We start from the raw sequence: 221,829 nt of genomic DNA, 5'->3' as shown, positions 1-221,829 counted from the left end.
ACCGCAAACATGTGGGCCGGCCAGAAGAAGTGACGGGGCTCGACCATGCGAATCGAACGACGCAACACCACCAGCGGACAATCACCCTACGCCGGGATCAATTTCAGGCTGACGACATCGGAGATTCGCAATCCGGACGGTTCGGTCGTGTTCCGGGCCGAGAATGTCGAAGTGCCGGAGTTCTGGTCGCAGGTCGCCTCCGACGTGCTGGCCCAGAAGTACTTCCGCAAGGCCGGCGTCGCCGCGCGCCTGAAGAAGGTCGAGGAAGAGACCGTGCCGTCCTGGCTGTGGCGCTCGGTGCCCGACACCGAGGCGCTGGCCACCCTGCCCGAGAACGAGCGCATCGTCGGCGAGACCTCGGCCAAGCAGGTGTTCGATCGCCTCGCCGGCTGCTGGACCTATTGGGGCTGGAAGGGCGGCTACTTCTCATCCGAAGAAGACGCCCTCGCCTTCTTCGACGAGTTGCGCTTCCAGCTCGCCAAGCAGATGGTCGCGCCGAACTCGCCGCAGTGGTTCAACACCGGACTGCATTGGGCCTATGGCGTCGATGGTCCCGGCCAGGGCCACTATTACGTCGACTGGAAGACCGGCAAACTGACGAAATCGAAGTCGGCCTATGAGCATCCGCAGCCGCATGCCTGCTTCATCCAGGGCGTCGGCGACGACCTCGTCAACGAAGGCGGCATCATGGACCTCTGGGTGCGCGAGGCGCGCCTGTTCAAGTACGGCTCCGGCACCGGCTCCAACTTCTCCAGCCTGCGCGGCGAAGGCGAAAGGCTGTCCGGCGGCGGCCGCTCGTCGGGCCTGATGAGCTTCCTGAAGATCGGCGACCGCGCCGCGGGCGCGATCAAGTCCGGCGGCACCACCCGCCGCGCAGCCAAGATGGTCGTGGTCGATGCCGATCACCCCGACATCGAGACCTATATCGACTGGAAGGTGAAGGAGGAGCAGAAGGTCGCCGCGCTCGTCACCGGCTCCAAGATCAACCAGAAGCACCTCAAGGCCGTGATGAAGGCCTGCGTGAACTGCGAAGGCAGTGGCGACGACTGCTTCGATCCCGAGAAGAACCCTGCCCTGCGCCGCGAGATCAAGCTCGCGCGCCGCAACCTCGTGCCCGACAACTACATCAAGCGCGTCATCCAGTTCGCCAGGCAAGGCTACAAGGACATCAACTTCGACATCTACGACACCGACTGGGATTCCGAGGCCTACCTCACCGTCTCCGGCCAGAACTCCAACAACTCGGTATCGCTGAAGGACGACTTCCTGCGCGCGGTCGAGACCGACGGCGACTGGAATCTGAACGCCCGCACCTCGAAGAAGGTGACGAAGACGCTGAAGGCGCGCGACCTCTGGGAGAAGATCGGCTACGCCGCCTGGGCCAGCGCCGATCCCGGCCTGCACTTCAACACCACGATGAACGACTGGCACACCTGCAAGGCGTCCGGCGACATCCGCGCGTCCAATCCGTGCTCGGAATACATGTTCCTGGACGACACGGCGTGCAACCTCGCCTCCGCCAACCTGCTGACGTTCTACAACACGACCAGCAAGCGGTTCGACATCGAGTCCTACGAGCACCTCTGCCGGCTCTGGACCATCGTGCTGGAAATCTCCGTCATGATGGCCCAGTTCCCGTCGAAGGCGATTGCTGAACTCTCTTACGAATTCCGCACGCTCGGCCTCGGCTTCGCCAACATCGGCGGCCTCCTGATGACCATGGGCCTGCCTTATGACTCGAAGGAAGGCCGCTCGCTGTGCGGCGCGCTGACCGCCGTCATGACCGGCATCGCCTACAAGACCTCGGCCGAGATGGCGGCCGAGCTCGGCACCTTCCCCGGCTACAAGAAGAACGCCGCGCACATGCTGCGCGTGATCCGCAACCACCGCCGCGCCGCCCACGGCAACGCCGGTGGCTACGAGGCGCTCTCGGTCAACCCGGTGCCGCTCGATCACGCCTCGTGCCCGCAGGACGACATCATCACCCACGCCATCCACGCCTGGGATGACGCGCTGGCGCTCGGCGAGGTCAACGGCTATCGCAACGCCCAGACCACGGTGGTGGCGCCGACCGGCACCATTGGCCTCGTGATGGATTGCGACACCACCGGCATCGAGCCTGACTTCGCGCTGGTGAAGTTCAAGAAGCTGGCCGGCGGCGGCTACTTCAAGATCATCAACCAGGCGGTGCCGGCCGCGCTGCGCGCGCTCGGCTATCGCGAGAGCGAGATCGCGGAGATCGAGGCCTACGCCGTCGGTCACGGCTCGCTGTCGAATGCCCCCGGCATCAACGCCTCGACCCTCAAGGCCAAGGGCTTCACCGATGAAGCCATCGCCAAGGTCGAGAAGGCGCTGCCGACCGCGTTCGACATCAAGTTCGCCTTCAACAAGTGGACCTTCGGCGAGGACTTCATCCGCGACCAACTCGGCATCGGCGCTGAAGCCATTGCCGCGCCGGGCTTCGACCTGCTCTCGGCTGTTGGATTCACCAAGCGCGAGATCGAGGCCGCCAACGTCCACATCTGCGGCGCGATGACGGTCGAGGGTGCTCCTCACCTCAAGGCCGACGACTATGCGGTGTTCGATTGCGCCAACCCCTGCGGCAAGATCGGCAAGCGCTATCTCTCGGTCGAGAGCCACATCCGGATGATGGCGGCCTCGCAGCCGTTCATCTCGGGCGCGATCTCGAAAACCATCAACATGCCGAACGACGCCACGGTGGAGGACTGCAAGTCCGCCTATCTCCTGTCGTGGAAGCTGGCGCTGAAGGCCAACGCGCTCTACCGCGACGGCTCGAAGCTCTCCCAGCCGCTCAACTCGCAGCTCATCTCCGACGATGAGGACGAGGACGATGCGGTCGAGGCGCTCTACGAGAAGCCGATGGCGGCGCGCGCCGCCCAGGTCTCGGAGAAGATCGTCGAGAAGCTGGTCGAGCGCATCGTCGTGATGCGCGAGCGCGAGAAGATGCCGGATCGCCGCAAGGGCTACACCCAGAAGGCGGTCGTCGGCGGCCACAAGGTGTACTTGCGCACCGGCGAATATGACGACGGCCGGCTCGGCGAGATCTTCATCGACATGCACAAGGAAGGCGCGGCACTGCGCTCCTTCATCAACAACTTCGCCATCGCGGTGTCGCTCGGCCTGCAATACGGCGTGCCGCTGGAGGAGTATGTCGACGCCTTCACCTTCACCCGCTTCGAGCCCGCGGGCCCCGTGCAGGGCAACGACAGCATCAAGTACGCGACCTCGATCCTCGACTACGTCTTCCGCGAGCTCGCGGTCAGCTACATGAGCCGCTTCGACCTCGCCCATGTCGATCCGAACGAGTCCGGTTTCGACGCGCTCGGCAAGGGCGTCGAGGAAGGCAAGGAGCCGGATGAGGCCCCGACCCACCAGGCGACCAAGTACCTGTCGAAGGGCCTGACCCGCTCGCGCACCGACAACCTCGTCGTCATGCGCGGCGGCACCACCGCGGTGAGCTCGAACTCGGATGCCGCCCCCGCCGGCGGCAACCGCGTCACCTCGCTCGCCCAGCACAACGCCGCCGCCCGCGGCGTCTCCGACACCATCGAAGGCGCGGTCGCCCTGAAGCAGGAAGTCAGCCACGACCTCTCGCCGACGGAAAAGCTCGAGGCGATGAAGTGGAGCAAGGCGGGAGCTGCCGCTGCGGCCGCACCGAGCAAGGCCGAGCGTCGCGCCGAGGCGAAAGCCAAGGGCTACGAAGGCGAGATGTGCTCGGAGTGCGGCAACTTCACGCTGGTGCGGAATGGGACGTGCATGAAGTGCGATACGTGTGGGTCCACGACGGGGTGTTCGTAACGAAACAATGCGACGGTCTCGTCGTCATGCCAAGGCGTGACCTTGGCACACCCGCAAAGGGCGGCCGAAAGGCCGCCCTTTTCTTTTGCATCGAGCCGAGATACAACCAAAACGAGCATTCAAGCATCAGCGGGCGAACGTTCATATGCAAGACTCAGATTCTCGCGGAGGACTGATCGGAGCGACAATGGTTGATGAGCCCAAGCTATCGAAGCTCCCGCCAGAGCTCGTGCTATTAATTAAGGAAGAAGTAGAGAAGAATGTAGCGGACAAGACCGGTGATGACCGACTATTCATACGCCAGCAACTGCAACGCATCGCTGGTGCAGCAAAGTACGTAGGCCTTGCGATCATCGCTACTATCACAATCCTCGGCATCAAGACCGTGGGCGATCTTCATTCCGTAGCGGAAACCCTGGTGAAGGACTCCATCGAAAAGAAGGACCCTGCAGAGATATACCGCAAGTCGATCGACCAACTATATGCCGAGATCCTCATTGCGTCTGGCCTCGCTCAAGGAACAACCCAGCACGGCACTTCTGATAAGTCATTTTCCCTTACCGACGGTGAATACGCCCACGTGCTCAAGGTCCTTCTCGAAGACAGAACGGATCTCAGGATTTCATTTGAACAAGGCGTTCTATTGTTGAGCCGAGCATCCGATCCGATTTGGCAAAAATCAGCAGCTGCATTTCTTGCGAAACTTCGCCCGGATCCAAAGGGAGTGAATTGGATAACGACCCAGCCAAACCGCGCAAGCACGATAATCGATGCATTCATATCCAAACGATACGCGGCTGCTTCGCCCAGTCTTCGTAACCTTATAAACAACGACCAAGTCGGTCCTACCTTGAGATCTCAGATTATTGACCTTGCAAGGGTCTCGGACGATAAGGACAGTTCAAAGTATGTGGAGACGGCATTCGAAGCGACACTGGATGATGACGTTAAGCAATCCGCCATGAAATATTTGGTTGCCAAGCTCCCGTCCTCTCCGGTTCTAGCCAAGTTTCTATCACGCAACGCAGGTAGCAAGGTTGCAGAGCTGTTTCAGGGCTCAACGATGAGTCTTCTTTCCAATGCTTGCGAGTTAAAAGCCAGTGACGAGCCGAGCAAATCCTTGGAGTCGATTTTAATAACTCTAGTGAATGACGCGAGCATCTCCCTGCCTAGCGGCTACCGTCCCAGTCTATTTCCTCGGCTCTCCGATGCAAAAGCAAGTTATCAACCGTTGAGCCAGCCGCCGAGATTCGGCATAAGAGCCTTCGGAACTTTTGGCGTTTCTCCGCCTGGCGGCGGGCAGGTCTACTCTTGGCCATTCCAGGAATGTGCGAATCGCAGCTTGTCTGCCATTCGGTCGGAGAGCGTGAAGCAAATGACTGCCGGAACGCTGCAAGCGTGGCTGTTGAAACTTAGCAAGAAATTCGCCTCAGATGACGGGAGCGCAGTCACCACCGGACTCTTGCTGACCCTAAATCCAACAAAACTACCCGATATGCAAAATCAGAAGGGTTCGATTCGGGCGCGCCTCTCCGACACGCAGGATCAGATAACGATACGCATCTACGAACGCGATACCTTTGGAAATCCCATCACGCTTAAAGAGCTTCCGCTTGAGGCTATCCAAAAATTTGGATTTGTTACCCTTGATCCATCTCAAGGTGGCTATGTTGCCGCGGAGGAGAGTGGCAAGTAGCAATCGTGTGGGTGACAGCCAAAAGACCGGCAGCCATGGTAACGGATAAGCCGAAGACGTGATCGGCTACTTACTGCGCTCTAAATCGACGAGTTATGCTAGGAGCCATCACCGTTGTTCAAATAAGTTCTGCAGAAGACAGCGGGCTCCGCCCGTACCCGGCGGGGCTTTTCGTTCGGCGATTCTTGTGATTGCCTATTTGCTTGGCAGCAATTGCACCACGTGGAACGCAGCGCCCAACCTCACGCCGCTTTCGCGGCCTTCTCGGCCGGCGCAGTTTCCATCGCGCGCATATACAGATCGAGCAGCGACTCGCGCTCGTCGCGTTCGTCCTGGTCCTGCTTGCGGAGCGTGATGATCTCCTTGAGGATCTTCACGTCGAAACCTTCGCCCTTGGCTTCCGAAGCACTTCCTTCTTCTGCTCGTTCAGTTCCTGCAGCTCGGCGTCGATGTTCTCGACCCGCTCGACGAAGGAACGAATTTCTCCGCTGCGATTCCCACTCTGACGCCCGCGACCGGGCGCCCTTAAACAGCAGAAACCCCGCAGAGATGCGGGGTTTCTCGTTGGCGCCCTCTTCAGCCAGCTCTGCGTGCGGCCGGCGCCTGAGCGCCGGCCCGAGGCTGAGTTGCTGGCCGCAGCGGTCCTTACTGGCAATAGTCCCAGAAGCCCTGGGTGCGGGATGGATCGGTGTAGTACCAGCACATGCCGGGCGCGGGCGCTGCGCCGGCCCAGGCGGCCGCCGTCGCCGCCGTCACCATGCCGATTGCCGCTCCGGCCGCGATGGCACCGCCCCTCGGCCAGCCATACCAGCCTGGCCTCGCCCATCCGCCACCGCCTCGCACGACGGTGGTGCCGCGGACCGCGACGTTGCCGCGTGGGCCGACGACGGCGGTACGACCGCGATACGCGCCGCCGCGCGGTCCGACCACCGCACCGCCGCGATGCACGACGGCTCCGCCGCGCGGCCCGACGGCCGCACCGCCTCGGCGACCCGCTGCGCGCACGTCGATGATATCGGATGATCTTGCATCGCCTTTGCCCAGCGCCATCGGGCTGAGCGGTGCCGCCGACAACGGGCCGGCCGGCAATGCCGCGGTGACCGCGATCGCGAGGATGGAGGTCGCCAGCTTGGTCAATCGTAAACCGTAACGCATCATTGTACCTCGTTTGTTCAGCTCTCGCTTCCGTTGCACAAATCCCCCGCGAGGATGACGGCAGGTTTCATTCATGGAATCAAGCTGGATTCAGCAGGCGTAGCCCGGATGAGCGAAGCGACATCCGGGGCCGACACGCAGCTCGCAAGATCGATCCCGCATGTCGCTTCGCTCATGCGGGCTACTTGCTGACCATCGTGGATTGATGGTGATCGCGATGGGGATGCGCCGGTCACTCATGACATGCTGGTGCAGATCATCATGACCATGATGCAGGTTTCCGGCCCCATCAATCGTTTACGCCAAAGTCCGTCAACTTCCAGCCGGACTCATCCTTGGCAAAGGAGTAGATGATCGAGTCGCAAAAGGCAGAGTAACTGACCTCACCCTTGGGGGATGTGTCCTTGACCGGCTTCTGCTTGGCAAGACACGCCCGGTGGGCAGGTTTGAAAGCCCCCTTCCAGATCACGGGAAACTCCGCCACTTTTCGCACATCCTGGTAGAGGACAGGATATTTGATCATGTCCGATACGGCCTTCTGGTCGCTTTTGCCGACTGCAGCTTTGAACTGCGTCCAGAACGCTGCGAAACCGTCATCGCTCCCTGCCGCCAGCGTCGGTCCCGCTGATGTCAGCAAACCAGCTACAAGCAGTCCCCTGCCGATCAGCGAACCGAACGAATTCATTTTGATCTCTCCAGCGGCCATATCGGGTTTGAGGCCGGCCGGGCAGCAAGGACCTCGCGGCATTTGTCGCAGAAAAGAACCTGTAGGTTCACACAGCAAGCGTAGCCCGGATGAGCGAAGCGACATCCGGGGCCGATACGCAGCTCGCAAGATCGATCCCGCATATCGCTTCGCTCATGCGGGCTACTTGCTCCAACCTCACGCCGCCTTCGCTTCCTTCTCCGCCGGCGTCGTCTCCATCGCGCGCATGTAGAGATCGAGCAGCGACTCCCGCTCGTCGCGTTCGTCCTGGTCCTGCTTGCGGAGCTTGATGATCTCCTTGAGGATCTTCACGTCGAAACCTTCGCCCTTGGCTTCGGAAAACACTTCCTTCTTCTGCTCGTTCAGTTCCTGCAGCTCGGCGTCGATGTTCTCGACCCGCTCGACGAAGGAGCGAATTTTTCCGCCGGGAATGGTGATGTCAGACATGGTGCCTCTTCGGTGAATGTGCCTGCGAAAATGCAAGCAAAGAGATGACCAATGTCTTAAGCCGCGCGATCGCCGCGGCGGCTCGCGTAGGATGGGTAGAGCGCAGCGAAACCCATCGATTTTGCCCGCGGCGCCAATGATGGGTTTCGCTTCGCTCTACCCATCCTACGAGGCTTCGCTCTACCCATCCTACGCCACGCGCAACGTGAACCGCGTCAATTCGGACGGGCGGCCGAGCCGTAACGCAAAACCCGGCCAGAGCGCGGTGCCGTTGTTGACGTAGAGCGTCAGGCCGTCGACGTCGTAGCGGCCCGAGACGAAGCCGGCATTGGCGCGCGCGGCCAGGCGGTCGATCCCCACGATCAATCCGCCATGCGTGTGTCCGGAGAGTTGCAGCGCGACGCCGAGCGCGGCAGCGCTTCGTGCGTCGCACGGCTGGTGGTCGAGCAGGATGACGGGAACGCCCTTGGGGACGCCGCCGAGAACCGCGGCAAGGTCGCGGACGGGATGCCCCCTGTGGCGCGACGCGCGGTCGGTGATCCCTGCGATCACGAGGCGCCCGCCGCCGCGCTCGAGAACGATGTGCCTGTTCTCGAGCGAGCGCAGACCGAGCGCAGCATACTGCGCCATCCACGCATCATAGCCGAAGATGTATTCGTGATTGCCGGAGATCACGTAGACGCCGTCGGCCGCCATCAGGTCGCGCAGCGGCGCGATGTCCTTGTGCCGCGCATCGATGGAGCCGTCGATCAGATCGCCGGTGATCGCGATCAGGTCCACGCCGAGCTTGTTCGATCGCGCGACGACTTCGCGCGCCCATGATGCGGGAAACAGCCGGCTGATGTGAAGGTCCGTCAGTTGCAGGATGGTGTAGCCGTCGAACTGTCGCGGCAGTCCGCTTATGCCGATCTCGACGTCGTTCAATGGCGGAATGCGCATCGCCTGCTGGACGCCGATCGCGGCGGCTGTGGCCGCCAGCGCCGCAAGTGCGTAGCGGACGCCGTCGGGCGCGCCGACGATGCCGCCATGGATCAGCGCGGCGACGATCAGCCCGGCATCGAGCACGAGTTGCAGCAGCGCCAGCAGGAGGATCGCACCGAACGCCCAGTTGAACAGCGCCACCACCGGACGCGGAAACTCCGGCGAGAACACCGATCCCGACGACAGCCGGTTCCAGCGGTGAAACTGCAGAGCGACCAGCACGAACAGCGCCGCGACGATCTTCGCCGCGAGCGGCAAGTCGAGCGGCCAGATGAAGCGGGCCAGGATCAGCAGACCAGTCAGGCCGAAGATGAGTTGCGGAATCGGTTCGCTCCGGATCGGATCGGTGGGCTGAGCGGTCAGCGCTTGGCGAAGGTAGGCCGGATCGGCCGCGGGCGTAAGCCGCCATCATCAGCACATTTTCCGGCGTGTCGCGCTTCGCCGAGACCCCGTGCGCGCGGGTCGCTTCGCCGCGGAGCGAGGCTGGCGCCGCCCCCAAACAGCGCCGAAGGCCCGAATCGAAGCCTTGATGGAGGTTTCCAGGCACCTCCCCATCGGCGGCAACCCTCCCAGAAATTAGGACTTGAACGTCGCTCATTTCTGGGCTAATTATTGAACATTGTTCATTTTCGTTGGAACCGGCGATGCAGACGACCTTCCGGATGGACGGCTTGACCGGGCCGCGTCGGCCCGTGAAGCCGTGGGCGAAATACACCCCGGCGATAATCACCATCGGCATCATCGCGGCATTCGCGCTGCACGGACGCATCGCGCAGCCGGCCAATTACAACGATTTCGCCGACCACTCGGCCCTGTTTGGCGTCCCCCACGCAGGCGACGTCCTTTCCAACATTGGCTTCGCGCTGGTCGCGATCTGGGGCTGGCTGGCGCTGCGGCCCTGGCGCGGCAGCGATCGGCTACGCGCGGGATGGCCCGGCTATCGCCTGTTCCTGATCGGTCTGTTCCTGACCGCGTTCGGGTCCGCGTTCTTCCACCTCGCCCCCGGCAATGGCCGGCTGACCTGGGACATGCTGCCGATCGCGCTTGCCGGCGCGGGCTTGCTGGTCGGCGTCCACGGCGACGTCAGGCCCGGGTCGAAGACCAACATCGAGGCAATCGGTCTCGCGCTGTTCGCGGCCGCCGCTGTCGCATGGTGGGTCTACACCGACAGCAACGGTGCAGGCGACCTGCGGCCGTATCTGCTGCTGCAAGTGCTCCCGCTCGTCCTGATTCCGCTCTGGCAGGCGATCTATCGCGCGCCGCGCACCGACCGCATCGCGTTCGCCGCCGCGATGGGTCTGTACGTTGTGGCCAAGCTCGCTGAGCTGTTCGACCATCAGATCGCAAGCGCGCTCGGCTTCGTCAGCGGACACACGTTGAAGCATCTGCTCGCGACGGCAGCCACGGCCGCGATCGTCTGGGGGCTGACGCGACGATGCTCAGTCGACAATTTCTGAATAATAAAAAAGTAGCACTGAGTTGCCCGACGTGTCAAGTCGGCTGCATGTGTCAGCGCGCCGCCGGCTACTTTGCATGGGGTTGTTTTCGCCAATTTGAGTGCGCGTACTCCGCCGTGACATTGCAATGGCATCGGCGTAGCCTCATGGGCACGGCTGGGGCCCCTGGGCCCGCGGGAAAGCCGCTCGAGAGCCATCACCGCCGCGACAGCAGGCACGCCCATGCTGAAATGGTGCTCCTATTGTCAGCAGTTCATGCAGGAGATCGCGCCCTACGACGATTTCAGCATCTCGCATGGCCTGTGCACCTCGTGTGATGCCTCCCTCAAGGATCCGTTCGCGAATCATGAGATCGAGCGGTCCCTGTTCCTGAGCGGCGTCTTCCATCGTCTGTTCGACGCCGGCCGGCACGAAGACTTCAACACCGCCGCCCGGATTGTCGAGCGGGCCATCGCCGCGAATTGCAGGCCGGTCGACATCCTGATCGGCATGCTCTCTCCGATGCTCTATGAAATCGGAGAGGAGTGGAAGCGCGGCGCCCTGAGCGTCGAAGCCGAGCATCGCTTCACGGCTTTCTCGGAGCGGGTGGTCCGGTTGGTCGAGTCCAGGATTGGGGCAGCCGCCGCGCCCTCCTCCCGGCCCGGCACGACACTGCTGTTCCTGATGAACGCCCCCGGCAACCGGCACCGCCTTGCGGTGCGCATCCTGGCGCTCTGGCTGAAAGGCCGCGGAGCGCGGGTGCGGATCGTTGACGGCGATCTGGACCACGCGAGGCTGCTGCACAGCATTGCCGCCGAACGGCCGGACTATCTCCTGATCTCGATGGCCGTCATCGAACAGCGCGATCGCGTGGTCGAGATTTGCGGTGCGGCGCAGGCGCTGCCGCAGGATGTGCGGCCGAAGATCGTCGTCGGCGGCTATCCGGTGAAGGCCGGGCTGATCGAGTCGATCCCGGGGGCCGAACTGCTGTCGGATATCACCGTGCTGCAAATCGCATAGCCGGTCCGAACACGGCTTGGATTGACCAGCTTGGAAGCAATATCCATATGGGACCGGCGAGGTGGCTGGTCCGCCATTTCGCTCCAGCCTGGATCAAGCCAATCACCCGGCCGCGTCCTTCACACCTCTTCCCTCCCCGGAGCCGCCGTGCCCGCACTCTCGATCCTCGATCTCGTCCGCGTCACCCAGGATACCGACGCAAGCGGCGCGCTGAACAACGCGCGCGATGTCGCCGTGCATGCCGAGGCGCTCGGCTATCGCCGCATCTGGGTGGCGGAGCATCACAACATGGCGGGCATCGCGAGCGCGGCGACGGCGGTGGTGATCGGTCATATCGCGGCGGGAACGAAGACGATCCGGGTCGGTGCCGGCGGCATCATGCTGCCGAACCACGCGCCTTACGTCATTGCCGAGCAGTTCGGCACGCTGGCGCGGCTGTTTCCGGACCGTATCGACCTCGGGCTCGGCCGCGCGCCGGGAACGGACCAACTGACGCTGCGCGCGCTGCGCCGTACGCCGGAGTCCGCCGAGAATTTTCCGCAGGACGTGCTCGAGGTGCAGGCCTTCCTGGCGGCGGCCGGGCCCAACCAGCGCATCCAGGCGGTGCCGGCAGCCGGCACCGACGTGCCGCTGTGGATCCTCGGCTCGAGCAATTTCGGCGCGATGCTGGCCGGCGAGCTCGGCCTGCCCTACGCCTTCGCCTCGCATTTCGCGCCGGAGCTGCTGCTGCAGGCGCTCGATATCTACCGCGCGCGTTTCAAGCCGTCCGAGCAGCTCGACCGCCCCTACACGATGGTCGGCGTCAACATCATCGCCGCCGAGACCGACGCGGAAGCCCGGCGCCTCGCGACCACGCAGCAGATGTCGTTCACCAACATCTTCCGCGGCGCGCGCGGGCTGAGTCAGCCGCCGATCGACGACATCGAGACCTACTGGTCGCCGTCGGAGAAGATGCAGGCGATGCGGATGCTCGCCCGCTCCATCATCGGCTCGCCCGAAACGGTGCGCGCCGGCATCGATGCGCTGGTCGCCGAGACCGGCGCCGACGAGCTGATGATCGTGTCCGACGTCTACGAGCACCAAAAGCGGCTGCGCTCGTTCGAGCTGATTGCAAAGGCTGGCGGGATCAGCGCCTGACGCGCGGCTGTAGGATGGGTAGAGCGAAGCGAAACCCATCATCCATCCCCGGGCGTCAAGACGATGGGTTTCGCTTCGCTCTACCCATCCTACGCAGTGACCGCAGCAAGCTCGGCTACGGCACGCCCTCAACAGCCGGACGCCTGAACCCCATCGCCACCCACGCCCCGAGCAGCTTCAGCATGAATTTCCCGGAGTGGCCGGGATAGTTGGTCGTGTCGTCGGGCAGGATCACGCCCTCGGGCCGTTCCGCCGTCATCATCCGCATGCTGGCCGGCGGCATGTCCTCCGGCAGCCGGCCGCGATAGAGCGTGAGCCAGTGCCCCTTGGTGAAGTCGAGGAACATCGCCGTGTTGCAGCAGCGCGCGACCATGCGCCGCGTCGGCGTCTCCGGCTTCAGCCGCCGCTCCTCGAGCAGCTCCCCGCCTCTGACACAGCGCACGCGATCCTTGCGATAGAGCACGTAGTCCGTGCCGCCATCCCCGGCCAGCACGGCATCGGCACCCGGCATCGCCTGATGCCGGCGGCCGGCCTCCTGGCAGCTCGTGCAATAGCAGATGCCGCGCAGGATCGGCGGCCCGGTAACTTCGAGCTCGACCTTGCCGCAGCGGCACGATGCCGAGATGCGCGCATTGCTCATTTTCACATTCCTGTCCTGTTCACACCTTGCTCAGCGCCTGCGCGAGATCGGCAACCAGATCGGATGGATGCTCGATCCCGATCGACAGCCGGATCGTCGTATCCAGCACGCCGATCCGCTTCCTGATCTCCGCCGGCACGCCGGAATGCGTCATCGTCGCCGGCAGGCTCGCCAGCGACTCGGTGCCGCCGAGACTCACCGCGAGCTTGAAGATCTGCAGGCTGTTGAGGAAGGTTTCCGCTTCCGCCTGCCCGCCGGCGATATCGAAGGAGAAGGTCGAGCCTGCGCCGCTGCATTGCGCGGCGAAGGCGCGGCCCGCCGGCGATGCCGCGTCGAGATGGCCGAGATAATGCACCTTCGCGACCTTGGGATGATCGCGCAGATAATCGGCGACGAGTTGCGCGTTGCGGTCGGCCTTTTCCATGCGCAGGCTGAGCGTCTCCAGCGAGCGGCTGATCATCCAGCAGGAATGCGGATCGAGCTGGGTGCCGATCGCACCACGCAGCGCCTTGACGTCCTTCATCAGCGCCTTGGCGCCGAGCGCCGCGCCGGCGATCAGGTCGGAATGGCCGCCTACATATTTCGTCAGCGAGTACAGCGACAGATCGGCGCCATGCTCGATCGGCCGCTGAAACACCGGCCCGAGCAGCGTGTTGTCGCAGGCGATGACCGGCGTATGGCCCTGCGCCTTGCCGATCGCATCTGCCACGCGCCGCACCAGCGCGACATCGACCAGGCCGTTGGTCGGATTGGCCGGCGTCTCGATGAAGATCATCGACACGCGGCCCCTCTTCATCGCCTCCTCCGCAGCGGCGCGAACCACGCCTTCGTCGACGCCGTCGGCAAAGCCCACCGCGCCGATCGAAAGGCCCGCCAGCGTCTTCGTGAACAGCGTCTCGGTGCCGCCATAGAGCGGCTGCGAATGCAGGATCACATCGCCGGGCCGCGCGAACGCCAGCACGGTGGTCGAGATCGCCGCCATCCCCGAGGAGAACAGCGCGCAGCTCTCGGTGCGCTCATAGATCGCCAGCCGATCCTCGACGATCTCGCTGTTCGGATGGTTGAAGCGCGAATAGACCAGCCCCGCCCCCATCCCTTCCGGCGGCTCACGGCGGCCGGCGACGAAATCGAAGAAGTCCTTGCCGTCCTCGGCGGTCCTGAACACGAAGGTCGAGGTCAGGAACACCGGCGGCTTGACCGCACCCTCCGACAGCTGCGGGTCATAGCCGTAGTTCAGCATCAACGTTTCGGGATGCAGCGTGTGATTGCCGATGTGGGTCTTGGACGGAAACGGTTTTGCCACGGCCTGTCTCCTTGTCGCGAGGGAACGCGGAATTGGCGGCACTTATCCGAATCTTCGTCGTGCAGCGTAATCCAGCTTTGTGAAATTCACCAAAGCGCCGGCGACGCAGCGCTGACGCATCCTTGTGAATAAGCCTTGCGGCGGCCTCGTCGGCTCACGCGTGCGACCGCCGCAGTGGGGTCCGCTTGACCGCCCGCTTCCGCCACATGCGAAATCCGCCTTCGAACGCGTTGGCATTGTCGCCCAACCGCACCTTGCGCGGCGGGTTGCGCACCTGTCCGGCGTTACCGCCACCGAGCACGATGTAGTCGGGCTCGAGCGCGGTGAACAGGCGCGCGATCACGTCGTCGACCGACTTGCGCCACTTCTTCTTGCCGCGGCGCGCCAGCCCGGCAGCGCCGACGTAATCCTCGAAGGTCTTGCCCTTGCGGTAAGGCAGATGGCCGAGTTCCATCGGTTCGGCGAGATCATCCACGATCATCGCCGAGCCGAGGCCGGTGCCGAGGCCGAGGAACAGCATGCGGCCGCCCTCATAGCTGCCGAGCGCCTGCATCAGCGCATCGTTCACCACCTTGGTCGGGTGGCCGAACGCCTTGCGAAAATCGAAGCCGGCCCAGCCATGGCCGAGATTGTACGGCTCGAGTAGCGGCCGGTTGTGAACCACCGGCCCCGGATAGCCGATCGAGATCACGTCATAGGACCAGTCGCTGGTCAACGCCTTGACCTTGCGCACCATTGCGCGCGCCGACAGATGCGGGCCGGACTCGAACTCGCGCTTGATGCGCTCCCGGTCGGTCATGACCTTGACATGGGTGCCGCCGATGTCGATCGCGAGAACGATCCGCCGTGCTGCCCCTTTGTTGCTTTTCCTGGTGGTCTTCTTTGCCATGAATGATACGTGCCCTGCCGCGCCAGCATAGCACATAAAGTCGTAGCCCGAATGAGCGAAGCGACCTCCGGGACCAGCCCGCATATCGCTCCGCCCATACGGGCTACACAGCTTCAAGAACCGGTGATGGCCTCGGGCTTGCGGCTACCAACCGCGATCCACGTTGCGCACTTCGCCGGTTCGCGAGTCGACATGGACCTGCATCCAGCGGCCGGCACGATCGCGGCCCTCGACCTCCCACTCATCGCCGAGGAACTGGGTGTTGGACACGGTCACGATGCCGAGACTGCTGGCAACGCCGAGCGCCGTCTCCATCGACATCTGGTCACCGGAATCAAAGGCCATGGCGGGCGTCGCAACGCCGATCGCCAGCGCCGCGACAGCGGGAAGGATGAATTTTCGCATCGGTCACTCCTCTCGGATCGATTGAGCTATCACGCGGCATAGAACGAGCGGCGAGACTATGAGTTCCGGCGATGTCGATCTGGAACACGCTCGAAATTTGAGCGCTCGCGGCAATTTGACGACGTTCCGGGCACAATCGCGCCGCAGCTTTGTTCCCCATCCGACTCCATTTTGTTCGCAAAGAACGAATCGGAGTCGCGCAAATCAGCGCGCAGCGATTCTTAACAACAAGTTCGATCCGCGCGCATCGTGCGCCATGGTTAATGCATCGGCGCGATGCATGCTGCTTTGTAGGGTGGGCAAAGCGCCAGCGTGCCCACCATCAAGAGCACGCCGTGAATGGTGGGCACGTCGCTGCGCTCCTTTGCCCACCCTACGAGCGTTGACTCAGCAAATCATCGGATCGTCACCGTGATCGCAGACGCCGCCAGGCACGATGCGCGACGCGCTGAAATTGACGACGGGCGACGACGGCATCCGCGCGTGGCTCTCGAGCCACGGCCCGGGCAGAGCGATGGCTGCGCCAACTCGCGACTGTTCGTAGCGTTCGGGCACGCTGTGAGCCATGGCCGATGTCGTGACCATGGCGATTGCGATCAAACTCGCCGACAGGCATTTGACTGGTGTCATCGAAGTTCTCCGTTTGCATCAGCGCCGGACCGCCGGTGCCGAATTTGCTTCGTCACAGGTAATGACGGATCCCGCGGCGCTTTATTTCGCCAGCAAACGGGTTTGTGATGGGCGGTGAGCAATCGGAAATCAGGCAGCACTGCCAACTTGTTCTATGTCTGACTCCACTTTGTTCGCAAAGAACGAATCGGAATCGCGAAAATCAGCCAAGACCGATTCTTAACAAGACGTTTGCTTCGCAACTTCGTAGCCCGGATGCAGCGAAGCGAAATCCGGGAAAGTCTTTCCGCGGTGCCCCCCGGATTGCGCTTCGCTTCATCCGGGCTACGACGCTACGCGCTTTCGTCGTAATCCAGCCCCGGCCGCAGCGCGCGCATCTTGTCCGCGAGCCGGCGGCTTGCCGTCTCCTCCGCGCGCGCGAGGCGGGTTGCGACCGCGACATGGTCCGCATCGCTCTTGTGCTGGTTGAGCTTCGATTGGCCTTCGATCTCATCGACGGTAAGATCGATCACCCGGATCGCCGCCAGCATCATCTCGCGCTTGCCGGGCTCCATCTGCGCCAGGTCCCAGGGCTGTTTCGGCAACCGCGCCTCGGAGACCGCGAGCAGCGCGTCGCCGTGACCGCGGTTGTCGCCGGTCTCGCGCAACTGCGCGACGCCGGACAGATGCACCGCTTCGTAGAGCCAGGTCGAGACGTTGTCCGGTGAGGCGTACCAGTCATTCGAGACGTAAGCGTCGTCGCCGGAAACGATCAGCAGAAAACGCCGCTTGCCGTCGGCGAGCTCGACCAGCGGATTCTTCGCGGTGAGATGGATCTGCACGATCACACGGTCGTCGCGCCGCTCGATCACGAACGGCACGTGCGAAGCCCGCGGACCGCGGTCATCGGCCGCGACGATGACACCGAAGCCGCGCGCGGCCGCGAAGGCAAGCGCGCGCTCCTGTTCGATGCGAAACTGCGGACGCAGGATGTGCATCGCGCGGCGTGTCAGGCCGGATACTTGCGGCCGACGATGATGCGCGCGCCATCCGGGCCGATCTCTTCCTGATGGCTGTTGCCGGCCGGCACCGCGAAGACGTCGCCGCGCCGATGCGCCACCGAGTTGCCGTCCCGGATCACGATGAAGGTGCCGTCGAGCACCAGTCCGCGGATGTCGAAATCGTGGATATGGCCGGTGTTGGCGGGGCGCGGATCGAGCGACCTGGTTTCGATGTCGGTATACCCCGCCGATTTCAGCTCGGCTTCGAAAGTGTCCTGGTTCATGGCACGCGTCCTCCGAAATATCCGGGCGCAGCAACCCGTTGAGCGAGTCACAAAATCTCGTACACCGACACGTTGTCGGCGATGCCGCCCAATGTCACGGATTTCCGCGTCGGCCGCAACCCGCTCGCGGCCGACAAGGCCCTAGCCTCGGCGTTCTCCACCACCGCCTCCGTCACCGCGATCGAGCGTAGGCGCCCACCGCTGTCATCGCCCGGTTCAACCGGGCGATCCAGTACGCCTCGGCGCATCGGCTCAAGCACTGCTGCCTCTGGAATACTGGATCACCCGGTCAAGCCGGGTGATGACGCCGCGTTGTTTGGCGAGCGACGCGCCACAAGCTCACGGTCGTCCCTGCGCAAGCAGGGACGACGGCTGGAGTGTACGCTCCACCCGCCCCATTCCGCCGTTGAACTGGCGGCAACCGGCGGGTTACCCTTGCCTACCCTCACGCAAAGAAGGCTCATCATGAACGGCAACCGGTATTATGGGGTTCGCGTCGAGGGCGCGAAATATGGCGTCGGCTTCGGCTCGGCGCTGGCGATCGCGATCTCCTACACCAAGAACCACTCGATCCTGTGGGCGATCATCCACGGCATCCTTGGCTGGCTCTACGTGATCTATGCGGCGCTGTTCGGATGACGCAGAAGCCATGAACGTCATCTCCATCCAGTCGCAGGTCGCCTACGGCCATGTCGGCAACAGCGCCGCGGTGTTTCCGATGCAGCTCGCCGGCATCGACGTGATCGCCGTGCCGACCACGCTGCTCAGCAACCGGCCGGGCTATCCGACCATCCGCGGCCGCGTGCTCGACGTGCAGCTGGTCGCGGACCTCCTGCGCGGCATCGAGGAGCGCGGCGCCGTCGAGGGCGCGAAGCTGATCCTGTCCGGCTATCTCGGCTCGGCCGACATCGCGCTCGAGGTCGCCGACTTCGTCGCCCGCGCCAAGGAGAGCAACCCGGCGCTGCGCTATTGCTGCGACCCCGTGCTCGGCGATCGCGACCGCGGCATGTTCGTACGACCGGACATCCCGCCGCTGGTGCGCGACGAGCTCTGCCCGCTCGCCGACATCATCACCCCCAACCATTTCGAGTTCGAGTTTCTGTGCGGCGCGGAGGCGAGGACGTCCGGTGATTTGGTGAGGCACGCCGGCATGGTGATGGCGCGCGGGCCGTCGACCATCGTCGTCACCAGCGCCGAGCTCGCTGATACGCCCGATGGCGAGATCGAAACGCTGGCGATCGAACGCACGTCCGCGTGGCGCGTCCGCACGCCGCGTGTGCCGATCAGCCCGTCCGGCACCGGCGACCTGTTCGCCGCGCTGTTCGCCTCCGCCCGCGTGCGCGGCGCCGCAACGCCCGATGCGCTCGGCTATGCCGCGTCCGCCATCCACGGCGTGCTGGAGCGCACGGCGCAAAGGGGGACCGAGGAAATGCGCATCGTCGAAAGCGCCGACGTCATGCTTGAACCGAAACGCCGCTTCGAGGCCGTCGCGATCGCCACCCCCTAGACATTCCGGACATATCTCATGATCGACCTCGCCACCCTGCTCACTTATGCCGCCGTCGTGCTCGGCCTGTTCCTGATCCCCGGCCCGGCGGTGCTGCTGGTGCTGGCGCGATCGGTGACCGGCGGTCCGCGCGTCGGCGTCGCCACAGGATTCGGCATCGCGCTCGGCGACCTCGTCCACACCGCGATGGCAACGTTCGGGCTCTCAGCTGTGCTGATGACCTCGGCGCTCGCCTTCTCGATCGTGAAATATGCCGGCGTGGTCTATCTGATCGTGCTCGGCATCCGCGCCCTGTTCGAGAGGAACGAGGACCTGCGCCTTCCCGCCGCGCAGCCGGTCGACGCGCATCGCGCGTTCCGCCAGGCCGTGCTCGCCGAGATGCTCAACCCGAAGACCGCGCTGTTCTTCCTCGCCTTCCTGCCGCAGTTCGTCCATCCCGGCCACGGCTCCGCCGTCGCGCAGTTCGCAACGCTCGGGCTGATCTTCGTCGCGATGAGCGCGGCCTACACCTCGCTGCTGGCGCTGGCGGCTGGCCAGATCAGCCCGTGGATCAGGCGCAACCGGAGCATCGGGCGCTGGCAGGGCCGCGTGGTCGGCACGATCTACATCGCGCTCGGCATCCGCCTCGCCTTCCAGGAGCGCTGAGCGCAGATGTCGCCCGTAAAGCCGCAAGCCAGCTACGACGACTTCGCCCGCCTCGACATCCGCATCGGCAAGGTCGTCGAGGTGCAGCCGTTTCCGCGCGCCCGCAACCCGTCCTACAAAGTCGGCGTCGACATCGGCGCCGAACGCATCATGTGGTCGAGCGCGCAGATCACCAATTACGAGCCGGCGGCGCTGCTCGGCTCCCTCGTCGTATGCATCTGCAATCTCGGTGCGAAGAACATCGCGGGTTTCACATCGGAACTGCTGATTCTCGGCGCCAAGGATGCAACAGGCAACGTGATTGTGCTTGGCCCGCGCAGCGAGGTCGGGATCGGCGAACCGATCTTCTGATCACGCGCTGATCACGGCGCGGTGATTCAAATCGTCGGCATTCTCCGTAGTTTTCCGATGGGGGATCATCCGGATTCTCCCCAAGGCTGCACACTGCTATTCCAGCACGCGACGAGTCGACTCGCCATGGAATCAAGAACTGGAATCAGCAGATGTCCGCCGTCTATTTCCACTGCTCCGACGAACAGCACGTGCTCCTCGATCGCAACGGCGCCGCGATGGATCTTGCGGAGGCCCGCGTCCATGCCGAGCGCCTGGTGCGCAGCTATGTGATGACGCCGAGCGCCGAGGACTGGCGCAACTGGGTGCTGCACGTCACCGACGATCTCGGCGACGAGCTGTTCGAGCTCCCGTTCACCGCGGTGCTGGGCGAGTTGCACTGAGAGGATGCGATGGAACTCTCCCTGCAGTGGCTCCGCCGCACCCTCGCCGAACTTCTCGTGCGCAGCCAGGCGCTGATCGTGGGCGCCTGCCACCCCTATCGCCCGGAGCTGCACTACATGCGCGGACCCGGCCCAAAATGGCACGCCCGACACCCGGCCGCGCTGCGCGACTAAAGTCGCAGACGGCGCAAGGCGGCCATGAACGAGAAAAGGCCGGCGGGCATTACGCCACCGGCCTTCTCCTGCAGCTGCCGGCTCAAGGAGGTCCGGTTCCGCCGCAATTCCACTGGCTCGAAGCCTGCACCGAGATTTTTAATCAAATCTTAACGTCGCAGCGGTGAGCTGGGTCACAAAGCAACGTCGTCGTGCCGCGCATCGCGCCTGCACTTCTGTTCATCGCGTGACGTGCTGCACATCGTTTCTGCGCCGATCGCCCGACGATTGTGCGTAACGCATCTTAGGGAACACCCGACTCAGTGTTACCCTGTGATGCAAACCGAAACGGGGAACTTCGGTATGCCATACTACACATTCGATCTCGTGATCGGAGATGAGTTCCGCAATCAGGGAACCATCATCCTCGAAGACATCAGCCTTGCCTCCGATCGCGCCGACCAGCTCGCGAACGAGCTGGCGCAGGTCAAGCCGGAGCTGAAGGCGCGCGGCTGCTCGGTGCGCGTCACCGACGTCGATCGCCGCGAGCTCTACCGCACGCCGCTCGACCCTGTGCCGCAGTGGCGCAAGGCCGGCTGACGACGCCGCGGCTCAGGCGATAGCGCCGCTCACCGCGCGGTCTTGATCATGCTGCGCGTGGCGACCGGGTCGACGAGACCCGGCAGGAAGCTGAAATTGGCTGACGTCTTGCCGTCGACCAGCGTCGCGAAGTTGTGGCAGCTGACGCACGAGCCGGGACCCGGCAGGCTGGAATTGCTGCCGTTGTAGTTCTGGATGTAGGTCTCGAGCGTCATGTTCGAGAGCATCCCGGGCACCGCGTTGGCCGGCACGGGATTCGGCGGCGTCGGCGGTTCGAGCTGCCCGCCCCATTGCGTGCCGATCAGCATGTAGTTCTGGAACACGCTCTTCACCGAGCCGAGCGCATTGCGCCACTGCGTGTTGAGCGCACTGGTCGTCGGATAGATCTGCCAGCAGCGCACCGCCTGCGGCATCGCGGTTGCCGGCGTCGTTCCGCCCTGCGCATAGGGCGGCCGCGGATTCCACGGAAACTGCGTCTTGGCACCGGATGGTCCCTGCGGGGCGATGTTGGTGCCCTGCCCCGACTGCGGCGGACCGTAGAACGAGTAGTGCGCGCCCGATACGGGTGCGGCCGGTCCGCAGCTCGGCTGGTTGATCCAGTAGGTCGGCGTGCCCGGATCGCCGCAGCCGTTCGAGACGTTGCACGGCGCCTGCGCCAGCGGCGCGTTGTCGACATGCTCGAAGGTGGCCCAGATCCATTGCGCCAGCAGCGCCTTGTTCTTCTCCACGAACGGGTTGCGCTGCAGGATGTGCATCCCGACCAGCCCCACCTTCTCGCTGCGGCAGAACGGCTTGCCGTTGCTGACGAGGTCGCCGGCGACGGCGAGCAGGATGTTCTGCGTGAAGTATTTCGACGCGTCGTCCTTGGCGGGATCGAGAACGCGCCAGGCCGCCTTGATCTCGATCGAGCCGTTCTTGCCGTCGGCCACCGAGGCCGACGAGGTGAACTCGGCGCCCTTCGGATTGTTCTTGATGAAATTGAGCTGCCCGTTGCGCGTGGTCAGCGTCTGCGCCGACAATCCCTGCGGCGCGCGCAGATAGGAAGCCTCGATCGCATTGACGCGTCGCTCGAACAGCGTCCAGTTGCCGTTGACGTCGATCAGCGGAAGGTTGGTCGAGGCCTGCAGATACTCCTCGTTGTTCGGCGCGGGCTTACCGTTGCCATCAGAGCCGATATAGAACTTCGGCAAAGCGAGCGCCTGGGTGCAGCCGGCGCGCACCTTCGAATTGCCGAACAGCGCGCTGACCTTGGTGTAGGTTTGCCAGACCCGCGGCCCCGGCGCCGTCAATCCCTGTGCCGGCGGCTTTGCGGTGCTGTCGGCCGCCCAGCTGAGCGCCACGAACATCTGCCAGGCCATGTTGTCGAACGGCGTCTGCACGTCCTCCGCAGCGCTGCGCGGCGGCTCGCCATAAAGCCCGTTGTAGCCGACGGTCAGTCCCAGCCGCGAATCCTCTCCGATATAGGCCGGCAACTTCGAGCACAGCGTGTTGCCCGTGCCGTCGACGCAGAGCTGCGCCTGCGGTTGATATTGGGTCTGCGCGGCCGGCCGCAGCGGCTCGGCGACGATGACCACCGCAATCAAGAACGGCAGCAGGACTGCAGCAAGCCATGTCTTCATGATGCCCCCCGAGAAAGTCGGCCGACAACGTTCGCGCGCGTAACAACGCACGATCGAGCCGGCTCAGCCGATAATCGCTATTAAATTGAAAGATACTATCGCACCACCTGAGATGATAGCACCGCTCGGGCCGCGGCACAACCGGTACGAAAAATTACTATCTAAGATAGAATTGAACGACAGCCGCCCACAACCGGAGCGTGCGTCCGTGCCCCGCGCTTACTTCTTGAGGTTCAAGCGGCCGATGAAGTCGCGCTTGCCGAGCGGCGCGCCCTTGTGGCGCAAAATGTCGTAGGCCGTGGTGGCGTGGAAGAAGAAGTTCGGCAGCGAGAACGACATCAGGAAGCCCTCGGCCGTGAACGGCAGCGAGCGATCGCCGACCTTGAAGGTGACGTCGCGGCCGATCAGCGCGTTGACGGACTCCGGCGTCAGGCCCGTGAGTTCGCTCTGCGCGTCCTTCACCAGCGCCTGCAGTCCGGCATAGTCCAGATCGGGCTTGCCCGACGGCGGCACGAACACGCCGCTCCGCGCAGCCTCGATCGCGCCGCGCGAATGATGCGCGAGCGAGACCACCTGGAAGCGGAACGGCAGCATGTCCGGAAACAGCCGCGTGTCGACGATCTCGGCCGGATCGACGCCGTTCGCCTTGAAATGCTCGAGGCTCTTGTCCATGAAGCCGGTGACGGCACCGACGACCTGCAGATAGTTGGCGACGGTCGCGTCGTAGAGTGAGAAGGCCATGGCGAATTCCCCCCTGATTTGTTTGCCGCGACCACAGAGTTCCCGGAATTTCCGGCGATGGCAAGCGGCAGCCTCGGGAGGAGTTCAAGCCGAATGGTCCGGCGGAGGCGTCCGCCGGATCATGCCTTGTTGCCCGTCTTCTCGATGGTCAGCCTTGCAGCGGCCCGCGCATCATCTTGATGGCGTCCTCGATGTGACGCCAGTCGCGGGCTTCCTCCGCCTCGCCCTTGCTCTCGCAGGCCACCGCGTTCTGCGCGGCCTGTGCGATCGCCTGCAGGCCGTGCTTTTGCAGCATCTGCCGCGCAATGACATGGATTTGCGTTTCGGCAATCATGGCGTTCTCCTCGGCTGTGCAATGCCGCAGGACAGGCGTCAGCGACGGTCCCCGCGGCCCTGCATGAAAACTGCGGAACGCGATGTCTGGTTCCAGCGCCGCCGCCGGGTTCGACGCAATCACCGGTTCCCATCGGTCATTGCGGAAGCTACAGAGGAGCTTCCGCATTCCGCACGACGCTGTGACCATGGCGCAGAACATCTACGACGATCCCGGCTTCTTTGCCGGCTACAGCCAGTTGCCGCGGCAGGTCCGCGGCCTGGTCGGCGCGCCGGAATGGCCGGCGATCCGCGCCATGCTGCCTGAGGTTTCCGGCAAGCGCGTGGTCGACCTCGGCTGCGGCTTCGGCTGGGCATCGCGTTGGATGCGCGAGCAAGGCGCGGCCTCCGTGCTCGGCCTCGACCTGTCGCAGAACATGATCGCGCGGGCGCAGGAGATGACGCAGGATCCGGCGATCAGCTACGAGATCGCCGATCTCGAAACGCTGCAACTGCCGGAGGCCGCGTTCGAGCTCGCCTACAGCGCCCTCGCCTTCCACTACATCAGGGATTTCGATCGCCTCGTGCGCATGCTGCATCGCGCGCTGGTCCCCGGCGCGCAACTGGTCTTCACCGTCGAGCACCCGGTCTACATGGCGGCGGCGCATCCCGACTGGATCAACGATCAAGACGGACGCAAGACCTGGCCGGTCAACCGCTACTTCATCGAAGGCGAGCGGCGCACCGATTGGTACGTCAAGGGCGTGCTCAAATATCACCGCACTATCGGCACGACGCTGAATGCGCTGATCGCCGCCGGATTTGCGCTCCGCCATGTCGCGGAGTTTTCGCCGACAGCAGAACAGATTGCCGCAATGCCGGCGCTTGCCGACGAGCTCGAGCGTCCGATGATGATGTTGATCTCGGCGCAGCGCTAACGCGCCCTACGCGGCGGCGCGGCCCGGCGTTGCCAGCAGCCTGTCGAAGTCTTCCGGCGGATAGGAATTGCCGTCCGTGTCGGTGATGACGACCTGCCATCCTTCACTGGCCCAGACCCTTGCCTTTGCGACAATGAGCCAGGTGCTCTGCCGTTCGATTCTGACCGTCGCGTTATCGCGTTCTGCGATCATCTTGTAGGCCAAGGTTTCTACCTCGTGTCGACTCGTGCGTTCCGCCGACTGTTGGCAGCGCCGTTAGGCCGCAATTCGCCGGCAGCGTGACAATTTGGTGAAGCCGTTCTGCACTGGGGTTTGCAGCGCCACGGACTACCGCCGCGGCGGACGCTATCCGATTCCCCACAAGAAAAACCCCGCCTTCGGGGACAACCGAAGGCGGGGAAGGTTCATTGGGTTGAAATCCACGCGACGTGAGCGCGGGGAAGTAGCACCATCGATCTTAGTTGGACCGATGACGCCGACAACAGGATTAAAGCGCTGACCGGCCCGGGACTTTTTCCCGGCCAAACCGGCAAAATTCCCGCCGTCCGCGCCGCGCAAAAGCCTACTGCACGACATCCAGCCTGACATTGGCGATGCCCTTGCCGATCATGCCGAGCTCATGCGCCGCCGAGTATGAGACGTCGACGATGCGCCCGGGCACGTAGGGTCCGCGGTCGTTGACGCGCACCGTCACCGAACGGCCGCTCTTGACGTCAGTGACGCGCAGCTTGGTGCCAAACGGCAAGGTCGGATGCGCGGCGGTCAATTCGCGGCCGTCGAACTTCTCGCCGCTCGCGGTCGGTTGCGCCTCGCTGTAGAAGCTTGCGACCCCGTGCGAGGCGACCTTGGTCCCGGCGGGCTTGCTGCGCGACGCATAGGGCGTGTGCCTGCGCGCCACCGCAAGGCGCGTGCGCGCCGGAGCGGCGCGCGTCGGCTCGATCGATGCAGTGCGGCTCGCCAGCGCCTGTGAGCGCTCGGCGATGCCAGAGGATTGTGCGCATGCCGCAAGCGATGCGGCACCGATGACCAGCGCAAACAGGCGAAGCGCCGTTCGCGTCCGATCAGATGAGACCGAGGGCGCAGCGACTATTGCACCACGCTTGATGCCGACGTCCGAAGTGACAGCCCCTTCGCATGACATGTTGCATCCCCAACTCCACGGGCCCCCAGCCCAAGCCGAAAATCCAACATCCCCTATCAGCCGAATCCAATCGGGGCGGAACGGTGGCGGGATTCGATGGGACGCAACCTGCGCGCGCCGATTTCCGTTCAGTGTGCCGATTTGGCCACAACCGAGAGCATCGGATCGGTCCTGGCGGGAGTTCGTTCCCGGTCGAGAAGGATGACCGGAAATGCCCCCGGAGGTTTGGTTCCCCAATCACCCCAACCTCTCCACCCTCTGGCCATGCTTTGGTCAAACCGGGCTGGAGTCTTGAGACAGGCCAGAGTCGACAGGGACGAGAATTCGCCGGCCGCCATTTGCGGTTTGACCTTGGACCGGATAACGGGGACCGCCAAATGCAATCAACAGTTTCGATGAAAGACGCAGATCCACACGACATTTTCGCGATAGAGCCCAGCTTCGCCCCAGCGCGCACTGAACAGGCCGCGCCAACGCTCGCGCCCGTCGGCACGACACCGGCGCAGCACCGCGAGCCCTATTTCGGCCCGAGCCAGCCGGCCTCGCCGACGCCACCGGTCGCGGCGCCGGCCGCCGTTGCAGCGCCGCCACCGGCGCCGTCGGTTGCGCCGATGTACCACGCGCACGCCGCCCCGCCGCACGACATCAGGCTCGACGACATCAAGCTCGACCGCGCGCTGCCACGCAGCAACAAATGGGCGATCCGCATCTTCTGGTTCCTGTTCGCGATCGTCAGCGCCATGGGCGCTGCGGCGTGGCAGCATTACGGTGACCGCGCCAAGCAGCTGGTCGTCGAGTGGGTGCCGCAGGTGACGCAACTGGCGTCGCTGATCCCGGGCAAAGAGGAGGCCCCGGCCGCCGACCAGGCAAGCCAGCCGGTCGCGCAAGCCGCGGCCGCCGAGCAGCCCGCCGAGGCTGCAGCACCGCCGCAACCTGCCGCGCAGCCGCAGGAGGTTGCCGCTGCAGCCGCGCCCGCGCCGGCCCCGGTCGCATCCCCGGCTCCGGCTGCGTCCGCGCCGCCGGCCGCAGCCGCGACCCCGGTCGCAGCCCCGGCGGCACCCGTCGCCGCCGTGTCGCCCGAGCAAACCCAATTGCTGCAGTCGATGGCGCGCGACCTGGCATCGATGGGCCAGCAGATCGAGCAGCTCAAGGCGAGCATCGACCAGCTCAAGAGCAGCCAGGATCAGCTGGCGCAGCGCATTGCAAAGACGGCCGAGACCAGGGCCGTCGAGCCGCGCCCTGCTCCTCCGCCCCGGCCGCGCGCTGCGACGCCGCCGCCGGCCGCTGCGCCGCATGCGGCGGCTGTAGTCCCGCCGCCGGTCCGCCGGCCGGCGCAGGCCTATATCCCGCCGCCTCCGTCCGCAGCACCGGCTCCGACTTACCCGCCGCGCACGTCATCGGCGCTGCCCCCGCCGCCGACGGCGGCGCCGATGCCGCTGCGGTCGCAGCAGCAATCCGATGTCGTTGACGCCGATGACGGCGGCCCCGTGGTGCGGCCGCCGATGCCGGTGCGCTGAGAACGACGCGAGGGCGGATTTCGCATCAAGCGCAATCCGCCCTCATCCACGATAGAGCGGGCGGATTGCGCTGACGCCAATCCGCCCTTTTGCTTGTCCGAAAGCCTTACGCGCTCTGTCCCGGCGGCAGCACGACCACGGTCGCGCCCGGCTTGACCCGCTGATAGAGGTCGATGACATCGGCATTGGTCATGCGGATGCAGCCCGACGAGATCGCCTGCCCGATATATTCGGGCTGGTTGGTACCATGGATGCGGTACAGCGTGTCCTTGTTGCCCTGGTAGAGGTAGATGCCCCGGGCGCCGAGCGGATTGGCCGGTCCGCCGGCGACCCGCGCCGGATACGGCCCGAGCCGCTCCTGGATATCCTTGGTCGGAACCCAATCCGGCCACTCCGCCAGCCGGCCAACCGTGGCAACGCCGGAGAAGGCCATCGCCTCCTCGCCCACGGCGACCCCGTAACGGATCGCCTTGCCGCCCGGCAGTACATAGTAGAGGTAGCGCTTGTCGGTATCGACCAGGATCGAGCCGGGCTGCTCCCGGCGCGAGTACTCGACGATGTGGCGCTGGAACTGCTGCGGGATCGCGGCTTCCTTGTATGGCGCATGCGCCAACAATTGCCGATCACGCGGCGTCATCGCGGCATCCGTCACCGGCGACAGCGTCGCCTGCATGCAACCGCCAAGCGCAAGCGATCCCACAAGCGCCGCGGTAAGCCCCAACTTCGACACGATCATTCTCCCCTGCGTCAACTTGTGCCACTTGCTGCCGAAATCGTGCAGAAATCGTGGCAAGGCCGGCTGGAACACGCCTGTTTGATCGGATCTTTCCGTGAGTGTGTCCTGGCGGTTGCAGTCGGTTCCCTCCGACGCTAGCCTTGTGAAAATATCCAAACCTCGGGAGGACTTCGAATGCGTTATGCACTGGTGGCGGCAGGCCTGATTGTCGCGGCAACGCCGGCTCATGCCGACCCACGCGCGGCCTATGTCACCATGGTGCTGCAGGCCTTCGCCGCCAAGGTGGAATGCCCCGGCACCGATCTGGTCTATCAGGACCTCGTGCAGAGGGCGCAGGACATGCACCTGCCCGACGGCACCACCGAGCAGGTGCGCAAGGCGATCGCCTTTCTGCACACCGGCGGCAAGATGGGCGAGAAGCAGTCCGACGAGTTGATGACCGAGGTTGCGATCGCGACCCAGAGCACCGATCTCGACCAGCGCCGTCAGGGCATGCAGACCTGGTGCAACGACCAGAAGGCACGGCTCGCGGGCTACATCAGGAGCAAGGAATAACCTTCATTCAAAGTTCGGCGGCGCGAACCAGTTGGTCAGCGACAGGCCGCCATCGACCACGATCGACGCGCCGGTGACGTAGCCGGAGAGCTTGTGCGACAGCACGGCAAGCGCCATCGGCGCGAGATCATCCGCCTGGCCGATCCGGCCGAGCGGAATGTGCCGCGCGAGCGCGGGGTCGGCGACGAAGCCGCCGGCGGCGATCGCGCCGGGCACCAGCGCGTTGACGCGGATGCCGTAGCGACCCCAGCTCTTGGCCAGCTCCTTCACCAGCATCGCCATGCCGGCCTTCGTGGTCGAGTAATGCGGCAGGTTGCGCGGCGTCCCGGCGTGCAGCGAGGTCAGCAGCAGGAACGAGCCCGGCAGCTTCGCCGCGATCAGCCGGCGTGCGAGCTCGCGCGACAGATGAAAGCCGGCCTCGAGATTGACCGCATGCATCTGCCGCCAAGTGTCGTCTTCGACCGCCATCGCATGGTCGGCCTCGCGGCGCGGCGGCGATGCGCTGTGAACGAAGTGAGTCACCTGCCCGAGCGCCGATTGCGCCTCCGCCAGCAGCGCATCGCAGGCGTCGCGGCGCGCGAGATCGCCGACCCAGGGCACCGCGAGTTCGGGGCGCGGCGCGGCCTTGATCGCCGCCGAAACCCTGTCCTCGTGCAGGTCGGCGAAGATGGTGCGCACGCGCTCGCTGACCAGCGCCTGCGCGATGGCGCGGCCGATGCCGTTGCCGGCGCCGGTGACCAGCGCCGTTTCGCGCGCGGGATCGAACGGGGAATTGAAGATGCTCATGTCGGGCTGCCTCGCGATCAATAGGGCGGCGCCTTGCGCGCCCGCTGCGCGCTGGCGGCTTCCATCCACCAGGCGAAATCATCGGCAAAGCGCGGGAAGGCGCGCTCCAGCGACTTGCCGGCCTCACCGGTCGGCTTGCCGTCCTCGGACAAAGTCTGTGCGATCGGCCCCGCGCTGATCGTGCTCGACACCACCACCATGCCCATTTCCGAGAGCGTGCCGTGCCAGGCGGTCGCGGCCCGCGCGCCGGCAAATCGGCCGGCCGAATAGCTCACGATCGCCGCGGGACGCCAGAACCATTCCTCGAGGAAATGGTCAGTGAGGTTCTTCAGCCCGGGCTGGACGCCCCAATTGTACTCGCCGGTGACGAACAGGAAGCCGTCGGCGCCACGGATCTTGCCCGCAAGGGTTTCGAGTACCGCCGGTGCCTGCCCCTTGGGATATTCCTTGTACATCCGGTCGAGCATGGGCAGGCCGACCTCCCTGGCATCGATCAATTCGACATCGTCACCGCGCGCGCGAAAGCCCTCGACGACGAAATGCGCAAGGCGGATGCCCATGCGATCGGAGCGGTAGGAGCCGTAGAGAACCAGAATGCGGTGGGTCATGTCGGGTCGATCCTAGCAAGTCCGTAGCGGGCAGAGCCGCCGCAGTCGTTAACGGCCATTCTGTTCCGTTGTAGGCGCATTAAGCAATTGGTCGATGACGCTCCGTTGTGGCCCAAAATCGCCAGATTCCTTTTCTGGATAACTGACGGCTTCGAGAAGGAGAACCCGACATGCGGATCGCAATGCTGGTTTTCGCAGGTACGCTCGCGGCGATGACCGCCATCGCCCCTGCGCAGGCGAAGAGTTCCGACCGGCAGAAGGCCGACGAAAAGTCCACCGCAACCTCCGTGGGCTGCCAAGCCTATCAGCAGGCCGCCGACGGCAGCTGGACCCAACTCCCCTGCGGCGAGCCGGGTTCGGGCGGCGCCACCCAGCACCGCAGCCCGGCCAAGAGCGCGGATGGCGACGAGCACTGAGTGCTCGGGAACGCCCGGCGCCACGGCGTATCGTAAACCCTAGCTTAATGCGCACCCTATACGAGTGAGGCCGTATCCTCTCTCGTCAAGAATGGCGCGCATCCCATGAAAATCGGTACTCTCCTGACGGCCGCGATCGTCTCCCTGTCGGCGGTCGGTGGCGGCCTCGCTGCCTATGTCGCAGTGACCAGGTACGAGACCATGGACAAGATCTCGACCGCGCAGAGCCGGCTCGAGATCGTGCGCGCCGTCGGCGACATCCCGCGCTACATGAACTCCGAGCGCGGCATGGCCACCAATCTGCTGTTCCAGAGCGGCGCGATCGAGCAGAAGCAGATCGCCGATCTCGACCGGCTGCGCGCGCTGACCGACGGCGCGCTCGCCAAGGTCAACCAGGTCCGTGGCAACCTGCCCGGTGCGCTCGACGACGGCGCGGCGGTCGCCAGCGCGATCGACGCGCTGAAGGCGAAGTTCACTGCGCTGCGCGAGGCGATCGCAACCGCCATCGCAGGTTCCGTCGATGGCCGCCGCCCGGCGGCAACCAAGATCGTCGCCGACAATTCCGTGTTCAACGCCGGCGTGACCACGCTGCTCGACGAGCAGGTGCGCCGCCTGGCCGGCCTCGACGGCGACGCCTACCGCCAGGCCAGCTACGCCAACGTCGCCTGGACGCTGCGCGACACCGGCGGCCTCAATGCCAGCCTGCACAAGGCGCTGGTCGGCGCCAAGCGCCCCGCGACTGAGCAGGAGAAGCAGGACCTGTTCCGCAGCACCGGCAAGACCGAGCAGATCCTGTCGACGCTGCAGCAGCTGCGCAACAATCCGGCGACCTCGGCCAATGTCCTCTCCGCCCTCGGCAAGATGCAGGCCGACTATGTCGAGCGCTTCGGCAAGGCGCTGAAGCTCGGCAAGGAGGGCGCCGTCTCGGGCAAGTACGAGATGGACGTCGAGACCTATTACGCGGAATCGCAGGTCGGCCTCGCCTCCATCATCGGCGTGCGCGATGCCTTCTACGAGAACGCCGAGCAAGGGCTCGCCGCGGCCTATTCGTCGGCGCGCTTCAGCTTCCTGGTGGCGCTGACCGGGCTGATCGCCGTGGTCGCGCTGAGCGCCGGCCTCATCGTCATGGTCCGCCGCCGCATCCTCAACCCGATCGCTGCCCTCACCGGCCGGATGTCGCGCCTTGCCGCCGGCGAGGTCGCCGAGGCGATCCCCGGCGCCGCGCGCAACGACGAGATCGGCGCGATGGCCGCCGCCGTGCAGGTGTTCAAGGACAACAGGATCGACGCCGATCGCCTCGCCGTCGAGAAGGAGGCCGAGAACGACGTCAAGATGCGCCGCGCCCGCGCGCTCGACGATCTCACCCGCAGCTTCGAGACCAAGGTCACCGAGCTGGTCGGCGGACTGTCGGCGGCATCCGGTGTCATGGAGCAGACCGCGCAGACGATGTCGGCGACCGCCGCCGCCACCAACCGCCAAGCCTCGGTGGTCGCCGCGGCCTCCGAACAAACCTCGACCAACGTGCAGACGGTGGCGAGCGCGACCGAGGAGCTCACCTCCTCGATCTCGGAGATCGCGCGCCAGGTCTCGACCTCGACCGAGATCGCCGCCCGCGCGGTCGATCACGCCCGCCGCACCGGCGACACCGCGCGCTCGCTCGCCGAGGGCGCGCAGAAGATCGGCGACGTCGTGACGCTGATCCAGTCGATCGCCGCGCAGACCAATCTGCTGGCGCTCAACGCCACCATCGAGGCGGCGCGCGCCGGCGAGGCCGGCCGCGGCTTTGCGGTGGTCGCCTCCGAGGTGAAGTCGCTCGCCGGCCAGACCGCCAAGGCCACGACCGAGATCTCCGAGCAGATCACCGCGATCCAGACCGCGAGCGACGAGACCGTGACGGCGATCCGCAACGTCGTCGACGTCATCACCGAGATCGACCAGATCGGCACCGCGATCGCCGCCGCGATCGAAGAACAGGGCTCGGCCACCAAGGAGATCTCGCGCAGCGTCCAGGAGGCCGCCCGCGGCACCCAGGAAGTCACGTCCAACATCTCCGGCGTGCAGCGCGCCGCCGACGACACCGGCGCCGCGGCGACCCAGGTGCTGGGCGCCGCCGAACAGCTCGCGACGCAGTCCAAGGACCTCGCCGGCCAGGTCAACCGCTTCCTGTCCGACGTGCGTGCGGCCTGACGCCGTCCACGAGGCATTGGCCTCGCGGATGAGGCCTAGCCGCCGCGCAATCCCAGCACGCGGCGGGCGATGGCCTGGCGATGGACCTCGCTCGGGCCCTCGTACATCCGCATCAGCCGGGCCTTCTGCCACAGCGCGTTGAGCGGCAATTCCAGCGTCATGCCGAGCGCGCCGAGCGTCTGCATCGCGTGGTCGCAAGCTTCATAAGCCATCTCGGTGGCGAACACCTTGATCATCGAGGCCTCGTGGCGGACGTCCTCGCCGCGGTCGGCCTTGTCGGCGGCATCGCGCACCATCAGGCGGCAGGCATGCATGCGCGTCGAGATATCGGCGATCCACCACTGGATCGCCTGGCGCTCGGCGAGCTTGACGCCGAAGGTCTCGCGCTGTTTGGCGTGCTCGCACAGCATGTCGCGCGCGCGCATCGTGATGCCGATGCAGGTCGATCCCATCTCGAGCCGGCGGGTGCGCAGCCGCAGCTGCATCGGCGCGTAGCCCTTGCCGACCTCGCCGAGCACGGAGTCCTTCGGAATCCGGCAGTCCTCGAACACGATCTCGTAGGTCGAGCCGCCGCCGAGCATCGGGATCTCGCGCTCGATGATGAAGCCCGGCGTGCCCTTCTCGACGATGAACGAGGTGATGCCGCCCTGGCGCTGGTCGCTGCCGACGCGTGCCATCACGATGACGAAGTCGGCGGCGCGCGCGTTGCTGATCCAGATCTTGCGGCCGTTCAGCACCCACTGCTCGCCCTCGAGCACGGCGCGCGTCTTCATCCCCGCCGGATCGCCGCCGGCGCCGGGCTCGGAGATCGCGATCGCCGATGTCATCCGACCCTCGATATAGGGCTGCATGTATTTTTTCTTCTGCCCCTCGGTGCCGACCGCCTGCAGCATGCGCAGGTTCGGCGAGTCAGGCGGCAGCACGAACGGGACGCAGCTGCGGCCGAGCTCCTCATGCACGGCAGCCATCGTGCGGGTCGGCAGATCGTGGCCGCCGAGATCCTCGGGCGCGTCGAGGCCCCACAGCCCGAGCTCCTTCGAAACGTCGCGAAGCCGCTTGCGTTGCTCGGCGGTGAGCTCGGGGTGATCGCTGCCGGGCAATCTCGACTTCAGATATTGCGGCTCGAGCGGAATGAGCTCGCGGTCGACGAATTTCGCGACCGTCTCGCGGATCATCGCTGTTTGTTCGTCATCGCTCATGGGGCGTCCTCGCTTGCGCTGTTGCTTGGAGAACAACTAGCGCAATCCGCTTCGACGGAGACAGCGGAAAATGCACTCGCACCGCTGCATCGCGCGCACGTTTCACCAAGCGGAATTCAATATCCCGCTGCGCGGATCAACTCCCCGCCTCAGTCGGCGAACCCGACATAGCGCACGAAATCGCCGTTGGACTCGCGGTCCGAGCGCACCGCGTTGGCGGCGAAGCTGTCGTCGGGATAGCCCATCGCGACGCAGGTCATGATGACCTCTTCCTCGGGGATGGCCGCGACCTCGCGCACGATGTCGGAGCGCATGATGCCCTGGCCATTGATCACGCTGCCGAGCCCGCGGTCCCAGGCCGCCAGCACGATGCCGTAGCAGAGCGCGCCGAGGTCGAAGTGGCAGACCGCGCCGGGGTCGAGCACGCGGTCATAGGTCAGCACCAGCGACACCGGCGCGTCGAACTGGCGGAAGCCGCGCAGCACCCAGTCCTGCCGCATCGGCTTGTCGTCGCGGGCGATCCCCATCGCGCCGAACAGCTTCTTGGCGATGTCGACCTGCCGACCGCGATGCACGCCCTGGTATTCGCCGTGGCTGACGATGTCGCGCTTCACCTTGGCGCCGCCGACCATCTCTTCCATGTTGCGGCGGCGCACCTCCGCAAGCGGCGTCCCGGTCAGGACATGGACGTGCCAGGGCTGGGTGTTCATCGAGGACGGCGCGCGCTTGGCCACCTCGATGATCTCCTCGATGGTGGCCCGGGACACCGGCTGCTGCTTGAACCCGCGCACGCTTTTGCGTGTCTGTACCAGCGTCTCGAAATCCATTTGCGCGTATCCCCCGTTTTTGTTCCGCAGCGCACGCGAAATTATCCCGCGCGGCGGCGGGCATTTTATCGCCAAAATCCGCCATGGGAACTTGATCCCATCAAGAATCCGATATCCAATCCGCCGCACTGGTTTGGTTCAGGGAGACACCCAGATGAAACGGATTTTCTTGGCAGCCGTGATCGCGACCTTCGCCGCCGGCTCGGCATTTGCGCAGGATGCCTCCTGCGAGACCAAGGCCGTCGGCAAGGACGGCAAGCCGCTGGCCGGCGCGGCCAAGACCTCGTTCATGAAGAAGTGCACGACGGACGCCTGCGAAACCAAGGCGGTCAGCGCCGACGGCAAGAAGCTCTCCGGCGCCGCGAAGAACTCGTTCATGAAGAAGTGCCAGAGCGGCGCCTGATTCCGGGCACCCGGCCCCTCCGCACCGTCGGGTCACGCAGGCGGCCCGACGGCGACGTTTCGCGGTACTGCCACGAAACATTCTGAAACATACGCGTGGCCGGTTTTGCTCGCCTATTCGCGCTTGAAGCGATAGTCGAAGCGGTCGCCGTCCGCCTTGATCAGCCCCACGGTCGGGGTCGGGAAATGGATCGGCAGGATCAGCGTGTCGGTCTCGGCGACCGAGGCAAAGAACTTCCGCCGCGAGATCGCCGACTGCTTCGGATCCCAATCCGGCTTGGCCGACCACTCCACCTCGCGGCACTGGATCGCGTGGTGCATCAGGTCGCCGGCAACCACGGCGCGCTGGCCCTTCGAGAAGATGTTGACGCAGCAGTGACACGGCGAATGGCCCGGCGTCGGCGTCAGCGTGACGGTGTCGTCGAGCGCATAGTCGTCGTCGACCAGCAGCGCCTGCCCGGCCTCGACGATCGGCAGGCAGTTGTCACGAAACACCGTGCCGGGCGGATTGGCGCCCTTGGCGTTCTCGGCCTCCCAGACCGCATATTCGCGCTTGTGGAAGACGTATTTCGCGTTCGGAAAGGTCGGCACCCAGCGACCGTCGCGCAGCGTCGTGTTCCAGCCGGTGTGGTCGATGTGCAGATGGGTGCAGAACACGTAGTTGATCTGCTCGAAGGAGACGCCGAGCGCGAACAGCTCGTTGCGCCAGCGCTCCTTGCCCGGGAAGTCGAACGGCGGCGGATGGCCCTTGTCCTCGCCGGTGCAGGTATCGACCAGGATGGTGTAGCGCGGCGTGCGGACCACGAAGGTCTGGTAGGTGATCACCATCATGCCGCGCGCGGCATCGTACACCTCGGGCTCCATCGTCTTGAGATGATGCTTGAACACGGCGTCGTCATAGGCCGGGAAGAAATCCTGCGGCCGCCGCCACGGTCCCTCGCGCTCGATCACCGCGTCGATCGTGATGTCGCCGATCCTGATCTGCTTCATGGCCGTTTCGCTCCCGGTTTTTTTTAGAGCGTAGCGGCCGGCCGGAGGCCTCACAAGCCGAGCGCCGCGCAGCGTGCCATGCGCCATTGCATTGCTGGCGCGTCGGCTCTCTCCCCCTTGCCGCGCACTGTGATAGACAGCGCCCGCTGCAACCATTCGCCGGATCGAGGACGATCGCATGACCGAATTGAAACGCCCCAAGCTTGCCGAAACCGTCATCGATCCCACGGTCAAGCTGCGCGAAGTCTCGGTCGGCCGCTGCTGCGAAATCCTCGGCGACACCGCGATCGAATACACCGAGCTCGGCGACTTCTCCTATCTCGCCAGCGGCTGCATCGTCGCCGATGCGCAGATCGGCAAGTTCTGCGCGATCGCGGCCAATGTGCGGATCGGCGCGCCCAATCATCCGCTCGAGCGCCCGTCGCAGCATCGCTTCACCTATTGCCCCGAATATTACACGGCCTCGGCGCAGCGCGATCACGGCTTCTTCAGCGACCGCCGCGCCGATCGCGTCGTGATCGGCAACGACGTCTGGATCGGCCACGGCGTCATCGTGCTGCCCGGCGTCACCGTCGGCGACGGCGCCGTGCTCGCGGCCGGTGCCGTCGTGTCGCGCGACGTCACCCCCTACACCATCGTCGGCGGCGTGCCGGCGCGGCCGATCAAGGAACGCTTCAACCGCAGCATCGCCGCGCAACTGTCGCGGATCGCGTGGTGGAATTGGCCGCCCGAAACCATCTGGGAGCGGTTGCCGGAATTCCAGTCCGGCGACGTCGAGGCGTTCTGCGCGCGCTGGAGCGCGTAAGGGCGGCGCTAGCTCCGCAACCCCGGCGCTTCTTGCCCGGTGCGGGCGACGTATTCGGTGTAGCCGCCGCCGTATTGGTGGATGCCGTCGGGCGTCAGCTCCAGCACGCGGTTGGAGAGCGCGGCGAGGAAGTGACGGTCGTGCGAGACGAACAGCATCGTGCCCTCGAACTCGGCGAGCGCGTTGATCAGCATCTCCTTGGTGGCGAGATCGAGATGGTTGGTCGGCTCGTCCAGCACCAGGAAGTTCGGCGGGTCGAACAGCATCTTCGCCATCACGAGGCGCGCCTTCTCGCCGCCTGACAGCACGCGACACCTCTTCTCGACATCGTCGCCGGAGAAGCCGAAGCAACCGGCGAGCGCGCGCAGCGAGCCCTGCCCGGCCTGCGGAAAGGCATCTTCCAGCGACTGGAATACGGTGCGCTCGCCGTCGAGCAGGTCCATCGCGTGCTGGGCGAAATAGCCCATCTTGACGCTGCCGCCGATCGCAACCGAACCGTCATCCGGCTCGGCCGAACCGGCAACCAGCTTGAGCAGCGTCGACTTGCCGGCGCCGTTGATGCCCATCACGCACCAGCGCTCCTTGCGGCGGATCATGAAGTCGAGCCCGTCATAGATCCGCTTGCTGCCATAGGCCTTGTGCACGTTCTTCAGGCTGGCGACATCCTCGCCGGAGCGCGGCGCCGGCTGGAATTCGAACGCCACGGTCTGCCGCCGCCGCGGCGGCTCGACGCGCTCGATCTTGTCGAGCTTCTTGACCCGGCTCTGCACCTGCGCGGCATGCGAGGCGCGCGCCTTGAAGCGCTCGATGAACTTGATCTCCTTGGCCAGCATCGCCTGCTGCCGTTCGAACTGCGCCTGCTGCTGCTTGTCGGACAGCGCGCGCTGCTGCTCGTAGAACTCGTAATCGCCGGAATAGGTGGTGAGCTGGCCGGCGTCGATCTCGACCACCTTGTTGATGATGCGGTTGATGAACTCGCGGTCGTGCGAGGTCATCAGCAGCGCGCCCTCATAGCCTTTCAGGAACTGCTCGAGCCAGATCAGGCTCTCCAGATCGAGATGGTTGCTCGGCTCGTCGAGCAGCATCACGTCGGGCCGCATCAGGAGGATGCGCGCCAGCGCCACCCGCATCTTCCAGCCGCCGGAGAGTTTGCCGACGTCGCCGTCCATCATCTCCTGGCTGAAGCCGAGACCCGACAACGCCTCGCGCGCCCGGCCGTCCAGCGCGTAGCCGTCGAGTTCCTCGAAGCGGTGCTGCACCTCGCCATAGCGTGCGATGATGTCGTCCATCTCGTCGGCTTTATCAGGGTCGGCCATCGCGGCTTCGAGTTCCCGGAGCTCGGCGGCGACCACGCTGACCGGCCCCGCCCCGTCCATCACCTCAGCGACCGCGCTGCGGCCCGACATCTCGCCGACGTCCTGGCTGAAATAGCCGATGGAAATGCCGCGATCGACCGAGACCTGGCCCTCATCGGGGATTTCCCGGCCCGAGATCATGCGGAACAATGTGGTCTTGCCGGCCCCGTTCGGGCCGACAAGGCCGATCTTCTCGCCCTTCTGGAGCGCCGCGGAGGCTTCGATGAAGAGGATCTGGTGGCCGACTTGCTTGGAGACGTTATCGAGGCGGATCATGCGACTGCTTGAGAAATGACGGGATTTGCGGGCCTCTTAGTCGATCCGGAGCGCCGGTGGAAGGGTGTTCCCTGCGTTTCCAGGCATGGGCGCATGCAGACCCCTTATTGCCAATCGAATGTGACGGGGAATACTTCACCGATCAGTTTTTGGGGCATCACATGCAAGTCTGGTTTCTCTATCTGCTCGCGCTCGGTGCGGGCGTCGCCGTCGCCGTTCAGCAGGTCCTGAACGGCAATCTGCGCTCCGCCCTGAACTCGCCGGGCTGGGCCGGCTTCGTCAGCTATCTCGGCGGCCTGTTGACGATGGCGGTGGTGCTGGTCGCGACCCGCGAGCCGGTGCCGTCATGGAAGCTGGTGACGGCAACGCCGTGGTGGGCGTGGAGCGGCGGCATCCTGGGCGGCGTGTTCATCCTGCTGATGATCCTGCTGCTGCCCTCGCTCGGCGCCGCCACCCTGCTGGCGTTGGTGGTCGCCGGCCAGATGCTGGCGGGTGTCACCATGGATCATTTCGGCGTCTTCGGCCTGCCGGCGCATCCTGTGTCGGTCTCACGACTGGCCGGCATCGCGCTGGTGATCGGCGGCGTGCTGCTGATCAAGGATTAAGCGCACTACCGGCGCTCCGCGCCAAGCCCATTCAGACGGTCCGCATCAACCTCAGCGTCGCCCCGAGGCGCAGGCTGCGCTTGCCGGCCAGCGCGATGCCTTCGAGCTCCGCGCCATCGCCGTGGCAGGCGCCGCTGAAGCCGATGCCGACCTCATGGCCGCCGAACACCGGGTTCGCGCCCTTGGCCGGCGTGTGCTCCTGGTTGACGATCTCGCCCTTCCAGCGCCCGTCCGCGGACGAATAGGAGCCGAGATAATAGAAGAACGCGTCGCCGCCGAGGATGCGCCCGTCCAGCAGCAGCATGACGCCGGAGAGGCCGGCATCGACGCCGTCGAGCGCGCGGATGTGGATGGCGTATAGCCCGTTGACGATGCCATCAGGCCCGACCGTGCCGCGCGGCGGCAGGGCCTCGTCGTCGAGCGGCGCGAGGTTGGCCCAGAACACGCCGTCGGGCATGGCATCCGCCTTGCCCTCCATCAGGATGGTCGACCCTTCCGTCCGGCCGCGCACCTTGATGACGGTGACGTCGGCGCCCATCAGCGGCTTGAAATTGGGATCGTCATTGTGGCGCTCGGTGATCACCTCGGCCGCGATCTCGCCGCCGCCGATTTCCCGGTAGCTGCCGAGATGGGCGAAGGCCGAATTGCCGCCGAGCATCCGGCCGTCATGCATGCACATGATGCTGCGGCCGAATGCGCCGTTGATGCCGTACTCGACCTTGTAAAGTCCGTTCAGCAACGCACGAAATCCAATAAATAAATGAGTCCTCATGCGGCATAGCATCGGCGCCGCGGCCGCACCATTGCGTCTTTTGGCGCAGTCTTGTCCGCAATGTCCGGGAGTGGACACCGCCCGATTCGTCGCATAGCTGTAGGCGCGCCCGCCCCCATTGTCGTGCCGCGTCACGCGGGCCGTCCTTCCAGTGCAATTTGCGTCAAATACCCGTGCATGCGCTAACGGCGCGGAGATGCGCGCCGGTTCTCATGACAACCTCGAGGTGCACGACATGACCTACCGCTCTGGCCTTGCTGCGGCCGCCGCGCTGTTCCTGCTCGGGAACGGCGCCGCGCTGGCGCAATCCCTGCCCGACTACATGGGGCCGATCTCGGGCAAGACCTCATCGACACCGGCCGACGTCGCCACCAAGGACATGCTGGCGCTGAACACCGGCATGTTCGAGCTCTACGGCGATGCAGCGAGGATCTTCCAGAAGAACTTCCTCGGCAAGCACCCGGTGATCCTCGGTCTGTTCTCCGGCGCCGGCGGCCGCCTGATCCTGTACCGGCCGGGCCAGCCGCCGACCGAGGCGCCGCAGGTGCCGATCGTCTATCAGCTGCTCAAGTCGGTCGGGCACAGCACGATGGCGCTGGCCGAGGTCGTCGGCCCCTATGTCGACAACGCCGACGACAAGTCGTGGCGCGGCTCGATGGCGGCCTATCGCAGCCGGATGCAGTCGGCACTCGACGGCCTCGACAAGACGCCGATGCAGGCCGACTGGCGCGACAACAACCGCGCCATCCTGCAGAACAACCTCGCCTTCATGGACGAGTGCCTCGCCGCCGGCGCCATCCCGTTCGCCAAGCTCGAAGCGTTCGGCAAGAAGCAGGCGCCGCTGCTCGCCAAGAACGTCGCCTGGGCGGCGCAGACCCAGGTCGCGCACTGGATGACGGTGATGGCGGACTGGAAGACCCAGCTCGGCGCCGACTGGGACAAGACTTACGCCGCCAGCAACACCATCTATGTGGCGCGGCAGAACAACGTGATCTTCAGCGTGCTGGCGCAGTTCTTCGGCCCCGACGCCATCAATACCCGCCTGATGCTGATCGAGACCATCTCCTTCACCACGACGCCGCAGGACATGCTGGAGTCGCTGACCCGGATCATCGCGGACCGCTCGGTCGGCGCGCTGTTCTTCGGCAGCTACCACCTGATGGACTACGAGCTGATGGGGGGCGACGCGCGCGAGGCGATCATCGCCGAGACCAGGAAGCGCGGCATGACCACGTTCCTGCCGCCGCTGGTGCCGTTCGGCTCCAAGCAGTGGCCGACGCTGGTGACGCCCGGTCCGGGACCGGCCTCGATCGCCGACCTCAAGTGAGGCGGCCGCAACCGCCTATCGTAGGCGTTGCGAATCATGGCGGCGTGGCCGCTAGACTGCGGAGTGTGTCGTGCGGTCGGGTAAACCCGGGCACGACACGCGGTTGAAGCGTTGATGAGGGATCAGGGCATGCGGCCTTCGCGACGTGAATTCGTGAAGTGGTTGTCGGCGGGCGGCATCTCGCTCAGCATGTCGCACCTTGCGCTCGCGAAGGAGCCGGTTTTCGCAGCCCGTGAGACGCTTCCCGGCCGCGGCCAGTTCAATCCCGCCGCCTACGGCGCCGGCCGCGTCGACGGCGTGGCGAAGGTCACCGGCGCGAAGCTCTACGCCTCCGACTTCCGCGCCGCCGACATGCCGGGTTGGCCGGCGACCACCTCGCACGCCATCCTGGTCCGCGCCAACGACGCCACGCACGTCTATGCCGGCATGGACCTCGCCCGCCTCGACGGCGCGAGCAAGCCCTCCGTCATCGTCACCGCCGCCGATCTCGACCGGATCGGCACGCGCGTGCCTTCGTTCTACACCGGCGATCTGTTCTGCCCGGTCGGCAAGACCCCGATCTATCTCGGCCAGCCGGTCGCGCTTTTGATTTTCGAGCAGTTCGACGCCTTCGACCAGGCGCGCCTCGCGCTGCGCGACGGCACCTTCGTCAAGTTCGGCGACGAGACCGGCCCGGTGGTGCTGCCGGACTACGGCGCGTACCGCTTCACCCGCGTGGCCGGCGCCACGCCCGATGCGCCCGACGTCTACTCGCCCATCATGGCCGGATGGGTCTCGCCGAGCCGCTTCCAGAACGCGCCGCTGCCGGTCTGGCTGCCGCTCGCCAAGGAGACCAAGCCCGATTACGCTAAGGCCGCGACCTATGGCGAGGCGATCCGCGCCGAGCTGGCAAAGGATGATCCGTCTCAGCTCGTGCTCGACCGCGAGTTCGAGACCCAGTCGATCGATCCGGTCTTCCTCGAACCGGAGAGCGGGCTCGCCTGGTACGACGCCAAGGGTGGCAATCTCGAACTGGTGCTCGGCGTGCAGTCGCCCTATGAGGCGATCGAGTCGATCGCGCATCTGCTCGGCAAGGCGCGCGCCCCCTTCAGGCCGTCGCACATCAATGCGCAGTTCGCCCATGTCGGCGGCGGCTTCGGCGGCCGCGACCACACGCCATTCATCCTCTATGTCGCGCTGTGCGCGATGTTCCTGCCGGGCAAGCCGGTGCGGCTGGCGCACGACCGCTACCAGCAATTCCAGGGCGGCATCAAACGCCACCCGATCAAGATGCGCTCGCGGATCGGGATCGATCGCAAGAGCGGCAAGATCACCGCGTTCGCCGCCGACCATGTGCTCGACGGCGGCGGCCTCGCCAATTTCTCCGCCAACGTCGCGACCGTCGCCGCGACCGCCGCGATCGGCATCTACGACGTCCCGAAGGTCGACGTCACCACCGTCGCGCTGCATTCGCGCGGCGTCACCGCGGGCTCGATGCGCGGCTACGGCACGCTGCAGACCATGACGGCGCTCGAGGTCCTGATCGACGAGGCAGCCAGCGAGCTCAAGGTCGACCCGATCGCGTTCCGCCGCAACAATGCGCTGAAGCAGAACGGCCGGACCATGACCGGCAATCCCTACATCGTGTCGGTGCGCACGCCGGAAATCCTCGACAAGCTGGGGACGCACGCGATCTGGCAGCAGCGCGCGACCTTCAAGCAGAACGCGCCCGAGGGACGGCTGGTCGGCACCGGCCTCGCCTGCGTCACCAAGGATTACGGCGCCGGCGCGGATTGCTCGCTCGGCCGCGTCGAGATCGATCCCGAGGGACGGATCGCGATCTACTGCGATCACGTCGAGATGGGCAACGGCATCGGCACCGCGCTCGCCAACCGCGTCGCCGGCCATCTCGGCGGCATCGCCGACGAGGTCGCGGTCTCCCGCGTCGACAGCTACGACGCGCTCGGCCTCGTCACCTCGGGCGATCCCTACACGATGGATCAGAAGACCCAGGACCTCGCCGAGAAGAACCCGCGCTGGGTGCCCGCGATCAGCTCGCCGACCAGCGCCTCGATCGGCGCCCATGTCGGCACCCATTCGTCGGCCGAGGCCGCCCGCATCATCTTCCGCTATGGCCTGTGGCCGGCGGCGCTCGAGCTCTGGCGCCTCGCAAAATCAGATTCGCGCGCGCGGCAATGGGACAAGGCGCGCTGGAAGGACGGGCAACTCGTATTCGGCGAACTCCCGCCGCTGCCGCTGGCAAAGCTCGCCGCCACCGCGCATGCGCGCAATCTCGTCACCGGCGCCATCGCGCACAGTTTCTCGCGCTGGGCCTGGTCGCGGGCGCGCTTCCCGCTGTTCGGCGAGCAGTACCGCGCCGAGATCGACGCGCTGGCGATCCGCCATGGCCGCAGCGAGTACGAGCGGATCGACCGCGTCAGCGTCAAGTTTCCGCCGACCGACAACAACCGGATCGGCACCTCCTACACCTCGATGTGCGGCACGCTGGTCCGCGTCGAGATCGAGCGCGACAGCGGCACCTTGCGCATTGCCAAGGCCTACAGCGTGTTCGAATGCGGCCAGGCGCTGGTGCCCGAAGTCGTGCTCGGCCAGTCGCATGGCGGCTTCGCCATGGGCGTCGGCTACGCGCTGCTGGAAACCCTGCCGCCGTTCGAAGGCGGCCCCGGCAACGGCCAGTGGAATCTCGGCCAGTACCTGATCGCGCGCGGCTCCGACCTGCCGTTGCGCGATCTCGAAATCGAGATGCTGCCGCCGTTGACGCCGGACGAGCCGCCCAAGGGCATGGCCGAGGTGGTGATGATCCCGATCGTGCCGGCGCTGCTCAACGCGATTTACGATGCCACCGGCCGCCGTTTCCGCTCGCTGCCGGTGACGACAAGCCTGCTCAAGGGAGCGCTCACGTGACCTCGCTCAGCGTGACCATCAACGGCCGCAAGCATGGGCCGATCGAGGTGAGCGACAACCTCACCATGAACGATTTCCTGCGCGAGATGCTCGGCATGACCGGCACCAAGTTCGGCTGCGGCGCCGCGCAGTGCCTGAGCTGCGCCATCATCGTCGATAACCCTGACGGCACCAGCTACACCAGCCCGACCTGCATCGTCTCCGCCGTCACCTTCCACGACAAGACCATCCGCACCGTCGAGGGACACGCCAAGGACGGCGAGCTCTCCGCGCTGCAAAAGGCCTTCGTCGCGCATTTCGCATTCCAGTGCGGCTACTGCACGGCCGGCTTCCTCAACGAGGGCCAGGTGCTGCTCGAACGCCTCGCCCGCGCGCCGGTGCCGCGCGACGAGCTGGAGCAGACCATTGCCGACGCGCTCGACGGCCATCTCTGCCGCTGCACCGGCTACATCAAGTACCACGAGGCCGTGCGCGACGTGATCCTCGCCGACGCCAAGCGCTACCTGATCGCCACCAAATGAGCGCACGCGCGATGATGTCGGAGACGAGGTTTCGGATCGTTGCGGTGATGACGGCGCTCGCGACCAGCCTGTGCGCGGGCTACGCAGCATCGCAGACCGCGAGCCACGCCCTCGCCTCGCCGGAAAGCTTTGCCTCGATCGAGAATGTCGAGAAGCGCTCGGCGGCGATCTTCACCGAGCTCGGCAAGGTGCTGACCCATCCGCGCTGCACCAACTGCCACCCCGCCGGCGATAGCCCGCGGCAAGGCGATATCAGCCGCGTCCACCAACCGCCGGTGACGCGCGGCGCCGATGGCCATGGCATCGAGACGATGCGCTGCGCGACCTGCCACCAGCACGGCAATTTCGAGCCCGGCCGCGTCCCCGGTCATCCGGAATGGCATCTGGCGCCGCGCGAGATGGCGTGGGCCGGCAAGACCATCGGCGAGATCTGCGAGCAGATCCGCGATCCCGCTCGCAACGGCGGCCGCAAGGTCGAAGAGCTCATCGAGCATATCGGCAAGGACACGCTGGTGGGCTGGGCCTGGCATCCCGGCTTCGGCCGCGCACCCGCGCCCGGCACGCAGGCGCAAGCCGGCGCGCTGGTGGAGGCTTGGGTAAAGACCGGCGCGGCCTGCCCTGCGCCGTAGGTGCGGCGGCCGGGACGCGGCCTCACTGTCAGTCAATTCCCCGAGCGGACCTCGACAGCAACTGCAGTCTCAATTGCGGAAGGATGGGCCGCGACGCTCCGTCAGATATTCGCGATGTCGGCTAGATCTGCCTTCAACCGTGGACCAGCGAAATCAAGGAACGCGCGCATCTTCAACGGCACCAGCGGCGGGCCGGTGTGGACGAGATGGACAGGTAGCGGCTCCGGATTATGCCCGTGGAGCAGGCTGACCAATCGCCCCTCGCGGATCGCCCCGGCAGCTTGGTAGGACGTCAATCGGGCGATACCGACGCCGGCGATGGCGGCTTCGAGGACTGCGTCGGCCGTATTGGCGGCGAAGCGAGGCTTTATCGCCACGGTCTTCGCATCGGCGCCGCGCCCGAACGGCCAGGTGCGCACCATCTGCAGCCCCTCAAATGCGATGCAATCGTGTTCCGCCAAATCGTCCGGGACAACTGGTGTGCCATGGGTCGAGAGATAGGCTGGGCTTGCGCAAATCACCCAGCGAATCTCGCCAATCCGCGCGGCAACCAGCCCGCTGTCGGGCAGTTGGCCGATGCGAACGGCCACGTCGACATGGTTTTCAACGAGATCGACGACGTGATCGAAAAATACAACGCGGACATTGACCTCCGGATACGCGGTAAGGAACGCGAGTACGACCGGAGTCACATGCAACTTGCCGAACATGATCGGAGCGGTGACCAGGAGGTCGCCTCGCGGTGCGCGATATTCGCCGGCCGCCGCACGTTCGGCCTCATCGAGTTGCTCGAGAACGCGGCGACCAGCCGCAACGAACGCGTTGCCAGCGTCGGTGAGCAGCAATTTGCGGTTCGTCCGGATCACGAGCTGCGTACCCAGACGCGCCTCGAGCTCAGATACATGCCGACTGACGGTAGGAAGCGGCGTGCCGAGTTGACGGGATGCCGCCGTCAGGCTCCCACCGTCGACCGCCGCAAGCAGCGTTCGGATTGCCTCGAACCGGTCCATACCATACTTCCATTTCTTGAAAGTCCAACTTCAGAAAATAACGGATACCACCCCAAATCGGAAGGTCCTACGTGGCTTTGCGAGGCTTGATCGCTCGCAAACTCTCATCTCACCAGAGGCAACCATGACCAGGACCATTCTCATCACCGGCGCCTCAAGCGGCTTCAGTCGCAATACGGCAGAAAAGCTGGCAGGTGCTGGCCATCGCGTGTTCGCCACGATGCGCGACGTCGCCGGGCGCAATCGTAGCCACGCCGACGCATTGCGCAGCCGAAAAATCAGTGTCGTCGAACTCGACGTTACTGATGACGGCTCGGTCAATCGCGCCATTGCTTCTATCCTCGCCGAGGCCGGCAATATCAGCGTGCTGGTCAACAACGCCGGCATTGCGTCGGCTGGCGTGACCGAAGCTTTCACGACCGATCAGGCGAAAGCCATCTTCGACACCAACGTCATCGGGCTCCTCCGCGTTACGCGGGCCGTGCTGCCTTCGATGCGTCAGAAGCACGACGGCCTCATTATCAACATCGGCTCGATCCTCGGCCGGGTGACATTCCCCTTCTTCGGCATCTACGGTGCGAGCAAGATGGCGGTTGAAGCTTTAACCGACAGTCTCCGGCTGGAGGTCTCCCGGCTCGGCGTAGAAGTGGTGGCAGTTCAGCCGAGCGCCTACCCGACAAACATGTACTCGAGCATCCAGACGCCCGCCGACGCCGACATCACGAAGTCCTACGGCGAGATCGGCCAGATTCCTGACGCGATGTTCAAGACATTCATGTCAATGTTCCAAGCCAAGGACGCTCCGAACCCTCACGACATCGCCGAGGCCATCGTCAAGCTCGTCGAGCAGGCAAAGGGCCGTCGCGCCGCGCGGACGGTGGTGGGCACCGCGTTTGGTGCTGACAAGATCAATGCCGATGTGGCTCCAGTCCAGCAGGCCGTCGTCGGCGGTCTGGGCCTCGGGCATCTCGAAGAACTCGCTTGATTGATCGTTCCGGGTCGGCGGTCTGCCGTCGACTCGTCCTCACCTGAATCACGAGTGCCGAAGATGACCTCTCCTGTCGATACCGTCCGACGTTTCTACAATGCGCTCGAGCTTGGCGACGTGTCCGGTGTTCTCGCGACACTCAACGAGAACGTCGAATGGACGGAAGCCGAGCGCTTCCCCTATTACGCCGGCACCTGGCATGGTCCCGAAGCCGTATTGGAGAACCTTCTTGTTCGGGTCGCGACCGACTGGGATGGCTTCGCAGCGCTGCCCTCCGACTTTGTCTCGGAGGGCAATCGCGTCGTAGCGCTGGGGACTTATGTCGGAACGTACAAAAGGACCGGCCGTCAAATCTCGGTCCCGTACGCGCATGTCTGGACCGTGACTGGCGAAACGCTTTCGAAGTTCGTCCAGTTCACGGACACAGCGAAGGTGCTCGAAGCACTCGGATAGGCTCATCGTTTCATTCAATTCGGCTCGGTCGAAGAGATCGGCGGCGATGGGCTCGGCGCCCCGCATCGCCGACGCTGCCACCGGCAAAGGAACGGCTCCTTCTCACCGCAGGAGCCATCGCATTCATCATCGGGAGAGAGACAAAATGCGCGCGATCGTACTGGACGGATTCGGTGGTCTGGACAAGCTCGTCTACAAGGACATTCCCGAGCCGGCGCCCATGGCGGGTCACGTCGTCATCCAGATCAAGGCCTTCGGCGTCAACCACGCCGAGATGCATATGCGCCGCGGCGAATGGGCCGAAAACGCCGATGTGATCGGTTTGGAGTGCGTCGGCATCGTGAAATCCTGCCCCGGCGGCGAGTTTCCCGTCGGCGCAAAGGTTGCGGCGATGATGGGCGGCATGGGACGTACTATCAACGGCAGCTATGCGGAGTATACGCGGGTGCCGGTCGACGTCGTCACGCTGATTAACGTGGATATGCCGTGGACCGAACTCGCGGCGCTCCCGGAGAGCTACGCGACAGCCTGGACGTGCCTCTTCCGCAATCTCGAGATCGAAAGAGGCCAGACCCTGCTGATCCGCGGCGCCACATCGGCCTTCGGGCAAGCGGCCATCAATCTCGCCGTCGACGCGGGCGTGAAGGTCATCGCGACGACGCGGCAGCGGGCACGTTTCCCGATCCTCGAAGCGCTGGGCGTGAGCCGCTGCGAATTCGAAGGCCCGGATCTCTCGAAGCGCCTCCCCGAAACCGGCAAGCTCGATCGCGTGCTGGATCTCGTCGGCAACAGCGTGATCGTGGATTCGCTTTCGATGCTTCCGCGCTATGGGCGCGCCTGCATCGCCGGCTGGCTCGGCGGGCTCGCTCCGGTGAAGGACTTCAATCCACTCGCGCAGATGAACAGCGGCGTCTACCTGACGTTCTTCGCAGCCTTTCATTTCGGCTTGCCCGATTTCCCGCTCTCGGACGTTCCACTGCAGCTAATCGCAGAGAAAGCTGCATCCGGTCGCTTCAATGCCAAGCCGACCCGGGTTTTCAAGTTCGATCAGATCCGCGAGGCGCACCGCGTGATGGAAGCGAACGAGGCCGGCGGAAAGATGGTCATCGAAATCGCGTGAGACCTACTGCCGGCTTTGGCTCTTACTGCGGGTGCGTCAGAGCGATTTCGGAATATTGGAAGAATACTCCTGAGTTGCCCGACGTGTCAAGTTGCCTGATCGAACCCCTGCCGCCGGCTACTTTGCATGGGGTTGTTTTCCAGGTTTTGGCAGCGCGCCCCCTGCGACGGGCTCGTCGCGCTTCAGTGCCGCTTGAAATACTGCACCTCGCGCTCGTGCTTCTCGGCGGCGGCGCGCGACTTGAAGGTGCCGAGATTGCGGCGCTTGCCGGTCTTCGGATTGACCTTGCGGGAATACAGCCGGTACTCGCCCGAACTCAGCTTGCGGATCATGACATCACCTCGCCGCTGGCTTTCGCCTGTCAACGACACGAAGCGGCGAGCGTTCCAGCGGAGTCAGAAGCAGAGATCGGTCACGGCGTTGCCGCGCTTGTCCTTCAGCACATAGGGACAGCGGGCGCGCTCGAGCGCCTTCTTGGCGTCCTCGTCGCCGAGCGCCGCGGCGCGCTGGTAATAGGCCTTTGCCGCGTCGCCATCCTTCGGTCCGCCGCGGCCGGCCTGCGCGAAGGCGCCCATCCGCTCCAGCGCGCCGGGATGGTTCTGCGCCGCGGCCTTCTCGAACAAGGCGCGCGCCGCGACGTCGTCTTGCGCGCCGCCCTTGCCTTCCGCCAGCATCATGCCGAGCTGATACTGCGCCTCCGCATTGGTCTCGGCGGCCTTGGCGAGCAAGTCGCGCGCCCGCGCCGGGTCGGAGGCGGAGCTGCCGCCGAGCGCGGCAAGATTGCTGACGCCGCGCGCGTTGCCGGCCTGCGCGGCGCGTTCGAACAGCTTGCGCGCCTGCGCCTCATCCTTCGCGACACCGGCGCCGGTGCCGTAGAGCACGCCGAGCTCGACCATCGCCGAGGTCGAGCCCTTGTCGGCCGCCTTGCGCCAGGCACCCGCCGCTTCCGCGGTCTGCCGATTGGCGGCGTAGGCGCGGCCGAGTTGATACATCGCGCGGCGCGAGGACTTTGCGGCGACCGCGCAATATTTGATGGCGGTCGCGATATCCGCCGTGGCGATCTCGGCCACGCCCTTCACATCGGCCGGCTTGTCGGGGTCGGTGGGATCGGCTACGACGCGATCGCACAGCACGAGGTCGGCCGACTGCGCGTGCGCCAGCGCCGGCGCGACCAGCACGGCGGCAACGACAACGGCATGGAACGGTTTGATCATGCGCGGCAGGTTGCTTCGCAGGCCGGGCAAATTCAAGGCTCGAGCCCGGTCTCGCGCAGCACCGGCGCAACCTCGACAGACGACAGATAGCGCAGCAGACGATCGGCGGCATCGGCGCGTTGGGAAGCCGTCATGCGGCCGGCGGAAAACACCGCCGGTGTCTGCAGGTCCAGCGGAATCGGACCGATCACCTCGATGCCATCGACCTGCTTCAGCTCGCTGATCTGCTGGACCGCGAGATCGGCCTCGCCGGTGACGAGCTTTTCCGCGGTAAAGCCCTGCGGGATGATCACCGCGCGCGCATTGATGTCGGCCGCGATGCCGAGACGCTCGATCAGCCCCGCGAACAGGATGCCGCTGGCGCCGAGCCGCGAATAGGCCACCGCCCGCGCGCCGAGCAAGGTCGCGCACAGCCCGGCTTCGGTCGCGATGTCGGGATGCGCGGCGCCCGCTTTGACCGCGAGCCCGACATAGGAGCGCGCGAGGTCCGTGGCGCTCTCGGCAGCAACGCGGCCTTCGCCGATCACCTCGTCGAGGCCCTCGCGGGTCAGGATCACGAGATCGGCGCCCTCGCCGCCACGCAAACGCTTGAGCAGCGCCAGCGTCGGCGCGAAATCGGCATCGATCCGCACGCCGCTCGCGGCCTGATAGGCCGCGGCGAGCCGGGTGACGGCGCCCTTCAACGCCAGGGTCGAGAGCACGCGCACGCTTTCCATCGCTTACAACCGCCGCATCAGTTTGAGTGCCGCCGTGAGGCGGAGGCTGCGCTTGCCGGCAAGCGCGGTCGCATCGAGCACGGCGCCTTCCGCGTCGCAAGTTCCTGCGAAGCCGATCCCGACCTCGTGGCCGCCGAAGATCGGATTCTCGCCCACCGCCGAGGTGTGCTCCTGGTTCAGGATCTGGCCCTTCCAGCGGCCTTTCCCTGACGTATAGCTGCCGAGATAGTAGAAATGCGCATCGCCGCCGAGGATGCGGCCCCTGTTGAGCAGCATCACGCCGGTCAGCACGCCATCGACGCCGTCGAGCATGCGGATGTGGATCGAGTAGAGGCCATCGACGACGCCGCCCTCGCCGACAGCGCCGGGAGGCGGGATCTCGTCTTCCGTGATCGGCGTCATCACCGACTGGAACGGCACGCCGGGCAATTCCTTCAGCTCGCCCTTGAAGCGGAGCAGCACGCCGTCCGCGCGGCCCCTTGCGATCAGCGTCGCATCGTCGGTGCCGGCCATGGCGCGATAGTTCGGATCGGGGTTGTGGCGGACGGTCTTGATCTCGGCCGCGACCTCCTCGCCGTCGATCTCATAGCTGCCGATATGGGCGAAGGCGGAGTTGCCGCCGAGCATCCTGTCGTCGCCGACATACATCACGCTGCGGCCGACCGCGCCGCCCAGTTCGAACCGGACCTTGTAAAACCCATCAAACAAGCGCCGCGTCCCCGGCAGCAGAAATACCGTCGTTGTCTAGCGCGGTTCATAACGCGGCGAAACCTGCTTTCCACCCGGGGCGGCATGACGGGGCGCCGTCAAAACGCAAAAGTCCGCCAGAGCTTTCGCCCTGACGGACTGGATTTGCGGGTCCCCCGAAGGGGTCCGGGAGGACGCTTAGGCTGCAGCCTTCGCGCCGGTCGGGACCTCGGAGATCGTCTTCAGGATTTGCGAAGCGATCTGGTAGGGGTCGCCTTGCGAGTTCGGACGGCGGTCTTCCAGATAGCCCTTGTAGCTGTTGTTGACGAAGGAGTGCGGCACGCGGATCGAAGCGCCGCGATCGGCCACGCCATGGCTGAACTTGTTCCAGGGCGCGGTCTCGTGCTTGCCGGTCAGACGCTTGTCGTTGTCGGGGCCGTAGACGGCGATGTGGTCCATGAGGTTCTTCTCGAAGGCCGACATCAGCTTCTCGAAATACTCCTTGCCGCCGACTTCGCGCATGTACTTGGTCGAGAAGTTGGCGTGCATGCCGGAGCCGTTCCAGTCGGTGTCGCCGAGCGGCTTGCAGTGGAATTCGATGTCGATGCCGTAGCTCTCGGTGAGGCGCAGCATCAGGTAGCGGGCCATCCACATCTGGTCGGCGGCGGTCTTGGAGCCCTTGCCGAAGATCTGGAATTCCCACTGGCCCTTGGCCACCTCGGCGTTGATGCCTTCGTGGTTGATGCCGGCGGCGAGGCAGAGGTTGAGATGCTCTTCCACGATCTTGCGGGCGACGCTGCCGACGTTCTTGTAGCCGACGCCGGTGTAGTACGGGCCCTGCGGCGCCGGATAACCCTCCTCCGGGAAGCCGAGCGGACGGCCGTCCTTGTAGAAGAAGTATTCCTGCTCGAAACCGAACCAGGCGCCGTCGTCATCCAGGATGGTGGCGCGCTTGTTGGACGCATGCGGGGTCTTGCCGTCGGGCATCATGACTTCGCACATCACCAGCACGCCGTTCTCGCGCGCGGCGTCGGGATAGCAGGCGACCGGTTTCAGCACGCAGTCAGAGCTGTGGCCTTCAGCCTGCTGGGTGGACGAACCGTCAAAGCCCCACAGCGGAAGCTGCTCGAGGGTCGGGAACGACGCGAACTCCTTGATCTGCGTCTTGCCGCGCAGGTTCGGCGTCGGGGTATATCCGTCGAGCCAGATATACTCGAGCTTGTACTTGGTCATTGAACCTCTCTGTTGATGATGCAAAACCGCGAGGAACCGAAAGCCAGTCGGCCGCCCCACGCGTACCCGGCCACCATCGGCCGCATCCTTCTAAGCAATTAAAATGCCAGTCGCTGCACTGCGGCACCCAGCCTTTCCGCGGATGTCCACAGCGGACATCGCATTTTCTGCTGCGACAAAGGAGCGCGGCTGGCATGCGTCGGGGGCAGCCGGAATCCGCTTTCGGCAGCCGCCGACCGCCCGATTCTCCGGCAAATCCGCAACCAACCGGCCTCTCCGATTAAAGCTGCGGCACGGTCACGTGACAGTTTGCGCCCCCGAGGCCCGCCGCCAGCAACCATCACGGCCGCTCAAGCGTTGGTCAGGTGCTTGCTGCCTCGCAGGATGCAAACCGGCATTTGCACAAGGATTAGACAGACACTGCCTTCTTCTTGGTCAACTTGCACCCTGCCGGGCGCCGGCCAATATCAAAAGGCCGGTAACCACACGCGAAGGAGTCGGGCGCAGCATGGAGGCTCGCGTTCCGGCCAAGGAGACTTCCAGGATGATCACCACGGGCCAAAATCAGGGATCTGCCAAGATCTATCAATTCCCGGCCGGGGGCCGCGCTGCGCTTGGCGGGCGCCGCTTCGGCGAAACACGGGCGCCGCTCGATCTGCCCGCCCATGTCGAAACCAGCATCTGCAGCGAGAGCTGGTACCATCAGGCCGCCATCGACGAAGCCAAGCCGGGCCGCGATCACTGATGCCGATGCAGCAGTGGGACGGGACGCACCAGCGTCAGACGGCGTCAGAACAGTAGCGAAGGGTCGGAACCAAGCGTTTCGACCCTTTTTTCATGGCCGTTCGTTTCAAGCCAGATCGCAAGCCGTCCACGGCTGCTTGCCGTGCTTCAGGCGGACCAACCCGGCCCGGCTGATCTGGAGCGAGACCCCGCTACCGCTATAGCGCGCACCGGTCAGCGAGAACCGCTTCTTCAGCAGCACCGCCTTGCCGTCGAGCTGCAGGTTCGCGCGCGTGACCCCAGTGAACAATGCAATGAACTGGGTGCCGTCGGCGCAGCGATAATTCCGGAAGGCGGATTGCGCCGATGCCGCCGAGGAACCGATGAGGCCGAAAAGAATTGCACACCCGGCAATGGCGATCCCGCGATAAGTCATATTCTCCCCCTCACGCGCCCGTTATAGACCTGTCTGCGCCCGTCGTGCATCAAGTCGTGCGCCAAGACCTCGTCCGCTGCAACAGGCCCGTCCCATGTCCGAAGCCCCAGCCCGTCATCTCAACCTCGCCGGCGCCAGCAACTTTCGCGACCTCGGCGGCTACCGCACCCAGGACGGGCGCACGGTGCGCTGGCGGCAGATCTTCCGCTCCAACCATCTTGCCCATCTCACCGAACAGGACGTCACCGTGGTGCGCGGACTCGGAGTCAAGAGCGCGTTCGATTTCCGCGGAGTCAATGAGCGGGCCGAAGCGCTGTGCGGGATGAGCGACGTCACGGTGCACTCGCTCCCAGTCGAGCCGACCGTCGTGGCTGCGCTGCGCGCGATCGCCGCAACGCGGGACCTGTCGAAGGACGATGCGGTCGACGTGATGCGGGACTCCTATCGCGGCTACGTGCAGGACAACACGGAGCGCTACCGCACGCTGTTCGCCCACATGCTCGAGGATCGCGCGCCCCTGGTGATCCACTGCACCGCCGGCAAGGACCGCACCGGCTTTGCCTGTGCGCTGATCCTGCACGCGCTCGGCGTGCCTACCGAGGTGATCGCCGAGGACTACCTGCTCACCAACCAGTTCTACAAGCGCGATCCGGCCCACAGCACCGACCTTCCCGATGAGGTGAAGCAGGTGCTCGGTACCGTTCAGGCGGCGTTCCTGAATGCTGCATTCGAGGCCGTTGATGCCGACTATGGCAGCCTCGACGGGTATTTCCGCGACGGGCTCGGGCTTGGACCGGCCGAGCGCAAGGCGTTTGAAGGCCGCTATCTGCAGGCGTGATTAACGCTCGTTAAGCAGCAGCTTCGAGCTCGAGCTCCGCATCGAGATCGGCAATCACGTCCTCGAACGCCGAGATCGCCTGCTGGATTGCTGCGATCTGCATCAACTCCCAGCTGCTCACCGGCCCCTTGCGATTCTGCAACGCCACCACGAGATCGCGCCGCTGCTCCTTAAGCTGAACGAGCGGTAAACCGTGATCCGGAAGATTTCCCATTCGCAAACCCCTACCTTGATCCGAGTCCGCTTCTAAGGAAAGGATTCTGCAATCGACTTACAGAACTGCCGCAAATTTTATCGAACATGGCCACCCCCGTAGTCTTACGTAGTCAGCCTTACGTATTCAGCCTTGTGCGATCACGGTGCGTGCCACCGCCTCGTTGATTGCGCCGAGCAACGCCTGGGTCACGCAATCGGTCGCCCACTCGCTCGTATGAAGATGCTCCGGCGCACCGTCATCGAGTTCAGAAAGCTGAACGCCCGTATCGACCCATTGCTTCATCAACGCAAAGCGACGGAACAAGTTGACCCTCCGGTCTGCGGCGACCTCGGCAATCATCGACATGAACTGGTTGGCGAGCTTGAGCAGGTCAGGCGTGCCGATGATTGCCTGTGTGTATTGCGAGTCCATCACGACGACGTCGATCGGAAGCCCGGTCAGCACGTCGAGCCCTGCCGCGAACGTCGCCTGCACCTGATCGAAATTGTAGTTCCGGTATACGGCGTTGGTGCCCACCTGCCAGATCACCATGACGGGTGCCTCGGCGATGACATCGGCTTCGATGCGCGAGAATTCTTCCGGCGCCTCCTGCCCGCCGATGCCGCGGTTGATGACGTCGATCATCCGGCCGAAGGTCGGCTTCTGGCTTCGCCACGCCATCTCCAGCCGCGGCGGAAACGGCAGAATACGATCAGCTCCCGCGGTCGATGATGATCCCAGCGCAACGACCTTGATCTTGCGCTCGCGCTTGAGCGCTTCCGCCAGATGCGGCATCTCGTGCTGGAACCTGACGAGTTCGGGATGTGTTTCGCATGTCCTGGAAGTCGCCATCGCAAACATCCTTTGCGCGAATGAATTGAACAACACCCGTACTACGGCGCGAAATTCGCAGCATTGCAAATGAATTCCGCCTGATCATAGTGGGCGCTGCCATTTGCTGTCACGGAGACCACCATGAACGGAAAAGCCATCGTCATCACCGGCGCCCTCGGCGCGCTCGGCAAGGTGGTCGCCGACGAAGCGCTTGCGCGCGGCGCGCGCGTCGCGGGCATCGATCACGCCGCATCGTCAGCCGCGGCGACGGCGGAGCGCATCGAACTCGGCGGCGCCGACCTCACGGACGCCGTGCAGGCCAAGGCGGCGATCGACAAGGCGGCCGCGCATTTCGGCCGGCTCGACGGGTTGATCAACATCGCCGGCGGCTTCACCTTCGAAGCCGTCACCGACGGCGATCCCAGGACGTGGCAGCGCATGTACGCGATGAACGTGATGACGGCGCTGAACACGTCGCAGGCCGCGATCCCGCACCTGACCAGGAGCGGCGCCGGGCGCATCATCAATATCGGCGCACTCGGCGCCTTGCAGGCGGCGTCCGGCATGGGCCCCTACGCCGCTTCGAAGGCCGGCGTGCACCGCCTCACCGAGTCGCTCGCCGCGGAGCTCAAGGGCAAGGTTACGGTGAACGCCGTGCTGCCCTCGATCATCGACACCGCAGCCAACCGCGCCGCGATGCCGAAGGCCGACGTCTCCAAATGGGTGACGCCGAAGGAGCTCGCCGACGTCATCCTGTTCCTCGCCAGCGACGCCGCCAGCGCGGTCACCGGCGCGCTGCTGCCGGTGAACGGGCGGGTCTAGAGCCCACGCGTTTCAGGCCGCGCTGTAGCCGCCGTCGACCACATTTGAGGCGCCCGTCATGAAGGACGCCTTGTCCGAGCACATCCACACCACGGCTTCCGCGATCTCTTCGGGCACGCCAAGCCGGCGCACCGGCACCTTGGCGATGATCTCGTCGTATCGTTCGTCCATCGTCTCCTTGGTCATCGGCGTCTTGATGTATCCGGGATTGACGCAATTCACGCGGATGCCGTCCTGGGCATATTCGATCGCCGCGCTCTTGGTCAGCCCGACGACACCGTGCTTGGTCGCGACATAATGGCCCGACGTCGCGAGGCCGATCAGACCGGCGATCGAGGCGGTGTTGACGATCGCGCCGCCGCCCCCCTGCTTGAGCATCTGTGCGACCTCGTACTTCAGGCACAGGAACACGCCCATCAGGTTCACCGAGAACATCTTGGCCACGGATGCCTGCGTGAGTTCGTGAATGCGCTGGCCGGGCGGGCCGACGGAGCGTCCGGCCACGCCGGCATTGTTGAATGCGCAATCGATGCGCCCGAACGCGGCAACCGTGCGCGCTACCATGTTCGCGACATGAGCCTCGTCGGTGACATCGCCCTGGATCGCGATCGACTGGCCGCCGGCGGCGTTGATCAGCGCGACCGTTTCCTCGATCCCCTCCTTCGAGAGGTCGGACACCGCGACGCGCGCGCCTTCGCGCGCCATCGCGATCGCGGTCGCCCGGCCGATGCCGGAGCCGCCGCCCGTCACCAATGCGGCCTTGCCGTCCAGAATGCCTGCCATGAGAAACTCCTAGCGCTTTCCTTCGATTGCGATCTCGACGAGGTACGGCCGCTGCGCCGCGACAGCCGTTGCAACTGCGCCGGCGATGTCGTCGGCCTGCTCGACCCTGACCGCCTCGACACCCATGCCGGCTGCGAGATGCACGAAGTCGAGCGACGGACCGGTGATATCCATGTTCTGATACGGATGCTGGGTGCCGGCTTCGAAGTTCTGGCGCCAGACGTCCACATTGTGCTTGAGGATGCGGTACTCGCGGTTCGCAAGCACCACGAACACGATTGCAAGCTTGTGGTGCGCGGCGGTCCACAACGCCTGGATCGCATACATCGCCGAGCCGTCGCCGGAGATCGCGACGACCGGACGATCCGGCATCGCGACCTTGACGCCGATCGCGCCGGCAATGCCCTGGCCGATGCCGCCGCCGCGACCGCCGAAATAATCGCCGAAGCCGCGATAGTCGAAGGCCCGCGCCAGATCGAGGCTGGCCGTGATGCTTTCATCGACGATGACGACGTTGTCCGGCAGACCGCGGCGCAGCTCCGCGGTAACGCGCGGCATCGAGCTCGGCTGCCGGTTCCAGCTTTTCTCGACGCGCGCGCGATAGGCTTCCTTCTCCCTCGCCTGCAATTCGGCTAGCGCGGCATTGCGGGTCTGCGCTGCCTGCCTGAAGTCCGCGCCTGCCTTTGCGCGCAACGCCTCCGTCAGCTCGCTGAGACTGACGGCGATATCTCCGACGATACCGGCATCAAGCCGGTTGTTGAGTGCGAGGCGCTCGGCTGAGGATTCGATCTGCAGCAACGACGCGCCGTCAGGAATATGGCCATCAGGCGCAAACCAGATGTCCTCGAAGAACGGTCCGCCGATCAGCAGCACGAGATCGGTATCGCCGAGCGCCTTGCGCACCTGCCTGGCGTCGCCGGGCAGCGACTGACGGTAGCTCGGATGGCTGGTCGGGAACGGCGCGTGATGCCGCAGCCCTTCGAACCACACGGTAGCGCCGATCGCTTCGACGAGCGCCACCAGCGCCTGCTCGCCGCCCGATCGCGCCACGTCATCGCCTGCGATGATCGCCGGATTTTTCGACTTCAGCAGCAGCGCGGCCAATGCTTCGATGCCGGCCGGATCAGGGCGCGTCGATCGCCACAGCCGATCCGGCGTCGACGCATCGACCGCGGTCTCCTGTTCCATCACGTCGATCGGCAGCGAGACGAACACCGGGCCCTGCGGCGCGTCGGTTGCCACCTTGAACGCACGCCGCATGATCGGTGCGATCTCGTCGGCGCGCTCGATCTGCACGCTCCACTTCGTCACCGGCGCCGCCATTGCGACGAGGTCGTGGCCGAGCAGCGGATTGTTGAGCCGCATCCGCGTGTCCTGCTGACCGGCTGTCACGACCACGGGCGAATTTGCCTTCAGCGCGCCGTAGAGCGAGCCGATGCCGTTGCCGAGGCCGGGAGCGACGTGCAGATTGGCGACGGTGACGCGCCCCGACGCCTGCGCATAGAAGCTGGCGGCGCTGACCGCGACACCTTCATGCAGCGCCATGATGTATTCGAGCTGCGGGAATGCCGGCAGGCTGTCGAGCAGCGGCGTTTCCGTGGTGCCGGGATTACCGAAGATATGACGCACGCCGTGCGACACGAACGATTCCATCAGCACACGGCGTCCACGCATCGCTTCCTCTCTGTTCCGCTTTTTCGGCATCATCGGCTGCGGAGCTGCCCAAGGCAACCGCGCGAGACGGTTCGCCACCGCGCGGCCCGTTGCGCGCGCCGCATGGCTATAGAGCGCGCAACACCGCTAGATCGTCACGAGTTTCCTGAGCACCGCATGAAACCGGATGCTGCGCTTGCCGGCGAGCGCGGTGGCTTCGCCGATCGCGCCATGTACGTCGTAGGTGCCGGAGAAGCCGATGCCGACTTCCTTGCCGCCGAACACCGGGCGCTCGCCCTGGCTCGGCGTGTGCTCGTGGTTGATCAGTTCGCCCTTCCAGCGGCCGCCGGCGCTCTCGTACGCACCGAGATAGGCGAAATACGCGTCGCCGCCGCGGATACTGCCGTCGTGCAGCAGCATCAGGCCGGTGTTGCCGCCGTCGATGCCGTCGAGCATGCGGATGGTCAGGGAATAGAGGCCGTTGACGATTCCGTCAGGGCCGCTCGGGCGCGCCGGCGGCGCCGCGTCTTCGCTCAATGCGCTCATGACGGCCGTGACCTCGCCGCCGAGCAGCGGCGTATTTCCAGCAAGGCGATAGCCCGTTGCGTCGCGCTGTCCCTGCAAGACGAAGGGCGCCACACCGTCGATCGGCCGGTAATCACCGCCGATATTCCGCCGCACGGTGGCGATCTCGAAACCGGGTTCTTCGCTCGATCCAACGGCGCCGCCGGCAAAGGCATAGCCGCCGTTGCCGCCAAACACCCTGCCGTCGCGCGCCACGACGACACCGCGGCCGAAGCCGCGCCCGCTCGTCACCTCGACCTTGTAGAGCCCGTTCCGCATCGGCGCGATCAGTCTGGAACGAGCAGCCGCAGCTTCGACCTGAAGCGGATGCTCTGTTTGCCGGCGAGCGCGATGCCTTCGGTTTCGGCGGCCTCGTCGGTATAGCTGCCGGTAAATCCTATCGTGACGACCTTGCGCTCCCACACCGGACGCTCGCCATAGGTCGGCGAGTGCTCCTCGTTGGTGACCTCCCCCTTCCATTTGCCGTCAGCGGCCGTGTAGCTGCCATGGGCGAAGAAGAACGAGTCGCCGCCGCGGAGCTGGCCATCACGCACCACCATGACGCCCTGGTTGCCGCCCGAGACGCCATCGAGGAATTCGACGGTAATGTGATAGAGCCCGTTCCGGATCATGAGGTGATGTGCCTTGTCCCGGTTCCGAGAATAGCCGCTGGACCGCGCCCCGGGCAAATACCGCCCGCATCGTGGGGGTCATCCGGGCTATGCTGCTGCAATGAGTCGCGGCTTCACGCGCCGCCGGAGCTTGCCCGTTGGAAACCACGCTTTATCTGCCCGTCAAACGCTTCCTCGAAAAGCTCGGCTTCACGGTCAAGGGCGAAGTCGGCGGCTGCGATCTGGTGGCGCTGAGCGACGGCGAACCGCCGCTGGTCGTGATCGGAGAACTCAAGCTCGCCTTCAATCTCGAACTGATCCTGCAGGCGGTCGACCGCGCCGCCGCCGCCGACGAGGTCTGGATCGCCGCAAAAATGTCCGCTCGCGGCAAGGGGCGCGAGAGCGATGCGCGCTATCGCAATCTGTGCCGGCGGCTCGGCTTCGGCATGCTCGGCGTCACCGATCGCGGCGACGTCGAGGTGCTGGTGCCGCCGCCGACCACCTCGATCAGGCGCAATCCGAAGAAACGATCACGCCTGATCGCCGAGCACAACAAGCGCAAGGGCGATCCGGTGCTGGGCGGCTCGACCCGCGCGCCGATCATGACCGCCTACCGCCAGCAGGCGCTGGCCTGCGCCTCCGCGCTCTCCGACGGGCCGCGCAAGGTGCGCGACCTGCGCGCGGATATTCCAGACGCCGGCAAGATCCTGCTGCACAATGTCTATGGCTGGTTCGACCGCGCCGAGCGCGGCATCTACGTGCTGACCGATGCCGGCCGTGCCGCGCTGAAGCGCTGGCCGCAGCAGCCGGCGGATTTTTCGAGGGCGGAAGCCGCCCCGTAAAACGAGAGGGGGACAAACGTGATCGTGGTCACCGGAAGCGTCACCGCGCGCCCCGACAGTTTTGATGAGGTGCGCCGCCTCAGCCTCGAGCATGTCCATCGCTCGCGCGGCGAGCCCGGCTGCATCTCGCACGCCGTCCATGTCGACTGCGAGAATCCGCTCAGGTTGGTGTTCTTCGAGCAATGGGCCGACCGCGCGGCACTGGCGGCGCATTTCACCGTCCCCGCCTCGCGCGACTTCGTCCGCGCGCTGCAATCCCTGACCGACGGCGCGACCTCGATCGACCTTTACGACGCTCACAAGATCGAGAGACTCTAGTTGCATGGCTGGATTGCCATGCCACATTCATATTGCAATGCAACATTGGTACGCTTACGTATCTCTCGCGATTCAAGAACGAGGCGGCGATGAGCGGAGACTGGAACACCAAGTACGGCACGCGGCGTGTGCGGCATGATCCGCCGACGCTGGAGGAAGCCATCTTCGCGGCCGTCGGCATCACCGATGACGTGGAGGCCCAGGCCGAGATCGCCTCGGCGCTGATGGGTCTGCCCTACGAGGACGTGCTTGCGGAGGTCAAGAAGACCGCGCGCGTCAGCGCCCGCACCGGCACCGCGACCCGCGTGATCGCCGGCGAACAGGGTGCACAGCGCTCCGTCGTGGTCGAGCGCCGCGTGGTGCGCAAGGTCGTGCTCGGCAAGCGCACCGGCACCTGAACCTCACCAACCGCCAGCTTAAAACAAAAGGGCAATTCGCTGAGCGAATTGCCCTTTTTGCTGTGGCTCTCTTCTCGATGTGGAGACGTCAGGCGGCGCGGCCCCAGCCCGACATCTGCATCACCATCCGCCAATAGGCGCGGTTCATGTCGACGATCGCCCGAGCGGCCTCGACCGGCGTGATCGCGGCTGCGGCTGCTGCCGGCTCCGGCTGGTCCTGCTCGGTCAGGTCGATGCTGCCGGTCGACTCGCCGTGACGGAAGGTCAGCTGCGCGCCGAACTTGGTGGCGAGCGCCCGCATCGCATCGTTCTGCGCGCCTGTGGTGATGCGCAGGCAGGTGTAGCCCTTGGCATGCGCCTCGGCGATCAGCTTGCGGAACAGGATGCTGCCGACGCCCTTCCGTCGCACCGACCGCTCCACGCTGAAGGCGATCTCGGGCTGGGCATCCGGCGACTGCTCCGGCGGATGCAGCTCGGCCGCGCCGCGGACCACGCCATCCTCGAAATAGGCGATGATGACGGTACCGTCGTTGGCGCAACGCTCGGCGTAGCGGCGGATGAAACTGTCGTCGATGAAGCCATGAAAGCGATCATGGCGGCTGCTCCGGTCCAGGCGCAGCAGATGATCGCGCAGCAGAGGAAGCTCCTCCTGCTGACTCAACGTCCGCACAGTGCCCTTGGCGGACGGCGGACGGATGGAATCATAGTTCATTTCATAACTCCTCTTGGTAGCCCTCGAGGAGGCGTCGAATCCCTAGCACGAGCTATATTGTGCGCTGCACCATATAATTCAAGTACTCAGATTCATTTAAATATTCCATGAGGTGATTGATAAATCACATCATGGTCATCGCATTATAATACCATCTGGGTTTGGGTCACGATCGCGACCAGCTTGCCATCCTCCGTTTCCAACCGGGTCTGCCAGACTTGGGTCCGCCGTCCCCGATGCACCGGGGTGGCCGTCGCGATGACCGCGGTCCCCTCCTTGGCGCCGCCGATGAAGTTGGTCTTGCTTTCCAGCGTCGTGGTGCCCTTGGCGTCCTCGGGCAGGTTGATGACAGTGGCGGCAGCGCCGACCGAATCCGCGAACGCCATGACCGCGCCGCCATGGATGGTGTGATGCAGGGTACAGAGGTCCGGCCGCACCACCATCCTGGCGACGACGCGATCCTTGTCGGCCTCGGTGAAGACGATGCCCTTCAGTTCCGCGAACGGCATCTTCATCGACTGGATCTTCTCGAGCGGCGTCATCAGGTTCTCCGGGCAGTACGGTTCTTCTGAGCCGAGCATGAACGCCGCGGGTAAATCAGGCAATGACGTCCGAGGTAATGGCGGCGTGACAACCCGCCGCCGTCCCTGCATAGCTTCGGCATGCGCGACTTCCCTCCCCGCCGGATCGTCTGCCTGACCGAAGAGACGGTCGAGACGCTCTATCTGCTCGGCGAGCAGGACCGCATCGTCGGCGTCTCCGGCTATGCGGTGCGGCCGCCGCAGGTGCGCCGCGAGAAGCCGCGGGTCTCGGCCTTCATCTCCGCCGACATCCCCAAGATCCTCGCACTCGAGCCGGACCTGGTGCTCGCCTTCTCCGACCTGCAGGCCGACATCGTCGCCGACCTGGTGCGCGCCGGCATCGCCGTCCATGTCTTCAACCAGCGCGACCTCGCCGGCATCCTTGCGATGATCCGCACCTTGGGCGCGATGGTCGGCGCCGCCGATCGCGCTGAGCGGCTCGCGCAAGGCTACGAACAGCGGCTCGTCGCGATCGCGGCCAAGCCACGTCCGGCACCGCGCCCAAAGGTCTATTTCGAGGAGTGGGACGATCCCCTGATCAGCGGCATCGGCTGGGTCTCCGAGTTGATCGAGATCGCCGGCGGCGAGGACGCGCTGCCGCATCTGCGCGCACACAAGGCGGCCAGGGATCGCATTGTCGCGCCAGCCGTCGTGCGCGCCGCGGCGCCCGACGTGATCCTGGCGTCCTGGTGCGGCAAGAAAGTCGTGCCCGACCGCATCAGGGCCCGCGACGGCTGGAGCGACATTCCGGCGGTCCGCAAGGATCGCATCGTCGAGATCAAGTCGCCGCTGATCCTGCAGCCCGGCCCCGCCGCGTTGACCGACGGGCTGGATGCGATCATCGCGGCACTGTGGCCGGATCCACAGAATCCGTAGGGTGGGCAAAGAAGCGCAAGCGACGTGCCCACCATTCACGACGTGCTCGTGATGGTAGGCACGCTTCGCTTTGCCCACCCTACGCAACTGCGTTCGTTGCTCACGTCACCGGATTAACAACTTGATATTCCGGCCGTCGCCACACCTCCCCATTGATCACCTCGTCGATGATCTCCGCCGCCTTCGTCACCTCGGCTTCGCCGATATAGAGCGGCGTGATCCCGAAGCGCATGATATCAGGCGCCCGGAAGTCGCCGATCACGCCGCGGGCGATCAGCGCCTGCATCGCGGCGTAGCCGCCGGCGAGGGCGAACGAGACCTGTGAGCCGCGCTGCGCGTGCTCGCGCGGCGTCACCAGCGTCAGCGACGGGCAGCGTCGGGCAATCTCGTCTATCAGCAAGTCGCCGAGCGCCAGCGAGCGGGCGCGGACTTCGGCTATATCGACGCGGTCCCAGATATCGAGCGATGCCTCCAGCGCGGCCATCGCCAGCACCGGCGGCGTGCCGACGCGCATGCGTTCGACCCCGCCGGCTGGCTGATAACCAAGATCGAAGGCGAACGGCCGTGCATGGCCCATCCAGCCCGACAACGCAGCGCGCGCCTGATCGGCATGACGCGGCGCGACGTAGAGGAAGGCCGGCGCGCCGGGGCCGGCGTTGAGATATTTGTAGGTGCAGCCGGCAGCGAAATCGGCGCCGACGCCGGCGAGATCGACCGGCAGCGCGCCCGCCGAATGCGCCAGGTCCCAGACCGTGACGATGCCGAGCGCATGCGCCCTGGCGGTTAGCGCGCGCATGTCGTGACGGCGGCCGGTGCGATAGTCGACCTCGGTCAGATAGAGCACCGCAACCTCGTCCGACAGCGCCGCCTCGACCTGCTCCGGCGCCACCAGGCGCAATTGATGGCCGCGCCCGAGCGTCGCGATCAGCCCTTCCGCCATGTAGAGATCGGTCGGGAAATTGCCGGTGTCGGAGAGCACGATTTTGCGCTCCCGGTTCATCTCGAGCCCGGCCGCGAGCGCCTGATAGACCTTGAGCGACAGCGTGTCGCCCATCATCACCGTGTCAGGCGCAGCGCCGATCAGGCGGGCGATGCGATCGCCGACGCGGCGCGGCTGCACGTACCAGCCGGCGCGGTTCCAGGCACGAATGAGCTCTTCACCCCACTCGGCCGTGATGACATGCGCCACGCGGTCGGCGACGCCGAGCGGCAGCGGACCGAGCGAGTTGCCGTCGAGATAGATGACGTCAGCAGGCAGATGGAACATGGCCCTGGTGTCGTCATAGACGCGCAGTTGCGACTTCGCTTCGGTCATGGCCACTCGCTCACAGGATGGTGCGGACACGCCACAATTCGGGAAACAGCTCGACCTCGAGCATCCGCTTCAGATAGCTGACCCCGCCGGTGCCGCCGGTGCCGCGCTTGAAGCCGATGACGCGCTCCACCGTCGTCACGTGATTGAAGCGCCAGCGACGGAAATAATCCTCGAAGTCGACCAGCTTCTCGGCGAGCTCATAGAGCATCCAGTTGGCTTCCGGCGCCTCGTAGACGCGGCGCCAGGCTTGCAGCACGCCTTCGTCGAAGTGATGGGTCTCGCGGACGTCGCGCGACAGCACGCTAGCCGGCATCGTGAGCCCCTTGTGGTCGGCCAGCCGCAGCACCTCGTCGTAGAGGCTCGGCGTCGCCAGCTCGGTCTCGAGCAACGCCATCACTTCGGCATCATGCGCGTGCGGCTTCAGCATCGCTTCATTGCGGTTGCCGAGTAGATATTCGATCAGCCGGTATTGAAACGACTGGAAGCCCGAGGATTGTCCGAGCTTTGAGCGGAAATGGGTGTATTCGCTGGGCGTCATGGTGCGCAGCACGTCCCACGCGTTGTTCAACTGCTCGAAGATGCGCGAGACCCGCGCGAGCATCTTCATCGCCGGCGACACGTCCTCGCGGGCGATCGCGCGGCGGGCGGCGCTGAGTTCGTGGATGGCGAGCCGCATCCACAGCTCGGAGGTCTGATGCTGGATGATGAACAGCATCTCGTCATGTGCGTCGGAAATCGGGTGCTGGGCGCCGAGCAGCGCATCGAGATGCAGATAGTCGCCGTAAGACATTTTCCGGGTGAAGTCGGTCTCGGCGCCCTCGGCCCTGGGATCGTAGTCGTTGCTGCCCATGTCGTTGCCGCTCATGACACGTCCTCTCGATCGATCCGCGGCCTCAATCGAGGCCGACGAGGCATCTCGTGATGTCGGAAGATGGATCCTTCAGCCCATCGACAACGGTAAAATGGTTATGCCCAGGGTCGATGACGAGGTGCGTCGGAACGTCGAAGCCGGTCCAGACGTTGGCCATCAGCTCCGCCTGGCGGATGAACTCGGGCCGCTCGGCACCGCCGACCCAGGCGGTGAGCGGCGAGTTGCCCCGCGGCAGGTGCAACGCGGCGCTCTCGCGCGTTGCCTCCTCCATGGTCATGCCGAGCGTCTTGTTCATCGCGGTCTTCAGCAGCGGCCGCAGGTCGTGCAAGCCGCTGATCGACAGCGTCGCCGCGATCCTATTGTAGACCTCGGGTTCGAGGCGGCTGTCCTCACATAGCATGCGCGTCACCAGATGGCCGCCCGCGGAATGACCGGCGAGCCGAATCGGGCCTGAGACCTGCGCCGCAGCCGTGGCAATCGCGGCAGTGATCTCGGCCGTGATGTCGGAGATGCGCGCGGCGGGTGTCAGCGTGTAGCTCGGCAGCGCTACGGTCCAGCCGTGGCTTCGCGCACCTTCGGCGAGGTCGGTCCACGACGATTTGTCGAAGCGCATCCAGTAGCCGCCATGGACGAAGACGACGAGGCCCTTGCTGTCGCAGTCGGGCAGGATCAGGTCGAGACGTTGCCGCTCGCCCGATCCATAGGCGATATCAGGCTTGAATGATTTGAGGCCGGCGCGATAAGCCGCCGCGCGTTCCGCCCATTGCGCCGGCAGCTTGTCCGAGCCCGGCACGTGAGCCGAATTTGAATAGGCATCATCCCAATCGCGCATGATGGCTCCCGAACATTCGCCGTCGATCGGAAGCACTTTGCCATCGCCGAAGCGCTCCGGCCAGCATTTATTTTAGACTTAAAATGTCTGGAGCCCCGGCACCCTCTTGCAAGCAAGCAAGAGAACGCCGCGTCCATGACAGAAAAGAGCTTACGCCTTCTCCACCCCGCACCATTCGGCGATGAACAGCGCGGTCGCCTTGGTCGACTGCCGCAGCGAGTCGAGCTCGACATACTCGTTGAAGCCGTGCATCGCCGCGCCGGTCGCGCCGAAGCACAGGCTCGGGATCTCGTAGTTGAGCCCATAAAAGCGCGTGTCGGTCAGCGCGGTGAAGGCGCGGTCTTCCACCGCGCCGCCATAGACCTTCTGATGCGCCTTGGCGAACGCCGCCTCGGGCGCCGCGGAATTGACCAGCTCATAGCCTTCCGACAGGAAGCCCGACCACTCCACTTGCGGCGGATTGTTGGAGAGGAAGCGGTGGTCGCGCGCCGCCGCCGAGACGCAGGCCAAAATCTCCTTCTGGCACTCGGCGATCGACCAGCCCGGCAGCACCGCGATCCGGCAATCGACGTCGCACCAGGCCGGCACGCTGGAAGCCCAGTCGCCGCCCTTGATGATGCCGGGATTGAAGTTGATCGGATGGTTGACGTCCTTGAAGTGACGGTCGGCCTTGGCGCGCTCGTTCCAGGCGATCTCCAGCTTCTCCAGCGCATGCACCAGATGATACGCCGCCATGATCGCGTTCGAGCCGGCGCCGGCCTCGAACACATGCACCGGGAAGCCGCGCACCTTGAGGCGGAACCAGATCACGCCGACCTGCGAGCGGATCATCTTGCCGCTGGTCGGCTCCGGGATGAAACAGGCATCGGCGCGATAGCCGCGCTGCAGGGTCGAGAGCGCGCCGACGCCGGTGCTCTCCTCCTCGATCACCGACTGGAAATGAATCCGTGCGGTGGGCTTCAGACCGGCCGCCTTGATCGCATCCAGCGCATAGAGCGCGCCGATGGTGCCCGACTTCATGTCGCAGGCACCGCGGCCGTACATCCTGCCGTTCCTGATGATCGGCGAGAACGGCGGCGTCTCCCACATATCGAGCGGCCCGGTCGGCACCACGTCGCAGTGGCCCTGGATGATCAGCGAATTGCCGGCGTTGGTGGCGGGCCGGTAGGTACCGACCACGGTACGGGCCTTGGAGAAATCGTGCTCGATCGGGCCGAAGCCGCGCAGGTCTTTCAGATCGTCGAGATTGATATGCCAGTCGTCGACCTCATAGCCGCGTTCGCGCAGGAGGTCGCCGATCATGTCCTGACACGGGCCCTCGGCGCCGCGGGTCGAGGGGATCGAGACGAACTCCTCCGTCGTCGCGAGCTGCGCATCGAACGCGTCGTCGACGGCATCAAGGATTCGTTGTTGCGTCTCGGCAGTCATGCGGCAGCTCCATCGGGGAGATCAAACAGGCGGGAGCCGCAGCGTAACCCGATTTCAGCCGGCCGGGTAATGCGCAAAATATGCATCCCGCAATGCATCGTCGAGCAGCCGTCCCTCCGTATAGCCGTCGAGCGTCGCCGGCCGCGTCACCCCGTCGAGCAGCCGCGGACACGGTTCCGGCGCGCCGAGCACGGTGCGGACCGGGATGCGTTCGGCATAGATCGGCAACTCGTAATCCTCGTCGTCATCGGCGACGCCCTTGGCGCGAATTTTCGCCGAGGCTTCCTCGATCTCCATCGCGATGAACGAGGTCGCCTTGATCTCCTGCCGGTTGCTCGACCTCAGGCTCGCGGTGCGTTCCGGGAAGAAGCGGTCGACCATCGCGACGATCGCGCGCTCCTTCTCCTCGGGATCCGTCACGAGATAGGCGGTGCCGAACGCCATCACCGCGCGATAGTCCGCCGAATGGTTGAAGCCGCAACGCGCCAGCACGAGGCTGTCGAGATGCGCGACGGTCAGGCAGACGCGCTGCCCCTCGGACTGGCTCTCCAGCATCCGGCTCGCGCTGGAGCCGTGCCAGTAGAGCCTTGTACCCTCGCGCCAGAAGAAGGTCGGCGTGCAATACGGCTGGCCGTCGATCACGTAGGAGACGTGGCACAGCATCGAGGCGTCCAAAATCCTGTGCACCGTGGCGTGGTCGTAGAAGCCGCGGTCGTGGCGCCGCTTCACGCGGTTGCGGGACGATGTCGGATAGGACGGAGTCGATGCGCCTTCGGTCACGGCTGGCCTCGCGAAATCTGGAATCTGCTGATAGTTGTAGCCGGCGATTTGGTCTGCGATAGTGCCAATTCCATGCGAATTATTCCGACCAATCTGCCCAAGCCTTCAGCGCGAAAATCCGAGCTGCCGCTCGACCTCGCCGGTCCGCATGTGACGCAGGGTGCCGCCTCGCAGCACCGGCTCTATCAGGCGCTCTGCCACGCGATCATCGGCGGCATCGTCAAGCCAGGTGAGCCGCTGCCGCCTTCGCGGAGCCTTGCGCGGCAGACCGGCTTTCGCCGCAACGCCGTCACCACGGCCTATGAGCGGCTGATCGCCGACGGCTTTGCGGAGGCAACGGTCGGCTCCGGCACCTTCGTCGCCGCGCGCATCCCGGCGCAGGCGGCGACGCCGCGGCGCGCGAAGATCACGATCGAACCGCCACAGCACAGCCCGCTGTCGCTCGGCTGCACCCATATCGACGAGCGCGCGCTGCAGCGCTTTCGCGCGTTTGCCGGCCGGCGGCTGCGCGCCTTCGGGCCGGAGCATCTCCATTACGGCGATCCCCGCGGCAACCGCGAACTGCGCGCCGCGATTGCGGATCATCTGCTGTCGGCGCGCGGGCTGCGCTGCGATCCCGACCAGATCATGCTCGCCTCAGGCACGCTGCACGCGCTGCGGATCGTGCTCGGCGCGATCCTCGAGCCTGGCGACCAGGTCTGGTGCGAGGATCCCGGCTATCCGGCGGCGCGGCGCGCCATCGAGCATTGCGGTTATCGCCCGGTGTCGGTGCCGGTCGACGCATCGGGCATGCGCGTCGACAAGGGCCGCGCATCGGCGCCTGCGGCACGCGCGGCCTACGTCACGCCGTCGCATCAGTTTCCGCTCGGCGTGCAGATGTCGATGCCGCGCCGGCTCGAGCTGCTCGACTGGGCCAAGGCGGCCGATGCCTTCGTGTTCGAGGACGATTACGACAGCGAGTTCCGCTATGACGGCGCGCCGCTGCTGTCGCTCGCCGGCATCGATCAGCTGCGCCGCGTGATCTACATGGGCACCTTCGCCAAGACGCTGTTTCCGGGATTGCGCATCGGCTACTGCGCCCTGCCCGAGCAACTGATCGGCCCGGTGACGGCGGCGCGTGCCGCGCTCGACCGCTTTCCCGCGACGCTGATGGAAGGCGCGGTCGCCGACATGCTGAACTCCGGTGCCTTCGCTGCGAACCTGCGCAAGGCGCGAAAACTCTATCGCGAGGCGCGCGACGTGCTGGCCTCGACGCTTGCGAACGCGTCGGAAGGCGAGCTCACCGTTCCCGTACCTTCGCAAGGTTTGCATCTCGTGGCGCGGCTCGATCCGTCGATCGATCCGCTCGTTGCATCGCAGGCAAAGGTAGCTGCGGGCGTCGGCGGCTGGCTGCTCGCCGAGACTTATCATCGCGCGCGGCCGCTGCCGGGATTCGTGCTCGGCTTCTCCGGCCATCCGGTTCCGCAGCTCGTCGCTTCGGCGGAACAATTGGCGAAGGCAACGCTCGTCGCGCTGCGCGCGGCTCGCAGGACATCTGCAAGGCCGCGGCGGCCTATGAGAATCGGAGCCACCTGACTAAGGTCGCGCGCACGTTCAGTCAGTGTAGCTACGGAGATACCGGATGCCCGCCAATCGCAACGTCCTGTATCTCGTGATCGGCGGACTGATCCTGATCGTCGGCTTGCTTGGCTACAAGCTCTACGATGCGAAAAAGCAGCCCGAGGGTTTGCAGATCAATGTCGGCCCCGACGGCGTGAAGATCCAGAACAAGTGAGGGACATCGCGATGCCGCGCATTCATTTCGCAGCGCTGGCCGGCGCCGTCGCACTGCTCGCAGTCACTGCATCCGCATCCGCACAGCAGGCCCTCATGCGCGAGGCCGACATCGTCGACCTGCGCGTCGGACAGCGCGTGCTGGTCGACGACGGATCGTGCCCGGCCGGGCAGATCAAGCAGGTGGTCGGCTCCAAGCTGAGCCAGAACGGCGTGGTGCGCACCCGCTCCTGCGTGCCGCGGCTCGCCAAGAAGTAGGCCCAAAAGCAAAGCGCCCCGCTTTCGCGAGGCGCCCTTGCATCACCTTCAGGAACTGTCACTCAGTTCGAGGCCAGCGGCTCGAACATGCATTGCAGCGTCGGCTTGGCGATCTTGGTGAAGGTCGGGCCGATCTCGGACTGCTTCGCCTCGGGAACCCAGGCGGTCTCGATCGTCGGTACGCCGGTCTCGCTGATGCCGCGCAGCAGCGCCTGGCGCAGATCGGGATCGTCGACAGTCGCTGCGGCATGGTCGTGCAAGCAGCCGCAGACAGCCTCGGGATGCGCCCAGCGGCCCAGCATGTGCGGCGCGCACTGACGCACGAATTCGTCGCGCGGTTCCGGCATCTTGAACAGCGAGCGGATCTGCATCGATTCGAGGGGAAGCTTGGACTGCGCCTGCGCGGTGCCGGCCAGAGCGAGCGATGCGAACATCGCGAGGGAAAGGATACGGAGCGACATGCGGAGCCTTACCGGCATTTCTCTTTGGGGTGTCGGCATCAGTTGGCGGCAACAACCATCGGCGCGACGGTCACGACCGGCGAGCCGTTATAGGAGAAGGTGCCGATCCCGGGCAAACCGGTGTCCGTGGTCCCAGCCAGCGACGTTCCGCCCATCACAATGACAAAGGCGAGGATGAAGCTGATGGTCCGCATGTGATCGTCTCCGCTATTCCTGATCGGCGTCCGCCGCCGTTTGTTGACGGTTTGATAACGATCCGCCGTTTCCGGAGTTCTGCGCCAAAAGCGGAAAATGGTTTCGTCGCCCCGGGAATTGTTTCGTCAGCCAAGACCGCCACGAAACATTGCGGAGAAAAGATCAATGTTTTCAGTGCTGGCGCAGCGTCTGCGGCCCAACTTGCGCTTTCTTAACATTGCCGTGCTCAGACAAGCGGGAGGCGTTTCGAGCCGCCGGTGAACCGCACCGCGGCTCGGCCGACTCATACGAATACCGTGCAACCAATCCCGCAGTGACGCGTTTTGGTTATCCCGATCCAGCGAAGGATATCAGTCGTGGGCAATGGCAACATCGGTGTTGGCAATGAATCCCCGACCCGCAAACCCGCTCAGGAACAGATGGCGGGCGCGATGTCGCAGCAGGGCACGCGTGTGATGGGCGACAATGAATGCGCCCAGCAGAAGCTGGTCCGCCTGGTGGGTTGCCGCGATTCGAGGGTCCGGCCCGGCGTCACACCTCGCGTGAAGCAGTTCGGCCAGACCGACAGCTAGCTCGGCCGCCGCGTCAGCTTCACGGGCCAAGTCCTTCTATGAGCTACTGAATGAAGTCGCCGCACTTCTGCACGGCGGCATCGCTCTGCCCCCATGGCATGATCGGCACCGACGAGGTCGAATTCTTCGGCGAGCCTTCGATCAGCCGATCCGAATAGACCATGTAGACCAGCACGTTGCGCTTGGCATCGCAGCCGCGGACGATCTGCATCTTCTTGAAGAACAGCGACCGGCGCTTGCGGAACATGTCGTCGCCCTGGCTCATCTTGTCCTTGAACTGGATCGGCCCGATCTGCCGGCAAGCCAGCGAGATATCAGAGACTTCCTCGGCGAGGCCAAGCCAGCCCTTGAAGCCGCCCTTCTCCGGAACCGTGAAGTGACAGGCGACGCCCTCGACCTCGGGGTCGTCGACGCCATAGGTCGCGAGCTTGTCGTTCGGGCTCAGCCATTTGAATACCGTCGAGCGGCGGAAGATCAGATCCGGCTCGTCGGCCGCGACGGCGGGCCCGGCCAGCGCCACAACCAGAAGCAGCAATGCGCCTCCCAACCGAGACAGGTGTCGCAGGTCACACAAGTTCACAAGTCTCGATGTCATAAAGCTCTCCGCTGGAGGGCGCGAACAGCGCCACCTCGCCACCGGCGCCTATGTAGGGTGCAAAACGCCGCACCGGAAGTCGCCAACGGTTCGGCGATCACGGGCGGCGCTTTAACCTTATGTGAGGCTTTTTTGCTACGCTTTCGGCGAAAAAATCGGGATCACGGAAGGGTTAGATCGCTTGCGCTGGTGAACGCGTTCCCCGTCTGCGACAACCAAGGAATAGTTGGACTGGATTCGGAAAATGCGCGCGAGCGAAGGTCGGATTTCGATTCGTGATGTTGCGAACAGGCGGTTTTGGCAGTTAGCGCTTCTGACCGCCGCCGCCTCGGTCGGCACATCCTCGCATGCCGATGCAGCCCTCTACTACTGGAACGGGTATGACTCCGGGTATTACGGAGAGGCCTACCCGGCGCAGCAAGCCTACCGTCAGAAGCCGCGCCGCGCGAAAGCGAAGGCCAAGAAGGACGATGCTGTCCTTGCGAAGGAAACCGGCGCCAAGCCACAGGGGCCGCTGGTGATCGCGATCTCGATCGACCAGCAGACGGTGCGGGTCTACGACAGCAACGGCCTGTACGCCGAGAGCCCGGTTTCGACCGGGATGAAGGGGCATTCGACCCCGATGGGCGTGTTCAGCGTCATCCAGAAGCAGAAGTTCCACCGCTCCAACATCTATAGCGGCGCGCCGATGCCGTTCATGCAGCGCATCACCTGGTCGGGCGTGGCGATGCACGCCGGGGTGCTGCCCGGCTATCCCGCCTCGCACGGCTGCATCCGCATGCCGAACGCGTTCGCGGTCAAGATGTACAACTGGACGAGGATGGGTGCCCGCGTGATCATCACGCCCGGCACGGTCACGCCCGAAAGCTTCTCGCATCCGCTGCTGGTGACCCAGAAGGTCGTACCGGTCGCCGACGACGTCCTGAAGATGGATGCGCCATTCGGCGCCAAGGGTGACAAGGGCGCCGACAAGCCGGAGAGCAGCATCGAACTGCGCTCGAGCGTCGGCCATGCCGAAGTGCCGGCGTCGCTGCGCGACAACACCCACACCGCCGACGCCAGCAGTGCGATGCCGCCAGCCAGCGCATCGGTGACGATGTCGGACGCGCCCGCCCGCGCCGCCGGCGACAACGCCGCGGCCGCGACGACCAAGCCGGCCGCCGACGACAAGACGGTGGGCGAAGCACAGGGTGCCGCGAAGACCGAGGTCTCGGCCACCGACAATGCGAAGGCTGAAGCCAAGGTCGAAACCAAAGTCGAAGCCAAGCCCGACGGAGCGAAAGCGGAGGCCGCCAAGGCCGACACGTCCGCGCAGGCCGACAAGCCGGCAGATAAGCCCGCCGCGACCGCGGCCGATACACCCGACGCGAAGAAGGATTCGGCCCGGCTGCCGGGCCTCGCCAAGGCCGATACGTCGAAGCGCGCCGGCCAGATCGCGGTGTACATCAGCCGCAAGGACTCCAAGCTCTACGTGCGGCAGAACTTCGCGCCGCTGTTCGAGGTGCCGGTGACGATCGCGCCGAGCGATCGTCCGCTGGGCACCCACGTGTTCACGGCGGAAGCCGACAAGACCGACACCAACCTGCTGCGCTGGAGCGTGGTCTCGCTGCCGGCACGCCATGTCGCGCGGACCGACGACGAGGAGCGTCCCACGCATCGCCGCAAGATGGCGGGCCCAGCCACCGCCGTCCCCGAGGCGAAGCCGCAGCCTGCGCCGGACAGCCCGGCCGAAGCGCTCGACCGCATCACGATCCCCGCCGATGCGATGGCGCGGATCAGCGAGGCGCTCGGCAGCGGCGGATCGATCATCGTCTCCGACCTCGGCGTCAATTCCGGCGAGACCGGCGAAGGCACCGACTTCATCGTGCCGCTGCGCTGATCTCGCCACGCGGGCACCTCGTAGCCCGGATGAAGCGAAGCGAAATCCGGGGCCGCTCTGCGCGGATAGACCGTTCCCGGATTGCGCTTCGCTTCATCCGGCTACGGGTCCGGCCATGATGACGGCTTCTTGAAGCCTCGAGCTCGGCCCCTGCATTATGATCCCCGCCAAATCCGTTCGGGGACATGCTCATGATCGACCGCAGGATACTGATCGTTGCCGGACTGGCCGCGGCCGCAGGCGCGCGGACATCGTATGCGCAGCAGCCCGCGATCAGCCGCATCACCGCCTACGCCTTCTCATTCCCCGCACTGTCGGGCGGCGACATCAAGCTCGCCGACTATGCCGGCCGTCCCATGATGATCGTCAACACGGCCTCGCTCTGCGGCTTCACCCCCCAATATGCCGGCCTGCAGCAGGTGTGGAGTGAATTCCGCGAGCGCGGCTTCGTCATCATCGGCGTACCGTCGAATGATTTCGGCGGCCAGGAGCCCGGCGGTCCAACCGAGATCGCCGAGACTGCGCAGCACCAATACGGCGTCACCTTCCCGATGGCTGCGAAAGCGGTGGTCAAGGGCGGCAACGCGCATCCGTTCTACCGCTGGGCAGCCGAGGTGCGGCCGAAGGACGTGCCGCGCTGGAACTTCCACAAATACCTGATCGGCCGCGACGGCTACATCGCCGACGTCTTTCCTGAGTCGGTCGCGCCGGATGACACGCGCATCAAGGCCGGCATCGCACGGGCACTTACGGCGGCTTGAGCGGGGACAGCAATCCCCGGAATTAACTGATCCCGCAAGGATTTTGGACGCGAACCCGCCGCCTTCATTGCCTTGGCGCCGCTGATCCGACTAGGGTATCATCGGTGGGGGCGACGAAGCGGCCTGGTCACGGCAAAGCCGGCACCGGGAGCGGGATCAGCAGGGAACACGCCATGCGCATTGCGGCAGGTCTGATTTTCGCGGGAACAGTGTCGTTGCTCGCGTCGAGCGCGGCTTGGTCACAGACACCGGCCGCCAAGGGCGCCGCGCCGGCACCAGCCGCCAAGAGCGCCGCACCGGCCCCCGCCGCCGCGCCACAGGCAGCCGCGCCTGCCCCGGCGGCCGCAGCCCCTGCTCCTGCCACCGCGGCCGCCGCGCCGGCTCCGCCGAAGCAGCCGCCACAACCGGCGCGCGCCGCCTGCAACAATCCGAACGCGCTCGGCGTCGGCCGCACCGTCGAGATCGACACCACGGGCGGTCCGGGCTTCGGCTTCGAGCATTTCAAGCAGCTCGACTTCCTGCGCGACCACGAGGTGGTGCTGACCTTCGACGACGGTCCGTGGCCGGTCAACACGCCGGCGGTGCTCAAGGCGCTGGCGGATGAATGCACCACCGGCATCTTCTTCCCGATCGGCAAGCACGCCACCTACCATCCCGAGATCCTGCGCCAGGTCTATGCCGCGGGTCACACCGTCGGCGCGCACACCTGGTCGCACGCCAATCTCAACAACAAGAAGCTGACCGAAGACCAGAAGAAGGACGAGATCGAGCGCGGCTATGCCGCGGTCAAATGGGCGCTCGAGGCCTCACCCTCGCCGTTCTTCCGCTTCCCGGCGCTGCAGCATCCGCCGGAGATGGTCACCTATCTCGGCAACCGCAACATCGCGATCTTCTCCTGCGACCTCGACTCCTTCGACTTCAAATCGAGCAAGCCGCAGCAGGTGATCGACACCGTGATGAAGAAGCTGAACAAGCTCGGCAAGGGCATCATCCTGATGCACGACTTCCAGAAGCACACCGCCGAGGCGCTGCCCGAACTCCTCAAGCAGCTCAAGGCCGGCGGCTACAAGGTGGTCGCGATGCGCGCCAAGTTCCCGGTGACGGTGCTGCCGCAATACGAGCAGGAGCTCGCCAAGGACGTCAAGCTGCCGACCGTAACCTCGCGGCCGGTCAACAGCGTCGTCACGACAGTCGACCAGTAAGCCGCATCGTTTCAGTGACTGCGTTGCGTATCGAAGGTTTCGTCATCGTCTCGGCCGACGGCCGGCTGGCGAATGCGAACAACGTGATGCCCGACGAGCTCAAGATCGAGGGCGACAAGCGCTTCTTCACCGCGGCGCTCGACCGCGCCGACCTCGTCGTGCACGGCCGCCAGTCCGGCGAGGAGCAGCCGAATGCGCCGAAGCGGCGCCGCCTGATCCTGACCCGCAAGGTCGCGGCGACCGCGCCCGACCCGTCCAATCCGAAGGCGCTATTGTGGAATCCGGCCGGCTGCTCGTTCGAGGCAGCGAGCCGCGAGGCCGGCGTCGCCGCGGGCATGGCCGCGATCATCGGCGGCCCCGATGTGTTCGGCATGTTCATGGACCGCTACGATACGTTCTGGCTGTCGGTCGCGCCGAAGGTGCGCATCCCCGACGGCGAGCCGTGCTTTCCCGGCGTCCCTGCGCAAACGCCGCAGCAGGTGCTTTCAGCGCACGGTCTCGTCGCCGGCGAAGCGCAGCTGATCGACAAGGCGCAGGACGTCAGCGTGACGCCGTGGCGGCGCGGAGGCTGATAGCGGAGACGACTCGTAGGATGGGTGGAGCGCAGCGATACCCATCAATCTCTTGGCACAAACGTGATGGGTTTCGCTGCGCTCCACCCATCCTACGGTGATCACACATCCCCATACGCCGCATCGTCGCGGCGCGGGCCGCGGCCGTAGCCGGCGATGATGAACAGCGCGCCGACCAGCGACAGGTTCTTCAGCGCCTGGATCAGGTTGTTGTAATTGTCCGGCGCCGGCTGATTCCAGAAATCGTGGAAGTAGAAGGTCGCGAAGCAGACGAAGATGATCAGGAGGATCGCGAAGAACCGCGCCAACACGTTCAGCGCGATCATCAGGCCGGCAATGACCTCGAAGGCGCCGACCGCGATCGCCAGGAGCTGCATGAACGGCATGCCGACGAAGGTTTCGATCTGCTGCGTGTAGGGCGCGATCACGGCGGGAATGGTCACCTTGGCGGTGAGGATGCCGGCGGTCGCATCGATGCCGATCAGCTTGTAGCCTCCCGAATAGATGAACAGCACGGCGAACAGGATTCGCCCGAAGGTGATGAACGCTGGCATGGGTCGGCCTCACTGGATGGCAGAAATCGGACGAAGCAGGCGGAGCGATTATGGTCGCTCCGCCTGCTTCGATCAAATCGAATGAGTCTCAACCAGGAGCATGATCCGGAAACCTGCGCAGCGGTTTCCGGAACGATCATGCTCAAACAAGTCAGCCGAACAGTGTCGGCTGGGCGCGACCCGCCCGCTCCTGGGCCTCGACCGCGGCGACCGCGGTCATGTTGAGGATGCCGCGCGCCGTCACCGATGGCGTCAGGATATGGGCCGGACGCGCCGGGCCGATCAGGATCGGGCCGACCGGCAACGCATTGGCGAGCGACTTGATCATCTGATAGGCGATGTTGGCGGCGTCGAGGTTCGGCATGATCAGGATGTTGGCTTCGCCCTCCAGCCGCGACTGCGGCAGCACCATGCGCCGCGCCGCCGCCGACAGCGCGGTGTCGCCCTGCATCTCGCCGTCGGCCTCGATCTCCGGATGCTTGTCCTTGAGGAGCTGAGTGGCCCGCCGCATCTTGCGCGAGGAGTCGGTGTCGTAGCTGCCGAAGTCGGAATGTGACACGAATGCGACCTTCGGCTTGAAGGCGAAGCGCTGGACGTGAATCGCCGCCAGCGACGCCACCTCCGCCAGTTCCTCCGCACTCGGGTTCGGTCGCACCTGGGTGTCGGCAAGGAAATAGGCGCCGGTCGAGGTGATCATCAGCGCCAGCGCGGCATAGTCGCTGACCCCCGGCAGGAAGCCGATGATCTCGCGCACATGCCGCAGATGGCTCATGTAGCGGCCCTCGACGCCGCACAGCATCGCGTCGGCCTCGCCGCGCGACACCGCCAGCGCCGCGATCACCGTGTTGTTGGTGCGGACCACGGTCCGCGCCGCCTCGGGCGTCACGCCGCGGCGGCCGGCGACGTCGATGTAGGACTGCACATAGGAGCGGTAGCGCGGATCGTCTTCGGGATTGACCAGGTCGAAATCGCGGCCGGCCTTGATCGACAGGCCGAAGCGCTTGATCCGCGTCTCGACCACCGAGGGACGACCGACCAGGATCGGCCGCGCCAGCTTCTCCTCCAGCACCACCTGCGTCGCGCGCAGCACGCGCTCGTCCTCGCCCTCGGCGTAGATCACCCGCACCGGCTGGGTCTTCGCCTTGGCGAACACCGGCTTCATGGTGAGGCCGGAGCGGAACGCGAAGCGTTCGAGGTTGGCGGCATATTCGTCGAACTTGCCGATCGGCCTTGTCGCGACACCAGACTCCATCGCGGCCTTGGCCACAGCGGGTGCGATGCGCAGGATCAGCCGCGGGTCGAACGGGCTCGGGATCAGCGAGCCCGGGCCGAAGCCCTGGGTCTCGCCGGTCTCGAAACCATGCGCCACGGCGTCCGACGGCGGATCGCGCGCGAGCTGGGCGATGGCGTCGACCGCGGCGTGCTTCATCGCCTCGTTGATCGCGGTGGCGCCGACGTCGAGCGCGCCGCGGAAGATGAACGGGAAGCAGAGGACGTTGTTGACCTGGTTCGGGAAGTCCGACCGTCCGGTGCAGATCATGGCGTCGGGCCGCGCCTGCCGCGCCTCGTCCGGCATGATCTCCGGCACCGGGTTGGCGAGCGCCATCACCAGCGGCTTGTCGGCCATCTGCTTGACCATCTCGGGCTTGAGCACGCCCGGCGCCGACAGGCCGATGAAGATGTCCGCGCCCGGGACGACGTCGCCGAGCACCCGCGCGTCGGTCTTCTGGGTGTAGACCGCCTTCCAGCGGTCCATCGTGGTGTTGCGGCCCTCATAGACCACGCCGTCGATGTCGCAGACCCAGATGTTCTTGCGCTGCGCGCCCATCGAGACCAGCAGGTTGAGGGTCGCGATCGCAGCGGCTCCGGCGCCGGAGCAGACGATCTTCACCTCGTTGAGGTTCTTGCCGTTGAGCAGCAGCCCGTTGACGATCGCGGCCGCGACGATGATCGCGGTGCCATGCTGGTCGTCATGGAATACCGGGATCTTCATGCGCTCCTTGAGCTGCGCCTCGATCTCGAAGCACTCCGGGCCGCGGATGTCCTCGAGGTTGATGCCGCCGAAGGTCGGCTCCAGCGCCGCCACGGTCTCGACCACGCGCTCGATGGTGTCGGCCTTGATCTCGATGTCGAACACGTCGATGCCGGCGAACTTCTTGAACAGCACCGCCTTGCCTTCCATCACGGGCTTGGAGGCCAGCGGGCCGATATTGCCGAGCCCGAGCACCGCGGTCCCGTTCGAGACCACCGCCACCAGATTGGCGCGGGCGGTCAGCGAGGCCGCCTCGGCCGGGTTCTTGGCGATCTCGGTGCAGGCGGCGGCGACGCCGGGCGAATAGGCCAGCGCCAGGTCGCGCTGATTGGCGAGCGGCTTGATGGCCTGGATCTCGAGTTTGCCGGGGCGCGGCAGCCGGTGGTAGGCGAGCGCGGCGTTATGGAGTTCTTCAGACGATGACGACATGCGTGCTCCCCGCGTTTCCAGCCCAAGACGTCTTGTTTCTATGGTATTGCAAGTGAAAGTGAATTGTCCGGCAGATCGAGCTGGATGTGAAGCACGCCGGGCCGCTTGGATGCAACATCCGATAATATCCCCGTCAACAGGCCCCTCGCCGCCCGCGGATCGGCACCACCCTCCCCCCAAGCCGCCGGCCGAAGATTGGCAATATTTTTCCCTTGATGATGCGGAGTTGAGCAAATGAAGAAAATCCTGCTCGGCCTGCTCGCCGTGGTTATCGTGGCCGCCGGCCTGTTCGGGGTCGACCTCTATTCGCAGCGCCGGATCACCGGCGAGGTCGAGGCTGCGTTCGAGCAGGTCCGCGCGCAGGGCGGCAAGGCGAGCCATGGCGGGGTTTCGTTCGACGTCCTCAAGCGCACACTGACAATTACGAATGTCAGCATCGAAACCGCGCCGTTCGCCGTGAAGGCGGCCAACGTCGTGGCCCACGGCGTCAGCCAGTCGGACGCATCTCGGTTCTCCGCGGAGAGCATCGACGTCAACGACATCGAGGTGAGCGCGGCGACCGACGGCAAGCAGGCGTTCAAGATCACCTACAAGGCGCCGCTCGTCACGTTGAAGGATTATTCCGGCCCGATCGGCCAGTTTCGACGTCCGGCGTCGTCATCCCTGATCGATTTGTACCGGTTCGGCTTCGAGCAGCTCGCCGCCATCAGCGCCACGTCGATCAGCGTCCCCGGCATGACGGGGACGGTCCAGGCCACGACGCCGCGTGGTGACGTCACCGCGGGTGAATTCACCTATTCCGGCCTGGTCCTCGACAACATCAAGGACGGCAAGATCGCCTCCACCAAGGCCGGTAACGCCCTCTTCACGGCCGACACGCAGGCCGCAGGCAAGGCGGTCAAGATCACCGGCAAGCTGACCGATATCGTCGCCAGCGACATCGATTTCGGCGCGATGGCCGCGGCCTTCGATCCGGCCAAGGCCGATGGTGACAAGGTCTACCTCATGTACCGGCACATCGCGGCTGGTCCCTACGAGGTCTCGTCGACGCAGGGACTAAACATGCGGATCGACGGCATGACCATCGACGATGTCGGGATCACGCCGTCCCGGATGCAATTGCCCAAGCTGCTGGAGATGATCCCGCCGGCCGGCGCCACGCCGCCGACGCCGGAAGAGGCGCGCGCGATGATGGAAAGGGTAGCCGCGATCTATGACGGCATCCGGATCGGCAGCAGCGAGATGCGCGGGCTCTCGATCGAGACGCCGCAGGGACCGCTGAAGCTGGCCTCGATCCGGCTCAATCTGGCCAACGGGAAGATCGGCGAGTTCGCCGTCGAGGGCTTCGATGGACGCGGGCCGCAGGGACCGATCAAGCTCGGGCGCTTTGCGTTGAAGGCCGTCGACATCGCCAACCTGATGCGGCTGACGGCGCAGTTCGCAGCGCAGAAGCCGCTTCCCGAGCAGGCGCTGGCGCTGCTGCCGCTGATCGAGGGCGCCGAGCTCAAGGGACTTGTCGCGCCCTACAAGGCCACGGGAAAACCGGTCAACATCGATCTGCTGAGCCTCGACTGGGGCCAGTTCGTCGGATCGGTCCCGAGCAAACTGCGCCTGACCGCCAAGATGTCCGGCCCGCTCGACACCGCCGATCCCGCCCAGCAGCAGCTGATCGCCGCCGGGATCGACAACATGACGATCGATGCCGATCTCGGCGCCGCCTGGACCGAGGCCTCGCGCGCCTTCGCGCTCGAGCCGGTGAAGCTCGACCTCGGCGGCCTCGTGAACGCCTCGGCACGGGCCTCGCTCGGCAACGTGCCGCGCGAGGTGTTTGCGATGAACCCGCAGTCGATCGCCGCGGCAAGCCAGATCGAGGCCGGCGCGATCGAGCTCACCCTGCACGATCTCGGCGTGGTCGATCTTGCGGTCGGCGCGTTTTCGCGCACCCATGGCGGCGGCAAGGACGAAGCGCGGCAGGCCATCCTCGCCGGCATCAAGGCGCAGGGCGAAGCGATCGGCGGCTCGAACCCGGAAGCCGCCGCCCTGCTCGCGGCGATCAGCCGCTTTGTCGAGACGCCCGGTCAGACCCTGGTCATCAAGCTGACGCCTCGCGCCAAGGCTCCGGCGCAGCAACTGCTCGAGCTGCTCAAGACCGATCCGCAATCGGCGCTTGCGCAATTCAGGATCGAAGCCTCGACGGGATTGTAGCGGCAACTCGTAGCCCGGATGCAGCGAAGCGAAATCCGGGGCGGTGTTTCCTGCGGCGACACTGTCCCCGGATTGCGCTTCGCTCCATCCGGGCTACGCAGTTCGCTATGCCGATCTGGCGGCCGCCGCATCGCGCAACTCATGGGCCCACAGCGAGTTGCGCAGGCGATCCTCCTCGACGAGACGCAGCAGCTTGTTCTGGTGATAGGGCAACAGCAGTTCGGCGACCGCGCCGCTCCAGGGCGCATCGAGATCGAACAGAACGCCGAGCCCCAAGATCCCCGGGATCTCGGCGAAGCCAAACTCGCGACCGGCGCGCTGGCAATCGCTCATGAAGTCCTCGATCGCGGTGAGCACGCCGTTGCGCTCACCACCCTCGTGGTCGGCCCAGGCGAAGTTCTGCCCGCCGCGGAAGCCGCGGTTCTCGAGCAGTCCGGGATTGTCGAGCGTCACGCCGCCGTTGCGTGAGTGTGGATGGCGGAATTCGGCCGGTATCCGCTCGGGCGCGTAATACATGTCGCGGCGCGCGCAGGGCCAGGACACGTCGTGGAAGAAGGCCAGCAGCGGTTTGCCGTCGCGACGGCAGATCCGATGCGCTTCGGTGATCTCGTTGTAGACGGTGTACCAATTGTGATCGCCATCGATCACCCAGGCATCGATATCGGCCAGTTCCGGAAATGCGTCCAGGCTCGGCAGATCGATGTGACGGACCTGGGCATTCAGTGAAGCCCACATCCTGAATTCCGGCGTCGGCGCGGGATCGACCGAGGTCAACCGTCCGCCATGGTGGAGGCAGTGGTTTGCCAGCAGCGTCGTCATACCGCCGGTGTCGGCACCGATCTCAACCACGCTGCGCGCCTGCGCCAGTTCGAGCACCGGAAAGATCAAATCCGCAAACGCGGTCATCGAGTACAAATCAGCCCCCAGATTGCAGGTCGCGCCGTCAGTGCTTGAACGCGACGCGCGACGGATCTGGGCGGTATTTATTTTGTGCGCGGAACCTGTAGCCCGGATGGAGCGAAGCGCAATCCGGGGCGGTCTCTCCTGCGGTAAGGGCGTTCCCGGATTACGCTTCGCTACATCCGGGCTACGCAGCTCGACTTGCTTCTTCCGCCCTACCCCTTCGCCGGCAGGTTGGTGCGGATGTGCAGCTCCTTGAGCTGCTTCGGCGTCGCGTCCGACGGGGCGCCCATCAGCAAATCCATCGCCTGCTGGTTCATCGGGAACAAGGAGATCTCGCGCAGATTGTTGGTGCCGCAGAGCAGCATCACGATGCGGTCGAGGCCGGCCGCCATGCCGCCGTGCGGCGGCGCGCCGTACTGGAACGCACGGTACATGCCGCCGAACCGGTCGATGACCTCCTGCTCGCCATAGCCCGCGATCTCGAACGCCTTCACCATCGCTTCCGGCTTGTGGTTGCGGATACCGCCTGAGGCGATCTCGTAGCCGTTGCAGGCGATGTCGTACTGGAACGCCTTGATGGTCAGCGGATCCTGGCCGGTCAGCGCATCGAGGCCGCCCTGCGGCATCGAGAACGGGTTGTGCGAGAAGTCGACCTTCTTGTTCTCCTCGTCATACTCGTACATCGGGAAGTCGACGATCCAGGCCAGCTCGAAGCGGTCCTTGTCGATCTGGTTCAGCTCCTCGCCGAGCTTGGTGCGGGCAAGACCTGCGAACTTCCAGAATTTCTCGGGATCACCGGCAACGAAGAACGCAGCGTCGCCTTCCTTGAGGCCGAGTTGGTCACGGATCGCAGCGGTCCGTTCGGGGCCGATGTTGTTGGCAAGCGGACCCGCGCCCTCGCCGCCCTCGCGCCACATGATGTAGCCGAGGCCGGGCTGGCCCTCGCCCTGCGCCCACGAATTCATGCGGTCACAGAACGCGCGGCTGCCGCCGCCGGTGCCGGGGATCGCCCAGACCTGGTTCTTCGGGTCTTCCAGCATCCGCGCGAATACCTTGAAGCCGGAGCCGCGGAAGTGCTCGGAGACTTCCTGCATGACGATCTTGTTGCGGAGGTCCGGCTTGTCGGAGCCGTATTTGCGCACGGCCTCGGCGAACGGGATGCGCGGCCAGTTCTTCGTCACCGGCTTGCCCTTGGCGAAGTCCTCGAACACGCCGGTGATGACCGGCTCCATCGCAGCGAAAACATCGTCTTGCGTGACGAAGCTCATCTCGACGTCGAGCTGGTAGAACTCGCCCGGCAGGCGGTCGGCGCGCGGGTCCTCGTCGCGGAAGCACGGCGCGATCTGGAAGTAGCGGTCGAAGCCCGACATCATCAGCAGTTGCTTGTACTGCTGCGGCGCCTGCGGCAGCGCGTAGAACTTGCCGGGATGAATGCGCGACGGCACCAGGAAGTCGCGCGCGCCCTCCGGCGAGGACGCCGTCAGTATCGGGGTCTGGAATTCGAAGAAGCCCTGCTCCTTCATCCGCTTGCGCATGGAATCGACGACCGCGCCGCGGGTCATGATGTTCTGGTGCAGCTTCTCGCGACGCAGGTCGAGGAAGCGGTACTTCAGCCTGATATCCTCCGGATATTCCTGCTCGCCGAACACCGGCAGCGGCAGCTCGGCCGCCGGGCCCAGCACCTCGATCTCCTTGATGTAGATCTCGATCAGGCCGGTTGGCAGTTCGGGGTTGTCGGTGCCGGCGGGGCGGCGACGCACTTTGCCGTCGATCCGCACCACCCATTCCGAACGGAACTTCTCGACCTCGGCGAATGCCGGCGAGTCCGGATCGGCCACGCATTGCGTGATGCCATAATGGTCGCGCAGATCGACGAACAGCACGCCGCCATGATCGCGGACCCGATGCACCCAGCCTGACAGCCGGGCCGGCTGGTCGATATCGCTCTCACGGAGCGCGCCGCATGTGTGTGACCGGTAGCGATGCATGGTCGTCCTAAAACTGATTGTCGGAGGAAACGAATCGGACGGCTCAGGGCCTGTTCCGAAGTTGCGGAGGGTTTACCCGACGAGGCCGGGTGCGGCAACCAAGGGAACGCCCGGTTTTTCGCCCGAATGGTCAATTTTCGGGGCGGCCGGCGCCCGGCATTTGCCTATTCGCCCCGCGGGCCTATCTTTCGGACATGACCATCCATTTCCCGTTCCAGAACACCTATTCGGCGCTGCCGGCGAACTTTTTTGCCCGCGTCGCGCCGACCCCCGTGGCCGCGCCCCGGCTGATCAAGCTGAACCGGCCGCTCGCGATCCAGCTCGGGCTGGACCCGGACCTGCTCTCGACGCCCGAGGGCGCCGAGATCCTCGCCGGCAAGCGGCTGCCTGACGGAGCCGACCCGATCGCGATGGCCTATGCTGGCCACCAGTTCGGCCACTTTGTTCCCCAGCTCGGCGACGGCCGCGCCATCCTGCTCGGCGAGGTCATCGACAAAGACGGCGTCCGCCGCGACATCCAGCTCAAGGGAAGTGGCCCGACCCCGTTCTCCCGCCGCGGCGACGGCCGTGCCGCGCTCGGCCCGGTCCTGCGCGAATACATCGTCAGCGAGGCGATGTTCGCGATGGGCATCCCGACCACCCGCTCGCTGGCCGCCGTCGTCACCGGCGAAGCCGTGATGCGCGAGACCGCGCTGCCCGGCGCGGTGCTGACCCGGATCGCCTCAAGCCATATCCGCGTCGGCACCTTCCAGTTCTTCGCCGCCCGCGGCGACACCGACGGCGTCCGTGCGCTGGCCGACCACGTCATCGCTAGGCACTATCCCGATCTGAAGACGGCGGAGCGGCCCTACCACGCGCTGCTCGCGGCCGTGGTGGCGCGGCAGGCCGCGCTGATCGCGCGCTGGCTGCTGGTCGGCTTCATCCACGGCGTGATGAACACCGACAACACGTCGATCTCAGGCGAGACCATCGACTACGGTCCCTGCGCCTTCCTCGATACCTACAACCCGGCGCAGGTGTTCTCCTCGATCGACGAGATGGGCCGCTACGCCTATGCCAACCAGCCGCGCATCGGCCTGTGGAATCTGACCCGGCTCGCCGAGTGCCTGCTGCCGCTGTTCGACGGCGAACAGGAGAAGGCGATCGAACAGGCGCAAGAGATCCTCGGCGAATTCCCTGAGAAATTCACCGTCGCCTACAATGCCGGCCTGCGCGCCAAGGTCGGTCTGTTCACCGCGCGCGATGGCGACGACGCCCTGATCCAGGACCTGCTCGACGCGATGGCGAAGAACGCCGCCGACTTCACGCTGACCTTCCGAAAGCTCGGCGACGCCGCGGCGGACGATACAGCCGGCGTCCGCGCGGAGTTTACCGATCCCGCGGCGTACGACGAATGGGCTACGCGCTGGCGCACCCGCCTCGCGCTGGAGCCGCAGACGCCGGCCGAACGCAAGGCCGCGATGGATGCCGTCAACCCGGCCTTCATCCCACGCAACCATCGCATCGAGGCGGTGATCCAGGCAGCCGTGAACAACGACGATTACGCGCCGTTCGAGGAGCTGCTGACCGTGCTGGCAAGGCCGTTCGAGGATCAGCCGCAGTTCGCCGCCTACGCCGAACCACCGCTGCCCGAGCAGCGCGTGACGCAGACATTCTGCGGGACGTAAACACTCCGTAGGATGGGTAGAGCGCAGCGAAATCCATCATCGTTCCGCATAGGCGGCTCAAGGGTTTGATGGGTTTCGCTTCGCTCTAGCCATCCTACGCGCCTCCGTGCGCAACGTGAGCATTAACTCACCCTGCACCATGCGCGGAGGCTGGGCGCGGTAACCATAAGGCTTAACAGCGCGTCAACGCACCCCAAACAATCCTCATGGTTTCGTTAAGGGGAGAATTGCCCGTGGACGCATTTGCATTCGAATTCATCGGAATGGCGATGATCGCGCTGTGCCTGATCGTGCTGGCGATGCCTGCGGCACGCCGGCCCTCGAAGAAGATGCGCTACGAGTAGCGCTCGCAGGTCGCGAGCGGGGCCCGCGACATCACCACCAATAGGCGCGCGGACGGCTGAAGATGACGCCGGGTCCAATCACGCGGCGGTGACGGAAGCCCGAATTGGTCAGATCGACCGCGACCGCGCTGACATCGTAGCCGGTGTAGGCAGGGTAGCCGCGAGAGAACAGGTAGCCGTCATAGGTCGGGGGCGACCCGTACCCGAAACCCCAGGGGAACACCGGGTCCGCCGGCCATTGCCTGACGTCATCAGCGAGCGCCGATCCCGATGTCGCGACGCCGCTCAGCCCGAGCAGCGAGACGGCCAGCAAAACACGCGCAGTCCTTTTCATTGCGGTCCTCCTTCTAGAAGCCGGTCGGAATCATTCGTTCGCCAATGGGGTGGCCGAGGCTTCGCCCATCCGGTCAGTGCGTGTGCAGGGCGTCGTAGGCGTGGGCGGCAAAGATAGCGGCGCTCAGGACCAGGAGCGTGACGATAGCAGCTTCCATCATGACACTTCCCCTTATTATATTTGGGAACTGATGTAGCGGCCAAATGTTTCAGCCCGGTTTCGCGCGGTGCCGAAAATGGTTTCGTGCCGGCCATCGGCCGCGACCTCGCCATCCTCCGGCTGCCGCGATCGTGAATGGCGAGCGCTCGTTTCAGGCATCGGGTTAAGGGCACCTTCACGCCTCGGCTTCAACCATGCCGGTCCCATTCATGGAGCGGCGTTGATGCCGGAGATCAGGGACAGGCCGGACACGCGGGTTCCCGCGCTGGACCTGCTGCGGGTGGCCGCGGTGGGCGCCGTCGTCCTGTACCACTACGGCTTCTGGGGTCCTGCGGCGCACGGCGTCCCGCAGGTCGCGATGCCGTTCCTCGCGCCGGTCGCGCAGTACGGCTTCCTCGGCGTCCCCGTATTCTTCGCGATCAGCGGCTTCGTCATCGCCTACTCGGCCGAGGGCCGTACGCCGGTCGGCTTCGCCATCGCTCGCTTCAGCCGGATCTATCCGACCTTCCTGACCTGCATGACGCTCACCTTCGTCGCCACGCTCCTGCTGGGCGGCGCGCATTTCAGCGTCAGCTTCGGTCAATGGCTCGCCAATCTGTTCATCGCCGCCCCGATGTTCGGCAAGCCCTACATGGACGATGCGTACTGGTCGCTCGTCATCGAGGTGATGTTCTATGTCTGGGTCGCGGCGTTTCTCGCCCTGCGCATCTTCCCGCAGCGGATCGACACCATCATCGTCGCCTGGATCGCCATCACCTTCGCCAACGAGCTGACGATCGACGCCCCGATCTTCGAGAAACTGTTCATGGCCGGCGACAGCGGCTTCTTCGCCGTCGGGCTGCTGATCTACGAACACTATCGCGGGCGGCGCGACACCCGGCTCTACGGCCTGATGTCGCTGGCGCTGGGCACGGCGGCGTTCCAGGCGGTCCACAAGCTGGAGCGGCTCGGCGTCCATCTCCACGCCAGCTTCGATGCCCGCATCGTGGTCGCGATCTGCATCGTCTCGCTCGGCATCGTTTTCCTGGCCACACGCATCAAGCGGGTCCCCCTCCCGGCGGGCTTGGTGATGGCCGCCGGCGGCGTCACCTACCCGCTCTATCTGCTGCACCTGCAGCTCGGCTACACGATCCTGCTGGCGGCGACGCCGGAGCAGCCCTCTATCCTGCCGACCGTGACCGTCATCATTGGCGTGGTCCTGCTCGCCTGGTTGGTCTGGCGCGTGCTGGAGCGCCCCGCGCATGGCTGGACCAGGGACAGGCTGACCATGCTGGCGGCACGGCTCGGCTGGCCGTCACGCGTCGGCACCACGAGCACGACAGCGGTAGATCCGGCACGCGCCGATCGGCTCGCCCAAGCCTCGGTCGCCGAGCACTGAGTTGCCACTGTCGCGATGGGGCAAATGCCGCATCCCCCTCCTCGCTGTCATCGCCCGGCTTGACCGGGCGATCCAGTACGCCGGGGCCCCTCGGCTCAAGCACTGCTGCCTCTGGAATACTGGATCACCCGGTCAAGCCGGGTGATGACGCCGCGTTGTGTGGCGGACAGGGCAAATCCCCCCGAATCCCTCCCCAGCCCACCGGAAATCCCCTGTCCCTCGCTCCGCGCAGGGCCAAAATCCAGGCAAGACCCTTGACATAGCTGCCCTTTCGGCAGAACGCGTGTGTCGAGCGTCATGGACACTTCATGGATCTGATTACTACTACCTCCGAACTTGCCGCCGCCTGCGAACGGCTTGCCAAGCACAAGGTCATCACCGTCGACACCGAGTTCCTGCGGGAGACGACCTACTACCCGCTGCTCTGCGTCGTGCAGATGGCGAGCGCGGACGAGGCCGTCGTGGTCGACGCGCTGGCCCCCGGCATCGACCTCAAGCCGTTCTTCGAGCTGATGTCGAATGAGGCCGTGCTGAAGGTGTTTCACGCCGCGCGGCAGGACATCGAGATCGTCTGGCACCTCTCCGGCACCATCCCGCATCCGATCTTCGACACCCAGGTCGCCGCCATGGTGCTCGGCTATGGCGACAGCATCGCCTATGACGCGCTGGTCGACCGCGTCACCGGCCATCGTCCCGACAAGACCCACCGCTTCACTGACTGGTCGCGCCGTCCGCTCAGCCAGGAGCAGATCCATTACGCCGTCTCCGACGTCACGCATCTGCGCGAGGTGTTCGCCGCGCTCGACGCCGACCTGAAGAAGCGCGGCCGCAGCGACTGGGTCAGCGAGGAGATGGAAGTCCTGACCTCGCCGAAGACCTATGATTTCCACCCCGAGCGCGCCTGGGAGCGGCTCAAGACCCGGGTGCGCAAGCCGCGCGAGCTCGCGGTGCTGATCGAGGTCGCGGCGTGGCGCGAACAGGAAGCGCAGAGCCGCGACGTGCCGCGCTCGCGCGTGCTGAAGGACGACGCGGTCGGCGACATCGCAACCCATGCACCGACCTCGATCGAGAAGCTCGGCAATCTGCGTTCGATGCCGAAGGGCTTCGAGCGCTCCAAATGGGGCACCGACATCATCGCCGCAGTGCAGCGCGGGCTGGCGCGCGATCAATCTTCGCTGCCGAAACTGGAGAAGCCGCGCAACAATGCCAACGGCGCGGCGACCGTCGAGTTGCTCAAGGTGCTGCTGCGCATGACCTCGGAGCGTCACGGGGTCGCCAGCAAGGTGATCGCGACCGTCGACGATCTCGAGCAGATCGCGACCAACGACCAGGCCGACGTCGGCGCGATGCATGGCTGGCGGCGCGAATTGTTCGGCGAGGCCGCGCTCAAGCTGAAGCACGGCCAGCTCGCACTTGCGATCGACAAGGGCCGCGTGGTGCGGGTCGACCGGGATTAACCTCGTGTCGGCCAATGGCCGAGCGCCGCTCCGGCAACCGCGCTCCGCTGTTGCGTCCCGCAAAACATCCGCGGCCCGCCGCAGGCTTGCGAAGGCGCATGTTTCGTGTTGCAATCTCGTCGCAATCGGATTGCGGCAAGACTGCGAACGTGAAGACTTCGGACTTGAAGACTGCAAGCTTGAAGATTCGACAACTGAACAGACACCGGAAAGCCCGTTTGTGGCGTGGCACGAGCAAAACGTGGCCGCGTCTTTTTTATGTCTAGACTGGGAGGGAGACGATGCCGAAGGGTACCGTCAAGTGGTTCAACGCCACCAAGGGCTACGGGTTCATCAAGCCGGCCGTCGGAGACAAGGACGTGTTCGTCCACATCTCTGCCGTCGAGCGCGCTGGGCTCGCCACGCTGAACGAAAACCAGACGGTCGAGTACGAACTGGTGGAGAGCCGCGGCAAGGCGTCGGCGGAAAATCTCAAGGTGAACTGAACGCCGGCGCGATCCGCGCTGGCCATTGCGATGCCTCCCCCGGCCGCATCACCCCGGGGGAATTTTTCAACCGCAGCTCCAAGACCAGCTCAAGGTGCCGGTGCGATCAACGTGCCGTCGCTCGGCGCGCTGCCAAGCGTCCGGCAGATGCCGCCTTCGAGCTTGAGCCGGCCGCTCGCGAGCAGCCGCAGCGCCTCCGGATAGATCCGATGCTCGATCGTGATCACGCGCGCAGCGAGCGTCTCGGGCGTATCACCGTCGGCCACGGTTACCGCGCCCTGCATCACGATCGGCCCCGCGTCGGTCTCGGGGATCACGAAATGCACCGTCGCGCCGGAAAGCTTGACGCCTGCGCTCAGCGCCTGGCCGTGCGGATCGAGGCCGGGGAAGCACGGCAGCAGCGAGGGATGGATGTTGAGCATCCGTCCGTACCAGTGCCGGGCAAACTCAGCGGTGAACAGCCGCATGAAGCCGCCGAGGCAGATCAGCTCGACCTGCTTCTCGTCGAGCACCCGCTGCAGCACCGCCTCGAAGCCGGCGCGATCCTTGCCGAACGGCTTGCTTTCGATGACCGCGGTGGGAATGCCATGGGCAGCCGCCCGCTCCAGTCCAGGGGCGTCGGCGCGGTTGGAGATCACGACCGCGATCTCCGCCGGAAAGTCCGTAGCCTTCGCGGCCTCGATCAGCGCGGCCATGTTGGAGCCGCGGCCGGAGATCAGGATGGCGACGCGGCGTTTCATCGGGAGAGATCGAGATGACCGTTATAGACCACGCGATGCTCGCCGCTGGCCTCGATCACCTCGCCGAGCAGCGTCGCGGTCTCGCCGGCCTCGGTGAGGACCTGGATGACCTCATCGACCGCGTCGGGCTTGACGATCGCGATCATGCCGATGCCGCAATTGAAGGTGCGGAGCAGCTCGAGCTCGGCGATGCCGCCCTGCTCCGCCAGCCATTTGAACACCGGCAGCACCGGCAGGCGCGGCAGGTCGATGCCGACCCCGAGATGCTTCGGCAGCACGCGCGGGATGTTGTCCGTGAAGCCGCCACCGGTGATGTGGGCGAGACCTTTGACCGCACCAGTCTCGCGGATCGCACGCAGGCAGGATTTCACATAGAGCTTGGTCGGCGTCAGCAGCGCCGCGCCGAGCGTCATGACCGGCGCGAACGGCGCCGGCGCGTCGTAGCCGAGGCCGGACTGCTCGACGATCTTGCGCACCAGCGAATAGCCGTTGGAGTGCACGCCCGAGGACGCAAGTCCGATCACCGCGTCGCCGGGGGCGATGTCGCCGCTCGGCAGCAGGGTGCCGCGCTCTGCGGCGCCGACCGCAAAGCCGCCGAGGTCATAATCGCCATCCTTGTAGAGGCCGGGCATCTCGGCGGTCTCACCGCCGATCAGTGCACAGCCGGATTCGCGGCAGCCTTCGGCGATGCCGGCGACGATCGCCGCCGTGGCCTGCGGATCGAGCTTGCCGCAGGCGAAATAGTCGAGGAAGAACAGCGGTTCCGCGCCCTGCACGACGAGGTCGTTGACCGACATGGCCACGAGGTCGATGCCGATGCCGCCATGGATGCCGGTGTCGATCGCGATCTTGAGCTTGGTGCCGACGCCGTCGGTCGCGGCGACCAGCACCGGATCCTTGAAGCCGGCCGCCTTGAGGTCGAACAGCCCGCCGAAGCCACCGATCTCTGCGTCTGCGCCGGGGCGCGCGGTGGCCCGCACCATCGGCTTGATCAGATCGACCAGACGGTTGCCGGCATCGATATCGACGCCCGAATCCGCGTATGTGAGCCCGTTTTTGCGCTCGGTCATGCCCAATTCCAGTTGATCTGGGGCTGGTTACGAGGAATTCCGCCCCCGCGCAATGGCTCGCGGCGCCACCGCCACGATACTATGTAGATAACATCCGGCCGCTGCTGAAAAGAGCTGGATATCGAGTAAAATCAGGCTTCTAGCCGGGAAGCGACCAAACTTGAGCATACCGAATATCATCACCCTCGGCCGCATCATCCTGGTGCCGGTGATCGTCTGGGCGATCGTGTCCAGCCAGATGGAGATCGCGTTCGCGATCTTCGTGATCGCCGGCGTCTCCGATGCGGTCGACGGTTTTCTCGCCAAGCGCTTCAACATGACGAGCGAGCTCGGCGCCCTGCTCGACCCGCTCGCCGACAAGGCGCTGCTGGTGTCGATCTATGTCGCGCTCGGGATCTGGGGCGCGGTGCCGCGCTGGCTCGTCATTCTCGTAGTGTCGCGCGACATCATGATCGTCTCCGCCGTGATTGTGTCATGGTTGTTCGACAAGCCGGTCGAGATGAAGCCGTTGATGGTGTCGAAGCTGAACACGGTGGCGCAAGTCGGATTCGCGGCACTCGTGCTGGCCTCGCTCGGCTTCGGCTTTCAGCCGTATCCCTACGACCTGATCCTGATCTGCCTCGTCACGATCTTTACTTTGGTTTCGGTGTCCCTCTATCTCGTCGAGTGGGTGCGGCACATGAGCACGATCGAAGCCCGGTAGAGCGGCGACGCGCTCATGCTCGCATAAAATGTTTTGGAGACTTGCGTGACAGGCGGCGTTCAACCTCGTCAATTGGCCTTGGCGTTGCCGCACGAGGAAAGGCTGACCCGCGACGATTTCCTCGAGGGGCCGACCAACGAGGCTGCACTCGCGCTGATCGACGGCTGGCCCGACTGGCCGAACCGCGTCATGCTGCTGGTCGGCCCCGAGGGCTCCGGCAAGAGCCACCTCGCCGCGATCTGGGCCGAGCTTGCCGGCGCACGTTCGACCGCGGCGCATGCACTGACGGCGGAGGCGGTACCTACGGCGCTGGCGACCGGCGCGCTCGTCGTCGAGGACCTCAAGCCGTCGGATTTCGACGAGCGCGCGATGTTTCATCTCCTCAACCTCGCGCGCCAGGACGATGCCTTCGTGCTGATCACGGCGCGCATTCCGCCTTCGGCCTTCGAGATCGAGCTGCGCGATCTTAGGTCGCGGCTGCGCGCGGTGCCGGTGGTCGCGCTGCTGCCGCCCGACGACCAGCTGTTCCGCGGCCTGATCGTCAAGTTTTGCGCCGACCGCCAGATGAGCGTGGACGAGCCGCTGGTGAGCTATCTGACCAACCGGATCGAGCGCTCCTATGCCGCAGTCCGGCGGACCGTCGAACTGCTAGACACCGAGGCGTTGCGGCTCGGGCGGCCGGTGACCCGGGCCCTGGCGGCCGACCTGTTGCGCGACGCCTGACCGTAACCCGGCTTGACGACGGCGGCGGCGGGAACATGAATGTCATCGAAACGTCATCGCAATATCACATGGTTTGTGCGGCCCTCGGCTAGACCGCCCTGGCTGCCTACCCCGAATTGGACCAGCACTTGATGGACTCCGCACAAGCTACTGAAATCAAAGACAAAGAGGCGGAAGCCCCCGCCGTTCCCGCGATCGCGACCAGCCCCGAGCGATTCATCAATCGCGAGCTGTCCTGGCTGCATTTCAATCGCCGGGTGCTCGAGGAATCGGTCAATCAGGGCCATCCGGTGCTGGAGCGGGTCCGCTTCCTGTCGATATCGGCAAACAACCTCGACGAGTTCTTCATGGTCCGCGTCGCCGGCATCAAGGCGCAGGTCCGCGAGGGGATCGCGGAGCGCAGCCCGGACGGCCTGCTGCCCGCCGAACAGCTCGTCATGATCAACAAGACGGTGTCGCAGCTCGCCTCCGACCAGCAGGCGATCTGGAGCGACTTGCGCACGATCCTGTCCGCGGTCGGCATCCAGCTGGTCGACGGACGCGATGTGACCAAGTCCGAGCGCGCCTGGATCGAGGATCACTTCCTCCACAGCATCTTCCCGCTGCTGACGCCGCTCGCGATCGACCCGGCACACCCGTTCCCGTTCATCCCGAATCTCGGCTTCACCGTCGCGCTGCAGCTGTCGCGGATCGCCGACGGCAAGGCGATGAACGCGCTGATCCGCATGCCCGGCAAGATCGACCGCTTCATCCGCATCCCCTCCACCAAGGAAGGCGCGCCGGCGCGGCTGATCACGCTGGAACAAGCCACCGGCCTGTTCATCGGCCGCCTGTTCCCCGGCTACACCGTCAAGGGCCAGGGCGCGTTCCGCATCATCAGGGACTCCGAACTGGAAATCGAGGAAGAGGCCGAAGACCTCGTCCGCCTGTTCGAGACGGCGCTCAAGCGCCGCCGCCGCGGATCGGTGATCCGGCTCGAGATCGAGGCCAAGATGCCCGAGGAGCTGCGGCTCTTCGTGCAACATGCACTATCGGCCGCCGATGACGAGGTGTTCCTGGTCGACGGCGTGCTGGCGATGAACGAGCTGTCGCAGCTCACCCGCCTCGACCGTCCCGACCTCGAATTCCCGCCCTATGTGCCGCGCCATCCCGAGCGCGTGCGCGACCATGGCGGCGACATCTTCGCCGCGATCCGCCAGAAGGACCTCGTGGTCCATCACCCCTACGAATCCTTCGACGTCGTCGTCCAGTTCCTGCAGCAGGCGGCGCGCGATCCCGATGTCGTCGCAATCAAGCAGACGCTCTACCGCACCTCGAACAACTCGCCGATCGTGCGCGCACTCGCGGAAGCGGCCGAGGCCGGCAAGTCGGTGACGGCGCTGATCGAGCTGAAGGCACGTTTCGACGAGGAAGCCAACATCCGCTGGGCCCGCGACCTCGAGCGCGCCGGCGTCCAGGTCGTGTACGGCTTCATCGAATTGAAGACGCACGCCAAGCTGTCGATGGTGGTTCGCCGCGAGGGCGGCAACCTCACCACCTATGTGCACACCGGAACCGGCAACTATCATCCGGTCACGGCGCGCATCTACACCGACCTGTCGTACTTCACGTCGGATCCGGTCATCGGCCGCGATACCGTGCGCGTGTTCAACTACATCACCGGCTATGCCGAGCCGAGCGACATCGAGAAGATGGCGGTGTCGCCGCTGACGCTGCGCAAGCGCATCATCGAGCACATCCATGACGAGATCGATCACGTCAAGCACGGCCGCCCCGGCGCCGTGTGGATGAAGATGAATGCGCTGGTCGATCCAGATATCATCGACGCGCTGTACGAGGCCTCGCAGGCCGGCGTATCGGTCGAGCTCGTGGTGCGCGGCATCTGCTGCCTGCGGCCTGGCCTGCCTGGATTGTCGGAGAACATCCGCGTCAAATCGGTGATCGGCCGGTTCCTGGAACACGGCCGAATCTACTGCTTCGGCATGGGGCAAGGCCTGCCGAGCACCAAAGCTGCTGTGTATATCTCGTCCGCCGATATGATGCCGCGCAACCTCGACCGCCGCGTCGAGGTTCTCTGTCCGCTGCAAAATCCCACGGTGCATCAGCAGGTTCTCGAACAGATCATGGTCGCGAACCTGAAGGACAATGAGCAGAGCTGGCAATTGTTGCCCGATGGATCGTCAACGCGTATGAAGACCGCGAAAGGCGAAGAGCCCTTCAACCTTCACAATTACTTCATGACAAATCCGAGTCTGTCCGGCCGTGGAAAGTCGCTCAAGGAATCTTCGCCACGCCGGCTCACGCGTCGCAACGAGCGGCAGCAACCGTCGTCATAAGGGGGCCTTACGGTGAAGCGGCCGCGGAAGCGCGCTTCCAGCGTCGCTGTCATCGACATTGGCTCGAACTCGGTTCGTCTCGTGGTCTACGAGGCGATGGCGCGCAGCCTCGTCACCATCTTCAACGAGAAGGCGCTGTGCGGGCTCGGCCGCGAGGTGCAGAGCACCGGCCTGCTCGCGACCGATGCGGTCAATCGCGCGCTCACCGCGCTGCGCCGCTTTCGCGCGCTGTGCAAGATCCAGCAGGTCGGCCGCGTCTACGCGATCGCGACCGCGGCCTGCCGCGACGCCAAGAACGGTCCCGACTTCATCGCGCAGGCCGAACGGATCTGCGGCGCCAAGATCGAGATTCTCTCCGGACCGCGTGAGGCAAAACTGTCGGCGCTCGGCGTCGTCTCGGGCGTGCACAATCCCAACGGCATCGTCGGCGACCTCGGCGGTGGGTCGCTCGAGCTGATCGATGTGAAGGGCAACCGCGTGCGCAGCGGCGTGACCTTGCCGCTCGGCAGCCTCGCGCTGCAGGACCTCTCGCACAAATCGCTCAAGCGCGCCGAGCGCATCGTCAAGAACGAACTGCTCGGAGTGCCGCAGCTCAAGACCGGCCGTGGCCGCACCTTCTATGCGGTCGGCGGCACCTGGCGCGCGCTGGCGCGGATCCACATCATCCAGAGCGGTTATCCGCTCAAGGTGATGCACGGCTATTCCATCCCCGCGGCGGAAGCGCTCGACTTCGCGCAGCGGCTGCGGCGGCTCGCCGCCACCAACATGCTGGCCAATATCGAGGCGGTCGCCGACGCGCGGCGGCCGCTGCTGACCTATGCCGCGCTCGTGCTCGAATACATCATCCGCGTCGCGCAGCCGAAGACCATCGTGTTCTCGACCTTCGGCGTGCGCGAGGGCCTGCTCTACGAGATGCTGCCGCCGACGGAGCGCGCCAAGGACGGCCTGCTCTGTGCCGCGCAGGAACTCAACGAATTGCTGTCGCGCTCGGCGCGTCACGCCCGCGAGCTGACCGGCTGGACCGACCGGCTGGCGCGGGTGATCCGGCTGCGCGAGACCGAGGAGGACCGCCGGCTGCGTCACGTCGCCTGCCTGCTGTCCGACATCGGCTGGCGGGTGCATCCCGATCATCGCGGCGAGGAAACCCTCAGCCTGATCATGAACGGCAATTTCGGCTCGATCACGCATCAGGGCCGCGCCTTCGTCGCGCTGTCGGTGTTCTACCGCTACGCCGGCCTCAGCGAGGAAAACGAACCGCCTCTGCAGATCCGTGAGTTGGTGCCGCCGGCGATGGACGAGCGCGCCCGCGTACTCGGCGCCGCCTTCCGTGTCGCGCACCTGATCTCGGCGGCGCGCACCGGCGTGCTGCCCGCGACGCATTTCCGCACCCAGGGCCGCAAGCTGATGCTGGTGTTCGAGCATCGCATGGTCGACCTGGTCGCCGACCGCGTCGGCAGCCGCTTCCGCCAATTGGCACGGCTGGTCGGGCGTTCCGGCTCGATCGTGCGGCGCTAGCTCTAGAGCAGGACGATCAGCGTCACGCCGCTTCGGCGGAGTGCTTTGCCTTGCTGAGCGCGTGGCGGCGCCAGATCGATCCGGCGATCAGCACCACGATGATGCCGAGCACGGCGAGCATCATCTCGCCGCCGTTGCCGCCGTGGCCGAACTGCGGTGCCATTCCGAGCGACCCCAGCACGGAGTCGAGCTTGGCGCCGAGCGATCCGGCGAACAGCGCATCCAGCTTCGGATGGATCGCCGGATCGGTCGCGATGACGTCGCCTGCGATCCAGCCGAGCAGCGCGGCACCGGCCCAGACCAGGATCGGCAGCTTGTTGAGCAGCGCCATGATCAGCGCGGCGCCGGCGACGATCAGCGGAACGCTGATTGCAAGTCCGAGCACCAGGAGCGGCACGCTGCCGTTGGCGGCGGCGGCCACCGCGATCACGTTGTCGAGGCTCATCACGATGTCGGCGACGACGACGATCTGCACCGCAGCCCACAGATGCGAGGCCGCATCGACGCTGTCCTCGTCCTCCTGCTCCGGCACCAGCAGCTTGGCCGCGATCACGATCAGCGCGAGGCCGCCGATCAGCTTTAGGTAAGGCAGCTCCATCAACGTGGCGACGATGCCGGTGAAGATCACCCGCAGCAGCACCGCGGCGGCGGCGCCGAACACCATGCCCCACAGCCGCTGGCGCGGCGCGAGGCCGCGGCAGGCAAGCGCGATCACGAGCGCGTTGTCGCCCGACAGCAGGACGTTGATCCAGATGATCTTGCCGACGGCGACCCAGAAGGTCGGCGTCGCCATCTCCTCCTTGAACTGGGTGAAGAACGCGCCGATGTGCGCGGGATCAAAGATCTGCCACAGCCAATCCACAGCGAGTCCTATTCGGCCTTGCGGCCGCCCCCTGGCGGCGGTCGCCCGCCGCGTCCAAGATAAATCAGCCGACGATCTCGTTGCCGGAGAAGAATTGCGCGATCTCGATCGCAGCGGTTTCCGCCGCGTCCGAGCCGTGCACCGAGTTTTCGCCGATCGACTTGGCGTAGAGCTTGCGAATCGTGCCCTCGGCGGCCTTCGACGGATCGGTCGCGCCCATCACGTCACGATACTTCAGGATGGCGCCCTCGCCTTCCAGCACCTGGACCACCACCGGACCCGAGGTCATGAACTCAACCAGCTCGCCGAAGAACGGACGCGCCTTGTGGACCGCATAGAAGGTCTCGGCCTGACCGCGGGTCATACGAATGCGCTTCTGCGCGACAACGCGCAGGCCCGCCTTCTCGATCACCGCATTGACCGCACCGGTCAGGTTGCGCTCGGTGGCATCGGGCTTGATGATCGAGAAGGTGCGTTCAATCGCCATGATTTCGTCCTTGCAAACGGTGGTTGGGAGTTGCCGGGGCTTATATCGGCGCGATGGGATGACGGCAAGCGACCCTGTGACGCGTCAGCCATTAGTTTTTGGTGCATTTTCGCGCCGAAAAGAGCTCCAGCGTCAGCCGTCAGCCAGGCCCCTGCTCCCGGGCCGAATTACGACGATTTCACGAAGGTGAACCCATTCTGATGGCGCCGTGCCGCCGCCGTTCAGCTCCCTCGACATAGGCTCTCCATCGATCCGACGCCATGCCGGCCGATCCGCCAAGCCTCGCAGGACGTCTCGGAAACGATGTCACCGCGGGCCGCCTGATGCGCGCCCCAACCTCGAGGAGACGATCATGTTACGCAAACTCTCGCTTGCTGCAGTTGCCGCGGTTTCGCTCGGTGCGGCCGCACTGGCGCCGACCTCCGCCTCTGCCTGGGGCGGCTGGCACGGGGGTTGGCATGGTGGCTGGCATCACGGCTGGGGCAGCCCGCGCGTCGTCGTCGGTGGTCCCGCCTATTTCGGTGGCTACGGCGGCTGCTACGTCCGCCGTGTAGTCCCGACCCCGTGGGGGCCCCGCTGGCGCGCGGTCAACCGCTGCTATTGATCCGACGAATCTCCCCTGACTTGGACAGCCCCGGCCATCGCGCCGGGGCCTTTTTTCGTGTGGAACGGGAACCTGACGTCGAGCCGCTCGGCCCCACTACCTCAGCGCGAGCGCATAACGGCGTTGCGACCGGAAACCAAAGTCGGGGGTCGCGACTTGTTACGGCAATACCACTCGAAACCTCGCGAGGTGGAACTCGCCAAGAAATGTGCGAAGAGATGTGCCAATGATGTCCACTTCGAACAACGGCGATCGCGACCAGATCGATCACAAGACCTGCCGTTACATCTGCGATGCGGTGGGTGAACGTTTGCAGCAGAACATGCGCCCGGAGCCGGCGCTCTCGTCCCGCCTGCAACACCTGATGGATGAGCTACGGCGACGGGAAAACGATCAGAATTAGACAAGATCGGGCCGCTAGCGGCCCGAAAATGCATTGATACGACAGCGCCCCCGGACAGATTTTCAAACTGACGGGTTGCGTTTGGCAGCGGGTCCGGTGACAAGGCTGCCATGCTCTCCATCACCGACATCTCGATCCGGATCGCCGGACGGCTGCTGATCGATCACAGTTCCGTGCAGATTACGCCCGGCGCGCGTGTCGGATTCGTCGGTCGTAACGGTGTCGGCAAGTCGACGCTGTTTCATGCGATCCGCGGCGACATGCCGGTCGAAAGCGGCAGCATCGCGCTGCCGCCGCGCTGGCGTATCGGCAGCCTCGCGCAGGAGGCGCCCGATGGGCCGGAGAGCCTGATCAACGTCGTGCTGAAGGCCGATCTCGAGCGCGACGCGCTGCTGCACGAGGCGGAAACCGCGCAGGACCCGCACAGAATCGCCGAGATCCAGACCCGGCTGGTCGACATCGACGCCCACTCGGCGCCGGCCCGTGCCGCCGCGATCCTCTCCGGCCTCGGCTTCTCGACGGCCGATCAGGCGCGCGCCTGCGCGGAGTTCTCCGGCGGCTGGCGCATGCGCGTGGCGCTCGCGGCGACGCTGTTCTCGGCGCCCGATCTCCTGCTGCTCGACGAGCCGACCAACTATCTCGATCTCGAAGGCACGCTGTGGCTGGAGAATCACCTCGCCAATTATCCGCGCACGGTGATCGTGATCAGCCACGACCGCGACCTGCTCGACACCTCGGTCGACCAGATCCTGCACCTCGATCGCGGCCGGCTCACGCTCTACAAGGGCACTTATTCGTCGTTCGAGGAGCAGCGATCGGCGCGCGAACTGCTCGACGCCAAGCATGCCAAGCGCCAGGCCGACGAACGCAAGCGGCTGCAGGCCTTCGTCGACCGCTTCAAGGCCAAGGCCTCGAAGGCGCGGCAGGCGCAGTCGCGCGTCAAGATGCTGGAGCGGATGAAGCCGGTCACCGCGCTGGTGACCCAGGACGTCCGCGAGATCTCGTTCCCGGCGCCCGAGAAGCTGCTGTCGCCGCCGATCATCGCGGTCGACGACGTCTCGGTCGGCTATGAGCCGGGCAAGCCGGTGCTCAACCGCGTGACGCTGCGCGTCGATACCGACGACCGCATCGCGCTGCTCGGGTCCAACGGCAACGGCAAGTCGACGCTGGTCAAGCTGCTGGCGGGCAAGCTCGCCCCGTTCGCCGGACGGATCACGCGGGCGGACAAACTATCGGTCGGCTATTTCGCGCAGCATCAGGTCGACGAGCTCAATCTCGACGGCTCGCCGTATGATCACATCCGCAAGCTGATGCCCGATGCGCCCGAGAGCAAGGTGCGCGGCCGCGTCGGTGCGATCGGATTTTCCGGCAAGGCCGGAGACACCAAGGTGCAGAGCCTTTCGGGCGGCGAAAAGGCCCGGCTGCTGCTCGGGCTTGCGACGTTCTACGGCCCGAACATGATCATCCTGGACGAGCCGACCAACCATCTCGACATCGACAGCCGCGCGGCGCTGGCGGAAGCCATCAACGATTTTCCCGGCGCCGTCATGATGGTCTCGCACGACCGCTACTTGATCGAGGCCTGCGCCGACCGGCTGTGGGTCGTCGCCAACCAGACCGTGACGGCGTATGACGGCGACCTTGACGAATACCGGCGGATGATCCTGTCGGCCAATGACGGCAACCGGCCGGCGTCGCGCGAGCGCAGCAAGGAGCCGGCGAAGCCGGAGCGTGGCCGGACCGACAAGCGCGTCGCGCCGAGCAAGCGGATCGCGCAGGCCGAGGCCGAGATCGAGCGCATCAACGGCATCATCGCCAAGATCGACACCGCGCTGGCGCTGCCGGACATCTTCACGCGCGATCCCAAGCAGGCGGCGCAATTGACCAAGGCCCGCGCCGGCGCTGAAAGCGCGCTGCAGCGCGCCGAGGAGGATTGGCTGCAAGCCAGCGCCGAGCTTGATGAGGCGACGAGCTAGAGCGCGCGCAGCGCTCTCTTCACATCAGCCGTGCGCGGCCGCGGTGGATTTCTTCTTCTTCGGCTTGGCGGGCTTCGGCTCCGGCACCGGATCGGGCCCGCGCTCGACCGACGACAGCCGCCCTGCCGTGAATGTGTAGATGCCGGCGCGTGCACCGCGCGACCAGGTGACGACCGCAACTCGCTCGCCGCCCGGACCGTTCGACAGGTTTACGCTGTCGGGAGCGCCGATGCCGCGCACGACGTCGCATTCGGTGTGGCCGAGCGCGACGCTGCCGCCGTTCGGCTGCGGTGGCGGCGCGGCTGCAGCGCCATCCGCAAGTGCGTTGGCACCCGCGGCACCGGCCGGCGGCGCCATGCCGGGACAGGCCCCGTCGGCAGTAACGAGGTCATCATTGGTGACCGGCTTGTCCGGCGTCAGCGGCGGCGATTCGATCGAGATGTTGCGGATGAACAGCCGGCCCGGACGCGAGAACCAGTCCGCGTCGCGCGACAGCAGATCCGATGCGCTCGAGCAGGCGGAAAGGCCGGGTGCGAGCACAAGCAACGCCAGCAGCGACTTCCGACTGAATGTTCCCCGCACGATCGACAAAACTCCTGCCCCTTTCCGCAAGGGGGTTGTCCGAACATCACTTTGCGGCATGACCGTGGCTTGCCGCAAGAAACCTCGAATTATCATTAATTGCTTGATATCGCTATTGGCGTCGCTGCCAGCGCCCCCGCTCGTCGGCCTGCCAATAAGTGACCTCGAAGCCGCGCGCCTTGCAGGCGGTCCAGTTCTCACGCGCCGCCGCCACCGCGTCAGGGTCGTCGCCGTTGAACACGAGGACGATGCGCTCATAGCTGTCGCTATCCGGCGGCAAGCTTGCGTTGTCGATCAGGAACCGGACGTTGGCCCGATTCGGATTGGCCTCCTCGATCGACAGGATGATCGGTTGGTCCTGCGCGTCGGCGACGCGCCAGATCGCATGCGGCAGGAATGAATCGTCGCTGTAGGTCCACAAATGCGCATCGAGCGCCTCGGCACGTTCCGGCGATGTCGATTGCACGACCACACGCCAGCCGCGCTCGAGCGACTTCTCGAGCAACGGCGGCAGCACGCCTTCCAGCGTCATGCTCTGCAAGTGGTAGAACAGAACCTCGGTCATGCGGAGCAGCCGTCTTATTTCTTCTCGTAATATTCCGACACCAGCCGCTCGAGCAGGCGCACGCCGTAGCCCGAACCCCAGCTCTGATTGATCTCGGTCTTCGGCGCGCCCATCGCGGTGCCGGCGATGTCGAGATGCGCCCACGGCCTGCCGTCGACGAAGCGCTGCAGGAATTGCGCCGCGGTGATCGAGCCGCCATGGCGCCCGCCGGTGTTCTTCATGTCGGCGAATTGCGAGTCGATCAGCTTGTCGTATTCGGGGCCGAGCGGCATGCGCCAGACCTTCTCGCCGGTCTCGAGCCCGACCTTGGCGAGGCGCTCGGCCAGCTCGTCATTGTTGGAGAACAGGCCGGCGTGATCAGTGCCGAGCGCGACCATGATGGCGCCGGTCAGCGTCGCGAGATCGACCATGAACTTCGGCTTGAACTTCTTCGCGACGTACCAGAGCACGTCGGCAAGCACGAGCCGCCCCTCGGCGTCGGTGTTGATGATTTCGATGGTCTGGCCGGACATCGAGGTGACGATGTCGCCGGGACGCTGCGCGTTGCCGTCGGGCATGTTCTCGACGAGGCCGATCGCACCGACCGCATTGACGCGCGCCTTGCGCGCGGCGAGCGCATGCATCAGGCCGACCACGCAGGCCGCGCCGCCCATGTCACCCTTCATATCCTCCATGCCGCCGGCCGACTTGATGGAGATGCCGCCGGTATCGAAGCAGACGCCCTTGCCGACGAAAGCGACCGGCGCATCGCCCTTCTTGCCGCCGTTCCAGCGCATGATCACGGTGCGGCCGGGACGCGCCGAGCCCTGTGAGACGCCGAGCAGCGCGCCCATGCCGAGCTTGGTCATCGCCTTGACGTCGAGCACCTCGACATTGACGCCGAGCTTGCGCAGCTGGCTGGCACGGCGCGCGAACTCCTCGGGGTAGAGCACGTTCGGCGGCTCGTTGACGAGCTCACGCGCAAGATTCACGCCGTCGACGATCGATGAGCTCGGGGCAAATGCCTTCCTCGCCGCTGCGACATCAGCGACGGCGACCGACACGTCGGCCCGCGAGGCGCCCTCCTCGCCATCCTTCTTCTTTGTCTTGTAGCGATCGAACTTGTAGGCGCGCAGGCGCAGGCCGGTTGCGATCGCGGCGGCCTGATCCGCCGCCATCGCACCGTCCGGCAACTCGGCGAGAAGTGTCATCGACACGGTTCCCACACCGAGCTTGCCCGCGATGACGCCGCCGAACTTGAGAAAATCCTTCTCCTTGAGCTCACTGGTCTTGCCGGCTCCGATCACGAGCAGGCGCTCGGCCTTGGTGCCTTCCGGCGCCAGGATATCCAAAGCAGCGCCGCTCTTGCCCTTGAAGCGGTTGGCGGCGGCGGCCCGCTTCACCGTCTCGGCGGATGCCCCCAGCGCCTTCTGCGTGGCCGGCCCCAGTTTCAATTGCTCGTCGCAAAACGCGACCAGAATGCCGCGAGCGGGGGCAGCGAACGGGACAAAGCCGACCTTGACGGCGTCGGACATAGGAAAATCCTCCAGAATTCAGGATGTTGCTTGGACCTGAGACGGCCCTGGCAGGCAACTCGGAACGGCGTTGCGGGGACGGTCCGGAGTGATCCGGACCTGAGCTTGACGATACTATGGCCTGTCCGCCGCTCCGCTGCCAAGCGCCGGCGTGGCGGGAAGGCCACAAAAGGGAATAATTAACTATAAATTAAGCGCGCCTTGGCTCGGCCATTTTGTTGACGGATCAAGGGGATGGTACAGAGAGTGTGAGCCGGACGGATCCGCGGCTCGACCAAAGGGGAACCCGGGTTGACGGGATTGGTCGAAAGCCGTGCGTTTTGGCGCGTCAGGGGGTCGTGCGGGAAGCAATGGGGTCGATCGACAGGTACATCTTCAAAACGACGCTGTCGTCGTTTGCGCTTGTCCTGGTCAGCCTCACCGGCGTGATCTGGATTACGCAGGCGTTGCGCGGCATCGATTTGATGACCAGCCAGGGTCAGACCATCCTGACCTTCCTGGGCATCACCGGCCTCGTGATTCCGGCGCTGGTGCTGATCATCGCCCCGATCGCGCTGATGATCGCGATCTCGCACACGCTGAACAAGCTCGCGACCGATTCCGAGATCATCGTGATGAACGCGGCCGGCTTCTCGCCGTGGCGGCTGTTCCGGCCCTTCCTTTATGCCACCTGCGTGGTCGCGGCGCTGGTCGCCTTCATCGGCGCCTATCTCGCGCCCGACGGCATGCGCCGAATCAAGCAGTGGGACGCCGAGATCACCGCCGACGTGCTGACCAACATCCTGCAGCCCGGCCGCTTCGCCCAGCTCGACCAGAATCTGACGATCCGAATCCGCGAGCGGCTGCCCGGCGGCGTACTCGGCGGCATCTTCGTCGACGATCGCCGCGATCCGCAGGAGCGCGTCACCATCATCGCCGACCACGGCACCGTGCTGAAGAACGAGAGCGGCTCCTATCTCGTGCTCGAGGACGGCAACCTCGAGCGGTTCGAGGTCGGCAAGCGCGACCCGGCGCTGGTCGCGTTCGGACGCTATGCCTTCGACATGTCGAAATTCTCGCAGAGCCGCGACGTCACGCTCGGCATCCGCGAACGCTACCTCTGGGAGCTGATGTGGCCGAAGGAGGACGATCCGATCTATCAGCAGCTGTCCGGCCAGTTCCGCGCCGAGCTGCATGATCGCTTCATGGCACCGCTCTATCCATTCGCGTTCGCGGCGCTCACCTTCGCCTTCCTCGGCGCGCCGCGCACCACGCGGCAGAGCCGCAACTTCTCGATCGGCGGCTCGGTATTCGCGGTGTTCGGCCTGCGCATGGTGGGCTTCGCCTGCTCGGTCGTCACGGTGAAGAACCCGATGGCCGCGGTCGTGCAGTACCTGATGCTGTTCGGCGGCATCGGCGTCGGCATCTGGATGATCGTCGGCGGCGTGGTCGTCGAGCCGCCGGCGGCACTGCTGGAGCAGATCAACCGCAACAACGAGCGTATTGCGCGCTTCTTCCGGAGGCCCGCAACCGCATGAACATGGTCACAAACACGCTCGGGCGCTATTTCGCCGGCCGCTTCGTGGTCGCGGCGGTGGGCGTGTTTGCCAGCATCTTCCTGCTGCTGGTGCTGGTCGATTACATCGAGATGGTGCGCAGAACGTCGGGCCTCGTCGGCGCATCCGCGATCACCGTGGCGGAGACCTCGCTATTCCGCGTGCCGCAGCTGCTCGAGAAGCTGATGCCGTTCTGCGTGCTGATCGGCGCGATGACCTGCTATCTCGCTTTGTCGCGCCGGCTCGAGCTCGTCGTGGCGCGCGCGGCCGGCGTCTCGGCCTGGCAATTCATCTCGCCGGCGCTGGCCAGCGCGCTGCTGCTCGGCCTGATCGCGACCACCGCCTACAACCCGATGTCGGCGAATCTGCGCGAACTGTCCAAGCGGATGGAGGCCGAGCTGTTCGGCTCCGCGCCGGGCGGCGGCATCCAGGACGCATCCGGCTTCTGGCTGAACCAGATTAACGATGAAGGCCAGGCGATCATCAACGCCGCCCGCAGCGAGCAGCAGGGCGTGCGGCTGACCGGCCTCACCGTCTTCCGATTCGATACGGCGCTGCAGTTCAAGGAGCGAATCGAAGCGCGCGAAGCAGCCCTCGAAGAAGGGCGCTGGGTGTTCAAGGGAGTACGCAGATACACCCTCGACAAACCTCCGGTTGACCAGAATACCTTCTACCTGACCACCACCCTGACCCCCGCGCAGGTCCGTAACAGTTTCTCCACCCCCGAAACTGTGTCGTTTTGGCAACTACCGAACTACATCCGTTCGTCGGAGAGCTCAGGGTTCGCGACCGCGGGCTATCGTTTGCAGTATCACAAGCTCATCGCGCAGCCGTTTTTGCTGGCTGCGATGGTGATGTTGGCGGCTTCTGTAAGCCTCCGCTTCTTTCGGATGGGCGGCGTGCAGAAGATGGTTTTGAGTGGCGTGGGTGCAGGCTTTCTGCTCTACGTGCTGTCGAAAGTAACGGAAGACTTGAGCAAGGCTGAGTTGATGCATCCCATCGCTGCGGCGTGGTTGCCTGTCGTTGTGGGCGGCCTCACCGGTTTTATGGCCTTGCTGATTCAGGAGGACGGGTAGTGGCAGACGTCGCCGCCCGCCAGATGACTACACCTGCGTTCAGGCAGCGCATTCGCTTGCGCCGTCACCGCAGCCGCATGTCCGCTCTTGCCGCCTCCCTCTCTGCCCTCCTCGCCGCATTTGTCGTCGTGAGCGCGCTCGACATCGCCGCGCCGACGCCGGCTGCTGCGCAGAGCTTCACCTACAATCCGCGCCCGCCGAAGGCGCCGCGGCCGCCGGCCAAGAATGACGGGCAGATGCTCGTTCAGGCGACCGAGGTCGACTACGACTACAACAACCAGCGCATCTCGGCGGTCGGCAATGTGCAGCTGTTCTACAACGGCACCAGCGTCGAAGCCGACAAGGTGATCTACGACCAGAAGACCAAGCGCCTTCATGCCGAGGGCAACATCCGCATGACCGATGCGGAGGGCAAGATCACCTACGCCAACATCCTGGATCTCAGCGACGACTACCGCGACGGCTTCGTCGATTCGCTGCGCGTCGACACCGAGGACCAGACCCGCATGGCGGCGACCCGGGCCGATCGCTCCAGCGGCAATTACACCGTGTTCGACAACGGCGTTTACACCGCCTGCGCACCCTGTAAGGACGATCCGAAGAAGCCGCCGCTGTGGCAGGTCAAGGGCGCGCGGATCATCCACAACCAGCAGGAGAAGATGCTCTATTTCGAGAACGCCCAGATCGAGTTCTTCGGCGTTCCGATGGCGTATCTGCCCTACTTCTCGACCCCGGATCCGACCGTGAAGCGCAAGAGCGGCTTCCTGATGCCGGCCTTCACCTCGTATACGGCGTTCGGATACGGCGTCGAAGTCCCGTATTATTTCGCTCTGGCGCCTGACTTCGACGCGACCTTCAACCCGCGCTTCACCTCGAAGCAGGGCGTGCTGCTGCAGGGTGAATTCCGCCAGCGCCTGTCGAACGGCGCCTATCAGGTCCGCCTCTACGGCATCGACCAGACCGATCCCGACGCCTTCAAGGGCCAGCCCGGCGATCGCCAGTTCCGCGGCGGCATCGAGACCAAGGGCCAGTTCGCGCTGAACGACAAATGGACCTGGGGCTGGGACGGCGTCCTGCTGTCCGACTACTTCTTCATGTCCGACTACCGGCTGGCCCAGTACAAGGATCCGTTCGGCTCGTTCATGTCGCTGCCGACCGAGGCGATCTCGCAGCTCTATCTGACCGGCGTCGGCAACCGCAGCTTCTTCGACGCGCGCGCGATCTACTACCTCAGCTTCTCGGGCAACCAGAGCCAGGTCCCGGTGGTCGCGCCCGTCATCGACTATAACAACGTGATCAACAGCCCCGTTCTCGGCGGTGAGTTCAGCTACCGGTTCAACTTCACCAACCTGAACCGCGAAACCGCGGTGTTCGATCCGATCACCAACCTCGCCAGCGTCAGCAGCCTGTGCACCGCGACGTCAGCCGACCCGCTGGCGCGGACGCCGTCGCAGTGCCTGCTGCGCGGCATGCCCGGCACCTACACCCGCCTGACGGCGGAGGCGCAGTGGCGCAAGTCGTTCACCGACCCGTTCGGCCAGATCTGGACCCCGTTCGCCAGCGTCCGCGCCGACGCGATCAACGCCGACATTTCGAACCAGCCCGGGGTCTCCAACTTCCTGCCGGTCGGCGACACCCAGACGGTGCGCCTGATGCCGACCGTCGGCCTCGAGTACCGCTACCCGTTCATCAACGTGCAGCCGTGGGGCACGACCACGATCGAGCCGATCGCGCAGGTCATCATCCGGCCCAACGAGCCCGACGCCGGCAAGCTTCCGAACGAGGACGCGCAGAGCATGGTGTTCGACACCAGCAACCTGTTCGCGGTCGACAAATTCTCCGGCTACGACCGCGTCGAGGGCGGCGGCCGCGCCAATGTCGGCGTGCAGGCCACCACCCAGTTCGATCGCGGCGGCAGCGTCAAGGCGATGTTCGGCCAGTCCTACCAGCTGTTCGGCCTGAACTCGTTCGCAGTCGCCGACGTCACCAACACCGGCGTCGATTCCGGCCTGCAGAACCCGCGCTCGGACTATGTCGCAAGCCTCGCCTATTCGCCGAACCGGACCTACACGTTCAGCATCCGCTCGCGCATGGATGAGGCGACCTGGAACGTGAACCGGTTCGAGGCGCAGGGAACCGCCAACTTCGACCGCTGGTCGGTCAGCCTGATGTACGGCAATTACGCGGCCCAGCCGGAACTCGGCTACCTGACCCGCCGCGAGGGCATCCTTACCAGCGGATCGGTCAAGGTGGCGTCGAACTGGGTGCTGCAGGGCGCGGCGCGCTGGGATCTTGAAGCGAACAAGATCAACCAGTATGTGGTCGGCGCAGGCTATGTGGACGACTGTTTCGTGCTGGCCGCCAACTATGTCACATCCTATACTTATACGGCCGGAACCACGCCGCCCACTCTCAGCCACGCTTTCATGTTCCAGATTGGCCTGCGGACCATCGCCCAGTCCTCGTTGACGAACAGCGCGGCCGGCATGCAGTAGCGTGGAACCGGACCGGGACACCCACACTGCGTGGGCGCCCGGCTTGAATGGGTTAGACGGCTGACATGAGAATAACGATCGCTCGCCTGCCAACGCGCTGCTATTCGCTCCTGCGGAGCTCCCTGCTGCCCCTCGCCTTGCTGGTCCCTGTCTTCCTGGCAGGAGGTGGCGTCACCGCGCATGCGCAGACCATCGCCGTGATGGTCAATGGCGAGCCGATCACCAATTTCGACATCGAGCAGCGCTCCAAGCTGGATGGGCTGACCGGCAAGAAGGGCGAGAACCGGCAGGCCATTCTCAACGACCTGATCGATGAGAAGGTGAAGATCAAGGAAGCCAAGAAATTCGGTGTCGATCCCTCGTCCAGTGACATCGACCAGGCTTTCGGCGGTATGGCGCAGCGCATGCGGCTCACCGGCGATCAGCTCACCAAGGTGCTGGAAAGCAAGGGCATCCGGACCGACACCCTGAAGCAGCGGATCAAGGCCGACATGGTCTGGACCAACCTGGTGCGCGGACGCTTCAAGGAAAGCCTGCAAGTGGGCGAGAAGGATGTGAACACGGCGGTCAAGGAGAGCGGCGGGTCGACCGATGCCGAGGCCTTCGAATACCGGATGCAACCGATCGTGCTGATCGTGCCGCGCGGCGCGCCGCAGTCCGAATTCGAAGCGCGGCGCAAGGAAGCCGAGAGCCTGCGCGAGCGCGTCACCAGCTGCGAGGAGGCCAACTCCTACTTCAAGTCGATGCGCAACGCGGCGATCCGCGAAATCGTCGTGAAGACCTCGGCGGACCTGCCGCAACAGCTGCGCGACATCCTCGACAAGACCGCGATCGGCCATCTTACCGCGCCCGAGACCACCAAGCAGGGCGTCGAGATGGTCGCGCTGTGCGGCCGCAAGGCCACCACCGTGGACACGCCGAAGAAGCGCGAGATTCGCGACAAGATGTACGTGCAGAAGTACGAGGCGAAGTCGAAGGCCTACCTGCAGGAAGTCCGCAAGGCCGCGATGATCGAATATCCAGGCGGCAAATGATCGACTATCGTTGATCCATGGCCAGACCACTCGCGCTGACATCCGGCGAGCCCGCAGGCATCGGACCCGACATCACCCTCGCCGCGTGGCTGCGGCGACAAGAACTCGATCTCCCGCCGTTCTACCTGCTCGGTGACCGGGCTGCATTCGCCGCACGCGCGAAGGCGCTCGGGCTCACGGTCGAGCTTGCCGACGTCAGCGCCGAGGAAGCAGAAGCAGCGTTTCCACGCGCCCTGCCAATCGTTGCGACCGGCAAGCCGGCCACGGCGCGGCCGGGCGTACCCGACGCGACCAGCGCCGGCGCCGCGATGGCCTCGATCCGCCAGGCGGTCGCCGACGTGACGTCCGGCAAAGCCGCCGCAGTCGTCACCAATCCGATCGCCAAGAACGTCCTGTATCGCGCGGGCTTCCTTCATCCCGGCCACACCGAATTCCTCGCCGAGCTCGCCGGCGCCGGCGGCCCCGCACCGCAGCCGGTGATGATGCTGTGGTCGCCGACGCTCGCGGTGGTCCCGGTGACGATCCATGTCTCGGTGCGCGATGCGCTGGCGCAGCTGTCGACCGACCTGATCGTGTCGACGGCGCGCATCGTGGTCTCCGACATGAAGGCGCGGTTCGGCCTCGCGGCGCCGCGCCTCGCGATATCCGGCCTCAATCCGCACGCCGGCGAAGACGGCACGCTCGGCGTGGAGGACGTCGAGATCGTCGCGCCCGCGGTCGAGATCCTGCGCCGTGACGGCATCGCCGCCAGGGGCCCGCTGCCGGCCGATACCCTGTTTCATGCTGCCGCGCGCAAGACCTATGACTGCGCGATCTGCATGTATCACGACCAGGCGCTGATCCCGATCAAGACGGTGGCGTTCGAGGACGCGGTCAACGTCACGCTGGGCCTGCCCTTCATCCGGACCTCGCCGGATCACGGCACCGCGTTCGACATCGCCGGCACCGGCAAGGCCAATCCCTCGAGCCTGATCGCCGCGCTGCGGCTCGCCGCGCGCATGGCGGCAGCGGCGCCGGCCAAAAACGAGTGAGCGCGATCGACGATCTGCCGCCGCTGCGCGAGATCATTCGCGAGCATCAGCTGTCGGCACGCAAATCGCTCGGCCAGAATTTCCTGCTCGACCTCAATCTCACCGCGCGCATCGCCCGCGCTGCCGGGCCGCTCGAGGACGCCACTGTGATCGAGGTCGGCCCCGGCCCCGGCGGATTGACGCGCGCTCTGCTCGCGCTCGGCGCCAGACGCGTGATCGCGGTCGAGCGCGACGAGCGGGCAATCGACGCGCTCGACTACATCGTCAAGCGCTATCCCGGCCGCATCGAGATCGTGCATGGCGACGCGCAAAGTTTTGATCCTCGCCCCTTTCTTGACGGCGGCAAGGCCAAGATCGTCGCCAACCTGCCCTACAACATCGCGACCCAGCTTCTGGTCGACTGGCTGTCGATGGAGCCGTGGCCGCCCTGGTACGACACGATGGTGCTGATGTTCCAGCGCGAGGTCGCCGAGCGCATCGTCGCGCAGGAAGATGAGGAAGCCTATGGCCGGCTCGCGGTGCTGGCCAACTGGCGCGCCGAGACCCGGATCCTGTTCGACATCTCGCCGGCGGCATTCGTGCCGCAGCCGCAGGTCACGTCGTCGGTGGTACGATTGATCCCGCGCGCCGCGCCCGAGCCGTGCGATCGCCGCATGCTCGAGCAGGTCGCGGCCGCCGCCTTCGGCCAGCGCCGCAAGATGCTGCGCCAGAGCCTGAAATCGCTCTCGGTCGATCCGGCGCGGCTTGCCGAAGCTGCCGGCATCGACGCGACGCGCCGTGCCGAAACCGTTCCGGTCGCCGGCTTTGTTGCCATGGCGAGGGAATTGGCCGATATACGGGCCACAAAATAGAAACATCAGGAGAAAACGTAATGGCGCGTATGGTTCGCCAATCCCTCGTCAAGTTCGATGCGCCGCTGTGCGAAACCATCGTCGACACGCCAAAGCCGCAGGGCCGCGAAGTGCTGGTGCGCATCGAGCGCTGCGGCCTGTGCCATTCCGATCTCCACATCCAGGACGGCTACGCTGATCTCGGCGGCGGCAAGAAGCTCGACACCACGCGCGGCATGACGCTGCCCTTCACGCTCGGCCACGAGATCGCCGGCGTCGTCGACGAGGTCGGCCCCGACGCGCCGAAGGATCTGGTCGGCAGCAAGAAGGCGGTCTTCCCCTGGATCGGCTGCGGCCAGTGCCGCGACTGCCTCGCCGGCGACGAGAACCTCTGCGTCAAGCAGCGCTTCCTCGGTGTCTCCATCGACGGCGGCTTCGCCACGCACGTTCTCGTGCCCGATGCGAAATACCTGCTCGACTATGATCCGCTGCCGGTCAACCAGGCCGCGACGTTGATGTGCTCCGGCGTCACCGCCTATGGCGCGCTGAAGCGGCTGGTCGATCGTCCGCGCCAGCGCAACCTGTTGCTGATCGGCCTTGGCGGCGTCGGCATGATGGGCCTGTCGTTCGCGCAGGCGATGTTCAAGCAGAACATCACGGTCGCCGATCTCAGCCCCGCGGCGCGCGAGACCGCACTGAAGAACGGCGCGGCGGCGGCCTACGATCCGGCCGAGCCGGATGTGGTCAAGCGCATGCTGAAGGAAAGCGATGGCGGCTTCGACGGTGTCGTCGACTTCGCCGGCAACGAGAAGTCGATGGCGTTCGCGGTGTCGACGGTGGCGCGCGGCGGCAAGGTGGTGGTGTCCGGCCTGATGGGCGGCCAGTTCACGCTGCCGATGGTGCAGTGGGTCTACAAGCGCATGACCATCGAGGGATTCATGGTCGGCACGCTGGCCGAGGGCAAGGAATTGATGGCGCTCGCCCGCGCCGGGAAGATCAAGCCGACGCCGATGAAGGAAGAGCCGATGGCCGACGTCCAGAAATGGATCGAGGAGCTACGCGCCGGCAAGGTCGTGGGCCGCATCGTCCTGAAGAACTAGCCGCACTGCGGCGCCGCTGTGTGCGGAATGTGTGACGCGACCAAGGCGCAATTGGTCGCGTCCTGAAGCCTGATGGCTGCTTTTGTCCTCCCGAACTCGCTGGTAATCTGCCCGCGAGGCTGAGGGTATCGGGGCAATGCACGGAGCTGCGCACGGCAGGAGCTTCGCGGCAGTGGCGCTGCTGGCGCTGCTGTGGGTTGCGTTGATTGATGCGGCGCATGCCGCCGCCGAAAAGCGCGTTGCGCTGGTGATCGGCAACTCCGCCTATCAGCACGTCACCCGGCTCGACAATCCCCGCAACGATGCCACGCTGATGGCCGAGACGCTCGCAAGCCTCGGCTTCACCCTGATCGGCGGCCGCGCCCAGCTCGACCTCGACAAGCCGGCTATGGACATCGCGGTGCAGAGTTTCGGCCGGCAGGTCCAGGGCGCCGACGTCGCGCTGTTCTATTATGCCGGCCACGGCGTGCAGGTGTCCGGCGCCAACTATCTCGTGCCGGTCAGCGCCAACGCCACCCGCGAGGCCGACGTCGATTTCCAGATGCTCGACGTCAACCTGGTGCTCAGGCAGATGCAGGGCTCCGGCACGCGGCTCAACATGGTGATCCTCGATGCCTGCCGGAACAACCCGTTCGGCGGACGCGGATTGCGCGCCGCCGACGGCGGCCTTGCGCAGATGCGCGCGCCCGAGGGCACGCTGATCTCCTACGCCACGCAGCCCGGCAATGTCGCGCAGGACGGCAGCGACGGCCACAGCCCCTACACCAAGGCGTTGGCGGCAACCATCCGGCAGCCCGGCCTCGACATCTTCCAGACCTTCAATCAGGTCGGGCTTGCGGTGAAGCGCGTGACCGCCGGCTCGCAGCAGCCCTGGGTGTCCTCCTCGCCGATCGACGGCACGTTCTATTTCGTGCCGCCCGCAGCCGCCGCGCCTGCGCCGCAGGTCGCCGTCGCGCCGTCGCCCGAACCGCAGCTGCCGAGCACGCTGCGACCGGATCCCGACCGCGTCCCGATCACGGACGTCGCGCTGCTGCGCGAATTGAGCGACCGGCTCTATGAGCACAATTTCGACCCCGAGCCGCTCGACGGCAAGAACGGCATGCGCGCGGCAATCAGCAAATTCCAGGAAAAGCTCAGCATGACCCCGACCGGCGAGGCGACCGAGGGCGTGCTGACGCGGCTGCGCAAGATGGAGGACCTGAAGCCCTGGGGCTCGATCGTCTACGGCCCCGAGATCAACAAATGGGGCATCTCGTGGAAACATGCGTCGCGGCGCGCCGCCGTCGACGATGCGCGCAACAATTGCGGCGGCGCCAAATGCACGATCGAGCTCTCGTTCTACGGCTCGCGCTGCGGCGCGTTCGCGATCTCAGGCAAATCCTGGTCGCTGGTCCAGCGCGACACGCTCGACCGCGCGAAGAACGCTGCGCTTGACGAGTGCGGCAAGTCCGGGAAATCCTGTCGCATTATCGACGCCGTCTGCGCCGACGGCGCCGGAAAATGAAATTTTCAGATCATGACATTGGACACAGTCGACAATGCACAACACGTTTCAAGACGGATTTCGAACCGCCCTGTTTTTCGCTTTGCTGCTTTCCACCCTCGGCTCGACGGCGGTCCTCGCGCAATCCGGCAGCAGCGGCGGCAGTATCGGCAATGACGAGAAATCGCTGTCCGGCTCGCGCGACACGCCGCGCGCGGTCGAATCCAGCCGCACAGCGCGGCGCAGCAAGCCGGCAGCCGAAGAGCCTCGCCGCACAGCGCGCAAGAGCGGCGGAGGTGGCGGCGGCGGCGGTGGCGGTGTCGACGGCGCCTGGGTCGTGACCTCGGTCGGTTGCGGCGGCACCGGCTCCGGCGCGATCGTGATCACGAGCGGCAGGATCATCGGCGAAGGCCTCACCGGATCGGTCAGCGCCGGCGGCGCCGCGCGCTCGGTTTACCAGTCCAACGGCTTGACCTCGATCGGCTCGGGCCGCCTGTCCGGCCGCAGCGGCGCGGGAACGTTCCGCCGCTCCGACGGCTGCGGCGGAACGTGGACAGCTATCAAGCAATAACGTCGCGGCGCTATCGATGCCCGCGGCCGACGGCTCCGGACATTGAGATCAAGACGTGGACACGCCGACTATGCAAACGATGTCTCAGACCAACGTCCGAACAATCCTGTTGTCTGCCCTGCTCCTCGCCGCCGGTTCGGCGACCGCGCTGGCGCAATCCGGCAGCAGCGGCGGCAGTATCGGCAATGATGAAAAGTCGCTGTCCGGCAGTCGTGAAGCACCACGCACCGTCGCGCCGGCAAAGCCGGCACGAAGCAAGAGTTCGGAGACGCCGCGGCGCGCAGCGAAGAAATCCAGCGGCGGCGGTGGCGGTGCCGGCAATTTCGATGGCGCGTGGGTGGTTGTCGCCGAAGGGTCGCCCTGCGGCTCCAGCACCGAACGGCTGGTGATTTCAGGCGGCAGCATCTCTGGAGAGCTGAGTTCCGGGCGTGTCAGTCCGAACGGGTCCACGACGGGAAGTGGATCCGCCGGAGGCTTGAGCTGGACAAGCTCTGGCCGCTTCTCGGGCAGCAGCGGCTCCGGCTCGTTCGTGCGATCCGACGGATGCAAGGGCCGCTGGACCGCGTCAAAGCGGTAAATCTCTCCCTCACGACCGCACGATTTTGGCCGCCGGCGCGCCCCAATTCGCGAGCGCCCCGAGCCCTAATTAAGCCCTACCCGCTCCGGAATTGCGGCGCATTGCGACCCAACTCTTTACCGAGATTGGGGTCACCAGCGTTTGAGTTAAAAAAATACCGGGGACGCGTATGTCAAATCTTTCAGCAAAATTTGCTTCGGCGCTCGTCGCCAGCATTCTGGCGGGGGCCAGTTGCAGCGCCGTGGCCCAGAATGCCGCCACGACCGCACAGACCAAGCCCGCAGAGACCAAGACCGCCGACAATTGCCAGTCGGCGCCGAAGGGGGCCGCACCGGCCGGAAGCCACTGGTTCTACCATCTGGATCGCGCGAAAAAGACCAAGTGCTGGTATCTCGGTGAGGCGAAGAACAAGGCCGCCAAGACCGCGACCGCCCAGCAGCAGCAAGCTGCGGCTACGCCCGACGCGCCGGTTGCAGACGCTGCGCCGCCGCAGGCCAAGGTCCAGGCCCCTGCTCAGGCTCAGGCTCAGGCTCAGCCACAGCAGCCATTGCCGCAGCAATCGCCCCCGATGAGCAAGGCGGTCGCCGATGCGCATGCCGAGTGGCCCTCGCCGCAGGCCACCACCACGCCGCCTGCGACCGCCGATGCCGATCAGACCGGCAGCACCGCAGCCGCCACCAGCGCACCGCAAGCGCCGGCCGGCGCTGACGGGTCCGCGCGGTGGCTTGATTCCACCAGCATGGCCAGGGCGAATGGAACGCGGTACGCCGCCCCCCAGCCGTCGCCCGCCGTGCAAGCCGACGCACAGCCGCAAGAGGCGGCCCCCGCTGCACCGGCCCCGGCCGCTGCGGTCGAAGCGCCTGCCGAGAAGCCGTCGGCATCCACGCAGATGCTGCTGGTCGTGATGATCGGCGCGCTGGCGCTGGCAGGCCTGGTCAGCGCCCTCGTGGTGAAGCTGACGCGCAGGCGCACGCCCGCCTATGACGTTCGCGAGGCGCAACGTGCACCGTGGGATTCGATCCAGATCGAGCGTGCGCCGCCGCCGGCACAGGTCAGCCGCGAACGTCCGATCCGGCTGTCCGAGCTGCCGCCGCGCCGTGCCCAGCCGCCGGTCCCGCGCGGCGCAAGCGCCGCCCGCGACCTCGACCAGACCGCGGAGGATAGCCGGCAGATCGCGGCCATGCTGCAGCGGCTGGCGCGCAGCGCGGCCAACTGAGGACGGGTTATTTCTCGAGCTGGCGCTGCAGGCCGCGGACGAATTCCGTGAGACCTGTACGCCGCTCGCGCTTGAGCCGCTCGGCCTTCAGGATCGACTGCACCTCGGCGAAGGCGTCGTCGACGTTCTGGTTGACGACGATGTAGTCGTATTCCGCCCAATGGCTCAGCTCATGGGTGGCGCGGTTCATCCGCCCGCGGATCACCTCTTCGGAGTCCTGCGCGCGGGTATGCAGCCGCTTCTCGAGATCGGCCGCTGACGGCGGCAGGATGAAGACGCTGACCACATCGGCGCGCGCCTTCTCGCGCAGCTGCTGGGTGCCTTGCCAGTCGATATCGAACAGCACGTCCTGCCCGGCGCCGAGCGCAGTCTCGACCGGCGCCCGCGGTGTGCCGTAGCGGTTGTCGAACACGGTGGCCCATTCCAAGAGATCGCCCTGCTTGGCCATCGCCTCGAACTTCGCCTTGTCGACGAAGAAGTAGTCCCGGCCCTCGACCTCGCCCGGCCGCTTCGCGCGCGTCGTCGCCGACACCGACATCTTCAACCCCGGCATGCGGTCGATCAGCATGCGCGATAGCGTCGTCTTGCCGGCGCCCGACGGCGACGACAGGACGAACATCAGTCCGCGCCGCTCCACGCCGTCAAACCCCTGCGCCGTCATCGCTCACTCCAGATTCTGGACCTGTTCGCGGAATTGCTCGACCACGTTCTTCATCTCGAGCCCGGTATTGGTCAATTCGACATCGTTGGATTTCGAACAGCAGGTGTTGACCTCGCGGTTGAACTCCTGGGCCAGGAAGTCGAGCCGCCGTCCGACGGGCCCGCCCTTGCCGATCATCTCGCGCACCTGGCCGATGTGCGAGGCGATGCGGTCGAGCTCCTCGCGGATATCGGCCTTGGTGGCGATCAGCAGCGCCTCCTGGCTGAGCCGGTCGGCATCGAAGCGATCGGATGCTTCCAGCAGCGTTGCGATCTGCTCGGCAAGCCGGGCCTTGATCGCCTCGGGCTTGCGGCCCGGGGCCGCCTCGGCGCGGCCGGCGAGCCGTTCGATCTCGTCCATCCGCTGCATCAGGATCTGGCCGAGCGCATCGCCCTCGCGGCGGCGCATCTCGACGAGGCTGTCGAGCGCCTGCTCGAAGGCCGTCGTCGCCGCGGCGCGCGCCGCCTTCTCCTCGTCCTCATTGCTCTCGGGCTCGACCATCTCGATCACGCCCTTGATGCCGAGCAGCCCGTCGATGCTCGGCGCCACCGCATCGATCCGCTGCGTCAGCATGCCGGCGACCTTCAGGACGGCGTCCAGCACGTCCTCGTTGATTCGCACTGTCTGCGCCGCGTCGGTGCGCTTGACGCTGAGATTGGCGTAGACCGTGCCGCGCGACAGCAGTTCGCCGGCGCGCTTCTTGGCGAAGGCTTCCAGCTCATCCCAGCCGGACGGCAGCCGCAGCCGCAGGTCATAGCCCTTGGCGTTGACCGATTTCAGTTCCCACTCGAACGTGTAGGGCCCGCTTGCGCCATGGCTTCGGGCAAAGCCGGTCATGCTCGATAGCGCCATCGCGTGAAACTCTCCAACTGGGGTATGAGACGATCTCGAGCCTTTCGAGACTCGCCGAGGTCGCCATCGACCTTAAAACGGATTCCGTGAAAGTGGAATTACGTCCACCTTCGCCAGCACGCCACCTGCCGCGACGCTACCGCTGCACGACCGGAGGCGAGTTGGTCTGCTGGGCCGCGCCCTGGCGTCCGCCGCGCGGCGGCTTCTTTTGGTTGGTCGGCTTCGGCGGCGTCGCCGCGGTCGGATTGGTGTCGGCCGAGCCGGGTGCGGCAGCCGCAGGCGCCGGATCATCCGCAGGCTCGACGGTGTCGTTCTGGATCTGCTTTTCCATCGTGCGCAGCTTCGCCACGTTCTTGGCGTGCTGGTCGTAGGTTTCGGTGAAGCTGTGGCCACCGGTTCCGTCAGCGACGAAGAACAGGTCGCGCGTGCGCGCCGGATTGGCGGTCGCCTCCAGCGAGGCGCGGCCGGGATTGGCGATCGGCCCGGGCGGCAGGCCGTCGATCACATAGGTGTTGTAGGGCGAGGGCTGCGTGATCTCGCTGCGCTTGATCGGGCGTCCCAGCGTGCCCTTGCCGCCGACCAGGCCGTAGATGATGGTCGGATCGGATTGCAGCTTCATCCGCTGCCGAATGCGGTTGACGAACACCGCGGCGACGCGGCTGCGCTCGTCGGCGCGGCCGGTTTCCTTCTCGACGATCGATGCCAGCGTCACAAGCTGGTCCGGCGATTTCAGCGGCGTATCGGCGTTGCGCCGTTCCCAGATCTCGGCGAGCACGCGCTTCTGCGCCTGCTGCATACGCTGGATCACCTGGTCGCGCGGGGTGCCGCGCGGAAACTTGTAGGTCTCCGGCAGCAGCGTTCCCTCGCGCGGGATCTCGCGCACCGAGCCGGAGAAGATGTCGTTGTCGGAGAGGCGCGTGACGATCTGTTCCGAGGTCAGGCCTTCCGGAATGGTGACGGCGTGCTGCACCACCTTGCCTTCGACAATGGTGGCGATGACGTCGCGCAGGCTGGCGCTCTTCTGGAACGAATATTCACCGGGCTTGAGATCGGAACTGGCCTTCAGCGCGAACACGCTGCCGATGAAGACCCAGGGATTGACGTTGATCACGCCCTCGCGCGACAGCACGTCGGCGATGTCGCGCTTGCCGGCGCGCGCCGGGATGTTGACGATCTTGTCTTCCTGCAACGGCCCCGGCGCTTCCAGCGTCTGCTTGCCGTAGTAATACGCCGCTCCCGCGCCGATCATCAGGATGATCAGCAGCGTGAAGATGGCGTTGCCGACGATCACGAAGGGATTGCGGGCACGGTCCGAACGTTTCGGCGGCGGCGGAACCTGTTCGGGCTCCAGCGCGGCACGCGGGCTCCTCGGTGAAATGGGCGGCCTCTCACTCATCGATGCAAACCAATCCTGCCGGTTTCAATCGTGGCCGGACAAACCCCTGCCCTGCCAATAGCATACGCCCGCTCTTAGGAGTCACCGCGGAATACGGCAAAACGGTGGACTAGTTCTAAAGACCTACTAATCGGCTACGCGCTGCACGATCACGGAGGCGTTGGTGCCGCCGAAACCGAAGGAATTGGATAGCGCCACATTGACGTCACGCTTGCGCGACGTGTGCGGCACAAGATCAATCGCCGTCTCGACCGACGGGTTATCGAGATTGATGGTCGGCGGCACGACGTTATCGCGAATCGCCAGGATCGCGAAGATCGCCTCGATCGCACCGGCCGCGCCGAGCAGATGTCCGGTCGCCGACTTGGTCGACGACATCGAGACCTCCGAGGCCGCGTTGCCGAGCAGGCGTTCGACCGCGCCGAGTTCGATCTCGTCGCCGACCTGCGTCGAGGTGCCGTGCGCGTTGATGTAGTCGAGATCGGATGCAGTCAGGCCGGCGCGCTTGAGCGCCATGGTCATACTGCGGAAGCCGCCATTGCCGTCGGGCGGCGGCGAGGTGATGTGATAGGCATCGCCCGACAGGCCGTAGCCGGTGACCTCGGCATAGATCTTCGCGCCGCGCCGCTTGGCGTGCTCGTATTCCTCGAGCACCACGATGCCGGCGCCCTCGCCCATGACGAAGCCGTCGCGATCCTTGTCGTAGGGACGCGAGGCCTTTTGCGGCGCGTCGTTGAAGCCGGTGGATAGCGCGCGCGCCGCGCAGAAGCCGGCAATGCCGATGCGCGAGATCGGCGATTCGGCGCCGCCCGCCACCATCACCTCGGCATCGCCGAGCGCGATCAGCCGCGCGGCGTCGCCGAGCGCGTGCGCGCCGGTCGAGCAGGCCGTGACGACGGAATGATTGGGCCCCTTGAGGCCGTGCTCGATCGAGACATAGCCGGACGCCAGGTTGATCAGGCGGCCCGGGATGAAGAACGGCGAGACCCGGCGCGGTCCGCGCTCCTTCAGCAGGATCGCAGTCTCGGCGATGCCGGTGAGGCCGCCGATGCCGGAGCCGATCAGCGTGCCGGTCGCGAACTGATCCTCGTCGGATTTCGGATGCCAGTTGGCATCGTCGAGTGCCTGCCTGGCCGCGCACATCGCGAAGACGATGAACTCGTCAACCTTGCGCTGGTCCTTCGGCTCCATCCACTGATCGGGATTGTAGGTGCCGTTGCTGCCGTCGCCGCGCGGGATGAAGCAGGCGACCTGGCTCGGCAGATCGGAGACATCGAACGTATCGATCTTCTTGCCGCCGCTCTCGCCGGCAAGGATGCGCGCCCAGGTTGCGTCGACCCCGCAGCCGAGTGGCGTCACCATGCCCAGCCCCGTGACGACAACCCGTCTCATGTGAAAGTCTCCGGCCCGCAAAGGGCGGGCAATAATAAGAAACCGGGGGACCGTTCGATCACAGTCCGTCCGGCTCCATTGTAATCCGCGCGAATGGCGTCAGCTCTTCGCGTTCTTCTCAAGAAACTTGGTCGCGTCGCCGACGGTCAAAATCGTCTCCGCCGCGTCGTCCGGAATCTCGCAACCGAACTCTTCTTCGAAAGCCATCACGAGCTCGACGGTGTCGAGGCTGTCGGCGCCGAGGTCATCGATGAAGCTCGCGCTATCGACCACCTTCTCGGGCTCGACACCGAGGTGTTCGACCACAATCTTCTTAACCCGCTCGCCAATCTCACTCATCGTTCAACCTCGTTGTTCCATTGGACCCGACCCCAAGACGATACGAGCCATCGTGGTCGTCTCGATTACTCAGTCGCGCATAGTCTTGATTCGGCCCGGTCGTAGCCGATAAGCCCCGGCGAACGGCAGGCGTCGCCACGCCAATATACAGGGTTTCAAAATCCTGCAATGGCGTTCTTTGCCCATCCGTGAGGGGTTCAGCTATCATACTTCCCAAGCCTTGACTACACGCCTGAACCGGCTCCCGAAAACGGCTTTTCGCCGCATTGCGAGAGCCGCTCCGCCGCTCAAATCATGGCCATTCCACCGTTGACGTGAATAGTCTGTCCGGTGACGTAGCCGCCCTCATTGGAGGCCAGATAGACCGCCGCCGCGGCGATGTCCTCGGGTGTTCCGAGCCGCGCCGCAGGAACCTTCGCCAGGATGGTCTCGCGCTGCTTGTCATTGAGCGCATCCGTCATCGGCGTCTTGATGAAGCCCGGCGCGATGCAATTGGCGGTCACGCCGCGCTTGGCGTATTCGGCGCCCAGCGTCTTGATCAGCCCGATGATGCCGGCCTTCGATGCGGTGTAGTTGCCCTGCCCCGGATTGCCGGTGACACCGACGATCGAGGTGATCGCGATGATGCGGCCGAAGCGCTTGCGCATCATCAGCTTGGTCGCGGCGCGCGCGAGGCGGAAGGTCGCGGTCAGGTTGACGGCGATGACGTCGTCCCAATCCTCGTCGCGCAGCTGCACGAACAGGTTGTCGCGGGTGATGCCGGCATTGGCGACGAGGATGTCGACCTGCCCCATCGCCGCTTCCGCGGCCGGCACCAGCGCCTCGACATCGTCCTTGCTGGAGAGATTGCAGGGCAGCACGTGGACGCGCTCGCCGAGCTTGGCAGCAAAGCCATCCAGCACCTCGCGCCGCGTGCCCGAGATCGCAACCGTCGCGCCCTGCGCATGCAGCGCCTGCGCGATCGCGCCGCCGATGCCTCCGGTCGCGCCCGTGACGAGCGCCGTCCTGCCAGTCAGATCAAACATCGAAGTCTCCTCTCGGCTGCTTACGCCGAAGCAGCCAGTGCATCCTTGGCCGCAGCAATATCGTTCGGACCGCCGACGGACACGCCGACCGCACCGTCCGCGATGCGCTTGACGAGGCCGCTCAGCACCTTGCCGGCGCCGATCTCGAAGAACCGCGTCACGCCCTGCCCTGCCATATAGGCAACCGACTCGCGCCAGCGAACGGTGCCGGTGACCTGCTCGACCAGGCGGCGGCGAATCTCGTCGGGATCCGATATCGCGGACGCCAGCACGTTGGCGACCAGCGGCGCCGCGGGCGCCTTGATCGTCACACCGGCCAGCGCCTCTGCCATCGCATCGGCCGCCGGCTGCATCAGCTTGCAGTGGAACGGTGCCGACACCGGCAGCAGCATCGCGCGCTTTGCGCCCTTGGTCTTGGCGATCTCGACGGCGCGGTCGACCGCGGCCTTGTCGCCGGAGACCACCACCTGCCCGCCGCCATTGTCGTTGGCGGCCTGGCAGACCTCGCCCTGTGCGGCCTCGCTGGCGACCGCCACGGCGGCCTCGTAGTCGAGGCCGAGCAGCGCCGCCATCGCGCCGGCGCCGACCGGCACCGCCTTCTGCATGGCACGGCCGCGGGTGCGCAGCAGCCGCGCCGCGTCGCTGATGCTGAGGCTGCCGGCCGCGGCCAGCGCCGAATACTCGCCTAGCGAGTGGCCGGCGACGAAGGCCGCGTCACGGCCGACCGAGAACCCGGCTTCGGTTTCCAGCACGCGCATGGTCGCGATCGAGACCGCCATCAGTGCCGGCTGGGCATTCTCGGTGAGTTGCAGCGTCTCGCCCGGGCCATCCCAGATGGTCGCGGTCAGCTTCTCGCCGAGCGCCGCGTCGACCTCGTCGAACACCGCCTTGGCCGCCGGAAAGGCCTCGGCCAAGGCTTTGCCCATGCCGACCGCCTGCGAGCCCTGCCCGGGAAACGTAAATGCTGCCGTCATCAGCGGCTCCCTATCGTGTTGAGCGTAACCTCCGCGCCAGCGCCTGGCGCCTGCCGCAGGAGAAACGGTATCCGCGTCGCGCGAGACGCGCCTCGGCGGGTCCGGACCATGCCCTGAACCCGGCCGTAAGACACTGATGAGGGCCGTGATGTCAAGCCGCGCCGGAGGAACCCCTGGGGATGCCGGACCGGCTGGGGGAGAAGTCGGGGCTAGAACCCGCCCGCGTTCTGGTCGGCGTTAACCTTGCCGCCGGCCCGCGCCCGGCGCGCACTGTTGACCAGCTGGCCCGGGCGATCCTCGTGGTCGGGCCTCGCCGTCGCCAGCCGCAGCACGGCGGTGTAGCCGGGCTGCACCTCCATCCGATCGGCATGGCGGCTGCCGCTCAGGATGCGGTGGACGCGCGGCAGGTTGTAGCAAGGCACGTAGAACAGCAGATGATGCTCGAGGTGATAGTTCACGTAGTACGGCGCGATGAACAGGCGCTCGGGAAGATTGGCGTGCGTGGTGCGGGTGTTGCGCAAGGGATCGGCGCTGTCGGGCACGACGGCATGCTCGGCGATGTTGCGGATGCGGGTGATCACCATCATCCAGGTCAACAGCGGCACCAGCCACAACAGCGGATAGGCCCACCACACGCCCGCAGCGGCAAGGCCGACGAACAGCACCGCATTGGCCACGCATTGCGGACCGAGCTTGTCCCAGAAATGCGCGGCGCGCCGCGACAGCGGCCACTCCTTCGGCCCGAGCGCGTTGAGCAGTTGCGCCTTGCGCTGCTGGTAGCCGGTCTGCCCGGTGATGTCGCGGAAGAACTTTCGGCGATAGCTGAGCCGCGTGATCGGAAACGGCGCCGACAGCACGAGATCGGGGTCGTCCTCCTGCTGCGTCCGCGCGTGATGCTGCAGATGGTAGCGGCGATAGCTGCGGGTCTCGGCGAAGGTCGGATAGGCGCAGAACCACTGGCTCAGAAACAGGTTGGTCTTCTCGTCCGCCGACAGACAGCCATGCGCGCCATCATGCATCAGGACCGCAAGCCCGAGCTGGCGCGAGCCGATGATCGCGACCGCAAGCAGATAGGTGATCGGGTTGGGCCACCACGCCACCAGCGCGATCGCGCCGAAGATCAGCGCCCAGGCGTGCGCGATCAGCGCGACGCCCTTCCACGTCACGCGCTCGCGGACGGCGACCAGTTCGTCCTCGGTCAGGAAATCGCGGGCACGCATGCGAAGCGCGGTCATGAGCTGGTCTCCCCGTCGGTGGAGGATGAGGTGTCGCGGTCGCCGACCAGGCGAAGGCGCGTTGCGTCATTTGCAGACGTTGCGTTCGCCGGCGCCGCTGTTGCGGTCGCCTGCTCGCCGAGCGCGCGCAGCAACTCGCCGCACATCTCCTCGGCGGCGCGGCCCATCGCATAGCCTTCGACGATGACGCCGATCGCGATAGCCCAGAACCGCCGCGAGCTCTCTTCCGGCGCGCGCAGCGAGCGCCAACCGTGGCGCTCGACCTGGCCGGCATAAGCGCGCGCACCTTCGCTGTGCAGCCGCTCGATGGTGCGCTCGACCAGCGGCGCGAGATCCTGCCGCCGCCGCGTCAGCGTCAGCGCTTCGGCGAAGAACGCGACCGTATCCGTCGCGGTCACGGTCACGGCGAGCGCATGGGTGTAATCCCGCGGCGTGTGGGCCTTGAGCGCGGCCTGCTCGGTCGCGCGCGCGAGATACAGCATGTCGCGGCAGGCGGCCTCGACGAACAGCGCTTCCTTGGTGCGGAAATAATAGGTGATCTGGCTCGGGAAGGCGTCGGCTGCCGCCGCGATGTCGGAGATCGAGGTGCCGGAAAGCCCGCGCTCCTTGAACAGGGCGCTGGCGGCGTCGAGCAGCAAGGAGCGCATCTTGCGCCCCGCCGACCGGGTGGCGCGGACGGCGTGCTTCGGATCGGGCGCAGACATGCCGGTTGCGGTCTCGGAACCCATGATCGTCCTCCGTCGTTATTTGTATGATATACAAACAAAGAAATCAACGGGATTCGTGCTATAATTGGCGTCAAGGCTTGGCCGGAAGGCGTCCCACTCCGGCCAATGTAGCCCTGAGGATGCCCGGGACGCTTGCTTTCGCGGCCAAAATCCGTATAACCCGCGCCATTCGTGGGCTCCGGCCGGGAGCTGAACGGACGGTCTCAGCAAATTCACCCGTTGATTTTGATGTGGCAGGGCCAGTCGGCCCGTCGTCCCGTGCTCCCGCCTTCTGAGCAGCTCGAGTCCTTTCCGAAGGTCTCGAAGGGCTTGTCGCCGGAAACCGCGCCAACACTAGAAAGGACATCCATGCCTCTTTACGAGCATGTTTTTCTCGCGCGTCAGGACGCGAGCACCCAGCAGGTGGAAGAACTGACGACCCAGATGACGGGTATCGTCGAACAGGGCGGCGGCAAGGTCACCAAGACCGAGAGCTGGGGCGTGCGCTCCCTCACCTACCGCATGAACAAGAACCGCAAGGCGCATTTCGTGCTGATGAACATCGACGCTCCGTCGGCTGTCGTCACCGAGATCGAGCGCCAGGAGCGGATCAACGAAGACGTCATCCGCTATCTCACCGTGCGCGTCGAAGAGCACGAGGAAGGCCCGTCGGCGATGATGCGCAAGGCCGATCGTGATCGCGAGCGCGATGATCGCGGCGGTGGTTTCCGCGGCGACCGCGAGGGCGGCTTCCGTGGTGACCGCGAGGGCGGCGGCTTCCGCGGCGACCGTGGTCCGCGCCGTCCGCGCGACGAAGAAGCTGCGACCGAGGAGTAATGAATCATGGCTGACGCTGGTGCCCGCCGTCCGTTTTTCCGTCGTCGCAAGTCCTGCCCGTTCACGGGCGCGAATGCGCCGAAGATCGACTACAAGGATTCCAAGCTGCTGATGCGTTACGTCTCCGAGCGCGGCAAGATCGTGCCGAGCCGCATCACGGCCGTTTCCGCCAAGAAGCAGCGTGAACTCGCCCGCGCCATCAAGCGCGCGCGGTTCCTCGGCCTCTTGCCCTACGTTATCCGCTAAACACTGCCGGCCGGCGGCGCGCGTCGCCGGCCGCTCATTCTCATAAGGCTTCCGGGTCGTTCCGGTCGCCGATGGTTGGGGTTCTCGAAGCAGGACCCCTAACCGCTCAAAGGGGGCGGGACAGCTGATGATCGCGTTACTCATCATTGCCATTGCGGCCGGCGCAGCGTCGGCGCTGATGTTCGCCTCGATCATCTCGGGCGCGCTCATCTCGCTGTTGCTGTTCTATCTCGCGCCGCTGCCGCTGACGGTGACGGCGCTGGGCTGGGGACCGCTTGCGGCGGCGATCGGCGGCATCGCTGCGGCCGCGAGCCTCGGCGCGATCTTCGGACTGCCCTACTCCATCGCCTTTGCCATCATGGTCGCGCTGCCCGCCTGGTGGCTCGGCCATCTCGCGCTGCTCGGACGTCCGATCGAGGGCTCGGCCGCTGAACACGACGGCGCTGAACCGGCGGCACCGCAGCTCGAATGGTATCCGGTGGGCCGTATCCTGGTCTGGATCGCGGCGTTCGCGATCATCACGACGATGGGCGCGCTGCTGACCCTCGGCACCGACGCCGACACCATCACGTCAGCGCTGCGGCGCGGCCTGCTGCGGGTCTTCAGTGCCACCAGTGCGCAGTCCGGCGAGATCGAACGCTTCGTCGACGTCGTGGTTATCGTTGCGCCGATCGCCGCGACCATCATCGCGATGGTCACGCTGACGATCAACCTGTGGCTCGCGGGCAAGGTCACGCAGACCTCGGGACGGTTGAACCGGCCCTGGCCGGAGCTCCGCTCCACCGAGCTGCCGCCGATGACGCTGGTCGCGCTGCTGGTGGCGATCGGCCTCAGCTTCGTCGGCGGCATCGTTGCCATGCTGGCGCAGATCGCCACGACGGCGCTGATCATCGCCTATGCGCTGGTCGGCTTCGCTGTGCTGCATACGCTGACGCTGGCGCTGCCGAGCCGCGGCTTCTGGCTCGTCGGCACCTACACCGTCGTCGTCATATTCGGCTGGCCGATCGTCGCGATGGTCGCGCTCGGCCTCGCCGACGCCGTGTTCGGATTGCGGCAGCGCTTCACCCGCGGCAGGCCGCCGCCGCTGCCTGCGTCCTGACCTCAGATCAAACCTCTTCAAGTCCAATACTTAGCATCTAAAGGAGAACCGAAATGGAAGTCATTCTGCTGGAGCGCGTCGCCAAGCTTGGCCAGATGGGCGAAGTCGTGCGCGTGCGTGACGGATTTGCCCGCAACTTCTTGCTGAAGCGCGGCAAGGCGCTGCGCGCCACCGAAGCCAACCGCGCCAAGTATGACGGCATGAAAGCCGAGCTCGAGGCCAACAACATCCAGGCCAAGGGCGAAGCCGCCAAGGTCGCCGAGAAGATCGACGGCCGCGACATCATCATCATCCGCCAGGCCTCCGAATCCGGCCAGCTGTTCGGCTCGGTCTCGGTGCGCGACATCGTCGCGGCGCTCGCGGCTGACGGCGTCAACGTGGCCCGCCCGCAGGTCTGGCTGGACTCGCCGATCAAGGTGATCGGCCAGCAGAAGGTCACGATCGCCGTGCACCCTGAGGTCGAAGCCAGCGTCACCGTGACGGTCGCCCGCTCCGCCGACGAGGCCGAGCGCATCAAGCGCGGCGAAGACATCTCGACCCGCCAGGAAGACCAGGACGCCGCCGCCGAGGCGCTCGCCGCCGCCGGCGAGTTCTTCGATCCGGAAGCCCAGCAGGACGACGCGGAGCCGGCGCCGGCCGCGACCGAAGAGCAGTAAGCGCTTCGCGGTTTTCACCACCCAATCGACTGAAGCCCGGCCCGATCAGGCCGGGCTTTGGATTCGTGCCGCCTTCACCTCGTCGAGCATCGCGATCGAGGCCAGCGCGGTTGCCGTGTGCTTCTCCTCGCCGTCGATCACGCAGAACACGTCGGCCGCCACCACCGCGACCTGCCGTCCCGGCTTGATCACCCGCGCGCGGCAGATCAGGCGATCGCCCGACGCCGGCGACAGCAGGTTCAGCTTGTACTCCGCCGTCAGCGCCGGCTGGCCGCGCGACGCCGCAGCCGCGATCGTCGTGGCGTTGTCGACGAGGAACGCCGTCACCCCGCCGTGGAACAGGCCGTTCTGCTGCAGCAGCTCGGGCCGCCGGTCGACGGCCAGCGTGCAGGCGCCGCGCGACAGCTCCGCCAGTTCGGCTCCGACATGGCCCATGAATCCCTGACGGCCGACACCCTCGCGGATCCGCGTTTCGATCGGGGCAAAGTCCGGATCGCTCTCGCTCATGATGCTTCTCCTTGTTGCGCGCCGGGCGCCACCACCGCGCGGACCGCGCAGGCGATCAGCGCTTCGGCCTGCTCGCGCGGATCGTCGCGGTTGCGGCCCGACAGATAGGCGCGGCAGAAGATCTGCGCCGGCCCGATGATCTGGCTCAGGAACACGGCCGCACTCATCGGCAGCAGCTCGCCGCTTGCAAGCCGCGGCGCGCGCCAGCGCTCGATGCCTTCGGCGAGCCGCGAGTTCTCGGCGCGCTGCGCGCCGCGCACCTCCTCGACCCACTCGCTGCGCGAAATCTCGAACAGGAAGCGCGCCTCGCGGCGGTTGCCCACGACCCAGTCGAGATGGGCATGGATCAGCCGCGCCACGCCCTCCTGCGCGCCGCAAGCTTCATCCACGGAGCAGATCATTGCGGCGTGGTAGCTCTGCAGGATCTCCAGGAACAGGGTCCCGGCGAGCTCCTTCTTGGAAGCGAAGAAGTGGAAGAAACTGCCGTTGGAGGCCCGCGCCCGGGTCCGGATCGCGGCCACCGTTGCACCGTCGAAGCCGTCGCGGTCGAATACCGCCAATCCCGCCGTCAGCAGATCCTCGCGCGCCGTGGTCACCGGGGCTTCCTCCCTGGATCACCACTCTAGAGTATTACTCTAGTGGCGGTCAAACGTCGACGCCGGCTCGGCCGGCGCGGCATCGGCGAACTACTTTGAAACGGGAGCCACGGGCGGACCGGCAGGGGCGCCGGTCGGCGCGGGCGGCAGCGGTGCCGTGGCGGTGACCGGAGGAGCAGGCGTCGGGGACGCGGCGGCGGCCGGACTTGGAGACGGCTCGGGCACGGCGGCCGCAGGGGCCGGTGTTACCGGGTCGGACCGCTCGCTGCCGGCGTTGCCCTTCGGGGCATCGACCTTGGCGCTGTCGGATTGGTCGGCGGGCTTCGCCGGCTTCTCGGTGTCGCCCTTGTCCTCGCTCTTCGATTCACTCTTGGGCGCGGAATCGGTCTTGGCCGATTGGCTCCTGGGCTCGTCCTTCGGCGTCTCGCTCCGGGCGCCCTCGTCGGACTTCGGCTCGTCGGCGGGCTTGCCGCGGCGGCCGAGCTTCTTGCGCGAGGGCTTGCCCTCGCTTGCGCCCTGCGGCTGGCCGTCGGCCGGCGTGGCGCCATCAGGCGTCTCGCTCGGGCGCGCCGCGCGCTTGGACCGGTGGCCGGGACGCGCTTCGCCCGGTGGCAGGCCGTCCGCGTCCGGTCTCACCGCCTCCTGCGGTGCCGCGCCCTGATGCTGCCGGCGCGCCGGACGCTCGGTCTGCTGCTCCGGCGGCTGGTTGGCTTCCTGGCGGGCGTCCCGGCCGCCCTTGGCGCCCCTCGGATGATCCTTGCCCTGATAGCGCGGGTCGGCTGCCCCGTTCGAAACCAGATAGGACGCGAGCACCCCGGCCATGTCGCTGGACGTGGTGTAGTGCTGGCGCAGGAAGCCCGGCAGTGAGCCGGCCGGAACCGACTTCAAGAGCCCGCGCGGGGTCTTGTGGCAGGCCGAGCAGGTCCCTGCGAAGATCTGGGAGGGGCTTTTGCCGGCTTCGAGATTTTGTGCATGTCCTGATCCTGCCGACAGGCAGCCAATCAGAAGCGTTACCGTCGCCAGACTGAGGGCTCGGCTCATCATTCCCCAGGTCTCCAAATCTTGGAAAAGCGCCGCCAGCGCTGCGTCGACCGGCTGCGGCGGTCACCTTTTATCCGATTATCGTTCGAATGGAAGCGCATCTATGACGCATGCACGGAATTGTCACATTTCGGAATATCGGCTTTGACGCCAACGCAGTAGCGCGTTCCAATTTCAAGCTTATCTTCATCAAAGGGTCGATATCGGAGCACCCAGCCCGGTATCGTGGGTTGAGCAGCTTGCCGTTCCGTTGGTGTTTCGATGGACCGATTGTTGCGATATTTCCTGGGGCACTTCATCCGTCGCGGGTCGATCACCTTCACGACCGCGAGCGGAGCGAAATTCACCTGCGGTGACGGCACCGGCGTACCGGTTGCCGCGCGGTTCATGACCAGGGCGGCCGAAGCCCGCATCCTCATCGACCCTGAGCTCTATCTCGGCGAAGCCTTCATGGATGGCACGTTCGTGGTGGAGCAAGGCACCATCGCCGACGTGCTGGCAGTGCTGATGGGCCAGGCGGCGATGCTGCCGAACTTTGCCAGATTGCAGGCATGGCTGCGCTTTCTCGGCCGGCGTGCCCAACAGCTCAACGTGCGAGGCCGCTCCAGGAACAACGTCGCCCGTCATTACGACCTCGACGGCCGCCTCTATTCGCTCTTCCTCGATGCGGACAAGCAATATAGCTGCGCCTATTTCGAGGCGCCCGACGCCTCGCTGGACGATGCCCAGCTCGCCAAGAAGCGCCACCTCGCCGCAAAGTTGCTGATCAAGCCCGGTCACCGCGTGCTCGACATCGGTTCCGGCTGGGGCGGCCTCGGCCTCTATCTCGCCGAGATGAGCGGCGCCGACGTCACCGGCGTCACGCTGTCGACCGAGCAGCTCCAGATCTCCAACGCCCGCGCCGCCGAGCGGAATCTGTCGGCGCGCTTCCTGATGCAGGACTACCGCGACATCCCCGGCCCGTTCGACCGCATCGTCTCGGTCGGCATGTTCGAGCATGTCGGCGTCGCCTACTACGAGACCTTCTTCAAGCGCTGCGCCCAGCTCCTCAGCGAGGACGGCGTCATGATGCTGCATTCGATCGGCCGCTCGACCGGTCCCGATGTCACCAGCCCCTGGATCCGGAAGTACATCTTCCCCGGCGGCTACATCCCGGCGCTCTCGGAGGTCATGCCGGCGATCGAAAAGGCCGGATTGCTGGTCTGCGACATGGAGATACTGCGGCTGCACTATGCCGAGACGCTGAAAGCATGGCGCGACCGCTTCATGGCGCGGCGCGAGGAGGCGGTCCGGCTCTATGACGAGACCTTCGCCCGGATGTGGGAATTTTATCTGGCAGCCTCGGAGATGTCGTTCCGGGTGCAGAACATGATGAACTTCCAGCTCCAGCTCGCCAAGCGGCAGGGCATCGTGCCGATCACCCGCGACTATATCGGCCACGAGGAGGCCCGCCTGCGCCTCAAGGAAGCGGGCGCGGCCAAGCCGCGGCTCCAGCTCGCCGGCGAATAAATCCAATTGAAGAGTGCTAGTTGCGCAGGCTGTACGCCGACCCGTAATGGTCGAAGGTGAAGGCCGGACCGGCAAGATGGGCATATGCCGCCGAAACAGCCAGAGGATCGCAGGGAACCTGGCGGACCTCCGGGCGGGCCACCTCTTCCATGGCATCGATCAGCCGCGTCAGCCAGCGCGGGTCGAGGGCGGCAGCCCGCCCGACCGGAATTCGCGTTGCCTGAAACCGTTGTGCCATCGTCGCCGTATCTTCCCTGAGCGGAGACAATCCGGAAACCATCCGATCGTTCCCGCGACCATGCCGCAAAGAAATTGCGGCGCATGTGATCTGCTTCACAGAGCTCCGTTCCGGTCTGCAGTAGTGGTCCGCAATGACCCGAGAAACGCACCAGTCGATGTTGGACCCGCAGCGCGATATCGCGACCGACTACGCCCTGATCGCAACCGGTGTGGTGGCCGCCCTGGTCGCGCTCGCCTTCCTCATCTTGCTCTGAGGGACACGGGCGCCAACGGCCGCCGCACGTCTGAATGGGTCTTGCTGCCCTGAAAAAGGTTCAGGCCGCGCCGAATTTCCGCCACCGACATCGCCGGTCCCCACCCCTCGCCTGATTCCGGCCCAAACCCCGTCAAGCGGAATGCGCCCGGCCGTCCCGGATTCACACACCTCGTTGTGTGAATCGTGCATAAGGCACATCCCGTCTTTCGCTTCGTGCCGCGCTGGCGCTTGATCGCCGCCCCACACCCGAAAATCGCAGCAACGCCAAAATCAGAAGAATAAGCTTGTCCATGGCCCTGATTGATTCGAACGTCCACAAGCTCCCGACCGACGCCGCCGCCCCGGCCTATCGAAGTGCGCCGCACAACATCGAAGCGGAACAGGGCCTGCTGGGCGCGATCCTGGTCAACAATGACGCGTTCTACCGGGTCTCGGACTTCCTCGAGCCGAAGCACTTCTTCGAGCCGCTGCACCAGACCATCTTTGAGACCGCCGGCTCGCTGATCCGGATGGGCAAGGTCGCCACCCCGGTGACGCTGAAGACCTTCCTGCCCGGCGACACCGACATCGGCGGCATGACGGTCAGCCAATACCTCGCGCGCCTTGCCGCCGAAGCCACCACCATCATCAACGCGCAGGACTACGGCCGTACCGTCTACGACCTCAGCCTGCGCCGCAACCTGATCCAGATCGGCGAGGACATCGTCAACGTCGCCTACGATGCGCCGGTCGATTTCGCGCCGCGCGCCCAGATCGAGGACGCCGAGCGGCAGCTCTACAGCCTCGCCGAAACCGGCCGCTACGACGGCGGCTTCCAGCGCTTCGCGCAGGCGCTGACCATCGCGGTCGACATGGCGGCCAAAGCGTTCCAGCGCGACGGCAAACTGTCGGGTATCTCGACCGGCCTGCGCGACCTTGACGCCAAGATGGGCGGCCTGCAGCCGTCCGACCTCATCATCCTCGCCGGCCGTCCCGGCATGGGCAAGACCTCGCTCGCCACCAACATCGCCTACAACATCGCTAGGGCCTATGTCGGCGAGGTGCAGGCGGACGGCACCACCAAGGCGGTCAATGGCGGTTCGGTCGGCTTCTTCTCCTGCGAAATGAGCGGCGAGCAGCTGGCCACGCGTATTCTGGCCGAACGCACCGGCATTCCCTCGAGCTCGATCCGCCGCGGCGGCATCTCCGAGCTCGATTTCGAGAAGATCCGCGACTGCTCGATCGAGCTGCAGTCGCTGCCGTTCTACGTCGACGAAACCGGCGGCCTCTCGATCTCGCAGCTCACCGCGCGCGCCCGCCGCCTGAAGCGGCAGAAGGGCCTCGACCTCATCGTGATCGACTACATCCAGCTGCTGCAGGGTTCGGGCAAGAAAGGCACCGACAACCGGGTGCAGGAAATCACCGAGATCACCACCAACCTGAAGGCGCTGGCGAAGGAGTTGAACGTCCCGATCATCGCCCTGTCGCAGCTGTCGCGTCAGGTCGAGAACCGCGACGACAAGCGGCCGCAGCTCTCCGACCTCCGTGAATCCGGCTCGATCGAGCAGGACGCCGACGTCGTAATCTTCGTCTATCGCGAGGAATACTACCTCGCCAACAAGGAGCCGCGGCCCGGCACGCCCGAGCACGAGAAGTGGCAGATGGAAATGGGCCTCGCCCATGGCAAGGCCGAAGTCATCATCGGCAAGCAGCGCCACGGTCCGACCGGCACCGTCGACCTGCACTTCGAAGCCAGCGTCACCCGGTTCGGCGATCTCGCGCCGGACGGCCAGGTTCCCGATCGCGGTTACTAAAGCGTTTTCGGACGACGGACGATTGCGTCGCGACCTGACGCGGTTGAACGGTGCAGGCTGCGCGCGTACAACTGACGCATGAGCATCAATACCGACGTGAAATCGCAGCTGACGCCCGAAGCCAATCTGCTGGCGGCCCATCCGGCCGCCACCGGCATCCTCACGATCGATCTCGACGCCATCGTCGCCAACTGGCGCAAGCTCGAGAAAACCGCGGTGCCGGCCGAATGCGCCGCCGTGGTCAAGGCCAATGCCTATGGCTGCGGCGCTGCCGAGGTTTCGCGCGCGCTGGCCAATGCCGGCTGCAAGACCTTCTTCGTCGCCAATGTCGAGGAGGCCGCCGCCGTCCGCGCCGCCGTGCCCCAGGCGACCGTGTATTCGCTCGGCGGCTTCTTCCAGCAGACCGGCGATGCCTACGCCAAGATCGACTGCAAGCCTGTCATCGGCGATCTCAACGAGCTCGCGGAATGGGACGTGTTCTGCCGCCGCTCCGGCTGGTCCGGCGGTGCTGCGATCCATATCGACACCGGGATGAACCGGCTCGGGCTGACGGTGAGCGAGGCGCAAGGCATCATCCCGCGCATCAATGCCGGCGACCACGGCATCACGCTGGTGATGAGCCACCTCGCCTCCGCCGAGCTGCTCAACAATCCCGCCAATGCCAAACAGCTCTCGGCGTTCCGCGAGATCGCCAGCCTTTTCACCGGCGTGCCGGCGTCGCTGGCGAATTCCTCCGGCTGCTTCCTCGGCGCCCAGTTCCAGTTCGACATCGTGCGGCCGGGCGCGGCGCTCTACGGCGTCAACCCGACGCCGGAAGCCGACAACCCGATGCAGCAGGTGGTCGACCTCAAGGCGCGCATCGTGCAGATACGCAACATCGACCGCGGCGAGACCGTCGGCTATGGCGGCACCTGGACCGCGCGGCGGCCGACCCGGCTCGCCATCGTCGCGGCGGGTTATGCCGACGGCTATTTCCGTGCCGCCAGCGCCAATGACGGCACCCGCGGCGCCGAAGTCGTGGTCGCCGGCAAGCGCTGTCCGATCGCCGGCCGCGTCTCGATGGACCTGATCGCGGTCGACGTCACCGATCTCGACAAGAGCGCGGTGCGCCGCGGCCATATGGTGACGCTGATCGGCGAAGGCATCACGGTCGACGAGGTCGCGCATCACTTCGGCACCATCGGCTACGAGGTGCTGACCAGCCTCGGCCGCCGCTTTGTGCGCATCTACAAAGGCGGCGAGGCCGTTGTCGCGAAGGACGAGCCCGCCGCAGCGACGACCGAGGCGGTCGCCAGCCAGCCGACCGCAGCCCCAGCGCCCGCGACACCTCCGGCATTGCCCGAAGCAGCGGCATTGCCGGCAACACCCGCCGCGCCGCCGCCGCTGCCGGCAAGCTGACCCGGCTCGCGATCGATTGTTTGCATGAAGATCGCGACCTTCAACATCAACAACGTCAACCGCCGCCTGCCCAACCTGCTGCGCTGGCTGAAGGCGGCGAAGCCCGACGTCGTCAGCCTGCAAGAGTTGAAAGCCTCCGACGCCGAGTTTCCGGTCGCCGCGATCGAGAAGGCCGGCTATGGCGCGGTGTGGCAGGGCCAGAAGACCTGGAACGGCGTTGCCATCCTCGCGCGCAAGGCTGAGCCGGTCCTGATCCGCACCGCCCTGCCCGGCGACCGCGACGATCACGAGGCGCGCTACATCGAGGCTGCGGTGCGCGGCATCGTCGTCACCAGTCTTTATCTGCCGAACGGCAATCCGCAGCCGGGGCCGAAGTTCGACTACAAGCTCGCGTGGTTCAAGCGGTTGCGCGCCCACGCCGCAAAACTGCTCAAGCAGGATGTCCCGGTCGTGCTCGCCGGCGACTACAATGTCGCGCCGACGCCTCTCGACATCTATCCGACGCGCTCCTGGGACAAGGACGCGCTGATCCAGCCGAAGAGCCGCGCCGCGTTCAAGTCGTTGGTCGATCAGGGCTGGTGCGATGCGATCCGCACGCTGCATCCTGACGATCAGATGTTCACCTTCTGGGACTACAAGCGCAACCGCTGGCCGCGCGATGCCGGCTTGCGGCTCGATCATCTCCTGCTCAGCCCCACAGTAGCGGCGCGCCTCGTGAAAGCCGGCGTCGACCGCGATGCGCGCGGCGAGGAAGGCGCAAGCGACCACGCGCCGGCGTGGGTAGTGTTGAAGTAATGCGATGAGCGCGCAACATCCACCGCCGTCGTCCCTGCTTTCGCAGGACGACGGCGAGGTTGTTGCCCGATCACCAGCCACACAACGCGGCGTCATCACCCGGCTTGACCGGGTGATCCAGTATTCCAGAGACAGCAGTGCTTGAGCCGATAGGCCGCGGCGTACTGGATCGCCCGGTCAAGCCGGGCGATCGGGATGGGGATGCAAATTCGCATGCTCGCGATAGTACGTAGATGGGTAGAGCGAAGCGAAACCCATCCCACGACGCTGGGTAGGGACGACTGCGAGGTTGTTGCCCGATCACTAGCCACACAACGCGGTGTCATCACCCGGCTTGACCGGGTGATCCAGTATTCCAGAGGCAGCAGTGCCTGAACCGATAGGCCGCGGCGTACCGGATCGCCCGGTCAAGCCGGGCGATGACAGTTGTGGGTGGGGCGATGGATTCCCGGCTCTCGCCCTCAGATCCGCAATTGCGCACCGGGCAATGACGAGACTTGTGCCGACTCGCCCGACGAGGCCACAGTGCGCGCCTTCCGCGAAACGCGGCTGCTGGAGTTCTGAAGCGGTGGGCTACGTCTTCGTCCTGATGGTCGGCCTGGTCGCCGGCACCATTTCCGGCATCGTCGGCACCGGCTCGTCGATCATGCTAATGCCGGTGCTGGTCTATCAGTTCGGGCCGAAGCAGGCGGTGCCGATCATGGCTGTCGCCGCCGTGATGGCCAATCTCTCGCGCATCCTGGCCTGGTGGCGCGACGTCGACTGGCGCGCCTGCGCCGCGTATTCGATCACGGGCATTCCGGCGGCCGCGCTCGGCGCGCGCACGCTGCTGGCGCTGCCCTCGCATACCGTCGATATCGCGATCGGCGCATTCCTGATCGCGATGGTGCCGGTGCGGCACTGGCTGGCGCGGCACCACCTCAAGGCCAACCTCTGGCACCTGATGATCGGTGGCGCGCTGATCGGCTACCTCACCGGCATCGTGGCATCGACCGGCCCGCTCAGCGTGCCGCTGTTCCTGTTCTACGGCCTCTCCAAAGGCGCATTCCTCGCCACCGAAGCGGCAAGCTCGCTCGGGCTCTATGCGAGCAAATCGGTGACGTTCGAGCGCTTCGGCGCGCTGACCTCCGACGTCGCGCTGAAAGGCCTGATCGCCGGCTCATCGCTGATGGCCGGCGCCTTCGTCGCAAAGCGTTTCGTGCTGCATCTGAAGCCCGAATCCTTCCGCCTGATCATGGACGGAATCATGCTCGCGGCCGGCGTGGCACTGCTGTGGTCGGCGGCGACGTCCTGAAGCTGCGTCGCCGGCAAAGTCATTTGACCGGCGTCTGCGCCGCGATCAATGGATTGCCGTCCGAGCTGCGGATCGTGAGCTGCACCGGCTCGCCACCCGCGGCAGGCGGAACCGGCGCGACAATGCGGTTTCCGTTCTTCGGGTCTGGCATCACCGTCTGATTGAACAACACCACGTCGCTCTGTTTCAAAGTGACCAGGAGCGGCACCTCCGGAACGATGCTGAAGAACTCCAGCCTGACGGTGGACCGGTCGGCCGCAAGGTTGATCAGGATATTCTCGTTTGCCTGCGTCACGTCGCTCATGCCGACGGTCGGGCTGTAGGTCTCGGCGATGGAGACCTCGCCCGACGCCGGCAAGCGCGCGGAATGGAAGAACTGGTCCGAGACGCCGCCCCACAATTCGACATAGGGCTGCGCTTCGCTCGGCGCCTTGCGGGGATCAGCCTGGCCGGTGAACGACGGAAAGCCCCACGTCCACATCTTCAGACCCCGCGTCACCGAGTTGTCGGCGATGCGGATGATCCCCTCCTCGTTGTCGTGGTTGATCACGCCCCAGAAATTGCCGCCCTGCATGTCGGGCGCGGCATAGGCGATGCCCATCGACGGCCAGTTCCTGAACCAGCGCAGCTTTTCGAAGCGGTAGGCGCCTGCCTCCGCACGCACATCGCCGGCGGCGATGTTGGCCGACCATGCCGGCGTGGTGTAGGTCGCAACCGGCGCGATGATCTCGGCGCCGGCGATGGTGTGCGGACGCTCCGGATCGGATCCCGGCGCCAGCGTGGTGCAGGTCCAGTACTCGTAGTCGATCGACCTGGGTTGCGTGTTCCGCAGCACGAGGCGCGCATCGAGCGCGGCGCGATCGGCTTTGAGCGTGACGTAATAAGTCGCCGCGATCCCTCGCTCGCCGGTGAATTTCCTTGGAGCGGCGGCAAACGCAAAATCGTCCGTGATCGACATCGCCACCGTCACTTCGGATGCGGTCTGCGTCACGACGCGAAAATCCCAAGGCTTCAGCCAGGTGCGGCCGTGCTCGGGATCCGGAAAGGTCGGAAAGATGCCGCCATACACCATCAGCCAGTCGTAATAGAAATTGCCGGCCTTCATGCCGTAGGGCACGCCGACCTCGGTGCGGTAGAGCTGCTCGTGACCGGTCGGCTTGTAGACGATGGACAGGATGCGCCCACCGAATTCGGGCACCAGGGTCACCTTCAGATAGCGGTTCTCGAGCACATGGGCGCGAAACGTGCGGTCGACGATCACGGTCTTGTCGAGCGAGCCGTCGACGAAGCCGTTGTCTTCAGTGGTCGCGTATTTGACCGTGCTCCAGCTGATGGTCCGTTCGCTGAGCGCGACAGGCTGCGGCTCCGGCGACGCGGCACGAACGAGAGTCGGACATATGATCGTCAAAGCCAGAATGGCCGCGAGACGACTGCGGATAATTTTGCCGGCATCATGACGCGCCATGAATGTCGCCCTTCGCTGCGGTCGCTATGCATTCCACCCGACGAATACCATTCGACGACGCGCTTGTGCTATCGATAGCGGGTCAAGCTCGCGCAACGGACCCGCTTGACGCTCCGACGCGATCGAGCATTGCCGTCCCGCGATCCATGCTATGGAGAGAAGACGGATTCGATCTCATGGCCAAATCGACAGTCTCCTTCGTCTGCCAGAACTGCGGCGCGGCGTATAATCGCTGGCAGGGCAAGTGCGAGTCCTGCGGCGAGTGGAACACGCTGGCCGAGGAGGACACGACGGGCTCGGTGCCGGTCTCGATCCGCAGCAAGCGCAAGGGCCGGACGTTCGCGCTGGAATCGCTGTCGGGCAAGACCCAGGACGCGCCGCGGCTGTCGTCGGGGATGGCCGAGCTCGACCGCGTCACCGGCGGCGGGTTCGTGCGCGGCTCGGTGCTTTTGGTCGGCGGCGATCCCGGCATCGGCAAGTCGACCCTCCTGACCCAGGCCACCAGCATGATGGCGCGCGCCGGGCACCGCGCGGTCTACATCTCCGGCGAAGAGGCGGTGGCGCAGGTGCGGCTGCGGGCCGAGCGGCTCGGACTGGCCGATGCGCCGGTGCAGCTGGCATCCGAGACCTCGGTCGAGGACATCGTCTCGACCCTGTCGGAAGGCGCGGTGCCGCGGCTGATCGTGATCGATTCGATCCAGACCATGTGGACCGACACCGTCGAGTCCGCGCCCGGCACCGTCACTCAGGTGCGCGCCTCCGCGCAGGCGCTGATTCGCTTTGCCAAGAAGACCGGGGCCGCGATTATCCTGGTCGGCCATGTGACCAAGGACGGCCAGATCGCCGGCCCCCGCGTGGTCGAGCACATGGTCGATGCCGTGCTTTCATTCGAGGGCGAGGGCTCGCAGCAGTTCCGCATCCTGCGCTCGGTGAAGAACCGGTTCGGCGCGACCGACGAGATCGGCGTGTTCGAGATGACGGGCTTGGGCCTGCGCGAAGTCACCAACCCCTCGGAACTGTTCCTGTCCGAGCGCGACCTCGGCAGCCCCGGCACGGCGGTGTTCGCCGGCATCGAGGGCACCCGCCCGGTGCTGGTCGAGTTGCAGGCGCTGGTGGCGCCGACCTCGCTCGGCACGCCGCGCCGCGCCGTGGTCGGCTGGGACCCGAGCCGGCTGTCGATGGTGCTGGCGGTCCTCGAGGCGCATTGCGGCGTCAAGCTGTCCGGCCACGACGTCTACCTGAACGTCGCCGGCGGCCTGCGCATCCAGGAGCCGGCCGCCGACATGGCGGCGGCCGCGGCGCTGGTCTCCTCGCTGGTCAACGCGCCGCTGCCGACGGACGCGGTCTATTTCGGCGAAATATCGCTGTCCGGCGCGATCCGGCCGGTGGCGCAGACCCCGGCGCGGCTCAAGGAGGCCACCAAGCTCGGCTTCGGCCGCGCCATCCTGCCCGAATCGGCGCGTGGCGAGCCCGGCGGCGATGCCGGCCTCACCCTCAACAGCATCGGCAATCTGACCACGCTGGTCGCCGAAATCGCCGCGCGCGGTACGCCTCGGGGCAACCGGGGAACACCCAAGGGCGACCCGGGTCCCGGGAGTGCTGATCCGGCTGAGAAAAATGCCACACCGGCCCGATTCCGTCGGGATATCGGCTAAAGCAGGCGTGACGCGCCCTGCCCCCACCGCTATACATCCGCCGCGCGGGACAGGCGGCGTTCCGGCCTTGCCGGATGCCCCCGATGCGCCTCAATTTGGACGGCACCGACACGCCGATTCGCGAGAGTTCTGAACAGCGTACCGAAACGTACCAGCGGACCTGACCAGCCGATGCCGATAACGATACTCGATCTCGTCCTGCTCGGGGTGATGCTGATCTCGGGCCTGCTCGCCATGGTGCGCGGCTTCATGCGCGAGATCCTGTCGATCGCGGCCTGGGGTGCCGCGGCGCTGGTCACGCTGTACGCGTTCTCGAAGCTGCTGCCGACCGCCAAGACCTATTTCAACAACGACACGGTCGCGGCCGTGGTCGTGGTGGCCGGCGTGTTCATCGGCACGCTGATCGTGGTCTCCATCATCACGGTGCGGATCTCGGACATGATCCTGGATTCGCGGATCGGCGCGCTCGACCGCACGCTGGGCTTCCTGTTCGGCCTCGCCCGCGGTCTCCTGATCGTGGTCGTGGCGTTCATGTTCTTCACCTGGCTGGTTCCCGACAAGCAGCGGCCCGATTGGGTCACCGGGGCGAAGTCCCGGGTGGTGCTGCAGGGAACCGGGGATTGGCTGATGTCGCTCTTGCCTGACGACCCCGAGAACACCATCTTAAAGAAGTTCAAGAAGAATAAGCCCGACGACGATTCCGCCGCCGATACCAACGATCAGGCGACGCCGGCGTCGAGCGATGGCTATAGCAAACCTGCGCGTGACGGCTTGAAAAAGCTGATCGAGAAACCCGCGGGCCGATAACTTATTTGGCCCCTCACGAGAGGCGATGAACGAGATGCAAACCCCTTCCGATCACGCCGACCAGATGAATCTCGACCTCGGCCCGATCGAATTGCAGGAACATCTCCGCCAACATCAACTCCGCGACGACGATTTCAGATATCACCCCGATCTTGACGGCGACACGCTCCGCGAGGAATGCGGCGTGTTCGGCATCTTCGGCCACTCCGAGGCCGCCGCGATCACCGCGCTCGGCCTGCACGCCCTGCAGCATCGCGGCCAGGAGGCCGCCGGCATCGTCTCCTTCGACGGCAGCCGCTTCCACAGTGAACGCCGCCTCGGCCTCGTCGGCGACGCGTTCTCCCGCCGCGAGGTGATCGACCGCCTGCCCGGCACCGCCGCGGTCGGCCATGTCCGCTACTCCACGACCGGCGGGACCATCCTGCGCAACGTGCAGCCGCTGTTCGCCGAACTGAGCGCCGGCGGCTTTGCGGTCGGCCACAACGGCAACCTGACCAACGGCCTCACCCTTCGCCGCGAACTCGTCAAGAGCGGCGCGCTGATGCAGTCGACCAGCGACACCGAGGTGATCCTGCATCTGGTCGCGCAGTCCAAGCGCACCCGCTTCATCGACCGCTTCATCGAGGCGCTGCGCACCATCGAGGGCGCCTATGCGCTGGTCGCGCTCACTAACAAGAAGCTGGTCGGCGCCCGCGATCCGCTCGGCATTCGTCCGCTGGTGCTCGGTGATCTCGACGGCCACCCGATCCTGACCTCGGAGACCTGCGCGCTCGACATGATCGGCGCCAAGTATGTCCGCGACATCGAGCCCGGCGAGATCATCGTGTTCGACGAGACCGGCGCCCACAGCCACAAGCCGTTCCCGCCGAAGGCGCCGCGGCCCTGCATCTTCGAATACATCTACTTCGCCCGGCCGGACTCCATCGTCGGCGGCCGCTCGGTCTACGACGTGCGCAAGGCGTTTGGTGCGCAGCTCGCGCGCGAGAGCCATCCCGAGGTCGACGTCGTGGTGCCGGTGCCTGACTCCGGCGTGCCCGCCGCGGTCGGCTACAGCCAGTTCTCCGGCGTGCCGTTCGAGCTCGGCATTATCAGAAACCACTATGTCGGCCGCACCTTCATCCAGCCGACCCAGAGCGTGCGCGAACTCGGCGTCCGCATGAAGCATTCGGCGAACCGCGCCGCGATCGAGGGCAAGCGCATCATCCTGATCGACGACTCGCTGGTGCGCGGCACCACCTCGAAGAAGATCGTGCGCATGATGCGTGACGCCGGCGCCCGCGAGGTGCACTTCCGCCTCGCCTCGCCGCCGATCCTCTATCCCGACTATTACGGCATCGACCTGCCCGACCGCGGCGGCCTGCTGGCCGCGACGCATTCGATCGAGGAGATGCGCGACATCATCGGCGCCGACTCGCTCGCCTTCCTGTCGATCGACGGCATGTACCGTGCGATGGGCTATGAGGGACGCGACCCGGCCAACCCGAAATTCGCCGACCACTGCTTCACCGGCGCCTACCCGACCCACCTCACCGACCAGAGCGACGTCGAGCCCGCCCCGCGCCAGCTCTCGCTGCTGGCCGAGGCGAGCTGACGGGAACGCATGACATGCAGCCAATCCTCGGCATTCTCAGTGGAGTGCTGCTGGTTGGCTTCATTGTCTTCGCCTTCAGGCAGGGCATGAAGGTGACGCCGGACAGCTCGGGCGACGGGACCAACAGCGACAACACCGGCAGCTAACGCCGCCACGCCGAGTGAATTCGTCAAGGCCGGGCTTGTCCCGGCCTTTTCTGTCTGTAATACCCGCCGAAAGACACGGATATACAGACATGACAAAACCCCTCGCCTCCCGTATCGCCCTCGTCACCGGCGCCTCGCGCGGCATCGGCTATGCGACCGCGGTCGCACTGGCAAAGGCCGGCGCGCATGTCGTTGCGGTGGCACGCACGCAAGGCGGGCTGGAGGAGCTCGACGACGAGATCCGCAAGGACGGCGGCAGCGCCACGCTGGTCCCGCTCACCCTGACCGACTACGAGGGCATCGCGCGGCTCGGCCTGGCGCTGCACGAGCGCCACGGCAAGCTCGACATCCTCGTCGGCAATGCCGGCACCGCGGGCCCCTCGTCGCCGCTCGGCCATATCGAGCTGAAGCCGTGGAACGACGTGATGGCGATCAACGTCACCGCCAACTTCCAGTTGATCCGCTGCATGGACCCGCTGCTGCGGCAGTCCGATGCCGGCCGCGCGGTGTTCGTGACCTCGGGCGTCGCGCACAAGGCCAGCGCCTATCTCGGCCCCTATGCGGCGTCGAAGGCGGCGCTCGACGCGCTGGTGCGCTCCTGGGCCAAAGAGACCGCCAACACGGCGCTGCGCGTCAACCTGTTCAGTCCCGGCCCGATCCGCACCAGGATGCGCGCGCAGGTGTTTCCCGGCGAAGACCCGATGACGCTGGATACGCCCGACATGGCGGCCGAGTTCATCGTGCCGATGTGCGCCCCCGACTGGACCGAGACCGGCAAGCTCTACGACTACAAGGCCCGCGCGCTGCGGACGTTCCAGCCGCCGGTGTAGACCAGTTCTCGACGCACATAGCCCGGATGGAGCGAAGCGCAATCCGGGACAAGTCTCCCCGCGGAGAAGCTTCCCCGGATTTCGCTTCGCTTCATCCGGGCTACGCGACTGCGTCCGCTTTTGGTTGCGCGCGCAATTGACTTCGCTCGTTTCCCACGATTGACTGCGCGCCCAAGCGGCACGACCGCCAAGAAAAATCATGGGAGGCATCATGACGCCGACGTTCAATCGCGCGCGCTCCACTCTGTCCGGACTGATTTTCTCCGCCTTTGCCGCCACCGCGCTGCTCGCACCGCACGCACCTGCGCGGGCCGGCGAAATCCCGACCTTCGCCGTGGACACCTCCTGGCCGAAGCCGCTGCCGAACAATTGGATCCTCGGCCAGGTCGGCGGCATCACCGTGGACTGGCAAGGCCATATCTGGGTCATCCATCGGCCGCGCTCGCTGACCGATGACGAGAAAGGCGCGGCGCTGACGCCGCCGCGCTCGAAATGCTGCATCTCGGCGCCGCCGGTGCTCGAATTCGACGCCGACGGCAATCTGCTGCGCGCCTGGGGCGGTCCCGGCGACGGCTATCAATGGGTCGGCCGCGAGCACGGCATCGAGGTCGACGAGCGCGGCTTCGTCTGGATCGGCGGCAATGCCGACAACGACAACGCGATCCTGAAATTCACGCTCGACGGCAAGTTCGTTTCGCAGATCGGTTCGATCGCGCCGAGCAAGGGCTCGAACGACACCACGCAGCTCGGCAAGCCCGCGGAGACCGCGATCGACAAGGAGGCGAACGAGATCTATGTCGCCGACGGCTACGGCAACCGCCGCGTCATCGTGTTCGACGCCACGACCGGCGCCTACAAGCGACACTGGGGCGCCTATGGCCACAAGCCGGATGACGAAAAGCAGCCGCCCTACGATCCCAAGGCGCCGGTGTCGCAGCAATTCGCCAATCCCGTGCATTGCGTGAAGATCGCCAATGACGGGCTGGTCTATGTCTGCGACCGCATCAACAACCGCATCCAGGTGTTCAAGAAGGACGGCAGCTTCGTGAAGGAGTTCTTCTTCGAGAAGAACACGCTCGGCAATGGCGCGGTCTGGGACGTCGCGGTGTGGCCCGATCCGAAGCAGACCTATCTGCTCAGCGCCGACGGCGAGAACAACGAGATCCGCATCATCAAGCGCGACGACGGCACCGTGGTCGGCAGTTTCGGCCGCAACGGCCGCAATGCCGGGCAATTCCACTGGGTGCATGCCATGGCGGTCGATACCAAGGGCAACGTTTATACCGCCGAGGTCGATACCGGAAAGCGCATCCAGAAGTTCAAGCTGACCTCGGATGCGCTCAAATAGGGAGTTTACCGGATGACGCTTCGACGCAGCTCATCCGGCTTTAGGCGGATTGCCGCCTCCTCCAGGAAAGGGTAAGCGGGAACCCGAGCGACCGGCAAAAAGGCTCCGCAAGAGGGCTGTCCGGGCTTTTTTTGACAGTGGAGGGAATCTCATGACAACGACGTTCACGCGGCGCTGCGCCGCTCTGCTCGCTTGTGCCGCATTTGGCCTTTCGACGTCCGCCTTCGCGCAGGACAAGACCGTCAAGATCGGCGTGCTCAACGACATGTCGAGCCTCTATGCCGACATCGGCGGCCCGAATTCGGTGGTCGCGATCAAGATGGCGGTCGAGGATTCCGGCCTCTTGAAGAAGGGCTGGAAGATCGACGTCCTCAGCGGCGATCACCAGAACAAGCCCGACGTCGGCGTCAACATCTCCCGGCAATGGATCGACAACGAGAAGGTCGACGCGATCGCCGATACGCCGAATTCCGGCGTCGCGCTCGCGGTCAACAACCTCGTCAAGGAAAAGAACATCGTCCTGTTGAATTCGGGCGCCGCCACCGCCGACCTCACCGGCAAGGCCTGCACGCCGAACACCGTGTCCTACACCTACGACACCTACATGCTGGCCAACGGCACCGGCAAGGCGCTGACCAAGGCCGGCGGCAACACCTGGTTCTTCCTCACCGCCGACTACGCCTTCGGCCACGCGCTGGAGCGCGACACCACCGCGGTCGTCAACGCCAACGGCGGCAAGGTGCTCGGCAGCGTCAAGCATCCGATCAACACCGCGGACTTCTCCTCGTTCCTGCTGCAGGCGCAATCGTCCAAGGCCAAGGTCGTCGGCCTTGCCAATGCCGGCGGCGACACCACCAACTCGATCAAGCAGGCGGCCGAGTTCGGCATCGTCTCCGGCGGCCAGAAGCTGGCGGCGCTGCTGCTGTTCATCAACGACGTGCACTCGCTCGGCCTGAAGACCGCGCAGGGCCTGACGTTCACGGAATCCTTCTACTGGGACATGAACGACCAGACCCGCGCCTGGTCGAAGCGCTTCTCGGCGCTCGCCAGCAAGAATGCGATGCCGTCGATGACCCAGGCCGGCAATTACGCGATGGTGCTGCACTATCTGAAGGCGATGGAAGCGCTCGGCGGCAATCCGCATGACGGCGCCAAGGTCGTCGCCAAGATGAAGGAGCTGCCGACCGACGATCCCTTGTTCGGCAAGGGGCCGCTGCGCGCCGACGGCCGCCGCCTGATCCCGGCCTATCTGTTCGAGGTGAAGAAGCCCGAAGAGTCCAAATATCCGTGGGACTATTACAAGCTGATCGCCACCATCGCGCCGGAAGACGCGGCCAAGCCGCTCGAAGCCAGCGACTGCCCGCTGCTGAAGAAGTAAAGCGAGACGCCGCAGGGTGGGCAAAGGCGCGTGAGCGCTTTGCCCACCCTGCGCGTGCGGGATTTCGTAGGATAGGTGGAGCGAAGCGATACCCATCATCTCGCCACGCGGAGCAAAGGCGATGGGTATCGCTGCGCTCCACCCATCCTACGAAATCGCATGTCGGAATTGCCCCCTCGCGTTCGTCCTTGGAGTGTCCATCAACCGGAAACCCGAGCGAGACAGCGATGACGGAGCAGCAACAGACCGCCGAGACCGAAGTCAGAGCACTGATCGAAGCCTGGGCGGATGCCGTCCGCCGGCACGACTATCCGGGCGTCCTCGCCCGTCATGACCCGAACATCCTGATGTTCGACGTCCCGCCGCCGTTTCAATCGCGCGGTCTGGAGGAATACAGGAAGACGTGGGATCTGTTCTTCCGGAATCACAAGCCCTCGCACGCGTTCGATATCGACGAGATAGCGATCACCGCCGGCGATAACGTCGCCTTCGCCGTCGCGGCCATGCGATGCGGCCCGCCGGAGGCCACCTTTCAGTTCAGACTGACCATCGGGCTGCGCAGGATCGATGGCGCGTGGCGTATCACGCACGAGCACCATTCCGTGCCCGCGAGCGAATAGAATCGCAGACCCGTAGGATGGGTGGAGCGCAGCGATACCCATCACCTAGCCGCGCGGAGGATAGGCGATGGGTATCGCTTCGCTCCACCCATCCTACGGTTTGTGCGATGTCGCGCGCCAAGCGATCGCCAGCGCCAGCAGCAAGAGCGCGGCCGCCAGGTAGAACGGCGCGCCGGGGATTTTCAGCGGCACGCCGTCGCCGATAAAATACGCGAAGGTCAGCGTGAACAGGAACGGGCCGATCAATTCCGAGATGCTCTGCACGCTGGAGGTGGCACCCTGCAGCTGGCCCTGCCGGTCGGCAGCGACGAGGCGCGTCGTCAGCGCCTGGCTGGCGGCGCCGGAGATGCCCCACAGCGCCATCACCGGAATGCCGATCCAGAACAGGTGGCCGCTCGGCGCCGCGCCGAAGATGACGAAGCCGGCCGCGCCGCAGATGAGGCCGAGGAACAGCGCCTTGCGTTCGCCGAGATGCTGCACGATCGGGCCGATCGCCACACCCTGCACGATCATGCCGCAGAGACCGACCAACGCGAGCGCCGCGCCGACCATGCCGGTGTCCCAGCCGTAGCGATAGGTGGCATAGAGCACGAACACCGAAGGCAGCACGACATGGGCGAGCTGGCCGAAGAACGTCGCCAGCGACAGCCCGGCCAGCGTCGGGTCCGAGCGCAGGAAATGCAGCGCGCCGATCGGATTGGCGCTCTTCCATTTGAACGGCGAGCGGCGCTCCCTGGGCAGCGATTCCGGCAGGATCAGCAGCCCGTAAAGGCCATTGGCGAAGCTCAGGCCGGCGGCCGCCCAGAACGGCAACCGCGGATCGAGCTGGCCGAGCAATCCACCGAGCGCCGGCCCGAGGATGAACCCGGCGCCGAACGCGACCCCGATCTTGCCGAACATCGCCGCGCGCTGCTCCGGCGCGGTGACGTCGGCGATATAGGCGAACACGGTCGAGATGCTCGACGACGTGATGCCGGAGATCGCGCGCCCGACGAACAGCCAGATCAGGTTCGGCGCCAGTGCCATCAGCACATAGTCGGCGGCCATGCCGAAATTCGACAGCAGCACCACCGGCCGGCGGCCGAAACGGTCGGACAGCGCGCCCAGGATCGGCGAACAAATCAGCTGCATCAGCGCCCAGACCGAGCCGAATGCGCCGAAGATCCGCGCGGCATTCGCGGTGTCGTTGTCGACAAAACCCTCGATCAGTTTGGGCAGGATCGGGACGATGATGCCGAGCGCGAGCATGTCGAGCAGCAGCGTGATGAAAATGAAGATCACCGCGCCGCTGCGGGCCTGCGGCGCGGCGGCGGGATTTACGTCCGCCTCTCCGCTCACGACGGCCGCTTGCGCTTGTGCGCGAACGGGTTGGCCTTCTCGCGCAGTGTGATGCGCACCGGGGTGCCGGGCAGATCGAAGGTCTCGCGCAGGCTGTTGGTGAGGTAGCGCAGATAGAATTGCGGGATCGCGTCGGCGCGCGAGCAGAACAGCACGAAACTCGGCGGCCGCGCCTTGACCTGCGTGATGTAGTTCAGCTTCAGCCGGCGGCCCGAGACGGCCGGCGGCGGGTTGGCCTGGATCGCCTGCTCGAACCAGCGATTGAGCGCCGACGTCGGCAGGCGCCGGTTCCAGACCGCATAGGCCTGCTGGATCGCCGACATCAGGCGGTCGATGCCCTCGCCCATCAGCCCGGAGACCGCGACGATCGGCGCGCCCTTGACCTGCGGCAGCCAGTGGTCGGCATCGGTGCGCAGTTGCGAGATCTGGTTGGGCTTGCGCTCGACGAGGTCCCATTTGTTGACCGCGAGCACGATGGCGCGGCCCTCACGCTCGACCAGGTCGGCGATGCGCAGGTCCTGCTCCTCGAACTTGTTCTGCGCATCCATCATCATGACGACGACTTCGGCGAAGCGCACCGCGCGCAGCGCGTCGGCGACCGAGAGTTTCTCCAGCTTCTCTTCGATCCGCGAGCGGCGGCGCAGCCCCGCGGTGTCGAACACGCGGAAATCGCGACCCTGCCAGTTGATCTCGACCGCGATGGAGTCGCGCGTGGTGCCGGCCTCGGGGCTGGTCAGCAGGCGCTCCTCGCCGAGCAGATGGTTGATCAGCGTCGACTTGCCGGCGTTGGGACGGCCGACGATGGCGACGCGGATCGGGCGCTGCGCGGCCTCCTCCTCCGAGATATCAGCATCATCAGCGGCCTCGTCGTCCTCCTCTGGTGTCTCCGGCACCAATGCGCTCAGCGCCTCGTGGAGGTCGCCCATGCCTTCGCCATGCTCGGCCGAGATCTGGACCGGATCGCCGAGGCCGAGCGCGTAGGATTCCATCGCCCCCAGTTCGCCATGCTTGCCCTCGGCCTTGTTGGCGATCAGCACCACCGGCTTGTTGGCCTTGCGGGCGAAGTCGGCGAAGGCGCGGTCGGTCGGCGTCAGGCCGACGCGGGCATCGATCACGAACATCAGGGCGTCGGCGAGTTCGATCGCGGTCTCGGTCTGCTCCTGCATCCGCGCCGTCAGCGAGCCCTTGGCGCCCTCGTCGAGGCCGGCGGTGTCGATGATGGTGAATTCGAGATCGTAGAGCCGCGCCTGGCCCTCGCGGCGGTCGCGCGTGACTCCCGGCTCGTCGTCGACCAGCGCGAGCTTCTGGCCGACCAGCCGGTTGAACAGCGTCGACTTTCCGACATTGGGCCGGCCGATGATGGCGATGGTGAAAGACATGAAATAATCCAGGCGCGCTCTGCGGTGCGCGGGTCAAGGTGCTGCAACTAGACGTACAGCATGGGCCGGTCGAAGCAAATGATAGCCAGCTTCTCCCCGCTCCCGACGGAACCGAGGCGGAATTCAATTAGCGCGAAAAGCTGCCGCTCGGCATCGGCGCGGGGAACGGCGCGGCGGATTGCTGCGTGGTCTGGGCCGGCTGCGCGGCGGGCTGCGCCTGCTGGTCATCCGGAGGCGGCGCGGTGGTGCGCCGGCGGACGATCTTCTTCTTCGGCTCGGGCGGCAGCGCCGGGGTTGCGCCCTCCTCGGGTGCGGCATCGGGCGCAGCGGCTTGGTCAGCCGCGGGCGCGGTGCTCGCGGTCGCGGGCTTGTTCTTGCCCTTGGCGCCCTTCTTCGCGCCCTTGGCCGGCTGCTCCGGCGGCGGCGCGGCTGCCGCGGTGGCCGTCGCGGGGTCCGGCGGCGGATTGAGCGAGTCCTGCTGGTTGCCCTTGTACAGATCCTTCGGCACGCCCTGCTCGAGGCCGGGCACGCCCTCGGGGAACACCGGCTTGCGGTCGCCCGCCAGCTTCTTCTTGGTGTCGAGGAAGTCGAGCAGATCGCTCGGGTCGAAATTGCTCATGCCGCCGCCGCCGCAGCCGGCCAGCACGCTGCAAAGCGCGGCGACGATTGCGGCTGCGATCAGGCGTTGCGAGCGTCGCATGGTCGATCTCTCATTCAACTCGGTTTCGCCGGTCAGCTCTTCGCGACCGGCGGCAACAAGGCCTGCAGCGCCTCGGCGCGCGAACGCAGGCTCGGCGGCGTGTCGCCGTCATTGGCAATCAGGTCCAGCCATTTCCGCGCGGCGGTGGCATCGTTGGCGCGCCAGGCCGACACCGCCAGCATCTCGCGCGCGGTGTGGCGGAAGGTCGAGCCCTCCGCGGTCGCCGGCTCGAGCCGCTGCAGCATGTTCGGATAGGTCTCGGTATCCATGACGAGCTGCGCGGCGCGGATGCGGGCCAGATCCTGCTCGGACCGCCCGACACTGCGGTCGGCCGCGATCTCGTCGTACAGCTTGGCGGCGGCCTGCGGCTCGCGGGTCGCGGCCTCCGCCGCCATGCGCAGCCGCGCCAAAGTCCGGTAGCCGGCCGGCGCCTTGGCGGCGAGCGCGGCGAAGGCGGCCTCGGCCTCGGCATGCTTGTTCTGTTCGGACAGCTCGGCGGCCCGGTCGAACGCCGCGCCGGCCTCGGCGGCCTTCTGGGCCTCGAGGTACTGATAGCCGCGCCAGCCACCGACGCCCGCGACGATCAGGACCGCCAGGGCGATGATATAGAGCGAGTACTGGTCCCACAGCTTCTTGAGCCGTTCGCGACGGACTTCCTCGTCGACTTCGTCAAATAATTCAGACACTTAAGGTAATCCCATCCCCAAGGGCATGCGCATCGGGCCGGCCCCGCCCGGCGCCCGATCCCCCATCTCGCCGGGCCGATACCCTAATGGTGTGGCGGTGGCAAGGCAAAGCGAGCCGGATCAACGCGTTAACCGTATGAATTGGGGTCGCATCTGGCGATGCGATCCGCCCCCCCCTTGTGGGCCCAAGCGGGAGAGGTGCATCGAGTCTGCGGCGCTACATCCCAGCCGCGAACGTCTCCCGCAACTGGCGCTTGATCACCTTGCCGTTGGCGTTGCGCGGCAGCGCGGTCGTGGTCAGGGCCATCGTCTCCGGCACCTTGTAGTCGGACAGCCGCTCGGCGCACCAGGCGCGCAGGGTCTCTGCATCCACTTCCGCGCGGGTCACGATCACGGCGTGGACGCGTTCGCCGAGCACCGGGCACGGCTTGGCGATGATCGCGCTTTCGATCACGGCGGGATGGCCGGCCAGCACGGACTCGACCTCGGCGGAATAGATCTTCAGGCCGCCGCGATTGATCATGTCCTTCTGGCGGTCGAACACGCGGACGAAATTCTCCGCATCGACCGAGCCGAGATCGCCCGAGTGCCAGAAGCCGGCGGTAAAACTCTCGGCGCTCGCCTTCGGATTATTCCAGTAACCTTTGATGACGGAGGCGCTGCGGATCCAGAGCTCGCCGATCTCGCCGCGCGGCAGCTCGCGGCCGTCAGCGCCCATCACGATGATCTCCGCGCCCGGGCACGGCAGGCCGACGCTGTCGATATGCGCAGCGGTGAGCTCGCCCGGCATCAAGGTCGAGGGCGACGTGGTCTCGGTGGCGCCGTAGCAATTGGCGAGCTTGAGCCCGGGAATTTTTGCGTCGAGCTTCTCGATGGTCGCGATCGGCATCGGCGCACCGCCGAAGCCGCCGATGCGCCAGCTCGACAGATCGTAGCTGTCGAAGTCCGGCTGCATCAGGCAGAGATTATACATCGCCGGCACCATCACGGTGTAGCTGACGCGCTCGCGCGCGGCGAGCTTGAGATACTCGGCGGCCTTGAACTCGGGCATGATGATCAGCGCGCCGGCGCAGCGCGCCATGGTGGTGATGTTGGCGACCGCGCCGGTGACATGCGCCAGCGGCACCGCGGCGATCGAACGATCCGCTTGCGTCAGCTTCAGGCAGGACGCGAACACCATCGAGGAATGGATGATGTTGCAATGGGCGAGCATCGCGCCCTTCGGTCTACCCGTCGTGCCCGAGGTGTAGAGGATCATCGCGGTGTCCTCTTCCCGCACCTCCGCGGGCGCCGGTGCCGGCGGATTGTCGAGCATGTCAGCAAACTGCGAGGCGCCGTCGTCGCCGACAGCGACGCGATGCGCTAGGCCGGGAATGTCGGCCGCGTCGGGTACGCGGTCGGCAAGCGTTGCCTCGTGCACCAGCAGCTTCGCGCCGCAATCGTTCAGCACATAGGCGATCTCGGGCTTCTGCTGGCGGGTCGAGAGCAGCACCGTCACCAGCCCGGCATGGGTGGCGGCGAACATCGTCAGCACGAACTCGATGCGGTTGCCGAGCAGGATCGCGACGCGGTCGCCCGGCGCTAGCCCGAGCTTGGCAAAGCCCGCTGCGACCTTGGCCGATCGCCGCGCGACCTCGTGCCAGCTCATCCTGATATCGCCGCAGACCAGCGCCTCGCCTCCGCCGTTCTGCGCGACGGCCTCCGCGATCATCGCCCACAGGCTGGCCGGCCGCTCCGGGAAGGCCGGCACCACACGGTCGCCGAAGCGCGGCTCGAGCCGCATCGGCGGAAGGGAATGCTGCGACCAGTCCATGCCCTCTCCCCGTCAGCTCTTCTTCATCTCGTAGACATGCTCCGGCCCGGGGAACGCACGGCTCTTCACGTCGCGCGCATAGCCCGCGATGGCTTCCTCGATCATCGGCCCGAGATTACCGTAGCGACGGACGAATTTCGGCGCGCGCGGCGACAGGCCAAGCATGTCCTCCAGCACCAGCACCTGACCGTCGCAGGCGGCGCTGGCGCCGATGCCGATGGTCGGCACCGCGATCGACTGCGTGATCTTGCGCGCCAGTGGCTCGGCCACCGCTTCGACCACGATCGAGAACGCGCCGGCTTCCGCTATCGCCTTCGCATCGGCCTCGATCGGCGCCCAGTTCGCCTCCTCGCGGCCCTGCGCGCGGAACGAGCCGAGCGTGTTGATCGATTGCGGTGTCAGCCCGACATGGCCCATCACGGGAATGCCGCGCTCGGACAGGAACGCAACGGTCTCCGCCATCCGCACGCCGCCCTCCAGCTTGACGGCGCCGCACAGCGTTTCCTTCATGATCCGCACCGCGGAGGCAAACGCCTGCTCCTTCGAGCCCTCGTAGGAGCCGAACGGCATATCGACCACGACCAGCGCGGCCTGCGAGCCGCGCATCACCGCGCGGCCCTGCAGGATCATCATGTCGAGGGTCACGGGCACGGTGGTCTCGAAACCGTGCATGACGTTGCCGAGCGAATCGCCGACCAGGATGGCATCGCAATGCCTGTCGACCAGCGCCGCGGTGTGCGCGTGGTACGAGGTCAGCATCACGATCGGCTCGCCGTTCTTGCGGGCGCGCAGATCCGGCGCGGTCTTGCGCCGGATGGCGGATTGCACGGACATCGTCAGGCTCCCATCACAGGCACGCCGATCACGACCGGATGGAACGCGAACGCCAGCGCCAGATACGCGATGACACCGACCGCGATCGCGATCAGGTCGTTGGTCGGACCGCCGACCGGGATCGGCGGCGCACCGCTATCCGCGCGGCGCTTCAGCGAGATGCGGTCATAGACCGCCCAGCCGAGGAACGAGCCGAACAGGATGATCGAGCCGAGATCGCCGTTGGCGAGCAGGTGCGCGGCCGCCCACAGCTTCACGCCGGCCAGCATCGGATGCTTCAGCGTGGTGTAGATGCGCCCGCGGATGTAGGAGGCCACCACGAGGATGACGGCCGGCAGCATCAGCGCCACCGTGATGTGCTTGAACGCGGTGGGCGGCGTCCAGACGTCGATCCAGCCGGTCGCGCGATAATGCCCGTAGCCCCAGATGATCAGGGCGAGCCCGGCGAACGAGGCCAGCGAATAGACGATCTTGTAGGGGCCCTCGCCCATCGACTTGACCAGTCCGGCGCGCAGATCGCGCAGCGAGGTCACGACGTGGACGCCGAGGAACAGCACGAGACCCAGGATCAAGACGAGCAGTCCCACGATGTTCCTCCCCTGAAATGTTGCTGTCCTCGCGTATCACCTTAGGACTGCGGAGCGCAACGTATCACGGCTTGTCGGCCGGCTTGTCGGCCGGCTTGTCGGCCGTCTTGGCGAACTCGCGGTTGTCGACATAGCGGATCATGATGGGACGGCCGGCCAGCGCGCCGCCGAGGCCGCCGGTGAATTTCAGCGGCAGGCAGGCCTTGAGCGAGGCGTTGATCGCATTGAGGTAGGTGGTGCGGGTGTCCGCCGAGACGCCCTTCGTGGCAAACGTCAGCCGCGGCATGCCGATCATCTCGCCGGACCGCTTGAAGCTAAAGCGCACCGTCATCTGCATGCCCTCGCGCGCGACATCGAGCGGCGGCGGCGACCAGCACGACCGTAGCCCGGCGAAGAGATCGCCGATGGTATTGAGGTCGTGATCCGGCTTGCGGTACTTGTCGGCCTGCCCCTCGGGCGGCACGGTCAGGATCGTCAGCTGCAGATTTTCGCCGTACGGGTAATCCATCTCGGGCAGGCACGGCCCGTTGTTGAACACGCTGCAGACGGACGGCGTGCAGGGCTCGCCGTCGAGCACGCTGCACGGCGCGTGCGCAAACGGCACCGGGCTGGTGTTGGGTCGCTGCTGCGCGTGCGCGGCGGTCGCAAGGCCGATGGCGAGCACGGCGAGAGCGAGGCAGATGGCAATGCGTCGGAGCATACGAGTGGGCCCGGGATGCGTTACACCCGAAAATGGTAGCGCAACCGGATCGCATCAAGCGGGGAGCAGTTCACGTCCTCGCGTTCGTCACCCCAATTTCCGCTGTCATCGCCCGGCTCGACCGGGCGATCCCGTATTCCAGAGGCGGCAGTGGCGATGGAGAAGCCGCGGCGTACTGGGTTCCCCGGTCAAGCCGGGGGACGACACTGAGCATGCGGCGCGAGGCTCGCGGATGCAGACACTTGCGCCAGGCTCGCGCATGGCGGCACGTGCGCCTTCACCTTCTCGCGCTTGTCACCCCAACCTCCGCCGTCATCGCCCGGCTTGACCGGGCGATCCAGTATTCCAGAGGCGGTAGTGGCGACGGAGAAGCCGCGGCGTACTGGGTCCCCCGGTCAAGCCGGGGGACGACACTGAGTATGTGGCGCGAGGCGCGGCCCACGCCCGCGCGCCCGCACACGCGCCGCTCACGCCTTCTTCTTCACGTCCTTGACGTTGGAGAAGGTGATGCCCTCGGCGCGCTCGCGGGTGTAGCCGAGGTAGAACTCGTTCTTGGCCATGAACACCGGGTCGCCGTCGACGTCGTCGGCGATGCCGGAATTGTTCGCGGAGATGAACGCGTCCAGCTTCTTGCGGTCGTCGGAGGAGATCCAGCGTGCCAGCGAGAATTCGCTGATCTCGAACTCGACCGGCAGCGAGTACTCCGCGTCGAGCCGGGCCTTCAGCACGTCGAGCTGCAGCGGGCCGACCACGCCGACCAGCGCCGGGGCGCCGTCGCGCGGGCGGAACACCTGCACGACGCCCTCCTCCGACATCTGCTGCAGGGCTTCCTTCAGCTTCTTGGCCTTCATCGCATCGGTGAGGCGGACACGGCGGACGATTTCCGGCGCGAAGCTCGGCACGCCGACGAAGGTGAGATCCTCGCCCTCGGTCAGGGTGTCGCCGATCCGCAACGTGCCGTGGTTCGGAATGCCGACGACGTCGCCGGCAAAGGCCTCGTCCGCCACCGAGCGGTCCTGCGCGAAGAAGAATTGCGGGCTCGACAGGCTCATGTTCTTGCCGGTGCGCACCAGCTTGGCCTTCATGCCGCGGCTCAACTTGCCCGAGCACAGCCGCGCGAAGGCGATGCGGTCGCGGTGGTTCGGATCCATGTTGGCCTGGATCTTGAACACGAAGGCGCTCATCCGCGGCTCCGCCGCCTCGACCTTGCGCAGGTCGGAATCCTGCGCGCGCGGCGCCGGCGCGAACTTGCCGAGACCTTCCAGCAGATCGCCGACGCCGAAATTGCGCAGCGCGCTGCCGAAATAGACCGGCGTCAGATGGCCCTCGCGGAACGCGGCGAGCTCGAACGGCTTGCACGCCTCCGAGGCCAGCTCGAGTTCGTCCTTGACGGTGGCGACGTCGAGATTGGGATTGCGGGCGCCGAGTTCGGCGATGTCGATCTGTTCGGTGGCGCCGGTCTTGGCGCCGCCGCCCTCGAGCAGCCGCACCCCGCCGTTGACGACGTCATAGGTGCCGAGGAAGTCGCGGCCGCGGCCGACCGGCCAGGTCATCGGCGTGGTGTCGAGCGCCAGCGTCTTCTCGATCTCGTCCAGGAGGTCGAAGGTGTCGCGGCTCTCGCGGTCCATCTTGTTGATGAAGGTGATGATCGGGATGTCGCGCAGGCGGCAGACCTCGAACAGCTTGCGGGTGCGCGCCTCGATGCCCTTGGCCGCGTCGATCACCATGACGGCGGAATCGACCGCGGTCAGGGTGCGGTAGGTGTCTTCCGAAAAGTCCTCGTGGCCCGGCGTGTCCAGGAGGTTGAACACGAGGTCGTTGAACTCGAAGGTCATCACCGAAGTGACGACCGAGATGCCGCGCTCGCGCTCGATCTTCATCCAGTCCGAGCGGGTGTTGCGCCGCTCGCCCTTGGCCTTGACCTGGCCGGCGAGGTTGATGGCGCCGCCGAACAGCAGCAGCTTTTCGGTCAGCGTGGTCTTGCCGGCGTCGGGGTGCGAGATGATCGCAAAGGTGCGCCGCCGCGCCACTTCGTCAGACAGGGGCGTGCGGGTCGGCGATTCGGCTGATACGGCGATATCGGACATGGCGGGAGCGTTTGACAGGGAAAACCGGCTCAATCAAGGGCGTATTGTCGCAATGCGGAATGGCCGCACCACCCCCATATAGGGATCGGAAGGACGACCTTCTTCTCACCATACCATTAGCGGGGACGGCCCTGCCTTATCCGGAGGGTTTGCTATGGCTTGGGCCATTCTGTTCACCGCTGGCCTGCTCGAGATCGGCTGGGCGATCGGGCTGAAATATACCGAGGGTTTCTCGCGGCTGGTGCCGTCGGTGCTGACGCTGGCGGCGATGGCCGGCAGCGTGATCCTGCTCGGCGTCGCGCTCAAGACGCTGCCGATCGGAACCGCCTATGCGGTCTGGACCGGGATCGGCGCGGTCGGCACCGCGACGCTCGGCATCATGCTGTTCGGGGAACCGGCGACCGCGATGCGGCTCGCCAGCATAGGTCTGATCGTGGCCGGGATCGCCGGGCTGAAGCTGGTGGGCTGAAACGGTCCGGGACGCGCTGTCCCGGTCACTTCAGAAGCTGCACCGCCCAGTAGGTCAGCGCGGCGACCGCCGCCGACGCCGGGATCGTGATCACCCAGGCGTAGACGATCGAACTCGCGACATTCCAGCGCACGGCGGAGAGCCGCCGTGCGGCGCCGACGCCGACGATGGCGCCGGTGATGGTGTGGGTGGTGGACACGGGAACCCCGAGATAGGTCGCCATGAACAGGGTCGCGGCGCCGCCGGTCTCGGCGCAGAAGCCCTGCATCGGCGTCAGCTTGGTGATGCGCAGGCCCATGGTGCGGACGATCCGCCAGCCGCCCATCAACGTGCCCAGCGCCATCGCGCTCTGGCAGGCCAGCACCACCCAGAACGGGATCTCGAAGGCCTCGCCGATATGGCCCTGCGAGTACAACAGCACCGCGATGATGCCCATCGTCTTCTGCGCGTCATTGCCGCCGTGGCCGAGCGAATAGAGCGAGGCCGAGGCGAATTGCAGGATGCGGAAGGCGCGATCGACCGCGAACGGCGTCGAGCGCACCGACAGCCACGACACGATCGCTACCAGTACCAGTGCGAGGATGAAGCCGACCAGCGGCGACAGCACGATCGCCAGCAGCGTCTTCGTGAGCCCGCTCCACACCGCGGCCGAAATCCCCGCCTTCGCCATGCCGGCGCCGACGAGGCCGCCGATCAGCGCATGCGAGCTCGATGACGGGATGCCGAGCCCCCAGGTGATCAGGTTCCAGACGATCGCGCCGATCAGCGCCGCGAAGATCACGGTGGCGTCGACCACCGACGGGTCGATGATGCCGGTGCCGATGGTGTTGGCGACGTGCAGGCCGAACACCATGAACGCGATGAAATTGAAGAAGGCGGCCCAGAACACCGCATATTGCGGCCGCAGCACGCGGGTCGAGACGATGGTCGCGATCGAGTTCGCGGCGTCGTGCAGGCCGTTCAGGAAGTCGAACAGCAGCGCGACCGCGATCAGGATGACCAGGACGGGAAGACCCAGCGTGGCGTCCACGTGATGGCCCTACCTGTTGTGCTTCTTGAGCATGATCTTGGCGGAAAGCCGCCGCGCACTTTTCCGGATGATGCTCATACTTGCTCGATGACGATGGAATTGATCTCGTTGGCGACGTCGTCGAAACGGTCCGCCACCTTCTCGAGGTGATCGTAGATCTCGGCGCCGACGATGAAGTCCATGGTGTTGGCATCGCGGTGCTTGAGGAACAATTCCTTCAGGCCGATGTCGTGGAGATCGTCGACCCGGCCCTCGAGCTTGGTCAGCTCTTCGGTGATCTGGGTCAGCATCGCGACGTTGGGGCCGATCGACTGCAGCAGCGGCAGCGCGCGGCCGACCAGATTGGCGCATTCGATGATCAGGCTGCCGATCTCGCGCATCGGCGGCTCGAACGCGCGCACCTCGAACAGCACGACGGCCTTGGCCGTCTGCTGCATCTGATCGACCGCGTCGTCCATCGAGGCGATCAGGTTCTTGATGTCGCCGCGGTCGAACGGCGTGATGAAGGTGCGGCGGATCGCCGTCAGCACCTCGCGGGTGATGCCATCGGCATCGTTCTCGAACTGGTTGACGCGCTGGCAGAAGACCAGGGTCTCCTCGCCGCCCTTCAGCATGCCCTGCAGCGCCTGCGCGCATTGCACGGAGGTCCGGGCGTGCCGGTCGAACAGGTCGAAAAACCGCTCTTCCTTGGGCAGGAAGGCGCGAAACCAGCGCAACATGGGTCCATTCCATCGTTCCGGGACAAGTCCACTCGGGACCGTCACAAAACTGTCATAAACCACATTGCGCAGGAAAAGCCACTGCCGACGGCCACCCGAACGAGCGGCCGTCCACTGCTATGTCAGCGGAAAATCGCTGGTCCCTGCCCTACAGCGAGCGGCGCAGGAAGTGGGCGAGCTCGCCGACCAGGCCGCGCCGGAACAGCAGCACGCAGGAGACGAAGATCACGCCCTGGATCACCGTCACCCACTGGCCGAAGCCGGCGAGATATTGCTGCATGGCGATGATCACGAAGGCGCCGACCACCGGCCCGAAGATGGTGCCGAGGCCGCCGACCAGCGTCATCAGCACGATTTCACCCGACATCGACCAGTGCACGTCGGTGAGCGAGGCGTTCTGCGCCACGAACACCTTCAGCGAGCCGGCGAAGCCCGCCAGCGTGCCCGACAGGATGAAGGCGACCAGCTTGTACTGGTCGGTCTTGTAGCCGAGCGAGATCGCGCGCGGCTCGTTCTCGCGGATCGATTTGAGCACCTCGCCGAACGGCGAATTGATGGTCCGGTAGATCAGCAGGAAGCCGGCGAGGAAGCCGACCAGCACCACGTAGTACAGCACCAGCGGCTTGGAGAGATCGAAGATGCCGAGCAGATGGCCCTGCGGGATGCCCTGGATGCCGTCCTCACCGTGGGTGAACGGCGCCTGCAGGTAGAGGAAGTAGAGCAGCTGCGACAGCGCCAGCGTGATCATCGAGAAGTAGATGCCCTGCCGCTTGATCGAGATGTAGCCGGTGATGAGGCCAAGCAAGGCCGCCGCCGCGGTGCCGACCAGGATGCCGAGCTCGGGCGGGAACGCCCACACCTTCAGCGCATGCGCCGAGACGTAGCCGGCGGTGCCGAGGAACATGGCATGGCCGAACGACAGCAGGCCGCCATAGCCGATCAACAGGTTGAAGGCGCAGGCGAGCAGCGCGAAGCACAGCGCCTGCATCACGAAGAACGGATAGATCCCCGTGAACGGCACGATCGCCAGCAGCACCGCCATCGCTGCGAACACGATCATCTCGTCGCGCATCGCGCGCGGGGTTACCGGAAGTGTATCGTCGGTCAATGCTGACATATCAGGCCGCCCGTCCCGTCAAACCCGTTGGCTTCACCAGCAGCACCAGCACCATCAGCACGAACACGACGGTGTTGGAGGCCTCGGGATAAAAATACTTGGTCAGTCCCTCGATCACGCCGAGCGCGAAGCCGGTGATGATCGAACCCATGATCGAACCCATGCCGCCGATCACGACCACCGCGAACACCACGATGATGAGATCGGCGCCCATCAGGGGCCGGACCTGGTTGATCGGCGCCGACAGCACGCCGGCCAGCGCGGCGAGACCGACGCCGAGCCCGTAGGTCAGCGTGATCATGCGCGGCACGTTGATGCCGAAGGCGCGCACCAGCGTCGGGTTTTCGGTCGCGGCGCGCAAGTAAGCGCCGAGCTGGGTCTTCTCGATCAGGTACCAGGTGGCAAGGCACACCACGAGCGAGAACACGACGACCCAGCCGCGATAGATCGGCAGGAACATGAAGCCGAGATTGACGCCGCCCTTGAGCTGATCCGGAATGGCGTAAGGCAGGCCGGAGGAGCCGAAATAGTTCTGGAACACGCCCTGCACGATCAGCGCGATGCCGAAGGTCAGCAGCAATCCGTAGAGATGGTCGAGCCCGGTCAGCCATTGCAGCATGGTGCGCTCGAGGATCATGCCGAAGATGCCGACCACGACCGGCGCGACGAGCAGCGCCCACCAGTAGTTCAGGCCGGCAAGGTTGAGCAGGAAGTACGCCACGAAGGCGCCCATCATGTAGAGCGCGCCATGCGCGAAATTGATGATGTTGAGCATGCCGAAGATGACGGCGAGCCCCAGACTGAGCAGCGCGTAGAACGAGCCGTTGATCAGTCCCACCAGAAGCTGTGCGTAGAGAGCCTGCATCGAATGCGCTTTCGCTAGGATAGATGAAGCCCGCCGGTCATCCCCCTGACCAGCGGGCCATGACCGTTACTTCTTCAGAAGTGCGCAGGTGCTCTGGGACAGCGGTGTAAAGGCCTGGTCGCCCGGCACCGTGCCGACCAGCTTGTAGAGGTCCCACGGACCCTTCGACTCCGACGGCTTCTTCACCTCGAACAGATAGGCGTTGTGAGTGACGCGGCCGTTGGCCTCGACGACGCCCTTGCCGAACAGCGGATCGTCGGCCGGGATCTCCTTCATCTTGGCGACGATCTTGGCGCCGTCATGCGGATTGCCGCCGAGCGCCTCCAGCGCCTTGAAGTAATGCATCAGGCCGGCATAGACGCCGGCCTGCACCATGGTCGGCGGCGCGTTGTTCTTCATCCGCTCCGAGAAGCGCTTGGAGAACGCCCGGGTCTGGTCGTTCAGATCCCAGTAGAACGTCTCGGTGAAGTTGAGGCCCTGCGCGGTCTCGAGGCCGATCGCCTTGACGTCGGTGAGGAACAGCAGCAGCCCGGCGAGCTTCTGGCCGCCCTTGCCGATGCCGAACTCGGCCGCCTGCTTGATCGAGTTGGTGGTGTCGCCGCCGGCATTGGCAAGGCCGATGATCTTGGCCTTGGAGGCCTGCGCCTGCAGCAGGAAGGAGGAGAAGTCGGCGGTGTTGAGCGGATGCTTGACCCCGCCGAGCACCTTGCCGCCGTTCTCCTTGACGACCGCGGTGGTGTCGCGCTCGAGCGCGGCGCCGAACGCATAGTCCGCGGTCAGGAAGAACCAGGTGTCCCCGCCCGCCTTCACCAGCGCCTGGCCGGTGGCGTGGGCGAGCATGTAGGTGTCGTAGGTCCAGTGCACCGTGTTCGGCGAGCACTGCGCGTTGGTCAGGTCCGAGGTCGCGGCGCCCGAGTTGATGTAGACGCCGTTCTTTTCCTTGACGACGTTGTTGACCGCGAGCGCGACGCCGGAATTCGGCACGTCGACGACGACGTCGACCTTGTCGACGTCGAACCACTGCCGGGCGATCGTGGTGCCGATGTCGGGCTTGTTCTGGTGGTCGCCGGAGATGATGTCGATCTTCCAGCCCTTGTCCTTCAGCTTGGAGTCCTCGACCGCCATCTGCGCGGCGAGCGTCGAGCCGGGGCCGGCGAGATCGGCATAGAGGCCGGACTGATCCGACAGCGAGCCGATCTTGACCGTCTTGTCCTGGGCCGATGCGAGGCCCGCCGAAGCGAGCGTCAATGCAGTGCCGAGCAGCAGCGCTGAAATCGTGGTCTTCATTACTGTATTCCCTCGTCCAAAATTTTTCTGGGTCCGGCGATGTCAAACGCCGAGATAGGTGTGGAGCTTGTCCATGTTGGCCGACAGCTCGGAATTGGCGAAGCCGTCGATCACCTTGCCGTGCTCGACGATGTAGTAACGATCGGCGACGGTCGAGGCGAAGCGGAAATTCTGCTCGACCAGAAGGATGGTGAATCCCTCCGACTTCAGCCGCGCGATGGTATGGCCGATCTGCTGGATGATGACCGGCGCCAGACCTTCGGTCGGCTCGTCCAGCATCAGGAAGCGCGCGCCGGTGCGCAGGATGCGCGCGATCGCCAGCATCTGCTGCTCGCCGCCGGAGAGCTTGGTGCCCTGGCTGGTGAGACGCTCCTTCAGATTCGGAAACAGCGTGAAGATCTGGTCGAGCGACAGGCCGCCCGCCCGCACCGTCGGCGGCAGCATCAGGTTCTCGCGCACGTCGAGGCTCGAGAAGATGCCGCGCTCCTCGGGGCAGAACGCGATGCCCTTGCGCGCGATGCGGTCGGAGGACGCGCGGATGATCTCGTCATTGTTGAAACGGATCGAGCCCGAGCGCTTGCCGATGATGCCCATCACCGATTTCAGCGTCGTGGTCTTGCCGGCACCGTTGCGGCCGAGCAGCGTCACGACCTCACCGGCCTTCACGTTGAAATTGATGCCGTGCAGGATGTGGGATTCGCCGTACCAGGCCTGCAGGTCCTTGACCGCCAGCACCTCGGCGCCGGTCGCCGCGACGGGCTTTTCCGCCAGCTTCGCCTCAGCCATGACCCGCTCCCAGATAGGCTTCCTTCACGCGCTCGTCCTTGGAGAGGTCGGCGTAATTGCCCTCCGCCAGCACCTGCCCGCGCGTCAGCACGGTGATGATGTCGGAGAGGTTGGCCACCACCGAGAGGTTATGCTCGACCATCAGGATGGTGTATTTGGCCGAGATCCGCTTGATCAGGGCCGCGATCTTGTCGATGTCCTCATGGCCCATGCCGGCCATCGGCTCGTCGAGCAGCATCATCTCGGGGTCGAGCGCCAGCGTCGTCGCAATCTCAAGTGCGCGCTTGCGGCCATACGGCATCTCGACCGCCGGGGTGTTGGCGAATTCGCTCAGGCCCACGTCGTTGAGCAGCTCATGGGCGCGCGGATTGAAGCGGTCGAGCACGCTCTTGGAGCGCCAGAAATCGAAGGAGGCGCCGTGCTGGCGCTGCAGCGCCACGCGGACGTTTTCCAGCGCGGTCAGATGCGGAAACACCGCCGAGATCTGGAATGACCGGACCAGTCCGAGCCGCGCTACGTCGGCCGGCGGCATCGCCGTGATGTCCTGTCCCTTGTAGCGGATCTGGCCCGCCGAGGGTTTCAAGAACTTGGTCAGGAGGTTGAAGCAGGTCGTCTTGCCGGCGCCGTTCGGCCCGATCAACGCATGGATACTGCCGCGACGCACCTTCAGCGCGACGTCGCGAACGGCGAAGAAACCCGCGAATTCCTTGGTCAATCCGTTGGTTTCAAGAATGAAGTCATCGGCCAAATAGAATCCCCCGTGCGCCATCGCCGCGAGGCCTCTCGCCCGCGTGGCCTGTTTTTCATGTCCGACGGAGTGCCCGTGACGTCTTGGAAACCGTCCCGAGCCCCGCCGCCTCCGGGCCGGAATATGCCGTCATCTGCGGGAGTTACGCAAGGCAGAAAGCGCTGCACCGCGGCATCAGCCCTACCCGGTTCCGGTTCATCCTTAGTCGAATGGCATTCGGCCGCACTTTGCCCCTGCGAAAGCGGCCATTAACGGTGATTTGCTCCAATTCGGTATTTTCACAGAATATTTCCGCCCTCCGGCCGAAGCTTTGGCGAATTTCAGAACGAGTGCCATCGCCTTGCCGTTTGAAAGTGCCGATCCATCCGTCGTCAAATCGATCAAGCAGCGCGTGCTGCTGAACGCCTGGCTGCGCGCGCTGCGTTCGCCGGACGCCCTTCCCGTGCTGTCCGATTTCCACACTGACGGCAGCGCCGACGAGCGTGCCGACATGATGAAGTACGACGTGGTCGGCGACGGCGAAGACGCCCGCTTCCTGATCACCCAGCAAGGCGCGCGGCTGACCACCGCCTATGGCAACGAGCACGTCGATCCGGAGTTGCGCACCAACCGCTATCTCGATGACGCGATCGGCCCGCAGCGCTACGCCCGTCTCATCGCATCCTATCGCGCGTGCCTCGCACGCAAGCGCCCGACCTACACCGTCTCGACCGTACAGGACGCCGACGGCAAGGACGTCTCCTATGAACGCCTGCTGCTGCCGTTCGGCCGCGGCTCCGCGGTCGAGCAGATCGTCGGCTCCTACAAGGCGATCAGCATCGAGGGCGGTTTTCAGCTGCACAATCTGATGGGCGTGACGCCGAAGGCGATGCCGGTCGTCACCGTGCTGGCGGTGATCGACCGTGCGTTCGTGCCGGCGGACCGGCCGACGGCCGACACGATCGAGCTGATCTAGGGCATGTACTCATAGATCCGGTACACGCACGCACGGCAATAGCAAGGTCCGGATTGCCCTTAAAAGCAGACATCGAAGATGTCGAAGTGAATGTCCGCCAAGGGCCATTACCGGACATTCACAATGTTTGGGCTTCCGTGATGCGTCCGACGCTTTCTGATCGCGAATTGCCAACCAAATCGCTACCATTCGCCCGAATGCTACTTCCGGTGGTGGCCGTCGAGCAGGATTGTCATGAGCCTCAAACCCGCTGTCTTGCGCGACGTTCCGGCCGATGCGCCTTCGATGAAGAAAGCGCTCGGCCCCAAGCTTGCGAAGCAATATGCCGCAAACCCTAATGTGGCGAAGTACTCGTTTGTTCTCGTGTTTCCCGATGGCGTCGTCACAGGACGCGCGGTATCTCACGCGTTAGGGAAAATACCGGCATCACGCGGGCCGACCCTGCTCGCGGGGGTTCACTTTACAGTAGAAGCAATGAGCGCAGCCAGGGCAGATCGTTGTGACGTGGTTGCCATTCACGAGTACTTTTGGACTGATGCAAGCTACGCAGCTATCCGCCAGAGTATCTAACGAACGCAGAACTCGTGGCGGCCTGATGCAAGTCCGTTGCCGGCCAATAGACGACACGTCGAATTTGGTTTGATATCGACAAGGCTGCGGACCAATTGGTCTAGGGAGAACCGAGACTATGCCGACCGTGATCTATGTTAAGCTGCGAAACGAGGGCACCGATGTATGGCGTCCAGTCCAGGCAGAGCCTGTGACACAAAATGTGTATCGCGTCCTCGATCAACCGCTCGACGACGAAGATTGGCCTGTCGCGCAGAATGAAATGGTTGAGTGCGAGCACCGACTTCTGTCTGGTCACGAGTGCCTAGTTGCAAAAGCGTCGCAGACGCCATGGGGTAAACGCCGCGATTGATCGAGCAGAACCGCTGCAACGTCCGCAATGGGTCATAAGCCGACCATCGCGGCCCGCTTGACCCTGGTCGGCTAGCCTCCCGAAAGCAGCCATATCGGCACTCTGAGCCCAGGTCCGCTAAGCGCCACAAGCGGACGCCGCATCTGGCGCTAACCGTCTCTCGGCTTCAAGGTGATGACGCCCGCCCGTTTCGTTTGAGAGCTAATGTCCTCTAAGCCAATGTCCTTTAGTATTGTGCTGCGAGCTTCTACCAAGAGCTTGCTCCCTGCGTCCGTCCATTGGGCTTCTCGCGAGCTGAGAACCTTCATCATGCCGAAATCTGCCAGAGCCCTGACCGCGTGTTCTGCGGCAGACACTGCCTGTGGATCAACAGATCCTCTGTAGCTGTCGAGGTATTGATCGACCATATTGGCAAGAGCAACCAACAGCGTCTTTTCGTTTTCCGTCATCTTGTCTCGTCCCGTCGAGTCGCCAATGTTGATCGCAACCAACGCGCCTGGAAGATCAAAATTGTCGCGGTTGGATCAGAAGCCGACCAAGGCGGCCCGCTTGCCCAAGGCCAAAAGCGAGAGTCTTGGAAACTAGACTAGCCCTTCGTGATAGTCGCGCGGCGTTCCATTCGCATAAACACACTTCAATTGCGTGGCTCGAAATGTGCCAAACTTCCTTACTCCACACTCAACCCAGGTGCATTGGTGCTGGGGATCATTATTGCTCCCCCACATTCCCTCCATCGACACTGGATCGTCGATCATCATGATTGGGCCGCCGCTCTTGTGCCGAACGAGATTGCCGGGTCTGAGGTACATGGGCTGCACCGTAGTGTCAGGGTTCGATTGCGCAACGCCACAATGGCAACGCAACCTTAAGGGTTTGTGGTCGCATAGGCGCAATTTTAGCCGATGTCTGCTCCGGGTCACAAGCGACATCCATGGGCACGGGGTCGCGTGGCGGCTTAGCCCTCGAAAGCTGACATCTCGGATTTATGAGTACGCACCCCACTGGGTCGAATCTAACGCCCGGTAGCCGCCCTCGACCGTCCTCCCCCAACCTTTGTCCGCAACGGGTCGATTTTGCTCCGCGCTTGTCTCGTGGTGTCTACTTCTTGCGCGCCTTCGCCGGGACTTCCTTGGCGTAGATATCCGGCTTGAAACCGACCACGCGCTTCGGGCCAAGGTCGAGCACCGGACGCTTGATCATCGACGGCTGCGCTTCCATCAGCGCAAGCGCCTTGCGCTCGTTGAGACCTTCCTTGTCGGCATCGGGCAGCTTCTTGAAGGTGGTGCCGGCGCGGTTGAGCAGCGTTTCCCAGCCGACCTCCTCGCTCCACTGCTTGAGCTTGTCCTTGCCGATGCCGGCCGTCTTGTAATCGTGGAAGTCGTAGGCGACGCCGTGATCGTCGAGCCAGGCCCGCGCCTTCTTCATGGTGTCGCAGTTCTTGATGCCGTAGATGGTGATGGTCACTGCCGTTCCCCGCATGCGATTGCGGCGAGGAAACTAGCCCCGCCGCAATCGCCGCGCCAGATCGGACGCGGCCGGTCTCCACATCGATATTGGCGGCACATCTCTCCACGCGTCGTCCCGGCGAAAGCCGGGACCCATAACCACAGGGCCCGGTTGTTGAAGCGAGCTTTGGCCACAGCGTTGCGCAACAATAACCTTCGGTGGTTATGGGTCCCGGCGAACGCCGGGACGACGACGTGGGTGGATCTCGTACTCCCCCCTGTTAGTCCCGTCGTCGCAACAGATTGACGAGCTCTCACCGCGCGTAATGCGTGAAGACGAAGTCCTGATCCTTGGCATGCGCCTCATGGCAGGCGAAGCAGGTCTCGTGCTGGGCGGCGTCGACCGGCTTTCCGTCGATGAAGCGGCCAAAACCCCAGCCGCCGGTCGCGGCGTATTTGACGGAATCCTTGACCATGACCTGGACGGTGGTCGCCGGCCCCGTGATGAAGGCACCGTTGAGGCCGTCAACCGGCTTGCGCTTCCAGGCCAGCTTGACCAGCACCGTGCCGTCGGGGAACGGGGTCTTACTGTCCTGATAGGCCTTCACGGCGGTGCCGTTGCCGAGCACACCGCGCAGCTCATCGAGCCCGGTCTCTTCGCCGACCGCGATCAGCTTCCAGTCGCGATAGCCGGCGGGGATTTTCACGCCGAAGATCGGCGATGCCAACGCCGCGTCATCGGCATGCCCGATGGCAAACGGCAATGCGGCGCTGATGCAGGCTGCCGCGATTGCGGCAGCTGCCCATTTCAAACCCTGTTTCATGATCTGCTGTCCGAGCCGCTCAAACCTTGCTGACGTCGATGATCGCCTGGGTGAACTCCTGCGGCGCTTCCTGCGGCAGATTGTGGCCGATGGCGCCGGGCAGTTGGCGATGCTCGTAATGCCCGGAGAACTTCCTGGCATAGGCCGCCGGCTCCGGATGCGGCGCGCCGTTGGCGTCGCCCTCCATCGTGATGGTCGGGATCGCAATCACGGGTGTCTGCGCCAGCGTCTTCTCGAACGCATCGTACTTGGCTTCGCCCTCGGCAAGCCCGAGCCGCCAGCGGTAATTGTGGATCACGATGTCGACGTGGTCGGGGTTCTCGAAGGCAGCCGCGCTGCGGTCATAGGTGGCGTCGTCGAACTTCCACTGCGGCGAGGCGAGCTGCCAGATCAGCTTCGCGAAATCGTGCCGGTTCTTGGCATAGCCCTCGCGGCCGCGCTCGGTCGCGAAATAGAACTGGTACCACCATTGCAGCTCGGCCTTCGGCGGCAGCGGCATCTTGCCGGCGGCCTGGCTGCCGATCAGGTAACCGCTCACCGAGACCATCGCCTTGCAGCGCTCGGGCCACAGCACGGCCATGATGTTGGCGGTGCGCGCACCCCAGTCGTAGCCACCGAGCACGGCCTTCTCGATCTTCAGCGCATCCATCAGCGCGATGATGTCGGCGGAGACCGCGACCGGCTGGCCGCTGCGCATCGTATCGGCGGAGAGGAAGCGCGTGGTGCCATAGCCGCGCAGATGCGGCACAATCACGCGGTAGCCGGCCTCGGCCAAGACAGGCGCGACGTCGGCATAGCTGTGGATATCGTACGGCCAGCCGTGCAGCAGGATCACCGCGGGACCGCTGGCCGGCCCCATCTCGACATAGCCGACATCGAGCACGCCGGCATTGACCTGCTTGACCGGGCCGATCGACGTGTGCCCGCCCACCTTGATCGCGGGCAGCGCCGACTTGGACTGCGCCTGCGCCGATCCGATGACGCCGAACTTGGCCGCGGCGAGAATGCCGCCGGCGATGCCGAGGAAACGACGGCGTTGCTGATTGATGGATTGGGACATGGCGATCTCCTTACGTCTCGTGTCTTGCCGCTTATGCCAGAGCCGGCCCCGGTCCGCTTTCAGAGGACGTGGATTTGGCCTTCAGAGCGTCGTGATTTTTGCTTCCGCATGGCTGTGCTAGGTTCCGCCACCTGCCAAGCGAGCCGCCGCCGGACTTTCAGATTTGCCCTACTATTTCAACGACTTCACCCTCGATCCGGAGCGCCGGGAGCTGCGCCGCGGCGGTGCCCTGGTGGCGGTCGAGCCGCAGGTGTTCGACCTGATCGAGTTCCTGATCCGCTCGCGCGAGCGGGTGGTCAGCCGCGACGAGGTGCTGGAGGCGGTCTGGCATGGGCGGATCGTCTCGGAAGCGACGCTGAGCAGCCGGGTCAATGCGGCGCGGACGGCGATCGGCGACAATGGCGAGGAGCAGCGTCTGATCCGCACCCTGCCCCGCAAGGGGCTGCGCTTCGTCGGCGACGTCAGGGAGGACGCCGCACCCGATCAGGCCCCGGCAACGCCCGCTCCGCGGCCGAGCGAGGGTCCTTCGATCGCGGTGCTGCCCTTCACCAATATGAGCGGCGACCCCGAGCAGGACTATTTCGCCGACGGGATCGCCGAGGACATCACCACTGCGCTCGCCCGTTGCAGCCGGCTGACGGTGATCGCGCGCAACTCGGCCTTCACCTACAAGGGCAAGGCGGTCGACATCCGCCAGGTCGGCCGCGAGCTCGGCGTCTTCTATGTGCTCGAAGGCAGCGTCCGTCGCGGCGGCGACCGCCTGCGCATCACCGGGCAGCTGATCGACGCGGCCTCCGGCGCTCATCTGTGGGCCGACCGGTTCGACGGCGCGGCCGACGACGTGTTCGACCTGCAGGACCGCATCACCGAAAGCGTGGTCGGCGCGATCGAGCCGACGCTGCTGGTCGCGGAGGCCGAGCGGCGGCGGACGACGCCGCCCGGCAAGCTCGATGCCTACGACCTGCTGCTGCGCGCCTACAGCCTGCGCTACGAATTCACGCCCGAGAGCATGACCGCCGCGCTCGATTGCCTCGACCGGGCGCTTGCGCTCGACCCAGCCTATGCCCCGGCGCTCGCGGCATCGGCCTATTGCCATGCGATGCGCCATGTCCAGGGCTGGCTCAAGCCGAACGACGCCTATCGCGAGCGCGCCGTGGCGCAGGCCTGGCGCGCGGTCGAGCTCGCGCCCGGCGATCCGCAGGTGCTGTGGATGGCGGCGTTCGCGATCTGGAACATGGCCGACGAGATCGAGCCGGCGCGCGAATTGTTCGAGCGCTCGCTCGCGATCAACCCGAACTCGGCGATGGCATTGACGCTCGGCGGCTGGATCGAGGCGATGCGCGGCAACCAGAAAGCCGGCCGCGCCATGATCGAGCGCGCGCAGCGGCTCAACCCGCGCGACCCGCGTGGCTGGTTCGCCGCGGCGGCGCTCGCGATCTGCGCGGTGCTCGATGAGAATTTTGCCGAGGCCGTGACCTGGGCGGACAAGGCGCTGGCGCAGAACCGCCGCTTCGCCGTGGCGCTGCGCGTCCTGATTGTTGCGCTGGTGAAGACCGGCGATGTCGAGCGCGCGACCCAGACGGCGCGCGAACTGCTCAAGGTGGACCCGGAGTTCACGATCTCCGGCTTCCTGTCACGGATTCCGTTTCCGCTGGAATCGATGTCGAAGACCTATGTCGAGACGCTGAAGGCGGCCGGCGTACCGGACTGACGGCACTACGGGCATACGGAGTTGTAGCGCTGAGTGGCAGCACCGGGCGGTGGCGGCATCGGCGCCTGCACAATTTCGGAATACTGGAATTATGCCGCTGAGTTGCCCGACGTGTCAAGCGGCCGTTTCGAGCGCCGGTCGCCGCCGGCTACTTTGCATGGGGTTGTTTTCCATGTTTTGGCGGTACGCCCTGCCCTAGCTGCTGCTGGCGCCCGGCTCCAGCGCCTCGCCGAGCTCGAGCGGATGCGCCATGGTCTCGTGCAGCGCGTCCTTGTCGAGCTCGCCCTCCGAGAGGCTGATGACGACGCAGGCGACACCGTTGCCGATCAGGTTGGTCAACGCGCGGCATTCGCTCATGAACTTGTCGATGCCGACCAGGATCGCGATCGACTGGATCGGAATGTCAGGCACGATCGACAGCGTCGCCGCCAGCGTGATGAAGCCGGCACCGGTGACGCCGGAGGCGCCCTTCGAGGTGATCATGGCGATACCGAGAATGCCGAGCTCCTGCCAGATCGTCAGATGCGTGTTGGTGGCCTGCGCCAAGAACAGCGTCGCCAGCGTCATGTAGATGTTGGTGCCGTCGAGATTGAAGCTGTAGCCGGTCGGGATCACGAGGCCGACCACCGAGCGCGAGGCGCCGAGATGCTCCATCTTCTGGATCATCTGCGGCAGCACCGTCTCCGACGACGAGGTGCCGAGCACGATCAGGAGCTCGTCCTTGATGTAGGCGATGAAGCGGATGATCGAGAAGCCCGCCAACCGCGCGATCGCGCCGAGCACGATCAGCACGAACAGGATGCTGGTGAGATAGAAGGTGCCGATCAGCGCGGCCAGATTGACCAGCGAGCCGAGGCCGTAGGCGCCGACGGTGAAGGCCATGGCGCCGAACGCGCCGATCGGCGCGACGCGGACGATGATGCGGATGATGCCGAAGAACATCTTCGCGGCCTTGTCGATCGCCGCCGCGATCGGCTCGCCGGGTTTGCCCATCAGGGCGATGGCGAAGCCGGAGAGGATCGAGATCAGCAGCACCTGCAGCAGGTCGCCGCGCGCCACTGCGCCGAAATAGCTGTCCGGGATGATCGCCATCAGATGCGCGACGATGCCCTGCTCCTTGGCCTGCGTCACGTAGGTCGAGACCGACTTCGGATCGATCGTGGACGCATCGATGTTGAAGCCGTGGCCCGGCTGCAGCACCTCGCCGACCAGAAGGCCGACCGCGAGCGCCACCGTCGAGACCGTCTCGAAATAGATCAGCGACTTCAGCCCGACGCGGCCGACGCGCTTGAGGTCGCCCATCGAGGAGATGCCGTGCACCACGGTGCAGAAGATCACCGGCGCGATCATCATCTTGATCAGCGCGATGAAGCCGTCGCCGAGCGGCTTCAGCGACTTGCCGAGGTTTGGATAGAAATATCCGATCAGGACACCCGCCACGATCGCGATCAGCACCTGGACGTACAGGATCTTGTACCAGGGCTGATGATGGGGATGGGCAACGGGCTTGATCGCGTCGGTGGTCATGGGGTGCCCCGGGGCTGAAAACTAACGTCTGGACTTAACTCGGCAGGTGTTGCCACCTTGGCGGGGCACCGCGCAAGCGACAATGCACATTTTCGTTCGCCGCTTCGTGCCTGCCATGATCGACACGCAGGCCAAGCCCTGAACGTGGCTCCACCTGCTCGAATGCGGCCCCAGTGCCTGCGCCGACAATCCGATCGTCTACGAGTTGCTCAAGCGGGCCGCTTAGGAATGTTCAAGCCGCGCTCGACGGCAGGCCGCTTGAGGCCGCGCTCGAGCCAGGCGGCGACATTCTTGAACGCGTCAAACTCGACGAGCTCGCGCGCGCCGTAGAAGCCGATCAGGTTGCGCACCCAGCCGAGCATCGAGATGTCGGCAATCGTGTACTCATCGTCCATGAACCACTGCCGTCCCGCCAGATGGGCATCCATGACACCGAGCAGGCGCGCGGATTCGGCGACGTAGCGCTGCAGCGGCCGCTTGTCCTCATAGTCCTTGCCGGCGAATTTGTGGAAGAAGCCGACCTGGCCGAACATCGGACCGATGCCGCCCATCTGGAAATGCACCCACTGAATGGCCTGGTAGCGGCGCGCCGGATCTTCCGGCAGCAGCTTGCCGGTCTTCTCGGCGAGATATTGCAGCATCGCGCCCGACTCGAACAACGGCAGCGGCTTGCCGCCCGGGCCATTGGGATCGATCATCGCCGGAATCTTGCCGTTCGGGTTCAGCGACAGGAACTCCGGCGACTTCTGGTCGTCCTTGCCGAAGTCGACCAGATGCACCTCGTAGGGCAGCCCGATCTCCTCGAGCATGATCGAGACCTTCACCCCGTTCGGGGTCGGCAGCGAATAGAGCTGCAGGCGGTCCGGATGCTGGGCGGGCCAGCGTTTTGTGATCGGAAAAGCTGAGAGATCGGTCATGTGCGCTGTCTTTGCCTGGTTGTTATTGGACGGCTAATCTACGGACCCAGCTGCAACCCGCAAGGGCTGACCATGAACGATCAAACGAAGCCGGAACGGCTTGGTCTCTCCGATGACGAACTTGCGACACAGCCGACCGTGTTCGCGGTCGATGCGCTGGCGGCTCAGGTGGTGGTCGTGTCCGGCGGCGCCGGCGGCATCGGCCGCGCCATCGCCTGGCTGTTCGCGCGGCTCGGTGCCCATGTGGTAGTGGTCGGCCGCAATGCCGACAAGCTCGATGCGCTGGTCGATCATCTCGGTCATCGCGGCCTGAAGGCCTCCGCGGAGGTCGCGGACATCAGGGATCCCGACGCCGTGTCCGCGCTGTTCGATACGCTGTGGGCCGCGCACGGCCGCGTCGATCACCTCGTCAACAGCGCCGGCGGCCAGTTCCCGCAGGCGGCGATCGACTTCTCGATCAAGGGCTGGAACGCGGTCATCAACACCAACCTCAACGGCACCTGGTACATGATGCAGGCCGCGGCGCAGCGCTGGCGCGACCGCAAGCATCCCGGCAGCATCGTCAACATCGTCGTGGTCACGACCCACGGCCTCTACGGCATCGCGCACACCATCGCAGCGCGCTCCGGCGTGATCAGCCTGTCGCGCGCGCTCGCGGTCGAATGGGCGCCGCTGAACATCCGCATCAACTGCATCGCGCCCGGCGCGATCGAGACCGAGGGCTGGAACGTCTACACGGAAGCCGCGCGCGCCGCCTATCCGCGCTCCAATCCGATGATGCGCCCGGGCTCGCCCTGGGACATTGCGGAAGCGGCCGTCTATCTCGCAGCTCCCTCCGGCAAGTTCGTCACCGGTGAAACGCTGACGGTCGACGGCGGCGGCCAGCACTGGGGCGAGACCTGGACCACCGGCAAGCCGGAGTATTTTCGCGGCAGCGAGTGACATCGTTGTGTCGCAGGGTGGGCAAAGGCGCGAAGCGACGTGCCCACCATCGCCAGCACGCTCGCAATGGTGGGCACGCTGCGCTTTGCCCACCCTACGGCTCACTTGCCGTCATCGAAACTGACGATGACGGCGGCGTTCGCGATCAGGATCGGATCATTGCCCTGATCGGACGGGATCTCGAGCCCGCCCGCGATCGCCTTCACCGTCTTGGTGCCGTACGGCAGCTCCTTGGCAACCGCAGCAGTATCGACCTCGTCCGGATTCGGCACCGCGATGGTGACGTCGACGAACATGTCGTTCGCGGTCTTGCCGAGCATGCGGAAGAAGCCGAGGCTGGAATGCCGGATCGCATCCGAGACCGCGCGCTTGGCGGCCTTGGTGGCATCGCGGCCGTGAACGTCGACGCCCATGCCCATTTCGGTGATACAGCGCACGCGTGTCATGAAGACTTCCTGTTGTCGTTGGCGTGAGAGACCATCACTCCTTCGGCCCCCGCGCCCGCCGCGTCAAGCCGCCTTGCGCCCCTCGCCCACGCTGTTGTGATCGGCACGCGCCAGCATCCACACGGCAAGGCCGGCGAGGACCGCCGCGGCAACGACCATGACGCAGCCGGCGCTCCAGCCCCACGCCGAGACCGCCGCACCGACCGCGATCGGTCCTGTGACCTGGCCGAAATTGCTGCCCGTCATCAGCAGCCCCACCATCACGGGGACCATCGACGCGGAACGCGCCGCCGCAGGCGCTGTCGCCAGCAGGGTCGCCGGCATCAACCCGCCCGCCGCGGAGAACAGCAGGCACAGCCAGAACGCGCCCCATCCGCCCGGCACCGGCAGGAAGATTCCGAGCGCGGATGCGCCCATCACGAATGCGGCCAGCGCGATCAGCACGATGCGGCTGGCGCCGCGCGCCAGCAACTGGCCGGCGGCGAAATTGCCGATGACGTTCGCAGCCGCCGCCGCCGCGCTGAGTGCGCCGGCGCTCTGGCCGGACACGCCGAGGCGCTGGGTCAACAGGATCGGCAGGAAGCTGAACAGCGCGAAGAACATCAGGCTGTAGAGCGCAAACAGCACGGTGAGCAGAGCAGGCGTCCGCCGGCGCGCCAGCGCCGCGGCTTCGCGCAACAGGCCAGCGCGCGCCGGACCGGTGCGCGATGCCGCACCCGGCACGACGACGACAGCCAGCACGAACAGCACGGCGGCAGTGGCGGCGCTTGCCCACCAGATCGCGCGCCAGCCGCCGAACAGCGGGCCCAGCAGCAGCGCCAGCGCGATGCCGAACGGCATCACGCAGCTCCACACCGCCATCGTGACGTCGCGCGCATTCACCTCGACGATGCGATCGAGCAAGGCCGGGGCTGCGATCATCGTCAGCAGGAAGCCGAGCCCTTCCAGCAGGCGGGACGCCAGCAGCAACGCCAGCGACGGCGCCATCGCGCCAAGGCCCGCGCCGAGCGCGATGGCGGCGAGCCCGCACAGCAGCACGCGTCGCGCGCCGATCGCGGCGATCACGACTCCCGCCGGGATGCTGCCGACCAGGCCCAACACCGCGAAGATGCCGACGATGCTGCCGATCGCCGCGAGGTCGATGCCGAGACTGGCCTGCAACATCGACGCGGCAATCGGCACCTTGCCGACCTGCACGGCGGCGGCGACGCCGCAGCCGATCACGACGGCAACGGTTGCCCATCGCCTCGCGTCGCTCCCCTGCATCACGGCCGCCGTTTCGATCGCCATAGGTTCACCCCTGCCCGACACCGGCCGGAACAGCAGGAGATATCGTTTCCCGGCCATCGACAGCAGTGATATGTTTTGCATCCAATTGATCGATTTCATAGATCATGCTCGACAACCTCACGCTCGACCAAATCCGCATCTTCGTCACCATCGCCGAGAGCGGCAGCTTTCGCGCCGCAGCCGGCCGGCTGTCGCGGGTGCAGTCGGCGGTCAGCCACGCCATCGCCAATCTGGAGGCCGAACTCGGCCTGACCCTGTTCGATCGCTCCAGCCACCGGCCGGAGCTGACGGCGGACGGCAAGGCGCTCTTGATCAACGCGCGCGACATCCTGCTTCGCGTCGATGCCATGCGGGCGCGCGCCCGCGGCCTCGGCGAAGGGGTGGAGCCGGAGCTTTCGCTGGTCGTCGATACGCTGTTTCCGATCGCCACCGTCGGTGCGGCGCTCACGGAGATGCGCGCGGCCTATCCGTCGGTCGGCGTACGGCTCGCGGTCGAGCCGATGGGCGGGCCGATCGAAGCGCTGACCGAGCGGCGCAGCGCGCTCGCGGTCACCGTCGGCGAGGACTTTCGCGATCCCCGCCTCGCGCTCGATGCGATCTGCGCGGTGCACATTATCGCGGTCGCCGCCGCGGGCCATCCGCTGGCGCGCCGCGGCCGCAAGACCGTCGCCGACCTCGCCGATCATCTGCAGATCGTGCTGTCGGATCCGACGCCGCTGTCGGAGGGCCGCAGCTTCGGCGTGCTCTCGCCGCAGATCTGCCGGGTCAGCAATCAGGACACCAAGCATGCCATGATCCTCGCCGGGCTCGGCTGGGGCCGGCTGCCGCAATGGCAGGTGGCGCGCGACTTGAAGGAACGCCGTCTCGTGCGGGTCGAGACCGGCTCACTCGGCCGCAACGCGCAGCTTGCGATGGAAGCGTATTTGGCTCACCGGCTCGATGAACCGCTCGGCCCGGCAGCGCGCGCCTTCGCCGATGCGCTGACGCGGATTGCTGCGCGTGGTGGCAAACCGAGGATTGGCGCCGGGATCCGCTGAAGCTCCTTGCCGCACGACACGAGCTTTGCTCGTCGAAGTGTCGTCGCTCGAAACAGAGGGCACACGGAATGCCGCTGCACCCGCGCTCTCCGTGCAAAGACAGCAGCTCAACGCACGCGCACCGGGTTTGAACTCGCTGCGACTCTCCGACATCGTGTCGTTCTTCCCCGTTGACATCTACAACGAGAGGGCGTATGTCCCGCCGCCTTCGCGAGTAGTAATCGTTCGCGATCAACCATGAGCCCGGTGATGTACACCAGATTTGAAAAATTCCACCGCCTGTCGAACGGCCTCCGGCCGATCGATAGCGTGCGCCCGGCTCATGGGAGCGATCTCGCATAGTCCGAGATCGACAGTCCGCCTTACATGGACCCCTCCCGAGCCAGTCGCTTCGGAGGGTTTTTTGTTGTCCGAAGCACCGCTCATTCGAAAACTGCCCGGCGCAAGCCGGAACGGGAGACCCGGATCCCGGGGCTCGCGCGGCAACGCGCGTGCCCAAGCGCGCGGGGCCTGCCGGAGGGAACGAGGCGATGAGCCGGACACCGATGGCAGAGTGAACTCCAAGGAGTTCGCAGTCTGCGGCGCGTCGACAGCGCCGCAAGCAAGTTTTCATAAACGGTTTGCCGCATCGCTGCGGCTCAACCGACGCTGGTGGTGAAGATGTCGGATACTTCGCGCCACTGGAAAGAGCGGGTTCGAATCCCGCCTTTGGCACACGCACCGGGATGCGGCCTGGCAAGGGTTCGCGTGCGCCCCGGCGCAGTTTCGCTTCCGCAAGGAGCGGCGCTGTGTTGTGTCACTGACACCGATATCGCCAGTTCCCCAGCGTACCCATTCACCGATGCGTAGGCATCGGTGCGGCGGTGGTGAAGATGTCTGTTACTTCGGTAGTAGCGCCGAGCCGCAGTCGCGGTTCGGAGGTGCGGGTTCAAGTCCCGCCGGCAGCAATGCCGTGGCTCAATGTGCTCTTCGGAGCGACGACAGCATCGCCGTTCCCCGCCGACCCTCTCCACGCCCGTGGTGAAGATCGCTGTTGCATCGTCTGTGAAACGAGAGGTCGCGGGTTCGAATCCCGCCCGGTGTCATGAGCGCCGGTAGCTCAGTGGATAGAGCGCTTCCCGGCCGGCAGGGTAAGCTGCTGCCGATCGGGGTCTCAGCAATCGCCCGTTCCCGGGTCGTGGTTTCTCAATCGCCGGCATGATGTCCACGCAAGCGCTTCTTGCTTGCCGGGACGGCGTGCCGGCGGCCGGTGGTGAAGAGTGCTGTTACTTCGTGGATCGCAAGGTCGAGGGTTCGAATCCCTCCGGATGAACTTTGTCCGTAGCTCAGTGGACAGAGCATGCGACGCCCGCAAGGGCGGTCCAGCCTCGCCTGTTCCCCGGCACCACTATCCAATCCATACTCAACCAAGAAAGGAGGCCATCATGGCCACGATCAACAAGATCATGCGCGCGTTCACCCGCGAGGGCGGACGCGGCAGGCGCTTCACGCCCGAGATGGAGCTGCGGCGCGCGCTGTTGAGCTGCCTCCTGTGGGAGGACCAGTTCTACGAGAACGGCGTTGCGATCGCCGATCGCATCAAGGCGCTGGTGCCGATGGTCGAGCCGGCCCGCGTGGCGGAGCTTGCCGTCGCCGCGCGCGAGACGATGAAGCTGCGGCACGCGCCGCTGCTCGTGGTCCGCGAGATGGCGCGGCACGCGACCCATCGCGGTCTGGTCGCCGACACGCTGGCCCATGTGATCCAGCGGCCGGACGAGATGACCGAGCTGCTGGCGATCTACTGGGCCGATGCACTCGGCCCGATGCAGCAGCGCAAGCGTCAGCCGGTCTCGGCGCAGATCAAGAAGGGCCTGGCCCGGGCGCTGACCAAGTTCGACGCCTACCAGCTCGCGAAGTACGATCGCGACGGTGCGGTGCGCATCAGGGACGTGCTTTTCCTGGTGCACGCCAAGCCGAAGGACGCCGCGCAGGAGAAGGTGTGGAAGCAGCTCGTCGATGGCGAGCTGACCTCGCCCGATACCTGGGAGGTCGCGCTGTCGTCCGGCAAGGACAAGCGCGCGACCTTCGAGCGCCTGATCGCCGAGAACAAGCTCGGCGGGCTGGCATTGCTGCGCAATCTGCGGCTGATGCAGAAGGCGGAGGTGCCGCGCCGGACCATCGCCGAGGCGATCGACGCGATGCGGACGGACCGCATCCTGCCCTACCGCTTCATCACGGCGGCGCGCTATGCGCCGGACTTCGAGCCCGAGCTCGAGGCCGCGATGCTGAAGTCGATCAAGGGCTACGCGCGGCTTGACGGCCGCACGCGGCTGCTGATCGACGTGTCGGGATCGATGTTCACGCCGCTTTCGGCGCAGTCTGAGATGACGCGGGCAGAGGCGGCCTGCGGGCTTGCGATCCTTGCCCGTGAGGTGTGCGACGAGGTCGAGATCTTCACGTTCAGCAATGAGCTCGTGAAGCTGCCGCCGCGCCAGGGCTTTGCGTTGCGCGATGCGATCATCGGCTCGCAGCCGCATGGCGGGACGTATCTCGGCAAGGCGGTGACGGAGATCGACCGCAAGGGCGATCGCCTGATCGCCTTCACCGACGAGCAGAGCCACGACCAGGTGCCCGCTCCCAAGGGACGCGGATACATGGTCAACGTGGCGTCCTACCAGCACGGCGTCGGGCACGGCGCGTGGACGCGGGTCGACGGCTTCTCCGAGGCCGTGATCGCCTGGATCGCGGCGTCGGAACACACGCTGCAGTGACTCGGCGTCAAACGACAATGAGCCCGGACGCGCCATGCGCGCGCCCGGGCCCTCATGCTGAACTCCTTATATCCATCCGAACAGCGACCTTTCCGCCGGCGCCGACGCTACCCTTGCTTCTGCAGCACGGTGACGTGCAGGCGGCGGCGGATCTCCATGCCCTGCCGACGGTAGAGCGCGATCGCTGAAATGTTGCTGGTGAAGACGTGCAGGAACGGAATCTCGCCGCGCGCCACGATCTGGCGGGCGACCGCCGACAGCAGCGCCTGCGCATAGCCGCGGCCGCGATGGTCAGGATGCACGCAGACGGCCGTCATCTCGGTGTGATTGCCCGGCTTCATCCGCTCGCCGGTCATCGCAACCAGTTCGCCGTCGACGCGGATGCCGAGGAAGGTGCCGAGCTCGTGCGTCCGCAGACCGAACGGGCCGGGTTTCGTCCGCTCGACCAGCGCCATCATGGCCGGAACGTCCGCCGCGCCGAGCGTGACGATGTCCACGCCGGGCAGAAGACATTCCGCCGGTGTGCCGATCATCTGCTCGCCGGTCTCGGCCAGCAGCACCTTGAACGCCGGCGGCGCCGCCACCGCCTCCGGCGTGAACAGCACCGCGATTTCGCTGCCCGACAGCAGACCGCCTAACGCCGCAAAGCTCCGATCCGACATGTCCATCATGTCGGCGAAAGGCGCGATGGCAACCGGATAGCGCAACGCCTCGCCGCCACCCTCCGCCAGACCCTGCTGCCTCGTGGTCAGCGCGCTCCAGATTGGACGATCCAGCGGATGTGGGGCTGCGGACATGGGACACTCCTGCTCGCGGGAGGAGAGCAGCAACCGTCGTCAAAATCCAGCGGGAGCCGCTCACAATCGAGCCAGCGGGGTCACCAGCCCACCGGCGTCAGGCTTGCCGTGCATCCCACGGCTGGCCTATGACTTCGAGAGATTCCCAATCGCGTCCGACCATGCGCCCCAAAACCTTCGAATCCCATTGCCTGCGCCTGCCCGCCGCTACCAAGGTGGTGCAGTGGGAAGGCACGTCGGTGTTCAAGGTCGGCGGCAAGATGTTCGCGCTGGCCGGCGGCTTCGTCGAACAACTCGGCGGCGGGTTCATGTTCAAGACCTCGAACATGGCTTACCAGATGCTGATCGAACAGGGCCTGGCGCGTCCCGCGCCTTATCTCGCGCGCGCCCAATGGGTGCAGCTGGTCAGCAACAACGCGCTACGCGATGCCGAACTCAAGGCCTATCTGAACCAGGCACATGCGCTGATCGTCGCGAAGCTGACGCGAAAGTCACGCAAGGCGCTGGGGCTCGACTGATCCGCGCGGCGGCCCCGCGCCTCAGCCGTCCAGCGGCTTGTCGGAATCTCCCGACAGCAATTTGGGATAAAGCTCCTTGAAGGCGAACTTGTCGTCGCCCTTGGCGCGGTCGAAACGCAGCACGACATCGAAGCGGCTGCCGTCCCATTTGGTCGGCGGCTTGCCCTTGCCGACCGGAATCCGCGGAATGACGTCGGAGATGATCGCCTTGTGCTCCCAGCACACGAGCGCGACGCCCTTCAGCGCCAGCACCGCGTCCATCAGATGCTTCTCGTCGCCCTTGCCGAAACCTTGGTTCGGCGTCAGGGCAAGCCGCGCGGCAAGCGCCGAGATCGTCTCGGCAGGACGGCTGCTCGGGCCCTGGTTGACAGTGGTGCCGGGCGTCGCCGCATAGATCGTATCCGGCTTGGCATAGTCGCCCCCGGTGAGACTGGTGCCGAACAACGCCGTCCACGCGCCTGCGCGCTCCCAGCCGCGGAGCACCAGCGACTCGGTGTCCGAGACCCCGTCCGCGGTGAAACCCGGCCCCGGCCAGCTCTCGCCCGGCTTCTCGGCATGACGGATGATGAAGAGCGTGAGCGCGTCCATGGCGGCCTCTTGGAGAACAACTCTGGCGGGAAACGGCGGCGGCCCGTCTATCCTATCCCGATGGAGCGGACGGCTTCATGAACGGCGTCACAGTTTCTGAAAACTCGATCGGTACTGCGCTGGCGAGACGCCGAGCCGCTCGGTGAACACGATACGCATCCGGTCGGCCGAACCGAAGCCGCAATCGAACGCGACCGCCTTCAGCGGCCGGTCGCTGCCCTCGAGCAGCCGGCGGGCCGCGTCGACCCGCGCCCGCTCGACGAATTCATGCGGCGTGATGCCGGCCTCCTGAGCGAAGGCACGGCCGAAATTGCGTACGCTCATTCCCACCGCCTCGGCCAGCGATTGCAGCGTGTGGCGCTCGCCGACATGCTGCATGACGTGGGCCTGCGCCCGGGCGATCGGCGAGTCCTCGTCCACAGGCGTAGTAAGATAGGGACTGAATTGCGACTGCCCGCCCTGCCGCTGCGCCACCACGACCAGCCGTTTTGCAACAGCCACCGCCACCTGCGGACCATGACGCTCGGCCACCAGGGCGAGGCCGAGGTCGATCCCCGCGGTGACGCCCGCCGACGTCATCAGCTTGCGGTCACGGATGTAGATCCGATCGAAGATCACCTCGGCGGCGGGGAAGCGCGCCGCGAGACGCTGCGCATTCTGCCAATGCGTCGTCACTTTGTGGCCATCGAGCAGCCCGGCGTGCCCCAGCGCGAACGCGCCGGTGCAGATCGAGCCATACAGCCCTGCGCGCGCGGGGGCGCTGCGCAGCCACTGTGTCAATTCGGGGTCCGGATCGGCATCGGGCAGCGCCGGCCCGCCGGCGACGAGCAGGATGTCGAACTTCCCCTGCGCCTCATCGAAACTCAGATCGGCCGAGATCTTCATCCCGTTCGACGCGCGCAGCGGCGCGCGGCCGGCGCCGACCAGCACGGTCTCATAGCCGTCGCCATCGGCGACGAAGCCATTGGTCTCCGCGAACACGTCGACGGGACCCGCGACGTCGAGCGCCTGGACCCCTTCGTGGATCGCGATCGCGACCTTCTGAACCGCCATACCTTCTTCTCACCCTGCTGGCGCGAAACGACGTGTCGTTGGCCCAATCCGGCGGCGTGCCGCCGTTGCGGGCAGCGGCCGAAACGAGCGACAAAGATGCAACGGATCGCACCACGAAGCATCCGAACCACCGCAACGACGAGCGCCGAGCCCCCGCGTGTTCCCAACGCCACGGCCTCGTCTTGCCACAACAAGGAGCGAGTTGAAATGACCGAGATCATCGCCGGTATCCGTGTCCCCGACAGCGCCATGGCCCGCGCCGCCACCCAGCTGGTGCGCGATACCGAAGACGACCTGCTCTACAATCACAGCCGCCGCGTGTTCTTCTGGGGCGCGCTGACCGGCGAGCGCCGCAAGCTGAAGTTCGATCCGGAGTTGCTCTACATCGGCGCCATGTTCCACGACATGGGCCTGACCGAAAAATATGCCAGCCCGGACCTGCGGTTCGAGGTCGACGGCGCCAACGCGGCGCGCGACTTCCTCAAGGGCTACGGCATTCCGGAGCGCGACATCGATGACGTGTGGGCTTCGATCGCCCTGCACACCACGCCCGGCGTCCCCGAGCATATGCGTCCGACCATTGCGCTGGTCACGGCCGGCGTCGAGATGGATGTGCTCGGCATCGCCTATGACGATTTCTCGCATGCGCACCGCGACCACGTCTGCGCCCACCATCCGCGCGAGGCGAACTTCAAGGAGAACATCATCGATCACTTCGCCGCCGGCACCATCAAGAAGCCGCTGACCACCTTCGGCAACGTCAAGGCTGACGTGCTGGCGCTGAAGGACATGAACTACACGCGGATGAACTTCTGCTCGATCATCCTCGGCTCGAAATGGCCGACCTAAGGCAACGATCTCAATCCGCCCTCTCGAAAGAAGACCATCATGGCCATCGCCATCAACACCGGCCTCGCCGAAACTGAACGGACCGGCGTCACTGACGCACTTTCGAAAGTGCTCGCCGACAGCTACGCGCTGTACCTCAAGACGCATGGCTATCACTGGAACGTCACCGGTCCGACGTTCCACGCCCTGCATACGCTGTTCGAAGGTCAGTACCGCGAGCAATGGCAGGCGCTGGACGATATCGCCGAGCGCATCCGCGCGCTCGGCGAACTGGTGCCGCAGTCCTATTCCGCCTTTGCCAACCTGACGGCGATCAAGGACGGCTATGCCAGCCTCGACTCCGACGCCATGGTGGCGGAGCTGCTGCACGACAACGAGACCATCGTGAAGACCATCCGCGGCGCCTTCATCATCGCCGAGTCCGCCGGCGATCAGGCGACGATGGACATGCTGAACGCCCGCACCGCCGCCCACGAGAAGCACGCCTGGATGCTGCGCGCGACGCTCGACGTCAAATAACCCACACGGATAGAAGGAGACCGACGATGACCAGTTCGAGACAACATGGCGACGCCGACGAGATGCTGCACGCCGGCACAGTCGATACCGATGGGCCTATCCGCGTGGATGACTGGCTCAACGTGGCGCTGGAGGACAGTTTTCCCTGCAGCGACCCGATTTCCTCGATGCGCGCCGACTGAGTCCCGGCCGGCTCAGGCCGCCTTCTCGCGCATGAAATAGGCCTTGCGGTCCTGCTCCTGCGCGCGGACCACCGAGCGGATGCGCAGCAGGTCCTTGCGCGCGATCAGGCCGACCACGCGCTGGCTGTTGCGATCCACCACCGGGATGCGGCCGAGATCGGCCGAGACCATGAGATCGGCCGCCCTCGCCAGCACCTCGTCGGGATAGGTCGACACCGTCGACGTATCGGAGATGAAGTCATCAAGCGTAGTGGCCTGGTGTTCGCCTTCGGTCCGCCAGCGCAGCACGTCGGCGCGCGCCACCATGCCGGCGAGCCGTCCGTCCGCCGTCACCACGGGATAGGATTTGTGCCGGTCGGCATCGGCTGAGAAGAACGCCACGGCGTCGTCGACCGGCATGGTCACCGGCAGCGTGTCGACGCGCTTGACCATCACCTCGGACACCCGCAGCAGCTCGAACGGGTCGATGCTGTATTCCCGCGTGATGTGCTGGCCACGTCGCGCGATCTTCTCGGTCAGGATCGAACGCTTGAGCAGCAGCACGGTGACGGCGTGCGCCGCCCCGGTCGCCGCCAGCAGCGGCAGCAGCATGTCGACATTTCCTGTCAGCTCGATCGCGAACATCACGCCGGTCAGCGGCGAGCGCATCGTGCCGCCCATCATCGCCGCCATGCCGATCAGCGCCCAATACGAGGCACCGCCGGGCAGCATCTGCCCTTCCAGCCAGCCGGCCGAGCCGCCGAGGATCAAGAGCGGCGCGAGCACGCCGCCCGATGTCCCTGAGGCGAGCGCGATCAGCCAGATCGCCGACTTCACCAGCAGCAGCCGGGTGACTTCGCTCGCGGTAGCGTGGCCGGACAACAGATCGGCGATCACGTCGTAGCCGACGCCGAGCGCATGCGGATCGATCACGCCGCCGAGGCCGACGGCGAGGCCTCCGAGCGCCGGCCACCACATCCAGTGCAGCGGCACATGGTCGAACAGATCCTCCGCCGCATAGAGCAGCCGCGTCATCAGGCCCGACTGCAGGCCGGCCACGACGCCGACGACGATCGCGGCCGCGATCCCCCACCACGGCAGCACGGGGTGTGCGTCGAACGGAAACAGCGGTCCCTTGTCGAACAGGAACGGGCGCCACACTGCCGAGATCACGGCGGCCGCCACCACGGGCAGGAAGCTGCGTGGCTTCCATTCGAACAGCAAGAGCTCGACGGCGAGCAGCACCGCGGCGATCGGCGTGCCGAAGATTGCGGTCATGCCGGCCGCGGCGCCTGCGACCAGCAGCGTCTTGCGCTCCGCGGCGGTGAGATGGAAGCACTGCGCGAACAGCGAGCCGATCGCGCCGCCGGTCATGATGATCGGGCCCTCGGCACCGAACGGCCCGCCCGAACCGATCGAGATCGCCGACGACAACGGCTTGAGCACCGCGACCTTCGGCTGCATGCGGCTGCCGCCGATCAGGATCGCCTCGATCGCCTCGGGGATGCCGTGGCCCCTGATCTTCTCGGAACCGTATCGCGCCATCAGCCCGATCACGAGACCGCCGACGGCCGGCGCCAGCACCATCCAGAGCGCGCCGCGCGTGGTCTCGGCCAGCGGCGTGTTCTCGACGCCGATCCGGCCGAACCAGACCAGGTTGGTGACGAACGCGATCAGCTTGATCAGCAACCAGGCCGCCGCGGCGCCGCCGCTGCCGACCACGAAGGCCATGCCGATCAGGAGCAGTACGCGGCGATCGGCGGTGAAATCGCCGAGCTTGCCGCGATGCCGCGCGGGCCCGCCGGCCTTGTCGAAGTTCTGGCGCATGAGAAGCTGTTCTGGGAGGGGTGAATCGTGCCGCCTCGATATATCGTGACACGATATATATCAAGCATCCTGACGCATGGCTTTGCTGCCCGGACGCATGGCGCCGGTCACGATCCGGTCAGGATGAGAGGATGCGCAAGACTTTCACTCGCGCGTGATCGGCGCGCGGTGGATGGAACACCTAAAGCGCGATCAGATCGGGAAACATCCCCATCGCGCTTAGGCGTCTCTTGAGCATGATCTTTCGAAGATCCGCTCAGCTGCTCTGCGTCACGCCGCGATCCGGACCGGGGTCCCTGCCCGCGGCCGCGAGCGACAGCCGGCCGACATAATGCGCCCAACCTTTGTCGTGGGCCGCGCACTGTTCGGCAGTCGGCAGGCCGCTATGGGTCATGCGCAGCAAGGTGCCGCTATCCTTGTCGATCAGGTCGATCTCGATCAGGCTCGATCCGGGCGGCACCTCCTCGCTGTCCTCCCAGCCGAAACTGTAAGCGAGACGATGCACCGGCACGACCTCGCGGAATGCGCCGCGGGCCGCGCGCGTCCGGTCGCTGCCAAGCCCCTTGAGGAAGTAGAGCCCGCCGGGATGCGGCTCGGTCGCGGCCTCCAGTCCCATCCAGCTGATGATCTTCTGCGGATCGGTGAGGAAGGCGAACACGGTCGCCGGTGGGGCTGCGATCTGGATCTCGCGTTGAACGATGAAGGCTTCGGTCATCGATCCATTCTCCAATGGCCTCAGTGCAACAGGGATAGTGCGTGACAAGGCTGGTGCGTCAACCCCATGATGGGTGATGAACTTGTCTTCGACGTTGAGCTGGCTGGTCGACGCCGCCGCCGAGACCACCAGCGCTAACCGGCTGCTGGCGGAACTCGGCGGGCATCTGGTTGCGGAGGGCCTTCCGCTCGCGGGCGGCGCCCTGACGCTCGAGGTTCCGCATCCCCTGATCGCGCGGCGGACGTGGCTGTGGCGCGCTGACAATGGCGAGGTGATCGAAGCGCTCGGCTTCGCACCGGAGGTCCCCTTCGCGATGCCCGAAGCCGCGGGATCCCGCGATGCCGGCCGGCGCTGGCTCGGCGGGCTTGCGCCCGGTCCCGTGCACGAAGACACCATCGGCGCGCGCGCGGATGGTCCGACGCTCGGCTGGATCGGGACGCGGCCGTTCACGGCAGACGAGCAGGACCGCTTGCGCCAGGCGGCGCGCTTCGCCGCAGCGCCGATGGCCGCGCTCGCCGCGCGCGCCACGTTGACGGCGGCGCTCGAGGCATATCTCGGCCGCCGCAGTGCGCAGCGCGTGCTGGCATCGCCCCTGCGGCGCAACACCGGCGAAACCATCGAGGCGGCGCTGCTGTTCGCCGACCTGCGCGGCTTCACCGCGCTGTCCGAGAACAATCCGCCGGCCGAGGTGATCGCGGCGCTCGATGCCTGGTTCGATCGTATCGCCGGCGCGATCCACGCCTTCGGCGGTGAGGTGCTGAAATTCATCGGCGACGGCTTGCTCGCGATCTTTCCGGTCACCACCAGCGCGCGCAGCGCCTGTGAGGCGGCGCTGCGCGCGGTGTCGGCGGCACGCGTCGGCATGGCGCATCTCGACGCCGAGCGGCGCAGGCAGGGCCTGCCGCCGCTGCCGTTCGGCGCGGCGCTGCATCTCGGCGAGGTGCACTGGGGCAATATCGGCGCCGCCGACCGCCTCGACTTCACCGCAATCGGCTCCGCGGTCAATCTGGTGAGCCGGCTCGAGGGCCTGTGCAAGCCACTGGAACAGACGGTGCTGGTCTCGGGCGCGCTCGCGGCCGAGGTCGAGACGAAGCTGATTGCGCTCGGCACCCACGAGCTGCGTGGCATCGCGCGGCCCTGCGCGGTGTTCACGCTGCCGGACTGAGCCGCTCATCGGACCAGCCGCAGCCACGGCCCGAGATGGAAGGCGCTCATCAGCGCATACATCGGGACCATGCCGCTGAGGGAAAACGGCTCGTGCATCCCGATGCAGAGCATGTCGGTCGGCGCCGCGGCGGCTATCACCGCCATGGTCGCAAAGCTCGGCGCCGCCGCCAGCGACAGCCAGTGCGCCGCCGCACGGGCGGCGCCGCCGAACCGCACCGCAAGCCCCTGCTCGCGCGTTCCGATGGTCTCAATGGTCATGATCTCGATCTCCATGGGCATGGTCGCTCCCGTCATGTGCTAGGTTAGGACCGGACCTCGGAGGGCGAGAGTGACAAGTGTGTCGGGATTCGAATGGACTCGCTGATATCGGCTGCGGCGCGCGCGCTCGCGGCCGGTGATCTCCTCGGCGCACTGAAACGGGTGGCCCTGCGCGATGACGCCCCGGCGCTGGCGCTGCGCGGCATCGCGATGGCAAGGCTCGGCGACTTCGCCCGCGCCAAGGACCTGCTGCGGCGTGCACAACGCGCATTCGGTCCCAAAGAGGCGGTTGCGCGGGCGCGCTGTGTCGTCGCCGAGGCCGAGATCGCGCTGGTGTCGCGCGACCTCTCCTTTCCCAAACGGACGCTCGCGGCCGCACGCGCGACCCTCGCCGCACGTGGCGATGCGCTCAATGCCGCCCATGCCGGCTATCTGGAAATCCGCCGCCTGCTGCTGATCGGCCGCCTCGACGAGGCCGAGCGCATGCTCGCCGACCTCGATCCCGCCCCGTTCCCGCCGGCGCTCCGGGTCGGCCATGAGCTGGTCGTGGCGGGAATCGCGATGCGGCGGCTGCGGACGAAGCCGGCGCGCGAGGCGATCGCGCGGGCCCGCGACGCCGCGCGCCGCAGCGGCATCGCGGCGCTCGCGGCTGAGATCGACGCAACGGCGCAATCGCTCACCACGCCGGCGGCGCGGCTGATCACGCGCGGCAGCGAGCGGCCGCTGCTGCTCGAGGAGGTCGAGGCGCTGATGGCCTCGAAGGCGCTGGTCGTCGATTCCTGCCGCTACGTCGTGCGCGGCGCCGGCACGACCGTCGCGCTGACGCGGCGGCCGGTGCTGTTCGCGCTCGCCCGCGCGCTCGGCGAGGCCTGGCCGAACGACGTGTCGCGCGGCCAACTGATCGCGCGGGCGTTTCGCGGCAAGCATGCCGATGAATCGCATCGCGCGCGGCTGCGGGTCGAGATCGGCCGGCTGCGCCGCGCGCTGCGGCCGCTCGCCGAGCTCAGCGCGACGCCCGACGGCTTCGTGCTGCAGCCGAATCGCCGGCGCGAGGTCGCCGTGCTGGCGCTCCCGGTCGATGAGGACCATGCCGACGTGCTGGCGTTTCTCGCCGATGGCGAGGCCTGGTCGAGTTCGGCGCTGTCGGTAGCGCTCGGCGCCAGCCAGCGCACCGTGCAGCGCGCGCTCGATACGCTGGCCGCATCGGGCAAGGTGCAATCGGTGGGCCGCGCCCGCGCGCGGCGCTGGATGACGCCGCCGGTGCCGGGATTCACGACGACGTTGTTACTCCCTGCCCCGCTGCCGAACGGCTAGCATCTGGCAGCACTCAGACGACAGGAGCGGAGCATGAAGACGTCGGAAGCCGAGATCATCCGGGAGTATGGCCCCTTCGAGGGCGTGGAGAGCGTTGGCGGCGTCACCTTCGACGGCGAACAGGTCTGGTTCGCGGCCGGCAACCGGATGGTTGCGTTCGATCCCGACAGCGGCAAGACCACCCGCAGCATCGAGGTCGCCGCGCATGCCGGCACCGCCTTCGACGGCAAGCACCTCTATCAGATCTCCGAGGATCGCATCCTCAAGATCGATCCGCGGACGGGCCGCGTGCTGTCGACGATACCGGCGCCCGGCGGCGGCCGCGATTCCGGCCTCGCCTGGGCCGAAGGCGCACTGTGGGTGGGCGAATATCGCGACCGCAAGATTCTGCAGATCGATCCGGAGACCGGCGCGATCCTGCGCACCATCGAGAGCAACCGCTTCGTCACCGGCGTCACCTGGGTCGACGGCGAGCTCTGGCACGGCACCTGGGAAGACGACAAGAGCGACGTGCGCCGTATCGATCCGCAGACCGGCGAAGTACTGGAACGGCTCGACATGCCACTGGGCGCGAACGTGTCGGGCGTCGAGTCCGACGGCGGCGATCGGTTCTTCTGCGGCAGCGGCTCGAACAACAACAAGGTCCGCGCCATCAGGAGGCCGAAACGGGCGGCCCGCAAATGACGCGGCATTCCTATGCCGGCGCTGGCATGGCGGTTGGCCGCACCGCCGGCATCGGCCGGAATGTCATCATGATCAGGAACGCGCCGATGCCGACGGCCCAGGAGCCGACATAGAGCCACGTATAGCTGGCAAAGGCATCGTAGATCAGTCCGCCCGCGAGCGGACCAGTCGCCATGCCGAGGCTGCCGGCCATCGCGGTGCCGCCGATCACGGTCCCCATCATCCGCAGCGGAAAATTCTCGCGCACCAGGACGGAATAGAGCGGCATGGTCCCGGCATAGATGAAGCCGAACACCGCCGCCACCGCGTAGAATGCGGCAAGTTCGCGCACGAAGACGTAGCCGAGTGCGCCGAACGCCTGTGCCAGCAGGCCGAGCACCAGCACGCGCTTGGCACCGAAACGGTCGCCGAGCAGACCGAAGGCGATGCGGCCGCCCATGCCGGCGAGGCCCTCGACGCTATAAATCGTCACCGCCGCGATCATCGGAATGCCGCAGGTGATCGCGTAGCTGACGGTGTGGATGATCGGGCCCGAGTGGGTGGCGCAGCAGAAGAAGTTGGTCGCGATCAGGATGATGAATTGCGGCGAGCGCAACGCCTGCGACAGCGACATCGCCGGCTCACCGGTCTCTGAAGCCGCGGCAGCCTGTGCGTCGGCCAGCGCGGGCGGGCGGCGCACCAGCAGCGACACCGGGATCATGATCGCGGCAACGACGCCGGATACGATCAGCATTGAGGTGCGCCAGTCATGGCCGGAGATCAGCCAGGCGGCGAACGGCGACATCGTCATCGGCGCCATGCCCATGCCCGCCGACACCAGCGAGACGGCGAGACTGCGATGGGTGTCGAACCAGCCGGTAACGCAGGCCATCATCGGGGCGAAGATCGCGGCGGTGGCGGAGCCGACCAGCACGCCGAAGGTGAATTGAAACGCCAACAACGAAGGCGCCCGGCTCGCCAGCGCAAGGCTCGCCGCCAGCACGACCGATCCCGTCAGCACCACGGGCAGCGGCCCGTAGCGGTCGGACAGCGTGCCCCAGATCATGCTGGTGAAGGCCATCGCGAGAAAGCCGATCGTCATTGCGCTGGAGATGCCGGTCACCGACCAGCCGGTCTCCTTCGCCATCGGCTGCAGGAACACCGGCAGCGAGAACATGCCGCCGATCGCGACGCAGCCGAGCAGGCCGCCCGCGGCGACGATCACCCAGCGATAACTCGAATTGCTCATTCCGGAACTCCCGTGCAGCTCGTTCTGGCTGCAAGACGAACGGAACAGAGCGGAACCGACAGGCGATGAGCGCTACAGGTGATTTTTTTTGCAAGCGGCAGTGCTGGGAGCCGTGACTGTGCTGTGTTGCGCTGCCGCAATCCGCGCGCGCTCAGCGGCCGGGCAGCCTGCACCCGGGCTGCGGCACGATCTCGCCGAGCGCGCGGACCTGCACGAGGTCCGTGCCTTGCGTCTTCGCGATGAACATGCTCATCGCGGCGTGGTGGTCCTGCCCCAGCGTCACGGGGCCGGTCGGCGACGGGATGACGAGGCCGGCCATCGCATCGATGATCGCCTCCTTGTCGAGCCTGCCGGCCTTCTCGGCTGCCGCCTTGAGCGCGATCAGCGTGTTGTAATGCGTCATCACGTAGTTCGAGATCGCAACGCCGTTGCCCGCCGCGGCGCGCGCCCGGGCGACGAACGCCTTCACCGCGGGATCACCGCTCGCCGCAACCGCCGGCACCACGCTGACCATGTTCTGGCCCTTGCCGCGGAAGATGCCGAGATCGACCTCGGACAATCCGAGGAACGCGACCGTGATGTCCTTGAGCAGTCCCGCCTCGTCGGCCTGACGGATGAAATCCATGCCGTCGCCCTTCAGCGCGAACAGCAGCACCCTGGCCTTGCTCACCGCCACCTCCTTGATGATCGGCGAGAAGTCGGTCTCGGTGCCCAGTGTGTATTTGGTGCCAACCACTTTGCCGCCGAGCTTCTCGATCAGCGGCTGTGCGATGTCGAACATCTGGTGCGGCCAGACCCGGTCGGCGCCGAGCATGAAGTATGTGTTGCCGAAACTTTGGGTCATGTAAGGCAGGAGCTGGCCGAGCTCCTGGTTCGGCACCGCGCCGAACGAGAACAGATAGCGGCTGCATTTGCCGCCCTCGTAATTGGTGGCGTAGAGCAGCGGCGTCTTCAGGCTTTCGGCGAGCGGCACCAGCGCATTGAGATTGCGCGAGGTGATCGGGCCGACCACCGCAACCGCGCCATCCTTCTCGACCAGCGACCGCATCGCGCCGGCCGCCGCGTCCGGGTTGGTCTTGTCATCGGCATAAATGACCTCGACGGGGCGCCCCAAAATGCCGCCGGCCGCGTTGATGTCTTTGGCGGCAAGATCGAGCCCGAGTTTGGCCTGCTGGCCGTAAAGCTCGACGCCGCCGGAGAACGGCAGCACCGCGCCGACACGGATCGGGTCGGCGGCGGATGACGGTCGAGCGCCTGCCAAGCAAAAAAGCAGCGCGAATATCGTGCAGCTGACCGTCCCGCGTAACATGTCGTTCCCCCAGCCAGACTTGTACACATCGGCGCGACGCGAGCGGACTCGGCAGGCAACCTTCGTGAAAGGACATTAATCACGCCGTCACTCGGCGGCCTCGCGCTGCGGAACGCCCTGCTCGACGTCGAGCTGCAGGATGTCGTTGAAGCGGTTGAAGGCGCCGCACAGCGCGATCCGCCAGGTTAGCTCGACGATCTGCGCTTCCGAGAAATGCTCGCGCAGCCGGGCGAAGATCTCGTCGCGCGTCTTGTTCCAGTTGTTGGTGACCGCGATCGAATATTCGACCACGAGCTTGTCGAGCCCATCGAGCTCGGGATGATCCTTGTAATCGAGCAGACGCTCGGCGCCTGCCTCCGAGACACCCTGCACTGCCAGCTTCGGCGCATGGTGCGAGACGCAGTAGTCGCACTTGTTGAGGAGCGACACCGTCACCAGGGCCAGTTCGAGATGCCGCTTCGAGAGCACCGCCTCGCCGGCGAGATCGACCAGCAGCGACCACGTGTGCTTGAAGATTGGCGGACGCTGCGCCATCACGCCGGCCTGGTTCTCGAACGCGCCGTAGGTCGACATCTTGTCCCACAGCGGCTGCAGTTCGGGTGGCAGGTCGTTCTTCGTCTTGATGGACACGCGTGACATTGATCTTGCCTCGGATCGGAGTTGAACCGGCGCAGCGTGCCGCCGTTCGGCGAGCGCGGCAAGCGCCGGACTCAGGACCCACCTGTGCGCGATCAGGCCTTCTTCGCTTCGCCCTGCGTGTTGCGCAGCAGATTGTCGCGCAGCCGGGCGACGCTCTTCTGCACAACGGGGAACTCGTCGCCGAGCCCGGTGGCGTCTTTCAGGGACACGGTGATGTCCTCGTCGAGCAGGCGGCGGCCGGCCGGCGTCATGCTCACCCGCACCTGGCGCTCGTCGGCGGGATCGCGGGCTCGGCGGATGTAGCCGGACAGCTCCAGCTTCTTGAGGATCGGCGTCAGCGTGTTGGATTCCAGAAACAGCTTCTCGCCGAGCGCACTGACGGTCAGTTCGTCCGCCTCCGAGAGCGCGATCAGCGCGATGTACTGGGTATAGGTCAGCCCGACCTTATCCAGGATCGGCTTGTAGGCACGGCCGAATGCCAGATTGGCGGAATAGACCGCAAAGCACAGGAAACTCGAGAGTTTTCGGTCCTTGGGTTCGATCTTGGGCTCGGCCTTGGTCTCGATCTTGGGGGAGCTGGTCACGGGCGTCTCCAGAACTTGTGAGCTCGGGTCAATATAAATCGCATCCGATTAAATCGGAAGTGCTTGACATGCCCTACGGCGGAGTTTATTTCAAGCGTACCCGATTAGATCGGACGCGATACAAATTCACCCAAAGGAGTTCGCCATGACCGCCGCTGCAAAGGTTCTCTTCACCGGAAAGACCCACGTGACCGCCGGCACCGACGGCGCCGCCCGCTCGCGCGACGGCTTCCTCGACGTCAAACTGCCGCAGCCGCACCCGGCCGCGGAAAACCTGTTCGGCGCCGCCTGGTCGGCCTGCTACATCGGCGCGCTCCAGCTCGCGGCCGGACAGCGCAAGATCAAGCTGCCGAGCGAGCCCGAAGTCGACGCCGAGATCGATCTCAACCAGGCCAGCGGCGCCTTCTTCCTCAGCGCCCGCCTCAGCGTCCATGTCCCCGGTGTCGAGCGCGCGGTGGCCGAGGAGCTGATCGAGGCCGCGCACGGCATCTGCCCCTACTCAAAGGCGGTCCACGGCAACATCGAGGTCACGACCACGCTCGTCTGAGCCGTGAGCGTCGACCGAGTGGACGTGCAATCCAGGCCCATCTTCCGACGCGGACCAGCGGCACGCCGGACTGGTCCGCCGGCGGGACACTCCAGGAGTTCGAGATGAACAGCAAGTTGATGACGACGACACGCGTCCTGGCAAGGATAGCTGTGCTCGTTGTGAGTTTCCTGACCATACCAAGCGCAGAGGCGCAACAGCCGGCGGGGATCATGCGTACCGACCTGCAGCGCTACGACCTCAGCACGGGTGGACGCGAGGCCGTTCAGGTTCGGGTCGACATCGCGCCTGGCCACGCATTCGGCCGGCACACGCATCCGGGCGAGGAGATCATCTATGTGCTCGCCGGCACGTTTCAGTACGACGTCGAGGGCAAGCCGCCGGTGACGCTGAAGGCCGGCGACGTGCTGTTCATCCCGGCCGGTACAGTCCACGCCGCGAAGAATGTCGGCAATGACACCGCCAGTGAGCTTGCAACCTATATCGTCGAGAAGGACAAGCCGCTGCTGACCCTGGTGAAGTGATCCTGCCCGCATCCCGGAGACAGGTTCTGAAGCCATCGGGCTTACTTCGTACACTGCACCTCCGCCTGACGCACCGGCCGCGCGTTGAAGAGTGCGAAGCTGATCGCGGCCATGATCCACACTCCGATGCCGCCGTAAAGCATCACCCAGCCAAAGCCGCTGGCCAATGCCTGATGAACGACGGGCCCGGTCAGTTCGGGGGCCGACACCGTCTCGCCCGCCGCGATCCGCTCGGCCATCAGGCGCAGCTGTGCACCGTCCAGTCCTGGCAGCACGGACTTCAGATGGGCCAACACACCGCTCGCCAGGATAAAGCCCATCAGCGCGATGTTGAGCGCCAGCGAGACCATGCGCGCGCTCATGTCGATGCCGGAGGCCATACCGGCGCGATCGCTGGAGACTGAGCCCGTCGTCGTATTGGTCACCGGCGTGTTGGTGATGCCGAGCCCGATGCCGGCGATCAGGCAGCCCGGCAGCATCGTGGTCCAATCGGCATGCGCGGCGGCGCTGCCGAACTTCATCAGCATGAACCCGGCGCCGATGGTGAACAGCCCCGCCGGAATGATCCGACCCGGCTGATAGCGCAGTGACAACCGCTCCGCGAACGGCGGCATCACCAGCGTCGGCAGCGTGTAGGCCAGCAGCGCAAGGCCGGCCGATACGCTGTCATAGCCGAGGCCGGCCTGAAACCAGATCGGCAGATAGATCATGAACGGCCAGTAGCTCAGATTCATCGCCGACGATCCGACGATCGCGCCGGAGAAGGCTGGAATCCGGAACACCGAGAAGTCGAACATCGGACGCCGGCTGACCTTCTCCGCAACCAGGAAGCCGATCAGGCTCGCGACGGAGACGCCGAGGATCGCAAGCCCCTTCGGACTTGCGAAGCCGAGATCGGGTCCCTGCGTAATGTAGAAGGCGAGGCAGAACACCGCGACCGACATCGTGACGATGCCGGCGACGTCGAGCGAGCTCGCCTTCGGATCCCTGGATTCATGGACGCCGCCGAGTGCGAGCACGAAGGCTATGGCTGCGAACAGCACATGGACCAGGAACACCCATTCCCAGCTCAGCGTCGCGACAACAGCGCCGCCGATGATCGGCCCGAAGCCGAGACCGATGCCGAAGATCACACCCCACCAGCCCCAGGCGGCGGCGCGCACCTTTCCCCCCTGGAATTCATGCGACAGCACGGCGATCTGGCAGATCAGCAGCGCACCGCCGCTCATGCCCTGCAGAAACCGGGCAACGATCAGCGTCTCGACATCCCGTGCGACGCCGCAGGCCAGCGATGTGAGACCGAACGCCGCGATCGCAACAAGGAACACCCGCTTGCGCCCGAAGCGATCCGCTACCGCGCCAACCGCCATCAGCACGGTGGTGACCGCAATCGTGTAGGCATTCATGATCCACTGCAACTGCTTGAAGTCGGCATGCAGCACCCGCTCCAGCGTCGGCAGGATCGCGGGAATGCTCGATATCTCCAACCCGAACATCAGGCAGGCAAGACAGACGGCGGACAGCACGACGGCGCCGCGACGGCTCAGTTCAGTGGACATGGTTCGGCTTTTTGCTGTTGCGAACCGACGGCATACCGCGCGCTGCTGCCAGGGTGCTGGCAGCAGCGTTGGGCCGGACGATTCACGATCAATTGAGGCCGCGATGCCGGAAATCGGGTGGCCGCAGCGCTTCACATGAGAAGCTAGTCGCGGCTTGAGCATTGGTGAATTGGATGACTAGATATTTCAGAGACAACAAATCCGGATCAATGACATGACCCTCGACGTCGATGCCGTGAAAGCCTTCGTGACCATCGCCGACCTCAAGAGCTTTACGCGCGCTGCAGAGACGCTCGGCAGCACGCAGGGGGCGGTCAGCGTGAAGCTGAAGCGGCTGGAAAAGCAGATCGGCCACCGGCTGATCGAGCGGACACCACGGCTGGTCCGCCTCTCCGCGCAGGGCGCCGAGTTTCTCGCGCCCGCGCGCGAACTGCTTGCAGCACATGACCGCGCCATCGCAGGTCTGTCGAAGGCCCGGCACCGTTTCACGCTCGGCATCGCCACCCATGTCGGCGGCGCGGAGCTTCCGACCCTGCTGACACGGCTGCACGCCTACGACCCATCGCTCACCTATGCGGTGGCCTCGGCTTTGGCGTCGTCATGCCATCGGTGATCAAGGCCGTGATCGGCGGCATCGATCCGCGCCACGCCGGGCTCGCGTCCGGGATGATGATCTCGACGTTCCAGATCGGCGCTGCGCTCGGCGTCGCGATGATCGGCGGCGTCTTCTACAGCCTGCTCGGGCCGCGCCCGGCCCCCGCCGATTATGCGCATGCCTTCACCATCGCACTCGGCTGCAACGTGGCGCTGCTGGCGCTCGGCGGCTGGCTGTCGCTGTGGCTGCCGCGCGAGCCAACGGCTGGCTGAATGCGTTATTGCCGCGGCGCCGGAAACAGCAGCTTCAGCGTCACAGCTGCGAGCAGCGTGATCGTGGCGAGGCCGGTCGACAGATAGAGCGCGCCGGCATTGCCGATGTGGTCGATAACGACGGCATAGATCAGCGGCGCCGCGGCGGGCAGGATGAAGCTCGGGACGATCAGCCGGCCGACCAGCGTGCCGTAGCTGCGGTGGTCGAACAGGATCAGCGGCAACGTTCCCCGCGTGATGGTCAAGATGCCGTTGCAGGCGCCGTACAGCAGCGCGAAGGCGATCGCCATTTCGGTCGACGCTCCGCTGTACAGCCCGGCAATGAAGGAGAGCGGCATGAGCAGGCAGGCCGCGAGGTTCAGCGCGACCGGATCGAGCCGCCTGCCGAACAGGATCTCGCAGAGCCGCGCGGCGGACTGGCCGATGCCTCGCAGCGTCGCGATCCATACCGCGACCGTGACGGTCAGCCCGAGGCCGGAGAGCACCGCGATCATATGCGCGGACATGCCGGCGTTGAGGAAATTGGCTCCGGTCATGATGACGGCATAGAGCGCTCCTGCCGCCGCGAGCTGCCGCCGCGTCATCGCGCGGGGCTGCCGCGGCGCCGCCTCGCCGGTGCTCGATGGCCCGGCAAACCGCGCGTTCGGAATCATCAGATGAAGCGGGATCGTCAGCAGCGCGAAGCCCGCATAGGCCAGCAGCGCGGCCCGCCAGCCGAAATGCTCCGACAGGATGTGCCCGAGCGGCCAGAACACGGTGGCGGCCAGTCCGCCGAGCAGCGTGATCCCCGACATGGCGCGGCGCGCCTCCGGCCCGCCGATCCGGGCCAGGGCCGCGAAGGCGGCGTCGTACAGCGTCAGCCGCATGCCGACGCCGAGCACAATCCAGGCCGCGTAATACGTTCCGACGTGATGCGAGACCGCAAGGCCCACGCAGCCGACCGCGTTGATCACCGCGCCGATCACCATGACCTCGCGGCCGCCGCGGCGATCCACCCATTGGCCCGCGAGCGGTGACGCCACGCCCATGACCAGCAGCGCAGCCGCAAAGCCGCCATAGACGATGTCGCGGCTCCAGCCGAGATCCGCGACGATCTGCTCGCCGAAACCGCCGATCAGATAGTAAGTCGCGCCCCAGGAGATCAATTGGCCAAGCCCGACGGCGGCCACGACCCGGCGTGCGACGATCACGACGGCTCCTTCTTCGCCGGCGGCGCGGCGTCACCCGGCCCGAGCGGCCGCTGCATCAGAACGGTGTCGACCCACTGCCCCAGCTTGAAGCCGACCGACCGCAGCGTCCCCACCGGTTGAAAGCCCATCCGACGGTGCAGCGCGATCGAACCGGCGTTGCCGCTGTTGCCGATCACCGCAAGCATCTGCCGCCATGGCCCAGCCTCCGTGCGCGCGATCAGTGCCCCGAGCAGGGCGACGCCGATGCCGCGTCCGCACAGCGCTTCCTCGACATAGACCGAATCCTCGATGGTGTGGCGATAGGCCGGCCGCGGCCGATAGGCCGTCGCGTAGCAGTAGCCGCCGACGCGCCCGTCGACCTCGGCGACCAGATACGGCAGTCCCGCCGCCAGCACGGCATCGCGGCGGCGGAGCATCTCGTCCACGGCCGGCGGCTCCTCCTCGAACGTCGCGAGCCCGTTCAGCACGTGATGCGCATAGATCCGCTGAACGTCGGCCATGTCGCGATCGGCCGCATCGCGAAGCGCGATTCCGTTCTTGCCGTCCTTCATCCCCTCTCCCTGCTTCAGCATTGCCCCGATTGCCCAAGCATGCCCGCTGGCGATATATAAGGGAAGCTTTGTCAGCTTATGCACAGCATAAGGTATGCTTTGATGAAGAATCTCAATCTGGGCTATCTCGAAAGCTTCCGGGTCGTGGTCGCGAGCGGCAGTTTCTCGGCCGCGGCCGAACGGCTGCAGCTCTCGCAACCCGCCGTAAGCCTGCAGGTGCGCCAGCTCGAACGCAGCCTCAACGCGACCCTGATCGAGCGCGTCGGACGGAAAGCGCGGCCGACCTCGGCCGGCGCCGCGCTGCTCGCGCATGCCGGGCAGATCGACGCGGCGGTAACCTCGGCGGTCGACGCGGTGGCGCAACAGACCGGCGGGACGGCCGGCCGTGTGCGGCTCGGCACCGGCGCGACCGCCTGCATCTTCCTGCTGCCGCCGGTCCTCAAGGCACTGCGAACGGCGCTGCCCTCGCTCGAGATCACGGTCACCACCGGCAACACGACCGACATCGCCAAGGCGGTCGAGGACAACACGCTCGACATCGGCCTCGTCACGCTGCCGGTGTCGGGGCGCAGTTTTGAGATCACGCCGGTGCTCGACGATGAGTTCGTCCTGATCGCGCCGCGCGACCTGCCGCTGCCCGCGCGGATCACGCCTGCGGTGCTGGTGACCAAGCCGGTGTTGCTGTTCGAGCCCGGCGGCAATACGCGCCGCACCGCGGACGAATGGCTGGCGCGCGGCGGCGTGTCGTTGAAACCGCTGATGTCGCTCGGCAGCGTCGAGGCGATCAAGGAGATGGTGCGCGCCGGCCTTGGCTGCGCCGTGCTGCCGGGCATGGCCGTCCCGGCACAGCCGAAGCATCGCGACCTGGTGGTCCGATCGCTGTCGCCAAAACTCTACCGCCGCCTCGCGGTCGTGATCCGCCGTGACAAGCGCCTCGATCGCGGGTTGCGGCAGATGCTGACGGGGTTGAAGGCGCTCTCGGCCAGGACGGCGGCCGGTTAGGGAGGACGCCGACGCGTCCTCCCCGTCGCGCGTCAGGTGATGGCCTTGCGCTCTTCCTCCGCGGTCTTGCGGAACGCCTTCACGCCGGCATCGGTGACCTGGTCCCACTTGGTGTTGGTGGCTGCCTCGGCGTCATAATTGTCGTGCCAGTTCCACCATTTGTAGGGCGGGGTCTGCGGGTAGCCCGCCGGCGAATCTTCCCAGACCTCCTGGCGGCCGAGCGGCGTGATGTCGAGATAGCTCCACACCGTGCCCATCGCCTCGTCGCCGCGGCTGTTGATGAAGTAGGTGCGAAAGATCTTTTCGCCGTCGCGGAAGAACACGTTGTGGCCGTGCCATTCGGCAACGCCGAAGTCGGCGTCGAAGCTGTCCGTGATCGTGTACCAGGGCATCTCCCAGCCCATCCGGGCCTTCAGCCTGCTGATGTCGGGTTGCGGTGCGCGCGAGACATAGACCAGCGTGGTGTCGCGCTGATTGAGATGCGACAGATGGCTGACCTGGTCGGCACCGAGCGAGCAGCCGCGGCAGCCATGGTCCGGCCAGCCGAACACGCCGGGCTCGAAGAAGGCGCGATAGACCACGAGCTGCCGGCGGCCCTCGAACAGGTCGCGCAGGCTGACCTTGCCGTTCGGTCCCTCGAACACATACGGCTTGTCGACTGCCATCCACGGCATCCGCCGCCGCTCGGCAGCGAGCGCATCGCGTGCCCGTACCTGCGCCTTCTCCTTCGCCAGCATCTGCAGGCGCGCCTGTTCCCAGGCCTCTGATGACACGACGGGCGGGGTCTGCATGGCGCCCTGATTGTTTTCGGCTGACTTGCTCATGAAGGTCTCCATCTTCCGAATTGGGACGAACTCCGGCGCCCGAACGCAGTTCCATGCCGTCCGTGGCTCGTCGTTGGTCATGACGCAGCTTGGCGCGGCGCCGGCCCGCGGTGGGAGTGACAAGTGTGTCGGGATTTGTGCGCTCCGACGCGCCGACCAGACGAATGCATGCGGCACGCTGCCGCGCAAATCGGCGTCGGCATTAAGCGGATGTTGTCGGCTCGCGCGTATTGAAACACCCACGCAAAATGGGACGGCCGCGCGAGGTTACCCGATCGTGAACTCCATCCGGAAAATTGCCAACAGCGAATACTTCGCGATCCTGGTCGACGGGCGCGACGACTGGATCATGCGTCCGTCGCTGGGACGCTGGCCGGCATTGCGCGCCGGGATCCTGCCGAACGGGGCTGCCTGGTTCTTCAATCCCGACGCTGGCTTTGCCTTCTACGACACGGCGCAGCAGCAACTCGTCGATCGCCTCCAGACGCCGGTAGCCGTGAAGTCCGACGGCAAGGAGGCGCGCAACGACTATCTGAGTTACGGGGTGCTCGAAAGCACGGATGGCCGGCTGGTCTACCTCGTTCTCTATCACGACGCGCAAACCGATCTGCATGTCGTCGATCTCGAGACCCGGAAGATCGTCCGCTCGGTCCTCGAACTGCCGAAAGGCATTCCGCTGTGCCCGCCGGTGCTGGACCGGGATGGACGAGTCCTTGTCTCCACGTACCGGCACGACAACGGAATCGTTGCAGGCCTCCTGCGCATCGATCCGCAAACCGGCCATCATGAACTATCGATGTGCGACGGATCGTCCGCCAGAACATTCCTGATCCGCTCCAGCCCCTGCGGCCGCTACTGGCTGCGCGCCGACAACACCCGTCTGCCCGTGATCACCGAGGAGGCGCCGCTGTTCTCGCGATTGCTCGGCCGGGGCGCGGCCGCGCGGAAGGACTATTTCAGCTTCGCGGTCGAGATCTGGGAGGCGTTTCCGCTGCGGCGGCTGCATTCGGTCGCGCCGATGTGGATGACACCTGCACAGCTGCCGGACGAAGGCCACATCGACTATGAGCGGCAGAAGCAGGGATTGCTGGCGCAACGCGGCCAGGTCTATCGCAAAGTCGCCGAGCTGCTCGATCGGGAGACGACGCTGTCGATGAGCCAGATCAGCGAGAAGTCGCATCCTGAGCTGTGGCCGGACCCGAACGGCTTCTACACCAACATCAACAGCAACCTGCGCGAATTCGAGTTCGCCGAGCGCGAGGTGATCGGCTGGCAACGGGACAGCCAGGCGTTCTGGCTCAAGCGGCTCAATTTCGTCGCCTGCGTCGGCGTCGACGGCACGGTCTCGCCGAAGATCATGCTGGAGCGGTTCGGGATGGACCGCGGCGGCTGGCGGCCGGCCGCGCGCGGTTGGTACGAAGCCAAGGTCTTGCCGGACCGCCGCCTCGATCTGCGGTTCGCGGAAGGGACGGTCACCGTCTCGGGGGCGCCGGGCGATCCCGTGCACGAGGTACGGATCGTGCCGGCAACGGACGATCATTTCCGTCCATCGCCGTCTCAGCCTACGCCGCAGCAGGACAAGGACGCGGCGCTCGCCAAAAAGGCCGAGGCGATAGCCAAGCGGTACAGCACCTACACCGTCGATCTTGCCTCGATGAGCGAAGCCGATTGTGCCGCCGCGATCGATACGCTGACGGCGCAGATCGGCCCCGACATCAACGAGCGCCCGTTCGACAACCACCTGCAGGCGGTGTTCCGCCATGACGGCAAGCGGCTCAACGAGAAGAAGTTCTTCACCCACGTCGCCGCGAATTGCCCCGGCGCCGCGCCCGCCCTTCGCAGATTGATCGATGCGGTGTGCGCGCATGTCGGCCCGCACACGCAGGCCTGGTACGATCCCTATGCCGACGACATCCCGACCGCGCTGTTCGGCTACGCGGCCTGGTGCCTCGCGAAACTCGACACGTCGAGCAACGAGGTCCTGCTGCGCTATTACAGACTGGTCGACACCGACCACGAGAATTTCTACTTCGCGAAGATCGTCCCACTGATGCTGCACAACACCGCGGACGCAAGCCAACGCCTGCAACTCGCGGAGGGCCTCTACTTCGGCGATCTCGGCAATGCCATCGACCATGTCGCACTGTGGCGGATGGCGAAGATGGCCGAGACCGCGGCGAGCCTCATGACGCCGAAGCAATACGCCGCGCATCTGATGCAGCTCGCAGCTGCGACCTCAGCCGCGCGATCGCGCGCCGAATACGGATATTATTGCTTCGACAACCTCGCGCGTTTCCTGAAGGAGCCCTCCCCTTGGGAGACCGAGCTCTTGCAGGAATTGCGTGCTGCGGCGGAGGGGCTGATGCCGCAATAGCGCGGCTTGACCGGGAGACGATACCTGACTAAAGTCAGATATATGCTCGACCCTGTTTCCCGCGTCCGCCGCTTCAACCGTGCCGTGACCTCCGCCGTCGGAGCGCTCGACACCTCGTTCCTCGGGCGCGGCCGGCCGCTCGGCGCTGCGCGCGTGCTGAATGCGATCGGGCACGGACGCGCCGATGTCGGCGACATCAGGGACTATCTCGGCCTCGACTCCGGCCTGATGAGCCGGCTGCTGCGGACGCTGGAAGACGAAGGGCTGATCGAGACGACGGTGCATGGCAGCGACGCCCGACGCCGCATCGCCCGCCTGACGGCGGCCGGCCGCCGCGAGTTCAACGCCTATGAGGCGATCTCCAATCAGCAGGCCAAGGACTTCCTCACCCGCAACGCGCAGCGCGACGCCTTGCTGGCTGCGATGGACATGATCGCTTCGGCGCTCGGGCGCGAGGCCACGGTGTTGCTCGAGACCGATCCGCGCAGCGACGAGGCGCGCCACTGCCTCGGTGAATATTATGGCGAGCTGGCGCGGCGCTTCAAACAGGGGTTCGACGTCAAGCTGTCGCGTGATCCCGACGCGAAAGACATGGTGCGCCCGCGCGGCAGCTTCATCGTGGCGATGTCGGATGGCCTGCCGATCGGCTGCGTCGGGCTGAAGGGCGGCGGCGCAGAGATAGCGGAGATCAAGCGGCTGTGGGTCGCACCGAGCGCGCGTGGCCTCGGCCTCGGCCGCCGCCTGATGGACGCAGCCGAGAACGCCGCGCGCGAGCTCGGCATCGCGGTGCTGCGGCTCGACACCAACAGCGCGCTGGCGGAAGCCGGCCAGCTCTACCGCAGGAGCGGCTGGACCGAGATCCCGCGCTTCAACGACGACCCCTACCCCGACCTGTTCTTCGAGAAGCGTCTCTGAGCGGCGCGTCACGCGCGGTTGATGCGCGTGTTGTCCGGCGCGATGCACCGGCCTAAGACAGCGGCATGAGCATTCGTCCCATCGTCCGCTATCCCGATCCCAGGCTCGCGCTTCCGGCAGAGCCGGTGAGCGTGTTCGACGATGCGCTGCGCGAACTGGCGCAGGACCTACTGGAGACCATGCACGCGGCGCCCGGCATCGGCATCACCGCGCCGCACATCGGCGTCGCCATGCGCGTTGTGGTGCTCGAGCTCGATGCCGGCGAAGGCGCGCGGACCTATGTCAATCCGGAGATCATCCGGGCCTCGCCGGAGATGATCCTGTACAAGGAAGGCAGCGTCTCGATGCCCGGCGTCACCGACGATGTCGAGCGCCACGCCCGTGTCCGCATCCGCTATCAGGACCTCGACGGCAACATGCAGACCGAGGACTCCGACGGCCTGCGCGCGGTGTGCCATCAGCACGAGATCGACCAGCTCAACGGCATGTTCTGGATCAGACGGCTGTCCCGCCTGAAGCGCGAGCGGCTGATCAAGCGGTTCGAGAAGATCTCGCGCGGTTAGTTGCGTAGCCCGCATGAGCGAAGCGACATGCGGGACGGACCTCAATGCGTGGAAAGGACCCCGGATATCGCTGCGCTCATCCGGGCTACGATCGTACTCGCGGCGTAAACTCAGACCGGCCTCACCCTCCCGCCATCAGATCCTGCGCCAGCGTCATATAGGCCGGTAGCCGTGTAGCCCGCATGAGCGAAGCGATATGCGGGACGGACCTCAATGCGTGGAAAGGACCCCGGATATCGCTGCGCTCATCCGGGCTACGATCGCGCGCGCGGCGTAGGCTCAGACCGGCCTCACCCTCCTGCCATCAGATCCTTCGCCAGCGCCATGTAGGCCGGCAGCGTCACCGGATCGTTCGCCGCGTTGCCCGCGGCCGGATGCGAGGCGTAGCGCGCGATCACCATCTCGGCCTTCGGATCGATGTAGATACCCTGGCCGTGCACGCCGCGCGCCATGAAGGCGCCGTGCGCATTATGCGTCACCCACCATTGATTGCGGTACGACGCTCCGGGCAATGTGGTGTAGCCGGCCGGCTTGAACTTTTCCGGATCGCCGCCGCGCGCGATGTCCTCGACAACGGCGGACGGCACGATCTGCCGGCCGTTGAAGCGGCCGTGATTACGGATCATCTCGCCGAACCGGGCGAGATCGCGCAGCGTCGTCGACAGCCCGCCGCCGCCGCTCTCGATGCCGATGCGGTCGACGTGATAATGCGCATCCTCCTCCGCGCCCATCGGCGCCCAGATCCGCTCGGACAGCAGGTCGGACAGCGTCATGCCGCCGGCGCGCCGGCAGATGAAGGCCAGCACGTCGGAATTGACGGTCTTGTACGCAAACGCCTTGCCGTGCTCGCCCTGCTTCTGCTGCGAGCGCAGGAAGTCGAAGATGTTGGTCGCGCCGTCATAGCCTTCCGGAATCGGCGCCATGCCGTTGGCGCGCCGCAATCCCCAGACGTCGGAATTCCGGTCGGTGTAGACTTCCGTGTATTGCAGGCCAGTGGTCATATCCATGGCCTCGCGCACCCGCGCATCGGCGAACGCGCTGCCCTTCAGCTCCGGCAAATAGTCGGTGATCGGCGCGTCTTGGTCGATCTTGCCCTCCGCGATCAAAATGCCGGCCAGCGTGCCGGTGAACGACTTCGTCACCGACATCGCGATATGCGGCTTGTGCGGCTTCAGCGCGCCGAAATAGCGCTCGTAGATCAATTTGCCCCGGTGCAGCACGGCGATGCCGTCGGCATAGGTTTCCTCGAGCATGCGCGCAAACGTCATCGGACGCCCGTCCATCGTCACCGACGCGGAGGCGCCGATATCGTGCTCCGCGCGCGGCAGCACCGAGGCCGGCCCGGCGCCGCGCCAGACGTTCACCGTCGGCACCAGCTGGCGGATGTTGCTCCAGGCCCAGCGCAGTTCGGGGAAGCTGCGGAACGAGCCGTCCTGGAACGTGATGGTGCGGTCCTGTGGCGGCGGAAAGCCCTGCATCCAGCCGAGCGTCTGCGGATCGGACTCCGCGGCGGTGGGAGTCTGTTGTTGGTTGGGCGCGGTCGCAACGGACATCAGGGCTGGCTCCAAAGCTGTGATACGAATTTCGTATCACGCGACAGCAGAGGGCACATCCCGCGTTTGCGCCGGGGTGATCGTCGCCGCGAGCGCATGGTGACGCGCAGCGGCTCTCTATTTCCGGCGGACGGATTACCCCGCGGAGGCCCGCTCGATCGCGGAGATGTCGATGTTCTTCATCGTCATCATCGCCTCCATCGCGCGCTTGCCGGCCGCGCGATCGGCGCCGTTGACGAGCTCGAGCAGCCGCCGCGGCGTGATCTGCCAGGCAAAGCCCCAGCGATCCCAGGCACCAGCCGCACGGCAATTCCTTGCCGCCATTGCCGGTGACTGCGTTCCAATAGCGGTCGGTCTCCTCCTGGCTGTCGGTGAGCACCATGAAACTGACCGCCTCGGTCGGCACGAAGTTGGAGCCGCCATTCAACCCGACGAAGCGGCGGCCGAGTACGGTGAACTCCACCGTCAATTCGTCGCCCTGCCCGATGCCCGGTATCGGCGAGACATGCCCAGCATCCACATGGCTGTCCGGGAAGGTCGCGGCATAGAACTCCGCCGCCTCGCGCGCTTTGCCTTGATCGAACCACAGGCAGGTCACTAGATCCGTCATCGCAGTCTCCTGATGTTTGTGCGGAGGACGATTGAGCGATGCACGATCCGACACCGCCCGGCAAAAATAACTGCCGGGCGGGACGTCAAAAGTTCCCGGCGTCCCGCGGATGGGAAACGCTGGCCCGATGCCTGCATCATGCCGCGTATCTCGCGACCTTTCCGCTGAGCTGATGCGCGATCCACGCCGCCAGCGTGCCGAGGCCGCCGGCGACGGCGAGTTCGATGAAGGCGGCAAGCCCGGGCGCGAGATGCGAGGCGAAGAAGGCGATCAGGCCGAGGAAGTAGGCCGCGACGTTGTTGAGCAGCGGCGCGGCGCGCAGCGAGACCACGACAACGGCGACGACGAAGACGACGACACCGAACGCGAAGAAATCGATCAGCGGCAACAGCGAGCCGACCGCCATCGCGGCGAACACGCCGAAGCCGATTCCCGCCGCGACGCAGAGATAACTGGTGAGCGCAGCCCGCGCCGAATGGCCGCCGGTGAAGAACGCCACCCATCCGACGAACATCGCCCACACCGGCCAGCCGAGCCCGGCGGACGCCGTCGCGGCGATCGAGGCGACCACGGCCGCGGTGAGGGTCAACAATGCGAACTTCATGTCTGGCACTCCCGAGGTTTTGCCGGATGATCCGGCATTTGCCGGCCAAGGAATTACGCGGGAGTGGCATGCGGATAATCATGCGATCTTCGGCATCACTATCCGGAATCTGCGAATAATCGGAAAAAGCGTGAAGGCGCGCGATCTCGCGCGGCACACGGACCAAAATGCGGACAAACACCTTGCAGGGCGGGTCAGCGATCGCGCAACCCGCCCTCACCGATGTGGTTTGGTGAACGCGATCAAACGGCGTCCCGTTGCTCAGTAGGGATATCGGCCCGGGCAAACCCAGTTGCCATACGCGTCGTAGCCGCAGCCGCCGCGGTAGTAGGCTCCCGTCGCGGCCGCGCCGACCGCTGCTGCACCCACTGCCGCCGCACCGACCCCGTAGCCATAGCCACGATAGCCATAACCGCGGTAGCCATATCCGTAGCGCCCGCCGCGTACGGCGACAGCCCCGCCCCTGTATCCGCGAACCGCGACTGCGCCCCCGCGATAGCCTCCTGCTCGCACGGCTGCACCGCCGCGGTAACCTCCGGCACGCACGCCGCCGCGGGCGGACGCGTCTTCGGGAGTGAATGTGACCAACAGCATGGCTGCGGCAGCCGAAGCGATGAGAACTCGACTCAACATTGGCGGTCTCCTTTCGAGAGAGGAACACCGCGGCCCCTGTACATCGCATCGATCCGCGGGTCGCTCCGAAGACTCGCGTACGGGAGCTTCGCGGCCTTGACCTGGATCAAACAAACCTTTCGTTCATCTACCTGAACGATCGCTTCATGTAGCCTGCCCGCAGCAGCGCTTCGGCTCGCGAAAGGCCGAAGGAATCCGAGACCCGTTGTCGGGAGACGCGCCATCAGTTCGTCCTACGGGCGCCAGGCGAAGACATGGAGAAGACCGATGACCCCCACCATCACCGCCTTCGAACGCTCTCCTGACGGCGGCAAGGGCTTGGCGCGCGACACCCGCGTCCGCTGGGCGCTGGAAGAAGTCGGCCAGCCTTACAACGTCCGCCTCGTCTCGTTCCAGGCGATGAAGCAGCCCGCGCATCTCGCGCTGCATCCCTTCGGCCAGATCCCGACCTACGAGCAAGGCGACCTCACCCTGTTCGAGACCGGCGCGATCGTGCTCCACATCGCCGAACGCCATTCCGGCCCGCTGCTCCCCGACGACCCCAACGCCCGCGCCCGCGCCATCACCTGGATGTTCGCCGCAATCAACACGGTGGAGCCGCCGATCCTCGAACTCGTCACCGCAAGGATTCTGGAAGCCGACAAGCCCTGGACCAAAGACCGTCTGCCCCTTGTGATGGATCGCGTCCGCGACCGGCTGCAGCAACTCTCCGCCCGCCTCGGCGATGCCGACTGGCTGGACGGCGCGTTCAGCGCGGGCGATCTGATGATGGTTTCGGTGCTGCTGAGGCTGAGAGCTTCGGGGATTCTGGACGAGTTTACGAATCTCTCCGCCTACGTCGCGCGCGGCGAAGCACGGCCCGCGTATCAGCGGGCGTTCGAGGCACAACGGGCGGTCAATACGGGTAGGTCAGCGCCGTGCTGACGTGAGGCCCATGGCAAATTGTTTCACTCGTCAGTTCGCGCCTCTAACAGAGATTGTCGGATGTCGCGCCGAAGGTTGTTCCTTCGCTCGCAAGAAATGCGTCATCCAAAGACACTAAACTTGCCTCGTTTAGCAGGCACTCATACGCCGGGCAAACGGAGGCATCGATGACGAATTCGGCACCTGTTTTCACCGCTGGTGGCGTCAGCAACGGTTCCGTCACGCGCGTGTCGACCGGCGCAACCGGGGCGCAAGCGGATGGCGACAGTTTCACGCCGGTGTTCTCGCCCGACGGCACGAAAGTGGCGTTCGAATCAACGGCCGACAATCTGGTGTCGGGCGATACGAACGGCCAAGCCGACGTCTTCGTGAAGGACCTGACGACAGGTGCGGTCACGCGCGTGTCGAGCAATACAAGCGGGGTCCAGGGCGATGACTGGAGCTACCAGCCGGTTTTTTCGCCCGATGGTACCAAGGTGGCGTTCACGTCGGTTTCCGACAATCTGGTGCCAGGAGATACCAATCAAGCCTACGACATCTTCGTGAAGGACCTGACCACTGGTGCGATCACCCGCGTGTCGACCAGTGCCACCGGGGCGCAGGCGAACGGCTTCCAGACCACCAACCCGGCGTTCTCACCTGATGGCAGCAAGGTTGCTTTCTATTCCGATGCCGACAATCTCGTGCCTGATGATACCGACGACACGCGCGACATCTTCGTGAAGGACTTGACCACTGGCGCCATCACGCTCGTGGCGGCCAGCCCCTATTACGTGCCGCACAGCGGCGGGGATCAGAACGGCAGTACCTACGCCCCCTCGTTCTCGCCCGACGGCACCAAAATCGTGTTCGGGTCCACGACAGGGGGTGGCGCGATCAACAACATCTACATCAAGGACCTGGCCACCGGGATCACCACACTGGTGTCGGACAGCGCCAGCGGCGTTCATGGCAATGGCGGCAGCTACGACCCGGTGTTCTCGCCTGACGGCACCAAGGTGGCGTTCTATACCTTTGCCGATGATCTTGTGCCGGGTAGTTCCAATGGCGGAAGCGGCAACATTGTCATTAAAGACCTGACCACCGGCGTCATCACGTTGGTGTCGGCGGATGCCGGCGGAACCCCGCAGGACAACGGCGAAGCCCAGCAGCCCGCGTTCTCGCCTGATGGCACCAAGCTGGCCTTCTATTCCTTCGCCGAAAATCTGGTGCCGGGTGTCGGTGGTTTCGAGGTCTATCTGAAGGACCTGATCACCGGTGCCATCACGGTTGTCTCGACCAGCTCAAGCGGGACGCAGGCAAACGGTCAAAGCGAGACTCCCGTGTTCTCACCTGATGGGACCAAATTGGCATTCCAGTCTTCAGGCAACAATCTGGTGCCCGGTGATACCAACGGCGGCTACGACGCCTTTGTGAAGGATATCAGTTCACCGTCGGGCACCGCAGCTAATCTGACGGACAATGGCGGCGCCGATGTTTCGACATCGGGGCCGGTGTTTTTTACCGACGCCGATACGGCCGACACTCATACGGTATCGGTGACGTCGCGAAGCGACGATCTCGGCACACTCACGGCCGCCGTCGACGATGCCGACGGCAAGGTGACGTGGAGCTATGATGCTTCCCACGCCGACATCGCTCCGCTCGCGGCCGGGCAGATCCATACCGACACCTTCACCCTGACCCTCAACGACGGCCACGGCGGAACCGCGACGCAGAACATCACCGTTACGCTGACGGGCATCGATGATGCCCCGGTGATCAGTTCGGGCGCGACGGCAAGCTTCGCGGAGAATGGCACGAGCCTCGCCTACCACATCGCGGCGACCGACGTGGACAGCGCGACGCTGACCTATTCGCTCTCCGGCACCGATGCGGCTCTGTTCAACGTGTCGGCTACGGGCGATGTGACGTTCAAATCTGCGCCCGACTTCGAGGCGCCGAAAGACGCGAACCACGACGACGTCTATGACGTCACCGTAGCGGTGAGCGATGGGACAGAAATCGCCACAAAGGACGTCGCGATCACGGTCACTGACGTTAATGACACCATCGGCGGCGGTGTTCTGATTGTCTCCGGCACGACCGGCTTCACGTCGATTGATCGGGCAACGATCATCATCGGCGTGACCGGTACCCTGCATGAGACCGGCAGCGCCGGCATCATCAGCAACAGCACGATCAATGTTCTCGGTTCACTGAACGAAACCCAGGCGCTGCTCACCCTCGCGAACGATACCATCGCCGGTGGTTTCCTCGGCGAGATCGTCGCCAATGACGGCACCATCACCTTCGACAATGTACATCTGGACGGGACATCGCTTGACGCGACATCCGGCGGGGTCATCGTATCCGTTGCAGGCAGCACCAACGTCTTCAACAACGTGACATTCAAGGCCGGCGCCGTGTTTGACGTCAGCGCCGAAAGCACTCTGAATGTCAGCAGCATGCTGAACAACGTCGGTAAAATCGAGCTGTTCGATTCCGCGAAGACTGTCCTGACCGGCGACACCACATTTGTCGGCAACGGCGAGATCAAGCTCGATCCAGGCTCCTCGATCCTGAACAGCGGCGCGCATCACACGCTCGACGTTGAAGGCGGCACGATCGACGGTGCCGGCGCGATCGGAAACGGAGATCACAGCCTCACCTTGCACATTGGCTTCTCCGGCTCGCTCGAAGCGAGCGGGCCTCAACCGCTTGAAGTGAACACCGGCAATGCCGTCACCAACAACGGCCTGATCGAAGCCGTGCACGCCTCGCTCAATTTCGACGATGCCGTGTTCAACACATTTGCAACTGTTCGCGCCGATCAGGGCGGCACGATCGACTTCAAGAATGGCTTGACCGACAATGGCGGCCTTGCCGATGTGCACACCGGGAGTGAGGTCGACGTCTCAGGCAACCTCGTCAACAACGGCACTGTCCTGGATAGCGGCGTGCTCAAGGTCGATAATTTGAGCGGCACCGGAACTGTCAACGTCAACAACGGGACATTGGTGATCACTGGCAATCTAGGCAGCAATGTCCTTCTGACGGGTACGGACACATTCGTCTTCGGGACCGATGCCAAGCAGACATCCGGTGTCATCACAAACTTTGCGCCCGCCACAACGTTGGTGCTTGAAGGCTTCGACACCAAGGTGGACGAAGCCTTCGATTATCAGACCGGCATTCTGACACTGACCGATGCGGATCATCATGCGATGACACTTCAGTTCGCGCCGGGATCCTTGATCCCGCATGCCTACGGCGCGGCATCGGATTTTCTCGTCTAGCGAATTTCCGAAGCCATGTGAGCGAGGCCGGTGGCGTAGACTGCATGAGCAGAGGGACATGCGGGGCCAGTTGCGGTGCGCGGACGGGCGGGTCCCGGATATCGCTTCGCTCATCCGGGCTACGCCTGCTGCGATTTCGATCAAGATGCCTCGATCGGCTCGGACATCGTTATCCGGTTCTTGACGCTGGGACGCTCCTGCATCCGAGCATACCAGGCCAAAAGAGCCTCGCATTCCACCGGCACCGGCACGTCCACGAGTCCGGCGAAGATCAAGCCGCCAATAAGGGTGATATCAGCCATCGTGAACGCCTCGCCGGCGACGAATGGCTGCTTTTTCAGGGTGCCATCAAAATAGTGCATCCCCCTGACGGCTTTGTCGCGCTGACGGAATCCCCATTCAGGGTTCTGATAGATCTCGACGCGGGGCCCAAGACCCGGCGTGGCGTGGTGGAAATAGACACTGATGGCGTCGAGCAGCTCCAGCTCGGCGCGCTTGCTCATCATGTGGATCACGCCCTTTTCGCGCGGCGTCCTGCCGGTCAACGTCGGCGCGCCATCGAGCGCGTCAAGGTACTCGGTAATCGCCGTGCACTCGCCAATGAAGGTCCCGTCCTCCAGTTCGAGCACCGGCAGGGTGCCCGAGTAGTTCTTGGCGAGGAATTCGGGCTTCTTGTGCTCGCCCTTGTAGAGATCGACCAATACGAACTCCACGTGCGACCGCAGGTTCTTCTCGGCCAGTGCGATGCGAACGCGGGCCGGATAGGGGCCAGTCGGCCAATCGTGAATCTTCATCATGACTCCTTTGTCTACCTGTCACTTGGTAGGTTATGGAGCCTTTACCTCCGGCCGGTCAACGCCTATCTATCACTTGGTAGATAACGAAGCAGTGAGCCGATGAAGTGAGTTCAAGCTCTCGGGAGGCCATCCTGGCGGCAGCGAAGCGGACCGCGCAGGCGCGCGGCTATGGCGGCCTGAATTTCCGCGATCTCGCCGACGAAGTCGGGATCAAGGCCGCCAGCATCTATCACCATTTCCCGAGCAAGGCCGATCTCGGGGTCGCCGTCGCGCGGCGCTACTGGGAGGACACCGCCGCCCAGCTCGAGTCGATGCTGGCTGAAACGACGGATCCTGTCCGCTGCCTGCGTCGATATCCCGATGTGTTTCGCAAGGCGCTCGAGAGCAACAATCGCATGTGCCTCTGCAGCATCATGTCCGCGGAAGTCGACGACCTGCCGGACGCGGTGAAGAAGGAGGTCCAGAGCTTTGCCGACGTCAACGTGGCGTGGCTGAGCAGGCTGTTGGTGGCCGCGGGCCTGGTCAATTCGAGAAAGAGCGAACAGCGGGCCCGCGCCATCTTCGCCGCCGTCGCCGGCGCGCAGCTCATCGCCAGGAGCCGTTCAGATGTCTCGCTCTACGACTCGATGATCGACAACTATCGCGCCGCGGGTCTTCTGCCGGCGTAGATATCCGAACATCGGACCGCAGTGACGCGGCGACGCCCTACTCCCACTCAATCATTTAGGAGAGCACCATCGCATTGATTTGCAAGCACAATGCCTCAATGCTGACGGACAAATCCCGACGGTACGGCCGTCCTAACTTTTCGGTCTTGAATTCACAGTAAAATTTCCGTGGCATTATGAAATGGCGCCTTCCCTAACTATCGAGATCAATCGATAAAGCGCGCGCGCGCTTACACGCAACGACCAGCGCCGCCCTCGCTGCTTTCCTTGCGATACCGTCAATCGTCGTCGGTCCTAATGTCGATCGAGTCCACGATGGCGGTCTTGATCCTCGTATAATGCAAGCTCGGCGAGGGAGAAGCTGGCGAAGATCGATGTTTGGTCAGCAACTGGGCTCCGGAAATCCAAGTAGCGAGCCTGTGCAATGAGCGTCGGCCTCCTCAGGCGACGTTTGCCTCCTGTCGGGAGGTTGCAAAATCCGGAACCGCGTGGACCGTCAGATAGCGATCGGCCTCGAGCGCGGCCATGCAGCCCAATCCCGCCGCGGTGACGGCCTGGCGGTACACGCCGTCCGCGACATCACCTGCCGCGAACAGCCCGGGCACGCTCGTCGTCGTCGTGCCCGGCTGCACCTTGATGTACCCGTCGGCGTGCAATTCGACCTTGCCCTCCAACAGCGCACTCGCCGGAGCATGCCCAATGGCGACGAAGACACCGTCGAGGGCAAGTCGCTCGATGGTTCCCGTCAAGCGGTTCTTCAAGGCAATCGCCTCGATCTTCGCAGGATCGTTCCTCCCAACGAAGGAGTCCACCTCGCTGTCCCAGCGGACCTCGATCTTGGGATGCGCAAACAGACGTTCCTGCAGCACGCGCTCCGCGCGAAGCGTGTCGCGTCTGTGGACCAGCGTGACTGAACTGGCGATGTTGGCGAGATACAGCGCTTCCTCGACGGCCGTATTGCCACCTCCGACGACAGCGACGCGCTTGTCACGGAAGAAGAAACCGTCGCAAGTAGCGCATGCCGACACGCCGAAACCCCGGAATACCTCTTCGGAGGAGATTCCGAGCCACTTGGCCTGGGCACCGGTGGCGTATATCAAGGCGTCGCAAAGATAGTGGTCGCCGCTATCGCCTATCAGGCGGAATGGTCGGGCGTCCGTCACGATCTCCACGATATGGTCGTAGATCACCCGCGTGCCCATGTGCTCGGCCTGCGCCTGCATCTGCTCGACCAGCCACGGCCCCTGGATGACGTTTGCGAAGCCGGGATAGTTCTCAACGTCGGTCGTCGTGACCAGTTGTCCGCCCGGCTGCATGCCCGTGATCAGGATTGGTTTACGGCTCGCGCGAGCCGCGTAGATCGCGGCTGTGTAGCCGGCCGGACCTGCGCCTAGGATGATGACATCAGTCTTATGCTCGTGAGCCATATCGTCGTCCTTGTCCGATTAGAACTTCTGCATTCCCCAGCGCCTCACGGTCCGGCGTTCGATCGTGCGGAAAATGACGCTTTCGACGAAGAGACCGATGAGGATCACACACAGCAATCCGGCGAAGACGTTGGCTGTCTCAAGATTGTTGCGGTTTTCGTAGATGAACCAACCAAGACCGCCCTGCCCCGAGCTCACTCCGAAGACAAGCTCGGCGGCGATCAGGGTCCGCCAGGCGAAAGCCCAGCCGATTTTCAAGCCGGCCAGAATAGACGGCAGAGCGGCAGGAATGAGTATTTCAGCGACGAGGGAAAGCCCTTTCAGGCCAAAGCACCGGCCCGCCATGCGCAGCGTCTCGCTCACGGACTGGAATCCGGTATGCGTGCTGAGGGCGACGGCCCATAGCACGGAGTTGACGATCACGAAGACCAGACTTCCCATGCCCAGCCCGAACCACAGCAAAGCGAGCGGCAGCAGCGCGACAGCCGGTAGAGGATTGAACATCGATGTCAGCGTCGATAGTACATCGCTTCCAAAGCGGGTGGTCGAAGCCAGGATCGTGATCGCTGCGGCGGCCGCAATGCCGACGGCATATCCGATCACCAGCACCTTCATCGTCATCAAGATGCGCGCGAACAGGCCGCCCGACACTAGCGAGGAGACGAGCGCCACCACGACGTCTGAGAGGCGCGGCATCATGAGCGGATTGTCGAGCCAGGTCGCGTATCCCTCCCAGACTGCTGCGAGGACGGCGACGACGACAAGGCGACGGAAGACCGTGCTCTGCAGGATCCGTTCGTGGAGCGGAAGCGGACGCTCGACGTCGGCTGACGGTTCGATCACACTCGGCAGTTCGAATTCGCCGCGGACCGGCGGAAGGGCCAGCGGCAGGCCAGTGGTCTGTTCGATGACGGTCATGTCAGTGCCCTTTCGGATGCCGCGGACACGGCGTGAAAAGCATGTGATGGATGCGGCCGCAGAGACCTCCGAACTCCGTGCTCCCCATGTCGGAGAAGGCGAACTGATGGGAATTGATCTCCGCGCGGACCTGTCCCGGATGCGGCGTCAGAACCAGGATGCGCGAGCCCACGATCACCGCCTCCTCGATAGAGTGCGTGACGAAGAGGATGGTGGAGTGGGTTCCGCTCCAGAGCTCGAGCAGGTCGTCCTGCATCTTCCGGCGGGTAAGCGCGTCGAGCGCGGCGAACGGCTCATCCATGAGAAGGATCTTCGGTTCCATCGCCATGGCGCGTGCGATGGCAACCCGCTGCTTCATGCCGCCCGAGAGCGTATGCGGATAGGCGTCGCCAAATTTCTCGAGGCCGACCTTCGCAGTGAACACCCTTGCGCGGTCGCGGACCTCGGCCGCGGACCATCGCTTAGCCTTCTGCATCGGATAGGCGACGTTCTCCAGTATCGTCTTCCAGGGCAGCAACTGGTCGAATTCCTGGAAGACCATCATGCGGTCAGGACCCGGCGCGTCGATGATCTTGCCGTCGAGCCTGATCTCGCCGGCAACCGGCGCCAAAAAGCCGCCGACCGCCTTTAGCAGCGAGGACTTCCCGCATCCAGAGGCGCCGAGAAGGATGAACCGGTCACCCCGGTACACGTCGAAACTGACGTCGTAGGCCGCGGTCACGATGCTCGCATCGGTCCGGTAGCGCAGCGTCACGTTCTTAAGGCTCAACACCGGCTTCGTGTCAGTCGCCGTGTAGGCTTGCTTGATCTGGGGTTGGTTGATCATGTTCATCTCAGGACCCCTGCCGTTCCTGGATGAACGGGAAGAAGGAGTCTTGCCACTTCGCCGGCTTCGTCTTGAGCTGGCCGGTGCGCTGCATGAAGTCCGCGTAGGCCATGACGCCGCCTGGGGCGACGCTGAACACGTTCTCGGGGTCGCGCAGGATCTTCTCAACGTATTCCGGGCTCAACGACTTGGACGGCTCCTGCTTCAGGTAGAGCGCCGCCGCCTTCGCGGGATCCGCCTTGATACGCTGCATCGCCGTGTCCATGGCCTTGACCATCGCCGCCGAAACCTTCGGATTCTGTTCGATGAACTTGGTGCTTGCGGCGAGCAGCACGAACGTCGACGCCTTGCCGAGCACCTCCTCTGAACTGAGCACCCGGTGCACCCGCTTGTCGTCGGCCTCGAACTGGGCGAACGGCGCGTTCGTGAAGTGCGCGGAAACTTCGGTGCCCGAGAGCATCGCAGCCATCGCGTCCGGATGCGGCAGGTTCACGACATTCGCGTCGAGCTTTTTGGCGTCGCCCAGCGACTTCTCCGCCGCCATACGGAGACAGAGGTTCTGGGGAGACGTGGTCGCCGGGAGAGCAATCCTGTCCTGTGATTGGAAGTCGGCGATCGTCTTCACCCGATCGAGCACCGTGTTAAGGACCATCGGAAACGAGGAGCAGCTCGCCAGTCCCTTGAAGGCTCCGCGCGATTTCTCTGCGAGGATCAGAATGGATGGTGATCCCATGACACCCATGTCCGCCGTTCCGGCCAAAAGACCCTCGTTCACGGCGTTCGAGCCGCTGACCCGCTGCAGCTTGACCTCGACACGTGGGGCGCCCTGCTCGGCCAAGGCCGCGCCGAGCAACTTCTCTTCCTCGATCATCATCAGCGGCAGATAGGAGACGCCGAATTGAATAATGACCCTGACATCGCTCGCGGCTTGCGCTCTCGCGAGGCCCGGTAGCGCCACCGCTCCCGCAATTGCGCCCAATGCGTGACGTCGTGAAATTCCGTTCATCGCTATGCTTCCTCTCTTCTACCGTTACGCCGTCCGCTTCTTCGTCGGACCTAGGCCTTGCTGTTTGAGACGATCCCCTGCGCTTCCAGCCGGTCCACCTCGGAGTCAGATTTCGAAAGATCGCGGCGCAGCACTTCGGAGGTATCGGCACCCAGACGCGGGGGTGCACGCCCGTAGTCGATCGGCGTTCGCGAGAACCTGATCGGATTTCCGATCAGCTTCGCTGGGGATCCACCATCGTGCAGGAGCTGTTCGACGACCAGGCCACGCGCGACCACGTGCGGATCCTCGAATACTTCGTGCATTTCGTTGATCGGACCGGCGGGAATCTTCTCGCTTTCGAGCGCGAGAAGCAGCTCGGCCTTGCTCCAAGTCCGGATCTTCGCCGTCAGGGTCGGCAGCAATTCCGCGCGGTTGCGGACGCGATCGGCGTTGCGTTGGAAGCGAAGGTCTGTTGAGAGCTCCGGCGCGCCGAGGATAGCGGCGAACCGAGCGAACTGCGCGTCGTTGCCCACCGCAGCGACGATATGCCCGTCCCGCGTCGCGAAGGCCTGGTAGGGCACGATGTTGGCGTGGGCGTTGCCCTGGCGCTGCGGCCTCTTACCGGATGCTAGATAGTTCATGCCGGCGTTGGCGAGCGTCGCGATCTGAACGTCGAGCAGTGCGAGATCGATGTGCTGGCCGAGCCCGCTGGTCCGGCGTTCGTTGAGGCTGGCGAGGATGGCGACCGTAGCGTAAAGGCCTGTGAAGATGTCGGCGACGGCAACGCCGACCTTCATCGGTTCGCCGTCGGGCGCGCCCGTGATACTCATCAGGCCGCCCATCGCCTGCACGAGCAGGTCGTAGCCCGGCTTGTCCTTGTAGGGCCCGGTCTGTCCGAATCCGGAGATCGAGCAGTAGATCAGCCGCGGGTTCAGGGCCGAGAGCGTTTCGTAGTCGAGGCGCAGACGCTTGAGGCCGCCGACCTTGAAGTTCTCGACGACGACGTCGCAGGACTTCGCCAGTTCGCAGACAAGGTCGCGCCCCTGCGGTTTGCTGAAGTCGATGGCGACGGACTTCTTTCCGCGGTTGGCAGCCAGGTAGTAGGCAGCGAACAGGTCGTGTTCGTGCTTGCCGACCACGAAGGGCGGTCCCCAGCCACGCGTGTCGTCGCCCTCGCCCGGGCGCTCGATCTTGATCACCTCGGCGCCGAGGTCCGCCAAAAGCTGCGTCGCCCAAGGGCCGGCGAGAATGCGGCTCAGATCGAGCACGCGAAGTCTGTCCAGACAAGCTTTCATGACCGCCTCAGGAGAACGCTTGGATGCCCGTGATCGCGCGACCTAGGATCAGCGCGTGCACGTCGTGGGTGCCTTCGTAGGTGT

At 65.4% G+C, this 221,829-nt stretch carries 227 protein-coding genes and 3 pseudogenes; 108 read left to right on the top strand and 122 right to left on the bottom strand.

Annotated features, from left to right (window positions below):
- Window positions 1–45: 45 nt before the first annotated feature.
- Together JQ633_RS11790 and JQ633_RS11785 are read left to right on the top strand one after the other, a co-directional pair.
- The gene (locus tag JQ633_RS11790; protein WP_211985184.1) at window positions 46–3,819 is read left to right on the top strand and encodes a vitamin B12-dependent ribonucleotide reductase; all 3,774 of its coding nucleotides are present in this window, start codon (window positions 46–48) and stop codon (window positions 3,817–3,819) included.
- Window positions 3,820–4,006: 187 nt separating this feature from the next.
- A complete protein-coding gene (locus JQ633_RS11785) occupies window positions 4,007–5,515 on the top strand; it encodes a hypothetical protein (RefSeq protein ID WP_211985183.1) in 1,509 nt (502 codons plus the stop codon).
- Between the two features lie 242 nt (window positions 5,516–5,757).
- Here the strand turns inward: JQ633_RS11785 and JQ633_RS11780 are convergent.
- From JQ633_RS11780 to JQ633_RS11760, 5 genes and pseudogenes are all read right to left on the bottom strand, one after another.
- A pseudogene (locus JQ633_RS11780) lies at window positions 5,758–5,996 on the bottom strand (DUF2312 domain-containing protein).
- Between the two features lie 164 nt (window positions 5,997–6,160).
- Entirely contained in the window at window positions 6,161–6,673 is a 513-nt protein-coding gene (locus JQ633_RS35175; RefSeq protein ID WP_349631552.1) for a hypothetical protein, read from the bottom strand.
- 286 nt (window positions 6,674–6,959) lie between these two features.
- A complete protein-coding gene (locus tag JQ633_RS11770) occupies window positions 6,960–7,355 on the bottom strand; it encodes a hypothetical protein (RefSeq protein WP_211985182.1) in 396 nt (131 codons plus the stop codon).
- Window positions 7,356–7,553: 198 nt separating this feature from the next.
- Window positions 7,554–7,823 (bottom strand): DUF2312 domain-containing protein, encoded by a 270-nt coding sequence (locus tag JQ633_RS11765; protein WP_211985181.1) that lies wholly within the window; start codon window positions 7,821–7,823, stop codon window positions 7,554–7,556.
- A 189-nt stretch (window positions 7,824–8,012) separates the two neighbouring features.
- Window positions 8,013–9,128 (bottom strand): metallophosphoesterase, encoded by a 1,116-nt coding sequence (locus tag JQ633_RS11760; RefSeq protein ID WP_211985540.1) that lies wholly within the window; start codon window positions 9,126–9,128, stop codon window positions 8,013–8,015.
- Between the two features lie 320 nt (window positions 9,129–9,448).
- Here JQ633_RS11760 and JQ633_RS11755 point away from each other — a divergent pair, with 320 nt between their 5' ends.
- From JQ633_RS11755 to JQ633_RS11745, 3 genes are all read left to right on the top strand, one after another.
- The gene (locus JQ633_RS11755; protein ID WP_211985180.1) at window positions 9,449–10,261 is read left to right on the top strand and encodes a hypothetical protein; all 813 of its coding nucleotides are present in this window, start codon (window positions 9,449–9,451) and stop codon (window positions 10,259–10,261) included.
- 255 nt (window positions 10,262–10,516) lie between these two features.
- Window positions 10,517–11,260: a cobalamin B12-binding domain-containing protein gene (locus JQ633_RS11750; protein ID WP_211985179.1), complete on the top strand. Its 744-nt coding sequence runs from the start codon at window positions 10,517–10,519 to the stop codon at window positions 11,258–11,260.
- Window positions 11,261–11,407: 147 nt separating this feature from the next.
- Window positions 11,408–12,397, top strand: a complete 990-nt coding sequence (locus tag JQ633_RS11745) for an LLM class flavin-dependent oxidoreductase (RefSeq protein ID WP_211985178.1) — start codon at window positions 11,408–11,410, stop codon at window positions 12,395–12,397.
- A gap of 115 nt (window positions 12,398–12,512) precedes the next feature.
- Here JQ633_RS11745 and JQ633_RS11740 read toward each other — a convergent pair whose 3' ends face one another.
- The 8 genes from JQ633_RS11740 to JQ633_RS11705 all read right to left on the bottom strand — a co-directional run bounded on the left by JQ633_RS11740 (window position 12,513) and on the right by JQ633_RS11705 (window position 17,788).
- Window positions 12,513–13,037 carry a GFA family protein gene (locus JQ633_RS11740; protein WP_211985177.1) on the bottom strand — a complete coding sequence of 175 codons (525 nt, stop codon included), beginning with the start codon at window positions 13,035–13,037 and terminating at the stop codon, window positions 12,513–12,515.
- A 19-nt stretch (window positions 13,038–13,056) separates the two neighbouring features.
- Window positions 13,057–14,340, bottom strand: coding sequence for a cystathionine gamma-synthase family protein (locus JQ633_RS11735; RefSeq protein ID WP_211985176.1), 1,284 nt, complete (start codon window positions 14,338–14,340; stop codon window positions 13,057–13,059).
- A gap of 154 nt (window positions 14,341–14,494) precedes the next feature.
- A complete protein-coding gene (locus tag JQ633_RS11730) occupies window positions 14,495–15,229 on the bottom strand; it encodes an ROK family protein (protein WP_211985175.1) in 735 nt (244 codons plus the stop codon).
- A 144-nt stretch (window positions 15,230–15,373) separates the two neighbouring features.
- A complete protein-coding gene (locus tag JQ633_RS11725) occupies window positions 15,374–15,634 on the bottom strand; it encodes a PepSY domain-containing protein (RefSeq protein ID WP_211985174.1) in 261 nt (86 codons plus the stop codon).
- 387 nt (window positions 15,635–16,021) lie between these two features.
- On the bottom strand, window positions 16,022–16,264 hold the full coding sequence (locus JQ633_RS11720) for a hypothetical protein (protein ID WP_211985173.1): 243 nt from the start codon (window positions 16,262–16,264) through the stop codon (window positions 16,022–16,024).
- 332 nt (window positions 16,265–16,596) lie between these two features.
- The gene (locus JQ633_RS11715; RefSeq protein WP_211985172.1) at window positions 16,597–17,241 is read right to left on the bottom strand and encodes an FMN-binding negative transcriptional regulator; all 645 of its coding nucleotides are present in this window, start codon (window positions 17,239–17,241) and stop codon (window positions 16,597–16,599) included.
- Window positions 17,242–17,252: 11 nt separating this feature from the next.
- Entirely contained in the window at window positions 17,253–17,528 is a 276-nt protein-coding gene (locus tag JQ633_RS11710; RefSeq protein ID WP_211985171.1) for a hypothetical protein, read from the bottom strand.
- Window positions 17,529–17,575: 47 nt separating this feature from the next.
- Window positions 17,576–17,788 (bottom strand): hypothetical protein, encoded by a 213-nt coding sequence (locus tag JQ633_RS11705; RefSeq protein WP_211985170.1) that lies wholly within the window; start codon window positions 17,786–17,788, stop codon window positions 17,576–17,578.
- Window positions 17,789–17,993: 205 nt separating this feature from the next.
- On the opposite strand from JQ633_RS11705, the gene JQ633_RS11700 reads away from it, so the two are divergent.
- From JQ633_RS11700 to JQ633_RS11670, 7 genes are all read left to right on the top strand, one after another.
- Window positions 17,994–18,167, top strand: a complete 174-nt coding sequence (locus JQ633_RS11700; RefSeq protein ID WP_016840760.1) for a hypothetical protein — start codon at window positions 17,994–17,996, stop codon at window positions 18,165–18,167.
- A gap of 10 nt (window positions 18,168–18,177) precedes the next feature.
- Window positions 18,178–19,035, top strand: coding sequence for a pyridoxal kinase PdxY (gene pdxY, locus JQ633_RS11695; RefSeq protein ID WP_249159215.1), 858 nt, complete (start codon window positions 18,178–18,180; stop codon window positions 19,033–19,035).
- An 18-nt stretch (window positions 19,036–19,053) separates the two neighbouring features.
- Window positions 19,054–19,680: a LysE family translocator gene (locus JQ633_RS11690; protein ID WP_211985168.1), complete on the top strand. Its 627-nt coding sequence runs from the start codon at window positions 19,054–19,056 to the stop codon at window positions 19,678–19,680.
- 6 nt (window positions 19,681–19,686) lie between these two features.
- Window positions 19,687–20,031, top strand: coding sequence for a tRNA-binding protein (locus JQ633_RS11685; RefSeq protein WP_211985167.1), 345 nt, complete (start codon window positions 19,687–19,689; stop codon window positions 20,029–20,031).
- A 152-nt stretch (window positions 20,032–20,183) separates the two neighbouring features.
- Window positions 20,184–20,414: a DUF6894 family protein gene (locus tag JQ633_RS11680; RefSeq protein ID WP_211985166.1), complete on the top strand. Its 231-nt coding sequence runs from the start codon at window positions 20,184–20,186 to the stop codon at window positions 20,412–20,414.
- Window positions 20,415–20,423: 9 nt separating this feature from the next.
- Complete coding sequence (locus JQ633_RS11675) at window positions 20,424–20,588, top strand: hypothetical protein (RefSeq protein WP_211985165.1); 165 nt, start codon at window positions 20,424–20,426, stop codon at window positions 20,586–20,588.
- Window positions 20,589–20,930: 342 nt separating this feature from the next.
- Window positions 20,931–21,167 carry a DUF6894 family protein gene (locus tag JQ633_RS11670; protein WP_211985164.1) on the top strand — a complete coding sequence of 79 codons (237 nt, stop codon included), beginning with the start codon at window positions 20,931–20,933 and terminating at the stop codon, window positions 21,165–21,167.
- A 29-nt stretch (window positions 21,168–21,196) separates the two neighbouring features.
- On the opposite strand, the gene JQ633_RS11665 is transcribed toward JQ633_RS11670, so the two are convergent.
- From JQ633_RS11665 to JQ633_RS11655, 3 genes are all read right to left on the bottom strand, one after another.
- Window positions 21,197–22,786 carry a hypothetical protein gene (locus JQ633_RS11665; protein ID WP_249159214.1) on the bottom strand — a complete coding sequence of 530 codons (1,590 nt, stop codon included), beginning with the start codon at window positions 22,784–22,786 and terminating at the stop codon, window positions 21,197–21,199.
- Between the two features lie 219 nt (window positions 22,787–23,005).
- Entirely contained in the window at window positions 23,006–23,527 is a 522-nt protein-coding gene (locus JQ633_RS11660) for a DUF1993 domain-containing protein (protein ID WP_211985163.1), read from the bottom strand.
- Between the two features lie 148 nt (window positions 23,528–23,675).
- Window positions 23,676–23,861: a hypothetical protein gene (locus JQ633_RS11655; protein ID WP_211985538.1), complete on the bottom strand. Its 186-nt coding sequence runs from the start codon at window positions 23,859–23,861 to the stop codon at window positions 23,676–23,678.
- 187 nt (window positions 23,862–24,048) lie between these two features.
- Between JQ633_RS11655 and JQ633_RS11650 the strand changes: the two genes are divergently transcribed.
- Window positions 24,049–24,777 carry a class I SAM-dependent methyltransferase gene (locus JQ633_RS11650; protein ID WP_211985162.1) on the top strand — a complete coding sequence of 243 codons (729 nt, stop codon included), beginning with the start codon at window positions 24,049–24,051 and terminating at the stop codon, window positions 24,775–24,777.
- A gap of 6 nt (window positions 24,778–24,783) precedes the next feature.
- On the opposite strand, the gene JQ633_RS11645 is transcribed toward JQ633_RS11650, so the two are convergent.
- Together JQ633_RS11645 and JQ633_RS11640 are read right to left on the bottom strand one after the other, a co-directional pair.
- Entirely contained in the window at window positions 24,784–24,981 is a 198-nt protein-coding gene (locus tag JQ633_RS11645; RefSeq protein WP_249159213.1) for a hypothetical protein, read from the bottom strand.
- 358 nt (window positions 24,982–25,339) lie between these two features.
- Window positions 25,340–25,918, bottom strand: coding sequence for a septal ring lytic transglycosylase RlpA family protein (locus JQ633_RS11640; protein WP_211985161.1), 579 nt, complete (start codon window positions 25,916–25,918; stop codon window positions 25,340–25,342).
- Between the two features lie 395 nt (window positions 25,919–26,313).
- On the opposite strand from JQ633_RS11640, the gene JQ633_RS11635 reads away from it, so the two are divergent.
- Complete coding sequence (locus JQ633_RS11635; protein WP_211985160.1) at window positions 26,314–27,435, top strand: hypothetical protein; 1,122 nt, start codon at window positions 26,314–26,316, stop codon at window positions 27,433–27,435.
- A 106-nt stretch (window positions 27,436–27,541) separates the two neighbouring features.
- Here JQ633_RS11635 and JQ633_RS11630 read toward each other — a convergent pair whose 3' ends face one another.
- A complete protein-coding gene (locus tag JQ633_RS11630) occupies window positions 27,542–28,171 on the bottom strand; it encodes a L,D-transpeptidase (protein WP_433995643.1) in 630 nt (209 codons plus the stop codon).
- A 174-nt stretch (window positions 28,172–28,345) separates the two neighbouring features.
- Here JQ633_RS11630 and JQ633_RS11625 point away from each other — a divergent pair, with 174 nt between their 5' ends.
- A complete protein-coding gene (locus JQ633_RS11625) occupies window positions 28,346–28,726 on the top strand; it encodes a hypothetical protein (protein WP_211985159.1) in 381 nt (126 codons plus the stop codon).
- Between the two features lie 3 nt (window positions 28,727–28,729).
- Here the strand turns inward: JQ633_RS11625 and JQ633_RS11620 are convergent, their stop codons facing one another.
- On the bottom strand, window positions 28,730–29,512 hold the full coding sequence (locus JQ633_RS11620) for an SDR family NAD(P)-dependent oxidoreductase (protein WP_211985158.1): 783 nt from the start codon (window positions 29,510–29,512) through the stop codon (window positions 28,730–28,732).
- 17 nt (window positions 29,513–29,529) lie between these two features.
- Complete coding sequence (locus JQ633_RS11615; protein WP_211985157.1) at window positions 29,530–30,120, bottom strand: NADPH-dependent FMN reductase; 591 nt, start codon at window positions 30,118–30,120, stop codon at window positions 29,530–29,532.
- 170 nt (window positions 30,121–30,290) lie between these two features.
- Here JQ633_RS11615 and JQ633_RS11610 point away from each other — a divergent pair, with 170 nt between their 5' ends.
- Both JQ633_RS11610 and JQ633_RS11605 read left to right on the top strand, forming a co-directional pair.
- Window positions 30,291–30,536, top strand: coding sequence for a hypothetical protein (locus JQ633_RS11610; RefSeq protein WP_211985156.1), 246 nt, complete (start codon window positions 30,291–30,293; stop codon window positions 30,534–30,536).
- 105 nt (window positions 30,537–30,641) lie between these two features.
- Complete coding sequence (locus JQ633_RS11605; protein WP_211985155.1) at window positions 30,642–32,723, top strand: methyl-accepting chemotaxis protein; 2,082 nt, start codon at window positions 30,642–30,644, stop codon at window positions 32,721–32,723.
- Between the two features lie 35 nt (window positions 32,724–32,758).
- On the opposite strand, the gene JQ633_RS11600 is transcribed toward JQ633_RS11605, so the two are convergent.
- On the bottom strand, window positions 32,759–33,922 hold the full coding sequence (locus JQ633_RS11600) for an acyl-CoA dehydrogenase family protein (protein WP_211985154.1): 1,164 nt from the start codon (window positions 33,920–33,922) through the stop codon (window positions 32,759–32,761).
- 149 nt (window positions 33,923–34,071) lie between these two features.
- Complete coding sequence (locus JQ633_RS11595; RefSeq protein ID WP_211985153.1) at window positions 34,072–34,749, bottom strand: nitroreductase; 678 nt, start codon at window positions 34,747–34,749, stop codon at window positions 34,072–34,074.
- A gap of 154 nt (window positions 34,750–34,903) precedes the next feature.
- On the opposite strand from JQ633_RS11595, the gene JQ633_RS11590 reads away from it, so the two are divergent.
- Complete coding sequence (locus tag JQ633_RS11590) at window positions 34,904–35,152, top strand: hypothetical protein (protein WP_211985152.1); 249 nt, start codon at window positions 34,904–34,906, stop codon at window positions 35,150–35,152.
- 113 nt (window positions 35,153–35,265) lie between these two features.
- Here JQ633_RS11590 and JQ633_RS11585 read toward each other — a convergent pair whose 3' ends face one another.
- A complete protein-coding gene (locus JQ633_RS11585; protein ID WP_211985151.1) occupies window positions 35,266–36,141 on the bottom strand; it encodes an MBL fold metallo-hydrolase in 876 nt (291 codons plus the stop codon).
- 178 nt (window positions 36,142–36,319) lie between these two features.
- On the opposite strand from JQ633_RS11585, the gene JQ633_RS11580 reads away from it, so the two are divergent.
- Window positions 36,320–36,946: a DapH/DapD/GlmU-related protein gene (locus JQ633_RS11580; protein ID WP_211985150.1), complete on the top strand. Its 627-nt coding sequence runs from the start codon at window positions 36,320–36,322 to the stop codon at window positions 36,944–36,946.
- 8 nt (window positions 36,947–36,954) lie between these two features.
- Here the strand turns inward: JQ633_RS11580 and abc-f are convergent, their stop codons facing one another.
- Complete coding sequence (gene abc-f / locus JQ633_RS11575; protein ID WP_211985149.1) at window positions 36,955–38,577, bottom strand: ribosomal protection-like ABC-F family protein; 1,623 nt, start codon at window positions 38,575–38,577, stop codon at window positions 36,955–36,957.
- Between the two features lie 161 nt (window positions 38,578–38,738).
- Here abc-f and JQ633_RS11570 point away from each other — a divergent pair, with 161 nt between their 5' ends.
- A complete protein-coding gene (locus tag JQ633_RS11570) occupies window positions 38,739–39,182 on the top strand; it encodes a DMT family transporter (protein WP_211985148.1) in 444 nt (147 codons plus the stop codon).
- 31 nt (window positions 39,183–39,213) lie between these two features.
- On the opposite strand, the gene JQ633_RS11565 is transcribed toward JQ633_RS11570, so the two are convergent.
- Complete coding sequence (locus JQ633_RS11565) at window positions 39,214–39,921, bottom strand: hypothetical protein (protein WP_211985147.1); 708 nt, start codon at window positions 39,919–39,921, stop codon at window positions 39,214–39,216.
- A 268-nt stretch (window positions 39,922–40,189) separates the two neighbouring features.
- Between JQ633_RS11565 and JQ633_RS11560 the strand changes: the two genes are divergently transcribed.
- The 4 genes from JQ633_RS11560 (at window position 40,190) to JQ633_RS11545 (ending at window position 45,335) form a co-directional block, all read left to right on the top strand.
- Window positions 40,190–41,281, top strand: a complete 1,092-nt coding sequence (locus tag JQ633_RS11560) for a hypothetical protein (RefSeq protein ID WP_211985146.1) — start codon at window positions 40,190–40,192, stop codon at window positions 41,279–41,281.
- 129 nt (window positions 41,282–41,410) lie between these two features.
- On the top strand, window positions 41,411–44,185 hold the full coding sequence (locus JQ633_RS11555; protein ID WP_211985145.1) for a xanthine dehydrogenase family protein molybdopterin-binding subunit: 2,775 nt from the start codon (window positions 41,411–41,413) through the stop codon (window positions 44,183–44,185).
- Window positions 44,182–44,706, top strand: a complete 525-nt coding sequence (locus JQ633_RS11550; protein ID WP_211985144.1) for a (2Fe-2S)-binding protein — start codon at window positions 44,182–44,184, stop codon at window positions 44,704–44,706. Before JQ633_RS11555 ends, JQ633_RS11550 begins: the two co-directional genes overlap by 4 nt.
- Window positions 44,703–45,335, top strand: a complete 633-nt coding sequence (locus JQ633_RS11545) for an Isoquinoline 1-oxidoreductase subunit (RefSeq protein ID WP_433995642.1) — start codon at window positions 44,703–44,705, stop codon at window positions 45,333–45,335. The genes JQ633_RS11550 and JQ633_RS11545 overlap by 4 nt, the downstream gene beginning before the upstream one ends.
- 101 nt (window positions 45,336–45,436) lie before the next feature.
- Here the strand turns inward: JQ633_RS11545 and JQ633_RS11540 are convergent, their stop codons facing one another.
- Window positions 45,437–46,345: a LysR family transcriptional regulator gene (locus JQ633_RS11540; RefSeq protein ID WP_211985143.1), complete on the bottom strand. Its 909-nt coding sequence runs from the start codon at window positions 46,343–46,345 to the stop codon at window positions 45,437–45,439.
- Between the two features lie 124 nt (window positions 46,346–46,469).
- Here JQ633_RS11540 and JQ633_RS11535 point away from each other — a divergent pair, with 124 nt between their 5' ends.
- The 3 genes from JQ633_RS11535 to JQ633_RS11525 all read left to right on the top strand — a co-directional run bounded on the left by JQ633_RS11535 (window position 46,470) and on the right by JQ633_RS11525 (window position 48,906).
- The gene (locus tag JQ633_RS11535; protein WP_211985142.1) at window positions 46,470–47,330 is read left to right on the top strand and encodes an SDR family oxidoreductase; all 861 of its coding nucleotides are present in this window, start codon (window positions 46,470–46,472) and stop codon (window positions 47,328–47,330) included.
- Window positions 47,331–47,393: 63 nt separating this feature from the next.
- Entirely contained in the window at window positions 47,394–47,786 is a 393-nt protein-coding gene (locus JQ633_RS11530; RefSeq protein ID WP_211985141.1) for a nuclear transport factor 2 family protein, read from the top strand.
- 145 nt (window positions 47,787–47,931) lie between these two features.
- The gene (locus tag JQ633_RS11525; RefSeq protein WP_211985140.1) at window positions 47,932–48,906 is read left to right on the top strand and encodes a zinc-binding dehydrogenase; all 975 of its coding nucleotides are present in this window, start codon (window positions 47,932–47,934) and stop codon (window positions 48,904–48,906) included.
- A gap of 182 nt (window positions 48,907–49,088) precedes the next feature.
- Here the strand turns inward: JQ633_RS11525 and JQ633_RS11520 are convergent, their stop codons facing one another.
- The 5 genes from JQ633_RS11520 to JQ633_RS11500 form a co-directional block, all read right to left on the bottom strand.
- Window positions 49,089–49,238: a hypothetical protein gene (locus tag JQ633_RS11520; RefSeq protein ID WP_211985139.1), complete on the bottom strand. Its 150-nt coding sequence runs from the start codon at window positions 49,236–49,238 to the stop codon at window positions 49,089–49,091.
- 63 nt (window positions 49,239–49,301) lie between these two features.
- Window positions 49,302–50,120 (bottom strand): tetratricopeptide repeat protein, encoded by an 819-nt coding sequence (locus JQ633_RS11515; protein ID WP_211985138.1) that lies wholly within the window; start codon window positions 50,118–50,120, stop codon window positions 49,302–49,304.
- Between the two features lie 32 nt (window positions 50,121–50,152).
- Complete coding sequence (locus JQ633_RS11510; RefSeq protein ID WP_211985137.1) at window positions 50,153–50,836, bottom strand: substrate-binding domain-containing protein; 684 nt, start codon at window positions 50,834–50,836, stop codon at window positions 50,153–50,155.
- 3 nt (window positions 50,837–50,839) lie between these two features.
- A complete protein-coding gene (locus JQ633_RS11505) occupies window positions 50,840–51,544 on the bottom strand; it encodes a hypothetical protein (RefSeq protein WP_211985136.1) in 705 nt (234 codons plus the stop codon).
- 177 nt (window positions 51,545–51,721) lie between these two features.
- On the bottom strand, window positions 51,722–52,756 hold the full coding sequence (locus tag JQ633_RS11500; protein WP_211985135.1) for a glutamine synthetase beta-grasp domain-containing protein: 1,035 nt from the start codon (window positions 52,754–52,756) through the stop codon (window positions 51,722–51,724).
- A gap of 544 nt (window positions 52,757–53,300) precedes the next feature.
- On the opposite strand from JQ633_RS11500, the gene JQ633_RS11495 reads away from it, so the two are divergent.
- Window positions 53,301–53,501, top strand: coding sequence for a DUF2735 domain-containing protein (locus JQ633_RS11495; protein ID WP_211985134.1), 201 nt, complete (start codon window positions 53,301–53,303; stop codon window positions 53,499–53,501).
- A 105-nt stretch (window positions 53,502–53,606) separates the two neighbouring features.
- Here the strand turns inward: JQ633_RS11495 and JQ633_RS11490 are convergent, their stop codons facing one another.
- The gene (locus JQ633_RS11490) at window positions 53,607–53,915 is read right to left on the bottom strand and encodes an MliC family protein (protein WP_211985133.1); all 309 of its coding nucleotides are present in this window, start codon (window positions 53,913–53,915) and stop codon (window positions 53,607–53,609) included.
- Window positions 53,916–54,009: 94 nt separating this feature from the next.
- On the opposite strand from JQ633_RS11490, the gene JQ633_RS11485 reads away from it, so the two are divergent.
- Window positions 54,010–54,753 carry a tyrosine-protein phosphatase gene (locus JQ633_RS11485; protein WP_211985132.1) on the top strand — a complete coding sequence of 248 codons (744 nt, stop codon included), beginning with the start codon at window positions 54,010–54,012 and terminating at the stop codon, window positions 54,751–54,753.
- A gap of 10 nt (window positions 54,754–54,763) precedes the next feature.
- On the opposite strand, the gene JQ633_RS11480 is transcribed toward JQ633_RS11485, so the two are convergent.
- Together JQ633_RS11480 and JQ633_RS11475 are read right to left on the bottom strand one after the other, a co-directional pair.
- Entirely contained in the window at window positions 54,764–54,967 is a 204-nt protein-coding gene (locus JQ633_RS11480) for a hypothetical protein (RefSeq protein ID WP_139484072.1), read from the bottom strand.
- A 126-nt stretch (window positions 54,968–55,093) separates the two neighbouring features.
- Window positions 55,094–55,594: an SGNH/GDSL hydrolase family protein gene (locus JQ633_RS11475; RefSeq protein ID WP_249159212.1), complete on the bottom strand. Its 501-nt coding sequence runs from the start codon at window positions 55,592–55,594 to the stop codon at window positions 55,094–55,096.
- 330 nt (window positions 55,595–55,924) lie between these two features.
- Between JQ633_RS11475 and fabG (JQ633_RS11470) the strand changes: the two genes are divergently transcribed.
- Window positions 55,925–56,605 carry a 3-oxoacyl-ACP reductase FabG gene (gene fabG, locus JQ633_RS11470; RefSeq protein ID WP_211985130.1) on the top strand — a complete coding sequence of 227 codons (681 nt, stop codon included), beginning with the start codon at window positions 55,925–55,927 and terminating at the stop codon, window positions 56,603–56,605.
- Between the two features lie 12 nt (window positions 56,606–56,617).
- Here fabG (JQ633_RS11470) and JQ633_RS11465 read toward each other — a convergent pair whose 3' ends face one another.
- The 4 genes from JQ633_RS11465 to JQ633_RS11450 form a co-directional block, all read right to left on the bottom strand.
- A complete protein-coding gene (locus tag JQ633_RS11465; protein WP_211985129.1) occupies window positions 56,618–57,388 on the bottom strand; it encodes an SDR family NAD(P)-dependent oxidoreductase in 771 nt (256 codons plus the stop codon).
- A gap of 9 nt (window positions 57,389–57,397) precedes the next feature.
- Window positions 57,398–59,062, bottom strand: coding sequence for a thiamine pyrophosphate-binding protein (locus tag JQ633_RS11460; protein WP_211985128.1), 1,665 nt, complete (start codon window positions 59,060–59,062; stop codon window positions 57,398–57,400).
- Window positions 59,063–59,188: 126 nt separating this feature from the next.
- Window positions 59,189–59,884, bottom strand: a complete 696-nt coding sequence (locus JQ633_RS11455; RefSeq protein WP_211985127.1) for a hypothetical protein — start codon at window positions 59,882–59,884, stop codon at window positions 59,189–59,191.
- 8 nt (window positions 59,885–59,892) lie between these two features.
- A complete protein-coding gene (locus JQ633_RS11450; RefSeq protein ID WP_211985126.1) occupies window positions 59,893–60,237 on the bottom strand; it encodes a GrlR family regulatory protein in 345 nt (114 codons plus the stop codon).
- Between the two features lie 137 nt (window positions 60,238–60,374).
- Here JQ633_RS11450 and JQ633_RS11445 point away from each other — a divergent pair, with 137 nt between their 5' ends.
- The 3 genes from JQ633_RS11445 to JQ633_RS11435 all read left to right on the top strand — a co-directional run bounded on the left by JQ633_RS11445 (window position 60,375) and on the right by JQ633_RS11435 (window position 61,774).
- Window positions 60,375–61,058 (top strand): DUF2161 domain-containing phosphodiesterase, encoded by a 684-nt coding sequence (locus JQ633_RS11445; protein WP_211985125.1) that lies wholly within the window; start codon window positions 60,375–60,377, stop codon window positions 61,056–61,058.
- Between the two features lie 18 nt (window positions 61,059–61,076).
- Complete coding sequence (locus JQ633_RS11440; protein ID WP_211985124.1) at window positions 61,077–61,376, top strand: putative quinol monooxygenase; 300 nt, start codon at window positions 61,077–61,079, stop codon at window positions 61,374–61,376.
- 89 nt (window positions 61,377–61,465) lie between these two features.
- A complete protein-coding gene (locus JQ633_RS11435; RefSeq protein WP_211985123.1) occupies window positions 61,466–61,774 on the top strand; it encodes a hypothetical protein in 309 nt (102 codons plus the stop codon).
- 88 nt (window positions 61,775–61,862) lie between these two features.
- On the opposite strand, the gene JQ633_RS11430 is transcribed toward JQ633_RS11435, so the two are convergent.
- Together JQ633_RS11430 and JQ633_RS11425 are read right to left on the bottom strand one after the other, a co-directional pair.
- The gene (locus JQ633_RS11430; protein ID WP_211985122.1) at window positions 61,863–62,486 is read right to left on the bottom strand and encodes a GNAT family N-acetyltransferase; all 624 of its coding nucleotides are present in this window, start codon (window positions 62,484–62,486) and stop codon (window positions 61,863–61,865) included.
- A 143-nt stretch (window positions 62,487–62,629) separates the two neighbouring features.
- Window positions 62,630–63,028: a PaaI family thioesterase gene (locus JQ633_RS11425; protein WP_211985121.1), complete on the bottom strand. Its 399-nt coding sequence runs from the start codon at window positions 63,026–63,028 to the stop codon at window positions 62,630–62,632.
- Window positions 63,029–63,148: 120 nt separating this feature from the next.
- On the opposite strand from JQ633_RS11425, the gene JQ633_RS11420 reads away from it, so the two are divergent.
- Window positions 63,149–63,943 carry a cobalamin-binding protein gene (locus tag JQ633_RS11420; protein ID WP_211985120.1) on the top strand — a complete coding sequence of 265 codons (795 nt, stop codon included), beginning with the start codon at window positions 63,149–63,151 and terminating at the stop codon, window positions 63,941–63,943.
- Between the two features lie 100 nt (window positions 63,944–64,043).
- Here the strand turns inward: JQ633_RS11420 and kynU are convergent, their stop codons facing one another.
- The 5 genes from kynU to JQ633_RS11395 all read right to left on the bottom strand — a co-directional run bounded on the left by kynU (window position 64,044) and on the right by JQ633_RS11395 (window position 69,169).
- Window positions 64,044–65,258, bottom strand: coding sequence for a kynureninase (kynU, locus tag JQ633_RS11415; protein ID WP_211985119.1), 1,215 nt, complete (start codon window positions 65,256–65,258; stop codon window positions 64,044–64,046).
- A gap of 10 nt (window positions 65,259–65,268) precedes the next feature.
- Window positions 65,269–66,108 (bottom strand): tryptophan 2,3-dioxygenase, encoded by an 840-nt coding sequence (kynA, locus tag JQ633_RS11410; protein WP_211985534.1) that lies wholly within the window; start codon window positions 66,106–66,108, stop codon window positions 65,269–65,271.
- Between the two features lie 43 nt (window positions 66,109–66,151).
- Window positions 66,152–66,961 (bottom strand): alpha/beta hydrolase, encoded by an 810-nt coding sequence (locus JQ633_RS11405; RefSeq protein WP_211985118.1) that lies wholly within the window; start codon window positions 66,959–66,961, stop codon window positions 66,152–66,154.
- A gap of 150 nt (window positions 66,962–67,111) precedes the next feature.
- The gene (locus JQ633_RS11400; protein WP_211985117.1) at window positions 67,112–68,389 is read right to left on the bottom strand and encodes an ArgE/DapE family deacylase; all 1,278 of its coding nucleotides are present in this window, start codon (window positions 68,387–68,389) and stop codon (window positions 67,112–67,114) included.
- 54 nt (window positions 68,390–68,443) lie between these two features.
- Window positions 68,444–69,169, bottom strand: a complete 726-nt coding sequence (locus tag JQ633_RS11395) for a pyridoxamine 5'-phosphate oxidase family protein (RefSeq protein WP_211985116.1) — start codon at window positions 69,167–69,169, stop codon at window positions 68,444–68,446.
- Between the two features lie 72 nt (window positions 69,170–69,241).
- On the opposite strand from JQ633_RS11395, the gene JQ633_RS11390 reads away from it, so the two are divergent.
- The 3 genes from JQ633_RS11390 to JQ633_RS11380 are packed head-to-tail and all read left to right on the top strand — an operon-like array spanning window position 69,242 to window position 71,200.
- Window positions 69,242–70,744, top strand: a complete 1,503-nt coding sequence (locus JQ633_RS11390; RefSeq protein ID WP_211985115.1) for a PLP-dependent aminotransferase family protein — start codon at window positions 69,242–69,244, stop codon at window positions 70,742–70,744.
- Window positions 70,745–70,790: 46 nt separating this feature from the next.
- Window positions 70,791–70,943 (top strand): hypothetical protein, encoded by a 153-nt coding sequence (locus tag JQ633_RS11385; protein WP_211985114.1) that lies wholly within the window; start codon window positions 70,791–70,793, stop codon window positions 70,941–70,943.
- A gap of 11 nt (window positions 70,944–70,954) precedes the next feature.
- Window positions 70,955–71,200, top strand: a complete 246-nt coding sequence (locus JQ633_RS11380) for a DUF6719 family protein (RefSeq protein WP_211985113.1) — start codon at window positions 70,955–70,957, stop codon at window positions 71,198–71,200.
- Between the two features lie 62 nt (window positions 71,201–71,262).
- On the opposite strand, the gene JQ633_RS11375 is transcribed toward JQ633_RS11380, so the two are convergent.
- On the bottom strand, window positions 71,263–71,661 hold the full coding sequence (locus tag JQ633_RS11375; RefSeq protein WP_211985112.1) for a hypothetical protein: 399 nt from the start codon (window positions 71,659–71,661) through the stop codon (window positions 71,263–71,265).
- A gap of 38 nt (window positions 71,662–71,699) precedes the next feature.
- On the bottom strand, window positions 71,700–71,855 hold the full coding sequence (locus JQ633_RS11370) for a hypothetical protein (RefSeq protein ID WP_211985111.1): 156 nt from the start codon (window positions 71,853–71,855) through the stop codon (window positions 71,700–71,702).
- A 357-nt stretch (window positions 71,856–72,212) separates the two neighbouring features.
- Between JQ633_RS11370 and JQ633_RS11365 the strand changes: the two genes are divergently transcribed.
- A complete protein-coding gene (locus JQ633_RS11365; protein WP_349631551.1) occupies window positions 72,213–72,428 on the top strand; it encodes a hypothetical protein in 216 nt (71 codons plus the stop codon).
- Window positions 72,429–72,471: 43 nt separating this feature from the next.
- On the opposite strand, the gene JQ633_RS11360 is transcribed toward JQ633_RS11365, so the two are convergent.
- Window positions 72,472–73,023, bottom strand: coding sequence for a CreA family protein (locus tag JQ633_RS11360; RefSeq protein WP_211985110.1), 552 nt, complete (start codon window positions 73,021–73,023; stop codon window positions 72,472–72,474).
- Window positions 73,024–73,267: 244 nt separating this feature from the next.
- Here JQ633_RS11360 and JQ633_RS11355 point away from each other — a divergent pair, with 244 nt between their 5' ends.
- The 4 genes from JQ633_RS11355 (at window position 73,268) to JQ633_RS11340 (ending at window position 77,437) form a co-directional block, all read left to right on the top strand.
- Window positions 73,268–74,902 (top strand): L,D-transpeptidase, encoded by a 1,635-nt coding sequence (locus JQ633_RS11355; RefSeq protein ID WP_211985109.1) that lies wholly within the window; start codon window positions 73,268–73,270, stop codon window positions 74,900–74,902.
- A 191-nt stretch (window positions 74,903–75,093) separates the two neighbouring features.
- The gene (locus tag JQ633_RS11350) at window positions 75,094–75,663 is read left to right on the top strand and encodes a glutathione peroxidase (RefSeq protein ID WP_211985108.1); all 570 of its coding nucleotides are present in this window, start codon (window positions 75,094–75,096) and stop codon (window positions 75,661–75,663) included.
- A 173-nt stretch (window positions 75,664–75,836) separates the two neighbouring features.
- A complete protein-coding gene (locus JQ633_RS11345; RefSeq protein ID WP_211985107.1) occupies window positions 75,837–76,865 on the top strand; it encodes a polysaccharide deacetylase family protein in 1,029 nt (342 codons plus the stop codon).
- Between the two features lie 14 nt (window positions 76,866–76,879).
- Window positions 76,880–77,437 (top strand): dihydrofolate reductase, encoded by a 558-nt coding sequence (locus JQ633_RS11340; RefSeq protein WP_433995641.1) that lies wholly within the window; start codon window positions 76,880–76,882, stop codon window positions 77,435–77,437.
- A 101-nt stretch (window positions 77,438–77,538) separates the two neighbouring features.
- On the opposite strand, the gene JQ633_RS11335 is transcribed toward JQ633_RS11340, so the two are convergent.
- Window positions 77,539–77,991: a DoxX family protein gene (locus tag JQ633_RS11335; RefSeq protein WP_211985106.1), complete on the bottom strand. Its 453-nt coding sequence runs from the start codon at window positions 77,989–77,991 to the stop codon at window positions 77,539–77,541.
- A 151-nt stretch (window positions 77,992–78,142) separates the two neighbouring features.
- Window positions 78,143–80,452: an NADP-dependent malic enzyme gene (locus JQ633_RS11330; RefSeq protein WP_211985105.1), complete on the bottom strand. Its 2,310-nt coding sequence runs from the start codon at window positions 80,450–80,452 to the stop codon at window positions 78,143–78,145.
- Between the two features lie 234 nt (window positions 80,453–80,686).
- Here JQ633_RS11330 and JQ633_RS11325 point away from each other — a divergent pair, with 234 nt between their 5' ends.
- The gene (locus JQ633_RS11325; protein WP_211985104.1) at window positions 80,687–82,657 is read left to right on the top strand and encodes a hypothetical protein; all 1,971 of its coding nucleotides are present in this window, start codon (window positions 80,687–80,689) and stop codon (window positions 82,655–82,657) included.
- A gap of 105 nt (window positions 82,658–82,762) precedes the next feature.
- Here JQ633_RS11325 and JQ633_RS11320 read toward each other — a convergent pair whose 3' ends face one another.
- Entirely contained in the window at window positions 82,763–83,563 is an 801-nt protein-coding gene (locus tag JQ633_RS11320; protein WP_211985103.1) for a class I SAM-dependent methyltransferase, read from the bottom strand.
- A 209-nt stretch (window positions 83,564–83,772) separates the two neighbouring features.
- A complete protein-coding gene (gene aspS, locus JQ633_RS11315; RefSeq protein ID WP_211985102.1) occupies window positions 83,773–85,548 on the bottom strand; it encodes an aspartate--tRNA ligase in 1,776 nt (591 codons plus the stop codon).
- Window positions 85,549–85,742: 194 nt separating this feature from the next.
- Between aspS and JQ633_RS11310 the strand changes: the two genes are divergently transcribed.
- Window positions 85,743–87,215 carry a protein adenylyltransferase SelO gene (locus JQ633_RS11310; RefSeq protein WP_211985101.1) on the top strand — a complete coding sequence of 491 codons (1,473 nt, stop codon included), beginning with the start codon at window positions 85,743–85,745 and terminating at the stop codon, window positions 87,213–87,215.
- Window positions 87,216–87,590: 375 nt separating this feature from the next.
- Here the strand turns inward: JQ633_RS11310 and JQ633_RS11305 are convergent, their stop codons facing one another.
- Window positions 87,591–87,893 (bottom strand): hypothetical protein, encoded by a 303-nt coding sequence (locus JQ633_RS11305; protein ID WP_211985100.1) that lies wholly within the window; start codon window positions 87,891–87,893, stop codon window positions 87,591–87,593.
- Window positions 87,894–88,275: 382 nt separating this feature from the next.
- Here JQ633_RS11305 and JQ633_RS11300 point away from each other — a divergent pair, with 382 nt between their 5' ends.
- The 3 genes from JQ633_RS11300 (at window position 88,276) to JQ633_RS11290 (ending at window position 91,372) form a co-directional block, all read left to right on the top strand.
- Window positions 88,276–89,430 carry an acyltransferase family protein gene (locus tag JQ633_RS11300; protein WP_211985099.1) on the top strand — a complete coding sequence of 385 codons (1,155 nt, stop codon included), beginning with the start codon at window positions 88,276–88,278 and terminating at the stop codon, window positions 89,428–89,430.
- A gap of 308 nt (window positions 89,431–89,738) precedes the next feature.
- Entirely contained in the window at window positions 89,739–90,887 is a 1,149-nt protein-coding gene (gene rnd, locus JQ633_RS11295; protein ID WP_211985098.1) for a ribonuclease D, read from the top strand.
- A 281-nt stretch (window positions 90,888–91,168) separates the two neighbouring features.
- The gene (locus JQ633_RS11290) at window positions 91,169–91,372 is read left to right on the top strand and encodes a cold-shock protein (RefSeq protein WP_211985097.1); all 204 of its coding nucleotides are present in this window, start codon (window positions 91,169–91,171) and stop codon (window positions 91,370–91,372) included.
- An 89-nt stretch (window positions 91,373–91,461) separates the two neighbouring features.
- Here JQ633_RS11290 and purN read toward each other — a convergent pair whose 3' ends face one another.
- Window positions 91,462–92,112 (bottom strand): phosphoribosylglycinamide formyltransferase, encoded by a 651-nt coding sequence (purN, locus tag JQ633_RS11285; RefSeq protein WP_211985096.1) that lies wholly within the window; start codon window positions 92,110–92,112, stop codon window positions 91,462–91,464.
- The gene (gene purM, locus JQ633_RS11280; RefSeq protein WP_211985095.1) at window positions 92,109–93,182 is read right to left on the bottom strand and encodes a phosphoribosylformylglycinamidine cyclo-ligase; all 1,074 of its coding nucleotides are present in this window, start codon (window positions 93,180–93,182) and stop codon (window positions 92,109–92,111) included. Before purM ends, purN begins: the two co-directional genes overlap by 4 nt.
- Before the next feature lie 160 nt (window positions 93,183–93,342).
- On the opposite strand from purM, the gene JQ633_RS11275 reads away from it, so the two are divergent.
- From JQ633_RS11275 to ppx, 4 genes are all read left to right on the top strand, one after another.
- Window positions 93,343–93,885, top strand: coding sequence for a CDP-alcohol phosphatidyltransferase family protein (locus JQ633_RS11275; protein WP_211985094.1), 543 nt, complete (start codon window positions 93,343–93,345; stop codon window positions 93,883–93,885).
- A 45-nt stretch (window positions 93,886–93,930) separates the two neighbouring features.
- Complete coding sequence (locus JQ633_RS11270) at window positions 93,931–94,608, top strand: DnaA/Hda family protein (protein WP_211985093.1); 678 nt, start codon at window positions 93,931–93,933, stop codon at window positions 94,606–94,608.
- Between the two features lie 131 nt (window positions 94,609–94,739).
- On the top strand, window positions 94,740–96,944 hold the full coding sequence (locus JQ633_RS11265) for an RNA degradosome polyphosphate kinase (protein ID WP_211985092.1): 2,205 nt from the start codon (window positions 94,740–94,742) through the stop codon (window positions 96,942–96,944).
- A gap of 12 nt (window positions 96,945–96,956) precedes the next feature.
- On the top strand, window positions 96,957–98,459 hold the full coding sequence (ppx, locus tag JQ633_RS11260; protein WP_211985091.1) for an exopolyphosphatase: 1,503 nt from the start codon (window positions 96,957–96,959) through the stop codon (window positions 98,457–98,459).
- Window positions 98,460–98,481: 22 nt separating this feature from the next.
- On the opposite strand, the gene JQ633_RS11255 is transcribed toward ppx, so the two are convergent.
- Window positions 98,482–99,321: a TerC family protein gene (locus tag JQ633_RS11255; protein ID WP_211985090.1), complete on the bottom strand. Its 840-nt coding sequence runs from the start codon at window positions 99,319–99,321 to the stop codon at window positions 98,482–98,484.
- Between the two features lie 64 nt (window positions 99,322–99,385).
- Window positions 99,386–99,808: a nucleoside-diphosphate kinase gene (ndk, locus tag JQ633_RS11250; protein ID WP_211985089.1), complete on the bottom strand. Its 423-nt coding sequence runs from the start codon at window positions 99,806–99,808 to the stop codon at window positions 99,386–99,388.
- A gap of 352 nt (window positions 99,809–100,160) precedes the next feature.
- On the opposite strand from ndk, the gene JQ633_RS11245 reads away from it, so the two are divergent.
- The 3 genes from JQ633_RS11245 to JQ633_RS11235 all read left to right on the top strand — a co-directional run bounded on the left by JQ633_RS11245 (window position 100,161) and on the right by JQ633_RS11235 (window position 102,791).
- Window positions 100,161–100,412 carry a sulfur globule protein precursor gene (locus tag JQ633_RS11245; RefSeq protein WP_211985088.1) on the top strand — a complete coding sequence of 84 codons (252 nt, stop codon included), beginning with the start codon at window positions 100,161–100,163 and terminating at the stop codon, window positions 100,410–100,412.
- 226 nt (window positions 100,413–100,638) lie between these two features.
- Window positions 100,639–100,815 carry a hypothetical protein gene (locus tag JQ633_RS11240; protein WP_211985565.1) on the top strand — a complete coding sequence of 59 codons (177 nt, stop codon included), beginning with the start codon at window positions 100,639–100,641 and terminating at the stop codon, window positions 100,813–100,815.
- Window positions 100,816–100,925: 110 nt separating this feature from the next.
- Window positions 100,926–102,791: an ABC-F family ATP-binding cassette domain-containing protein gene (locus JQ633_RS11235; protein ID WP_211985087.1), complete on the top strand. Its 1,866-nt coding sequence runs from the start codon at window positions 100,926–100,928 to the stop codon at window positions 102,789–102,791.
- A 24-nt stretch (window positions 102,792–102,815) separates the two neighbouring features.
- Here the strand turns inward: JQ633_RS11235 and JQ633_RS11230 are convergent, their stop codons facing one another.
- The 3 genes from JQ633_RS11230 to JQ633_RS11220 all read right to left on the bottom strand — a co-directional run bounded on the left by JQ633_RS11230 (window position 102,816) and on the right by JQ633_RS11220 (window position 105,452).
- Window positions 102,816–103,331, bottom strand: a complete 516-nt coding sequence (locus JQ633_RS11230) for a hypothetical protein (protein WP_349631559.1) — start codon at window positions 103,329–103,331, stop codon at window positions 102,816–102,818.
- 154 nt (window positions 103,332–103,485) lie between these two features.
- Window positions 103,486–103,938 (bottom strand): DNA polymerase III subunit chi, encoded by a 453-nt coding sequence (locus JQ633_RS11225; protein WP_211985085.1) that lies wholly within the window; start codon window positions 103,936–103,938, stop codon window positions 103,486–103,488.
- A gap of 14 nt (window positions 103,939–103,952) precedes the next feature.
- Window positions 103,953–105,452 carry a leucyl aminopeptidase gene (locus JQ633_RS11220; RefSeq protein ID WP_211985084.1) on the bottom strand — a complete coding sequence of 500 codons (1,500 nt, stop codon included), beginning with the start codon at window positions 105,450–105,452 and terminating at the stop codon, window positions 103,953–103,955.
- A gap of 350 nt (window positions 105,453–105,802) precedes the next feature.
- On the opposite strand from JQ633_RS11220, the gene lptF reads away from it, so the two are divergent.
- The 11 genes from lptF to JQ633_RS11165 all read left to right on the top strand — a co-directional run bounded on the left by lptF (window position 105,803) and on the right by JQ633_RS11165 (window position 118,400).
- On the top strand, window positions 105,803–106,969 hold the full coding sequence (gene lptF, locus JQ633_RS11215) for an LPS export ABC transporter permease LptF (protein ID WP_211985083.1): 1,167 nt from the start codon (window positions 105,803–105,805) through the stop codon (window positions 106,967–106,969).
- Entirely contained in the window at window positions 106,966–108,063 is a 1,098-nt protein-coding gene (lptG, locus tag JQ633_RS11210) for an LPS export ABC transporter permease LptG (protein ID WP_211985082.1), read from the top strand. The genes lptF and lptG overlap by 4 nt, the downstream gene beginning before the upstream one ends.
- Window positions 108,064–108,140: 77 nt before the next feature.
- Window positions 108,141–110,558 carry an LPS-assembly protein LptD gene (locus JQ633_RS11205; protein WP_249159209.1) on the top strand — a complete coding sequence of 806 codons (2,418 nt, stop codon included), beginning with the start codon at window positions 108,141–108,143 and terminating at the stop codon, window positions 110,556–110,558.
- A gap of 65 nt (window positions 110,559–110,623) precedes the next feature.
- Complete coding sequence (locus JQ633_RS11200; RefSeq protein ID WP_211985080.1) at window positions 110,624–111,592, top strand: SurA N-terminal domain-containing protein; 969 nt, start codon at window positions 110,624–110,626, stop codon at window positions 111,590–111,592.
- Window positions 111,593–111,609: 17 nt separating this feature from the next.
- Window positions 111,610–112,623: a 4-hydroxythreonine-4-phosphate dehydrogenase PdxA gene (gene pdxA, locus JQ633_RS11195; protein ID WP_211985079.1), complete on the top strand. Its 1,014-nt coding sequence runs from the start codon at window positions 111,610–111,612 to the stop codon at window positions 112,621–112,623.
- A complete protein-coding gene (gene rsmA, locus JQ633_RS11190; RefSeq protein ID WP_211985078.1) occupies window positions 112,620–113,474 on the top strand; it encodes a 16S rRNA (adenine(1518)-N(6)/adenine(1519)-N(6))-dimethyltransferase RsmA in 855 nt (284 codons plus the stop codon). The genes pdxA and rsmA overlap by 4 nt, the downstream gene beginning before the upstream one ends.
- Before the next feature lie 20 nt (window positions 113,475–113,494).
- On the top strand, window positions 113,495–114,553 hold the full coding sequence (locus JQ633_RS11185; protein WP_211985077.1) for an alcohol dehydrogenase: 1,059 nt from the start codon (window positions 113,495–113,497) through the stop codon (window positions 114,551–114,553).
- Window positions 114,554–114,689: 136 nt separating this feature from the next.
- Window positions 114,690–116,057: a caspase family protein gene (locus JQ633_RS11180; RefSeq protein ID WP_211985076.1), complete on the top strand. Its 1,368-nt coding sequence runs from the start codon at window positions 114,690–114,692 to the stop codon at window positions 116,055–116,057.
- Between the two features lie 34 nt (window positions 116,058–116,091).
- Window positions 116,092–116,607, top strand: coding sequence for a hypothetical protein (locus JQ633_RS11175; protein ID WP_211985075.1), 516 nt, complete (start codon window positions 116,092–116,094; stop codon window positions 116,605–116,607).
- 55 nt (window positions 116,608–116,662) lie between these two features.
- Window positions 116,663–117,184 carry a hypothetical protein gene (locus JQ633_RS11170; protein WP_349631550.1) on the top strand — a complete coding sequence of 174 codons (522 nt, stop codon included), beginning with the start codon at window positions 116,663–116,665 and terminating at the stop codon, window positions 117,182–117,184.
- A gap of 169 nt (window positions 117,185–117,353) precedes the next feature.
- Window positions 117,354–118,400: a hypothetical protein gene (locus tag JQ633_RS11165; RefSeq protein ID WP_211985074.1), complete on the top strand. Its 1,047-nt coding sequence runs from the start codon at window positions 117,354–117,356 to the stop codon at window positions 118,398–118,400.
- A 7-nt stretch (window positions 118,401–118,407) separates the two neighbouring features.
- On the opposite strand, the gene gmk is transcribed toward JQ633_RS11165, so the two are convergent.
- From gmk to JQ633_RS11120, 9 genes are all read right to left on the bottom strand, one after another.
- Window positions 118,408–119,061, bottom strand: coding sequence for a guanylate kinase (gene gmk / locus JQ633_RS11160; protein WP_211985073.1), 654 nt, complete (start codon window positions 119,059–119,061; stop codon window positions 118,408–118,410).
- A gap of 3 nt (window positions 119,062–119,064) precedes the next feature.
- Complete coding sequence (locus JQ633_RS11155) at window positions 119,065–119,952, bottom strand: YicC/YloC family endoribonuclease (RefSeq protein WP_211985072.1); 888 nt, start codon at window positions 119,950–119,952, stop codon at window positions 119,065–119,067.
- 136 nt (window positions 119,953–120,088) lie between these two features.
- Window positions 120,089–121,348: an endolytic transglycosylase MltG gene (mltG, locus tag JQ633_RS11150; protein ID WP_211985071.1), complete on the bottom strand. Its 1,260-nt coding sequence runs from the start codon at window positions 121,346–121,348 to the stop codon at window positions 120,089–120,091.
- Between the two features lie 126 nt (window positions 121,349–121,474).
- Window positions 121,475–122,740, bottom strand: coding sequence for a beta-ketoacyl-ACP synthase II (gene fabF / locus JQ633_RS11145; RefSeq protein ID WP_211985070.1), 1,266 nt, complete (start codon window positions 122,738–122,740; stop codon window positions 121,475–121,477).
- 99 nt (window positions 122,741–122,839) lie between these two features.
- A complete protein-coding gene (locus JQ633_RS11140) occupies window positions 122,840–123,079 on the bottom strand; it encodes an acyl carrier protein (RefSeq protein ID WP_002716125.1) in 240 nt (79 codons plus the stop codon).
- Between the two features lie 287 nt (window positions 123,080–123,366).
- The gene (fabG, locus tag JQ633_RS11135) at window positions 123,367–124,104 is read right to left on the bottom strand and encodes a 3-oxoacyl-[acyl-carrier-protein] reductase (protein ID WP_211985069.1); all 738 of its coding nucleotides are present in this window, start codon (window positions 124,102–124,104) and stop codon (window positions 123,367–123,369) included.
- Window positions 124,105–124,124: 20 nt separating this feature from the next.
- Entirely contained in the window at window positions 124,125–125,078 is a 954-nt protein-coding gene (gene fabD, locus JQ633_RS11130; protein WP_211985068.1) for an ACP S-malonyltransferase, read from the bottom strand.
- 209 nt (window positions 125,079–125,287) lie between these two features.
- A complete protein-coding gene (locus JQ633_RS11125) occupies window positions 125,288–126,313 on the bottom strand; it encodes a fatty acid desaturase family protein (protein WP_211985067.1) in 1,026 nt (341 codons plus the stop codon).
- Window positions 126,310–127,041 (bottom strand): TetR/AcrR family transcriptional regulator C-terminal domain-containing protein, encoded by a 732-nt coding sequence (locus JQ633_RS11120; RefSeq protein WP_211985066.1) that lies wholly within the window; start codon window positions 127,039–127,041, stop codon window positions 126,310–126,312. The genes JQ633_RS11125 and JQ633_RS11120 overlap by 4 nt, the downstream gene beginning before the upstream one ends.
- A gap of 348 nt (window positions 127,042–127,389) precedes the next feature.
- Between JQ633_RS11120 and rpsF the strand changes: the two genes are divergently transcribed.
- The 4 genes from rpsF (at window position 127,390) to rplI (ending at window position 129,858) form a co-directional block, all read left to right on the top strand.
- On the top strand, window positions 127,390–127,857 hold the full coding sequence (rpsF, locus tag JQ633_RS11115; protein WP_211985530.1) for a 30S ribosomal protein S6: 468 nt from the start codon (window positions 127,390–127,392) through the stop codon (window positions 127,855–127,857).
- Between the two features lie 6 nt (window positions 127,858–127,863).
- The gene (rpsR, locus tag JQ633_RS11110; protein ID WP_016844287.1) at window positions 127,864–128,103 is read left to right on the top strand and encodes a 30S ribosomal protein S18; all 240 of its coding nucleotides are present in this window, start codon (window positions 127,864–127,866) and stop codon (window positions 128,101–128,103) included.
- Between the two features lie 127 nt (window positions 128,104–128,230).
- Window positions 128,231–129,202, top strand: coding sequence for a DUF2232 domain-containing protein (locus tag JQ633_RS11105; RefSeq protein ID WP_211985065.1), 972 nt, complete (start codon window positions 128,231–128,233; stop codon window positions 129,200–129,202).
- Window positions 129,203–129,255: 53 nt separating this feature from the next.
- Complete coding sequence (gene rplI, locus JQ633_RS11100) at window positions 129,256–129,858, top strand: 50S ribosomal protein L9 (RefSeq protein WP_211985064.1); 603 nt, start codon at window positions 129,256–129,258, stop codon at window positions 129,856–129,858.
- Between the two features lie 45 nt (window positions 129,859–129,903).
- On the opposite strand, the gene JQ633_RS11095 is transcribed toward rplI, so the two are convergent.
- From JQ633_RS11095 to JQ633_RS11085, 3 genes are all read right to left on the bottom strand, one after another.
- Window positions 129,904–130,365 carry a PaaI family thioesterase gene (locus JQ633_RS11095; protein WP_211985063.1) on the bottom strand — a complete coding sequence of 154 codons (462 nt, stop codon included), beginning with the start codon at window positions 130,363–130,365 and terminating at the stop codon, window positions 129,904–129,906.
- The gene (locus JQ633_RS11090) at window positions 130,362–130,961 is read right to left on the bottom strand and encodes a TetR/AcrR family transcriptional regulator (RefSeq protein WP_211985062.1); all 600 of its coding nucleotides are present in this window, start codon (window positions 130,959–130,961) and stop codon (window positions 130,362–130,364) included. The genes JQ633_RS11095 and JQ633_RS11090 overlap by 4 nt, the downstream gene beginning before the upstream one ends.
- Window positions 130,962–131,051: 90 nt before the next feature.
- Window positions 131,052–132,005 carry a hypothetical protein gene (locus JQ633_RS11085; RefSeq protein ID WP_211985061.1) on the bottom strand — a complete coding sequence of 318 codons (954 nt, stop codon included), beginning with the start codon at window positions 132,003–132,005 and terminating at the stop codon, window positions 131,052–131,054.
- A 258-nt stretch (window positions 132,006–132,263) separates the two neighbouring features.
- Here JQ633_RS11085 and JQ633_RS11080 point away from each other — a divergent pair, with 258 nt between their 5' ends.
- Window positions 132,264–133,511 carry an SAM-dependent methyltransferase gene (locus JQ633_RS11080; RefSeq protein ID WP_211985060.1) on the top strand — a complete coding sequence of 416 codons (1,248 nt, stop codon included), beginning with the start codon at window positions 132,264–132,266 and terminating at the stop codon, window positions 133,509–133,511.
- 16 nt (window positions 133,512–133,527) lie between these two features.
- On the opposite strand, the gene JQ633_RS11075 is transcribed toward JQ633_RS11080, so the two are convergent.
- The gene (locus tag JQ633_RS11075) at window positions 133,528–133,791 is read right to left on the bottom strand and encodes a hypothetical protein (protein ID WP_211985059.1); all 264 of its coding nucleotides are present in this window, start codon (window positions 133,789–133,791) and stop codon (window positions 133,528–133,530) included.
- Window positions 133,792–133,882: 91 nt separating this feature from the next.
- Here JQ633_RS11075 and JQ633_RS35425 point away from each other — a divergent pair, with 91 nt between their 5' ends.
- The 5 genes from JQ633_RS35425 (at window position 133,883) to JQ633_RS11055 (ending at window position 139,287) form a co-directional block, all read left to right on the top strand.
- Window positions 133,883–134,005 (top strand): hypothetical protein, encoded by a 123-nt coding sequence (locus JQ633_RS35425; protein ID WP_283812771.1) that lies wholly within the window; start codon window positions 133,883–133,885, stop codon window positions 134,003–134,005.
- 292 nt (window positions 134,006–134,297) lie between these two features.
- Complete coding sequence (locus JQ633_RS11070; RefSeq protein WP_211985058.1) at window positions 134,298–135,800, top strand: replicative DNA helicase; 1,503 nt, start codon at window positions 134,298–134,300, stop codon at window positions 135,798–135,800.
- 78 nt (window positions 135,801–135,878) lie between these two features.
- Window positions 135,879–137,198 (top strand): alanine racemase, encoded by a 1,320-nt coding sequence (gene alr, locus JQ633_RS11065; protein WP_211985057.1) that lies wholly within the window; start codon window positions 135,879–135,881, stop codon window positions 137,196–137,198.
- A 24-nt stretch (window positions 137,199–137,222) separates the two neighbouring features.
- Entirely contained in the window at window positions 137,223–137,993 is a 771-nt protein-coding gene (gene xth, locus JQ633_RS11060; protein WP_211985056.1) for an exodeoxyribonuclease III, read from the top strand.
- 568 nt (window positions 137,994–138,561) lie between these two features.
- On the top strand, window positions 138,562–139,287 hold the full coding sequence (locus JQ633_RS11055) for a sulfite exporter TauE/SafE family protein (protein ID WP_211985055.1): 726 nt from the start codon (window positions 138,562–138,564) through the stop codon (window positions 139,285–139,287).
- Window positions 139,288–139,306: 19 nt separating this feature from the next.
- Here the strand turns inward: JQ633_RS11055 and JQ633_RS11050 are convergent, their stop codons facing one another.
- Complete coding sequence (locus JQ633_RS11050) at window positions 139,307–140,752, bottom strand: DUF5107 domain-containing protein (RefSeq protein WP_211985054.1); 1,446 nt, start codon at window positions 140,750–140,752, stop codon at window positions 139,307–139,309.
- A gap of 176 nt (window positions 140,753–140,928) precedes the next feature.
- Between JQ633_RS11050 and radA the strand changes: the two genes are divergently transcribed.
- The 8 genes from radA (at window position 140,929) to JQ633_RS11015 (ending at window position 149,127) form a co-directional block, all read left to right on the top strand.
- Complete coding sequence (gene radA / locus JQ633_RS11045) at window positions 140,929–142,407, top strand: DNA repair protein RadA (protein WP_211985053.1); 1,479 nt, start codon at window positions 140,929–140,931, stop codon at window positions 142,405–142,407.
- Window positions 142,408–142,578: 171 nt separating this feature from the next.
- A complete protein-coding gene (locus JQ633_RS11040; protein ID WP_211985052.1) occupies window positions 142,579–143,214 on the top strand; it encodes a CvpA family protein in 636 nt (211 codons plus the stop codon).
- Window positions 143,215–143,239: 25 nt separating this feature from the next.
- Window positions 143,240–144,805 carry an amidophosphoribosyltransferase gene (purF, locus tag JQ633_RS11035; RefSeq protein WP_211985051.1) on the top strand — a complete coding sequence of 522 codons (1,566 nt, stop codon included), beginning with the start codon at window positions 143,240–143,242 and terminating at the stop codon, window positions 144,803–144,805.
- A 14-nt stretch (window positions 144,806–144,819) separates the two neighbouring features.
- On the top strand, window positions 144,820–144,951 hold the full coding sequence (locus tag JQ633_RS35420) for a hypothetical protein (protein WP_283812770.1): 132 nt from the start codon (window positions 144,820–144,822) through the stop codon (window positions 144,949–144,951).
- Window positions 144,952–145,040: 89 nt separating this feature from the next.
- Complete coding sequence (locus JQ633_RS11030) at window positions 145,041–145,781, top strand: SDR family NAD(P)-dependent oxidoreductase (protein ID WP_211985050.1); 741 nt, start codon at window positions 145,041–145,043, stop codon at window positions 145,779–145,781.
- 211 nt (window positions 145,782–145,992) lie between these two features.
- Window positions 145,993–147,129: a hypothetical protein gene (locus JQ633_RS11025; RefSeq protein ID WP_211985049.1), complete on the top strand. Its 1,137-nt coding sequence runs from the start codon at window positions 145,993–145,995 to the stop codon at window positions 147,127–147,129.
- Window positions 147,130–147,280: 151 nt separating this feature from the next.
- Window positions 147,281–148,507, top strand: coding sequence for an ABC transporter substrate-binding protein (locus tag JQ633_RS11020; RefSeq protein WP_211985048.1), 1,227 nt, complete (start codon window positions 147,281–147,283; stop codon window positions 148,505–148,507).
- A gap of 227 nt (window positions 148,508–148,734) precedes the next feature.
- Window positions 148,735–149,127: a nuclear transport factor 2 family protein gene (locus JQ633_RS11015; RefSeq protein ID WP_211985047.1), complete on the top strand. Its 393-nt coding sequence runs from the start codon at window positions 148,735–148,737 to the stop codon at window positions 149,125–149,127.
- A gap of 93 nt (window positions 149,128–149,220) precedes the next feature.
- Here the strand turns inward: JQ633_RS11015 and JQ633_RS11010 are convergent, their stop codons facing one another.
- The 9 genes from JQ633_RS11010 to JQ633_RS10970 form a co-directional block, all read right to left on the bottom strand.
- Window positions 149,221–150,465 (bottom strand): TCR/Tet family MFS transporter, encoded by a 1,245-nt coding sequence (locus tag JQ633_RS11010; RefSeq protein WP_211985046.1) that lies wholly within the window; start codon window positions 150,463–150,465, stop codon window positions 149,221–149,223.
- Entirely contained in the window at window positions 150,462–151,844 is a 1,383-nt protein-coding gene (gene der / locus JQ633_RS11005; protein ID WP_211985045.1) for a ribosome biogenesis GTPase Der, read from the bottom strand. Before der ends, JQ633_RS11010 begins: the two co-directional genes overlap by 4 nt.
- 127 nt (window positions 151,845–151,971) lie before the next feature.
- On the bottom strand, window positions 151,972–152,544 hold the full coding sequence (locus tag JQ633_RS11000; RefSeq protein WP_211985044.1) for a hypothetical protein: 573 nt from the start codon (window positions 152,542–152,544) through the stop codon (window positions 151,972–151,974).
- 32 nt (window positions 152,545–152,576) lie between these two features.
- Entirely contained in the window at window positions 152,577–153,230 is a 654-nt protein-coding gene (locus JQ633_RS10995; protein WP_211985043.1) for a tetratricopeptide repeat protein, read from the bottom strand.
- 217 nt (window positions 153,231–153,447) lie between these two features.
- Complete coding sequence (locus JQ633_RS10990; RefSeq protein WP_211985042.1) at window positions 153,448–155,043, bottom strand: class I adenylate-forming enzyme family protein; 1,596 nt, start codon at window positions 155,041–155,043, stop codon at window positions 153,448–153,450.
- 12 nt (window positions 155,044–155,055) lie between these two features.
- Window positions 155,056–155,877 carry a 3-methyl-2-oxobutanoate hydroxymethyltransferase gene (panB, locus tag JQ633_RS10985; protein WP_211985041.1) on the bottom strand — a complete coding sequence of 274 codons (822 nt, stop codon included), beginning with the start codon at window positions 155,875–155,877 and terminating at the stop codon, window positions 155,056–155,058.
- Window positions 155,878–155,879: 2 nt separating this feature from the next.
- A complete protein-coding gene (locus JQ633_RS10980; RefSeq protein WP_211985040.1) occupies window positions 155,880–156,464 on the bottom strand; it encodes an NnrU family protein in 585 nt (194 codons plus the stop codon).
- A gap of 64 nt (window positions 156,465–156,528) precedes the next feature.
- Window positions 156,529–157,164: a hypothetical protein gene (locus JQ633_RS10975; protein ID WP_211985039.1), complete on the bottom strand. Its 636-nt coding sequence runs from the start codon at window positions 157,162–157,164 to the stop codon at window positions 156,529–156,531.
- A 467-nt stretch (window positions 157,165–157,631) separates the two neighbouring features.
- Window positions 157,632–159,251: a peptide chain release factor 3 gene (locus JQ633_RS10970; RefSeq protein ID WP_211985038.1), complete on the bottom strand. Its 1,620-nt coding sequence runs from the start codon at window positions 159,249–159,251 to the stop codon at window positions 157,632–157,634.
- Window positions 159,252–159,405: 154 nt separating this feature from the next.
- Here JQ633_RS10970 and sugE point away from each other — a divergent pair, with 154 nt between their 5' ends.
- The gene (sugE, locus tag JQ633_RS10965) at window positions 159,406–159,720 is read left to right on the top strand and encodes a quaternary ammonium compound efflux SMR transporter SugE (RefSeq protein ID WP_211985037.1); all 315 of its coding nucleotides are present in this window, start codon (window positions 159,406–159,408) and stop codon (window positions 159,718–159,720) included.
- Between the two features lie 25 nt (window positions 159,721–159,745).
- Here the strand turns inward: sugE and JQ633_RS10960 are convergent, their stop codons facing one another.
- From JQ633_RS10960 to JQ633_RS10930, 7 genes are all read right to left on the bottom strand, one after another.
- The gene (locus tag JQ633_RS10960; RefSeq protein WP_211985036.1) at window positions 159,746–160,750 is read right to left on the bottom strand and encodes an inorganic phosphate transporter; all 1,005 of its coding nucleotides are present in this window, start codon (window positions 160,748–160,750) and stop codon (window positions 159,746–159,748) included.
- A 74-nt stretch (window positions 160,751–160,824) separates the two neighbouring features.
- The gene (locus JQ633_RS10955; RefSeq protein ID WP_211985035.1) at window positions 160,825–161,469 is read right to left on the bottom strand and encodes a DUF47 domain-containing protein; all 645 of its coding nucleotides are present in this window, start codon (window positions 161,467–161,469) and stop codon (window positions 160,825–160,827) included.
- 148 nt (window positions 161,470–161,617) lie between these two features.
- On the bottom strand, window positions 161,618–162,586 hold the full coding sequence (locus JQ633_RS10950) for a branched-chain amino acid ABC transporter permease (protein WP_211985034.1): 969 nt from the start codon (window positions 162,584–162,586) through the stop codon (window positions 161,618–161,620).
- Between the two features lies 1 nt (window position 162,587).
- Entirely contained in the window at window positions 162,588–163,451 is an 864-nt protein-coding gene (locus JQ633_RS10945; protein WP_211985033.1) for a branched-chain amino acid ABC transporter permease, read from the bottom strand.
- Between the two features lie 66 nt (window positions 163,452–163,517).
- Window positions 163,518–164,738 carry an ABC transporter substrate-binding protein gene (locus tag JQ633_RS10940; RefSeq protein WP_211985032.1) on the bottom strand — a complete coding sequence of 407 codons (1,221 nt, stop codon included), beginning with the start codon at window positions 164,736–164,738 and terminating at the stop codon, window positions 163,518–163,520.
- A 42-nt stretch (window positions 164,739–164,780) separates the two neighbouring features.
- Window positions 164,781–165,524: an ABC transporter ATP-binding protein gene (locus JQ633_RS10935; RefSeq protein ID WP_211985031.1), complete on the bottom strand. Its 744-nt coding sequence runs from the start codon at window positions 165,522–165,524 to the stop codon at window positions 164,781–164,783.
- On the bottom strand, window positions 165,517–166,272 hold the full coding sequence (locus tag JQ633_RS10930; RefSeq protein WP_211985030.1) for an ABC transporter ATP-binding protein: 756 nt from the start codon (window positions 166,270–166,272) through the stop codon (window positions 165,517–165,519). The genes JQ633_RS10935 and JQ633_RS10930 overlap by 8 nt, the downstream gene beginning before the upstream one ends.
- Before the next feature lie 340 nt (window positions 166,273–166,612).
- Here JQ633_RS10930 and JQ633_RS10925 point away from each other — a divergent pair, with 340 nt between their 5' ends.
- Together JQ633_RS10925 and JQ633_RS10920 are read left to right on the top strand one after the other, a co-directional pair.
- Window positions 166,613–167,227 carry a hypothetical protein gene (locus tag JQ633_RS10925; protein ID WP_211985029.1) on the top strand — a complete coding sequence of 205 codons (615 nt, stop codon included), beginning with the start codon at window positions 166,613–166,615 and terminating at the stop codon, window positions 167,225–167,227.
- Window positions 167,228–167,461: 234 nt separating this feature from the next.
- The gene (locus JQ633_RS10920; RefSeq protein ID WP_211985028.1) at window positions 167,462–167,797 is read left to right on the top strand and encodes a hypothetical protein; all 336 of its coding nucleotides are present in this window, start codon (window positions 167,462–167,464) and stop codon (window positions 167,795–167,797) included.
- 501 nt (window positions 167,798–168,298) lie between these two features.
- Here the strand turns inward: JQ633_RS10920 and JQ633_RS10915 are convergent.
- The 4 genes from JQ633_RS10915 to JQ633_RS10900 form a co-directional block, all read right to left on the bottom strand.
- Window positions 168,299–168,598, bottom strand: a complete 300-nt coding sequence (locus JQ633_RS10915; RefSeq protein WP_211985027.1) for a hypothetical protein — start codon at window positions 168,596–168,598, stop codon at window positions 168,299–168,301.
- 649 nt (window positions 168,599–169,247) lie between these two features.
- Window positions 169,248–169,613: an ArsC family reductase gene (locus tag JQ633_RS10910; RefSeq protein ID WP_211985026.1), complete on the bottom strand. Its 366-nt coding sequence runs from the start codon at window positions 169,611–169,613 to the stop codon at window positions 169,248–169,250.
- 295 nt (window positions 169,614–169,908) lie between these two features.
- The gene (locus JQ633_RS10905; protein ID WP_211985025.1) at window positions 169,909–170,418 is read right to left on the bottom strand and encodes a cytochrome P460 family protein; all 510 of its coding nucleotides are present in this window, start codon (window positions 170,416–170,418) and stop codon (window positions 169,909–169,911) included.
- A 19-nt stretch (window positions 170,419–170,437) separates the two neighbouring features.
- The gene (locus JQ633_RS10900) at window positions 170,438–171,478 is read right to left on the bottom strand and encodes an alpha/beta fold hydrolase (RefSeq protein WP_211985024.1); all 1,041 of its coding nucleotides are present in this window, start codon (window positions 171,476–171,478) and stop codon (window positions 170,438–170,440) included.
- A gap of 163 nt (window positions 171,479–171,641) precedes the next feature.
- On the opposite strand from JQ633_RS10900, the gene JQ633_RS10895 reads away from it, so the two are divergent.
- Window positions 171,642–173,189, top strand: a complete 1,548-nt coding sequence (locus JQ633_RS10895; RefSeq protein WP_211985023.1) for a winged helix-turn-helix domain-containing protein — start codon at window positions 171,642–171,644, stop codon at window positions 173,187–173,189.
- A gap of 195 nt (window positions 173,190–173,384) precedes the next feature.
- On the opposite strand, the gene JQ633_RS10890 is transcribed toward JQ633_RS10895, so the two are convergent.
- The gene (locus JQ633_RS10890; protein ID WP_211985022.1) at window positions 173,385–174,716 is read right to left on the bottom strand and encodes a dicarboxylate/amino acid:cation symporter; all 1,332 of its coding nucleotides are present in this window, start codon (window positions 174,714–174,716) and stop codon (window positions 173,385–173,387) included.
- 209 nt (window positions 174,717–174,925) lie between these two features.
- Complete coding sequence (locus JQ633_RS10885; protein WP_211985021.1) at window positions 174,926–175,633, bottom strand: glutathione S-transferase family protein; 708 nt, start codon at window positions 175,631–175,633, stop codon at window positions 174,926–174,928.
- A 72-nt stretch (window positions 175,634–175,705) separates the two neighbouring features.
- Here JQ633_RS10885 and JQ633_RS10880 point away from each other — a divergent pair, with 72 nt between their 5' ends.
- Entirely contained in the window at window positions 175,706–176,575 is an 870-nt protein-coding gene (locus JQ633_RS10880; RefSeq protein ID WP_211985020.1) for an SDR family oxidoreductase, read from the top strand.
- 101 nt (window positions 176,576–176,676) lie between these two features.
- Here JQ633_RS10880 and JQ633_RS10875 read toward each other — a convergent pair whose 3' ends face one another.
- Both JQ633_RS10875 and JQ633_RS10870 read right to left on the bottom strand, forming a co-directional pair.
- A complete protein-coding gene (locus JQ633_RS10875) occupies window positions 176,677–177,021 on the bottom strand; it encodes a Lin0512 family protein (protein ID WP_211985019.1) in 345 nt (114 codons plus the stop codon).
- Window positions 177,022–177,084: 63 nt separating this feature from the next.
- Window positions 177,085–178,311 (bottom strand): MFS transporter, encoded by a 1,227-nt coding sequence (locus tag JQ633_RS10870; RefSeq protein ID WP_211985018.1) that lies wholly within the window; start codon window positions 178,309–178,311, stop codon window positions 177,085–177,087.
- Window positions 178,312–178,415: 104 nt separating this feature from the next.
- On the opposite strand from JQ633_RS10870, the gene JQ633_RS10865 reads away from it, so the two are divergent.
- Together JQ633_RS10865 and JQ633_RS10860 are read left to right on the top strand one after the other, a co-directional pair.
- Window positions 178,416–179,348 carry a LysR family transcriptional regulator gene (locus tag JQ633_RS10865; protein WP_211985017.1) on the top strand — a complete coding sequence of 311 codons (933 nt, stop codon included), beginning with the start codon at window positions 178,416–178,418 and terminating at the stop codon, window positions 179,346–179,348.
- A gap of 1,424 nt (window positions 179,349–180,772) precedes the next feature.
- On the top strand, window positions 180,773–182,098 hold the full coding sequence (locus tag JQ633_RS10860; RefSeq protein WP_211985016.1) for a TROVE domain-containing protein: 1,326 nt from the start codon (window positions 180,773–180,775) through the stop codon (window positions 182,096–182,098).
- Between the two features lie 107 nt (window positions 182,099–182,205).
- On the opposite strand, the gene JQ633_RS10855 is transcribed toward JQ633_RS10860, so the two are convergent.
- Entirely contained in the window at window positions 182,206–182,895 is a 690-nt protein-coding gene (locus JQ633_RS10855) for a GNAT family N-acetyltransferase (protein WP_211985015.1), read from the bottom strand.
- A gap of 161 nt (window positions 182,896–183,056) precedes the next feature.
- Here JQ633_RS10855 and JQ633_RS10850 point away from each other — a divergent pair, with 161 nt between their 5' ends.
- Entirely contained in the window at window positions 183,057–183,413 is a 357-nt protein-coding gene (locus tag JQ633_RS10850) for an MmcQ/YjbR family DNA-binding protein (RefSeq protein ID WP_211985014.1), read from the top strand.
- Between the two features lie 21 nt (window positions 183,414–183,434).
- Here the strand turns inward: JQ633_RS10850 and JQ633_RS10845 are convergent, their stop codons facing one another.
- Entirely contained in the window at window positions 183,435–184,001 is a 567-nt protein-coding gene (locus tag JQ633_RS10845) for a histidine phosphatase family protein (protein ID WP_211985013.1), read from the bottom strand.
- A gap of 87 nt (window positions 184,002–184,088) precedes the next feature.
- Window positions 184,089–185,054, bottom strand: coding sequence for a GlxA family transcriptional regulator (locus JQ633_RS10840; RefSeq protein WP_211985012.1), 966 nt, complete (start codon window positions 185,052–185,054; stop codon window positions 184,089–184,091).
- A gap of 207 nt (window positions 185,055–185,261) precedes the next feature.
- On the opposite strand from JQ633_RS10840, the gene JQ633_RS10835 reads away from it, so the two are divergent.
- Genes JQ633_RS10835 through JQ633_RS10825 form a run of 3 tightly spaced genes read left to right on the top strand, consistent with a single transcriptional unit; the run spans window position 185,262 to window position 186,604 of the window.
- Window positions 185,262–185,903: an HD domain-containing protein gene (locus JQ633_RS10835; RefSeq protein ID WP_211985011.1), complete on the top strand. Its 642-nt coding sequence runs from the start codon at window positions 185,262–185,264 to the stop codon at window positions 185,901–185,903.
- A gap of 39 nt (window positions 185,904–185,942) precedes the next feature.
- Window positions 185,943–186,422, top strand: a complete 480-nt coding sequence (locus JQ633_RS10830; protein ID WP_211985010.1) for a Dps family protein — start codon at window positions 185,943–185,945, stop codon at window positions 186,420–186,422.
- A gap of 26 nt (window positions 186,423–186,448) precedes the next feature.
- Window positions 186,449–186,604: a hypothetical protein gene (locus JQ633_RS10825; RefSeq protein WP_211985009.1), complete on the top strand. Its 156-nt coding sequence runs from the start codon at window positions 186,449–186,451 to the stop codon at window positions 186,602–186,604.
- Between the two features lie 12 nt (window positions 186,605–186,616).
- Here JQ633_RS10825 and JQ633_RS10820 read toward each other — a convergent pair whose 3' ends face one another.
- Together JQ633_RS10820 and JQ633_RS10815 are read right to left on the bottom strand one after the other, a co-directional pair.
- Window positions 186,617–188,410: a chloride channel protein gene (locus JQ633_RS10820; RefSeq protein ID WP_211985008.1), complete on the bottom strand. Its 1,794-nt coding sequence runs from the start codon at window positions 188,408–188,410 to the stop codon at window positions 186,617–186,619.
- A 256-nt stretch (window positions 188,411–188,666) separates the two neighbouring features.
- Window positions 188,667–189,125: an SRPBCC family protein gene (locus tag JQ633_RS10815; protein ID WP_211985007.1), complete on the bottom strand. Its 459-nt coding sequence runs from the start codon at window positions 189,123–189,125 to the stop codon at window positions 188,667–188,669.
- Window positions 189,126–189,201: 76 nt separating this feature from the next.
- Here JQ633_RS10815 and JQ633_RS10810 point away from each other — a divergent pair, with 76 nt between their 5' ends.
- Entirely contained in the window at window positions 189,202–190,290 is a 1,089-nt protein-coding gene (locus JQ633_RS10810; RefSeq protein WP_211985006.1) for an adenylate/guanylate cyclase domain-containing protein, read from the top strand.
- A 5-nt stretch (window positions 190,291–190,295) separates the two neighbouring features.
- Here JQ633_RS10810 and JQ633_RS10805 read toward each other — a convergent pair whose 3' ends face one another.
- Window positions 190,296–190,571 carry a hypothetical protein gene (locus tag JQ633_RS10805; RefSeq protein ID WP_211985005.1) on the bottom strand — a complete coding sequence of 92 codons (276 nt, stop codon included), beginning with the start codon at window positions 190,569–190,571 and terminating at the stop codon, window positions 190,296–190,298.
- 72 nt (window positions 190,572–190,643) lie between these two features.
- On the opposite strand from JQ633_RS10805, the gene JQ633_RS10800 reads away from it, so the two are divergent.
- On the top strand, window positions 190,644–191,864 hold the full coding sequence (locus JQ633_RS10800; RefSeq protein ID WP_211985004.1) for a helix-turn-helix domain-containing protein: 1,221 nt from the start codon (window positions 190,644–190,646) through the stop codon (window positions 191,862–191,864).
- Window positions 191,865–191,897: 33 nt separating this feature from the next.
- Window positions 191,898–192,548, top strand: coding sequence for a Vgb family protein (locus tag JQ633_RS10795; RefSeq protein WP_211985003.1), 651 nt, complete (start codon window positions 191,898–191,900; stop codon window positions 192,546–192,548).
- A 10-nt stretch (window positions 192,549–192,558) separates the two neighbouring features.
- Here JQ633_RS10795 and JQ633_RS10790 read toward each other — a convergent pair whose 3' ends face one another.
- The 4 genes from JQ633_RS10790 to JQ633_RS10775 form a co-directional block, all read right to left on the bottom strand.
- Entirely contained in the window at window positions 192,559–193,776 is a 1,218-nt protein-coding gene (locus JQ633_RS10790; protein ID WP_211985002.1) for an MFS transporter, read from the bottom strand.
- A gap of 151 nt (window positions 193,777–193,927) precedes the next feature.
- On the bottom strand, window positions 193,928–195,037 hold the full coding sequence (locus tag JQ633_RS10785; RefSeq protein ID WP_211985001.1) for a substrate-binding protein: 1,110 nt from the start codon (window positions 195,035–195,037) through the stop codon (window positions 193,928–193,930).
- A gap of 135 nt (window positions 195,038–195,172) precedes the next feature.
- Complete coding sequence (locus JQ633_RS10780; RefSeq protein WP_211985000.1) at window positions 195,173–195,724, bottom strand: carboxymuconolactone decarboxylase family protein; 552 nt, start codon at window positions 195,722–195,724, stop codon at window positions 195,173–195,175.
- A gap of 92 nt (window positions 195,725–195,816) precedes the next feature.
- Window positions 195,817–196,308, bottom strand: coding sequence for a MarR family winged helix-turn-helix transcriptional regulator (locus JQ633_RS10775; protein WP_211984999.1), 492 nt, complete (start codon window positions 196,306–196,308; stop codon window positions 195,817–195,819).
- 145 nt (window positions 196,309–196,453) lie between these two features.
- On the opposite strand from JQ633_RS10775, the gene JQ633_RS10770 reads away from it, so the two are divergent.
- Window positions 196,454–196,855 (top strand): Ohr family peroxiredoxin, encoded by a 402-nt coding sequence (locus JQ633_RS10770; RefSeq protein WP_211984998.1) that lies wholly within the window; start codon window positions 196,454–196,456, stop codon window positions 196,853–196,855.
- Window positions 196,856–196,974: 119 nt separating this feature from the next.
- The gene (locus JQ633_RS10765) at window positions 196,975–197,379 is read left to right on the top strand and encodes a cupin domain-containing protein (protein ID WP_211985529.1); all 405 of its coding nucleotides are present in this window, start codon (window positions 196,975–196,977) and stop codon (window positions 197,377–197,379) included.
- 41 nt (window positions 197,380–197,420) lie between these two features.
- On the opposite strand, the gene JQ633_RS10760 is transcribed toward JQ633_RS10765, so the two are convergent.
- The gene (locus JQ633_RS10760) at window positions 197,421–198,938 is read right to left on the bottom strand and encodes an MFS transporter (protein WP_211984997.1); all 1,518 of its coding nucleotides are present in this window, start codon (window positions 198,936–198,938) and stop codon (window positions 197,421–197,423) included.
- Between the two features lie 214 nt (window positions 198,939–199,152).
- Here JQ633_RS10760 and JQ633_RS10755 point away from each other — a divergent pair.
- Window positions 199,153–199,518 (top strand): annotated as a pseudogene (locus JQ633_RS10755) (LysR family transcriptional regulator); the annotation flags it as partial.
- A gap of 20 nt (window positions 199,519–199,538) precedes the next feature.
- On the top strand, window positions 199,539–199,805 hold the full coding sequence (locus tag JQ633_RS10750; protein ID WP_211984996.1) for a hypothetical protein: 267 nt from the start codon (window positions 199,539–199,541) through the stop codon (window positions 199,803–199,805).
- 5 nt (window positions 199,806–199,810) lie between these two features.
- Here JQ633_RS10750 and JQ633_RS10745 read toward each other — a convergent pair whose 3' ends face one another.
- A complete protein-coding gene (locus tag JQ633_RS10745; protein ID WP_349631549.1) occupies window positions 199,811–200,995 on the bottom strand; it encodes an MFS transporter in 1,185 nt (394 codons plus the stop codon).
- Window positions 200,992–201,567 carry a GNAT family N-acetyltransferase gene (locus JQ633_RS10740; protein ID WP_211984995.1) on the bottom strand — a complete coding sequence of 192 codons (576 nt, stop codon included), beginning with the start codon at window positions 201,565–201,567 and terminating at the stop codon, window positions 200,992–200,994. Before JQ633_RS10740 ends, JQ633_RS10745 begins: the two co-directional genes overlap by 4 nt.
- An 81-nt stretch (window positions 201,568–201,648) precedes the next feature.
- Between JQ633_RS10740 and JQ633_RS10735 the strand changes: the two genes are divergently transcribed.
- The gene (locus JQ633_RS10735; protein ID WP_211984994.1) at window positions 201,649–202,548 is read left to right on the top strand and encodes a LysR family transcriptional regulator; all 900 of its coding nucleotides are present in this window, start codon (window positions 201,649–201,651) and stop codon (window positions 202,546–202,548) included.
- A 32-nt stretch (window positions 202,549–202,580) separates the two neighbouring features.
- Here JQ633_RS10735 and JQ633_RS10730 read toward each other — a convergent pair whose 3' ends face one another.
- Window positions 202,581–203,372, bottom strand: a complete 792-nt coding sequence (locus JQ633_RS10730) for a DUF899 domain-containing protein (RefSeq protein WP_211984993.1) — start codon at window positions 203,370–203,372, stop codon at window positions 202,581–202,583.
- Window positions 203,373–203,649: 277 nt separating this feature from the next.
- Here JQ633_RS10730 and JQ633_RS10725 point away from each other — a divergent pair, with 277 nt between their 5' ends.
- The 3 genes from JQ633_RS10725 to JQ633_RS10715 all read left to right on the top strand — a co-directional run bounded on the left by JQ633_RS10725 (window position 203,650) and on the right by JQ633_RS10715 (window position 207,224).
- Window positions 203,650–205,746: a YncE family protein gene (locus tag JQ633_RS10725; protein ID WP_211984992.1), complete on the top strand. Its 2,097-nt coding sequence runs from the start codon at window positions 203,650–203,652 to the stop codon at window positions 205,744–205,746.
- 42 nt (window positions 205,747–205,788) lie between these two features.
- A complete protein-coding gene (locus JQ633_RS10720) occupies window positions 205,789–206,661 on the top strand; it encodes a bifunctional helix-turn-helix transcriptional regulator/GNAT family N-acetyltransferase (protein WP_211984991.1) in 873 nt (290 codons plus the stop codon).
- A 65-nt stretch (window positions 206,662–206,726) separates the two neighbouring features.
- Window positions 206,727–207,224, top strand: a complete 498-nt coding sequence (locus JQ633_RS10715) for a peptide deformylase (RefSeq protein ID WP_211984990.1) — start codon at window positions 206,727–206,729, stop codon at window positions 207,222–207,224.
- A 290-nt stretch (window positions 207,225–207,514) separates the two neighbouring features.
- Here the strand turns inward: JQ633_RS10715 and JQ633_RS10710 are convergent, their stop codons facing one another.
- From JQ633_RS10710 to JQ633_RS10700, 3 genes and pseudogenes are all read right to left on the bottom strand, one after another.
- A complete protein-coding gene (locus JQ633_RS10710) occupies window positions 207,515–208,777 on the bottom strand; it encodes a serine hydrolase domain-containing protein (protein ID WP_211984989.1) in 1,263 nt (420 codons plus the stop codon).
- 135 nt (window positions 208,778–208,912) lie between these two features.
- Window positions 208,913–209,387: pseudogene (locus tag JQ633_RS10705) on the bottom strand (VOC family protein).
- 136 nt (window positions 209,388–209,523) lie between these two features.
- Entirely contained in the window at window positions 209,524–209,991 is a 468-nt protein-coding gene (locus JQ633_RS10700; RefSeq protein ID WP_211984988.1) for a DUF1097 domain-containing protein, read from the bottom strand.
- A gap of 900 nt (window positions 209,992–210,891) precedes the next feature.
- Here JQ633_RS10700 and JQ633_RS10695 point away from each other — a divergent pair.
- Entirely contained in the window at window positions 210,892–211,548 is a 657-nt protein-coding gene (locus JQ633_RS10695) for a glutathione S-transferase family protein (protein ID WP_211984987.1), read from the top strand.
- A gap of 167 nt (window positions 211,549–211,715) precedes the next feature.
- Complete coding sequence (locus tag JQ633_RS10690) at window positions 211,716–214,826, top strand: VCBS domain-containing protein (protein WP_211984986.1); 3,111 nt, start codon at window positions 211,716–211,718, stop codon at window positions 214,824–214,826.
- Between the two features lie 140 nt (window positions 214,827–214,966).
- On the opposite strand, the gene JQ633_RS10685 is transcribed toward JQ633_RS10690, so the two are convergent.
- Window positions 214,967–215,620 carry a glutathione S-transferase gene (locus JQ633_RS10685; protein ID WP_211985527.1) on the bottom strand — a complete coding sequence of 218 codons (654 nt, stop codon included), beginning with the start codon at window positions 215,618–215,620 and terminating at the stop codon, window positions 214,967–214,969.
- A 107-nt stretch (window positions 215,621–215,727) separates the two neighbouring features.
- Between JQ633_RS10685 and JQ633_RS10680 the strand changes: the two genes are divergently transcribed.
- The gene (locus tag JQ633_RS10680) at window positions 215,728–216,291 is read left to right on the top strand and encodes a TetR/AcrR family transcriptional regulator (protein ID WP_211984985.1); all 564 of its coding nucleotides are present in this window, start codon (window positions 215,728–215,730) and stop codon (window positions 216,289–216,291) included.
- Window positions 216,292–216,731: 440 nt separating this feature from the next.
- Here the strand turns inward: JQ633_RS10680 and trxB are convergent, their stop codons facing one another.
- From trxB to JQ633_RS10655, 5 genes are read right to left on the bottom strand one after another with little or no spacing between them, the layout of a single operon-like run.
- Complete coding sequence (gene trxB, locus JQ633_RS10675; protein WP_211984984.1) at window positions 216,732–217,718, bottom strand: thioredoxin-disulfide reductase; 987 nt, start codon at window positions 217,716–217,718, stop codon at window positions 216,732–216,734.
- An 18-nt stretch (window positions 217,719–217,736) separates the two neighbouring features.
- Window positions 217,737–218,636 (bottom strand): ABC transporter permease, encoded by a 900-nt coding sequence (locus JQ633_RS10670; RefSeq protein WP_211984983.1) that lies wholly within the window; start codon window positions 218,634–218,636, stop codon window positions 217,737–217,739.
- Between the two features lies 1 nt (window position 218,637).
- Entirely contained in the window at window positions 218,638–219,468 is an 831-nt protein-coding gene (locus JQ633_RS10665; protein ID WP_249159203.1) for an ABC transporter ATP-binding protein, read from the bottom strand.
- A 1-nt stretch (window position 219,469) separates the two neighbouring features.
- Window positions 219,470–220,468: an ABC transporter substrate-binding protein gene (locus JQ633_RS10660; RefSeq protein WP_211984982.1), complete on the bottom strand. Its 999-nt coding sequence runs from the start codon at window positions 220,466–220,468 to the stop codon at window positions 219,470–219,472.
- A 50-nt stretch (window positions 220,469–220,518) separates the two neighbouring features.
- Complete coding sequence (locus tag JQ633_RS10655; RefSeq protein WP_211984981.1) at window positions 220,519–221,745, bottom strand: CaiB/BaiF CoA transferase family protein; 1,227 nt, start codon at window positions 221,743–221,745, stop codon at window positions 220,519–220,521.
- Window positions 221,746–221,829 lie beyond the last annotated feature (84 nt).

Origin of the sequence: Bradyrhizobium tropiciagri (assembly GCF_018130505.1) — a bacterium.
GTDB classification, from domain to species: domain Bacteria; phylum Pseudomonadota; class Alphaproteobacteria; order Rhizobiales; family Xanthobacteraceae; genus Bradyrhizobium; species Bradyrhizobium tropiciagri_B.
This window is presented reverse-complemented; position numbering and strand designations above follow the sequence as displayed.

Excerpts from the sequence above, each read along its gene's own strand:
- JQ633_RS11450 (WP_211985126.1), bottom strand. The coding sequence starts at position 60,237 with ATGATCCGGAACGGGCTCTATCACATTACCGTCGAATTCCTCGATGGC.
- lptF (WP_211985083.1), top strand. The coding sequence starts at position 105,803 with ATGGGGTCGATCGACAGGTACATCTTCAAAACGACGCTGTCGTCGTTT.
- JQ633_RS10760 (WP_211984997.1), bottom strand. The coding sequence starts at position 198,938 with ATGTCCACTGAACTGAGCCGTCGCGGCGCCGTCGTGCTGTCCGCCGTC.
- JQ633_RS35175 (WP_349631552.1), bottom strand. The coding sequence starts at position 6,673 with ATGATGCGTTACGGTTTACGATTGACCAAGCTGGCGACCTCCATCCTC.
- JQ633_RS11400 (WP_211985117.1), bottom strand. The coding sequence starts at position 68,389 with ATGACTGCCGAGACGCAACAACGAATCCTTGATGCCGTCGACGACGCG.
- JQ633_RS10935 (WP_211985031.1), bottom strand. The coding sequence starts at position 165,524 with ATGGCTGAGGCGAAGCTGGCGGAAAAGCCCGTCGCGGCGACCGGCGCC.
- JQ633_RS10720 (WP_211984991.1), top strand. The coding sequence starts at position 205,789 with ATGCTCGACCCTGTTTCCCGCGTCCGCCGCTTCAACCGTGCCGTGACC.
- JQ633_RS11320 (WP_211985103.1), bottom strand. The coding sequence starts at position 83,563 with ATGACCGCGTTTGCGGATTTGATCTTTCCGGTGCTCGAACTGGCGCAG.
- JQ633_RS11305 (WP_211985100.1), bottom strand. The coding sequence starts at position 87,893 with ATGAAAAGGACTGCGCGTGTTTTGCTGGCCGTCTCGCTGCTCGGGCTG.
- JQ633_RS10870 (WP_211985018.1), bottom strand. The coding sequence starts at position 178,311 with ATGGCGATCGAAACGGCGGCCGTGATGCAGGGGAGCGACGCGAGGCGA.
- JQ633_RS11755 (WP_211985180.1), top strand. The coding sequence starts at position 9,449 with ATGCAGACGACCTTCCGGATGGACGGCTTGACCGGGCCGCGTCGGCCC.
- JQ633_RS10860 (WP_211985016.1), top strand. The coding sequence starts at position 180,773 with ATGGCCACGATCAACAAGATCATGCGCGCGTTCACCCGCGAGGGCGGA.
- JQ633_RS10955 (WP_211985035.1), bottom strand. The coding sequence starts at position 161,469 with ATGTTGCGCTGGTTTCGCGCCTTCCTGCCCAAGGAAGAGCGGTTTTTC.
- JQ633_RS11475 (WP_249159212.1), bottom strand. The coding sequence starts at position 55,594 with ATGATCGACGTCATCAACCGCGGCATCGGCGGGCAGGAGGCGCCGGAA.
- JQ633_RS11710 (WP_211985171.1), bottom strand. The coding sequence starts at position 17,528 with ATGAACCAGGACACTTTCGAAGCCGAGCTGAAATCGGCGGGGTATACC.
- JQ633_RS11580 (WP_211985150.1), top strand. The coding sequence starts at position 36,320 with ATGACCGAATTGAAACGCCCCAAGCTTGCCGAAACCGTCATCGATCCC.
- ndk (WP_211985089.1), bottom strand. The coding sequence starts at position 99,808 with ATGGCGATTGAACGCACCTTCTCGATCATCAAGCCCGATGCCACCGAG.
- JQ633_RS11265 (WP_211985092.1), top strand. The coding sequence starts at position 94,740 with ATGGACTCCGCACAAGCTACTGAAATCAAAGACAAAGAGGCGGAAGCC.
- JQ633_RS10885 (WP_211985021.1), bottom strand. The coding sequence starts at position 175,633 with ATGACCGATCTCTCAGCTTTTCCGATCACAAAACGCTGGCCCGCCCAG.
- JQ633_RS11185 (WP_211985077.1), top strand. The coding sequence starts at position 113,495 with ATGGCGCGTATGGTTCGCCAATCCCTCGTCAAGTTCGATGCGCCGCTG.
- JQ633_RS11420 (WP_211985120.1), top strand. The coding sequence starts at position 63,149 with ATGCGCGACTTCCCTCCCCGCCGGATCGTCTGCCTGACCGAAGAGACG.
- JQ633_RS11740 (WP_211985177.1), bottom strand. The coding sequence starts at position 13,037 with ATGAGCAATGCGCGCATCTCGGCATCGTGCCGCTGCGGCAAGGTCGAG.
- JQ633_RS11495 (WP_211985134.1), top strand. The coding sequence starts at position 53,301 with ATGATCACCACGGGCCAAAATCAGGGATCTGCCAAGATCTATCAATTC.
- JQ633_RS10990 (WP_211985042.1), bottom strand. The coding sequence starts at position 155,043 with ATGGACTGGTCGCAGCATTCCCTTCCGCCGATGCGGCTCGAGCCGCGC.
- JQ633_RS11530 (WP_211985141.1), top strand. The coding sequence starts at position 47,394 with ATGACCTCTCCTGTCGATACCGTCCGACGTTTCTACAATGCGCTCGAG.
- JQ633_RS11360 (WP_211985110.1), bottom strand. The coding sequence starts at position 73,023 with ATGACATCGAGACTTGTGAACTTGTGTGACCTGCGACACCTGTCTCGG.
- JQ633_RS11030 (WP_211985050.1), top strand. The coding sequence starts at position 145,041 with ATGACAAAACCCCTCGCCTCCCGTATCGCCCTCGTCACCGGCGCCTCG.
- JQ633_RS10865 (WP_211985017.1), top strand. The coding sequence starts at position 178,416 with ATGCTCGACAACCTCACGCTCGACCAAATCCGCATCTTCGTCACCATC.
- purN (WP_211985096.1), bottom strand. The coding sequence starts at position 92,112 with ATGAAACGCCGCGTCGCCATCCTGATCTCCGGCCGCGGCTCCAACATG.
- mltG (WP_211985071.1), bottom strand. The coding sequence starts at position 121,348 with ATGAGTGAGAGGCCGCCCATTTCACCGAGGAGCCCGCGTGCCGCGCTG.
- JQ633_RS11300 (WP_211985099.1), top strand. The coding sequence starts at position 88,276 with ATGCCGGAGATCAGGGACAGGCCGGACACGCGGGTTCCCGCGCTGGAC.
- JQ633_RS10815 (WP_211985007.1), bottom strand. The coding sequence starts at position 189,125 with ATGACCGAAGCCTTCATCGTTCAACGCGAGATCCAGATCGCAGCCCCA.
- purF (WP_211985051.1), top strand. The coding sequence starts at position 143,240 with ATGAACGAGATGCAAACCCCTTCCGATCACGCCGACCAGATGAATCTC.
- JQ633_RS11660 (WP_211985163.1), bottom strand. The coding sequence starts at position 23,527 with ATGGCCTTCTCACTCTACGACGCGACCGTCGCCAACTATCTGCAGGTC.
- JQ633_RS11310 (WP_211985101.1), top strand. The coding sequence starts at position 85,743 with ATGACCATCCATTTCCCGTTCCAGAACACCTATTCGGCGCTGCCGGCG.
- sugE (WP_211985037.1), top strand. The coding sequence starts at position 159,406 with ATGGCTTGGGCCATTCTGTTCACCGCTGGCCTGCTCGAGATCGGCTGG.
- JQ633_RS11595 (WP_211985153.1), bottom strand. The coding sequence starts at position 34,749 with ATGGATTTCGAGACGCTGGTACAGACACGCAAAAGCGTGCGCGGGTTC.
- JQ633_RS10920 (WP_211985028.1), top strand. The coding sequence starts at position 167,462 with ATGAGCCTCAAACCCGCTGTCTTGCGCGACGTTCCGGCCGATGCGCCT.
- JQ633_RS11220 (WP_211985084.1), bottom strand. The coding sequence starts at position 105,452 with ATGTCCGACGCCGTCAAGGTCGGCTTTGTCCCGTTCGCTGCCCCCGCT.
- JQ633_RS10780 (WP_211985000.1), bottom strand. The coding sequence starts at position 195,724 with ATGTCACGCGTGTCCATCAAGACGAAGAACGACCTGCCACCCGAACTG.
- JQ633_RS10825 (WP_211985009.1), top strand. The coding sequence starts at position 186,449 with ATGACCAGTTCGAGACAACATGGCGACGCCGACGAGATGCTGCACGCC.
- JQ633_RS11590 (WP_211985152.1), top strand. The coding sequence starts at position 34,904 with ATGAAACGGATTTTCTTGGCAGCCGTGATCGCGACCTTCGCCGCCGGC.
- JQ633_RS11140 (WP_002716125.1), bottom strand. The coding sequence starts at position 123,079 with ATGAGTGAGATTGGCGAGCGGGTTAAGAAGATTGTGGTCGAACACCTC.
- JQ633_RS11435 (WP_211985123.1), top strand. The coding sequence starts at position 61,466 with ATGAGCGGAGACTGGAACACCAAGTACGGCACGCGGCGTGTGCGGCAT.
- JQ633_RS11545 (WP_433995642.1), top strand. The coding sequence starts at position 44,703 with ATGAGCGCACGCGCGATGATGTCGGAGACGAGGTTTCGGATCGTTGCG.
- JQ633_RS11155 (WP_211985072.1), bottom strand. The coding sequence starts at position 119,952 with ATGGCGCTATCGAGCATGACCGGCTTTGCCCGAAGCCATGGCGCAAGC.
- JQ633_RS10810 (WP_211985006.1), top strand. The coding sequence starts at position 189,202 with ATGAACTTGTCTTCGACGTTGAGCTGGCTGGTCGACGCCGCCGCCGAG.
- JQ633_RS11605 (WP_211985155.1), top strand. The coding sequence starts at position 30,642 with ATGAAAATCGGTACTCTCCTGACGGCCGCGATCGTCTCCCTGTCGGCG.
- aspS (WP_211985102.1), bottom strand. The coding sequence starts at position 85,548 with ATGCATCGCTACCGGTCACACACATGCGGCGCGCTCCGTGAGAGCGAT.
- JQ633_RS10890 (WP_211985022.1), bottom strand. The coding sequence starts at position 174,716 with ATGACCACCGACGCGATCAAGCCCGTTGCCCATCCCCATCATCAGCCC.
- JQ633_RS35420 (WP_283812770.1), top strand. The coding sequence starts at position 144,820 with ATGCAGCCAATCCTCGGCATTCTCAGTGGAGTGCTGCTGGTTGGCTTC.
- JQ633_RS10840 (WP_211985012.1), bottom strand. The coding sequence starts at position 185,054 with ATGGCGGTTCAGAAGGTCGCGATCGCGATCCACGAAGGGGTCCAGGCG.
- JQ633_RS10940 (WP_211985032.1), bottom strand. The coding sequence starts at position 164,738 with ATGAAGACCACGATTTCAGCGCTGCTGCTCGGCACTGCATTGACGCTC.
- JQ633_RS11240 (WP_211985565.1), top strand. The coding sequence starts at position 100,639 with ATGATGTCCACTTCGAACAACGGCGATCGCGACCAGATCGATCACAAG.
- JQ633_RS11405 (WP_211985118.1), bottom strand. The coding sequence starts at position 66,961 with ATGCGCGATTGGGATGATGCCTATTCAAATTCGGCTCACGTGCCGGGC.
- lptG (WP_211985082.1), top strand. The coding sequence starts at position 106,966 with ATGAACATGGTCACAAACACGCTCGGGCGCTATTTCGCCGGCCGCTTC.
- JQ633_RS35425 (WP_283812771.1), top strand. The coding sequence starts at position 133,883 with ATGACCCGAGAAACGCACCAGTCGATGTTGGACCCGCAGCGCGATATC.
- JQ633_RS11770 (WP_211985182.1), bottom strand. The coding sequence starts at position 7,355 with ATGAATTCGTTCGGTTCGCTGATCGGCAGGGGACTGCTTGTAGCTGGT.
- alr (WP_211985057.1), top strand. The coding sequence starts at position 135,879 with ATGAGCATCAATACCGACGTGAAATCGCAGCTGACGCCCGAAGCCAAT.
- JQ633_RS10740 (WP_211984995.1), bottom strand. The coding sequence starts at position 201,567 with ATGCTGAAGCAGGGAGAGGGGATGAAGGACGGCAAGAACGGAATCGCG.
- JQ633_RS11465 (WP_211985129.1), bottom strand. The coding sequence starts at position 57,388 with ATGGCAGGCATTCTGGACGGCAAGGCCGCATTGGTGACGGGCGGCGGC.
- JQ633_RS11125 (WP_211985067.1), bottom strand. The coding sequence starts at position 126,313 with ATGACCGCGCTTCGCATGCGTGCCCGCGATTTCCTGACCGAGGACGAA.
- JQ633_RS11120 (WP_211985066.1), bottom strand. The coding sequence starts at position 127,041 with ATGGGTTCCGAGACCGCAACCGGCATGTCTGCGCCCGATCCGAAGCAC.
- rplI (WP_211985064.1), top strand. The coding sequence starts at position 129,256 with ATGGAAGTCATTCTGCTGGAGCGCGTCGCCAAGCTTGGCCAGATGGGC.
- JQ633_RS11560 (WP_211985146.1), top strand. The coding sequence starts at position 40,190 with ATGACCTACCGCTCTGGCCTTGCTGCGGCCGCCGCGCTGTTCCTGCTC.
- JQ633_RS11670 (WP_211985164.1), top strand. The coding sequence starts at position 20,931 with ATGCCATACTACACATTCGATCTCGTGATCGGAGATGAGTTCCGCAAT.
- JQ633_RS11480 (WP_139484072.1), bottom strand. The coding sequence starts at position 54,967 with ATGGGAAATCTTCCGGATCACGGTTTACCGCTCGTTCAGCTTAAGGAG.
- JQ633_RS10685 (WP_211985527.1), bottom strand. The coding sequence starts at position 215,620 with ATGAAGATTCACGATTGGCCGACTGGCCCCTATCCGGCCCGCGTTCGC.
- JQ633_RS10700 (WP_211984988.1), bottom strand. The coding sequence starts at position 209,991 with ATGAAGTTCGCATTGTTGACCCTCACCGCGGCCGTGGTCGCCTCGATC.
- JQ633_RS10665 (WP_249159203.1), bottom strand. The coding sequence starts at position 219,468 with ATGAACATGATCAACCAACCCCAGATCAAGCAAGCCTACACGGCGACT.
- JQ633_RS11720 (WP_211985173.1), bottom strand. The coding sequence starts at position 16,264 with ATGACACCAGTCAAATGCCTGTCGGCGAGTTTGATCGCAATCGCCATG.
- JQ633_RS11675 (WP_211985165.1), top strand. The coding sequence starts at position 20,424 with ATGGAACTCTCCCTGCAGTGGCTCCGCCGCACCCTCGCCGAACTTCTC.
- JQ633_RS11600 (WP_211985154.1), bottom strand. The coding sequence starts at position 33,922 with ATGAGCGATGACGAACAAACAGCGATGATCCGCGAGACGGTCGCGAAA.
- JQ633_RS11525 (WP_211985140.1), top strand. The coding sequence starts at position 47,932 with ATGCGCGCGATCGTACTGGACGGATTCGGTGGTCTGGACAAGCTCGTC.
- purM (WP_211985095.1), bottom strand. The coding sequence starts at position 93,182 with ATGACCGAGCGCAAAAACGGGCTCACATACGCGGATTCGGGCGTCGAT.
- JQ633_RS11700 (WP_016840760.1), top strand. The coding sequence starts at position 17,994 with ATGAACGGCAACCGGTATTATGGGGTTCGCGTCGAGGGCGCGAAATAT.
- JQ633_RS11385 (WP_211985114.1), top strand. The coding sequence starts at position 70,791 with ATGCCCGCCAATCGCAACGTCCTGTATCTCGTGATCGGCGGACTGATC.
- JQ633_RS10670 (WP_211984983.1), bottom strand. The coding sequence starts at position 218,636 with ATGACCGTCATCGAACAGACCACTGGCCTGCCGCTGGCCCTTCCGCCG.
- JQ633_RS10715 (WP_211984990.1), top strand. The coding sequence starts at position 206,727 with ATGAGCATTCGTCCCATCGTCCGCTATCCCGATCCCAGGCTCGCGCTT.
- JQ633_RS10875 (WP_211985019.1), bottom strand. The coding sequence starts at position 177,021 with ATGACACGCGTGCGCTGTATCACCGAAATGGGCATGGGCGTCGACGTT.
- rpsR (WP_016844287.1), top strand. The coding sequence starts at position 127,864 with ATGGCTGACGCTGGTGCCCGCCGTCCGTTTTTCCGTCGTCGCAAGTCC.
- fabD (WP_211985068.1), bottom strand. The coding sequence starts at position 125,078 with ATGACGGCAGCATTTACGTTTCCCGGGCAGGGCTCGCAGGCGGTCGGC.
- JQ633_RS10970 (WP_211985038.1), bottom strand. The coding sequence starts at position 159,251 with ATGTCCGATATCGCCGTATCAGCCGAATCGCCGACCCGCACGCCCCTG.
- JQ633_RS10900 (WP_211985024.1), bottom strand. The coding sequence starts at position 171,478 with ATGTCCCAATCCATCAATCAGCAACGCCGTCGTTTCCTCGGCATCGCC.
- JQ633_RS11610 (WP_211985156.1), top strand. The coding sequence starts at position 30,291 with ATGCGGATCGCAATGCTGGTTTTCGCAGGTACGCTCGCGGCGATGACC.
- JQ633_RS11085 (WP_211985061.1), bottom strand. The coding sequence starts at position 132,005 with ATGATGAGCCGAGCCCTCAGTCTGGCGACGGTAACGCTTCTGATTGGC.
- JQ633_RS11630 (WP_433995643.1), bottom strand. The coding sequence starts at position 28,171 with ATGATCGTGTCGAAGTTGGGGCTTACCGCGGCGCTTGTGGGATCGCTT.
- fabG (WP_211985130.1), top strand. The coding sequence starts at position 55,925 with ATGAACGGAAAAGCCATCGTCATCACCGGCGCCCTCGGCGCGCTCGGC.
- JQ633_RS10750 (WP_211984996.1), top strand. The coding sequence starts at position 199,539 with ATGCCATCGGTGATCAAGGCCGTGATCGGCGGCATCGATCCGCGCCAC.
- JQ633_RS10695 (WP_211984987.1), top strand. The coding sequence starts at position 210,892 with ATGACCCCCACCATCACCGCCTTCGAACGCTCTCCTGACGGCGGCAAG.
- JQ633_RS11515 (WP_211985138.1), bottom strand. The coding sequence starts at position 50,120 with ATGATCAAACCGTTCCATGCCGTTGTCGTTGCCGCCGTGCTGGTCGCG.
- JQ633_RS11350 (WP_211985108.1), top strand. The coding sequence starts at position 75,094 with ATGATCGACCGCAGGATACTGATCGTTGCCGGACTGGCCGCGGCCGCA.
- JQ633_RS10800 (WP_211985004.1), top strand. The coding sequence starts at position 190,644 with ATGGACTCGCTGATATCGGCTGCGGCGCGCGCGCTCGCGGCCGGTGAT.
- JQ633_RS10880 (WP_211985020.1), top strand. The coding sequence starts at position 175,706 with ATGAACGATCAAACGAAGCCGGAACGGCTTGGTCTCTCCGATGACGAA.
- JQ633_RS10975 (WP_211985039.1), bottom strand. The coding sequence starts at position 157,164 with ATGCTCCGACGCATTGCCATCTGCCTCGCTCTCGCCGTGCTCGCCATC.
- JQ633_RS11325 (WP_211985104.1), top strand. The coding sequence starts at position 80,687 with ATGAAGAAAATCCTGCTCGGCCTGCTCGCCGTGGTTATCGTGGCCGCC.
- trxB (WP_211984984.1), bottom strand. The coding sequence starts at position 217,718 with ATGGCTCACGAGCATAAGACTGATGTCATCATCCTAGGCGCAGGTCCG.
- JQ633_RS11165 (WP_211985074.1), top strand. The coding sequence starts at position 117,354 with ATGTCAAATCTTTCAGCAAAATTTGCTTCGGCGCTCGTCGCCAGCATT.
- kynA (WP_211985534.1), bottom strand. The coding sequence starts at position 66,108 with ATGGGCAGCAACGACTACGATCCCAGGGCCGAGGGCGCCGAGACCGAC.
- JQ633_RS11685 (WP_211985167.1), top strand. The coding sequence starts at position 19,687 with ATGTCGCCCGTAAAGCCGCAAGCCAGCTACGACGACTTCGCCCGCCTC.
- JQ633_RS11015 (WP_211985047.1), top strand. The coding sequence starts at position 148,735 with ATGACGGAGCAGCAACAGACCGCCGAGACCGAAGTCAGAGCACTGATC.
- JQ633_RS11355 (WP_211985109.1), top strand. The coding sequence starts at position 73,268 with ATGCGCGCGAGCGAAGGTCGGATTTCGATTCGTGATGTTGCGAACAGG.
- JQ633_RS11070 (WP_211985058.1), top strand. The coding sequence starts at position 134,298 with ATGGCCCTGATTGATTCGAACGTCCACAAGCTCCCGACCGACGCCGCC.
- JQ633_RS11520 (WP_211985139.1), bottom strand. The coding sequence starts at position 49,238 with ATGATCCGCAAGCTGAGTTCGGGCGAGTACCGGCTGTATTCCCGCAAG.
- JQ633_RS10730 (WP_211984993.1), bottom strand. The coding sequence starts at position 203,372 with ATGAGCAAGTCAGCCGAAAACAATCAGGGCGCCATGCAGACCCCGCCC.
- JQ633_RS11375 (WP_211985112.1), bottom strand. The coding sequence starts at position 71,661 with ATGTCGCTCCGTATCCTTTCCCTCGCGATGTTCGCATCGCTCGCTCTG.
- rnd (WP_211985098.1), top strand. The coding sequence starts at position 89,739 with ATGGATCTGATTACTACTACCTCCGAACTTGCCGCCGCCTGCGAACGG.
- JQ633_RS11460 (WP_211985128.1), bottom strand. The coding sequence starts at position 59,062 with ATGCGTGGACGCCGTGTGCTGATGGAATCGTTCGTGTCGCACGGCGTG.
- JQ633_RS10915 (WP_211985027.1), bottom strand. The coding sequence starts at position 168,598 with ATGACGGAAAACGAAAAGACGCTGTTGGTTGCTCTTGCCAATATGGTC.
- JQ633_RS11665 (WP_249159214.1), bottom strand. The coding sequence starts at position 22,786 with ATGAAGACATGGCTTGCTGCAGTCCTGCTGCCGTTCTTGATTGCGGTG.
- JQ633_RS11050 (WP_211985054.1), bottom strand. The coding sequence starts at position 140,752 with ATGGCGCGTCATGATGCCGGCAAAATTATCCGCAGTCGTCTCGCGGCC.
- JQ633_RS11500 (WP_211985135.1), bottom strand. The coding sequence starts at position 52,756 with ATGACCAAGTACAAGCTCGAGTATATCTGGCTCGACGGATATACCCCG.
- JQ633_RS11650 (WP_211985162.1), top strand. The coding sequence starts at position 24,049 with ATGGCGCAGAACATCTACGACGATCCCGGCTTCTTTGCCGGCTACAGC.
- JQ633_RS11370 (WP_211985111.1), bottom strand. The coding sequence starts at position 71,855 with ATGCGGACCATCAGCTTCATCCTCGCCTTTGTCATTGTGATGGGCGGA.
- JQ633_RS11715 (WP_211985172.1), bottom strand. The coding sequence starts at position 17,241 with ATGCACATCCTGCGTCCGCAGTTTCGCATCGAACAGGAGCGCGCGCTT.
- fabG (WP_211985069.1), bottom strand. The coding sequence starts at position 124,104 with ATGTTTGATCTGACTGGCAGGACGGCGCTCGTCACGGGCGCGACCGGA.
- JQ633_RS10835 (WP_211985011.1), top strand. The coding sequence starts at position 185,262 with ATGACCGAGATCATCGCCGGTATCCGTGTCCCCGACAGCGCCATGGCC.
- JQ633_RS10820 (WP_211985008.1), bottom strand. The coding sequence starts at position 188,410 with ATGCGCCAGAACTTCGACAAGGCCGGCGGGCCCGCGCGGCATCGCGGC.
- JQ633_RS11635 (WP_211985160.1), top strand. The coding sequence starts at position 26,314 with ATGAAAGACGCAGATCCACACGACATTTTCGCGATAGAGCCCAGCTTC.
- JQ633_RS11025 (WP_211985049.1), top strand. The coding sequence starts at position 145,993 with ATGACGCCGACGTTCAATCGCGCGCGCTCCACTCTGTCCGGACTGATT.
- JQ633_RS11425 (WP_211985121.1), bottom strand. The coding sequence starts at position 63,028 with ATGACGCCGCTCGAGAAGATCCAGTCGATGAAGATGCCGTTCGCGGAA.
- JQ633_RS11540 (WP_211985143.1), bottom strand. The coding sequence starts at position 46,345 with ATGGACCGGTTCGAGGCAATCCGAACGCTGCTTGCGGCGGTCGACGGT.
- JQ633_RS11655 (WP_211985538.1), bottom strand. The coding sequence starts at position 23,861 with ATGATTGCCGAAACGCAAATCCATGTCATTGCGCGGCAGATGCTGCAA.
- JQ633_RS10660 (WP_211984982.1), bottom strand. The coding sequence starts at position 220,468 with ATGAACGGAATTTCACGACGTCACGCATTGGGCGCAATTGCGGGAGCG.
- JQ633_RS11725 (WP_211985174.1), bottom strand. The coding sequence starts at position 15,634 with ATGCGAAAATTCATCCTTCCCGCTGTCGCGGCGCTGGCGATCGGCGTT.
- radA (WP_211985053.1), top strand. The coding sequence starts at position 140,929 with ATGGCCAAATCGACAGTCTCCTTCGTCTGCCAGAACTGCGGCGCGGCG.
- JQ633_RS11555 (WP_211985145.1), top strand. The coding sequence starts at position 41,411 with ATGCGGCCTTCGCGACGTGAATTCGTGAAGTGGTTGTCGGCGGGCGGC.
- JQ633_RS11510 (WP_211985137.1), bottom strand. The coding sequence starts at position 50,836 with ATGGAAAGCGTGCGCGTGCTCTCGACCCTGGCGTTGAAGGGCGCCGTC.
- panB (WP_211985041.1), bottom strand. The coding sequence starts at position 155,877 with ATGTCCGTGCAATCCGCCATCCGGCGCAAGACCGCGCCGGATCTGCGC.
- JQ633_RS10855 (WP_211985015.1), bottom strand. The coding sequence starts at position 182,895 with ATGTCCGCAGCCCCACATCCGCTGGATCGTCCAATCTGGAGCGCGCTG.
- JQ633_RS10830 (WP_211985010.1), top strand. The coding sequence starts at position 185,943 with ATGGCCATCGCCATCAACACCGGCCTCGCCGAAACTGAACGGACCGGC.
- JQ633_RS11020 (WP_211985048.1), top strand. The coding sequence starts at position 147,281 with ATGACAACGACGTTCACGCGGCGCTGCGCCGCTCTGCTCGCTTGTGCC.
- JQ633_RS11490 (WP_211985133.1), bottom strand. The coding sequence starts at position 53,915 with ATGACTTATCGCGGGATCGCCATTGCCGGGTGTGCAATTCTTTTCGGC.
- JQ633_RS11000 (WP_211985044.1), bottom strand. The coding sequence starts at position 152,544 with ATGCGACGCTCGCAACGCCTGATCGCAGCCGCAATCGTCGCCGCGCTT.
- JQ633_RS11180 (WP_211985076.1), top strand. The coding sequence starts at position 114,690 with ATGCACGGAGCTGCGCACGGCAGGAGCTTCGCGGCAGTGGCGCTGCTG.
- JQ633_RS11730 (WP_211985175.1), bottom strand. The coding sequence starts at position 15,229 with ATGGCAAAGAAGACCACCAGGAAAAGCAACAAAGGGGCAGCACGGCGG.
- JQ633_RS11080 (WP_211985060.1), top strand. The coding sequence starts at position 132,264 with ATGGACCGATTGTTGCGATATTTCCTGGGGCACTTCATCCGTCGCGGG.
- JQ633_RS11640 (WP_211985161.1), bottom strand. The coding sequence starts at position 25,918 with ATGTCATGCGAAGGGGCTGTCACTTCGGACGTCGGCATCAAGCGTGGT.
- JQ633_RS10905 (WP_211985025.1), bottom strand. The coding sequence starts at position 170,418 with ATGAAACAGGGTTTGAAATGGGCAGCTGCCGCAATCGCGGCAGCCTGC.
- JQ633_RS10945 (WP_211985033.1), bottom strand. The coding sequence starts at position 163,451 with ATGCAGGCTCTCTACGCACAGCTTCTGGTGGGACTGATCAACGGCTCG.
- JQ633_RS11570 (WP_211985148.1), top strand. The coding sequence starts at position 38,739 with ATGCAAGTCTGGTTTCTCTATCTGCTCGCGCTCGGTGCGGGCGTCGCC.
- JQ633_RS11075 (WP_211985059.1), bottom strand. The coding sequence starts at position 133,791 with ATGGTTTCCGGATTGTCTCCGCTCAGGGAAGATACGGCGACGATGGCA.
- JQ633_RS11680 (WP_211985166.1), top strand. The coding sequence starts at position 20,184 with ATGTCCGCCGTCTATTTCCACTGCTCCGACGAACAGCACGTGCTCCTC.
- kynU (WP_211985119.1), bottom strand. The coding sequence starts at position 65,258 with ATGACCGAAGCGAAGTCGCAACTGCGCGTCTATGACGACACCAGGGCC.
- JQ633_RS11535 (WP_211985142.1), top strand. The coding sequence starts at position 46,470 with ATGACCAGGACCATTCTCATCACCGGCGCCTCAAGCGGCTTCAGTCGC.
- JQ633_RS10790 (WP_211985002.1), bottom strand. The coding sequence starts at position 193,776 with ATGAGCAATTCGAGTTATCGCTGGGTGATCGTCGCCGCGGGCGGCCTG.
- JQ633_RS11455 (WP_211985127.1), bottom strand. The coding sequence starts at position 59,884 with ATGCGGAACGGGCTCTACAAGGTCGAGGTGACGAGCGGGCGCGGCTTC.
- JQ633_RS11335 (WP_211985106.1), bottom strand. The coding sequence starts at position 77,991 with ATGCCAGCGTTCATCACCTTCGGGCGAATCCTGTTCGCCGTGCTGTTC.
- JQ633_RS11330 (WP_211985105.1), bottom strand. The coding sequence starts at position 80,452 with ATGTCGTCATCGTCTGAAGAACTCCATAACGCCGCGCTCGCCTACCAC.
- JQ633_RS11205 (WP_249159209.1), top strand. The coding sequence starts at position 108,141 with ATGTCCGCTCTTGCCGCCTCCCTCTCTGCCCTCCTCGCCGCATTTGTC.
- JQ633_RS10845 (WP_211985013.1), bottom strand. The coding sequence starts at position 184,001 with ATGGACGCGCTCACGCTCTTCATCATCCGTCATGCCGAGAAGCCGGGC.
- JQ633_RS11345 (WP_211985107.1), top strand. The coding sequence starts at position 75,837 with ATGCGCATTGCGGCAGGTCTGATTTTCGCGGGAACAGTGTCGTTGCTC.
- JQ633_RS11615 (WP_211985157.1), bottom strand. The coding sequence starts at position 30,120 with ATGACCCACCGCATTCTGGTTCTCTACGGCTCCTACCGCTCCGATCGC.
- JQ633_RS11105 (WP_211985065.1), top strand. The coding sequence starts at position 128,231 with ATGATCGCGTTACTCATCATTGCCATTGCGGCCGGCGCAGCGTCGGCG.
- JQ633_RS11380 (WP_211985113.1), top strand. The coding sequence starts at position 70,955 with ATGCCGCGCATTCATTTCGCAGCGCTGGCCGGCGCCGTCGCACTGCTC.
- JQ633_RS11225 (WP_211985085.1), bottom strand. The coding sequence starts at position 103,938 with ATGACCGAGGTTCTGTTCTACCACTTGCAGAGCATGACGCTGGAAGGC.
- JQ633_RS10765 (WP_211985529.1), top strand. The coding sequence starts at position 196,975 with ATGACGACGACACGCGTCCTGGCAAGGATAGCTGTGCTCGTTGTGAGT.
- JQ633_RS11785 (WP_211985183.1), top strand. The coding sequence starts at position 4,007 with ATGGTTGATGAGCCCAAGCTATCGAAGCTCCCGCCAGAGCTCGTGCTA.
- JQ633_RS10850 (WP_211985014.1), top strand. The coding sequence starts at position 183,057 with ATGCGCCCCAAAACCTTCGAATCCCATTGCCTGCGCCTGCCCGCCGCT.
- JQ633_RS11095 (WP_211985063.1), bottom strand. The coding sequence starts at position 130,365 with ATGAGCGAGAGCGATCCGGACTTTGCCCCGATCGAAACGCGGATCCGC.
- JQ633_RS11765 (WP_211985181.1), bottom strand. The coding sequence starts at position 7,823 with ATGTCTGACATCACCATTCCCGGCGGAAAAATTCGCTCCTTCGTCGAG.
- JQ633_RS11200 (WP_211985080.1), top strand. The coding sequence starts at position 110,624 with ATGAGAATAACGATCGCTCGCCTGCCAACGCGCTGCTATTCGCTCCTG.
- JQ633_RS11175 (WP_211985075.1), top strand. The coding sequence starts at position 116,092 with ATGCACAACACGTTTCAAGACGGATTTCGAACCGCCCTGTTTTTCGCT.
- JQ633_RS10655 (WP_211984981.1), bottom strand. The coding sequence starts at position 221,745 with ATGAAAGCTTGTCTGGACAGACTTCGCGTGCTCGATCTGAGCCGCATT.
- JQ633_RS10735 (WP_211984994.1), top strand. The coding sequence starts at position 201,649 with ATGAAGAATCTCAATCTGGGCTATCTCGAAAGCTTCCGGGTCGTGGTC.
- JQ633_RS11485 (WP_211985132.1), top strand. The coding sequence starts at position 54,010 with ATGTCCGAAGCCCCAGCCCGTCATCTCAACCTCGCCGGCGCCAGCAAC.
- JQ633_RS11390 (WP_211985115.1), top strand. The coding sequence starts at position 69,242 with ATGCGAATTATTCCGACCAATCTGCCCAAGCCTTCAGCGCGAAAATCC.
- abc-f (WP_211985149.1), bottom strand. The coding sequence starts at position 38,577 with ATGATCCGCCTCGATAACGTCTCCAAGCAAGTCGGCCACCAGATCCTC.
- pdxA (WP_211985079.1), top strand. The coding sequence starts at position 111,610 with ATGGCCAGACCACTCGCGCTGACATCCGGCGAGCCCGCAGGCATCGGA.
- JQ633_RS10770 (WP_211984998.1), top strand. The coding sequence starts at position 196,454 with ATGACCGCCGCTGCAAAGGTTCTCTTCACCGGAAAGACCCACGTGACC.
- JQ633_RS11585 (WP_211985151.1), bottom strand. The coding sequence starts at position 36,141 with ATGAAGCAGATCAGGATCGGCGACATCACGATCGACGCGGTGATCGAG.
- JQ633_RS10795 (WP_211985003.1), top strand. The coding sequence starts at position 191,898 with ATGAAGACGTCGGAAGCCGAGATCATCCGGGAGTATGGCCCCTTCGAG.
- JQ633_RS10710 (WP_211984989.1), bottom strand. The coding sequence starts at position 208,777 with ATGTCCGTTGCGACCGCGCCCAACCAACAACAGACTCCCACCGCCGCG.
- rpsF (WP_211985530.1), top strand. The coding sequence starts at position 127,390 with ATGCCTCTTTACGAGCATGTTTTTCTCGCGCGTCAGGACGCGAGCACC.
- JQ633_RS10805 (WP_211985005.1), bottom strand. The coding sequence starts at position 190,571 with ATGCCCATGGAGATCGAGATCATGACCATTGAGACCATCGGAACGCGC.
- gmk (WP_211985073.1), bottom strand. The coding sequence starts at position 119,061 with ATGACGGCGCAGGGGTTTGACGGCGTGGAGCGGCGCGGACTGATGTTC.
- JQ633_RS11290 (WP_211985097.1), top strand. The coding sequence starts at position 91,169 with ATGCCGAAGGGTACCGTCAAGTGGTTCAACGCCACCAAGGGCTACGGG.
- JQ633_RS11790 (WP_211985184.1), top strand. The coding sequence starts at position 46 with ATGCGAATCGAACGACGCAACACCACCAGCGGACAATCACCCTACGCC.
- JQ633_RS11040 (WP_211985052.1), top strand. The coding sequence starts at position 142,579 with ATGCCGATAACGATACTCGATCTCGTCCTGCTCGGGGTGATGCTGATC.
- fabF (WP_211985070.1), bottom strand. The coding sequence starts at position 122,740 with ATGAGACGGGTTGTCGTCACGGGGCTGGGCATGGTGACGCCACTCGGC.
- JQ633_RS11750 (WP_211985179.1), top strand. The coding sequence starts at position 10,517 with ATGCAGGAGATCGCGCCCTACGACGATTTCAGCATCTCGCATGGCCTG.
- JQ633_RS11430 (WP_211985122.1), bottom strand. The coding sequence starts at position 62,486 with ATGAACTATGATTCCATCCGTCCGCCGTCCGCCAAGGGCACTGTGCGG.
- JQ633_RS11235 (WP_211985087.1), top strand. The coding sequence starts at position 100,926 with ATGCTCTCCATCACCGACATCTCGATCCGGATCGCCGGACGGCTGCTG.
- JQ633_RS10690 (WP_211984986.1), top strand. The coding sequence starts at position 211,716 with ATGACGAATTCGGCACCTGTTTTCACCGCTGGTGGCGTCAGCAACGGT.
- JQ633_RS11245 (WP_211985088.1), top strand. The coding sequence starts at position 100,161 with ATGTTACGCAAACTCTCGCTTGCTGCAGTTGCCGCGGTTTCGCTCGGT.
- JQ633_RS11625 (WP_211985159.1), top strand. The coding sequence starts at position 28,346 with ATGCGTTATGCACTGGTGGCGGCAGGCCTGATTGTCGCGGCAACGCCG.
- xth (WP_211985056.1), top strand. The coding sequence starts at position 137,223 with ATGAAGATCGCGACCTTCAACATCAACAACGTCAACCGCCGCCTGCCC.
- JQ633_RS10950 (WP_211985034.1), bottom strand. The coding sequence starts at position 162,586 with ATGTCAGCATTGACCGACGATACACTTCCGGTAACCCCGCGCGCGATG.
- JQ633_RS11620 (WP_211985158.1), bottom strand. The coding sequence starts at position 29,512 with ATGAGCATCTTCAATTCCCCGTTCGATCCCGCGCGCGAAACGGCGCTG.
- pdxY (WP_249159215.1), top strand. The coding sequence starts at position 18,178 with ATGAACGTCATCTCCATCCAGTCGCAGGTCGCCTACGGCCATGTCGGC.
- JQ633_RS11690 (WP_211985168.1), top strand. The coding sequence starts at position 19,054 with ATGATCGACCTCGCCACCCTGCTCACTTATGCCGCCGTCGTGCTCGGC.
- der (WP_211985045.1), bottom strand. The coding sequence starts at position 151,844 with ATGTCTTTCACCATCGCCATCATCGGCCGGCCCAATGTCGGAAAGTCG.